The organism is Speluncibacter jeojiensis (assembly GCF_029589495.1).
Lineage (GTDB): Bacteria > Actinomycetota > Actinomycetes > Mycobacteriales > Mycobacteriaceae > Speluncibacter > Speluncibacter jeojiensis.
In genome coordinates this window covers 1-230686 of sequence record NZ_JAAIVF010000004.1, presented here as the reverse complement: position 1 = coordinate 230686, position 230686 = coordinate 1, and the positions used below count along the sequence as shown (strand labels likewise).

The 230686-nt window shown below is 70.2% G+C and carries 215 protein-coding genes, 1 tRNA gene and 2 pseudogenes (1 of these 218 cut by a window edge); 136 read left to right on the top strand and 82 right to left on the bottom strand.

Translation table 11 applies throughout. The features are described from left to right. Nucleotides 1-296, top strand: partial view of a DEAD/DEAH box helicase gene (locus tag G4X40_RS14350; RefSeq protein WP_277833400.1) — the 3' end only. Its footprint begins 1840 nt before the window's first position; only the last 296 of its 2136 coding nucleotides appear in the window; the start codon falls outside the window, past its left edge; it ends in the stop codon at nucleotides 294-296. 13 nt (nucleotides 297-309) lie between these two features. Here the strand turns inward: G4X40_RS14350 and G4X40_RS14345 are convergent, their stop codons facing one another. From G4X40_RS14345 to G4X40_RS14320, 6 genes are all read right to left on the bottom strand, one after another. After that, entirely contained in the window at nucleotides 310-1062 is a 753-nt protein-coding gene (locus G4X40_RS14345) for a hypothetical protein (RefSeq protein WP_277833399.1), read from the bottom strand. Between the two features lie 187 nt (nucleotides 1063-1249). After that, on the bottom strand, nucleotides 1250-1846 hold the full coding sequence (locus G4X40_RS14340) for a hypothetical protein (protein WP_277833397.1): 597 nt from the start codon (nucleotides 1844-1846) through the stop codon (nucleotides 1250-1252). A 38-nt stretch (nucleotides 1847-1884) separates the two neighbouring features. Then, complete coding sequence (locus tag G4X40_RS14335) at nucleotides 1885-2265, bottom strand: hypothetical protein (RefSeq protein WP_277833395.1); 381 nt, start codon at nucleotides 2263-2265, stop codon at nucleotides 1885-1887. A 1-nt stretch (nucleotide 2266) separates the two neighbouring features. Next, nucleotides 2267-2977: a hypothetical protein gene (locus G4X40_RS14330; RefSeq protein WP_277833393.1), complete on the bottom strand. Its 711-nt coding sequence runs from the start codon at nucleotides 2975-2977 to the stop codon at nucleotides 2267-2269. Then, nucleotides 2974-3291 carry a type VII secretion target gene (locus G4X40_RS14325; RefSeq protein WP_277833391.1) on the bottom strand — a complete coding sequence of 106 codons (318 nt, stop codon included), beginning with the start codon at nucleotides 3289-3291 and terminating at the stop codon, nucleotides 2974-2976. The genes G4X40_RS14330 and G4X40_RS14325 overlap by 4 nt, the downstream gene beginning before the upstream one ends. 265 nt (nucleotides 3292-3556) lie before the next feature. Next, nucleotides 3557-4453: a LysR family transcriptional regulator gene (locus tag G4X40_RS14320; protein WP_277833389.1), complete on the bottom strand. Its 897-nt coding sequence runs from the start codon at nucleotides 4451-4453 to the stop codon at nucleotides 3557-3559. A 103-nt stretch (nucleotides 4454-4556) separates the two neighbouring features. Between G4X40_RS14320 and G4X40_RS14315 the strand changes: the two genes are divergently transcribed. From G4X40_RS14315 to G4X40_RS14295, 5 genes are all read left to right on the top strand, one after another. Beyond that, on the top strand, nucleotides 4557-4907 hold the full coding sequence (locus G4X40_RS14315) for a DoxX family protein (protein ID WP_277833388.1): 351 nt from the start codon (nucleotides 4557-4559) through the stop codon (nucleotides 4905-4907). A 63-nt stretch (nucleotides 4908-4970) separates the two neighbouring features. Then, nucleotides 4971-6383, top strand: coding sequence for a hypothetical protein (locus G4X40_RS14310; protein WP_277833387.1), 1413 nt, complete (start codon nucleotides 4971-4973; stop codon nucleotides 6381-6383). Continuing rightward, a complete protein-coding gene (locus tag G4X40_RS14305) occupies nucleotides 6380-7120 on the top strand; it encodes an ESX secretion-associated protein EspG (RefSeq protein ID WP_277833386.1) in 741 nt (246 codons plus the stop codon). Before G4X40_RS14310 ends, G4X40_RS14305 begins: the two co-directional genes overlap by 4 nt. Nucleotides 7121-7140: 20 nt before the next feature. After that, complete coding sequence (locus tag G4X40_RS14300; RefSeq protein WP_277833384.1) at nucleotides 7141-7548, top strand: hypothetical protein; 408 nt, start codon at nucleotides 7141-7143, stop codon at nucleotides 7546-7548. A gap of 44 nt (nucleotides 7549-7592) precedes the next feature. Further along, nucleotides 7593-8117, top strand: a complete 525-nt coding sequence (locus G4X40_RS14295; RefSeq protein ID WP_277833383.1) for a DUF3558 domain-containing protein — start codon at nucleotides 7593-7595, stop codon at nucleotides 8115-8117. Nucleotides 8118-8140: 23 nt separating this feature from the next. Here G4X40_RS14295 and G4X40_RS14290 read toward each other — a convergent pair whose 3' ends face one another. Continuing rightward, nucleotides 8141-9151, bottom strand: a complete 1011-nt coding sequence (locus G4X40_RS14290; RefSeq protein ID WP_277833382.1) for a hypothetical protein — start codon at nucleotides 9149-9151, stop codon at nucleotides 8141-8143. Nucleotides 9152-9911: 760 nt separating this feature from the next. Between G4X40_RS14290 and G4X40_RS14285 the strand changes: the two genes are divergently transcribed. Then, nucleotides 9912-10733, top strand: a complete 822-nt coding sequence (locus tag G4X40_RS14285; protein ID WP_277833381.1) for an ankyrin repeat domain-containing protein — start codon at nucleotides 9912-9914, stop codon at nucleotides 10731-10733. Between the two features lie 227 nt (nucleotides 10734-10960). Here G4X40_RS14285 and ypfJ read toward each other — a convergent pair whose 3' ends face one another. Beyond that, nucleotides 10961-11854 carry a KPN_02809 family neutral zinc metallopeptidase gene (ypfJ, locus tag G4X40_RS14280; protein WP_277833380.1) on the bottom strand — a complete coding sequence of 298 codons (894 nt, stop codon included), beginning with the start codon at nucleotides 11852-11854 and terminating at the stop codon, nucleotides 10961-10963. 143 nt (nucleotides 11855-11997) lie between these two features. On the opposite strand from ypfJ, the gene aspS reads away from it, so the two are divergent. The 4 genes from aspS to G4X40_RS14260 all read left to right on the top strand — a co-directional run bounded on the left by aspS (nucleotide 11998) and on the right by G4X40_RS14260 (nucleotide 17441). Continuing rightward, entirely contained in the window at nucleotides 11998-13827 is a 1830-nt protein-coding gene (aspS, locus tag G4X40_RS14275) for an aspartate--tRNA ligase (protein ID WP_277833379.1), read from the top strand. A gap of 7 nt (nucleotides 13828-13834) precedes the next feature. Further along, entirely contained in the window at nucleotides 13835-14806 is a 972-nt protein-coding gene (locus G4X40_RS14270; protein ID WP_277833378.1) for a DUF389 domain-containing protein, read from the top strand. A 122-nt stretch (nucleotides 14807-14928) separates the two neighbouring features. Continuing rightward, complete coding sequence (locus G4X40_RS14265) at nucleotides 14929-16080, top strand: protein kinase family protein (RefSeq protein WP_277833377.1); 1152 nt, start codon at nucleotides 14929-14931, stop codon at nucleotides 16078-16080. A gap of 20 nt (nucleotides 16081-16100) precedes the next feature. Continuing rightward, a complete protein-coding gene (locus G4X40_RS14260) occupies nucleotides 16101-17441 on the top strand; it encodes a replication-associated recombination protein A (protein WP_277833622.1) in 1341 nt (446 codons plus the stop codon). On the opposite strand, the gene G4X40_RS14255 is transcribed toward G4X40_RS14260, so the two are convergent. Further along, a complete protein-coding gene (locus G4X40_RS14255) occupies nucleotides 17397-17909 on the bottom strand; it encodes a VOC family protein (protein ID WP_277833376.1) in 513 nt (170 codons plus the stop codon). The genes G4X40_RS14260 and G4X40_RS14255 overlap by 45 nt on opposite strands. 26 nt (nucleotides 17910-17935) lie before the next feature. Between G4X40_RS14255 and G4X40_RS14250 the strand changes: the two genes are divergently transcribed. After that, complete coding sequence (locus G4X40_RS14250) at nucleotides 17936-18787, top strand: AraC family transcriptional regulator (protein WP_277833375.1); 852 nt, start codon at nucleotides 17936-17938, stop codon at nucleotides 18785-18787. A gap of 1857 nt (nucleotides 18788-20644) precedes the next feature. Here the strand turns inward: G4X40_RS14250 and G4X40_RS14245 are convergent. Genes G4X40_RS14245 through G4X40_RS14220 form a run of 6 tightly spaced genes read right to left on the bottom strand, consistent with a single transcriptional unit; the run spans nucleotide 20645 to nucleotide 25449 of the window. Further along, entirely contained in the window at nucleotides 20645-22012 is a 1368-nt protein-coding gene (locus G4X40_RS14245; protein ID WP_277833374.1) for a putative T7SS-secreted protein, read from the bottom strand. Further along, a complete protein-coding gene (locus G4X40_RS14240; protein WP_277833373.1) occupies nucleotides 22009-22395 on the bottom strand; it encodes a hypothetical protein in 387 nt (128 codons plus the stop codon). The genes G4X40_RS14245 and G4X40_RS14240 overlap by 4 nt, the downstream gene beginning before the upstream one ends. Nucleotides 22396-22438: 43 nt before the next feature. Further along, nucleotides 22439-23143 carry an ESX secretion-associated protein EspG gene (locus G4X40_RS14235; RefSeq protein WP_277833372.1) on the bottom strand — a complete coding sequence of 235 codons (705 nt, stop codon included), beginning with the start codon at nucleotides 23141-23143 and terminating at the stop codon, nucleotides 22439-22441. Further along, nucleotides 23143-24543, bottom strand: coding sequence for a hypothetical protein (locus G4X40_RS14230; RefSeq protein WP_277833371.1), 1401 nt, complete (start codon nucleotides 24541-24543; stop codon nucleotides 23143-23145). The genes G4X40_RS14235 and G4X40_RS14230 overlap by 1 nt, the downstream gene beginning before the upstream one ends. A gap of 1 nt (nucleotide 24544) precedes the next feature. After that, on the bottom strand, nucleotides 24545-25120 hold the full coding sequence (locus tag G4X40_RS14225; RefSeq protein WP_277833370.1) for a DUF3558 domain-containing protein: 576 nt from the start codon (nucleotides 25118-25120) through the stop codon (nucleotides 24545-24547). After that, on the bottom strand, nucleotides 25117-25449 hold the full coding sequence (locus G4X40_RS14220) for a hypothetical protein (RefSeq protein ID WP_277833369.1): 333 nt from the start codon (nucleotides 25447-25449) through the stop codon (nucleotides 25117-25119). The genes G4X40_RS14225 and G4X40_RS14220 overlap by 4 nt, the downstream gene beginning before the upstream one ends. Before the next feature lie 467 nt (nucleotides 25450-25916). Here G4X40_RS14220 and alaS point away from each other — a divergent pair, with 467 nt between their 5' ends. From alaS to aroQ, 9 genes are all read left to right on the top strand, one after another. Beyond that, nucleotides 25917-28595 (top strand): alanine--tRNA ligase, encoded by a 2679-nt coding sequence (gene alaS, locus G4X40_RS14215; protein ID WP_277833368.1) that lies wholly within the window; start codon nucleotides 25917-25919, stop codon nucleotides 28593-28595. A gap of 2 nt (nucleotides 28596-28597) precedes the next feature. Further along, nucleotides 28598-29092, top strand: coding sequence for a Holliday junction resolvase RuvX (gene ruvX, locus G4X40_RS14210; RefSeq protein ID WP_277833367.1), 495 nt, complete (start codon nucleotides 28598-28600; stop codon nucleotides 29090-29092). Then, entirely contained in the window at nucleotides 29089-30534 is a 1446-nt protein-coding gene (gene mltG / locus G4X40_RS14205; RefSeq protein WP_277833366.1) for an endolytic transglycosylase MltG, read from the top strand. Before ruvX ends, mltG begins: the two co-directional genes overlap by 4 nt. Further along, entirely contained in the window at nucleotides 30524-31363 is an 840-nt protein-coding gene (locus tag G4X40_RS14200; protein ID WP_277833365.1) for a shikimate dehydrogenase, read from the top strand. The genes mltG and G4X40_RS14200 overlap by 11 nt, the downstream gene beginning before the upstream one ends. Before the next feature lie 214 nt (nucleotides 31364-31577). Continuing rightward, nucleotides 31578-32216 (top strand): prepilin peptidase, encoded by a 639-nt coding sequence (locus G4X40_RS14195; protein ID WP_277833364.1) that lies wholly within the window; start codon nucleotides 31578-31580, stop codon nucleotides 32214-32216. Between the two features lie 37 nt (nucleotides 32217-32253). Beyond that, complete coding sequence (gene aroC, locus G4X40_RS14190) at nucleotides 32254-33465, top strand: chorismate synthase (RefSeq protein WP_277833621.1); 1212 nt, start codon at nucleotides 32254-32256, stop codon at nucleotides 33463-33465. Next, nucleotides 33465-33989 carry a shikimate kinase gene (locus G4X40_RS14185; protein ID WP_277833363.1) on the top strand — a complete coding sequence of 175 codons (525 nt, stop codon included), beginning with the start codon at nucleotides 33465-33467 and terminating at the stop codon, nucleotides 33987-33989. The genes aroC and G4X40_RS14185 overlap by 1 nt, the downstream gene beginning before the upstream one ends. Further along, the gene (aroB, locus tag G4X40_RS14180) at nucleotides 33986-35125 is read left to right on the top strand and encodes a 3-dehydroquinate synthase (RefSeq protein WP_277833362.1); all 1140 of its coding nucleotides are present in this window, start codon (nucleotides 33986-33988) and stop codon (nucleotides 35123-35125) included. Before G4X40_RS14185 ends, aroB begins: the two co-directional genes overlap by 4 nt. Before the next feature lie 13 nt (nucleotides 35126-35138). After that, nucleotides 35139-35588 (top strand): type II 3-dehydroquinate dehydratase, encoded by a 450-nt coding sequence (gene aroQ / locus G4X40_RS14175; RefSeq protein ID WP_277833361.1) that lies wholly within the window; start codon nucleotides 35139-35141, stop codon nucleotides 35586-35588. Nucleotides 35589-35650: 62 nt separating this feature from the next. Here aroQ and G4X40_RS14170 read toward each other — a convergent pair whose 3' ends face one another. Then, a complete protein-coding gene (locus G4X40_RS14170) occupies nucleotides 35651-36133 on the bottom strand; it encodes a B-4DMT family transporter (protein WP_277833360.1) in 483 nt (160 codons plus the stop codon). 115 nt (nucleotides 36134-36248) lie between these two features. Between G4X40_RS14170 and G4X40_RS14165 the strand changes: the two genes are divergently transcribed. The 23 genes and pseudogenes from G4X40_RS14165 (at nucleotide 36249) to G4X40_RS14055 (ending at nucleotide 61376) form a co-directional block, all read left to right on the top strand. Then, complete coding sequence (locus tag G4X40_RS14165; RefSeq protein ID WP_277833359.1) at nucleotides 36249-37352, top strand: M24 family metallopeptidase; 1104 nt, start codon at nucleotides 36249-36251, stop codon at nucleotides 37350-37352. A gap of 51 nt (nucleotides 37353-37403) precedes the next feature. Next, the gene (efp, locus tag G4X40_RS14160) at nucleotides 37404-37967 is read left to right on the top strand and encodes an elongation factor P (protein WP_277833358.1); all 564 of its coding nucleotides are present in this window, start codon (nucleotides 37404-37406) and stop codon (nucleotides 37965-37967) included. A 1-nt stretch (nucleotide 37968) separates the two neighbouring features. Beyond that, the gene (gene nusB / locus G4X40_RS14155) at nucleotides 37969-38484 is read left to right on the top strand and encodes a transcription antitermination factor NusB (RefSeq protein WP_277833357.1); all 516 of its coding nucleotides are present in this window, start codon (nucleotides 37969-37971) and stop codon (nucleotides 38482-38484) included. An 81-nt stretch (nucleotides 38485-38565) separates the two neighbouring features. After that, on the top strand, nucleotides 38566-39900 hold the full coding sequence (gabT, locus tag G4X40_RS14150) for a 4-aminobutyrate--2-oxoglutarate transaminase (protein WP_277833356.1): 1335 nt from the start codon (nucleotides 38566-38568) through the stop codon (nucleotides 39898-39900). 57 nt (nucleotides 39901-39957) lie between these two features. Then, nucleotides 39958-40572: pseudogene (pyrR, locus tag G4X40_RS14145) on the top strand (bifunctional pyr operon transcriptional regulator/uracil phosphoribosyltransferase PyrR); the annotation flags it as partial. Then, entirely contained in the window at nucleotides 40569-41522 is a 954-nt protein-coding gene (locus G4X40_RS14140) for an aspartate carbamoyltransferase catalytic subunit (RefSeq protein WP_277833355.1), read from the top strand. The pseudogene pyrR and the gene G4X40_RS14140, both read left to right, overlap by 4 nt. 56 nt (nucleotides 41523-41578) lie before the next feature. Next, nucleotides 41579-42874, top strand: coding sequence for a dihydroorotase (locus tag G4X40_RS14135; protein ID WP_277833619.1), 1296 nt, complete (start codon nucleotides 41579-41581; stop codon nucleotides 42872-42874). Further along, nucleotides 42871-43428 carry a PH-like domain-containing protein gene (locus G4X40_RS14130; protein ID WP_277833353.1) on the top strand — a complete coding sequence of 186 codons (558 nt, stop codon included), beginning with the start codon at nucleotides 42871-42873 and terminating at the stop codon, nucleotides 43426-43428. The genes G4X40_RS14135 and G4X40_RS14130 overlap by 4 nt, the downstream gene beginning before the upstream one ends. Then, a complete protein-coding gene (gene carA, locus G4X40_RS14125) occupies nucleotides 43425-44567 on the top strand; it encodes a glutamine-hydrolyzing carbamoyl-phosphate synthase small subunit (protein ID WP_277833351.1) in 1143 nt (380 codons plus the stop codon). The genes G4X40_RS14130 and carA overlap by 4 nt, the downstream gene beginning before the upstream one ends. Further along, nucleotides 44567-47902: a carbamoyl-phosphate synthase large subunit gene (gene carB / locus G4X40_RS14120; protein WP_277833349.1), complete on the top strand. Its 3336-nt coding sequence runs from the start codon at nucleotides 44567-44569 to the stop codon at nucleotides 47900-47902. The genes carA and carB overlap by 1 nt, the downstream gene beginning before the upstream one ends. Next, the gene (gene pyrF, locus G4X40_RS14115) at nucleotides 47899-48735 is read left to right on the top strand and encodes an orotidine-5'-phosphate decarboxylase (RefSeq protein WP_277833346.1); all 837 of its coding nucleotides are present in this window, start codon (nucleotides 47899-47901) and stop codon (nucleotides 48733-48735) included. Before carB ends, pyrF begins: the two co-directional genes overlap by 4 nt. A 3-nt stretch (nucleotides 48736-48738) precedes the next feature. After that, nucleotides 48739-50340, top strand: coding sequence for a hypothetical protein (locus G4X40_RS14110; protein WP_277833345.1), 1602 nt, complete (start codon nucleotides 48739-48741; stop codon nucleotides 50338-50340). Nucleotides 50341-50513: 173 nt separating this feature from the next. Then, nucleotides 50514-50834, top strand: coding sequence for an integration host factor, actinobacterial type (mihF, locus tag G4X40_RS14105; RefSeq protein WP_277833344.1), 321 nt, complete (start codon nucleotides 50514-50516; stop codon nucleotides 50832-50834). A 1-nt stretch (nucleotide 50835) separates the two neighbouring features. Continuing rightward, nucleotides 50836-51432, top strand: a complete 597-nt coding sequence (gmk, locus tag G4X40_RS14100; protein ID WP_277833343.1) for a guanylate kinase — start codon at nucleotides 50836-50838, stop codon at nucleotides 51430-51432. A 57-nt stretch (nucleotides 51433-51489) separates the two neighbouring features. Beyond that, the gene (gene rpoZ / locus G4X40_RS14095; protein ID WP_277833342.1) at nucleotides 51490-51792 is read left to right on the top strand and encodes a DNA-directed RNA polymerase subunit omega; all 303 of its coding nucleotides are present in this window, start codon (nucleotides 51490-51492) and stop codon (nucleotides 51790-51792) included. Beyond that, the gene (coaBC, locus tag G4X40_RS14090; RefSeq protein WP_277833340.1) at nucleotides 51789-53036 is read left to right on the top strand and encodes a bifunctional phosphopantothenoylcysteine decarboxylase/phosphopantothenate--cysteine ligase CoaBC; all 1248 of its coding nucleotides are present in this window, start codon (nucleotides 51789-51791) and stop codon (nucleotides 53034-53036) included. The genes rpoZ and coaBC overlap by 4 nt, the downstream gene beginning before the upstream one ends. A 170-nt stretch (nucleotides 53037-53206) precedes the next feature. Next, complete coding sequence (gene metK, locus G4X40_RS14085; protein ID WP_277833339.1) at nucleotides 53207-54415, top strand: methionine adenosyltransferase; 1209 nt, start codon at nucleotides 53207-53209, stop codon at nucleotides 54413-54415. A gap of 31 nt (nucleotides 54416-54446) precedes the next feature. Then, entirely contained in the window at nucleotides 54447-56468 is a 2022-nt protein-coding gene (locus tag G4X40_RS14080) for a primosomal protein N' (protein ID WP_277833338.1), read from the top strand. A gap of 92 nt (nucleotides 56469-56560) precedes the next feature. Beyond that, on the top strand, nucleotides 56561-57298 hold the full coding sequence (locus G4X40_RS14075; RefSeq protein WP_277833337.1) for a PadR family transcriptional regulator: 738 nt from the start codon (nucleotides 56561-56563) through the stop codon (nucleotides 57296-57298). Nucleotides 57299-57388: 90 nt separating this feature from the next. Further along, complete coding sequence (locus G4X40_RS14070; RefSeq protein WP_277833336.1) at nucleotides 57389-58414, top strand: esterase/lipase family protein; 1026 nt, start codon at nucleotides 57389-57391, stop codon at nucleotides 58412-58414. A gap of 100 nt (nucleotides 58415-58514) precedes the next feature. Beyond that, nucleotides 58515-59033 carry a peptide deformylase gene (gene def, locus G4X40_RS14065; protein WP_277833334.1) on the top strand — a complete coding sequence of 173 codons (519 nt, stop codon included), beginning with the start codon at nucleotides 58515-58517 and terminating at the stop codon, nucleotides 59031-59033. Between the two features lies 1 nt (nucleotide 59034). Next, the gene (gene fmt, locus G4X40_RS14060) at nucleotides 59035-59964 is read left to right on the top strand and encodes a methionyl-tRNA formyltransferase (protein WP_277833333.1); all 930 of its coding nucleotides are present in this window, start codon (nucleotides 59035-59037) and stop codon (nucleotides 59962-59964) included. Beyond that, nucleotides 59961-61376, top strand: coding sequence for an RsmB/NOP family class I SAM-dependent RNA methyltransferase (locus G4X40_RS14055; protein ID WP_277833332.1), 1416 nt, complete (start codon nucleotides 59961-59963; stop codon nucleotides 61374-61376). The genes fmt and G4X40_RS14055 overlap by 4 nt, the downstream gene beginning before the upstream one ends. A 34-nt stretch (nucleotides 61377-61410) precedes the next feature. On the opposite strand, the gene G4X40_RS14050 is transcribed toward G4X40_RS14055, so the two are convergent. Next, nucleotides 61411-62976 carry an acyl-CoA synthetase gene (locus tag G4X40_RS14050; RefSeq protein ID WP_277833618.1) on the bottom strand — a complete coding sequence of 522 codons (1566 nt, stop codon included), beginning with the start codon at nucleotides 62974-62976 and terminating at the stop codon, nucleotides 61411-61413. Nucleotides 62977-63127: 151 nt separating this feature from the next. Between G4X40_RS14050 and rpe the strand changes: the two genes are divergently transcribed. The 14 genes and pseudogenes from rpe (at nucleotide 63128) to G4X40_RS13980 (ending at nucleotide 77220) form a co-directional block, all read left to right on the top strand. Beyond that, entirely contained in the window at nucleotides 63128-63820 is a 693-nt protein-coding gene (gene rpe, locus G4X40_RS14045; protein WP_277833331.1) for a ribulose-phosphate 3-epimerase, read from the top strand. A gap of 1 nt (nucleotide 63821) precedes the next feature. Beyond that, on the top strand, nucleotides 63822-64886 hold the full coding sequence (gene ribD, locus G4X40_RS14040) for a bifunctional diaminohydroxyphosphoribosylaminopyrimidine deaminase/5-amino-6-(5-phosphoribosylamino)uracil reductase RibD (protein ID WP_277833330.1): 1065 nt from the start codon (nucleotides 63822-63824) through the stop codon (nucleotides 64884-64886). Beyond that, complete coding sequence (locus G4X40_RS14035) at nucleotides 64887-65510, top strand: riboflavin synthase (protein WP_277833329.1); 624 nt, start codon at nucleotides 64887-64889, stop codon at nucleotides 65508-65510. Nucleotides 65511-65635: 125 nt separating this feature from the next. Further along, on the top strand, nucleotides 65636-66910 hold the full coding sequence (locus tag G4X40_RS14030) for a bifunctional 3,4-dihydroxy-2-butanone-4-phosphate synthase/GTP cyclohydrolase II (protein ID WP_277833328.1): 1275 nt from the start codon (nucleotides 65636-65638) through the stop codon (nucleotides 66908-66910). Further along, nucleotides 66907-67392 (top strand): 6,7-dimethyl-8-ribityllumazine synthase, encoded by a 486-nt coding sequence (gene ribH, locus G4X40_RS14025; protein WP_277833327.1) that lies wholly within the window; start codon nucleotides 66907-66909, stop codon nucleotides 67390-67392. The genes G4X40_RS14030 and ribH overlap by 4 nt, the downstream gene beginning before the upstream one ends. After that, a complete protein-coding gene (locus G4X40_RS14020; RefSeq protein WP_277833326.1) occupies nucleotides 67389-67865 on the top strand; it encodes a PH domain-containing protein in 477 nt (158 codons plus the stop codon). Before ribH ends, G4X40_RS14020 begins: the two co-directional genes overlap by 4 nt. 49 nt (nucleotides 67866-67914) lie before the next feature. Then, complete coding sequence (gene uvrC, locus G4X40_RS14015) at nucleotides 67915-70032, top strand: excinuclease ABC subunit UvrC (protein WP_277833325.1); 2118 nt, start codon at nucleotides 67915-67917, stop codon at nucleotides 70030-70032. Next, nucleotides 70029-70940, top strand: coding sequence for an RNase adapter RapZ (gene rapZ, locus G4X40_RS14010; RefSeq protein ID WP_277833324.1), 912 nt, complete (start codon nucleotides 70029-70031; stop codon nucleotides 70938-70940). Before uvrC ends, rapZ begins: the two co-directional genes overlap by 4 nt. Then, nucleotides 70937-71873 (top strand): annotated as a pseudogene (locus tag G4X40_RS14005) (gluconeogenesis factor YvcK family protein); the annotation flags it as partial. The gene rapZ and the pseudogene G4X40_RS14005, both read left to right, overlap by 4 nt. 235 nt (nucleotides 71874-72108) lie before the next feature. Next, the gene (gene whiA, locus G4X40_RS14000; protein ID WP_277833323.1) at nucleotides 72109-73092 is read left to right on the top strand and encodes a DNA-binding protein WhiA; all 984 of its coding nucleotides are present in this window, start codon (nucleotides 72109-72111) and stop codon (nucleotides 73090-73092) included. A gap of 119 nt (nucleotides 73093-73211) precedes the next feature. After that, nucleotides 73212-74231: a type I glyceraldehyde-3-phosphate dehydrogenase gene (gene gap, locus G4X40_RS13995; protein ID WP_277833322.1), complete on the top strand. Its 1020-nt coding sequence runs from the start codon at nucleotides 73212-73214 to the stop codon at nucleotides 74229-74231. 26 nt (nucleotides 74232-74257) lie between these two features. Continuing rightward, a complete protein-coding gene (locus tag G4X40_RS13990) occupies nucleotides 74258-75484 on the top strand; it encodes a phosphoglycerate kinase (protein ID WP_277833321.1) in 1227 nt (408 codons plus the stop codon). After that, on the top strand, nucleotides 75484-76269 hold the full coding sequence (tpiA, locus tag G4X40_RS13985) for a triose-phosphate isomerase (RefSeq protein WP_277833320.1): 786 nt from the start codon (nucleotides 75484-75486) through the stop codon (nucleotides 76267-76269). The genes G4X40_RS13990 and tpiA overlap by 1 nt, the downstream gene beginning before the upstream one ends. Before the next feature lie 819 nt (nucleotides 76270-77088). Further along, entirely contained in the window at nucleotides 77089-77220 is a 132-nt protein-coding gene (locus G4X40_RS13980; RefSeq protein ID WP_277833319.1) for a hypothetical protein, read from the top strand. A gap of 245 nt (nucleotides 77221-77465) precedes the next feature. Here G4X40_RS13980 and G4X40_RS13975 read toward each other — a convergent pair whose 3' ends face one another. Beyond that, complete coding sequence (locus G4X40_RS13975) at nucleotides 77466-78248, bottom strand: tyrosine-protein phosphatase (RefSeq protein ID WP_277833318.1); 783 nt, start codon at nucleotides 78246-78248, stop codon at nucleotides 77466-77468. A gap of 186 nt (nucleotides 78249-78434) precedes the next feature. Between G4X40_RS13975 and secG the strand changes: the two genes are divergently transcribed. From secG to G4X40_RS13960, 3 genes are read left to right on the top strand one after another with little or no spacing between them, the layout of a single operon-like run. Further along, entirely contained in the window at nucleotides 78435-78668 is a 234-nt protein-coding gene (gene secG, locus G4X40_RS13970) for a preprotein translocase subunit SecG (RefSeq protein WP_277833317.1), read from the top strand. A gap of 7 nt (nucleotides 78669-78675) precedes the next feature. Then, complete coding sequence (locus G4X40_RS13965) at nucleotides 78676-79368, top strand: TetR family transcriptional regulator (protein ID WP_277833316.1); 693 nt, start codon at nucleotides 78676-78678, stop codon at nucleotides 79366-79368. A gap of 39 nt (nucleotides 79369-79407) precedes the next feature. Continuing rightward, nucleotides 79408-79662, top strand: coding sequence for a YbaB/EbfC family nucleoid-associated protein (locus G4X40_RS13960; RefSeq protein ID WP_277833315.1), 255 nt, complete (start codon nucleotides 79408-79410; stop codon nucleotides 79660-79662). A gap of 25 nt (nucleotides 79663-79687) precedes the next feature. Here G4X40_RS13960 and pgl read toward each other — a convergent pair whose 3' ends face one another. The 5 genes from pgl to tkt are packed head-to-tail and all read right to left on the bottom strand — an operon-like array spanning nucleotide 79688 to nucleotide 86218. Then, on the bottom strand, nucleotides 79688-80425 hold the full coding sequence (gene pgl / locus G4X40_RS13955) for a 6-phosphogluconolactonase (protein WP_277833314.1): 738 nt from the start codon (nucleotides 80423-80425) through the stop codon (nucleotides 79688-79690). A 9-nt stretch (nucleotides 80426-80434) separates the two neighbouring features. Beyond that, a complete protein-coding gene (opcA, locus tag G4X40_RS13950) occupies nucleotides 80435-81385 on the bottom strand; it encodes a glucose-6-phosphate dehydrogenase assembly protein OpcA (RefSeq protein ID WP_277833313.1) in 951 nt (316 codons plus the stop codon). Nucleotides 81386-81434: 49 nt separating this feature from the next. After that, nucleotides 81435-82988, bottom strand: coding sequence for a glucose-6-phosphate dehydrogenase (zwf, locus tag G4X40_RS13945; protein ID WP_277833312.1), 1554 nt, complete (start codon nucleotides 82986-82988; stop codon nucleotides 81435-81437). 3 nt (nucleotides 82989-82991) lie between these two features. After that, the gene (gene tal / locus G4X40_RS13940) at nucleotides 82992-84110 is read right to left on the bottom strand and encodes a transaldolase (protein ID WP_277833311.1); all 1119 of its coding nucleotides are present in this window, start codon (nucleotides 84108-84110) and stop codon (nucleotides 82992-82994) included. Nucleotides 84111-84115: 5 nt separating this feature from the next. Further along, nucleotides 84116-86218 carry a transketolase gene (gene tkt, locus G4X40_RS13935; protein WP_277833310.1) on the bottom strand — a complete coding sequence of 701 codons (2103 nt, stop codon included), beginning with the start codon at nucleotides 86216-86218 and terminating at the stop codon, nucleotides 84116-84118. Nucleotides 86219-86591: 373 nt separating this feature from the next. On the opposite strand from tkt, the gene G4X40_RS13930 reads away from it, so the two are divergent. Then, the gene (locus G4X40_RS13930; RefSeq protein WP_408642216.1) at nucleotides 86592-87587 is read left to right on the top strand and encodes a heme o synthase; all 996 of its coding nucleotides are present in this window, start codon (nucleotides 86592-86594) and stop codon (nucleotides 87585-87587) included. A gap of 51 nt (nucleotides 87588-87638) precedes the next feature. Here the strand turns inward: G4X40_RS13930 and G4X40_RS13925 are convergent, their stop codons facing one another. Beyond that, nucleotides 87639-88607 carry a quinone oxidoreductase family protein gene (locus G4X40_RS13925; RefSeq protein ID WP_277833308.1) on the bottom strand — a complete coding sequence of 323 codons (969 nt, stop codon included), beginning with the start codon at nucleotides 88605-88607 and terminating at the stop codon, nucleotides 87639-87641. Nucleotides 88608-88676: 69 nt separating this feature from the next. Here G4X40_RS13925 and G4X40_RS13920 point away from each other — a divergent pair, with 69 nt between their 5' ends. Continuing rightward, nucleotides 88677-89018: a hypothetical protein gene (locus tag G4X40_RS13920; protein WP_277833307.1), complete on the top strand. Its 342-nt coding sequence runs from the start codon at nucleotides 88677-88679 to the stop codon at nucleotides 89016-89018. Nucleotides 89019-89034: 16 nt separating this feature from the next. Here G4X40_RS13920 and G4X40_RS13915 read toward each other — a convergent pair whose 3' ends face one another. Genes G4X40_RS13915 through mptB form a run of 4 tightly spaced genes read right to left on the bottom strand, consistent with a single transcriptional unit; the run spans nucleotide 89035 to nucleotide 92654 of the window. Then, nucleotides 89035-89220, bottom strand: coding sequence for a hypothetical protein (locus tag G4X40_RS13915; RefSeq protein WP_277833306.1), 186 nt, complete (start codon nucleotides 89218-89220; stop codon nucleotides 89035-89037). Nucleotides 89221-89272: 52 nt separating this feature from the next. Further along, nucleotides 89273-90088, bottom strand: coding sequence for an ABC transporter permease (locus G4X40_RS13910; protein WP_277833305.1), 816 nt, complete (start codon nucleotides 90086-90088; stop codon nucleotides 89273-89275). Beyond that, entirely contained in the window at nucleotides 90085-91029 is a 945-nt protein-coding gene (locus tag G4X40_RS13905; RefSeq protein WP_277833616.1) for an ABC transporter ATP-binding protein, read from the bottom strand. Before G4X40_RS13905 ends, G4X40_RS13910 begins: the two co-directional genes overlap by 4 nt. Next, complete coding sequence (gene mptB / locus G4X40_RS13900) at nucleotides 91023-92654, bottom strand: polyprenol phosphomannose-dependent alpha 1,6 mannosyltransferase MptB (protein ID WP_277833615.1); 1632 nt, start codon at nucleotides 92652-92654, stop codon at nucleotides 91023-91025. The genes G4X40_RS13905 and mptB overlap by 7 nt, the downstream gene beginning before the upstream one ends. A 369-nt stretch (nucleotides 92655-93023) precedes the next feature. On the opposite strand from mptB, the gene G4X40_RS13895 reads away from it, so the two are divergent. The 9 genes from G4X40_RS13895 to G4X40_RS13855 all read left to right on the top strand — a co-directional run bounded on the left by G4X40_RS13895 (nucleotide 93024) and on the right by G4X40_RS13855 (nucleotide 101624). Next, on the top strand, nucleotides 93024-93791 hold the full coding sequence (locus tag G4X40_RS13895; RefSeq protein WP_277833613.1) for a helix-turn-helix transcriptional regulator: 768 nt from the start codon (nucleotides 93024-93026) through the stop codon (nucleotides 93789-93791). Further along, complete coding sequence (gene sufB / locus G4X40_RS13890) at nucleotides 93788-95248, top strand: Fe-S cluster assembly protein SufB (protein ID WP_277833304.1); 1461 nt, start codon at nucleotides 93788-93790, stop codon at nucleotides 95246-95248. Before G4X40_RS13895 ends, sufB begins: the two co-directional genes overlap by 4 nt. Nucleotides 95249-95283: 35 nt before the next feature. Next, complete coding sequence (sufD, locus tag G4X40_RS13885; RefSeq protein ID WP_277833303.1) at nucleotides 95284-96450, top strand: Fe-S cluster assembly protein SufD; 1167 nt, start codon at nucleotides 95284-95286, stop codon at nucleotides 96448-96450. A 65-nt stretch (nucleotides 96451-96515) separates the two neighbouring features. Beyond that, nucleotides 96516-97307, top strand: a complete 792-nt coding sequence (gene sufC / locus G4X40_RS13880; RefSeq protein WP_277833302.1) for a Fe-S cluster assembly ATPase SufC — start codon at nucleotides 96516-96518, stop codon at nucleotides 97305-97307. 4 nt (nucleotides 97308-97311) lie between these two features. Further along, nucleotides 97312-98589, top strand: a complete 1278-nt coding sequence (locus tag G4X40_RS13875; protein ID WP_277833301.1) for a cysteine desulfurase — start codon at nucleotides 97312-97314, stop codon at nucleotides 98587-98589. Then, a complete protein-coding gene (gene sufU, locus G4X40_RS13870; protein WP_277833300.1) occupies nucleotides 98589-99134 on the top strand; it encodes a Fe-S cluster assembly sulfur transfer protein SufU in 546 nt (181 codons plus the stop codon). Before G4X40_RS13875 ends, sufU begins: the two co-directional genes overlap by 1 nt. Then, nucleotides 99131-99508 carry a metal-sulfur cluster assembly factor gene (locus tag G4X40_RS13865; protein ID WP_408642208.1) on the top strand — a complete coding sequence of 126 codons (378 nt, stop codon included), beginning with the start codon at nucleotides 99131-99133 and terminating at the stop codon, nucleotides 99506-99508. Before sufU ends, G4X40_RS13865 begins: the two co-directional genes overlap by 4 nt. A gap of 130 nt (nucleotides 99509-99638) precedes the next feature. Beyond that, on the top strand, nucleotides 99639-100673 hold the full coding sequence (locus tag G4X40_RS13860; RefSeq protein WP_277833299.1) for an alkaline phosphatase family protein: 1035 nt from the start codon (nucleotides 99639-99641) through the stop codon (nucleotides 100671-100673). 150 nt (nucleotides 100674-100823) lie between these two features. Beyond that, nucleotides 100824-101624: a metal-dependent hydrolase gene (locus G4X40_RS13855; RefSeq protein ID WP_277833298.1), complete on the top strand. Its 801-nt coding sequence runs from the start codon at nucleotides 100824-100826 to the stop codon at nucleotides 101622-101624. Nucleotides 101625-101657: 33 nt separating this feature from the next. Here G4X40_RS13855 and G4X40_RS13850 read toward each other — a convergent pair whose 3' ends face one another. The 3 genes from G4X40_RS13850 to G4X40_RS13840 form a co-directional block, all read right to left on the bottom strand. Continuing rightward, nucleotides 101658-102797 carry a lycopene cyclase family protein gene (locus G4X40_RS13850; protein ID WP_277833296.1) on the bottom strand — a complete coding sequence of 380 codons (1140 nt, stop codon included), beginning with the start codon at nucleotides 102795-102797 and terminating at the stop codon, nucleotides 101658-101660. A gap of 20 nt (nucleotides 102798-102817) precedes the next feature. Further along, nucleotides 102818-103432 carry a MarR family transcriptional regulator gene (locus G4X40_RS13845; RefSeq protein ID WP_277833295.1) on the bottom strand — a complete coding sequence of 205 codons (615 nt, stop codon included), beginning with the start codon at nucleotides 103430-103432 and terminating at the stop codon, nucleotides 102818-102820. A gap of 78 nt (nucleotides 103433-103510) precedes the next feature. Further along, on the bottom strand, nucleotides 103511-104290 hold the full coding sequence (locus tag G4X40_RS13840) for an SDR family oxidoreductase (protein ID WP_277833294.1): 780 nt from the start codon (nucleotides 104288-104290) through the stop codon (nucleotides 103511-103513). A 154-nt stretch (nucleotides 104291-104444) separates the two neighbouring features. Here G4X40_RS13840 and G4X40_RS13835 point away from each other — a divergent pair, with 154 nt between their 5' ends. Continuing rightward, nucleotides 104445-106076 carry an ABC-F family ATP-binding cassette domain-containing protein gene (locus tag G4X40_RS13835; protein ID WP_277833293.1) on the top strand — a complete coding sequence of 544 codons (1632 nt, stop codon included), beginning with the start codon at nucleotides 104445-104447 and terminating at the stop codon, nucleotides 106074-106076. Nucleotides 106077-106221: 145 nt separating this feature from the next. After that, nucleotides 106222-106434 (top strand): helix-turn-helix domain-containing protein, encoded by a 213-nt coding sequence (locus G4X40_RS13830; RefSeq protein ID WP_277833291.1) that lies wholly within the window; start codon nucleotides 106222-106224, stop codon nucleotides 106432-106434. An 18-nt stretch (nucleotides 106435-106452) separates the two neighbouring features. Here the strand turns inward: G4X40_RS13830 and G4X40_RS13825 are convergent, their stop codons facing one another. Then, nucleotides 106453-107019, bottom strand: coding sequence for a TetR/AcrR family transcriptional regulator (locus G4X40_RS13825; RefSeq protein ID WP_277833289.1), 567 nt, complete (start codon nucleotides 107017-107019; stop codon nucleotides 106453-106455). An 88-nt stretch (nucleotides 107020-107107) separates the two neighbouring features. Continuing rightward, nucleotides 107108-109912, bottom strand: coding sequence for an aconitate hydratase AcnA (acnA, locus tag G4X40_RS13820; protein ID WP_277833287.1), 2805 nt, complete (start codon nucleotides 109910-109912; stop codon nucleotides 107108-107110). 351 nt (nucleotides 109913-110263) lie between these two features. Between acnA and G4X40_RS13815 the strand changes: the two genes are divergently transcribed. The 8 genes from G4X40_RS13815 (at nucleotide 110264) to G4X40_RS13780 (ending at nucleotide 118721) form a co-directional block, all read left to right on the top strand. Continuing rightward, nucleotides 110264-110890, top strand: coding sequence for an Rv1476 family membrane protein (locus G4X40_RS13815; protein ID WP_277833285.1), 627 nt, complete (start codon nucleotides 110264-110266; stop codon nucleotides 110888-110890). Nucleotides 110891-111288: 398 nt separating this feature from the next. After that, nucleotides 111289-112761: an NlpC/P60 family protein gene (locus G4X40_RS13810; protein WP_277833610.1), complete on the top strand. Its 1473-nt coding sequence runs from the start codon at nucleotides 111289-111291 to the stop codon at nucleotides 112759-112761. A 109-nt stretch (nucleotides 112762-112870) separates the two neighbouring features. After that, nucleotides 112871-114004, top strand: a complete 1134-nt coding sequence (locus G4X40_RS13805) for an AAA family ATPase (protein WP_408642207.1) — start codon at nucleotides 112871-112873, stop codon at nucleotides 114002-114004. After that, entirely contained in the window at nucleotides 114001-114996 is a 996-nt protein-coding gene (locus G4X40_RS13800) for a DUF58 domain-containing protein (protein WP_456299995.1), read from the top strand. Before G4X40_RS13805 ends, G4X40_RS13800 begins: the two co-directional genes overlap by 4 nt. Further along, a complete protein-coding gene (locus G4X40_RS13795; RefSeq protein ID WP_277833284.1) occupies nucleotides 114993-115973 on the top strand; it encodes a VWA domain-containing protein in 981 nt (326 codons plus the stop codon). Before G4X40_RS13800 ends, G4X40_RS13795 begins: the two co-directional genes overlap by 4 nt. 72 nt (nucleotides 115974-116045) lie before the next feature. Then, nucleotides 116046-116780: a 3-oxoacyl-ACP reductase FabG1 gene (gene fabG1 / locus G4X40_RS13790; RefSeq protein WP_277833282.1), complete on the top strand. Its 735-nt coding sequence runs from the start codon at nucleotides 116046-116048 to the stop codon at nucleotides 116778-116780. Between the two features lie 59 nt (nucleotides 116781-116839). Next, nucleotides 116840-117673 carry an NADH-dependent enoyl-ACP reductase InhA gene (gene inhA, locus G4X40_RS13785; protein WP_277833280.1) on the top strand — a complete coding sequence of 278 codons (834 nt, stop codon included), beginning with the start codon at nucleotides 116840-116842 and terminating at the stop codon, nucleotides 117671-117673. A 4-nt stretch (nucleotides 117674-117677) separates the two neighbouring features. Next, nucleotides 117678-118721, top strand: a complete 1044-nt coding sequence (locus G4X40_RS13780) for a ferrochelatase (protein ID WP_277833279.1) — start codon at nucleotides 117678-117680, stop codon at nucleotides 118719-118721. A gap of 32 nt (nucleotides 118722-118753) precedes the next feature. On the opposite strand, the gene G4X40_RS13775 is transcribed toward G4X40_RS13780, so the two are convergent. Then, nucleotides 118754-119659, bottom strand: coding sequence for a hypothetical protein (locus G4X40_RS13775; protein WP_277833278.1), 906 nt, complete (start codon nucleotides 119657-119659; stop codon nucleotides 118754-118756). Nucleotides 119660-119748: 89 nt separating this feature from the next. On the opposite strand from G4X40_RS13775, the gene G4X40_RS13770 reads away from it, so the two are divergent. Genes G4X40_RS13770 through G4X40_RS13760 form a run of 3 tightly spaced genes read left to right on the top strand, consistent with a single transcriptional unit; the run spans nucleotide 119749 to nucleotide 122301 of the window. After that, on the top strand, nucleotides 119749-120582 hold the full coding sequence (locus G4X40_RS13770; RefSeq protein WP_277833605.1) for a DUF3097 domain-containing protein: 834 nt from the start codon (nucleotides 119749-119751) through the stop codon (nucleotides 120580-120582). Between the two features lie 55 nt (nucleotides 120583-120637). After that, nucleotides 120638-121069, top strand: a complete 432-nt coding sequence (locus G4X40_RS13765) for an NfeD family protein (protein WP_277833603.1) — start codon at nucleotides 120638-120640, stop codon at nucleotides 121067-121069. Then, the gene (locus G4X40_RS13760) at nucleotides 121069-122301 is read left to right on the top strand and encodes an SPFH domain-containing protein (protein ID WP_277833276.1); all 1233 of its coding nucleotides are present in this window, start codon (nucleotides 121069-121071) and stop codon (nucleotides 122299-122301) included. The genes G4X40_RS13765 and G4X40_RS13760 overlap by 1 nt, the downstream gene beginning before the upstream one ends. A 71-nt stretch (nucleotides 122302-122372) precedes the next feature. Here G4X40_RS13760 and G4X40_RS13755 read toward each other — a convergent pair whose 3' ends face one another. Further along, the gene (locus tag G4X40_RS13755) at nucleotides 122373-123827 is read right to left on the bottom strand and encodes an NAD(P)-binding domain-containing protein (protein WP_277833602.1); all 1455 of its coding nucleotides are present in this window, start codon (nucleotides 123825-123827) and stop codon (nucleotides 122373-122375) included. Nucleotides 123828-124012: 185 nt separating this feature from the next. Between G4X40_RS13755 and G4X40_RS13750 the strand changes: the two genes are divergently transcribed. Next, entirely contained in the window at nucleotides 124013-124429 is a 417-nt protein-coding gene (locus tag G4X40_RS13750; protein WP_277833275.1) for a helix-turn-helix domain-containing protein, read from the top strand. Nucleotides 124430-124466: 37 nt separating this feature from the next. Here G4X40_RS13750 and G4X40_RS13745 read toward each other — a convergent pair whose 3' ends face one another. The 7 genes from G4X40_RS13745 to G4X40_RS13715 all read right to left on the bottom strand — a co-directional run bounded on the left by G4X40_RS13745 (nucleotide 124467) and on the right by G4X40_RS13715 (nucleotide 130160). Next, the gene (locus tag G4X40_RS13745) at nucleotides 124467-125597 is read right to left on the bottom strand and encodes an alpha/beta fold hydrolase (protein WP_277833274.1); all 1131 of its coding nucleotides are present in this window, start codon (nucleotides 125595-125597) and stop codon (nucleotides 124467-124469) included. Between the two features lie 42 nt (nucleotides 125598-125639). After that, complete coding sequence (locus G4X40_RS13740) at nucleotides 125640-125966, bottom strand: hypothetical protein (RefSeq protein WP_277833273.1); 327 nt, start codon at nucleotides 125964-125966, stop codon at nucleotides 125640-125642. A 71-nt stretch (nucleotides 125967-126037) separates the two neighbouring features. Further along, complete coding sequence (locus G4X40_RS13735) at nucleotides 126038-127717, bottom strand: PHA/PHB synthase family protein (RefSeq protein ID WP_277833271.1); 1680 nt, start codon at nucleotides 127715-127717, stop codon at nucleotides 126038-126040. After that, a complete protein-coding gene (locus G4X40_RS13730; RefSeq protein WP_277833270.1) occupies nucleotides 127707-128216 on the bottom strand; it encodes a MaoC family dehydratase in 510 nt (169 codons plus the stop codon). The genes G4X40_RS13735 and G4X40_RS13730 overlap by 11 nt, the downstream gene beginning before the upstream one ends. A 424-nt stretch (nucleotides 128217-128640) precedes the next feature. Further along, on the bottom strand, nucleotides 128641-128778 hold the full coding sequence (locus tag G4X40_RS13725; RefSeq protein WP_277833269.1) for a hypothetical protein: 138 nt from the start codon (nucleotides 128776-128778) through the stop codon (nucleotides 128641-128643). Between the two features lie 42 nt (nucleotides 128779-128820). Continuing rightward, the gene (locus tag G4X40_RS13720) at nucleotides 128821-129402 is read right to left on the bottom strand and encodes a hypothetical protein (RefSeq protein WP_277833268.1); all 582 of its coding nucleotides are present in this window, start codon (nucleotides 129400-129402) and stop codon (nucleotides 128821-128823) included. 59 nt (nucleotides 129403-129461) lie between these two features. Next, nucleotides 129462-130160 (bottom strand): TVP38/TMEM64 family protein, encoded by a 699-nt coding sequence (locus G4X40_RS13715; protein WP_408642215.1) that lies wholly within the window; start codon nucleotides 130158-130160, stop codon nucleotides 129462-129464. A gap of 230 nt (nucleotides 130161-130390) precedes the next feature. On the opposite strand from G4X40_RS13715, the gene mutA reads away from it, so the two are divergent. The 3 genes from mutA to meaB are packed head-to-tail and all read left to right on the top strand — an operon-like array spanning nucleotide 130391 to nucleotide 135580. Continuing rightward, nucleotides 130391-132304: a methylmalonyl-CoA mutase small subunit gene (mutA, locus tag G4X40_RS13710; protein WP_277833266.1), complete on the top strand. Its 1914-nt coding sequence runs from the start codon at nucleotides 130391-130393 to the stop codon at nucleotides 132302-132304. Between the two features lie 2 nt (nucleotides 132305-132306). Then, the gene (scpA, locus tag G4X40_RS13705) at nucleotides 132307-134580 is read left to right on the top strand and encodes a methylmalonyl-CoA mutase (RefSeq protein ID WP_277833265.1); all 2274 of its coding nucleotides are present in this window, start codon (nucleotides 132307-132309) and stop codon (nucleotides 134578-134580) included. Between the two features lie 13 nt (nucleotides 134581-134593). Then, nucleotides 134594-135580: a methylmalonyl Co-A mutase-associated GTPase MeaB gene (meaB, locus tag G4X40_RS13700; RefSeq protein WP_277833264.1), complete on the top strand. Its 987-nt coding sequence runs from the start codon at nucleotides 134594-134596 to the stop codon at nucleotides 135578-135580. A 12-nt stretch (nucleotides 135581-135592) separates the two neighbouring features. Here the strand turns inward: meaB and G4X40_RS13695 are convergent, their stop codons facing one another. The 9 genes from G4X40_RS13695 to G4X40_RS13655 form a co-directional block, all read right to left on the bottom strand. Continuing rightward, nucleotides 135593-136159 carry a peroxidase-related enzyme gene (locus tag G4X40_RS13695; RefSeq protein WP_277833262.1) on the bottom strand — a complete coding sequence of 189 codons (567 nt, stop codon included), beginning with the start codon at nucleotides 136157-136159 and terminating at the stop codon, nucleotides 135593-135595. Nucleotides 136160-136200: 41 nt separating this feature from the next. After that, entirely contained in the window at nucleotides 136201-137220 is a 1020-nt protein-coding gene (locus G4X40_RS13690) for a nucleoside hydrolase (protein ID WP_277833261.1), read from the bottom strand. Further along, nucleotides 137217-137702 carry an OsmC family protein gene (locus tag G4X40_RS13685; protein ID WP_277833260.1) on the bottom strand — a complete coding sequence of 162 codons (486 nt, stop codon included), beginning with the start codon at nucleotides 137700-137702 and terminating at the stop codon, nucleotides 137217-137219. The genes G4X40_RS13690 and G4X40_RS13685 overlap by 4 nt, the downstream gene beginning before the upstream one ends. Nucleotides 137703-137731: 29 nt before the next feature. After that, on the bottom strand, nucleotides 137732-139132 hold the full coding sequence (locus G4X40_RS13680) for a CoA transferase (RefSeq protein ID WP_277833258.1): 1401 nt from the start codon (nucleotides 139130-139132) through the stop codon (nucleotides 137732-137734). After that, complete coding sequence (locus G4X40_RS13675) at nucleotides 139129-139533, bottom strand: DUF2784 domain-containing protein (RefSeq protein WP_277833257.1); 405 nt, start codon at nucleotides 139531-139533, stop codon at nucleotides 139129-139131. Before G4X40_RS13675 ends, G4X40_RS13680 begins: the two co-directional genes overlap by 4 nt. A 103-nt stretch (nucleotides 139534-139636) precedes the next feature. Then, nucleotides 139637-140116: a bacterioferritin gene (bfr, locus tag G4X40_RS13670; RefSeq protein ID WP_277833256.1), complete on the bottom strand. Its 480-nt coding sequence runs from the start codon at nucleotides 140114-140116 to the stop codon at nucleotides 139637-139639. Between the two features lie 65 nt (nucleotides 140117-140181). Beyond that, on the bottom strand, nucleotides 140182-140394 hold the full coding sequence (locus G4X40_RS13665; protein ID WP_277833255.1) for a (2Fe-2S)-binding protein: 213 nt from the start codon (nucleotides 140392-140394) through the stop codon (nucleotides 140182-140184). A 118-nt stretch (nucleotides 140395-140512) separates the two neighbouring features. Continuing rightward, nucleotides 140513-141463 carry an NAD(P)/FAD-dependent oxidoreductase gene (locus G4X40_RS13660; protein ID WP_277833253.1) on the bottom strand — a complete coding sequence of 317 codons (951 nt, stop codon included), beginning with the start codon at nucleotides 141461-141463 and terminating at the stop codon, nucleotides 140513-140515. A gap of 36 nt (nucleotides 141464-141499) precedes the next feature. Next, complete coding sequence (locus G4X40_RS13655; RefSeq protein WP_277833251.1) at nucleotides 141500-142345, bottom strand: class I SAM-dependent methyltransferase; 846 nt, start codon at nucleotides 142343-142345, stop codon at nucleotides 141500-141502. A gap of 48 nt (nucleotides 142346-142393) precedes the next feature. On the opposite strand from G4X40_RS13655, the gene G4X40_RS13650 reads away from it, so the two are divergent. Next, on the top strand, nucleotides 142394-142975 hold the full coding sequence (locus G4X40_RS13650; RefSeq protein ID WP_277833249.1) for a helix-turn-helix domain-containing protein: 582 nt from the start codon (nucleotides 142394-142396) through the stop codon (nucleotides 142973-142975). 214 nt (nucleotides 142976-143189) lie between these two features. After that, nucleotides 143190-143480 (top strand): hypothetical protein, encoded by a 291-nt coding sequence (locus tag G4X40_RS13645; RefSeq protein WP_277833247.1) that lies wholly within the window; start codon nucleotides 143190-143192, stop codon nucleotides 143478-143480. A gap of 9 nt (nucleotides 143481-143489) precedes the next feature. Here the strand turns inward: G4X40_RS13645 and G4X40_RS13640 are convergent, their stop codons facing one another. Beyond that, entirely contained in the window at nucleotides 143490-144749 is a 1260-nt protein-coding gene (locus G4X40_RS13640; protein WP_277833245.1) for a sensor histidine kinase, read from the bottom strand. Nucleotides 144750-144911: 162 nt separating this feature from the next. On the opposite strand from G4X40_RS13640, the gene G4X40_RS13635 reads away from it, so the two are divergent. Then, nucleotides 144912-145556 (top strand): response regulator, encoded by a 645-nt coding sequence (locus G4X40_RS13635; protein ID WP_277833244.1) that lies wholly within the window; start codon nucleotides 144912-144914, stop codon nucleotides 145554-145556. Between the two features lie 103 nt (nucleotides 145557-145659). On the opposite strand, the gene G4X40_RS13630 is transcribed toward G4X40_RS13635, so the two are convergent. Beyond that, a tRNA-Leu gene (locus tag G4X40_RS13630) sits at nucleotides 145660-145745 on the bottom strand. Nucleotides 145746-146017: 272 nt separating this feature from the next. Between G4X40_RS13630 and G4X40_RS13625 the strand changes: the two genes are divergently transcribed. Together G4X40_RS13625 and G4X40_RS13620 are read left to right on the top strand one after the other, a co-directional pair. Then, nucleotides 146018-147322, top strand: a complete 1305-nt coding sequence (locus G4X40_RS13625) for a M20/M25/M40 family metallo-hydrolase (RefSeq protein WP_408642214.1) — start codon at nucleotides 146018-146020, stop codon at nucleotides 147320-147322. A gap of 47 nt (nucleotides 147323-147369) precedes the next feature. Next, nucleotides 147370-147900, top strand: a complete 531-nt coding sequence (locus tag G4X40_RS13620) for a YbhB/YbcL family Raf kinase inhibitor-like protein (RefSeq protein WP_277833240.1) — start codon at nucleotides 147370-147372, stop codon at nucleotides 147898-147900. 63 nt (nucleotides 147901-147963) lie between these two features. Here the strand turns inward: G4X40_RS13620 and G4X40_RS13615 are convergent, their stop codons facing one another. From G4X40_RS13615 to G4X40_RS13600, 4 genes are all read right to left on the bottom strand, one after another. Beyond that, nucleotides 147964-148353 carry a hypothetical protein gene (locus G4X40_RS13615; RefSeq protein ID WP_277833239.1) on the bottom strand — a complete coding sequence of 130 codons (390 nt, stop codon included), beginning with the start codon at nucleotides 148351-148353 and terminating at the stop codon, nucleotides 147964-147966. After that, a complete protein-coding gene (locus G4X40_RS13610; protein ID WP_277833237.1) occupies nucleotides 148350-149432 on the bottom strand; it encodes a quinone-dependent dihydroorotate dehydrogenase in 1083 nt (360 codons plus the stop codon). The genes G4X40_RS13615 and G4X40_RS13610 overlap by 4 nt, the downstream gene beginning before the upstream one ends. 10 nt (nucleotides 149433-149442) lie before the next feature. After that, the gene (locus tag G4X40_RS22970) at nucleotides 149443-149619 is read right to left on the bottom strand and encodes a DUF5703 family protein (RefSeq protein ID WP_408642213.1); all 177 of its coding nucleotides are present in this window, start codon (nucleotides 149617-149619) and stop codon (nucleotides 149443-149445) included. 128 nt (nucleotides 149620-149747) lie between these two features. Next, nucleotides 149748-150728, bottom strand: a complete 981-nt coding sequence (locus tag G4X40_RS13600; RefSeq protein ID WP_277833234.1) for a YncE family protein — start codon at nucleotides 150726-150728, stop codon at nucleotides 149748-149750. A 306-nt stretch (nucleotides 150729-151034) separates the two neighbouring features. On the opposite strand from G4X40_RS13600, the gene G4X40_RS13595 reads away from it, so the two are divergent. The 3 genes from G4X40_RS13595 to G4X40_RS13585 all read left to right on the top strand — a co-directional run bounded on the left by G4X40_RS13595 (nucleotide 151035) and on the right by G4X40_RS13585 (nucleotide 155170). Next, on the top strand, nucleotides 151035-151409 hold the full coding sequence (locus G4X40_RS13595; RefSeq protein WP_277833233.1) for a hypothetical protein: 375 nt from the start codon (nucleotides 151035-151037) through the stop codon (nucleotides 151407-151409). Nucleotides 151410-151532: 123 nt separating this feature from the next. Then, nucleotides 151533-153266 carry an ABC transporter ATP-binding protein gene (locus tag G4X40_RS13590; RefSeq protein WP_277833232.1) on the top strand — a complete coding sequence of 578 codons (1734 nt, stop codon included), beginning with the start codon at nucleotides 151533-151535 and terminating at the stop codon, nucleotides 153264-153266. Next, entirely contained in the window at nucleotides 153263-155170 is a 1908-nt protein-coding gene (locus G4X40_RS13585) for an ABC transporter ATP-binding protein (protein WP_277833231.1), read from the top strand. Before G4X40_RS13590 ends, G4X40_RS13585 begins: the two co-directional genes overlap by 4 nt. 45 nt (nucleotides 155171-155215) lie before the next feature. Here the strand turns inward: G4X40_RS13585 and G4X40_RS13580 are convergent, their stop codons facing one another. Next, nucleotides 155216-156172 carry an aldo/keto reductase gene (locus tag G4X40_RS13580; RefSeq protein WP_277833229.1) on the bottom strand — a complete coding sequence of 319 codons (957 nt, stop codon included), beginning with the start codon at nucleotides 156170-156172 and terminating at the stop codon, nucleotides 155216-155218. 95 nt (nucleotides 156173-156267) lie between these two features. Here G4X40_RS13580 and G4X40_RS13575 point away from each other — a divergent pair, with 95 nt between their 5' ends. The 4 genes from G4X40_RS13575 to mshC all read left to right on the top strand — a co-directional run bounded on the left by G4X40_RS13575 (nucleotide 156268) and on the right by mshC (nucleotide 159742). After that, nucleotides 156268-156975, top strand: a complete 708-nt coding sequence (locus G4X40_RS13575; RefSeq protein WP_277833228.1) for a histidine phosphatase family protein — start codon at nucleotides 156268-156270, stop codon at nucleotides 156973-156975. Between the two features lie 92 nt (nucleotides 156976-157067). Beyond that, on the top strand, nucleotides 157068-157670 hold the full coding sequence (locus G4X40_RS13570; RefSeq protein WP_277833227.1) for a DUF3090 domain-containing protein: 603 nt from the start codon (nucleotides 157068-157070) through the stop codon (nucleotides 157668-157670). Between the two features lie 6 nt (nucleotides 157671-157676). Continuing rightward, complete coding sequence (locus tag G4X40_RS13565) at nucleotides 157677-158477, top strand: SCO1664 family protein (protein WP_277833226.1); 801 nt, start codon at nucleotides 157677-157679, stop codon at nucleotides 158475-158477. 23 nt (nucleotides 158478-158500) lie between these two features. After that, on the top strand, nucleotides 158501-159742 hold the full coding sequence (gene mshC / locus G4X40_RS13560; RefSeq protein WP_277833225.1) for a cysteine--1-D-myo-inosityl 2-amino-2-deoxy-alpha-D-glucopyranoside ligase: 1242 nt from the start codon (nucleotides 158501-158503) through the stop codon (nucleotides 159740-159742). Between the two features lie 20 nt (nucleotides 159743-159762). Here the strand turns inward: mshC and G4X40_RS13555 are convergent, their stop codons facing one another. Then, nucleotides 159763-160839 carry a helix-turn-helix domain-containing protein gene (locus G4X40_RS13555; protein ID WP_277833224.1) on the bottom strand — a complete coding sequence of 359 codons (1077 nt, stop codon included), beginning with the start codon at nucleotides 160837-160839 and terminating at the stop codon, nucleotides 159763-159765. A 178-nt stretch (nucleotides 160840-161017) separates the two neighbouring features. Next, nucleotides 161018-161887, bottom strand: coding sequence for a PAC2 family protein (locus G4X40_RS13550; protein WP_277833223.1), 870 nt, complete (start codon nucleotides 161885-161887; stop codon nucleotides 161018-161020). 51 nt (nucleotides 161888-161938) lie between these two features. Here G4X40_RS13550 and metH point away from each other — a divergent pair, with 51 nt between their 5' ends. Next, on the top strand, nucleotides 161939-165529 hold the full coding sequence (metH, locus tag G4X40_RS13545) for a methionine synthase (protein ID WP_277833222.1): 3591 nt from the start codon (nucleotides 161939-161941) through the stop codon (nucleotides 165527-165529). Then, nucleotides 165526-166242: an HAD family hydrolase gene (locus G4X40_RS13540; RefSeq protein ID WP_277833221.1), complete on the top strand. Its 717-nt coding sequence runs from the start codon at nucleotides 165526-165528 to the stop codon at nucleotides 166240-166242. The genes metH and G4X40_RS13540 overlap by 4 nt, the downstream gene beginning before the upstream one ends. Here G4X40_RS13540 and G4X40_RS13535 read toward each other — a convergent pair. Both G4X40_RS13535 and G4X40_RS13530 read right to left on the bottom strand, forming a co-directional pair. Continuing rightward, complete coding sequence (locus G4X40_RS13535; protein ID WP_277833220.1) at nucleotides 166193-167686, bottom strand: sodium:solute symporter family protein; 1494 nt, start codon at nucleotides 167684-167686, stop codon at nucleotides 166193-166195. The genes G4X40_RS13540 and G4X40_RS13535 overlap by 50 nt on opposite strands. After that, complete coding sequence (locus G4X40_RS13530) at nucleotides 167683-167877, bottom strand: DUF3311 domain-containing protein (protein WP_277833218.1); 195 nt, start codon at nucleotides 167875-167877, stop codon at nucleotides 167683-167685. The genes G4X40_RS13535 and G4X40_RS13530 overlap by 4 nt, the downstream gene beginning before the upstream one ends. 113 nt (nucleotides 167878-167990) lie before the next feature. Between G4X40_RS13530 and G4X40_RS13525 the strand changes: the two genes are divergently transcribed. Together G4X40_RS13525 and hisG are read left to right on the top strand one after the other, a co-directional pair. Beyond that, complete coding sequence (locus G4X40_RS13525) at nucleotides 167991-168272, top strand: phosphoribosyl-ATP diphosphatase (RefSeq protein WP_277833216.1); 282 nt, start codon at nucleotides 167991-167993, stop codon at nucleotides 168270-168272. Nucleotides 168273-168320: 48 nt separating this feature from the next. Continuing rightward, the gene (hisG, locus tag G4X40_RS13520) at nucleotides 168321-169190 is read left to right on the top strand and encodes an ATP phosphoribosyltransferase (RefSeq protein ID WP_277833215.1); all 870 of its coding nucleotides are present in this window, start codon (nucleotides 168321-168323) and stop codon (nucleotides 169188-169190) included. 31 nt (nucleotides 169191-169221) lie between these two features. Here the strand turns inward: hisG and G4X40_RS13515 are convergent, their stop codons facing one another. Continuing rightward, nucleotides 169222-170043, bottom strand: a complete 822-nt coding sequence (locus tag G4X40_RS13515) for a thioesterase family protein (protein ID WP_277833213.1) — start codon at nucleotides 170041-170043, stop codon at nucleotides 169222-169224. 11 nt (nucleotides 170044-170054) lie between these two features. Beyond that, on the bottom strand, nucleotides 170055-170942 hold the full coding sequence (locus tag G4X40_RS13510; protein ID WP_408642206.1) for a RecB family exonuclease: 888 nt from the start codon (nucleotides 170940-170942) through the stop codon (nucleotides 170055-170057). Between the two features lie 160 nt (nucleotides 170943-171102). On the opposite strand from G4X40_RS13510, the gene G4X40_RS13505 reads away from it, so the two are divergent. Then, nucleotides 171103-171972 carry a tRNA (adenine-N1)-methyltransferase gene (locus G4X40_RS13505; protein WP_277833212.1) on the top strand — a complete coding sequence of 290 codons (870 nt, stop codon included), beginning with the start codon at nucleotides 171103-171105 and terminating at the stop codon, nucleotides 171970-171972. 15 nt (nucleotides 171973-171987) lie between these two features. Here G4X40_RS13505 and G4X40_RS13500 read toward each other — a convergent pair whose 3' ends face one another. After that, nucleotides 171988-172506 carry a nuclear transport factor 2 family protein gene (locus tag G4X40_RS13500; RefSeq protein WP_277833211.1) on the bottom strand — a complete coding sequence of 173 codons (519 nt, stop codon included), beginning with the start codon at nucleotides 172504-172506 and terminating at the stop codon, nucleotides 171988-171990. An 80-nt stretch (nucleotides 172507-172586) separates the two neighbouring features. On the opposite strand from G4X40_RS13500, the gene G4X40_RS13495 reads away from it, so the two are divergent. Together G4X40_RS13495 and arc are read left to right on the top strand one after the other, a co-directional pair. Continuing rightward, nucleotides 172587-173630, top strand: coding sequence for a patatin-like phospholipase family protein (locus G4X40_RS13495; RefSeq protein WP_277833210.1), 1044 nt, complete (start codon nucleotides 172587-172589; stop codon nucleotides 173628-173630). Between the two features lie 66 nt (nucleotides 173631-173696). Continuing rightward, entirely contained in the window at nucleotides 173697-175478 is a 1782-nt protein-coding gene (arc, locus tag G4X40_RS13490; protein ID WP_277833208.1) for a proteasome ATPase, read from the top strand. Between the two features lie 41 nt (nucleotides 175479-175519). Here arc and G4X40_RS13485 read toward each other — a convergent pair whose 3' ends face one another. Next, complete coding sequence (locus tag G4X40_RS13485; protein ID WP_277833207.1) at nucleotides 175520-176104, bottom strand: NUDIX hydrolase; 585 nt, start codon at nucleotides 176102-176104, stop codon at nucleotides 175520-175522. Nucleotides 176105-176198: 94 nt separating this feature from the next. Between G4X40_RS13485 and dop the strand changes: the two genes are divergently transcribed. The 11 genes from dop (at nucleotide 176199) to G4X40_RS13430 (ending at nucleotide 188582) form a co-directional block, all read left to right on the top strand. Then, nucleotides 176199-177698: a depupylase/deamidase Dop gene (gene dop / locus G4X40_RS13480; protein ID WP_277833191.1), complete on the top strand. Its 1500-nt coding sequence runs from the start codon at nucleotides 176199-176201 to the stop codon at nucleotides 177696-177698. Between the two features lie 131 nt (nucleotides 177699-177829). Further along, the gene (locus G4X40_RS13475; RefSeq protein WP_277833190.1) at nucleotides 177830-178024 is read left to right on the top strand and encodes a ubiquitin-like protein Pup; all 195 of its coding nucleotides are present in this window, start codon (nucleotides 177830-177832) and stop codon (nucleotides 178022-178024) included. Next, the gene (prcB, locus tag G4X40_RS13470) at nucleotides 178021-178917 is read left to right on the top strand and encodes a proteasome subunit beta (protein ID WP_408642205.1); all 897 of its coding nucleotides are present in this window, start codon (nucleotides 178021-178023) and stop codon (nucleotides 178915-178917) included. The genes G4X40_RS13475 and prcB overlap by 4 nt, the downstream gene beginning before the upstream one ends. Next, the gene (prcA, locus tag G4X40_RS13465; RefSeq protein WP_277833189.1) at nucleotides 178914-179708 is read left to right on the top strand and encodes a proteasome subunit alpha; all 795 of its coding nucleotides are present in this window, start codon (nucleotides 178914-178916) and stop codon (nucleotides 179706-179708) included. The genes prcB and prcA overlap by 4 nt, the downstream gene beginning before the upstream one ends. Before the next feature lie 65 nt (nucleotides 179709-179773). Next, on the top strand, nucleotides 179774-181132 hold the full coding sequence (gene pafA, locus G4X40_RS13460; protein ID WP_277833187.1) for a Pup--protein ligase: 1359 nt from the start codon (nucleotides 179774-179776) through the stop codon (nucleotides 181130-181132). 45 nt (nucleotides 181133-181177) lie between these two features. Then, on the top strand, nucleotides 181178-182188 hold the full coding sequence (locus tag G4X40_RS13455; protein WP_277833186.1) for a helix-turn-helix transcriptional regulator: 1011 nt from the start codon (nucleotides 181178-181180) through the stop codon (nucleotides 182186-182188). Beyond that, on the top strand, nucleotides 182185-183144 hold the full coding sequence (locus tag G4X40_RS13450; protein ID WP_277833185.1) for a helix-turn-helix transcriptional regulator: 960 nt from the start codon (nucleotides 182185-182187) through the stop codon (nucleotides 183142-183144). The genes G4X40_RS13455 and G4X40_RS13450 overlap by 4 nt, the downstream gene beginning before the upstream one ends. A gap of 150 nt (nucleotides 183145-183294) precedes the next feature. Beyond that, a complete protein-coding gene (gene tatA / locus G4X40_RS13445) occupies nucleotides 183295-183579 on the top strand; it encodes a Sec-independent protein translocase subunit TatA (protein ID WP_277833183.1) in 285 nt (94 codons plus the stop codon). Nucleotides 183580-183649: 70 nt separating this feature from the next. Continuing rightward, nucleotides 183650-184618 (top strand): twin-arginine translocase subunit TatC, encoded by a 969-nt coding sequence (tatC, locus tag G4X40_RS13440; protein ID WP_277833180.1) that lies wholly within the window; start codon nucleotides 183650-183652, stop codon nucleotides 184616-184618. Between the two features lie 148 nt (nucleotides 184619-184766). After that, a complete protein-coding gene (locus tag G4X40_RS13435; protein ID WP_277833595.1) occupies nucleotides 184767-187445 on the top strand; it encodes a DEAD/DEAH box helicase in 2679 nt (892 codons plus the stop codon). 231 nt (nucleotides 187446-187676) lie between these two features. After that, on the top strand, nucleotides 187677-188582 hold the full coding sequence (locus G4X40_RS13430; RefSeq protein WP_277833178.1) for a DUF4333 domain-containing protein: 906 nt from the start codon (nucleotides 187677-187679) through the stop codon (nucleotides 188580-188582). On the opposite strand, the gene G4X40_RS13425 is transcribed toward G4X40_RS13430, so the two are convergent. Continuing rightward, nucleotides 188579-189265 (bottom strand): MFS transporter, encoded by a 687-nt coding sequence (locus G4X40_RS13425; RefSeq protein ID WP_277833177.1) that lies wholly within the window; start codon nucleotides 189263-189265, stop codon nucleotides 188579-188581. The two genes, G4X40_RS13430 and G4X40_RS13425, sit on opposite strands and share 4 nt — an antisense overlap. Between G4X40_RS13425 and G4X40_RS13420 the strand changes: the two genes are divergently transcribed. Continuing rightward, complete coding sequence (locus G4X40_RS13420; protein ID WP_277833175.1) at nucleotides 189260-189880, top strand: LysR family transcriptional regulator; 621 nt, start codon at nucleotides 189260-189262, stop codon at nucleotides 189878-189880. The genes G4X40_RS13425 and G4X40_RS13420 overlap by 6 nt on opposite strands. Here G4X40_RS13420 and G4X40_RS13415 read toward each other — a convergent pair. Further along, the gene (locus tag G4X40_RS13415) at nucleotides 189877-190833 is read right to left on the bottom strand and encodes a 5'-3' exonuclease (RefSeq protein WP_277833172.1); all 957 of its coding nucleotides are present in this window, start codon (nucleotides 190831-190833) and stop codon (nucleotides 189877-189879) included. The genes G4X40_RS13420 and G4X40_RS13415 overlap by 4 nt on opposite strands. Nucleotides 190834-190936: 103 nt before the next feature. Here G4X40_RS13415 and G4X40_RS13410 point away from each other — a divergent pair, with 103 nt between their 5' ends. From G4X40_RS13410 to G4X40_RS13400, 3 genes are all read left to right on the top strand, one after another. Continuing rightward, nucleotides 190937-192073 carry a M24 family metallopeptidase gene (locus tag G4X40_RS13410; RefSeq protein WP_277833170.1) on the top strand — a complete coding sequence of 379 codons (1137 nt, stop codon included), beginning with the start codon at nucleotides 190937-190939 and terminating at the stop codon, nucleotides 192071-192073. Nucleotides 192074-192175: 102 nt separating this feature from the next. After that, entirely contained in the window at nucleotides 192176-193150 is a 975-nt protein-coding gene (locus tag G4X40_RS13405; RefSeq protein WP_277833169.1) for a R2-like ligand-binding oxidase, read from the top strand. 268 nt (nucleotides 193151-193418) lie between these two features. Further along, the gene (locus tag G4X40_RS13400; RefSeq protein WP_277833166.1) at nucleotides 193419-194834 is read left to right on the top strand and encodes a WS/DGAT/MGAT family O-acyltransferase; all 1416 of its coding nucleotides are present in this window, start codon (nucleotides 193419-193421) and stop codon (nucleotides 194832-194834) included. A 21-nt stretch (nucleotides 194835-194855) separates the two neighbouring features. Here the strand turns inward: G4X40_RS13400 and G4X40_RS13395 are convergent, their stop codons facing one another. Then, entirely contained in the window at nucleotides 194856-195275 is a 420-nt protein-coding gene (locus tag G4X40_RS13395; protein ID WP_277833164.1) for a PPOX class F420-dependent oxidoreductase, read from the bottom strand. 30 nt (nucleotides 195276-195305) lie between these two features. Between G4X40_RS13395 and G4X40_RS13390 the strand changes: the two genes are divergently transcribed. Genes G4X40_RS13390 through G4X40_RS13375 form a run of 4 tightly spaced genes read left to right on the top strand, consistent with a single transcriptional unit; the run spans nucleotide 195306 to nucleotide 198907 of the window. Continuing rightward, on the top strand, nucleotides 195306-196067 hold the full coding sequence (locus G4X40_RS13390; protein ID WP_277833162.1) for an SDR family NAD(P)-dependent oxidoreductase: 762 nt from the start codon (nucleotides 195306-195308) through the stop codon (nucleotides 196065-196067). Nucleotides 196068-196081: 14 nt separating this feature from the next. Further along, the gene (cbiE, locus tag G4X40_RS13385; protein WP_277833594.1) at nucleotides 196082-197332 is read left to right on the top strand and encodes a precorrin-6y C5,15-methyltransferase (decarboxylating) subunit CbiE; all 1251 of its coding nucleotides are present in this window, start codon (nucleotides 196082-196084) and stop codon (nucleotides 197330-197332) included. Beyond that, nucleotides 197329-198078 (top strand): precorrin-4 C(11)-methyltransferase, encoded by a 750-nt coding sequence (cobM, locus tag G4X40_RS13380; protein WP_277833160.1) that lies wholly within the window; start codon nucleotides 197329-197331, stop codon nucleotides 198076-198078. The genes cbiE and cobM overlap by 4 nt, the downstream gene beginning before the upstream one ends. Continuing rightward, entirely contained in the window at nucleotides 198068-198907 is an 840-nt protein-coding gene (locus tag G4X40_RS13375; protein ID WP_277833159.1) for a cobalt-precorrin-6A reductase, read from the top strand. Before cobM ends, G4X40_RS13375 begins: the two co-directional genes overlap by 11 nt. On the opposite strand, the gene G4X40_RS13370 is transcribed toward G4X40_RS13375, so the two are convergent. The 4 genes from G4X40_RS13370 to G4X40_RS13355 all read right to left on the bottom strand — a co-directional run bounded on the left by G4X40_RS13370 (nucleotide 198850) and on the right by G4X40_RS13355 (nucleotide 204256). Then, nucleotides 198850-201792, bottom strand: coding sequence for a protein kinase domain-containing protein (locus G4X40_RS13370; protein WP_277833157.1), 2943 nt, complete (start codon nucleotides 201790-201792; stop codon nucleotides 198850-198852). The genes G4X40_RS13375 and G4X40_RS13370 overlap by 58 nt on opposite strands. A gap of 66 nt (nucleotides 201793-201858) precedes the next feature. Beyond that, nucleotides 201859-202116 carry a putative immunity protein gene (locus tag G4X40_RS13365; protein WP_277833155.1) on the bottom strand — a complete coding sequence of 86 codons (258 nt, stop codon included), beginning with the start codon at nucleotides 202114-202116 and terminating at the stop codon, nucleotides 201859-201861. Further along, nucleotides 202113-202928, bottom strand: coding sequence for a pentapeptide repeat-containing protein (locus G4X40_RS13360; RefSeq protein WP_277833153.1), 816 nt, complete (start codon nucleotides 202926-202928; stop codon nucleotides 202113-202115). Before G4X40_RS13360 ends, G4X40_RS13365 begins: the two co-directional genes overlap by 4 nt. A gap of 191 nt (nucleotides 202929-203119) precedes the next feature. Continuing rightward, nucleotides 203120-204256 (bottom strand): thiolase family protein, encoded by a 1137-nt coding sequence (locus G4X40_RS13355; protein ID WP_277833151.1) that lies wholly within the window; start codon nucleotides 204254-204256, stop codon nucleotides 203120-203122. Between the two features lie 218 nt (nucleotides 204257-204474). Between G4X40_RS13355 and G4X40_RS13350 the strand changes: the two genes are divergently transcribed. From G4X40_RS13350 to G4X40_RS13335, 4 genes are read left to right on the top strand one after another with little or no spacing between them, the layout of a single operon-like run. Beyond that, nucleotides 204475-205632: an acyl-CoA dehydrogenase family protein gene (locus G4X40_RS13350; RefSeq protein ID WP_277833149.1), complete on the top strand. Its 1158-nt coding sequence runs from the start codon at nucleotides 204475-204477 to the stop codon at nucleotides 205630-205632. 58 nt (nucleotides 205633-205690) lie between these two features. Then, the gene (locus G4X40_RS13345; protein ID WP_277833148.1) at nucleotides 205691-207256 is read left to right on the top strand and encodes an acyl-CoA synthetase; all 1566 of its coding nucleotides are present in this window, start codon (nucleotides 205691-205693) and stop codon (nucleotides 207254-207256) included. Beyond that, nucleotides 207253-208401 carry an acyl-CoA dehydrogenase family protein gene (locus tag G4X40_RS13340; protein ID WP_408642204.1) on the top strand — a complete coding sequence of 383 codons (1149 nt, stop codon included), beginning with the start codon at nucleotides 207253-207255 and terminating at the stop codon, nucleotides 208399-208401. Before G4X40_RS13345 ends, G4X40_RS13340 begins: the two co-directional genes overlap by 4 nt. Continuing rightward, complete coding sequence (locus G4X40_RS13335) at nucleotides 208401-209441, top strand: acyl-CoA dehydrogenase family protein (protein WP_277833147.1); 1041 nt, start codon at nucleotides 208401-208403, stop codon at nucleotides 209439-209441. The genes G4X40_RS13340 and G4X40_RS13335 overlap by 1 nt, the downstream gene beginning before the upstream one ends. A gap of 200 nt (nucleotides 209442-209641) precedes the next feature. Here G4X40_RS13335 and G4X40_RS13330 read toward each other — a convergent pair whose 3' ends face one another. Together G4X40_RS13330 and G4X40_RS13325 are read right to left on the bottom strand one after the other, a co-directional pair. After that, nucleotides 209642-210292 carry a hypothetical protein gene (locus tag G4X40_RS13330; RefSeq protein WP_277833145.1) on the bottom strand — a complete coding sequence of 217 codons (651 nt, stop codon included), beginning with the start codon at nucleotides 210290-210292 and terminating at the stop codon, nucleotides 209642-209644. Nucleotides 210293-210370: 78 nt separating this feature from the next. Then, nucleotides 210371-210865: a hypothetical protein gene (locus G4X40_RS13325; protein WP_277833144.1), complete on the bottom strand. Its 495-nt coding sequence runs from the start codon at nucleotides 210863-210865 to the stop codon at nucleotides 210371-210373. A gap of 218 nt (nucleotides 210866-211083) precedes the next feature. Between G4X40_RS13325 and lepB the strand changes: the two genes are divergently transcribed. Next, a complete protein-coding gene (gene lepB, locus G4X40_RS13320) occupies nucleotides 211084-211806 on the top strand; it encodes a signal peptidase I (protein ID WP_277833143.1) in 723 nt (240 codons plus the stop codon). A gap of 12 nt (nucleotides 211807-211818) precedes the next feature. Here the strand turns inward: lepB and cobJ are convergent, their stop codons facing one another. The 3 genes from cobJ to cobG are packed head-to-tail and all read right to left on the bottom strand — an operon-like array spanning nucleotide 211819 to nucleotide 215175. Beyond that, complete coding sequence (gene cobJ / locus G4X40_RS13315; RefSeq protein ID WP_277833140.1) at nucleotides 211819-213312, bottom strand: precorrin-3B C(17)-methyltransferase; 1494 nt, start codon at nucleotides 213310-213312, stop codon at nucleotides 211819-211821. Further along, nucleotides 213309-213959, bottom strand: a complete 651-nt coding sequence (locus G4X40_RS13310; RefSeq protein WP_277833137.1) for a precorrin-8X methylmutase — start codon at nucleotides 213957-213959, stop codon at nucleotides 213309-213311. Before G4X40_RS13310 ends, cobJ begins: the two co-directional genes overlap by 4 nt. Beyond that, nucleotides 213925-215175, bottom strand: coding sequence for a precorrin-3B synthase (cobG, locus tag G4X40_RS13305; RefSeq protein ID WP_277833136.1), 1251 nt, complete (start codon nucleotides 215173-215175; stop codon nucleotides 213925-213927). The genes G4X40_RS13310 and cobG overlap by 35 nt, the downstream gene beginning before the upstream one ends. Nucleotides 215176-215331: 156 nt before the next feature. Here cobG and cobN point away from each other — a divergent pair, with 156 nt between their 5' ends. Continuing rightward, nucleotides 215332-218943: a cobaltochelatase subunit CobN gene (cobN, locus tag G4X40_RS13300; RefSeq protein ID WP_277833135.1), complete on the top strand. Its 3612-nt coding sequence runs from the start codon at nucleotides 215332-215334 to the stop codon at nucleotides 218941-218943. Nucleotides 218944-218962: 19 nt separating this feature from the next. Here cobN and G4X40_RS13295 read toward each other — a convergent pair whose 3' ends face one another. After that, nucleotides 218963-219589, bottom strand: a complete 627-nt coding sequence (locus tag G4X40_RS13295) for a maleylpyruvate isomerase family mycothiol-dependent enzyme (RefSeq protein ID WP_277833132.1) — start codon at nucleotides 219587-219589, stop codon at nucleotides 218963-218965. A gap of 177 nt (nucleotides 219590-219766) precedes the next feature. On the opposite strand from G4X40_RS13295, the gene G4X40_RS13290 reads away from it, so the two are divergent. Next, complete coding sequence (locus G4X40_RS13290; protein ID WP_277833130.1) at nucleotides 219767-220147, top strand: PPOX class F420-dependent oxidoreductase; 381 nt, start codon at nucleotides 219767-219769, stop codon at nucleotides 220145-220147. Between the two features lie 24 nt (nucleotides 220148-220171). Here the strand turns inward: G4X40_RS13290 and G4X40_RS13285 are convergent, their stop codons facing one another. Beyond that, a complete protein-coding gene (locus G4X40_RS13285) occupies nucleotides 220172-221320 on the bottom strand; it encodes a site-specific integrase (protein WP_408642203.1) in 1149 nt (382 codons plus the stop codon). Nucleotides 221321-221574: 254 nt separating this feature from the next. Between G4X40_RS13285 and G4X40_RS13280 the strand changes: the two genes are divergently transcribed. Continuing rightward, nucleotides 221575-222858: an LGFP repeat-containing protein gene (locus G4X40_RS13280; RefSeq protein ID WP_277833127.1), complete on the top strand. Its 1284-nt coding sequence runs from the start codon at nucleotides 221575-221577 to the stop codon at nucleotides 222856-222858. Nucleotides 222859-223618: 760 nt separating this feature from the next. Here G4X40_RS13280 and G4X40_RS13275 read toward each other — a convergent pair. Beyond that, nucleotides 223619-226723 carry a Tn3 family transposase gene (locus tag G4X40_RS13275; protein WP_277833124.1) on the bottom strand — a complete coding sequence of 1035 codons (3105 nt, stop codon included), beginning with the start codon at nucleotides 226721-226723 and terminating at the stop codon, nucleotides 223619-223621. Between the two features lie 284 nt (nucleotides 226724-227007). Between G4X40_RS13275 and G4X40_RS13270 the strand changes: the two genes are divergently transcribed. Then, nucleotides 227008-228105, top strand: coding sequence for a coiled-coil domain-containing protein (locus G4X40_RS13270; protein WP_277833121.1), 1098 nt, complete (start codon nucleotides 227008-227010; stop codon nucleotides 228103-228105). A 58-nt stretch (nucleotides 228106-228163) separates the two neighbouring features. Here G4X40_RS13270 and G4X40_RS13265 read toward each other — a convergent pair. Beyond that, on the bottom strand, nucleotides 228164-230686 hold a 2523-nt coding region (locus G4X40_RS13265), incomplete at its 5' end, for an ATP-binding protein (protein WP_277833119.1).

Genomic DNA, 230686 nt, shown 5'->3' with positions numbered 1-230686 from the left:
CCAAGGCCAATCGCACGCTGCAGGCCTCCCTTCCGGGGGTGGTCGACCCGAAGCAACCGATGGACGAGCGATCGCTGCGGCTGCTGCCCGGCATCGGACCGCACGAGGTGTCGCGGGCGCTGTCGAATGTGCGGTGGCGCGATCCCGAGGTGACGCCCGCCGCGCTTGCCGGATTGAAGTTCTCCGCAGCGCTGCCGAGGGAGTTGGCGATCCGGACACTCGCGGAGCGCCTGGGTGATCCGGCCCATGCGCGATCGGTGTGTGCGGAGCCGCGGCGGGTCGTGCGGGGCGACTGAGCGTTGCTCCGGGTCAGAACAACTCCGCCCGCACGTCATTGACGGTGAAGCCGTGTCCGGTGCGGAAGTTACGGCAGGTGGTCCCGGCCGAATAGTCGACCGTGCAGGTATAGCCCATCGCATAGAGCGGGGTGCCGTAGCCGAGTGCTGGTGCGGTGCCGCCGTCGAGTCGCTGGAACTGCGGGTCGCCGCGGTGGAACACCGTCCCGATCTCTCCGTCTGAGGACATGATCGTGTTCGGCCGCGGGCCGCTGGTGGCGTTGGCGGGAATGCGCCCGTGGCAACCGGCTGCGGAATTGGTGGGGAGGTCGCCGGTGATCGCGCAGAGGAACTTGCCGCTCGGCGTCGTAAAGAAGTAGCCGGATTGGCCGGCGGAACTCGCGAAGTACACGTTCGCATCGACCCAGTTGTCGGGCACCGGAACGTCCTGGTCGGAAGCGAGTGTCTGCCTCACAACTTGTGTGCCGCCGCTGTTGCAGACGTAGTTGAAGCCGATAGTGTCGATCGTTCCGATGCCGCCGAGGCGACCACAGTGCCAGCCCTCGATGTCCGGTGGTGCGGCCTCTCCCATACCTGGGGTTTCGTTGATCACTCGGACGGCAGTGGTGCAGTCGACCTCCCCTCGATTGATCACGATGCGGTCGTGCTCGTCGGGCCCGCAGACGGTCCCTGGTCCACTCATCACGGGCGACACCAGTGTGGTGGATGGCGGCAACGGCCGCGACGAGACAGGCGCATACGATGCGGTGACGGTGGATGTCGGCACAGACGTAGCCCGTTGCGCAACAGGATGGCCGTCAGCGTTGTCAGTACTGCAACTGGCACATGCGAGTGCGAATAGTAGAGCCGCCGCTGCCAACGCGCGACTTTCCAGCCGTGCCGTGGTCAATGCATCCCCCTTGGTGTCGAACGGAATCCCGGTTCAGCGAGAGTCAGGCACGGTAGTTCTCGCATCAGTGCGATGCACGGTGCGCCTCTGAGATCTGCCGTGCCTCCTCGGCAAAGGTCGGATGTGGACGTTTGACGATGACCGCGGATCCGTCTGTCACCGTGTTCGCCCGCAGCAACCATTGGACACGGATGAGCGAGAGCGGGAGCAACGACAGCGGAAGTAATGCGAAGCCGGTCACGACCATCCACGTGATCGCGGTTCTCGGCTCGCCGACCAGGATCCTTGCGACGACCGATGCGACGACCAGAAGTATTCCGCAGAGGACCAGCGCGGTGAAGCCCCGAAGGCCCCAGCGGCGCAGGCGGTCGCAGATGCGACACAGCGGCCACTTCTCCTGCACCACAACCGCGCGCTGCATTCGCGCCGCCCAACGCATGAGCGGAGACCCCCATCCGTGCGGCAACAGCCCGATGTGAAGGTCGTCCACGTCCGGGTCGGAGAGCACGTTGACCAAAGGGTGTGCCACGGCGGACCTGCCGTGCCGGACGCACCGATCTGGCAGCGGGTCGACGAGATGAAAGATCTTGCCGCGCAGATTCTTCTGCTTCATCAACGGATCTCCGGCGGCCATGCGCGCGGGGAGAACCGTCTCCGTCATCGGCGTTGCTTTCCGCGGCGCTCTGCGGCATCCGACGCTTACCATGCGGAGGTCAGGATCGGGCCGCCGTACGGGTAGTTGTCATCATCATCGGCAGGGGGTTGCGGTTGCGGCCTGTGTTGTCTTCCGACGTCGCGCAGATGCGCCTCACCTTGCTGCTGGAGAAGGCGGACCGTCTCGTCGTCCAAGCCGCGGAGTTGCTCGACGAAGCTTCCGACCAGCGGGCCGAGAACGCGGGTGAACGCGGCAGTGTCGTAAACATCGCGCAGGCTCTCGCCACCGTCGACCACACGGGAGACCAGCCGCTTGAACTCCGGGTCGTCAGTACGCTGCATCAGCACCTTGAGTGAGTCGCGGAGATGTTGCGCCACACCGCGGTCTCCGCGCGTCATGTGGAGGAACGGCTCGGGCTCGGTCATCTCAGACTCCTGGGTGGTCGTAGGCCACGGAGGGCAGTGCCGGCACGGAGATTGTCTGCATCCCCCCGAGATAGCCGGCGATCAGTCCGACCGATCCTTGTGCGCCAGTCCACGCCTCGCCGGTGACCTCCACTATGTTCGACCAGACCTTGGCGGCGGCTGCGATCTCGGCAAGCGTGGCGCCACCGCCGACCACCGCACCCACACCACCGGTGAACACCGCAGCCGCCATGCTGATCGCCGCTGTCAGGATCATGTCGAACAACGTTCCCCATAGATCCTTGACCGCATTGGATGCCTCGTACATACCCAGCGCCTGCTGGCGCACCTGATCGGCGATCTGCCCGATCGCTTTCGCCTGGCTCTCCAGGTCTCGCGCATAGGTCGCGAAGTACTGGCCGGCTTCGTCGGCCGCGTGGCCTTCCCCTTCGTGCAACAGATCGGCTGTTCCAGTGGTGAGCGCCCCCGAATAGTCGGAGGAGAACGTGCTGAGGTTGTTCAGCGCCACACTCGCCTTCTGCACCGACTCCCAGTCCCCGGCGAACTGCTCGGAGATCCAGCTCATCGGGTCGGTGTGGCACATGCGGGTCGCGACTTCGTTGAACCAGTACGACGGGCTGATGTACTGCGATGCGCCGAGAATGTTGCCGACCAGATCCGGGATCGGTGCCTCGGCGTCGGGCGCGGTCAGTGCCTCCGCAGGGCGGGTCACCGGGCCACTTCCTGATATGTGGCGTCGAGATCGGCCGCATTGGTGGCGTCGGTCGTCCGGTACATCGTCGCCGCGCGGGACAGTTCCGCCCCTGCGCCTCCGGACAACTCGGCTGCGCGAGCGCAATTCGCGGCCAGCGTGGCATGGATGTCGCGGATCTTCTCGACCACCGGCACGAACATCCGACCCTCTCCGGCCGTGATGTTCAACCACTCGTCGAGGTACTGCTGTGCGTGCCTGCTCTGATTCGCGAGGCCGCTGAGATGATCGGCGAAGCGGTCCAGATGTGCAGGATCGACTTTGAGCGTCGACATGAAAGTGCTACCCCCCAAAAAAAATCCCCGTCTGCTCGAATTGAGCCCCGCGGCAGCCTACCGTGCGCGGTGGGCGCACGACCGCGACCGGTGTCCATCGTCGGATGTGGCCGCCGGCTTGGACGTGACCGGGGCGCGGCCGACCTGTTCGGTCCGGCCGAGGCCGAACGGAGCGCGAACGAAATCGGGTACGAACTGCACACCGACGCGAAGCGCGATCCGTTCGCGGAGATGTATGGGCTGGGGTGAGGTCGGGGGAAGCCGGCTACGGCGTCGAGCCCTCGTCCAGGCAACACCGGATGAACTCGCGCAACGCCGGATCCCCGTCGCAGTCGGGCGGCCAAACGACGGCGACGCCGCTCGGGCCGATTCCGTCGACCGGCCGGAACACGATGCCCGGACGCGGGTAGAAACGGGCGACTGACTGAGGGGCCAGTGCGACGCCGTCGCCGTTCGCGATGGCGGTCAGCCACTCGTCGACATTACGGGCGACGGCGCCGATCACCGGTTCGCGGCCGCCGCGTTCGGCCTCGGCCAGCCAGTGGTCGCGGGCGGAGCCGGCCTCGGCCGGTCCGGTGACGAACGGCTCGTCCCGCAACTCCTCGAACGCAATCCGGCCTCGATCGGCCAGCCGGTGGCTGGCGGGCAGTACGGCGCAGCGAGGTTCGCTGAACAGCACCTCGACCCGCAGGCGGTCCTGACCGGGGAACGGCAGTCGCAGCAGTGCGGCGTCGACCGCGCCGTCGGTGAGCCCGGCGGTCGGGTCGGACCAGTCGGTCTTGCGCATGTCGACGCGCCATCCCGGGCACCGGCGGCCGAACTCGGCCACGATCCGCTGCGTGGCCTCGTTCGCGGCCGTGGCCACGAACCCGACCCGCACCACGCGTGCCTCCCGCGCGGCGACGTCCCGGGCCTCGCGAACGGCCAGGTCCCAGTCGGCGAGCATCGCGGGCACACGCGCGGCCAGCGCGCGTCCGGGCTCGGTCAGTGCCATGCCGGACCGAGAGCGCACGAACAACTCGGCCCCGAGATGCGCCTCGAGCTGTTTGATCTGCTTCGACAGCGCCGGCTGGGACACGAACAGCAGCTCGGCGGCGCGGGTGAGGTTGCCCTCCCGCGCGACTGCGTCGAAGTACCGCAGCAGCCGGATGTCAACATCCATTCCACCAGGTTATGGATGCAGGTATTGGACGGGCAACACCCGAGAGTGCAGCGTTGAGGGCAGAGCGAAACCGCTTGTTGGATCGGATCTTCCGGAGCGCGTCATGGTCGCCGCCTATCTCGTCGTCACCCTGCTCACGGTGCTCGCCAACGGCTACGCGGCCGCGGGCGACTTCCTGCACACCGAACAGACGGTCGCCAACGCGGCCAGAGTGGGCGCCCCGCGCACCTGGCTGCTGCCGCTCGGCGCGCTGAAGACGGCCGGTGCGGTCGGGCTGCTGATGGGCATCGCCGTGCCTGCGCTCGGGGTCGCCGCGGCGATCGGCCTGGTGCTGTTCTTCGTCTGCGCCGTCGCCGCGCACATTCGTGTCCGCTGGTTCGTGACGATCCCGGTCCCGGCGGCGTTTCTGCTGTTGGCGGCTGGTTCGTTGGTGCTGCGACTGGCGACCATGTGAGTTGATGCCTATTCGATCAACCGATTAGGCTCGCACGCGCGAGACGGGGAGCAAGGGGGAGACGTGACCGACTTCGACGTGTGCGAAGTTCCGAAGCAGCAGGCGGGGGAGACGTCCACGCAGGCGCGCGGCAGCTACGACGACGAGATGGGCCAGTACCGGGCGCGCCAGGCGTACGCCGAGCAACACCACCAGGCCGGTTTCGAGCCGCGCGCGATCACCGCGATGGACCCGTTCAACAGCTGGACCGCGCAGCAGATCTACGACAAGGTCACGGTGCTCCAGACCGGTGCGATGCACGACGTCGCGCAGGAATGGGGCTCGATCGGCGCCGACCTGCACAACTCGGTGTTCACGATGGGGCAGGACGCGAAGGCTGCCATCGAGGGGCAGTGGACCGGCACCGCGGCGGAGGCCGCGCTTGCTGGGATCAGCGCCCACGCGGCAGATGCGAATCGGCTCGGCGACGACTTCGACATGATCAAGATCAAGGCGGAGACGACGGCCACCGCGATCGACGCGACCAAGCCTGCTATCCCGAACCCGGCGCTGCTGGGTCCGGCGCCCGACCCGTTGGCGTTGGCGGGGCTCGGCCTCAAGCAGTGGAACACCGCGCAGCAGGAGGCGACCATCGAGGCGCGGATGGCGATGAACTCCGTGTATGCGCCGGCGATGTACGAGGCCGACATTTCGGTGCCGAAGATCGCGCAGCCGACGGACCCGGTCGACGGCCCGCCGGCTTCGGCGCCAGCCGCTTTTGGGGGCGGCGGCGCGACCGGGGGATCGCTCGGCGGTCCGCTGCCGGGTGTGGTCGGCGGTGGCGGTGGTGGTCAGGCTCCCGATGGTGGTGGCGCTGCGGGCGGGCAGTCTCCGATGAGCGGCGACGGTTCGGCGGTGGGCTCGGTGCCGGGTTCGCCTGGCGCGGGGTCGGGCGATGCGACAGCGTCGGCGACGGGGTCGCCGTTCGGCTCGCCGTCGGACTCGGGCTCGTTCGGTCAGCCCGCATCGACCGCGTCCGCCGGTCTGTCGCCGGTTTCGCCGGATGGGTTCGGCGCCGGCGGAACTGGACTGGGTGGCAGCGGCATGGGTGGCAGCGGCTTCGGCGGTGCGGGAGGAGGCGGCGGATCGGTCGGAGGTTTCGGATCGATCGGCGGCGGAGGCGGTCTCGGTGGTGTTTCTGGCGGTTTCGGCGGCGCGATGATGCCGCCGCTGTCCGGTTCGGGCGGGTCCGGCAGTGTCGGCGGAGGTGCCGGCCGCGTGGGCGTCGTCGGCGAGTCGGCGGTGTCGGGCGTTGGTACAGCGCCGGCTCGCGGGGCGACGAAGTCGTCGACGACGGCGATGCCGCACGGCGCGCGGTCCGGCGGCGGTGACGACGACGAGGAGTACCGCCCGGCGACCTATCTGGTGTCGATCGACAACGGCAACAAGCTGATCGGCGAGCTGCCGATGGTCGTGCCGCCGGTGATCGGCGGATGAGCTGGCGGCTCAGTGCCCTGGACTTCTCGGTGCTGTGGGAGCGCGCCGGGTTCGACCAGCTGCCGTACCCGTTCGGGTTCAGCTCGCAGGCAGAGACGCTTGAGGAATCGCTGCTCGAGCGAAGCAGGGCGGCACGGGCTTTCGACGAGCGCGGCGACGACGGCCTCGAGGCGGTGGTGGACACCCTCGCGCACGCGCGGGTCCGTGTCGAGGTGTTGGGCACCCAGTGGCAGCCGCGACAGATGCCGATTCGCGTGCTTGGCGGGATCCGCGGCGCCGGCGGCGTGGTGGCGGTGCAGTTTCCGGGGCACATCGACTCGGCCGGTTCGGATGTGGTGATCGGCCGCTGCGCCGGTTCGCAGGTGGTGGGCAGGGTGGTCGACTTGCTGCCGCCGGTCGCGGAGGGGCGCACCCGGGGGTTGTCGGTCGAGTTGGAGCGCGTGGAGGCCGGCCCGAGAAGGTCGGTGCTGCAACGCGCCGACGAGGTCGCGCCGCGCCAGCAACTGCGCCAGATGGCCGAGCTGCCGCGCAGTGGGCAGGGCGAGATCACTGTTGCGACCGGGTTCGGTATCGACGAGGTCAGCGAGGCTCGGTCGTGGGTCGACATCGCCGGCGACGGCCGCTACCTGATCCGCCGGACCAGCGTGCTGGCGGTGCGGCCGGCGTCGCCGCGCGCGGTGGTCGCGGCGGTGGACGAGGTGGTGGGCAGGGCATTGGAACGGCTGCGGGTGTCGTGAGCGAAAGGAAGTGGTGAGCGATGGCTCCGGAAATGAGTTCGGTGGCGGCGGCGCCGTCCGCCGACCCGATGACGTGGAAGCCCGACGAGATGGCCGCCGGGACATTGAAGTTCGATCCGGCGGCAGTGGAGAAGCTGTATGGGGTCCTGGATCGGCATGTGGGGGAGTTGCGTGAGTTGCAGGAGCGTGTGCAGCAACTAGGACGGATCAAGGGGCTTGAGTCGCTGCAGTCGTCAAAGGCGCTTCAAGATAAGTTCAATGCAAAGGCGACCGGCGACACGTACTACTCAGCTCAACGGATGCTTCACGATCGCATCGAAATCGTCACGAAGATGAGGGACACAATTAAGGAAACAGCGTTGAAGTTCCACCAGTCTGACCAGGCCAATGCGGATCAGTTGGCCAAATTCTTCGGGGGTAAAGAATGAGGCGGATGCCGAGTTCTGTGGTCGCATTGAGCGCGGTGACATCGGTGGTGGTCCTGATGCTTGCCGGGTGCGACTCGTCGTCGCCTTCGGTGGCTGGGAATGCCGACAGCACGACCGTCACAGCTTCGCCGATCGAGACGGCGGATCCGAGTGCAGGCCTGTGGGACCCCTGTGCCGGGATGCCTGCGGACGTACTTGCAGCCAACGGAGTTAATCCTGTGCGGGGTAAGTACAGTCAGGGAGTCCCGATCCGTGGGTGGAAGAGGTGCGGATGGTTGGGGGACTGGTTCAATTTGTCGGTGCTGACGACGCACCACACGATCGATGAGTTGAAGGCGAGCGGTTCGTACTCGGATATTCACTCGGTCACAATCGGTGACCGAGTGGGGACGATGGATCACCAGAGCGTTACCGATTACTCGAAGGAATGCACGATATCGCTTCCTACGCAGAACGGAATGGTTGAGGTGATGGTGAACCTGTCCCAGGTCGACGGCGGACCCGAACGTGACCTATGCGCAAAGGCAACCGAACTCGCTACGGCGTTCTTGCCGTACTTGCCGAAGTAGACAACGGCAGGACGCCCGCTGGCTCAATCACTTTGACAAGTTCCGGGTGCATCGTCGTTCGACGACGCCACTGACTCAAGGCGCCTCAGTCGCTGTGCCATCCGCGCTCGAACGAGCGGGCGCAGGCCTCGCTGTGTGATCCACCCGAGCGCCCCGGTCGTGGTCTTCCTCGGCCAGGACCACGCGGATAACACGACCAGCGGTCCGATGAAGAGGGCCGTGATCCCGGCTGCGTCCGGCCAACCGGTCGCGGCAGAGGCGAGTCCCACCGTGGCCAACCAGAACGCGGTGCCGAGCGTCATGCCTGCGAGACCGGACGCGGATCGTGCGGCACGTGCATACAGCCAGCCCCAGACGAGCAAGGCGTTCAGAGATGCGACCGCATACATCATCACAATGACGAGCCCGATGGTCTGCAGCGACCACTTCGAAATGTGCCCGGCCGCAACAGACACCGCAAAGATGATGAGTGTCGCGGCGACGGCCAATGGTGCGGGGATGAGAAGAGCCCGGACGACGAAATCCTTCCGCGTCTGCGGGACGTTCCGGCCATCGGGCAGTACGTACTCGATGCCGTTGGTGAGGCTCGCTTGCTTCTTGGCATCGTCGCCCCGGCTGATCGCGGTGACTGTCTCCGGGTCCATCGCGGCGACGGCGGTCGCACTGAACACACATACCGCGAAGCCGAGGCCGAGTGAGGCGATGATGACGATCGCGTTGGTGCTGTTCGGCGCGTCGAACAGCGTCCCGAGGACCGTGATGACGGCAATCGCCGAGATGACGAGGCCGACCAGGCTGAGAAGGTACTGGTGAGACCGCATCATCGTTGACCGAGCGGGATGCTTGTCGGGCTCGGTGGCCCACGCAGCTACGTGAATGGCAATCGTCAGCGTGGCAAGCGCGCCTAACACCGCGAACCCGGTGTCGGAGGGGACGGTCACCTGGAGGGCGAGCGTCGAGTGTGCGGTGTGTCGATCGATGAGTACGTAGGCGCCGATGAAAGCGTAGGCGCCGACGCCGATGTAGAGCGCCATGCGAATGGTTTTCCACACCTTGGCCAGGTGCTCGCTGACGGTGGGCTCGGACTACGTGGCATCGGCCGCATCGTCACGGTCGCGCGCATCGGCGCTGAGCGTCTGTCTGTCCTGGATAGAGCTCATCGAAAGACTCCCCCGTCTGTTGATCCCGCGATGGTGGGCCTCGCCTTTTGCGAACGATTGGTGGCTGCCGTCCCCTGGGGCAGGCCACTTCGCCGGGACCTGCGGGTGCCAGCGTGGTGACTCGCCTCATCCAACAAGATCATCTGATTCGCCGGTTCGTTGGGGTCGGCGGATGGCGTGATCGCAACGCCGTGGTCTAGGTAACGATCAGCGTTCATTCGTTCGACATACCTGGCCGTGGGCGTCCCGTGTACGTTGCTGCACGCCGACTACATTGGGTCGGACATCGGAGTGGGTCAGGAGCGTGAACGGTGCAGGACGGGCAGTGGGGCGAGGTCGCGCCCTGCGGCTCGACGAGGGGAGTCGGCATTCTGCCGAAATGCTCCGAGTGGCCGATCATGTTTGAGCTCACGTACCGACTGTCATTCACAACTGGTGGGCTGTTCGAGGGCGTCGCGAGGGCGGGCCTGCTGCTCGCAGCTCCGGAGCCGGCGTCGGCTCATCCCGCACCTGCATGGAGCAAAGAAGATCGAGATCGTGGACCCGTACATCCGGGCACCGCATCAGCTCCGCAACCTGTACGAGTTGCTCGTCGAGATCAATTGCGGCTAAGCCGGTCGAGGAGGCCGTTGCCGTGCACCTCCTAACGGCGCAGGAGACTGAGCGGGACGACTGGAAGAAGGCGCAGCTCATGGGCCTGTCCGACATCATAGACGCGGTTGCGGAGGGTGGCATCGAGTTCACCTGCGACTTCGAGACTGGCCTGCACGATCACCTACCTGAAGGGATGACCATGAGGGTGACCGAGATGATCTGGGACGGTGCGGGAGTTGCGCTGTCGGGTGACGACCTGCAACTGCAACACAAGCTCGCCGACGCCGCGAAGCGATGCGACTGGGCAGTGGTCGCGGCGATCCTCGAGGAAGAACCGCGACTGGTGAACAGCACCCGGCCGGGTGGCCCGTCCCTGTTCGCCCCACTGCACCAGGCCGCATACGCCAACGCCCCCGTCGAGGTGATCCGCGATCTTGTCGCCCGCGGCGGATGGCTCACCCTGGAGAACGCTCGCGGCGAACGTCCGGTCGACGTCGCCACCCGGCGTGGACACAACGAGGCGGCCGCGGAACTGGAGCCACGCCTGGCACGCACCGTTCCCTACGGTGTGCTGGCGAAGATCCAGCAGCACTTCCACGAGGTGATCCGCGGACGCGTCGCCGACCTGGTCGAGGAGAGCAGGCTGCGCCTGCCGGAACTTCAGCCGCTGCTCGAGACGGAGACCTGCGAGGTGTACTTTCCGGTGCCCGGCATGTACGGGGGCTTCTCCTACTGTCTCGAGGAGGAGGGCGTGGAGGCGAAACTCGTCGCCGAGAGTTGGTGCCGCGTAGCCGGCGGATCTGGACAGCGGCACGAGATCACGTCGGCGGGTAGCACGCTGGTGGCCGAAGGGTTCGTCTGATCGGTCCGGGGACTCGGGTCGGTGCCCGGTTGAACGGCCCGAGATCAGGTATACAGGATTGAATGATGGATGCGAAACGATCTTGTCTGCGATCGGGATGATGGTGCCAACAGGGCCGAGCAGGTCGACGACTGTGCCCGAATAGTCCTGCGACAGAGCGTCATCCGCCAACCGCTCGCTCAGCCGCCCCGCGTGTGTCCAATCGAAGTCGCTCTACGAGAAGACCCTCACCCCAAACTCCGCGCCCGGAACGTGTCGCACGCCCCGACATCCCCCGTCTGATACCCGGTCGTGAACCACTTCTGCCGCTCCGCCGACGACCCGTGCGTCCACGACTCGGGGTTCACCCGGCCGGTCGCCTGCTTCTGGATGCGGTCGTCGCCGACGGCCGCGGCGGCCGACAGTGCGTCGTCGATGTCGGACTGGCTCAGCGGCTCGAGGATCGGCGGGCCGCCGTTCGGTGCCGGGGTGCGCGCGGCCCAGTGCGCCCAGATGCCGGCGTAGCAGTCGGCCTGCAGCTCGGTTCGCACCGACGCGGACGTCGCGCCCTTCGGATCTTGCTGCGCCCGGCCGATGGTGCCCAGCTGGTTCTGGATCGCGTGACCGAACTCGTGAGCGACCACATACTCCTGCGCCAGCGGACCGCCGGACGCCCCGTACTGCGTCTTCAGATCTTGGAAGAATCCGGTGTCGAAGTACGCGGTGTGATCGGGCGGGCAGTAGAACGGCCCGACCGCGCTGGTCGCCTGACCGCACCCGGTGTTGACCGCGCCGCTGAACAACCGCACGTTCGGCGGCTGGTACCGCACCCCGGCCTTCGGCAGCTGCGTCGCCCACACCGCGTCGAGGCTGTTCTTCGTCGCGACGATCCGGCAGGCGACATTGTTGTTGGCGTCCGCCCCGGTCCTGCAGTTCGCGATCTGCGCGTTGTCGGCGACCTGCGTCGTCGAACCGCCACCATCTGACCCGCCGAGCAGCGAGTTCGGGTTGACCCCGAGCAGCACCGCGATGACCACCACGACGATGCCGCCGATGCCGCCGCCGAGCGCCATCTTCGGACCCCGCCCGCCGCCGGACGACACCCCGCCGGTGTCCAGTTGCGCGTCGTCCCGGAACGTCATCGTCACCACCTGCCACTCGATCATTCGAAGCCGGTTCACAGCTTCGCACGCCCGAGGCGGAGTTGCTGTCAGAAACTGTCGGCCTCCTCCGTAGGATGACCCCCAGCACTTGCTGCGATCGACCACATCTTGAAAGGACCATTGTGCTGCGCACCCACCAGGCCGGATCCCTGCGAGCCGAGCACGCAGACCAGACCGTCACGCTCACCGGCTGGGTGGCGCGTCGACGCGACCACGGTGGGGTGATCTTCATCGATCTGCGCGACGCGTCGGGCGTGGCCCAGGTCGTCTTCCGCGAGGGCCCCGCCGCCGAGCAGTCCCACCGGCTGCGCGCCGAGTTCTGCGTCAAGGTCACCGGTCGCGTCGAGGTGCGCCCGGAGGGCAACGCCAACAAGGACATCCCCACCGGCGAGATCGAGGTCAACGTCACCGACCTCGAGGTGCTCTCCGAGGCCGCTCCGCTGCCGTTCCAGCTCGACGACACCCCCGGCGAGGAGGCGCGGCTGAAGTACCGCTACCTGGACCTGCGCCGCGAGGGTCCCGGCAACGCGATCCGGCTGCGCTCGAAGGTCAACGCCGCGGCCCGCGAGGTGCTCGCCCGGCACGACTTCGTCGAGATCGAGACGCCGACGATGACCCGCTCCACCCCCGAGGGTGCCCGCGACTTCCTGGTCCCCGCCCGGCTGCAGCCCGGCTCGTTCTATGCGCTGCCGCAGTCGCCGCAGCTGTTCAAGCAGCTGCTGATGGTCGCCGGCATGGAGCGGTACTACCAGATCGCCCGCTGCTACCGCGACGAGGACTTCCGCGCCGACCGGCAGCCCGAGTTCACCCAGCTCGACATCGAGATGAGCTTCGTTGAGCAGGACGACGTCATTGCGCTGGCCGAGCAGATCCTGGTGGCGCTGTGGAAGCTGATCGGCCACGACATCACCACCCCGATCCCGCGGATGACCTACGCCGAGGCGATGCGCCGCTACGGCTCCGACAAGCCGGACCTGCGCTTCGAACTCGAACTCGTCGAGTGCACCGACTACTTCGCCGACACCCCGTTCCGTGTGTTCAAGGCGCCGTACGTCGGCGCGGTCGTCATGCCGGGCGGGGCCTCGCAGCCGCGTCGTCAGCTCGATGCGTGGCAGGAGTGGGCCAAGCAGCGCGGCGCGAAGGGCCTCGCGTACGTGCTCGTCGGCGAGGACGGCACGCTGACCGGTCCGGTCGCCAAGAACATCTCCGACGCCGAGCGTGACGGCCTGGCCGCGCACGTCGGCGCGAAGCCCGGCGACTGCGTGTTCTTCGCGGCCGGCGGCGTCAAGTCCTCGCGTGCGCTGCTCGGCGCGGCCCGCGGCGAGATCGCCCGCAAGCAGGACCTGATCGACCCGAACGCGTGGGCGTTCCTGTGGGTCGTCGACGCGCCGATGTTCGAGCCCGTCGAGGAGGCCGTCGAGGCCGGCGACGTCGCGCTCGGCTACAGCGCCTGGACCGCGGTGCACCACGCGTTCACCTCGCCCAAGCCGGACTCGATCGACACTTTCGACACCGACCCGGGCTCGGCGCTGGCCTACGCCTACGACATCGTCTGCAACGGCAACGAGATCGGCGGCGGCTCGATCCGTATCCACCGCAAGGACATCCAGGAGCGGGTGTTCAAGGTGATGGGCATCGGCCACGAGGAGGCCGAGGAGAAGTTCGGCTTCCTCATCGACGCGTTCTCCTACGGCGCACCGCCGCATGGCGGCATCGCGTTCGGCTGGGACCGCATCACCGCGCTGCTCGCCGGGATGGACTCGATCCGCGAGGTCATCGCGTTCCCGAAGTCGGGCGGCGGCGTCGACCCGCTCACCGACGCGCCCGCGCCGATCACCGCGCAGCAGCGCAAGGAATCGGGCATCGACGCGAAGCCCGACGAGTCGCGCGGTGCAAAGGCCACCGGGGACAAGGCTGCTGCAGACAAGCCCGCCGGGGACAAGGCCGAGTAGCGCTCCAGTGCTTCACCTGCGGGTGATCTGCCCGGCCGAACGCACCGACGCGGTCGCCGAACTGCTCGACGACGCCGTCGGCGCCACCCACGTGGTGGTGCTGCGCGGCGTCGCGGCCAAGCCGGCCGGCGACTGCGTCGAGGCGGACGTGGTCCGCGAATCGGCCAACGAGCTACTCGACGCGCTCGAGTCGATGGGCCTGCGCCACACTGGCGCGATCACCCTCGAACCGCTCGACACGGTGCTCTCGGACACCGCCGACAGGGCCGCGAAGGATGCGGTCGGTGACCCCGACGACGCGGTCGTGTGGGACCAGTTGATGGCTCACACCAAGGAAGAGTCGACGCTGAACGCGACCTTCCTGGCGTTCCTGACGATCGCGTGCCTGATTGCCGCGGTCGGCGTCGTCACCGACTCGCCGGTGACGATCGTCGGCGCGATGGTCGTCGGCCCCGAGTTCGGTCCATTGTCCGCGCTCGCGGTCGCGCTGGTGCGCCGCAGCCGCCGGCACGTGCGCCGCTCGCTGCTGCCACTGATCGTCGGGTTCCCGGTCGCGATGATCATCACCGGATTCGCGACCTTCCTGGGGCGGCTGCTCGGCTGGGTGACGCAGACGCGGATCGAGAACCTGCACCAGGTCGACTTCATCTACGAGGTCGGCGCCGCGTCGTTCGTCGTCGCGTTGCTCGCCGGCGCCGCGGGCATGCTGTCGCTGGTGTCGGCGAAGTCGGCCGCGTTGATCGGCGTGTTCATCTCGGTGACGACGATCCCCGCGGCCGGGTTCGCGGTGGTCGCAGCGTCGGTCGGGGAGTGGGCGATCGCCTTCCGGTCGATGGGGCAGCTCGCGGTGAACCTGACCGGCATTGTCATCGCCGGGGTGGTCGTGCTGCTGGCGCGACCGGAGACGTGGCCGCGGAAGTTCTCGCGCCGGCTGACCGACCGCGATTCGGCGCGGTTCCGTTATCCCTGGATGGGGTGATCCACCTGCGTCATCGTGGCACTCGGCCGCGATCGCCGAACGCCGCAACAGCGCTCGCGTACGCTGGGCTGCGTCTGTGTACGGCACCCTTTTGTCGGCCGTACCGGGTAGGTTGAATGGTGATGACCGCGATATTGACAGAGACGATTTCCGACCACGGGGAGCATCCGGTGTCCGACGTTGTGGCCGCCGCAGAGCGGCTGCTGACGCGGCGAACGGGTGCCACCGTGACCCTCGTCGACCCGGTCGACCTCGGCGGCAGCGGTGCGGCCACGGTGGTGCGGGTCCGCGTCGCCGAGAACCCCTTCTCGCTGCCGCGCACACTGGTGCTCAAGCAGGTACTCGACGCGAGCGGCGATCTCGACCAGGCGTTCCGGCGGGAGGCGGTGTCGTACCAGTTCGCGAACTCGCTGACCGCCGACACGCGGCCCGGCCCCGAGCTGATCGCGCACGACCTCGACGAGCGGCTGCTGGTGCTCACCGACCTCGGCGACGCGCCGGCGATGGGTGAGCTGCTGGCCAACAAGGACGAGGCCGAGGTCACCCATTCGCTGATGGCGATGGCGCAGGCGCTCGGCCGGATGCACGCCGCCACCTTCGGCCGTGAGGACGACTTCGCCGCGCTGATGCGCCGCGCCGGCGGCACGCACGCCGCCGACCCGATGGCCGAGCAGGTGCACGCCGCGATCGAACAGGTCCCGGGGCTGCTGGGCGAGTTGCTCGGCGTCACCCCGTCGGAGGCGGTGGTCGGGCTGGTGACCGAGGCCCAGCACCTGTTCGGCGCCGGCGGTTACCGCGCATTCAGCCCGGCCGACCTGTGCCCGGACAACATCCTCGTCAATGGCTCCGGGGTGCGCTTTCTCGACTACGAGTTCGGCGGGTTCCGCGACGCCACGCTCGACATCGCCTACGCGCTGGTGCCGTTCCCCGGTTGCCTGTGCACCATCGACCTGAACCGCGACCAGGCGCTGTCGATGATCGAGGCCTGGCGCGCCGAGGTCGTCGGGATCTGGTCGCAACTGCGCGACGACTCCGCACTGTATGCCCGGATCCTCGAGGCGCAACTGATCTGGGTGTGGCTGAGCACCTACCTGTACCTGCCGGACGACGAGATCCGCATGACGATCGCCGGCCAGCACGAGCTCGCGTCGCCGCGTGGCGCGGCGCTGCGCCAGCGGTGGCAGGGGCTCGCCGAGTTCGCCGAGACCCTCGGCGTCACCGAGATCGCCGACCACGCGCGCGAGGTGGCCGCGGCGCTGGCGAACGGGATCTGACCGCGCCGGTGGAGTTCGATCTGTTCGACGCGGCGCTCGACGGGCCGTCGTCCGGCAAGCCCGAGGCGGTTGCCGTGGGTGCGCCGCTGGCCGTGCGGATGCGTCCGACCGGCCTCGACGAGGTGCTGGGCCAGTCGCACCTGCTCGGCCCGGGCACGCCGCTGCGCAGGCTCGTCGAGGGCTCCGGTGCGACGTCGGTGATCCTCTACGGCCCGCCCGGCACCGGCAAGACCACCCTCGCCTCGCTGATCTCGTCGACCACCGGACGTCGCTTCGAGGCGCTGTCCGCGCTGTCGGCCGGGGTCAAGGAGGTGCGCGCCGTCATCGACATGGCGCGCCGGCGGTTGGTCGGCGGCGAGCAGACGGTGCTGTTCATCGACGAGGTGCACCGGTTCTCGAAAACCCAGCAGGACGCGCTGCTCGCGGCGGTCGAGAACAGGATCGTGCTGCTCGTCGCCGCCACCACCGAGAATCCGTCGTTCTCGGTGGTCGCCCCGCTGCTGTCGCGTTCGTTGGTGCTGCAACTGCAGCCGCTCACGGCCGACGACATCGGTGTGCTGCTGCGACGTGCGGTCACCGACGAGCGCGGGCTGGCCGGGACGGTCGACGTCGACGACGAGGCGATGGAGCAACTGGTCAAGCTCGCCGGCGGCGATGCGCGCCGGGCGCTGACCGCGCTCGAGGCCGCCGCGGAAAGCTCCGCCGACCTGGCCGGGGACGATCGCGCCGAGATCACGCTGCAGGTGGTCGAGTCGACGATGGACAAGGCCGCCGTGCGTTACGACCGCGACGGCGATCAGCACTACGACGTGGTCAGCGCGTTCATCAAATCGATCCGCGGCTCGGATGTCGATGCGGCACTGCACTATCTGGCTCGGATGCTCAGCGCGGGGGAGGATCCGCGGTTCATCGCGCGGCGGCTGATCATCGCCGCGAGCGAAGACATCGGCATGGCCGACCCGACCGCGCTGCAGGTGGCGGTCGCCGCCGCGCAGGCGGTGCAGCTGATCGGCATGCCCGAGGCGCAGTTGACCCTCACCCACGCGACCATCCACCTGGCGACCGCCCCGAAGTCGGGTGCGGTCGCCGCGGCGATCGGCAAGGCCACCGCCGACATAGCGGGCGGCAAGGCCGGGCTGGTGCCGCCGCACCTGCGCGACGGCCACTACTCGGGCGCGAAGAAGCTCGGCAACGCCGTCGGCTATCGCTACCCGCACGACCATCCGGACGGTGTGCTCGCCCAGCAGTATCCGCCGGACGAGCTGGTCGGCGTCGACTACTACGAGCCGACCGCTCGCGGGGCCGAGCGGGAGATCTCAGCGCGAATCGGCAAGCTGCGCAGGATCATCCGCGGTCGCTGACTGCTCGGCCAGCCACGCGTCGACCCGCCGCTGCGCCTCCTCCTCGGAGACGTCCTCGACCTTCGTCAGGATCGCCCACCGGTGCCCGAACGGGTCCATGACCGCGCCGAACCGGTCGCCGGTGACGAACGTGGCGGGTTCCTCGTAGGCGGTGGCGCCGGCGGCGACGGCGGCGTGCCAGGTCGCGTCGACGTCCGCGCAGTAGAGCGCGTACGAATGATTCACCGTCGCAGCCGGATCCGGTGCGACCAGGTTCGACTCCGGGGAGGGGTCGGACAGTTGCAGGTGGCCGTTGCCGAAGTCGAGATCGGCGTGCGCGACGCGCCCGTCGGGCAGATCGTTGCGGGAGGCGACGGTCGCGCCGAACACCGTCGTGTAGAACTCGATCGCCGCGGCGGCACCGTCGACGACGAGGAACGGGGTGATGGTGGTGTAGCCGGGCGGAATGGGTTGAATGGATTCGCTCATGTGTTCACCTTGCCTAGACTGGGGGCGTGCGGTCTTGGACAGATGCGACAGGCGCCGCGGGGGCGCGGGGAATCATGCGGCCCGCGCAGGTCGGCACCGTGTACGAGTTGGGCAGGGTGGACGTGGCGGCGGAGTTGGCGCCGTACATCGAGTACTACTGGACGATCCGGTGGGCGCTGGACAGCCCTCGGCGCGAGACGTCGTCGGTGCTGTCGCACCCGGCCGTGCACCTGTCGATCGAGGAGGGCGATCAGGCTGCGCGGCACGGTCATCCGCTGCCGTCCGTGCTGGTGCACGGGGTGATCACTCGGCGGTTCGACATCGAACTGGCGGGGCGGGGTCGGGTGCTGGGCGTCAAGTTCCGGCCCGGCGGATTCACCGCGCTCACCGGGGTCGCGGCGGATCGGTTCACGGATCGGGTGGAGTCGCTTACCGAGTTGCGCGCCGGTGCCGCGGATCTGCGCGACGGGGTGCTGGGGTTGGAGACGGACGAGGCACGCGCGCGACTGGCCGACGAGCGGCTGTCGCGGTGGCTGCCCGAGGTGGAGGACCGCGACTATGCGCTGCTGCGTGAGGTCGTCGACGACGTGGCCGGCGACCGCACACTCATCCGGGCGGCCGCGGTGGCGCGACGGCACGGGCTGACGGACCGGTCGCTGCAGCGGCTGCTGCGCCGCTATACGGGGATCACCGCCAGTTGGCTCATCCGGCGCTATCGGCTGCTGGACGCGATGGATGCGCTGCAACGCGACCCGGGCTGCGATATCGCCGAATTGGCTGTCACGCTCGGCTGGTACGACCAACCGCACTTCACCCGCGATTTCACTGCCGCCGTGGGGGTTCCGCCGGTGCGGTATGTGCGGGGGTTGGGGGAGTGAATGTGGTGGTCGTCAATTGGTGCGACGCTTGGCTCGGTGAGCGCCGGGACGACGGTCGGGCGGGGGCGACATGGTGTTTCCGTCTGCGCCGAGTCTGTGGAAGTATGAGATTGCAGAGTTGTTGACGGGGTCGGGGAGTGTCATTGAATATCGGTATCCGTGCTGATGAGCAATCTGCTTGAGCTCGCTGGCTGGTATTCTCACGGCAACCCTGTCGACCCCGACGGTGTACAGTCCGCGCTGGAATTCTTGAGTGACCTCAATTCTCTGCGTTTCCAGTGGTGTCTTCCAGGAATGACGCAGTCGGTGAAAGTAGGGCTTGAGATGGAATCGGTAGAGGATGTACGGCCCTAAGATCAGGACCGCAGGTAGTAGCGCAAGGGCGACTGGGTCGGTTTTGTGGGTTCCAGCGGTTTCGGCGACAAGGGTCAGGGTCATGTCAGATGCCCTGCTCGTTCAGGCGTCGGTAGACCCATCGCCAGGGGCCGTACTTGTCGTACATGTATCTTCGCGAGTATGTGTAACCGTTGCGGCGGGCAATTTGCTCGAGCTGATCCCTCGTTAGGCGCGTCTCTGCCCGGTTGAACTCGACTGCGATGGACCCGGTGAGAATCGATTCGAACCGTTGAATCTGGTCGTCGAGTGAAGTGCTCCGGGCAATCTTCCTGCGGGCCCGTGCTCCCCTGATTCCGAAGTAGTAGAACATTGCGGGTAGGCAGACGATCAACATGAATATAAGAAGCGCGGACTGCGGTCTGCTCGAATGGTTGGGGCTGCTGGCGACTGCGGTAGTCATAGCCAGGACGCTTGGCAAACTATGCATTGACTTCCCATGTCTTAGTTATTCGAACCACCCGTCAGTGCAGTTGGATTATTGCGCAGGTGATCTGTGGACGTGACGGGCGTGTTCAGATATTTGCGCCACATGATGGGCTAGGGGGTATTAGGAGATTTGACGAACCGCATTTCGCGCGGAGTGTAGCGTGAGACATAGTCGGATTCATAAACGTATCCGTGCTGCTGAGCGAACCATAGAATCTGGTCTCGGGTGAAAGAGGTGGAGCAAACGGTGACAGCGACTTGGTTTCGACCGTCAAAGGTGGCATGGATGCGTGCTGCTTGAACCTCTGGTGGTTGGCTACGAAGGCGACGGCGGTTGCGTGCGTCGCGAGCCAGTGAGATAAGTATCGGAATCAGAACGAAGAATGAGACAGCTATTATGACATATGCGACGGTGGAGTTCGATTGAAATCCGGAACTTGCCAAATCATGCATGGGGGGTCCTTTGATTAGCGCAATCGTCAGATTCAACGGATGGACTGAACCGGATTGAGTTTGCAATCTCTAACGTGAGTTCTGTGAACTTTGATATTTGCCTGGCACCTCGAGTGCTCATGTCCAATGTCGCGACGGCGCTTATGTCTGGGAACGGGATTACAAGCTGCAATGTCAGCACGTTCACATCGTGATTTCCGCTGTGTGCCTTGCCGCGAGGCGCCGGGAGTGAGAAGTGGCCGCTTCGTAGGCAGGCGACAGCGACCGAATGGCCAAGTTTGTGCTTGCATACAACAATGTTCGAATTCTGCGCGCGGATGGCCTCGGCGATGCCGTCTGCAGCAGCCTCAGGTGTGGGGCGCCTTAGGCCTGACTGATCATTCAACTTTGTTGCCGACAGTAGGATGCTGGCGCCTTCGTCGGATGACTTTGGTGAGGTCAAATGGCCGAGCATCTGAATATCGGAATTCAGTAGGAATTCTTTAAAGGTGGGTGCTGCACTTGTTGAAGGTGGGTTTGTCGACGGGTTGAGTAAATCAATCGTTCGGAATTCTGGAGGGAATTCTATAGAGAGCGCGTGCATTAGTTTCCGTGGTCCTCCTTCCATCCCTGTTGGACTGCTTGGTAGATTGCTGTCGGTAGACCTGGCGCCGAGTTGATCCCAGGGAGAATGAGGTTGATTCCAGGTACGGCTGACACGAATTCGAGCGCGGTTGCTGTTTGATCGTGCGGCACCCAGTAATTGTTCAGGTCGTCAAACAATGTAGTTGTTGACTGGTCGTCACCAACATATTTCTGAAGGAAGGGGATTGCGGGGAGGTTGATGCCGAGAGTGTCGCCGATGCCCTGTGCGGCATCTTGGGTCAACTTCGGGAACTTGCCAAGTCCAAGAGTCGCGGCACCCACGCCATCGAAAAACAGTGTTTCATCGGTGACGGAATTATCCCCCGCGGTTCGTGCCAATGAGTGTCCGACGAGTGCGGTTGCTGATGCCGCACCAGAAGCGATACCGATCGGTGCTCCGAGTTCTGGCAGTCCGTAAATGTCCAGACCGGCGCCTACCAGACCGAGGACTGCGCTGACGTCGCCGAAGACATCTGCGACGTTGCCGATGATATGGCAGTTTGCCTGCGTGAAATGCCATGCGCCGATGCCGGCTTTCTCGAGTTCGTTGCCGATGACATCCAGTCCGTCGCCGAGGTGGTTCCATACGCTCTCAGCCGGCGCATCCTCGGAGGCCTGCCGCAGTGCCTTGGCGATGTCCTCGGCGAGGTCGCGGTGCTGCCGCTGTAGTCGCTTGGCCTGCTCGATGATGTCGTCGAGTTCCTGCTTGGCGCGCATGACCTTCGACACGGCGGCATCGAGCCGGGCCTGCGCTGCGGGGATCTCGTCGCGGGCGAGTACCTGATTGGCCAGGTGCAGGTCGGGATTCGCCTTGGCAGTATCGAAGTTGCGACGCGCGGCTTCGGCCTGACGTTCGTAGCCGGCGGCGGTAGTCTGCATCGACGAGAGATCGGACGACCAGGTACCCAGCAAGTGGGCAGCATTGCCCAGCGCCTGGTTGGCTCGGTCGAGCAGCGGGGAAAGTTCGCCGACCTTGTCGTGGAAGCCATCCGCGCCCTGTCCCTGCCAGATGCTGCCGGACTGTCCGACCCGATTGATGTCGCGTCCCGCGTCGACCAGCTTGCCCGCCGCGCCCGAGAGTTGTTGCGACAGTGCCTCGATGGCACCCACCGAGCCGGGTGCGGGGTCGAAACCCAGCGCCGGGTACTTCGCTGATCCCATCGAGTCCAGATCGTCACGCAACGCATCGATCTTCGAGTCGACGAGGTCGGCCACCGGGCTGGTCAGCGACCCGAGCCCCATCTCGCGGCCGAGGTCGTCGACCTTGTCGACCGCACCCTCGACCGCCGACCTCACCGCGTTGGCCGCGTCACCGAACCAGCTCATTCGTGAGGATCCATGTTGAGGATGCCGGGAACGCGCTGGGATGCCGGAGATTGCGGTGCTGGGCCGGAGCCGCCGGCGGAAAGGGGAGCCTCGAACATCTTCATCAGCGACTGGTTGGACTCTTCGGCCTTCGCGTAGGTGGTGCGGGTTTCCTTGAGCCCGTCGACCATGGTGGCGGAGGCATAGGCGATCTTCTCGATGCCGTATCCCCAGCGGTCCTGGAATCGTGCAGCCGCCGAGTCGAGCGAGTGCGTGCCGAGATCCCGTGCAGACACGTTCTTGAGCGCGCCGCTCGACTGTTTGAGCGCGTCCGCGGCGCGCCCGACCGTGTCGATGAGTTCCCCGAAGGCAGCGAGGTCGACCTTGAGTGTCCCGCTCATCATTTCCCCTGACGAAATCGTGCTGGCGACAGCATGGTCGAGGTCATCACCGCGCCCCGGCGAGGCATCGGCTCAGCTCGCGATGAATGCCGCTGAGCGACGCCGGCCGGATCTGCAGATGCCCGTCGCCGTGGATCAGGTAGCGCCCGTCTTCGGCGACATCGACCCAGCGCAGCGCCCCGACCTCGTTGTCGTGCCGAAGCACGGCGATGTGGCCGACGCCCTGACGGGGCGCACGCAGCAGGGTGCGGGCGCGGGAGGTGTCCGTTGATCGGACCTGCTGGAACACCGACGGATCGGGTTCGGAGGTCAGGTCGTCCTCGTGCAGGCTCATGGTCCGCTGTGCGCCGGGACGGACGTCGGGGATCGCCTGCATCAGCGATCCGGCGAGCTCGTCCGCTGCGCCGGTGAAGACGCGAATGTCGCGGTTGACCTCGCCGGCCTCGCCGCAAACCTGTTCGGCGAGAACCGCGGTCGAGGCTCGTCGCGCGCCGAGAAGTCGCAGATCCCGTCGGCCGCCGTCGACGGACACCGTCGCCTCGATGGCGACGTCCGGCGCCGAGAGGACGGCGAGCGCGCCCCTCAGTCGCTTGTCATCGAGGGCGTCCGCCCAGTCGTCGAGTTCGCGCTGGTGCGCCCGCTGCTCGTCGACGGTTGGGGCGGATTCGCGCCGGCGCAGGGGATACGGCATCGGCGTCGACGACACCTCCGCCCACAGACGTGCGAACTGGTGTGCTGACAAGTGCCACATCAGTCGTCGACCGCTCCGATCACCGGCGGCACCACCCACGGCAGCTCGCCGATGAGCTCGTTGCCGTTGTCGATGTTGACGAGGTAGCTCGCGGGACGGTATTCGTCGTCCTCTTCGCCGTCGTGCTGGGCGCCGTGCGCGAGTCCGGACATGGAACCGCGGGCGGCTGGGCGACCGGGTGCCACCGCACCGGTCGTTGTGCCGGCGCCGGCGGTCGCGCCTGCGCCGGAGCGCATGGCGAGATCTGCGCTGCCCGATCCGGGTGCGATCAACCCACCGAGTGAGCCCAGTGAGCCGCCGGCGCCGAGACCCGTGGCGTTGCCGAAGCCTGCGCCCGAGCCGCCAAAGCCTCCACTCGAGCCGGCAAGGCCCCCTCCGGAACCGATGACACCCCCACCAGGCCCGGTGTTGCCGATGCCACCGAACCCGGTTGCGGGATCGGACACGGACCCGACGGGAGCGGCGGATGCGGCCGCCGCGGTGGTCGGCGACCACGAGCCATCTGATGGGCTGGGGGAGCCGCTTGTCGGCTGGCCGGGGGTGCCCAGACCCGCCCCGTCGAGTGGTGCTGTGCCGGCGCCGGCGCCGGCGCCCGATCCGACCGGCGAACCCGGTGTGTCGGAGGCGGTTGCACCCTGTCCTGCAGGGCTGTCCGTCGATCCGCTGGGCTGCACGTTGTTCACGTCGATGCCGGTCTTCGCGCCTGCGCCGCCGGTCATTCCGGGCGAGCCCGCGCCGTTCGCGAGGCTCCCGTCCCCGAGTCCGCCGTTGACGACGTCGCGCGGCGGCGGCAGCATGGGCACGTCGGTGCCCGCCTGGACGTAGGTGGGGGTGTAGATGGCCTGCATGACGTGCACGGCTGCCTGACGTTCGACCTCGGCTGCGGCCTCGGTGGCCTTGGGCGCCACAGGGATCAACGAGAGTCCTGGCGCGACGGGCGGTTGTACGCCGATGCGGACCTCCTGCGCGGCGCTGGCGACCTGCTCGAGCCGACCGACCGAGGCGTGCAGACTCGTCGTGAACTCTGTCCCGGACTGGGTGAAGGCACCAACGGCGGCACGGGCTGCGTCGGCGCCGTCGCCCTCCCAGTGTTCGGCGATGAGGCCGGTGACCGATCCGTGGAATCCGAGGAGGTCGGAGAGCATCGCGGTCTGTAGCTTGCCCCATTGAGAGGCCATCGTGTTGATGGCGCCCGGCGACATCGACTGCGCGGCAGCGTAAAGCTGCTCATGTTTCCAGGACGCGAAGTTCTCCACTGTGCCGATGTACGGCCCGTCGGTCTGTCCGCTGAGGTGACTGCGGTAGCCCGCTTCCTGCTGCTGCAACTGCGTGCGTACGGCCTGTTGGCGGACGCTGACCGGGACGGCGAGGTCGGTCCAGTTCTGAGGCGAATCGGTCATGTCAGGCACCCTTGGGCATGAACTGGGAGATCATCCGGGCGGTGTCCTCGATGCCCTCACATGGAGGTGCGGACGTCTTGGTGCCGAATGAACTCGTCTGCCTAGTCAAGATCACCATGCCGTAGGTCGTCTGCATGGCGAGTGAGCAGGCTTGATCGTGAGGAATCGTCAGCGCTCGTCGACCGTCGATGGTTGTGGGAGCTGAAGTGGCGTTCCCGGATTCCTTCTTTACCTCTTCATCGAAGGTGATGTTGCCGGAGGAAATGCTGATCAAGTAGTCGGTGGACTTGAAGCTGCACGACAGGAAGGTGTAGTCCTGCGCGGGGTAATCAGTTTTCCGGCGAGTGTCGGGTTGATACCCGAGTTGGCGGATCTGCCCGTCGGAAAGGTCTGCGCAAGGATCGAATCCGACTTGCGGTCGCGTGGAGTCGTCCGTGATACGCGGTGTGTTCGTGGGCATAGGCAAAACCGATGCCGGCGACGAGCTCTCGGCTGCCGGGGGATTGCTGGCGGAGCAGCCAGCCGTAGCCATCATCGTGGTCAGGACAGCCACAGCAATGGTCGGTCGGTAGGTCATTGGAGGCCAGCCCCACTCGAGCGAATGTCTCTTGCGTTGGACTGCTCGGCCTCCGCGAACGCCATACCGCCGCCGGCGAAGTTGTCACGCATCTCCACGACGGCGTCACGGAACTGCAAGATTCGGGCGTGAACGGACTCCTCGCCGCCAGTGCCCTTGCGTGCGAAACCCGCCTGCAAGGCCTGAGCCGACGGAATATCGCCAAACCCCGACATGTCGCCAAATCGTTCAGCATCGAGCGCATGCTCTTCCAACCGAGCGATCAACCGGTCGCACTCGGCAACGATCTGCCGCGCGACATCCGGTTCCAATCGAAGTGATTTCCCCACAGACTTCCCCCGTCCCTCCCCAGTGACATGCGTCGGCAAGAGTAGCCGATCATCGGCGACCGCGGCGTACCGGCTGAGGGCAGGAACCGTGAGGGCGTGTTCCGGTCGTGCTGCACGCCGAACCTGATGCGCTTATCGACACACAACTCAGTCCGAGATGCGGACGATCACGGATACGAGGCGACTTGTGTGAGGAAAAGCGCGTCGGCAGCGGGCCGCACCGCGCGACCAGGCCAGGCGTAACCCGAACTACCGGCCGTCGCCGCGCACCAAAATCTCACCGCTAAGCGACTGGAAAGCGATTGTTGAGGTACCACCTGTCACCAGCACCCCGACGCCTCGTCCTGCCACCCACGGCGCGGGTGATCGAACGGACCGCGCGATGCCGGTAATCTGGGCGTGATGTGCACCCTCGGGTGCGCTGTGCCCGGGGCAGCCGCCTCACCGCGACATAGAAGGACCAGTCAGTGCAGACCCACGAGATTCGCCGACGCTTCCTTGACCACTTCGTCAAGGCCGGACACACCGAGGTGCCGAGTGCGTCGCTGATCCTCGACGACCCGAACCTGCTGTTCGTCAACGCGGGCATGGTCCAGTTCGTGCCGTACTTCCTCGGCCAGCAGACGCCGCCGTTCAACACGGCGACCAGCGTGCAGAAGTGCGTGCGCACGCTCGACATCGAGAACGTGGGCATCACGACCCGGCACAACACCTTCTTCCAGATGGCCGGCAACTTCAGCTTCGGCGACTACTTCAAGCGTGAGGCCATCAACTTCGCCTGGTCGCTGCTGACCAACCCGATCGACGACGGCGGCTACGGCTTCGACCCCGAGCGGCTGTGGGTCACCGTCTACCTCGACGACGACGAGGCCCAGGACATCTGGCACAAGGAGATCGGCATCCCGAACGAGCGCATCCAGCGCCGCGGCATGGCCGACAACTACTGGTCGATGGGCATCCCCGGCCCGTGCGGGCCCTGCTCGGAGATCTACTACGACCGCGGCCCCGAGTACGGCAAGGACGGCGGCCCGGAGGCCGACGAGGACCGCTACCTCGAGATCTGGAACCTCGTGTTCATGCAGAACGAGCGCGGTGAGGGCGTCGGCAAGGACAACTTCGAGGTCCTCGGCCCGCTGCCGAAGAAGAACATCGACACCGGCATGGGCGTCGAGCGCGTCGCGTTCCTGCTGCAGGGCGTCGACAACGTCTACGAGACCGATCTGGTCCGTCCGGTGATCACCAAGGCCGAGCAGCTCACCGGCCGCCGCTATGCCGCCGGTGGCCCCGAGGGGGGCGCCGACGACATCCGCTTCCGCGTGATCGCCGACCACGCCCGCACCGCGGCGATGCTCATCGCCGACGGCGTCAACCCCGGCAACGAGGGCCGCGGCTACGTGCTGCGCCGGCTGCTGCGCCGCATCGTGCGCTCGGCCCGACTGCTCGGCGCCGAGGGCGCGACGATGAGCGAGTTCATGGCGGTCGTTCGCGACGAGATGTCCCCGTCGTACCCGGAGCTCAAGACCGACTACAAGCGCATCGAGAACGTGGCCGTCGGCGAGGAGACCGCGTTCCTGCGTACCCTCGCGTCCGGCTCGAAGATGTTCGAGTCGGAGGCCGACGAGGTCAAGGCGGCCGGCAAGAAGGTGTTCGGTGGCAGCGAGGCGTTCGTGCTGCACGACACCTACGGCTTCCCGATCGACCTGACTCTCGAGATGGCGGCCGAGGCCGGCCTGTCCGTCGACGAGGACGGCTTCCGTTCGCTGATGGCCGAGCAGCGCGCCCGCGCGAAGGCCGACGCGCAGGCCCGCAAGCACGGTCACACCGACCTGATGGTCTACAAGGACCTGCTCGATCGCGGTCCGACCGAGTTCACCGGCTTCGCCGAGCTGAACACGGAGGCGAAGATCATCGGCCTGATCAAGGACGGCCAGAAGGTGCCCGCCGCGTCCGTCGGCGAGCAGGTCGAGGTGATCCTGGACCGCAGCCCGCTCTACGCCGAGGCCGGCGGCCAGATCGCCGACACCGGCATGATCACCGCCAACGGCGTGCGGCTCAAGGTCGACGACGTGCAGAAGATCGCCAAGAAGCTGTGGGTGCACAAGGTCACCGTCGAGGAGGGCCTGATCGCCGAGGGCGACGAGGTGCTCGCGCAGGTCGACGCGCAGTGGCGCCACGGCGCCACCCAGGGCCACTCGGGCACCCACATGGTGCACGCGGCGCTGCGGCAGGTGCTCGGACCCAACGCGGTCCAGGCCGGTTCGCTGAACAAGCCCGGCTACCTGCGTTTCGACTTCAACTGGCAGGGCGGGCTGTCCGAGCAGACCCGGCACGAGATCGAGGACGTCGCCAACGCGGCCGTCTCCGCGGACTACCAGGTCAACACCTTCGTCACCGACCTTCCCAAGGCCAAGGAAATGGGCGCCATGGCGCTGTTCGGCGAGAACTACGGCGACGAGGTGCGTGTCGTCGAGATCGGCGGACCGTTCTCCATGGAACTGTGCGGCGGCACCCACGTGGCGCACTCGTCGCAGATCGGCCCGATCACGCTGCTCGGCGAGTCGTCCGTCGGTTCCGGCGTGCGGCGCGTCGAGGCGTTCGTCGGCCTGGACTCGGTGCGCTACCTGGCCAAGGAGCGCGCGCTGCTGCAGGGCCTGGCGTCGACGCTGAAGGTGCCGACCGAGGACGTGCCCGGCCGCGTGGAGAACCTCGTCGAGCGGCTCAAGGTCGCCGAGCGTGAGCTCGAGCAGTCGCGGGCCGCGGCGGTGCTGGCCTCGGCGGGTTCGCTGGCCGACGCCGCCCACCGGATCGGCGACGTGCTGCTGGTCGCGGAGAAGGCCCCGGCTGGGGTCGGCGCGGGCGACCTGCGCACGCTGGCGACCGACGTGCGCGGCCGGTTGGCGCAGCAGGCCGCGGTGGTCGCGTTGTTCGGCGACGACGACGGCAAGGTCCCGTTCGTGGTCGCCACCACCGACGGCGCCCGCGAGCACGGCATCAAGGCCGGCGAGCTGGTCAAGGCTGTCGCGCCGGCCATCGGCGGACGCGGCGGCGGCAAGCCGGACATGGCGCAGGGCTCCGGCACCGACGCCTCCGGCATCGAGGCGGCGATCGCCGCCCTGCGGGCAGCGCTCGCGGAAGGAAGCGCCTAGCGGTGCCGGACGAGCTGCCGGACGCCGACCCCGGACGGGGTCGGCGTCTCGGCATCGACGTCGGAACGGTCCGCATCGGGGTGGCCTCGAGTGACCCCGACTGCGTGCTCGCGACCCCGGTCGAGACGGTCGCCCGCACCCCCAAGACCGACGAGGACGTGCGGCGCATCGTCGCGCTCGTCGACGAGTACGAGGCGGTCGAGGTGATCGTCGGCCGGCCCCGGACCCTGCGCGGAGAGGACGGCAAGTCCTCGAAGATGGCCGGGCGCTTCGCCGACGTCCTCGCACGCCGTATCGCCCCCGTGCCGGTTCGTCTTGTCGACGAAAGGTTCTCGACGGTCACCGCGCAACGCGCGTTGCGCGAGAGCGGGGTTCGCGCGAAGAACCAGCGGTCCGTGGTGGACCAGGCCGCTGCGGTGGAGATCTTGCAGTCGTGGTTGGACGAACGAGCGCAGCGCCTCGCCGCGCAGCGCGCGACCGATGAGGACGGACAGTGAACGACGACCGCGGTGGACACGACGACCAGGGCGGCTACGGGGAGCCCGGCGGGTATCAGGGCCGTGAGGACGGGTTCGTCGAGTACGCCTACCGGCCGCCGGCCCGGCACAGTGCGATGCTGGCGCAGGACGGCGGGGACGAGGACTTCCCGGGTGAGGTCCGTGCACCGCACGACGGCTGGGCCACCGAGCGCGCCGAGCCGCAGTTCGTGCCGGGCGTCGACGAGCACGAACTCCCGCCGCAGGGACGCCGCGCCGCGCGGATGGCCCGTGAGGCGCGCGCCCGAAAGACCAAGCGGCGCCGCTGGATCGGTGTCAGTGCGGCGCTGGCGGTGCTCGTGGTGCTGTGCGTCGGCGCGTACGGGGTGCTGCGGCTCGTCTTCCCGGCTCTGTTCACACCGGATCCGAAGGACTACTCGGGCAACGGCCTGGCGGACGTGGTCGTGCAGGTCAAGGACGGCGACACCACCACCGACATCGCCTCCACCCTGACGCAGGACAACGTCGTCGCCAGCACCGGTGCCTTCCTACGCGCGGCGAAGGACAACTCCGGGATGGCCACCATCCAGCCCGGCTTCTACGCGCTGCGGACCGAGATCCCGGCGAAGCATGCCGTCCAGCTGATGACCAGCCCCGCGGCGCGGGTCGGTCAGGTCGTCATCCCCGAGGGGCGCCAGCTCTCGGACGTGACCACGGTGTCCGGGCACGTCACCGAGGGGATCCTCACACTGATCGCGCACGCCAGTTGCGTACCAGTCGACGGGGGCGGACCCAAGTGTGTGAGTGTCGATCAGTTGCGTGGTGCGCTCGCCGCCGCCGACCCGCGACAAATCGGCGTGCCGACCTGGGCGGTCGACCGGGTGCTGAAGGTGCATGATCCGCAGCGTCGATTCGAGGGGCTGATCAAGGCCGGCACCTGGAACTTCGACCCCACTGCGGCACCGGAGCAGATCCTCAAGACGCTGTTCACCGCGAGCACCGCCGCCTACAACGCCGCGGGCCTGCAGACCGCGGGCGCCGACACGGGCCTGAGCCCGTACGACACCCTGGTGGCGGCCTCGCTCGTCGAACGCGAGGCCCATCCAGCCGACTTCGCGAAGGTCGCGCGGGTGATCGTCAACCGGCTCAAGGTGGGGCAGCAGCTCCAGTTCGACTCGACGGTGAACTATCTGCTCGACCGCGTCGAAGTCGCGACCACCGACAAGGACCGCGAGACCCAGACGCCCTGGAACACGTATGCGATGAACGGGCTGCCGGCGACCCCTATCGCCGCGCCCGGCGACGACGCGCTGCAGGCCGCCGAAAATCCCGCGCCGGGCGACTGGCTGTACTTCGTCACCGTCGACAAGACCGGGACCACGCTCTTCACCGCCGACTACCAGCAGCACCTGGCGAACATCACCCTCGCGAGCAAGGCGGGGGTGCTCGACAGTGGGCGCTGAGCACGAGACACCGCAGGTTGGGCCGCGTAAGGCGGCGGTCCTGGGCAAGCCGATCGAGCACTCCAAGTCGCCGCTGCTGCACCGCGCCGCCTACCGCGCACTGGGGTTGGACGGCTGGACCTACGACCGCATCGAATGCGACGCCGAGGCACTGCCGGGACTGGTCTCCGGGCTCGGACCGGAGTGGGTCGGGCTGTCGGTGACGATGCCGGGCAAGTTCGCGGCGCTCGAGTTCGCGACCGAACGCACCGAGCGGGCGGTCGCGGTCGGGTCGGCGAACACGCTCGTGCGCGTGCCCGGCGGCTGGCGGGCGGACTGCACCGACGTCGACGGCATCGTCGGCGCGCTTGCGGAACTGGGCCTGAGCGATCTGGCCGGAGCGCGGGCGGTCGTCATCGGTGCCGGCGGTACCAGCCGACCGGCGCTGGTCGGGCTGGCGAGTCTCGGGGCCGGCGAGGTGACGGTCGTCGCGCGCAGCGCCGAGCGGGCGCGGGGCGCGCTGGACTGCGGCCGCAACGCGGGGCTTGCGGTGTCGTGGGGCGGCTTCGAGGACGACGAGCTTCGCAGCGCGTGCGGCGCGGCGGACGTGGTGATCAGCACGGTGCCGGCGGCGGCCGTCGCCCCGGTCGCGGGGGCGGTGGCGGCGGCTCCGCGGGTGCTCGACGTCATCTATGACCCGTGGCCGACCCCGCTCGCGATGGCGGTCGAAGCGGCCGGTGGCACGGTGGTCGGTGGACTGTCGATGCTGCTGAACCAGGCGTTCGGGCAGGTCGAGCAGTTCACCGACCTGCCCGCACCGCGGGAAGCGATGGCCGCGGCGCTGCGCTGACATCTCGAGCCCCAGTGTTGCAACTGTCGTGACTGTTCGCGCAGTTCGAACGCTGGGAAACATGGGAACACTTCCAAACATGGGAAGTGTGTGAACTCTGGGCGGCGATCGACACACCATCTCCCGGGGATCGGCTGTCCACAGCCTCCCCGACTTTCCCCAACCTGACCTGCGTCACCTCGAACCGCGCTTGCGGCGCAGCATGATCGGCGTCATGGGGTGGATCGCAGTGGTGGTCGTGGCGGTGGCGGGAGTTGCGGCCGGGTGGGGCATGCGGCTACTGCTGTCACGGCTGGCCCGCTCGGGACCGATCCGCGTCGGCTGGTGCGAGGCGGGGGCCGCGGCGGCCGGCGCGGCGACGGTGGCACTGGCCGGCCGGCCGGCGTCGGTGGAATCCGACTGGTGGCTGACGGTGGCCTGGTGGGTGGCACTGCTGTGGTGGTTGGTGCCGACCTGGTGGGCCGTGGCGCTGACGGTGATCGACCTGCACGAGCGCCGCCTGCCCGATGCGCTGACGTTGCCCGCGGCCGCGGTCGCCCTGCTGTATGCCGCGGCCACCGGGACCGGCGGGGCCGCGGTCCTGGGCGCGCTCACGTTGTTCGTCGTATACCTGCTCGTACACCTGGCCAGGCCCGCCGCGCTCGGCGGCGGGGACGTCAAATTGGCACTGCCCGTCGGCGCGCTGACCGGCGCGGCGGGGGCATCGACCTGGCTGCTGGCGGCGGTGCTGGCCACCGCCGCGACCGCGGCCGCCGGACTGGTGGCGCTTGCACTGCGCCACCATGGCGCGCGCATCGCCCACGGGCCCGGGATGTGCGCGGGTGCGATCCTGGCGCTGATCGCGGCATCTTGACCGGCCGTGTCGGTGGTCGGCGGCCGCGCATGGAAAGATCAGGGCTGTGCTGCGCTGGATTACTGCTGGAGAATCCCACGGACCGTCCCTGACCTCCCTGGTGGAGGGCATGGTCGCAGGTGTGGAGTTGACCACGACCGAGATCTCGTCCGAACTGGCCCGTCGCCGCCTCGGCTACGGCCGCGGCGCGAGGATGTCCTTCGAGGCGGACAAGGTGACGGTGACCGGCGGCGTCCGGCACGGCAAGACCCTCGGCGGGCCGATCGCCATCCAGATCGGCAACACCGAATGGCCCAAGTGGGAACAGGTGATGTCGGCCGACCCGGTCGACGAGTCCGAGATCGAGGACCTCGCACGCAACGCGCCGCTGACCCGCCCGCGCCCGGGCCACGCCGACTTCTCCGGCATGCTCAAGTACGGCTTCGACGACGCCCGCCCGGTGCTCGAGCGCGCCAGCGCCCGCGAGACGGCGGCGCGCGTCGCGGCCGGCACCGTCGCCCGCGCCTTCCTGCGCCAGGCATTCGGTGTGGAGGTGCTCTCCCATGTCGTCTCGATCGGTGGGGCCGGGGTCGCCGAGCCGGGGGTGCCCGGTCCCGGCGACCGCGACGTGATCGACGCCAGCCCGGTGCGTGCCTTCGACAAGCAGGGCGAAGAGGCGATGATCGCCGAGATCGACGCGGCCAAGCGCGAGGGCGACACCCTCGGCGGGGTCGTCGAGGTCGTGGTGCACGGGTTGCCGATCGGGCTCGGCTCGTTCATCAGCGGCGAGAACCGGCTCGACTCGCGGCTGGCCGCGGCACTGATGGGCATCCAGGCGATCAAGGGTGTCGAGGTCGGCGACGGCTTCGAGACCGCGCGCCGACGCGGCAGTGCCGCCCACGACGAGATGCGTCCGGGTCCCGACGGCGTGCTCCGCTCGACCAACCGCGCCGGTGGCCTCGAGGGCGGCATGACCAACGGCGAGCCGCTGCGGGTGCGCGCGGCGATGAAGCCGATCTCCACGGTGCCGCGCGCGCTGTCGACGGTGGACATGGCCACCGGCGAGCAGGCGGTCGCCATCCACCAGCGCTCGGACGTGTGTGCGGTCCCGGCGGCCGGCGTGGTCGCCGAGTCGATGGTCGCGCTGGTCGTCGCGCAGGCGGCGCTGGACAAGTTCGGCGGCGACTCGATCGCCGAGACCCGCCGCAACATCGCCGCCTACCAGGAGACCGTGCAGCAGCGTCTGCGGCACGAGGAGTCGCGGCCGTAATGACCCCGCGTGCGGTGTTGGTCGGGCCGCCCGGTGCCGGCAAGTCGACCGTCGGCAAACGGTTGGCGACCGCGCTGGGTGTGGAGTTCTTCGACACCGACGTCGCGATCGAGCAGGACACCGGCCGGATCATCGCCGACATCTTCGCGCAGGACGGCGAGTCCGGCTTCCGCGAGATCGAGGAGCGGGTGGTCATCGAATCCCTCTCGGCCCAGCCGGGGGTGGTGTCGCTCGGCGGCGGTGCGGTGCTGTCGGCGAACACCCGCGCGGCGCTGCAGGCGCTGCCGGTGGTGTACCTGGAGATCAGCATCGCCGAGGGGTTGCGCCGCACCGGCACCTCCACGGCGCGTCCCCTGCTGGCCGGTGACGACCCGCGCACGAAATACCGGCAACTGATGAACCGGCGCCGCCCGCTCTACCGTGAGGTGGCGGCGATCACCGTGCGCACCGACGGCCGCAGCCCGGGCAAGGTGGTGCGGGAACTGGTCGAGAAATTGACAGGCGAAACGAGGAAAGACACGTGAGCAGCACGGAATCCGGGGCAGCACGAGGCGGCGAGCCGATCCGGGTCGAGGTCCGCGGTGAGCACCCGTACCCGGTGATCATCGGCCGGGGCCTGCTCGGCGAGCTCGTCGACGAGCTGCGGGGCGTCAGGACCGTCGCGATCTTCCACCAGCCGACGCTCGTGGAGACCGCCGAGGCGGTGCGGGAAGCGCTGGCGGAGACCGGCATCGACGCACACCGTATCGAGATCCCCGACGCCGAGGCCGGCAAGGAACTGCCGGTTGCGGGATTCTGCTGGGAGGTGCTCGGGCGGATCGGACTGTCGCGCAGCGATGCGGTGATCAGCCTCGGCGGGGGAGCGGCCACCGACCTGGCCGGCTTCGTCGCCGCAACTTGGATGCGCGGTGTGCGCGTCGTGCACGTGCCGACCACGCTGCTGGCGATGGTCGACGCCGCGGTCGGCGGCAAGACCGGCATCAACACCGACGCCGGCAAGAACCTGGTCGGGTCCTTCCACGAGCCCGCCGCGGTGCTCGTCGACCTGGCCACCTTGGAAACGGTGCCGCGCAACGAGATCATCTCCGGCATGGCCGAGGTCATCAAGGCCGGGTTCATCGCCGACCCGGTGATCCTCGACCTCATCGAGGCCGACCCGCAGGCCGCGCTCGACCCGACGGGCGTCGTGCTTCCCGAGTTGGTCCGCCGCGCCATCGAGGTCAAGGCGAAGGTCGTGGCATCCGACCTGCGCGAGTCGAGCCTGCGCGAGATCCTCAACTACGGGCACACCCTCGGCCACGCGATCGAACGTCGCGAGCAGTATCGCTGGCGGCACGGCGCGGCGGTGTCGGTCGGGCTGGTCTTCGCGGCCGAGCTGGGCCGGCTGGCCGGCCGCCTCGACGACGCCACCGCCGACCGGCATGCCGCGATCCTGCGCAGCGTGGGCCTGCCCACCAGCTACGATCCGGATGCGCTGGGCCAGCTGATCGAGGGCATGCAGACCGACAAGAAGAACAGAGCGGGCATGCTGAGGTTCGTGATCCTCGACGGACTGGCCAAGCCCGGCCGGCTCGAGGGGCCCGACCCGACCCTGCTGGCCGCGGCCTACTCGGCCATCGCCCGCGAGGGCGGGGCTCCGACCACGACCGTGATGCTCTGAAGGTGGTGTGGCGATGAAGGTCAATGTCCTCAACGGACCGAACCTGGGCCGGCTCGGCAAGCGCCAGCCGGAGGTCTACGGTTCGGCCGGCTACGCGGACCTGGTCGACCGGTGTGAATGCGCCGCGGAACGGCTGGGCCTGTCGGTGACCGTCCGGCAGAGCGACCACGAGGGCGAACTGATCGGCTGGGTGCACGAGGCGGCCGACGCGGGCGAGCCGGTGGTGCTCAACGCCGGCGGACTGACCCACACCTCGGTGGCGCTGCGCGACGCGTGCGCCGAACTCACCGAGGGACTGATCGAGGTGCACATCTCGAACGTCCACGCCCGCGAGGAGTTCCGGCACCACTCGTACCTGAGCCCCATCGCCACCGGTGTGATCGTCGGGCTCGGCCTGACCGGCTACGAACTGGCGCTGACCTACCTGGCCGAACGCGCCGGGTACCCGTACCCCACGAGCTGACCGCGCACAGCAAGCGGGCCCATCCGGTCGATCCGGACGGGCCCGCTTCGTGCCGATGGGCTTCAGGCGTGCAGCTCGTGGGCCTCGCGCTCCTCGTAGAGCTCCTCGTCGCGCTCGGACTTGTGTTCGCGGCGACCGAGCCAGCGGCCGACCAGCAACCCGACCGCGGCGGGCGCGATGATCATCAGCGCGGTCCCGGCGGCGCCGGAGGTGATCTCGAAGAAGAACGAGGTCGCGCCGATTCCGGACACCCCGGCCTGGTCGATGATGTAGCAGACCACCCCGGAGATCAGCGCGGTGACGACGCCCGCCTTGATCCACACCATGATCAGATCCTCGCGATCATCGGGATCCTCGTGCCGGCGGGCGTCGACAATGCCGTCGATCCCCGCCCAGATCAGCGCCACGAGCAGCACGATCGCCAACGCGACGAACTTCAGTGTGGTCCCGTGCAGCGGGGCCTCCACGATGACGATCCCCAGGACCGTGCGCGCGGCGATGTGCACGATCGACATGCCGACGGCACGCAACACCCAACGATTCATAGCGGACAGCGTAGCGATGCCGATCGGAGGCAGTGGCGCAACCCACACGTGCGCGTCTCACGAGCCCGTTCGCCGGCGTTGCCCGGCCGGCGCGCTGCGGCGTTAGATTGAGCAGATGCCGGCAATCGAAGAGACCCGTCGCGACGCACTGCGGACCCTGCTCGCCGAGGCGGAGATCGATGCGTTGCTCGTCACCGACCTGCTCAACGTCCGTTATCTGACGGGGTTCACCGGCTCCAACGCCGCGTTGCTCGTCGACGCCCGCGACGAGGCGGGCGCCGAGGACCGGACGTTGCTGTGCACCGACGGGCGCTACCTGACCCAGTCCGCCGAACAGGTGCCGGACCTGGCCGTGGAGATCGACCGGTCGAGCGCGCTGCGGCTGGCGACACTGGCCCAGGATGCCGGTCTGCGCCGACTCGGGTTCGAGAGCCAGGTGGTGACCGTCGACCAGTACTCGGCGCTGTCCGCGCACCTGTCGGACATCGAACTGCGCCGCGCGGGCGGGCTGGTCGAGCGGCTGCGGGAGGTCAAGGACGAGCACGAGATCGCGCTGCTGCGTGACGCCTGCCGGGCCGCGGACGAGGCACTCGCTGCGCTGCTCGCCGAGGGCGGGATCCGCCGCGGCAGAACGGAACTCGAGGTGGCCCGGCGGCTCGAGTGGCTGATGCTCGAACACGGCGCCGACGGGATCTCGTTCGAGACCATCGTCGCGGCGGGCGCGAACTCGGCGGTGCCGCATCACCGGCCGACCGATGCGGTGCTGGCGACTGGCGACTTCGTCAAGCTGGACTTCGGGGCGCTGGTGCGGGGCTACCACTCCGACATGACCCGCACGGTGGTGCTGGGCGAACCGTCGGCGTGGCAGCAGGAGATCTACGACCTGGTCGCCCGCGCGCAGGCAGCGGGCCGGGTGGCACTGTCGCCGGGGGCGGCGGTCGCCGACGTCGACGCCGCCGCCCGCGCGGTGATCGCCGAGGCCGGCTACGAGGAGTTGTTCCTGCACGGCCTCGGACACGGGGTGGGTCTGCAGATCCACGAAGCGCCGGGAATCGGCGCGAATGCCACCGGTACACTTTCCTCAGGTGCGACCGTCACCGTCGAACCTGGCGTGTATTTCGCCGGTCGCGGCGGGGTGCGGATCGAGGACACGCTCGTGGTGCGCGAGCCGGGTCCCGAATTGCTCACCCTCACCACCAAGGACCTGGTCGTCATCTGACGGCCTACCGACCTGCCGATGTGCGGCAGAGACACTTCAGAGAGGCGAACAGTGGCTTCGACCAGCGACTTCAAGAACGGGCTCGTGCTCAACATCGAGGGCCAGCTCTGGCAGATCATCGAGTTCCAGCACGTCAAGCCGGGCAAGGGTCCCGCGTTCGTCCGCACGAAGCTCAAGAACGTCACCTCCGGCAAGACCGTCGACAAGACCTTCAACGCCGGCGTCAAGGTGGAGACCGCCACCGTCGACCGTCGCGACATGACGTACCTGTACCAGGACGGCAACGACTACGTCTTCATGGACAGTCAGACCTTCGATCAGGTCCAGATCAGCGGCGACCTGCTTGGCGGCGACGCGAAGTTCCTGCTCGAGAACATGACCGTGCAGATCGCCACCAACGAGGGCGCGCCGCTGTACGTCGAGCTGCCGGTCTCGGCGGAGTACGTCGTGCAGCACACCGACCCGGGCCTGCAGGGCGACCGCTCGACCGGCGGCACCAAGCCCGCCACCCTCGAGACCGGCGCCGAGATCCAGGTGCCGCTGTTCATCAACATCGGCGACAAGCTCAAGGTCGACACCCGCGACGGCAGCTACCTCAGCCGTGTGAACGCCTGACGTGAGCAGCTCGTACAAGAAGCTCGGCGCTCGGCACAAGTCCCGCAAGCGCGCCGTCGACCTGCTCTTCGAGGCCGAGGCCCGCGGGGCGGATCCGCGGGATCTCGCGGACGAGCGGATGGTGCTGGCCCGCGACGACGACCAGGTCGCCCCGGTCGCCGAGTACACGCTCACCCTCGTGCGCGGCGTCGCCGAGAACCGGGACCGCATCGACGAGGTCATCTCCTCGCATCTGCAGGACTGGAGCCTCGAGCGGCTTCCTGCCGTGGACCGCGCGATCCTGCGCATCGCGGTGTGGGAGCTGTTGCACACCTCCGACGTGCCCGAGGTGGTCGCGGTCGACGAGGCGGTGGAACTGGCCAAGGCGCTGTCCACCGACGATTCGCCCGCGTTCGTCAACGGGGTGCTCGGCCAGGTGGTCCTGGTGGCGCCGCAGGTGCGCGCCGCCGCGGCCGCGACCCTGCGCAGTGAGGCGCGTGACGAGAACGACCCGGGAGATCCCGAACCGGGCAACTGACCGACCCGCCGGGGTCACACTGGTGGACACAGCTCGTGCCGTACAGCGCGGGGTCCGCCGGAGTGACCACCGGGAGGGCAGATGAGTCAGCCGACATTCCGACTGCCCCAACGCCGGCAGGTGAACACCGCGCTGCCCGGCCCGCGCTCGCAGGAACTGGCGCGGCGCCGGGCCTGTGCGGTCCCGCCCGGCGTGAGCTCCGCCGCCCCGGTGTACGCGGCCGAGGTCGACGGCGCGATCGTGGTCGACGTCGACGGCAACGCGTTGATCGACCTCGGCTCCGGCATCGCCGTCACCGGCGTGGGGGCTTCGAACCCGGCGGTCGCCGCCGCGGTGTCCGACCAGGTCCGCCGCTTCACCCACACCTGCTTCATGGCCACCCCGTACGAGGGGTACATCGCCGTCGCCGAGTATCTGAACGAACTGACTCCCGGCGACCACGACAAGCGCACCATCCTGCTGAACTCCGGTGCGGAGGCTGTCGAGAACGCGGTCAAGGTCGCCCGCTACGCCACCGGACGCAGCGCGATCGTGGTGCTGGACAACGCCTATCACGGCCGCACCAATCTCACGATGGCATTGACTGCCAAGGCGATGCCGTACAAGTCGGGGTTCGGGCCGTTCGCGCCCGAGGTCTACCGAGTGCCCGGCTCGTATCCGTACCGCGACGGACTGTCCGGTGCGCAGGCCGCCGCCCGCACGATCGCGAAGATCGAATCCGAGGTGGGCGCCGACCGCGTCGCCGCGGTGCTGTTCGAGCCCATCCAGGGCGAGGGCGGGTTCATCGTCCCCGACGCGGGATTCCTTGTCGCACTGACCGATTGGGCGCGTGAGCACGGCGTGGTCAGCATTGCGGACGAGATCCAGGCCGGGCTCGCGCGCACCGGCGCCTGGTTCTCCTGCGAGCACGACGGGGTGGTGCCGGACCTGGTGACGTCGGGCAAGGCGCTCGCCGACGGGCTGCCGCTGGCGGCGGTGACCGGCCGGGCCGAACTGATGGATGCCGTGCACCCGTCGGGGCTCGGCGGCACCTACGGTGGCAATCCGGTCGCCTGCGCGGCGGCGGTGGCCACGCTCGACCAGATGGTCGAGCTGGACCTGGTGGGCCGGGCTCGCCGCATCGGCGAACGGGTGCTGCCGCGGCTGCAGTCGCTCCCTCACCCCGCGATCGGCCAGGTGCGCGGCCGCGGCGCCATGCTCGCGCTGGAACTGGTGCGGCCCGGAACCACCGAACCGGCGCCGGAGTTCGCCCGAAAGGTCGCCGCCGACACGCTCGGGCACGGCGTGATACTGCTCACCTGTGGCACCTACGGGAACGTCATCCGGTTGTTGCCGCCCTTGGTGATCGGCGAGGAACTGCTGGTCGACGGCCTGTCCGTGCTCGAGTCCGCGCTCGGGGCGCTGCCGCGATCCTGATAAGCTGACCGCCGTCAGACATCCTTTAACGAGCCGTCCAGTGAGGCGGATAAGGAGGTCCATTTGTCCGCGCGTGAACTGCTTTCCTCCGCCGACGTCGGCCGCACCATCGCCCGCGTCGCGCACCAGATCATCGAGAAGACCGCCCTGGACGCGGACGACGCGCCCCGCGTGGTGCTGATCGGAATCCCCACCCGCGGCTCCACTCTCGCCGCCCGGCTGGCCGGCAAGATCGAAGAGTTCACCGGCGTCCGCCCGCCCGTCGGGTCGCTGGACATCACCCTGTACCGCGACGACCTGCGCAGCAAGCCGCACCGTCCGCTCGAGCGGACCACCGTGCCGCCCGGCGGCGTCGAGGGCGCGCTGGTGGTGCTCGTCGACGACGTCCTCTACTCCGGCCGCACCGTGCGCTCCGCACTCGACGCGCTGCGCGACCTGGGTCGCCCGCGCTCGGTGCAACTGGCGGTGCTCGTCGACCGCGGTCACCGCGAGCTGCCGATCCGCGCCGACTACGTCGGCAAGAACGTGCCCACTGCGCGCACCGAGGACGTCATGGTGCTGCTGGCCGAACACGACGGAACCGACGCCGTGGTGATCAGCAACGGTCGCGACCGCGACGGGGACGCCGACACCCATTCCGACAACGAACACAGCTCTGGAGCGGCCGAGTGAAACACCTGCTGTCGATCGACGATCTGACCGCCGACACCGCGACCGAACTGCTCGACGAGGCGGAACGATTTCAGCAGGCGCTGCTGGGCCGCGAGGTCAAGAAGCTGCCGACCCTGCGCGGCCGCACCGTGATGACGGTGTTCTACGAGAACTCGACTCGCACCCGCGTCTCGTTCGAGGTCGCCGGCAAGTGGATGAGCGCGGACGTGATCAACGTCAGCGCCAGCGGCTCGTCGGTCGCCAAGGGGGAGTCGCTGCGCGACACCGCGCTGACCCTGCGCGCCGCCGGCGCCGACGCGCTCATCGTGCGTCACCCGGCCTCCGGTGCGGCGCAACAGATCGCGCGCTGGACCAACGACGGCGGGGAATCGGGCGTGAACGGTCCCGCTGTCGTGAATGCCGGCGACGGCATGCACGAGCACCCCACGCAGGCGCTGCTCGACGCCTTGACGCTGCGCCAGCGGCTCGGCTCGGTCGCGGGCCGGCGGGTGGTCATCGTCGGCGACATCCTGCACAGCCGGGTCGCCCGCTCGAACGCGCTGCTGCTGAGCATGCTCGGCGCCGAGGTGGTGCTGGTCGCGCCGCCGACCCTGCTGCCGACCGGGGTCGAGCAGTGGCCGGTGACCGTCTCGCACAGCCTCGACGCGGAACTTCCCGGCGCCGATGCGGTGCTGATGCTGCGGGTGCAGGCGGAGCGGATGAACGGCGGGTTCTTCCCGTCGACGCGCGAGTACTCGATCGGCTACGGACTCAACGAGCGCCGCGCCGGCCTGCTCGCCGACCACACGGTCGTGTTGCACCCCGGCCCCATGCTGCGCGGCATGGAGATCTCCTCCGCTGTCGCCGACGCGCCGCGCACCGCGGTGCTGCAGCAGGTGAACAACGGCGTGCACGTGCGGATGGCGGTGCTGTTCCGGCTGCTCGCGGGCGGTCAGGAGGCCGGGCTGTGAGCGCGGAGGTCAACAGCGCGGGAGCACACGCGCCCGGGAACGATTCTGGAGTGAACATGCAGGTACTGCTCAAGGGTGTGCGGCCGTACGGCGAGGGCGACCCGGTCGACGTGCTGCTCGGCGAGGGCCAGATCCTCGAGATCGGTGCGGGGCTGGCGGCCACGGAGGGTGTCGAGGTGATCGACGGTGCGGGCCAGGTGCTGCTGCCCGGGTTCGTCGACATGCACACCCACCTGCGCGAACCCGGCCGGGAGGACACCGAGACCATCGCGACCGGTTCGGCCGCCGCGGCGCTCGGCGGCTACACCGCGGTGTTCGCGATGGCCAACACCGATCCGGTCGCCGACAACGCGGTGGTCACCGACCACGTGTGGCGCCGCGGCCAGGAGGTCGGGCTGGTCGACGTGCATCCGGTCGGTGCGGTCACCGCCGGGCTCGGCGGCAAACAGCTCGCCGAGATGGGCGCCATGGCGAACGGCGTCGGCGCGGTGCGGATGTTCTCCGACGACGGCAAGTGCGTCGACGACCCGCTGCTGATGCGCCGCGCCCTCGAGTACTCCCGCGGTCTGGGGGTGCTCATCGCGCAGCACGCCGAGGAGCCCCGCCTGACCGTCGGCGCCGTCGCCCACGAGGGCCCGAACGCCGCGCGCCTGGGCCTGGCCGGTTGGCCGCGTGTCGCCGAGGAGTCGATCGTCGTGCGCGACGCGCTGCTGGCCCGCGACGCCGGCGCCCGCGTGCATGTGTGCCACGCCTCCACTGCGGGCACCGTCGAGCTGCTCAAATGGGCCAAGGCGCAAGGTATTTCGATCACGGCCGAGGTCACCCCGCATCATCTGCTGCTCGACGACTCGCGGCTGGAGACCTACGACGCGGTCAACAAGGTCAATCCGCCGCTGCGTGAGGCGTCCGATGCGCAGGCGCTGCGCGCGGCGCTGGCCGACGGCACCGTGGACTGCGTGGCCACCGACCACGCCCCGCACGCCGAGCAGGACAAGTGCTGCGAGTTCTCGGTGGCCCGGCCGGGCATGCTCGGGCTCGAGACCGCCCTGTCGGTGATCGCCGAGACGATGGTCGGCCCGGGCCTGCTGGACTGGCGCGGCGTCGCGCGGGTGATGAGCGAGCGGCCCGCCGAGATCGTCGGGCTGCCGGACCAGGGCCGGCCGATCGCGGTCGGCGAACCGGCGAACCTGGTGCTGGTCGACGCGGATGCGCGCTGGACGGTGCAGGCGAAGGAATTGGCGAGCATCGCCGACAACACCCCGTACGCGGGCCTGGAGTTGCCGGCCAAGGTCGCCACGACGATCCTGCGCGGCCGGGTGACCGCGCACGAGGGAAAGGTGCGTGCACTGTGACCCGGGCATTTCTGGTGATCATCCTGGTCGCGTTCTGGGCGCTGCTGGTCTATGCGATGTACCGCGGCTGGCGCCGCCGGGCCCGCAACCAGGGCGCGATCCTCGGCGACCTGCCGACCTGTCCGGAGGACCTGGGCCCACCGGTACTGCCGGTGACCACCGGCGTGTACGTCGGCAGCACGATGGCGCCGAACTGGCAGGACCGGATCACGGTCGGGGACCTGGGTTTCCGCGCGACGGCCGCGCTGTCGCGGCACGGCCGGGGCATCCTGCTCGAACGCAACGGCAGTGAGCCAATGTGGATCCCCGACGAGTCAATCGTCGAGATCCGCACCGACCGGCGGCTCGCCGGCAAGGTGATGAGCCGCGACGGGCTGCTGGTGATCCGGTGGCGGCCGGGCGGCGGCCCGGACCCCGCCACCGAGATCGACACCGGGTTCCGCGGCGACGACAAGAACATCTATCCACGCTGGGTAGCCACCGAGCAGCAGCTCCACGGCGGCAGCGCCGACAAGTCGGGCACCACAGATCAGAACAGAGAGGCAGGACAGTGAGCGAGGCGGTACTGGTACTGGAGGACGGACGGTCCTTCCGCGGCGAGAGCTTCGGCGCGGTCGGGCGCACCCTCGGCGAGGCGGTCTTCAGCACCGGCATGACCGGTTACCAGGAGACGCTCACCGACCCGAGCTACCACCGGCAGATCGTGGTCTCCACGGCGCCGCAGATCGGGAACACCGGCTGGAACGACGAGGACAACGAGTCGGTCGGGCCGGACGGCAGCGCCGCCGGGGCGAAGATCTGGGTCGCCGGCTATGTCGTGCGCGACCCCTCCCGCCGCGTGTCGAGCTGGCGTGCCACCGGTTCGCTCGACGACGAGCTGGTCCGCCAGGACATCGTCGGCATCGCCGGCATCGACACCCGCGCGCTGGTGCGCCACCTGCGCACCCGCGGCTCGATGCGCGCCGGGATCTTCTCCGGCGACGCACTCGGCACCGACGAGCTGATGCTCGCCCAGGTCACCGGGCAGCCGCAGATGCTCGGCGCGGACCTGGCCGGCGAGGTGACCACCAAGACCGGCTACCTGGTCGAGCCCGACGGCGAGGCGCGCTTCACGGTCGCCGCCATCGATCTGGGCATCAAGTCGAACACCCCGCGCATGTTCGCCCAGCGCGGCATGCGTGTGCACGTGCTGCCGGCGTCGGCGACCCTCGACGACATCACCGCGCTCGGCGTCGACGGGGTGTTCCTGTCGAACGGCCCCGGCGACCCGGCCACCGCCGACGACGCCGTCCAGCTGACCAAGGACGTCATCGGCAAGGGGCTGCCGCTGTTCGGCATCTGCTTCGGCAACCAGATCCTCGGCCGCGCGCTGGGCCTGGGCACCTACAAGATGAAGTTCGGCCACCGCGGCATCAACATCCCGGTCATCGAACACGAGACCGGCCGCATCTCGATCACCGCGCAGAACCACGGGTTCGCGCTCGAGGGCGAGGCAGGCCAGGAGTTCGACACCCCGTTCGGGCGCGCGGTGATCAGCCACACCTGCGCCAACGACGGCGCCGTCGAGGGGGTGCGGTTGCTCGACGGGCGGGCCTTCTCGGTCCAGTACCACCCGGAGGCCGCCGCCGGCCCGCACGACGCCGCCTACCTGTTCGACCGTTTCACCAGCCTGCTCGAGGGAGTCAAGAACTAATGCCGAAGCGCACAGATCTCAAGCACATCCTGGTGATCGGCTCCGGACCGATCGTCATCGGCCAGGCCTGCGAGTTCGACTACTCGGGCACCCAGGCCTGTCGCGTGCTGCGCGAGGAGGGCCTGCGCGTGTCGCTGGTCAACTCCAACCCGGCCACGATCATGACCGACCCCGAGTTCGCCGACTCCACTTACGTCGAGCCGATCACCCCCGAGTTCGTCGAGAAGGTGATCCTCACCGAGAAGGCCAACGGCACCCCGATCGACGCGGTGCTGGCCACCCTCGGCGGCCAGACTGCGCTGAACACCGCGGTCGGGCTGCACGAGCTGGGGATGCTCGAGAAGCACGACGTCGAGCTGATCGGCGCCGACTTCGACGCGATCCAGCGCGGCGAGGACCGGCAGAAGTTCAAGGACATCGTCACCAAGGTCGGCGGCGAGTCCGCCCGCTCGCGCGTGTGCTTCACGATGGACGAGTGCAAGGAGACCGTCGCCGAACTCGGCTACCCGGTGGTCGTGCGGCCGTCGTTCACCATGGGCGGGCTCGGTTCGGGCATGGCGTACGACGAGGCCGACCTCGAGCGGATCGCCGGCGGCGGCCTGGCCGCGAGCCCGACCGCGAACGTGCTCATCGAGGAGTCGATCCTCGGCTGGAAGGAGTACGAGCTCGAGCTGATGCGCGACGGCAACGACAACGTCGTCATCATCTGCTCGATCGAGAACGTCGACCCGGTCGGCGTGCACACCGGTGACTCGGTCACGGTCGCCCCGGCGATGACGCTGACCGACCGCGAGTACCAGAAGATGCGCGACCTCTCGATCGACATCCTGCGCGAGGTCGGCGTCGACACCGGCGGCTGCAACATCCAGTTCGCGCTGGACCCGACGAACGGCCGCATGGTCGTCATCGAGATGAACCCACGCGTGTCGCGGTCGTCGGCGCTGGCGTCGAAGGCGACCGGCTACCCGATCGCGAAGATGGCCGCGAAGCTGGCCATCGGCTACACGCTCGACGAGATCATCAACGACATCACCAAGGAGACGCCGGCCTGCTTCGAGCCGACGCTGGACTACGTGGTCGTCAAGGCGCCGCGGTTCGCGTTCGAGAAGTTCCCCGGCGCCGACGCCACGCTGACCACCACGATGAAGTCGGTCGGCGAGGCCATGGCCATCGGCCGCAACTTCACCGAGGCGTTCGGCAAGGTGCTGCGCTCGCTGGAGACCAAGCGGGCCGGCTTCTGGACGGGTGCTCCCCTCGAGGAGACCGACCTGCCCGCGCTGCTCGAATCGCTCGAGGTCCCGCACGACGGCCGCTTCTACGGCGTCGCGAAGGCCTTCGAGCTGGGCGCGACCCTCGAGCAGGTCTTCGATGCCACCGCGATCGACCCGTGGTTCCTCGACCAGATCCAGCAGATCGTGGAGCTGGGCGAGACGGTTCGCACCGCCGGCGAGTTCGGCGAGCGCGAGCTGCGGTTCGCCAAGCACCACGGCTTCTCGGACCGGCAGATCGCGGCACTGCGCCCGCAGCAGTTCGAGACCGAGGATCGGGTGCGTGAGCTGCGCGACCAGCTCGGTGTGCACCCGGTGTACAAGACCGTCGACACCTGTGCGGCCGAGTTCGAGGCGCGCACGCCGTACCACTACTCGACCTACGAGCTGGACCCGAACGCGGAGACCGAGGTCGCCCCGCAGGCCGAGCGCGAGAAGGTCATCATCCTCGGCTCGGGACCGAACCGCATCGGCCAGGGCATCGAGTTCGACTACTCCTGTGTGCACGCCGCGCAGACGCTGTCGGAGGCCGGGTACGAGACCGTCATGGTCAACTGCAACCCGGAGACGGTCTCGACCGACTACGACACCGCCGACCGCCTGTACTTCGAGCCGCTGACCTTCGAGGACGTGCTCGAGGTGTACCGCGCCGAGACCCTCTCGGGTTCGGTGCGCGGGGTCATCGTGCAGCTCGGCGGCCAGACCCCGCTGGGCCTGGCCCGCCGGCTCAAGCAGGCCGGTGTCCCCATCGTCGGCACCAGCCCCGAGGCGATCGACCTGGCCGAGGACCGCGGCGAGTTCGGCCGCGTGCTCACCGAGGCCGGGCTGCCCGCGCCGAAGTTCGGCACCGCCACCACCTTCGGCGGTGCCCGCGACATCGCCGCCCGCATCGGCTACCCGGTGCTGGTGCGCCCGTCGTACGTGCTCGGTGGCCGCGGCATGGAGATCGTCTACGACGAGCAGTCGCTCCAGGACTACATCTCCCGCGCCACCGAGATCTCCGACGACCGGCCCGTGCTGGTCGACCGGTTCCTCGAGGACGCCATCGAGATCGACGTCGACGCGCTGTGCGACGGCACCGAGGTGTACCTCGGCGGCATCATGGAGCACATCGAGGAGGCCGGCATCCACTCCGGCGACTCGGCGTGCGCACTGCCGCCGATCACGTTGGGCCGCGCCGACATCGAGAACGTGCGCCGCTCCACCGAGGCGCTGGCGAAGGGCATCGGCGTCAAGGGCCTGCTCAACGTCCAGTACGCGCTCAAGGACGACGTCCTCTACGTGCTCGAGGCCAACCCGCGCGCGTCGCGGACCGTGCCGTTCGTCTCCAAGGCGACCGCGGTGCAGCTGGCCAAGGCGTGCGCCCGGGTCATGCTGGGGGAGTCGATCGCCGAGCTGCGCGGTTCGGGCATCCTGCCGGCCGAGGGCGACGGCGGCACCACGCCGCTGGACGCGCCCATCGCCGTCAAGGAAGCGGTGCTGCCGTTCCACCGGTTCCGTCGCGCCGACGGCACCGGCATCGACACGCTGCTCAGCCCCGAGATGAAGTCCACCGGTGAGGTCATGGGCATCGACGCCGATTTCGGCACGGCCTTCGCCAAGAGCCAGGTCGCCGCCTACGGTTCGCTGCCCACCTCGGGCACCGTGTTCGTCTCGGTGGCGAACAAGGACAAGCGCTCGATGGTGTTCCCGATCAAGCGTCTCGCCGATCTGGGCTTCACCGTGCTGGCCACCGAGGGCACCGCGGACGTGTTGCACCGCAACGGCATTCCGTGCGAGCGCGTGTACAAGCAGTCCGGCGAGCAGGTGCCCGACGGTCAGCGCACGATCGTCGACCGGATCAAGGACGGCGAGGTCGACCTGGTGGTCAACACCCCGTTCGGCAACTCGGGCCCGCGCGTCGACGGCTACGAGATCCGCGCGGCCGCGGTGTCGAAGTCGATCCCGTGCGTGACGACCGTGCAGGGCGCCTCGGCGGCGGTGCAGGGCATCGAGGCGGCGCTGCGCGGCGACATCGGCGTGCGGTCGCTGCAGGCGCTGCACGCGTCGCTGCGGGCCGAGCGGTGAGCTTCGGCCCGTCGTTCGGCGCTCGCCTGTTCGAGGCGACCGCCGCCCGCGGACCGCTGTGCGCGGGCATCGACCCGCACGCGGCGCTGTTGCAGGCGTGGGGGCTCAGCGACGACGCGGCCGGGCTCGCAGAGTTCACCGACCGCTGCGTGCAGGCGTTCGCCGGGCACGTGGCGGCGGTGAAGCCGCAGGTCGCGTTCTTCGAACGGTTCGGCAGCGCCGGCTACGCGGTGCTCGAGCGCGCCATCGCGGCGCTGCGCGAGGCCGGGACGCTGGTGGTCGCCGACGCCAAGCGCGGCGACATCGGCTCGACCATGGCCGGCTACGCGTCGGCCTGGCTCGACGTCTCCTCGCCGCTGTGCGCGGACGCGGTCACCGTGTCGCCATACCTGGGTTTCGGGTCGCTCGATCCGGTGTTGCAGGCTGCCGAGGATGCCGGCGCGGGCGTGTTCGTGCTGGCGGCGACGTCGAACCCCGAGGGCGCACAGATCCAGCGTGCTGTGGCTGCTGGTGGCCGTTCCGTCGCGCAGACGATGGTCGACGAGGCCGGCGCACGCAATGCCGGTGCCGAGCCGATGGGTTCGCTCGGGGTGGTGGTCGGCGCGACGCTGACCGAGGCGCCGGATCTGGCCGGGCTCAACGGTCCGATCCTGATGCCCGGCGTGGGCGCGCAGGGCGGTACTGCCGAGGACGTCTCGCGGCTGGCCGCGGGCAACCTGCGTGCGGTCCTGCCGAGCGTCTCGCGGGAGATCCTACGGGCCGGTCCGGACGTGGCGGCGCTGCGCGTGGCCGCGGAACGCAGTGCGGAAGGGTTTGCCTTCCTGTTGGATTGAGTCGTGTCGTCTGCCGGATCGGGCCGCGTGCTGCGGGTCTTCGTCGAGGGCTGGATCATCGAGGACGGCTCGCTGGCGCGGCCCGAGGTCGGTCGGACGATGCAGGCCTGTCTGTCCTTTCATCGCAACGACCGGCCCGACCGGGTCGACAGCGCGACGCTCCGGGCAGTGGCGACTCCGCAATCCTCGCCGGACCCGTCGACCTATGACGGCCGCCTGTGGTGGAGTTCGATTCTGCGCGGCGACGGGTGGACCGCGTATTGGCGTGACACGCGCCCCTGGACCGGCCGCGTCGAGGTCGCCGGTGCGCTCTCCGTCGACGACTCCTGGAGCGCAGGCCCGGTGCGGGGACTGGTGACCCGGGTGCGCTTGGCGACTTGTTCGTGCGAGGCGACCAGCCCACGGGAGCCCTACGGGTGGCAGCGTGTGCCCGGCCTTCCCGATCGCTACGTCGATGTGCAGGTGGCGCCGGGGCGGTTCGAACGGGTCTGGGACGAGTCCTCGCTGACCGGACGCATACCCGAGCTCGGACACACCTACGACCATCAGACCGGTGTGCTCGTCGACCTGGACCTCGACCGTGCGGAGCCGGAGCCTCCGCGGCCACGGTTCGCGCCCGGAGCGGTCGGCGCGTGCGGAACCGATCTGTGGGTACTCGACCGGCAGTTGCCGATCCTGGTGCACCTCGCCGACCCGGCGGGGGAGGTGGTGGCGATCGAACACCTGCTCCCGGCGTCGGTCGACCCCGATCCGGCGCGCGGCGCGCGACGCGTGTTCGTCGACGCCGACGGCTGTTGGGCGAGCGCCGCCGATGGGATCCTTCGAGTGACGCCGCAGCCGACCGGAGAGAGCCGAGCGGAGCGAGCCGACATCGGCCAGGTGCGGCTCACCGCAGCGCGTGACGGAGTTCTGCTCACGCTGGGTGAGCGCACTCACCTGTTCCGGCCCGACGCGGCACCGTCGCCGATCGAACTCCCGAGCGGCCGCCCACAACATGCGGTGGCGACCGACGACGGATTCCTCATCTTGGTCGTCGAGGGTGAGGAACACCAGGCGATGGCCGACGGGCGCCGGACGGTTCACGGCACGCGATACCGGCCGGTCGCCGTGACGTCGACCGGTGAGGTGACGGTCGGCCCGCAGGTCGCAGTGATGGTGAGTTCGGGTGTGATCCTCACCCCGACGCCCGACGGTGTGCGTCTGGACCCGATGCGGGGATCGTCGGGACCGGGCCCGTGCCTGGTCACTTCGGACCTGGCAGTGCTGTCTGCCCGCCCTCCATTGCTGCCGCGCGCACCGCTTGCCGGTGGCCGGGTGGGCGACCGGACCTGGCTGACCACCGACCGGCCCGACGGCACCGGCCGCTCCGGCTGGTGGCCGCTGAGCAGCGCCGACGAACTCCCGCCGACGTCGTGCGGCGGGTGGCTGTTCGTGCTGCTCGACGCCGCAACATCGCAGGTCACCGTGGTGATCCCGATCGACGACCCGCAGCCCGACGTCGCCGCCACCGCCGACGGGACGGTGTGGATCGCCGGCGCCGGACTGCGCGGGCTACGCCGGGATGGCTCGGTGGTCGAAATTGACGTTCCCGCACTGCTTGGCTGACTGCGCACGGCCGGTTCGGCGGGCCACTATCGCACTCGGATTAGCGGCCCTGACCTGGGGGGTGCGTTCGCCAACGACCCAGGATGTGGGTACGGTCGCTTTCGCTGCTGGGTAACCAGCGGATAGAACGCAATGCTGCCAAGTGAGACAGCCAGAATTGAGACGGAGGAATCGTGGCCCTTCCCCAGTTGACTGATGAGCAGCGCGCCGCTGCTTTGGAGAAGGCAGCAGCCGCCCGTAAGGCCCGGGCTGAGCTCAAGGAGCGCCTCAAGCGCGGCGGCACCGACCTCAAGCAGGTCCTCAAGGATGCCGAGAACGACGAGATCCTGGGCAAGATGAAGGTCTCGGCCCTGCTCGAGGCGCTGCCGAAGGTGGGCAAGGTCAAGGCCCAGGAGATCATGACCGAGCTGGAGATCGCCCCCACCCGCCGTCTGCGCGGCCTGGGCGACCGGCAGCGCAAGGCCCTGCTGGCTCGGTTCGACTTCGACGCCTGAGGTGACCGACGCTCGAGCGGCGGACACCGCTGCTGCAACGGCGAGGGGCCGGCTGGTTGTTCTGGCCGGTCCCTCCGCCGTCGGCAAGTCCAGCGTGGTGCACGAACTGCGCAGCCGCCTGCCGCAGCTGTACTTCTCGGTCTCGGCCACCACGCGTGCGCCGCGTCCCGGTGAGGTCGACGGCCGCGACTACCACTTCGTGAGCACCGACGAGTTCCAGCGCATGATCGACCAGGACGAGCTGCTCGAATGGGCCGACATCCACGGCGGCCTGCAGCGCTCCGGCACCCCCGCTGGACCGGTCGAGCAGGCGCTGCAGCAGGGGTTGCCCGTGCTGGTGGAGGTCGACCTCGCGGGCGCGCGTGCCATCCGCCGGGCCCGGCCCGACGCGACACTCGCGTTCCTCGCCCCGCCGAGCTGGGAGGAACTGGTCTCCCGGCTCGCCGGCCGCGGCACCGAATCCGCCGAGGCGGTCGAGCGGCGGCTGCAGACGGCCAAGGTCGAACTGGACGCTCAGCACGAGTTCGACACTGTGATCGTGAACGACACCGTCGACCACGCCACCGCGAAGTTGGTATCCTTGCTGGTTGGTGCCTGAAGTTTTCGGGCACGTGTCTGTCTCATCATCTACACACACCATTTCAGGAGTAGCCGAGTGACCACCAAAGTCGACAGCGCCGAGTCCAACGTCCCGGGAGCGGTGCCGGCTTACGACACCCCCCTCGGCATCACCAACCCGCCCATCGACGAGCTGCTCGAGCGCGCGTCGTCGAAGTACGCGCTGGTGATCTACGCGGCCAAGCGCGCCCGCCAGATCAACGACTACTACAACCAGCTCGGCGACGGCATTCTCGAGTATGTCGGCCCGCTCGTCGAGCCGGGCCTGCAGGAGAAGCCGCTCTCGATCGCGATGCGCGAGATCCACGCCGACCTGCTCGAGCACACCGAAGGCGAGTGAACGCCACCGGATCCGCGTCGAAGCGGATCGTTGTCGGCGTCGGTGGCGGCATCGCCGCCTACAAGGTCTGCTCGGTCGTCCGCAGGCTGACCGAACTCGGCCACCAGGTGCGGGTCGTCCCGACCGAGTCGGCGCTGCAGTTCGTCGGCGCCGCCACCTTCGAGGCGCTCTCGGGGCAACCGGTCGCCACCGGCGTGTTCGCGAACGTGCCGGAGGTGCCGCACGTGCGGCTCGGCCAGGAGGCCGACCTGGTCGTCGTCGCCCCGGCGACCGCGGACCTGATGGCCCGCGCGGCGCACGGAATGGCCAACGATCTGTTGACCTCCACACTGCTCACCGCGCGATGTCCGGTGATCTTCGCGCCTGCCATGCACACCGAGATGTGGGAGCACCCGGCGACCGCCGAGAACGTCGCGACGCTGCGATCCCGCGGCAACATCGTCGTCGAGCCCGCCTCCGGGCGGCTGACCGGCGCCGACTCCGGCGCAGGGCGGCTGCCCGAGCCCGAGGATATCGTCGCACTGGCGATGCTCGTACTCGAACGCGCGGACGCGCTGCCCCGGGACCTCGAGGGCCACCGGGTGGTGGTCACCGCCGGCGGCACCCGTGAGCCGCTCGACCCGGTCCGGTTCCTGGGCAACCGCAGCTCCGGCAAGCAGGGGTATGCGCTGGCGCGCCTGGCCGCCCAACGCGGCGCTGACGTCGTGCTCATCGCCGGCGCCACCGCGAACCTGGCCGACCCGGCCGCGGTGACCGTGGTGAAGGTCGGCACCGCCGACCAGATGCGCCAGGCCGTCGACAAGCACGCGCCGGACGCCGAGGCGGTGATCATGGCCGCGGCGGTCGCCGATTTCCGCCCGACCACGCTTGCGGCCAACAAGATCAAAAAGGGTGACGACGAGCCCGACACCATCCCGCTCAGCCGCAACGACGACATCCTCGCCGGGCTGGTCGCCGGCCGCCGCGAGGGTGGGCTGCCCCGTAACCGGGCCATCGTGGGGTTTGCGGCCGAGACCGGTGACGAGCACGGCGACGTGCTCTTCCACGCCCGCGCCAAGCTGGCGCGCAAGGGCTGTGACCTGCTGGTCGTCAACGCCGTCGGCGACGGCCGCGCGTTCGAGGTGGACTCGAACGCCGGGTGGCTGCTCGGCGCGGACGGCAGCGAGGTGCCTGTCGAGCACGGTTCGAAGGACCTGATGGCGAGCCGGATCCTCGACGCGCTCAGCGGCCTGCTCGGAGCCTGATCGCGACGGATCGCCGGGGTGCGGTCTAGGGTCGACGGCGGAGGGGTTGTCGCCGCAGTGGTGTAGAACACCGATAGTCTGCAAAACAATCTTGTGAATCAGCTCGTTGAAGCTTGAGTGCGCGGCCGGACCACACGGCCCGCGTACGTGACGTAGTAGGGAGAGGACCTGTGACCCAGTCCGGGCGTCGTCTGTTCACCAGTGAGTCCGTCACCGAAGGCCACCCGGACAAGATCTGTGACGCGATCAGCGACTCGATCCTCGACGCGATGCTGGCCAAGGATCCGCACAGCCGCGTCGCCGTCGAGACCATGGTCACCACCGGTCAGGTGCACGTCGCCGGCGAGGTGACCACCAGCGCGTATGTCGACATCCCGAAGATCGTGCGCGACAAGGTCCTCGAGATCGGCTACGACTCGTCCGCAAAGGGCTTCGACGGCAACTCCTGCGGCGTGAACATCGCCATCGGTGCGCAGTCGCCGGACATCGCGCAGGGCGTCGACCACTCGCACGAGGCGCGCGTCGAGGGTGCCACCGAGGACCAGATCGACAGCCAGGGCGCCGGCGACCAGGGCCTGATGTTCGGCTACGCCTGCCAGGACACCCCGGAGCTGATGCCGCTGCCGATCGCGCTGGCCCACCGCCTTTCGCGCCGCCTGACCCAGGTCCGCAAGGACAGCGTGCTGCCGTACCTGCGTCCCGACGGCAAGACTCAGGTCACCATCGAGTACGCCGGCGACCAGCCGGTGCGCCTCGACACCGTGGTGCTGTCCACCCAGCACGCAGCGGACATCGACTTGGACAACCTGCTCACCCCCGACATCCGCGAGAAGGTCCTCGCGCCGGTGCTCGCCGACCTGGGTCCGCTGGACACGTCCAACGTGCGGCTGCTGGTCAACCCGACCGGCAAGTTCGTCCTCGGTGGCCCGATGGGCGACGCCGGCCTGACCGGCCGCAAGATCATCGTCGACACCTACGGCGGCATGGCCCGCCACGGCGGCGGCGCGTTCTCCGGCAAGGACCCGTCGAAGGTGGACCGTTCGGCCGCGTACGCGATGCGCTGGGTCGCCAAGAACGCGGTCGCGGCCGGCCTGGCCGAGCGCATCGAGGTCCAGGTCGCCTACGCGATCGGCAAGGCCGCCCCGGTGGGCCTGTTCGTGGAGACCTTCGGCACCGAGCACATCGATCCGGCCAAGATCCAGGCCGTGATCAGCGACGTGTTCGACCTGCGTCCGGGCGCGATCATCCGCGACCTCGACCTGCTGCGCCCCATCTACGGCCCGACCGCCGCGTACGGCCACTTCGGCCGCACCGACGTCGACCTGCCGTGGGAGCGCACCGACCGGGTCGAGCAGCTCCGGGCCGCCGCCGGCATCTGACGGCACCGAACGGAAAGCGGCAACGGCAACTTTGACCGCCACCGCAAAGGCAGCGGCAGCACATGCGCCCGTGGCGCGCGTGCTGCCGCTGCTGCCGGTTGCGCACCTGGACCGCGAGTTCGATTATCTGATCCCGTCCGACCTCGACGTGCAGGCCCAGCCGGGCGTGCGCGTGCGGGTGCGCTTCTCCGGACGCCTCGTCGACGGGATCCTGCTGCGGCGTCTCAAGTCGAGCGATCACGAGGGCAGGCTCTCCTGGCTGGACCGGGTGGTGTCCCCCGAGCGGGTGCTCACCCCCGAGATCGAAGCGCTCGTCGATGCGGTTGCGCAGCGCTGCGCGGGCACCCGCGCCGACGTGCTGCGGCTGGCGATCCCACCCCGGCACGGCAAGGTCGAGTCCGAGCAGACCGAACCGGTGCCACTCCCGTGCGAGCCGCGGATCGACGAGGCGGGCTGGTCGGCGTACCTGCACGGGCCGAACTTCGTCGAGGCGCTGCAGGCGGGGCGGGGGCCGCGCGCGGTCTGGCAGGCGTTGCCCGGCGAGGACTGGTGCACCCGGCTCGCCGAGCTCGCCGCCGTGGTGGCGTCGGCCGGCCGCGGCGCCGTGCTGGTGGTGCCGGACCAGCGCGACCTCGACCGGTTGGTGCGGGCCTGTGCGGAGGTGATCGGGCCGGAGCACGTGGTCGGCCTGGCGGCCGGACTGGGCCCGTCGGCGCGGTACCGCCGGTGGCTGGCCGCGCTGCGGGGGACCGCGCGGGTGGTCGTCGGCACCCGCGCGTCGGTGTTCGCCCCGACACCCGACCTCGGCTTGGTGGTGGTGTGGGACGACGGCGACAGCAGCCTGTCCGAGCCCCGCTCGCCGTATCCGCATGCGCGGGAGGTGGCGCTGCTGCGCGCCCACGGCACCGGATGCGCGGCGGTAGTCGCCGGGCACAGCCGCACGGCGGAGGCGCAGGCGCTCGTCGACACAGGCTGGGCGCACGACCTTGTCGCCGCGCGTGAGACGGTCCGGGCGCGTGCGCCGATGATCACCGCCCTCGCGGACAGTGATCAGGCGCTCGCCCGCGACCCCGGTGCCCGGGCGGCGCGGTTGCCCGCGATCGCGTTCGCCGCCGCCCGCAGTGCGCTCGCCGCCGGTGCCGGTGTGCTGGTGCAGGTTCCGCGCCGCGGCTACGTGCCGTCGCTCGCCTGCTCGAAGTGCCGTGCGCCCGCTCGCTGCCGGCGTTGCAACGGGCCGCTGGCGCTGCCGTCGGCGGCGGGCCCGGACGGGGCCGGTTCGCCGACGTGCAAGTGGTGCGGGATCGCAGAGACGAACTACCGCTGCCAGGCGTGCGGTGGGCGGGTGCTGCGCGCGATGGTGGTCGGTGCGGCGCGCACCGCGGAGGAGCTCGGCCGGGCCTTCACCGGCACGCCCGTCCACACCTCCGGGGGCGGCGAGGTCAAGGCCGAGATCGCCGCCGGACCGAAACTCGTCGTGGCGACGGTCGGGGCGGAGCCGGTGATGCCCGGCGGTTACGGCGCGGCCCTGCTGCTCGACGGTTGGGCGCTGCTGGGCCGGGCGGATCTACGCGCGGCGGAAGAGGCGCTGCGCCGGTGGATGACCGCCTCGACGCTGGTGCGACCGCACACCGACGGCGGTCAGGTCGTCGTGGTCGCGGACTCGGGGATTCCGACGGTGCAGGCGCTGGTGCGGTGGGACCCGGTGTGGCACGCCCGAAGTCAGCTCGCCGAGCGGGCCGAGGTGGGCTTCCCGCCGGCGGTGCACCTGGCGGCCGTGGACGGGGAGGCCGCGTCGATCGGGGAGCTGCTCGAGGTGGCCGAGCTGCCGGCATCGGCGGAACTGCTCGGGCCGGTGCCGCTGCCGCCGGGCGAGCGGTTGCCGTTCGCCGGCGACGAGCTGGAACCGGACGAGGTCGAACGGATGCTGATCCGCGTGCCCCGCGCCGATGGGCGGGCACTCGCGCGTGCGCTCGCCGAGGCGCGGGCGATCCGCAGCGCCCGCCGGTCGAGCGGTCCGGTCCGGGTGCAGATCGATCCCGTCCGGATCGGCTGAAATAGAGGGCACGTCCGCGAGGGGGTTGTCAGCGATGCGGCAACGATATATCGTGATACTCGTAATCAATATCCGATGCCGAGGAGGCAACGATGCAGTACGAGAATCGAGAAGAGTCCAGGGGCATGCGCGGGGACTGCCGCCGCGCGGGCGGTCCGGGCCGGGAGCGCCGGGCACACCGCTCGCGGGGCTTCGGTCCGGGCGAGTTCGGACCGGGAGGGTTCGGCGGCCCCGGGGGGTTCGGCGGCTTCGGTCCCGGCGGTCCGCGCGGCGGGCGCGGTCACCGGCACGGACCCCGCGGTCGGGGCCGCGGTCGGCGCGGCGATGCCCGCGCGGCCATCCTGCTGCTGCTGCGCGAGGAGCCGATGCACGGCTACCAGCTCATCCAGCAGATCGGCGAGCGCAGTGGCGGCGCCTGGCGGCCCAGCCCCGGCTCGGTCTACCCGGCGCTCAGTCAACTCGAGGACGAGGGGCTGATCGTGGTCGAGGCCGTCGCCGGCCGCAAGACCGCGCGGCTGACCGACGCGGGCGAGGAGTACCTGCGCGACCACGTCACCGAGTTGGGTGATCCGTTCGCCGACTACCGCAGCGCCGAGGGCGACGAGACCCGGGACCTGCGGGAACTGTCCGGCCAGCTGATGGGGGCGGTGCGACAGGTTGCCGCGGCCGGCACGCCGGACCAGATCACCCGGGCGGGGGAGTTGCTCGCCGAGGCGCGCCGTGCGATCTACCGGCTGCTCGCCGAGGACGACGCGCCGCGCCCGGCCGGCGATGCTGAGCGTGACGAGGCTGAGCATGACCAGTCCGGGAGCGACACCGCGGGGGAGTGACCTGCGGTAACGGCCCGCGCGCGGCGTCCGCGCGTGTCAAGATGTGCGCACGGACAGATTCCGGGTGGGGACGCGGGAGAGGGGAACCGGATGCGCAGGGTGCTTGCGGCACTGGCCATCGCGGCGAGTGTGGCTGTCGCCGTGGCAGTTCCGGCAGCCGCGGACCCGACCGGCTCGTCCGGGTCGGTGGGCTCGTCCGGCGGCGGCCCGACAGGCGCCGCGGCGGTGCTGCCGGCCGACCGGATACCGACCGTGCAGGGGCCGGTGGAGACCGAACCCGGGGCGGCGACCCGGTATGCGAAGGGGCGGCCCGGGTTGGCGCCGCAGGGCGCGAACCTGCCGCACTGCCGGCCCACCGCGACGCATCCCGAACCGGTGGTGCTGGTGCACGGCAGCGACGGCAGCGCGTTCGCGAACTGGGCGGCGCTGAGCCCGCAACTGCGCGACGCCGGCTACTGCGTCTACGCGTTGAACTACGGAAATGCCTCCGGCAGTGACCATTTCGGCATGGTCGACATGACCGCCGGGGCCGGGCAACTTGCCGGGGTGGTCCGGCAGGTGCTCGCGCAGACCGGCGCGACGAAGGTCGATCTGGTCGGGCACTCGCAGGGCGCGACCGTCGCGCGCTACTACGTCAACCGGCTCGGCGGCGCCGCATACGTCGACAAGTGGATCGGCATGGCGTCGCCCACCTACGGCGGCACGTTCTACGGGCTCGGCACGCTGCTGGCGGCCCTGCCCGGCGGCAACGCGCTCATCTCGGCGGCCATCTCGCCGGCCGTCGACGAGCAGGTGCAGGGCTCGGCCTTCCTCGAGGCGCTCAACACCGGCGGCGACACGGTGCCCGGCGTGCGCTACACGACCATCGCCACGCGGTACGACGAGATGATCCAGCCGTACACGAACGTCGCGTTGCACGGCCCGGGCGCGATCAACCTGGTCATCCAGGACCGTTGCCCCGCGGACATGACCGGGCACTTCAACATGCCGTTCGACTTGTACGCGCAGCAGATGGTGTTGAACGCCCTGGACCCCGAGCATCCGCTCGCCCCGGTCTGCCGCCCCGTTCCGCTCGGCACGGGCATCGCCTCGGTGGTGTTCGCGAGCAACTCCTGAGGCTCTCTAAACTGGGAGCTTCGAGATCGACCCTCGCCCCGGTGCCGCCGTGCCGGGGTCGCTGGCACCAGCGTCATTCGCGCGAAGGAGTGGAAGCCCCGTGGCCGTACTGCCCGTCCGATTGTTCGGTGACCCCGTGTTACGCACCCGCGCGGACGAGGTGACGGCCTTCGGTGCCGAGCTGCGCGTGCTGGTGCAGGACATGCTCGACACCATGGACGCGGAGGGCGGCGCCGGGCTCGCGGCCCCGCAGGTCGGCGTCGGGCTGCGCGTGTTCGTCTACGACTGCAACGGGGTGCGCGGGCACCTGGTCAACCCGCGGTGGGAGGCGGTCGGCGACGAGATGCAGACCGGTTCGGAGGGCTGCCTGTCGATCCCGGACATCCGGGCCGAGACCACGCGCCACCGCGACGTCGTGGCGAGCGGCGTCGACAGGGACGGGCGCCCGGTGCGGTTCGAGGCCACCGGGCTGCTGGCGCGCTGCGTCCAGCACGAGAGCGATCACCTCGACGGGGTGCTGTTCCTGAGCCGGCTCGGCCGCACAGAACGGGCCGCGGCGATGCGGGAGATCCGCGAGTCCGACTGGTTCGGTGCCGCCGCCGGGATCGGGGGGCGTTGAGATGCGGCTCGTCTTCGCCGGCACCCCCGAGGTCGCCGTCCCGTCGCTGCAGCGGCTGATCGACTCCCCGCGCCACGAGGTGGTCGCAGTCGTCACCCGGCCCGACGCGGTCGCCGGCCGCGGCCGCAAGGTCAGCCGGTCGCCGGTCGCGCAACTCGCCGACGCGCACGGCATCGAGGTCCTCATGCCCGCCCGGCCCGACGACGAGGACTTCGTCGCCCGGTTGCGGGAGCTGGACCCGCAGTGCTGCCCGGTGGTCGCGTACGGCGCGCTGCTCACCCAGCGCGTGCTCGACGTGCCCGAGTCCGGTTGGGTGAACCTGCACTTCTCGCTGCTGCCCGCCTGGCGCGGCGCCGCGCCGGTGCAGGCCGCCGTGCGGTCCGGTGACGAATTCACCGGGGCCAGCACGTTCCGGATCGAGCTGAGCCTGGACACCGGGCCGGTCTATGGGGTGGTCACCGAGCGAGTGCGGCCCGACGACACCTCCGGTGTGCTCCTCGGGCGTCTCGCGGAGTCCGGCGCGGTGCTGCTCGAGTCGACGATGGACGGGATCGCGCGAGGCGAACTCGTCGCGGTGCCGCAGTCGGCCGACGGCGTCTCCTATGCGGAGAAGGTGACGGTCGAATCGGCGCGGGTGCAGTGGGACATGCCGGCGGCGATGGTGGACCGGCAGATCCGGTCGGTCACCCCGGCCCCGGGGGCGTGGACGATGCTCGGCGACATGCGGGTCAAGCTGGGTCCGGTACGCATCGGTGCCGCCGACGCCGAACTCGAGCCCGGGCAACTGCAGGTGACGAAGAAGGAACTGATGGTGGGCACGGCGACCGTGCCGGTGATCCTCGGACAGGTGCAACCGCCGGGGAAGAAGGCGATGAACGCAGCCGACTGGGCCCGCGGTGCGCGGCTGGATGCGGAGGTGCGCGCGTCATGAGTGAATCCCGCCGTCCGGCGAAGCGACCCGCCGGCAACCGTCGTCCCCGCCAGCCGCGACGACCCGACGCCACCGCCGTCGATCCGGCCCGCACCGCAGCGCGGGACGTGCTGCGGGCGGTACGTGAGCGTGACGCCTACGCGAACCTGGTGCTGCCGGCCCTGCTGCGTGAGCGCCGGATCGAGGGCCGGGACGCGGCGCTGGCCACCGAACTCGCGTACGGAGCCTGCCGGTCACAGGGCCTGCTCGACGCGGTCATCGCCGACGGCGCGGGCCGGCCGATCGACGAGATCGACGGACCGCTGCTGGACGTGTTGCGCCTGGGCACCTACCAGTTGCTGCGCACCCGCGTCGCCCCGCATGCGGCGGTCGCGACCTCGGTCGACCTGGTGCGGGCCGAATTCGGCGGGGGCAGGGCCGGATTCGTCAACGCAGTGCTCCGACGGGTCGCCGAGCACGATGAGGCATCTTGGGTGTCGCGGCTCGCGCCGGCCGAGAAGTCCGACCCGGTCGGGCACCTGGCGTTCCGGTACGCGCACCCGAAGTGGATCGCGCAGGCGTTCGTCGACGCGCTGGGCCCGGCGGCGGGCGAGCTCGCCGAGGTGCTCGCCGCCGACGACGCCCGCCCGGCCGTGCATCTGGTGGCCCGGCCCGGCGAGATCTCCGCGGAGGAGCTGGCGCTGATCACCGGTGGCGAGGCCGGCCCGTACTCGCCGTACGCGGTGCACCTGGACGGCGGCGACCCCGGGCAGCTCGAACCGGTGCGCGAAGGTCTGGCCGGCGTCCAGGACGAGGGCAGCCAGCTGGTGGCCCGCGCCCTGACGCTCGCGCCGCTCGACGGTCGGGACGGCGGACGGTGGCTGGACCTGTGCGCCGGACCGGGCGGCAAGGCAGCGCTGCTCGGTGCGCTTGCCGACATCGACGGGGCGCGGGTCGATGCGGTCGAACCCGCCGAGCACCGTGCGGAACTCGTCCGCAAGATCACCCGCGGCCTACCCGTCGACGTGCACGTCGCCGACGGCCGCGAACCGGGCCTGACCACCGGGTACGACAGGGTCCTCGTCGACGCGCCGTGCACCGGCCTCGGCGCGCTGCGCCGTCGCCCCGAGGCCCGGTGGCGACGGCAGCCGTCGGACGTGGCGGGGCTGGTCAAGCTGCAACGCGAACTGCTGGCCTCGGCGACCCGGTTGGTCCGCCCCGGCGGCGTGATCGTCTACTCGACCTGCTCGCCGCACATGGCCGAGACGGTCGGGGTGGTTGCCGATGCGGTGCGCCGGTTCGGGCTGGCCGAACTGGACACCCGCGAGCTGCTGCCCGGCGTGCCCGGACTCGGTGACGGCCCGCACGCGCAACTGTGGCCGCACCGGCACGGCACCGACGCGATGTTCCTGGCGGCGCTGCGGCGGCCCTAGCGGCGCGGCCTGGCCGCTGCAGTTCGGCGGCGCCTCACGCACCGCCGAACTGCTCGCGCAGCCGGTACTTGAGGATCTTGCCGGCGGGGTTGCGGGGGATCTCGTCGACGATCTCCAACCGCAGCGGGATCTTGTAGCCGGCCAGGCGGTCGCGGCAGAACTCGCGGACGTCGTCGAGGGTCGGGGCCGGCCCCTCGACCGCGGCGACCACCGCGGTGACCGCCTCACCCCAGCGCGCGTCCGGGGTGCCGATCACCGCGACCTCACGGATCGCGGGATGGTCGTAGAGCACGCTCTCGACCTCGGCCGGGTACACGTTCTCGCCGCCGCTGATCACCATGTCCTTGGTGCGGTCGACGATGTAGACGTAGCCGTCGTCGTCCATCCGGCCCAGATCGCCGGTGTGGAACCAGCCCTGCTCGTCGATCGCCGCTGCGGTGGCGGCCGGGTTGTGCCAGTACCCGACCATCACCTGGGGGCCGCGCACGCACACCTCGCCGGTCTCGCCGGTCGGCACCGGGATGCCGTGCGGGTCGACCAACCGCACCTCGGAGAGCATCAGCGTGTGGTGACCGGCCGCGCCGATCTTGGTGGCGGACTCGTCGGTGCGCAGCACCAGTGCCAGCGGCGCGGTCTCGGTCAGTCCGTAGCCCTGCACGAACGGCACGCCGCGACCGTGGTAGATCCGGATCAGCGGCTCGGGGACGGGTGCGCCGCCGCACACCAGCGAGCGCAGGCTGGACAGGTCGGTGTCGGCGAACTCCGGGTGCTGCGCCATGAACAGGAACATCGCCGGCACCCCGAACATCGTCGTGACGCGGCGACGTTCGATCAGTGCCAGCGTCTCGGCGGGGTCGAAGCCGGCCGTGAGCACCACCTCGCCTGCCTTCTGCAGCGTGATCAGCGTGTTCACGTTCAGGCCGCCGATGTGGAACAGCGGCGCGGCGACCAGTGTCACGTCGTTCTGGCTCGAATCGAAGGAGAACATCGCGTTGACGTTGTTCCAGAACAGGTTCGCGTGGGTGAGCATGACGCCCTTGGGGCGGCCGGTGGTGCCCGAGGTGTACATGACGATCGCCACCTCGTCGGGGGTCACGCGGGTGGGCAGGCCCAGCGGTGCCCGCGCCGACATCAGCGGCTCGAGCGCCTCCCACCCGTCGACCTCGGTGACCGAGAGCACGCGCGACAACGACAACGTGGAGCGGACGGTGTCGACCACGGCGGCGCGGTCGGCGTCGGCGACCAGCGTGTGGAGGCCGGCGTCGCCGATGATGTACGCCATCTCAGGCCCGGCCAGCCGGAAGTTCAGCGGGACGAACACCGCGCCGATCCGGCCGCACGCGAACAGCGTCTCGAGGAAGGTCGGGTGGTTGATGCCCGCGTACCCCACCCGGTCGCCGTGCCCGACCCCGCCGGCGGCCAGTTCGGCCGCCAACCGGTCGATGCGGTCCAGGAACTGGCCGTAGGTGAGCGTGCGCCCCTCGAATGTCAGGGCCGGCCGGGTGGACGCGGTCTCGGCGCGGCGCCCGATCCAGGAACCGAGGTCGAGCGGGAGGCCGGCGCCGGCGGACGGCGTGGCCGGATCCGGGTGCGCGGCGATCGGGTGAACACTCACGGCGACTCCTACCGTCGGTGCTGTGTGATGCGTCACACCGTAGCGAAGGGGGCTCGCCCCCGCGAGTGCGTTGCGGGGGCCGGACCCCGCAACGCGGGCACGGGCGGCGGAACCTCCTGTGCATAGACTTGCGGGCATGCCGTTCGAGCGCGCCACGCAACCCCTGATCGCCCCGTCCATCCTGTCCGCCGACTTCGCGCATCTCGCGGACGAGGCGGACGCGGTCGCCGGCGCCGACTGGCTGCACGTCGACGTGATGGACGCGCATTTCGTGCCGAACCTGACCCTCGGCCTGCCGGTGGTGCAGAGCCTGCTCAACGCGACCGACATCCCGCTCGACTGTCACCTGATGATCGAGGACCCGGGCCGCTGGGCGCCGCCGTACGCGGAGGCCGGCGCGCACAACGTGACCTTCCATGCCGAGGCGACCGACGACCCGATCGCCGTCGCCCGTGACATCCGCGCCGCCGGCGCCAAGGCTGGGCTGAGCGTCAAGCCGGGCACCCCGATCGATCCCTACCTGGAGATCCTCAAGGAATTCGACACGCTGCTCGTGATGAGCGTCGAGCCGGGCTTCGGCGGCCAGTCGTTCATCCCGGAGGTTCTCGAAAAGGCAAGGGCTGTGCGCAAACTCGTTGATTCCGGCGAGCTGCGACTGCTCGTCGAGATCGACGGCGGCATCAACACCGACACCGTCGAGGCGGCGGCCGAGGCCGGCGTGGACTGCTTCGTGGCGGGCTCGGCGGTCTACGGTGCCTTCGACCCGGCGGCGGCGGTACGCGCACTGCGTGCCCAGGCCGCCGGCGCTTCGCACCACCTGCACGGCTGACATGTCCTCGGCGTCTCCCGCCCCCGGTGACGACCGGATCGCCGCCGCGATGGAACTGGCGATCGACCTGGCCGAGCAGGTGCGCGGCCGGACCAGCCCGAACCCGCCGGTCGGTGCGGTGATCCTCGACGAGTACGGCGCACTGGCAGGCACCGGTGCGACCCGACCGCCGGGCGGACCGCACGCCGAGGTGATGGCGCTGCGACAGGCGGGGCCCCGCGCCCGCGGCGGGACCGCCGTCGTCACCCTCGAACCCTGCAACCACCACGGCCGCACCGGACCCTGCGCCGAGGCGCTGCTCGACGCCGGCGTCACGGCGGTGCACTACGCGGTGGCGGATCCGAACCCGCAGGCGTCGGGCGGCGCCGATCGGCTGCGCGCGTGCGGACTGACCGTGACCGCCGGCGTGCGCGCCGAGCAGGTCGCCTCGGGACCGCTGCGCGCCTGGCTGCACCGCGTCCGCACCGGACGACCACAGCTGACGTGGAAGTACGCCGCCACCCTGGACGGGCGCAGCGCCGCCGCAGACGGCACGAGCCAGTGGATCACCGGGCCGGTGGCCCGCGAGCGGGTGCACGCCGAACGGGGCCGGATCGACGCCATCGTCGTCGGCACCGGCACCGTGCTGGCCGACGACCCGGCCCTGACCGCGCGGCTGCCCGACGGCACCCTCTCCGCCACGCAGCCGCTACGGGTGGTGGTGGGCCGACGCGACATCCCTCCGGGCGCGCGGATCCTCGACGACTCCGCGCCCACCGTGCACCTGCGCACCGATGACCCGCACGAGGTGCTCGCCGCACTCGCTGCGGAGCACTGCGACGTGCAACTCGAGGGCGGCCCGCGGCTGGCCGCGGCATTCCTGCGCGCCGGACTGGTCGACCGCGTGCAGGCGTACCTCGCCCCCGTGCTGATCGGCGCAGGCCAGGGTGCTGTCGGCGACCTCGGAATCGGGACCATCTCCGCCGCGTTGCGCTTCCACCGGGAATCCGTCGACGTGCTCGGCGAGGACATACTGCTCACGCTGGTGCCGGACGGTCCGGCAGCTGATTGTCAGGAGGATCGATAGGTGTTCACCGGGATTGTCGAAGAACTCGGCGAGGTCACGGCGCGGGAGGTGCTCGCCGACGCCGAGCGGCTCACCGTCCGGGGCGCGCTGGTCACCTCCGACGCGGCGCACGGCGATTCGATCGCCGTCAACGGGGTCTGCCTGACCGTCGTGGACGTCCTCGCGGACGGTTCGTTCACCGCCGACGTGATGCGCGAGACACTCGATCGCAGCAGCCTCGCCGCCGTGGGCGTCGGCAGCAAGGTCAACCTGGAGCGTGCAGCCGCCGTGAACAGCCGGCTCGGCGGGCACATCGTGCAGGGGCACGTGGACACCGTCGGCGAGGTGATCTCGCGCACGCCGTCGGAGCACTGGGAGGTCGTGCGGATCGCGCTGCCCGCGTCGGTGTCGCGGTATGTGGTCGAGAAGGGCTCGATCACCGTCGACGGCGTGTCGCTGACCGTCGCCACGCTCGGCACCACCGACCAGGGCGAATACTTCGAGATCTCGCTGATCCCCACCACCTTGGCGATGACCACGCTCGGCGGGGCCCAGGCGGGCACGCCGGTCAACCTCGAGGTGGACGTCATCGCCAAGTACGTCGAGCGTCTGACCAGGACCGACGAGGGGTCCGGCCGACAGTAGGCATACCCTCGGGTTGGAATACCCTCAGGTGGTGCGCGGACGCAGCCCCGCCTCGTTCCACCGCGATTCCCGGCGGTCACCCCGTGGCCGGCGGGATCCTCATCAGTCATTGGAGAGAAGAGCACGTGACCAGGTTCGACAGTATCGAGCGTGCCGTCGCCGACATCGCCGCCGGTAAGGCGGTCGTCGTGGTCGACGACGAGGATCGCGAGAACGAGGGCGATCTCATCTTCGCCGCGGAGAAGGCCACCCCCGAACTGGTGGCGTTCATGGTCCGCTACACGTCCGGCTACCTCTGCGTGCCGCTGGCCGGTGAGGACTGCGACCGGCTCGGCCTGCCGCCGATGTACGCGACCAACCAGGACAAGCACGGCACCGCCTACACGGTCACGGTCGACGCGCGCGAGGGCATCGGCACCGGCATCTCCGCCTCCGACCGCGCCGCGACCATGCGACTGCTGGCCGACGCGAACAGCGGCGCCCAGGACTTCAACCGTCCCGGCCACGTCGTCCCGCTGCGCGCCAAGGAGGGAGGGGTCCTGCGCCGGCCCGGTCACACCGAGGCCGCGGTCGACCTGGCCCGGATGGCGGACCTGCGTCCGGCCGGCGTGATCTGCGAGATCGTCAGCCAGAAGGACCCCGGCGCGATGGCGCAGACCGACGAGCTGCGGGTGTTCTCCGACGACCACGGGCTCGCGATGATCTCCATCGCCGACCTGATCGCCTGGCGCCGCAAGCACGAGAAGCACGTGGTGCGGGTCGCCGAGGCGCGCATCCCCACCCGGCACGGCGAGTTCAAGGCCGTCGGTTACACCAGCGTGTACGACGACGTCGAGCACGTGGCGCTGGTGCGCGGCGACATCGCCGGACCGGACGGCGACGGCAGCGACGTGCTGGTGCGGGTGCACTCGGAGTGCCTGACCGGCGACGTGTTCGGCTCGCTGCGCTGCGACTGCGGACCGCAGCTGGACGCCGCGCTGGACATCGTCGCACAGGAGGGGCGCGGCATCGTGCTGTACATGCGCGGGCACGAGGGCCGCGGCATCGGGCTGATGCACAAGCTGCAGGCCTACCAGCTGCAGGACGCCGGCTCGGACACGGTCGACGCGAACCTCGAGCTGGGCCTCCCCGCTGACGCCCGCGACTACGGACTGGGCGCGCAGATCCTCGTCGACCTCGGCGTCACCTCGATGCGGCTGCTGACGAACAACCCCGCCAAGCGCGCGGGCCTGGACGGGTACGGGCTGCGGATCACCGACCGGGTGCCGATGCCGGTGCGCGCCAACGCCGAGAACCTGCGCTATCTGCGGACCAAGCGCGACCGCATGGGCCACGACCTGATCGGCCTGGACGACCTGGAGTTCCCGGGAGCGGACCTGGCCGGGGAGGGCGCCCAGTGAGCGGCGGCGGTGTCCCGCAACTGCGTGTCGCCGAGGCCGCCGACCTGAAGGTCGCGATCGTGGCGAGCCAGTGGCACAAGGCGATCTGCGATGCGCTGATCGCCGGTGCGCAGCGCGTGGTCGAACAGGCGGGCGTGCGCGAGGTGACGCTGGTGCGCGTCGCCGGTTGCGTCGAACTGCCCGTGGTCGCGCAGGAACTGGCGCGCACGCACGACGCGGTGGTCGCCCTCGGCGTCGTCATCCGCGGCGACACCCCGCACTTCGAATACGTCTGCGAGGCCGTCACCGCGGGGCTTACCCGGGTCTCGCTGGACGAGTCCACGCCCGTCGGCAACGGGGTGCTCACCACCAACACGCTGCAGCAGGCGCTCGACCGCGCCGGCCTGCCCGACTCCGCCGAGGACAAGGGCGCCGACTCGTGCGCCGCAGCGCTGGACACCGCGGTCACGTTGCGGTCCCTGCGCGCCGGAGGGGCCCGATGACCACCACGAAATCCGACGAGTGGGAGCTGGTGGTCCGGCCCCGCAAGGTCACCCGCTATGCGACCGGAGTGGCCCTCGTGCTGGTGGTCACCTTCGTCGTGGTCGGCGTCATGCTGCGGTCGACGACCGGGGTGTACTTCAAGGTCTCCGACCAGATCTCCATGGTGCTGCTCGGACTGATCCTGGCGGCGGCGGTGATGCTGCTGGCGCGGCCGCGGCTGCGGGTCGGGGCGAGCGGTGTCGCGGTGCGCAACATCATCGGGGAACGGCACATCGACTGGGACCTGGTACTGGTGATGACGCTGCCCGAGGGGGCCACGTGGGCGCGCATCGAGATCCCCGACGACGAGTTCGTGCCGGTGATGGCGATCCAGGTCAGCGACCGCGAGTACGCGGTGGATGCGGTGCGGACCTTCCGCTCGCTGCAGGCCAAGTACTCGCCGTGGGGACCGCCGGGCGTCGGCCCGGCCTGACCGAGCGCGCCAGCGGCCGTTCCCCGGCACCGCCGACTAACCTGGACCCGTGCCTGATCCCGCAACCTACCGCCCCGCGACCGGAACCATTCCGACCGCGCCCGGCGTCTACAAGTTCCGCGATCCGCACGGCAGGGTCGTCTACGTCGGCAAGGCGAAGAACCTGCGCAGTCGGCTGAGCAACTACTTCGCGGACCTGTCGACACTGCACCCGCGCACCCGGCAGATGGTCACCACCGCCGCCTCGGTCGAGTGGACGGTGGTCGGCACCGAGGTCGAGGCGCTGCAACTCGAGTACAACTGGATCAAGGAATTCGATCCGCGTTTCAACGTCCGCTACCGCGACGACAAGACCTACCCGGTGCTCGCCGTCAGCGTCGGCGAGGAGTACCCGCGGCTGTTCGTCTACCGGGGTCCGCGCCGAAAGGGGGTGCGCTACTTCGGCCCGTACTCGCACGCCTGGGCGATCCGCGAGACCCTCGACCAGTTGCTTCGGGTGTTCCCGGCGCGGACCTGCTCGGCCGGGGTGTTCAAGCGGCACAACCAGATCGGCAGGCCCTGCCTGCTCGGTTACATCGACAAATGCAGCGCGCCGTGTGTCGGCCGGGTCAGCGCGGCCGAGCACCGGCACATCGTCGACGACTTCTGCGACTTCCTGGCGGGCAAGACCGACCGGCTGATGCGGCAGGTCGAGCAGCAGATGCAGGCGGCGGCCGAGGAACTGGACTTCGAGCGGGCCGCGCGGCTGCGCGACGACCTGGGGGCGCTGCGCAAGGCGCTCGAGAAGCAGGCGGTCGTGCTCGGCGACGGCACCGACGCCGACGTGGTGTCCTTCGCCTACGACGATCTCGAGGCGGCCGTGCAGGTGTTCCACGTGCGCGGCGGCCGGGTGCGCGGTCAGCGAGGCTGGGTGGTCGAGCGGGTCGAGAACGCGGACCTGCCCGAACTGGTCGAGCAGTTCCTGACCCAGTTCTACGGCGAGCAGGCGGCGCTCGAGCGCGCCACGCAGGACACCGGCGCCGCGCAGTCGGGCGCGCAGGTGGTCCCGCGCGAGGTGCTGGTGCCGTCTCTGCCGCCGAACGCCGACGACGTGCAGTACTGGCTGGCCGACCTGCGCGGCGCGTCGGTGAGCCTGCGGGTCCCGCAGCGCGGCGACAAGAAGGCGCTGGCGGAGACCGTGCAGCGCAATGCCGCCGAGGCGCTCGCGCAGCACAAGCTCAAGCGCGCCGGCGACCTCACCGCGCGGTCCGCGGCGCTGCAGGGCCTGCAGGACGCGCTCGACCTCGACTCGGCGCCGTTGCGGATCGAATGTGTCGACATCAGCCACATCCAGGGCACCGACGTGGTCGCGTCGCTGGTGGTGTTCGAAGACGGCCTGCCCCGCAAGTCCGACTATCGGCACTATGCGATCAAAGAGGCGGCCGGCGACGGGCGGTCGGACGATGTGGCGAGCATCGCCGAGGTCACCCGGCGCCGCTTCCTGCGGCACACCGCCGACAAGGCCGGCTCCGCGGGAACGGCGGTCCGGGACTCGGCCGGCCGCGAGGATCTGGCTCAGGACGCGGACATGGCACCGGAGGTGGGCATCGACCCGACGACCGGGCGACCCCGCCGGTTCGCCTACCCCCCGAACCTGTATGTCGTCGACGGCGGCGCCCCGCAGGTGGCGGCGGCCGCCGCGGTCCTCGACGACCTGGGCATCACCGACGTCGCGGTGATCGGTCTGGCCAAACGGCTCGAGGAGGTGTGGGTGCCGGACGAACAGGACCCGGTCATCCTGCCGCGCACCAGCGAGGCGCTGTACCTGCTGCAGCGGGTGCGCGACGAGGCGCACCGGTTCGCGATCACCTTCCACCGCAGCAAGCGTTCGCGGCGTATGACGGCGTCGGCGCTCGACGCGGTGCCGGGCCTGGGGGAGCGCCGCCGCACCGCGCTGGTGAGCCACTTCGGGTCGGTGGCCCGGTTGCGGGAGGCCAGCGTCGACCAGATCACCGAGGTGCCCGGCATCGGCGCGACGACCGCCCGGGCGGTGTTGGCGGCGTTACACGGTGCGTCGCCGGACCCGTCGGACTCGGCGTCGGCCGCGGGAAAGGTCCCGGCGGGCGCGGCGGTGCGCGCGATGGGCGACGATGGAGTCCAGTCCGAGGAGAGGGGGAACGACCGGTGAACGAACCGAGCGCGGCCCAGGGCACGCAGCCGGACGACGACGGCGGTGACATCGAGGTGCTGCTGGTGACCGGGTTGTCCGGTGCCGGGCGCAGCACCGCCGCGAAGGTGCTCGAGGACATCGGCTGGTACGTCGCCGACAATCTGCCGCCCGAACTGGCGTCCCGATTGGTCGACCTCGGGCAGGAACCGCAGACCCGGATCCCACGGCTGGCCATCGTGCTGGACGTGCGCTCGCGCGCGTTCAGCGGCGACCTCGCCGAGATCGGGCCCGGCCTGGGGCAACGGCAGATCAAGCCGCGGGTGCTGTTCCTCGACGCCTCCGACGACGTGCTGGTGCGCCGGTTCGAGCAGGTGCGCCGCGGTCATCCGCTGCAGGATTCCGGCACGCTCACGGAGGGGATCGCCGCCGAGCGCGCGATGCTCGCACGCTTCAAGGCCGGCGCGGACCTGGTCGTCGACACCTCGTCGCTACCGGTGCAGCGGCTGCGCGAGAAGATCGAGAACGCCTTCGGCGGCGAGAGTGCGCACCTGGTCCGTGTGACCGTGCAGTCGTTCGGGTTCAAGTACGGACTGCCGTTGGACGCCGACATGGTCGCCGATGTGCGATTCTTGCCGAATCCGTACTGGATCCCGGAGCTGCGCGAGCACACCGGCCAGGACGACGACGTGCGCGAGTACGTGCTGGCCCAGGATGATGCCGAGGAGTTCCTGAACACCTACCATCGGCTGCTGCAGTTGATCGAGGACGGTTATCGCCGAGAGGGGAAGCGCTACGTGACGATCGCGGTGGGATGCACCGGCGGCAAACACAGGAGCGTCGCGATGTCGGAGGCACTGGCCGACCGGCTGCGCGGCGACGACGATCTCGCTGTGAGCGTCGTGCACCGCGACCTGGGGCGCGAATGACCGGCCCCCGCAGCACCCCGTCGATCGTGGCGCTCGGCGGCGGCCACGGGCTGTACGCGACGCTGCGTGCGGCGCGACGGCTGAGCACCGACGTGACGGCGGTCGTCACCGTCGCCGACGACGGCGGCTCCTCGGGTCGGCTGCGCTCCGAACTCGGCGTCATCCCGCCGGGCGACCTGCGGATGGCGCTCGCCGCGCTGGCGGCCGACGACCCGCGGACCCAGTTGTGGACCGAGGTCATCCAGCACCGGTTCGGCGGCACCGGGGCACTGGCCGGGCACAGTCTCGGCAACCTGGTGCTGTCCGGACTCACCGAGGTCCTCGGCGACCCGGTCCGGGCGCTCGACGAGGTAGCAGAGGTGCTCGGCGTGCGCGGCCGGGTGCTGCCGATGTCCCCGGTGGCGTTGGAGATCGAGGCGGACGTGTCCGGTCTCGAGGCCGATCCCCGGGTGGTCCGTCCCATCCGCGGTCAGGTGGCTGTGGCGACCACCCCGGGACGGGTGCGCCGGGTGCGGCTGATGCCGTCCGACCCGCCGGCCTGCGCCGACGCGGTGGACGCGATCATGCGCGCGGACCTGGTCCTGCTCGGCCCGGGGTCGTGGTTCACCAGCGTGATCCCGCACGTGCTGGTGCCGGAGCTGTTCGACGCGCTGATTGCGACGACCGCCCGGCGCGCACTGCTCCTGAACCTGGCGCCGGAGCCCGGGGAGACCGCCGGCTTCTCCGCCGAGCGGCACCTGCACGTGCTGGCGCAGCACGCGCCGGACTTCCGCGTCGAGTCGATCGTCGTCGACGCGGGCGCGGTCGGCGCCGACAGCGAGCGCGAGTACGTCGCCCGGGCCGCCGATCGTCTGGGCGCGCGGGTGACGTTCGCCGAGGTCGCCGAGCCCGGCACGGAGCGGCACGACCCGGAACTGCTCGCGGTCGCGCTCGAGCGGGTGCTCGAGCAGGCAGGTCCGGGCCTGCGGTCGGTGCGGGCGGCCGGACCGTATCCGGGAGCGGGCGGCCGGATCGACGGCGACGCGAACGACCACAATCTGATCGACACCGGCTTCTTCGACGCCGGCCTGATCCCCGCGGACGAACCCGATCTCGACGAGATCGAGGCGGACGCGATCGCTTCCACGCCGCCGGTGCGGCGCGTGGTCACCGGAAAGGAGTCCCATCCGTGGCGATGACTGCCGAGGTCAAGGACGAGCTCAGTCGTCTGACCGTGACGCAGGTCAGTGCGCGGCGCGCGGAGGTCGCGTCGCTGCTCCGGTTCGCGGGTGGGTTGCACATCGTGGGGGGCCGGGTGGTCGTCGAGGCCGAGGTCGACCTCGGTTCGACCGCCCGGCGCCTGCGTCACGAGATCCACGACCTGTACGGATACAGCTCCGACGTGCACGTCGTCGGGGCCGGCGGCCTGCGCAAGAACTCGCGGTACGTCATCCGGGTGGCGCAGGACGGGGAGGCGTTGGCGCGCCAGACCGGACTGCTCGATCCGCGGGGCCGGCCCGTGCGCGGACTGCCGGCCCAGGTGGTCGGCGGCAGCGTGCAGGACGCGGAGGCGGCCTGGCGCGGGGCGTTCCTGGCGCACGGCTCGCTGACCGAGCCGGGCCGTTCCTCGGCGCTCGAGGTCAGCTGCCCGGGCCCCGAATCGGCGCTGGCACTGGTCGGCGCCGCCCGCCGACTGGGCATCGCGGCGAAGGCGCGCGAGGTGCGCGGCGCCGACCGGGTGGTCGTGCGCGACGGCGAGGCGATCGGCGCGCTGCTGACCCGCATGGGCGCCCAGGACACCCGGCTGACCTGGGAGGAACGCCGGATGCGCCGCGAGGTGCGGGCCACGGCCAACCGGCTGGCGAACTTCGACGACGCGAACCTGCGCCGGTCGGCGCGGGCCGCGGTCGCGGCGGCGGCGCGGGTCGAGCGGGCCCTGGACATCCTCGGTGCCGAGGTGCCCGATCATCTGGCGGCGGCGGGCAGCCTGCGGGTCAAGCACAGGCAGGCGTCGCTGGAAGAACTCGGCCAGCTCGCCGACCCGCCGATGACCAAGGACGCGGTGGCCGGCCGGATCCGGCGGCTGCTGTCGATGGCGGACCGCCGGGCCAAGGAACTGGGTGTTCCGGACACCGAGTCGGCGGTCACCGCCGAACTGCTCGACGACGCCTGAGCGGGGTCGACCGCCGTCGGCGCTCACGAGTGGGACCGACTGGAATCGGCAGGTCGCAGCGCATTAGGGTGGACCGCGAATCCACACGATCACATACGAATGGTTCAAAGGAGCTCATTGTGACTGTCCGCGTAGGCGTGAACGGCTTCGGTCGTATCGGACGGAACTTCTTCAGGGCGGTCGATGCGCAGAAGGCGCTGGGCACCACCGACATCGAGATCGTGGCGGTCAACGACCTGACCGACAACGCGACCCTCGCGCACCTGCTCAAGTACGACTCGATCCTCGGTCGCCTCCCGCACGACGTCGAGCTCGACGGCGACGACACCATCGTCGTCGGCGGTACCAAGATCAAGGCGCTCGCGCACCGCGGACCGCTGGGCGAGCTGCCCTGGGGCGACCTGGGCGTCGACGTGGTCGTCGAGTCCACCGGCATCTTCACCGACGCCGCCAAGGCGAAGGGCCACCTCGAGGCCGGCGCCAAGAAGGTCATCATCTCCGCGCCCGCCAAGGGTGAGGACCTGACCGTGGTCATGGGCGTCAACGACGACCAGTACGACGGCAGCCAGAACATCATCTCGAACGCCTCGTGCACCACCAACTGCCTCGGCCCGATCGCCAAGGTGCTCGACGACGAGTTCGGCATCGTCAAGGGCCTGATGACCACCGTGCACGCCTACACGCAGGACCAGAACCTGCAGGACGGCCCGCACAGCGACCTGCGCCGCGCCCGCGCCGCCGCGCTGAACGTGGTCCCGACCGGCACCGGTGCGGCCAAGGCCATCGGCCTGGTGCTCCCGCAGCTGCAGGGCAAGCTCGACGGCTACGCGCTGCGCGTGCCGATCCCGACCGGCTCGGTCACCGACCTGACCGCGAACCTGCGCAAGTCGGCGTCGGTCGAGGAGATCAACGCCGCGATGAAGGCCGCCGCCGAGGGACCGCTCAGGGGCATCCTCAAGTACAGCGAGGCCCCGATCGTGTCCGCGGACATCGTCACCGACCCGCACTCCTCGATCTTCGACGCGCCGCTGACCAAGGTCATCGACGACCAGGTCAAGATCGTTTCCTGGTACGACAACGAGTGGGGCTACTCGAATCGCCTCGCCGACCTCATCGGCCTCGTCGCCAAGTCGCTCTGACACCGACCGTAAAGGAATCGATCTCAGTGTCTGTACAGACGCTTCACGATCTGCTGGACGCCGGGGTCTCCGGGCGCACCGTGCTGGTGCGCTCGGACCTCAACGTGCCGCTCGACGGCGGCCAGATCACCGATCCGGGCCGCATCGTGGCCTCCGCGCCGACGATCGCCGCGCTTGCCGACGCCGGCGCCAAGGTGATCGTGACCGCGCACCTCGGCCGCCCCAAGGGGCAGGTCGACCCGGCGCTGTCGCTGGCCCCGGTCGCCGCGAAGCTCGGTGACGTGCTCGGGCGGTACGTGCAGCTCGCGCACGACGTGGTCGGCATCGACGCGCAGGCGCGCGCCGAGGGGCTGACCGACGGCGACGTGCTGCTGCTGGAGAACATCCGGTTCGACCCGCGTGAGACCAGCAAGGACGAGGCCGAGCGTGCTGCGCTGGCCAAGGAGCTGGCGGCGCTGACCGATGGCGGCGCGTTCGTCTCCGACGGCTTCGGTGTCGTGCACCGCAAGCAGGCGTCGGTCTACGACGTCGCCAAGCTGCTCCCGCATTACGCGGGCAAACTGGTCGGCGCCGAGGTGCAGGTGCTGCGCAGGCTCACCGAGGACACCGAGCGTCCGTACGCGGTCGTGCTCGGCGGTTCGAAGGTCTCCGACAAGCTGGCCGTGATCGAGGCGTTGGCCCCCAAGGTCGACACCCTCGTCATCGGCGGCGGCATGTGCTTCACCTTCTTTGCCGCGCAGGGACTTCCGGTTGGTTCCTCGCTGCTGCAGGAGGAGATGATCGGAACCTGCAAGGATCTGCTCGAGCGTTTCGCCGACGTGATCCACCTGCCGCAGGACATCGTCGTCGCGGACTCGTTCTCGGCCGACGCCGAGTCGAAGACCGTTGCGGCAGAGCAGATCCCCGACGGCTGGATGGGCCTGGACATCGGCCCCGAGGCGGTGGGCCGGTTCGCGGCGGTGCTCGGCGCGGCGAAGACGGTGTTCTGGAACGGCCCGATGGGCGTGTTCGAGTTCGCGAAGTTCGCGGCTGGCACCAAGGGTGTCGCCGAGGCGATCGTCGAGGCGACCGGCAAGGGCGCGTTCAGCGTCGTCGGCGGCGGCGACTCGGCCGCCGCGGTGCGTCTGCTGGGCCTGCCCGAGGACGGTTTCTCGCACATCTCCACCGGCGGAGGCGCCTCGCTCGAGTACCTCGAGGGCAAGGAACTGCCGGGCATCGCGGTGCTCGAGTCGACGGAAGGTCAGGTGGGCTGATGGCGCGCAAGCCGTTGATCGCCGGCAACTGGAAGATGAACCTCAATCACTTCGAGGCCATCGCCCTGGTGCAGAAGATCGCATTCTCGCTGCCGGCGAAGTACTTCGACAAGGTCGACGTGACGGTCATCCCGCCGTTCACCGACATCCGCAGCGTGCAGACGCTGATCGAGGGCGACAAGCTGCTGCTCACCCACGGTGCGCAGGACGTGTCCGTGCACGAGTCCGGTGCCTACACCGGCGAGGTCAGCGGCGCGATGCTCTCCAAGCTCGGCTGCACCTTCGCGGTGGTCGGCCACTCGGAGCGTCGTCAGTACCACGGTGAGGACGACGCGACCGTGCTGGCCAAGGCCAAGGCGGCGCTGAAGCACTCGATCACGCCGATCGTGTGCATCGGCGAGGGCCTGGAGGTCCGCGAGGCGGGCGAGCACGTGGCGTACAACGTCGCGCAGCTGCGCGGTTCGCTGGCCGGGCTGTCCGCCGACGAGATCAGCAAGGTCGTCGTCGCCTACGAGCCCGTGTGGGCCATCGGCACCGGACGGGTCGCGACCCCGGCCGACGCGCAGGAGGTCTGCAAGGCGGTGCGCGAGGAACTCGCGTCACTGGCCTCGCCCGAGGTCGCGGCCGGTGTGCGCGTGCTCTACGGCGGTTCGGTCAACGCCAAGAACGTCGGCGAGATCGTAGGCCAGCCGGATGTGGACGGCGCCCTGGTGGGTGGCGCCTCGCTCAAGGCCGACGAGTTCGCGACGCTGTCGGCGATCGCCGCAGGCGGACCTCTGCCCTGATCCGAGTGCGAGGCGCTCTGATCTGAGCGAACCGCCAACGCTGGGCGCGTGACCGAAAAAGGTCACGCGCCCAGCGTTTTTCGTGTCCGGCGGACGGTGTGCGGCCGCCCGAGCGGCGGATTCTAGATCAACAGCGGCGGACCAGGGTGGGGGAATGCCCGAACTTCATGTCGTTACACAATGATTCCCCGAAACGCACAGTTTGTGAACCTGCGTTAACTACTCGGGCGGTAATGTGAGCGACGCTACATCGGGTCCGACAGAGTGTTGGAAATCACTCGGTGTCTGTTGGGCTCCTTCCGTTCCCATCTCATCGCACACGAGGAGAGCCATGCCAACGACCTTGACGCAGCTGATCAACTTCATCTTCGGTCAGGCCATCGGGTCCGTTCAGTTCTTCAGCTGACATCCGCTCGGGCGCTCGCTCCCAAGGATCCGGCGCCCGGTTCCGGCACAGCTCTCACGGCCGCTGCCATCGGTCGTTCGTTCCAGACTCCGTCGGGGTCTTCGCATTCGAGGAGCAACACACATGGGTAGCAACATTCCCGACGCGGTGCACACGATGAGCACCCTGCTGCAGATGGTGCTGGGCATCGCGCAGGGCGACATCGTCGGGTCGCTCTGACGTCCGTATCGCGGCAATATCCCAACTCACTCAAGGAGAGTCATGAGTAGCGATTCCCCCCTGGTCACCCTTGTCGGCGCGATGCTCGCCGCATTCGGCCAGTTCATCCTTTCGACCTCGGGCTAGGCGCAACGGGGCGAACCGACCATGTCGCACGGATGACCGTGTGACCCGTTCTCGACAAGGAGACTCAGATGAAGAAGCAGGCACATGCGCTTCGCGAAGGCAGCATCTCCGGCGGCATCAGCGCGATCGGATCCCAGTTGGGCCCCCTCCTGATGCTCGCGCCGATGCTGCTCCCGAAGATCGTCGGCTCCACCATGTGATTCGATCCTGGTGGCCCGGGCAACCGGCGGGAGAAGTGGTCAGGGCGGCGCGATGCCACCCTGACCGCTTCGTATTGCCGGCACTGCGATTCCCGTCACCGCCCGCATTCTCGGGCCGGACGACGCGAACAACGGCGGTCGCCACACGGGCTGTCAGCGGTTGACCGACCGGCCGATCGCGGTCGTCGTGCCGGCGCCCCGCTGATCGGGCGTGCCGCAGGCGCCGGCCACCTACGAGCCCGGGGTCAGCAGGCCAGCTTCGCCTCCAGTGTCGCGATCGTCTCGGGGGCCAGTCCGAGGCCGGAGGTGAGATAGTCCTCGACTGTCCCGTAGGTCTGCTCGAGTTGCCCGAGACCGGCCCGCAGATAGCTTTCATCCACGCCGAGCATGGGCGCGAAGACCTCGGCGACGGCCTCGCCGTTGCGCGACTTGATCAGCTCGTAGGTCGCGGCTGTCCACGACGACGGCGAGTCGTTGGTGGCCAGGTAGTCGGTCATGATCGTTTCGTCGGAGGCCCCGGCGATGCTCAGCAGCAGCATCGATGCCCACCCGGTGCGGTCCTTGCCCGCGGTGCAGTGGAAGACCTGCGGACCCTCGGTGCCGGCGAGTGCGGTCAGCAACCGTTCGAAGCCCGCGCGGTTGCCGGCGTCCGTGACGAAGCTGCGGTTGAGGCCGCGCATGAAGGCCCGGGCGTCGTCCGGCGAGGCCAATCCGCTGGTCATGTCGACCAGGTTGCCGGAGAGGATCGGGATGCGGACGTACGCGGCGGACGGCAGCAGCACGTCCGGTGTCTGGGCGACCTCTGCATCGGTCCGCACGTCGTAGACCGCGGTCAGGCCCAGGCTCGCCAGCGTGGCCAGATCCGCCGTGTCCGGGGTCAGCGCGTTGGACCGGTAGAACACCCCGCGCCGCAGCGCACGTCCCGCCGCGGTGGTGCCGTCCGCGGCCGCGACATCGCGGAAGTTGGCGACCGAGGCCAGGCGTGGCAACGCGGCGGTGCGGATCGGGTCGGTGGGGAGCGCGGACATGTGAGCCTCTCGATGGGGACGGCCGGGCCGCACGCGGCAGCGCGCACGGACCAGCGTCGGCGACCACGCGAGGTTACGGCAACCGCGCGTCTCGGAGAGCGGGTGGGTCCGCACGCGGACCGCCGCTACCGGTAGCATCGTGACCGACCAGTGTCACCGGAGTCAGAAGGGCAGCGTAGGACGCACATGGAGTTGTTTCTGCAGATCCTCGTCGTGGTGACCAGCGTCCTGATGGTCGGGCTCATCCTGCTGCACCGTGCAAAGGGCGGCGGTCTGTCGACGCTGTTCGGCGGCGGCGTGCAGTCCAGCCTCTCCGGTTCGAGCGTGGTGGAGAAGAACCTCGACCGGCTCACGGTCTTCACCTCGCTGGTGTGGCTGATCGCCATTCTCGGCATCGGATTCCAGATCAAGTTCTCCTGACCCGACCATGGCCGGCGGTCGTACTCGCGGACGGCCCGCGCTCACCCAGCAGCGTCGGGACGAGACGCGGATGGAGGTCGCCCGGGTCGCGGCACTGCTGTTCTTCGAACGCGGATACGACAACACGACCGTCGAGGAACTCGCCCATGCCGCGGGCATCGGCATGCGGACCTTCTACCGCTACTTCAGCGGCAAGGAGGACGCGATCGCCCCGCTGCTGTCCACCGGCACCGATGCCTGGGCGCAGGAACTGGTCCGATGTGCCCCGGAACTGCCGCTGATCGACGCGCTGGTGGAGTCGTACAGCGCGGCGCTGGCCCGGGTGGGGGAGTACTCGCTCGAACTCGACGAACTGCGCCCGGCGCTGCGTGCGGCCATCGAACTCCCCGCGCTGCGGGCGATGTGGACGCGGGTGCAGCGCGACACCGAGGAGAAGCTGGTCGGCGCGCTCGCAGAGCGGCTACGGATGCCGGCCGATGACGTCCGGGTTCGACTGGCCGCGTGCATGGCCAACTCGTCCGCCCGCGTCGCGGTCGAGGCCTGGGCGCAGGCCGACGACGGCGGATCACCCGCCGACAAGGTGCGCGACTGCCTGTCCGAGATGGCCGCGGGGGGACTGCTGGCCGCGCCGGCACCCCCTCTGCCGCCCCAGGAGGGAACCCGCGACGACGGCGACGCGTCCAACCCTGCGACGGCCTGACATCGGGGCCGCAGTCCTTGCAGTCGAGGAGGTTTCGCGGTGAATCAGTGCATCGGTGGCACGCGTGGATGGGTGCGGGACCGGACCCGGCGACGGGCGGCCGCGTCGGCGACCCTGCTGCCCGGCGTCGCCGGGATCTCGCCGGTCGTCGGCCGCGGTGAGGTGACGGTCCTCGTGGACGACGACGGCCACGTCCAGGCCCTCCGGATCGACGAGCGCGCGATGTCCCGCAGCGCCACGGAACTCGCGGCGCTCGTCGCCGAGACGATCCGCAACGCCCGGTTCGGTCGCTGAGCTGGGCTCTGTCGCCGAACTCGTTTCAGTCGAGCCTGCTCGCGGCGGCGCGGTCGAGGAACCACAGGGTGGCCTCCGAGCCGGTCGCGCCGGCCGACGGCACGTCCACCTCGCTCGCCCCGCCGAGGGCTTCGGTGACGGCACCGGCCTTCGCCTCCCCGGCGACCAGCAGCCACACCTGGCGGGCCCGGCGCACCGCGGGCAGCGTCAGCGTGATCCGGGTCGGCGGCGGCTTGGGACAGTCCCGCACAGCGACCACCGACGCCTGCTGTTCGCGCACCGCGGGGGTGTGCGGGAAAAGCGAGTTCACGTGTCCCTCACCGCCCATCCCGAGCAGGTGGACGTCGAACTCGGGGACCGGGTGCCCGCCGGCGGCCAGCACGGTCGCGTAGTCGCGGGCCGCGGCGTCGGCGTCGTCACCGAAGCGCCCGTCGGTGGCCGCCATCGGGTGCACCCGGGCCTCGTCGACCGGCACATGGTCGAGCAGGGCGTGGCGGGCCTGCAACTCGTTGCGTTCCGGATCGTCGGCCTCGACGAAACGCTCGTCGCCCCAATAGATCTCGATGTTCGACCAGTCGATCTCGCCCGGGTTGTCGCGAACCGCGGCGAGCAGGGCGATACCGGCCCCGCCGCCGGTCAGCACGACCGTAGCGATACCGCGTTCGCGCTGGGCGGCGACGACGACGCCGACGAACCGGGCCGCGGCGGCGTTGACGAGCGCCGATTGGTCGGGAAAGATCAGGCGCTCTGCAGCAGCGGTCACGTCAGTTCCTCACTCGTTCGATGCGGATGCGGATGCGGGCTCGGGGTCGGGCTCTGAGTGCTGACGGACGTCGGCGACGCCGCGCAGCGCGTTCTCGTAGATCTCGTCCGGATCCAGGCGGCGCAACTCCTCGGCCAGGCAGTCGCGGATCTCGCGCCGCGCCAAGGCGACCCGTGAGTCCGGCTGTCCGGGACGGGACAGCACCGCCGGGCCGGCGAGCGGCAGCGACAATGTCAGTGGCCCGGATGCGCGCTGCAACTGCACCCGGGGCGCGCCGACGTGACGTCGCACCGGGACCCGCAGCGCGCCTGCCAGCCAGCCCGCCAGCAACTCGATCGACGGCGACTCGGCCGGACCGGTCACGGACGCGGACACGATCGGCTCGTGCGGCGGTTGGTCGAGCGTAGACGCGAGCAGGGCACGCCAGTGGGTGATGCGGGTCCACGACAGGTCCGTGTCGCCCGCGGAGTAGCCGGCCAGCCGGGTCGCGAGCACCTGGCGCGGCTCGGCGCTGTGCCGCGCGTCGGTGATCCGGCGGATCGCCAAGCGGCCCAGCGCATCCTGCGACGGCACCACCGGGGCGTCGCCTGGCCACCACGCGACGACGGGGGTGTCCGGCAGCAGGAACGGCACCACGACGCTGTCGCCGTGGTCGGCCAGCGGGCCGTACAGCCGCAGTACGACGACCTCCGAGGCGCCGGCGTCGCCGCCGACCCGGATCTGCGCGTCCAGGCGCGACACCGCCTCGCGGGCGCCGCGGGCCACCACGATCACCCGGCAGGGGTGCTCCCGGCTGGCCTCGTTGGCGGCCTCGATGGCCTCCTCGGTGGCCTCGCCGTCGGCGGTGCTGACCACCAGCGTCAGCACCCGGCCCAGGGTGACCGCGCCGCCGGACTCGCGGACCTCGACGAGCCGCTTGTTGACCTTGTTGGTCGTGGTGGAGGGAAGATCGACAATCATTGGTCGCCTCCGGCGTCGGTGATCACTGGCCGCCCTGCGGCGTCGGTGATCACGGGCGCCTCCAGTCGCGCCCGCTGCGGGTGAGCATCTCGTGCGCGGAGGCGGGCCCCCAGGTGCCCGCCTCGTAGGGATCGGGCCGGCCGGCCGCGGTCCAGGCCTCGATCACCGGATCGAGGATCTGCCACGACAGTTCGACCTCGCGGTCCACCGGGAACAACGACGGCTCGCCGAGCAGCACGTCCAGGATCAGCCGTTCGTAGGCCTCCGGCGACGACTCGGTGAAGGCCTGGCCGTAGCTGAAGTCCATGTTGACGTCGCGCACCTCCATGCCGCTGCCCGGCACCTTGGAGCCGAAGCGCAGCGTGACGCCTTCGTCGGGCTGCACCCGGATGACCAGGGCGTTCTCGCCGAGTTCCTCGGTCATGGTGGTGTCGAACGGCAGGTGCGGGGCGCGCTTGAACACCAGCGCGATCTCGGTGACCCTGCGGCCCAGGCGTTTTCCTGTGCGCAGGTAGAACGGCACCCCGGCCCAACGCCGGCTGTCCACCTCGAGGGTGATCGCCGCGAACGTCTCGGTGGTCGAGTCCTTGGCGAAACCGGCCTCGTCGAGCAGGCCGACGACCTCCTGCCCGCCCTGCCAGCCGCCCGTGTACTGGCCGCGCGCGGTCGTCTCCGCGAGCGGCTCGGCGAGCCGGGTCGCGGAGAGCACCTTGATCTTCTCCGCCTGCAACTCGGCCGGCTCGAAGCTGATCGGTTCCTCCATCGCCGTCAGCGCCAGCAGCTGCAGCAGGTGGTTCTGGATCACGTCGCGGGCCGCGCCGATGCCGTCGTAGTACCCGGCCCGGCCGCCGAGGCCGATGTCCTCGGCCATGGTGATCTGGACGTGGTCGACGTAGTGCGAGTTCCAGAGCGGGTCGAACAGCTGGTTCGCGAAGCGCAGCGCCAGGATGTTCTGGACCGTCTCCTTGCCCAGATAGTGGTCGATCCGGAAGACACTGTCCTCGGGGAACACCTCGCCGATCACCCGGTTGAGCTCGCGGGCACTGTCGAGGTCGTGGCCGAACGGCTTCTCGATGACCACCCGGCGCCACTGCTCGCCCTGCTGGTGCGCCAGCCCCGAGCGGGACAGCTGCGCGCACACTGTCGGGAACGCACCCGGGGGGATGGCCAGGTAGAACGCGTGGTTGCCGCCGGTGCCGCGCTCACGGTCCAGATCGGCGATCGTCTCGGCGAGCCGGTCGAAGGACTCGTCGTCGTCGAACGAGCCCTGCACGAAACGGATGCCCTCGGCAAGGCGCTCCCAGACGTCCTCACGGAACGGCGTGCGCGAATGCTGACGCACCGCGTCGTGCACGACCTTGCCGAAATCCTCTGCCGCCCAGTCGCGCCGGGCGAACCCGACCAGCGCGAACCCGGGCGGCAGCAGACCGCGAGAGGCCAGATCGTACACCGCGGGCATCAGCTTGCGGCGGGCCAGGTCACCGGTGACCCCGAAGATCACCAGGCTGCACGGCCCCGCGATCCGGGGCAACCGCTTGTCGCGGTCGTCCCGGAGCGGGTTCGCCCATGAGCGGGTGCCGCCGGACTTTCCGGACGATCCCACCGATCAGCCCCGGTTGGCGGACAGTTCGCCGTCGAGCGCCTCGAGCAGCTCCGACCAGGACTTCTCGAACTTGTCGACGCCCTCGTCCTCGAGCACCTGGAACACGTCCGCGAGGTCGACCCCGACCGCCGCGAGACGGTCGAAGACCTGCTGCGACGCCGCCGCGGTCCCGACGATGGTGTCGCCGGCGATCTCGCCGTGGTCGGCCACGGCCTCGATGGTCTTCTCCGGCATGGTGTTGACCGTGTTCGCGGCGACCAGTTCGGTGACGTAGAGGGTGTCGGGGTAGTCGGGGTTCTTCACCCCGGTCGACGCCCAGAGCGGACGCTGCACGTTGGCGCCGGCCTCGGCGAGTGCCGCCCAGCGCGCGGAACCCTCGAAGACCTCCTGGTAGGCGGCGTAGGCGAGGCGGGCGTTCGAGACGCCGGCCTTCCCGCGCAGCTCCAGTGCCTCCGGGGTGCCGATCTTCTCGAGGCGGGCGTCGATCTCGGTGTCCACGCGGGAGACGAAGAACGACGCGACCGAGAAGATCGTGCTCAGGTCGTGGCCTGCGGCCTTCGCGGTCTCCAGGCCGGTCAGGTAGGCGTCGATGACCTCGCGGTGCCGATCGACCGAGAAGATCAGCGTGACGTTGACGCTGATGCCCTCGCCGATCGCCTTCGCGATGGCCGGCAGGCCCGCCTTGGTGCCGGGGATCTTGATCAGCAGGTTCGGCCGGTCGACGATCTTCCACAGGCCGACGGCCTGGGCGATCGTGTCGTCGGTCTCGTGCGCCAGCCGCGGGTCGACCTCGATCGACACCCGGCCGTCGACGCCGGCACTGGACTGGAACTGCGGTGCCAGCACGTCGCAGGCGGCCCGCACGTCGTCGGTGGTGAGCACCTTGACGGCGTCCGTGACGTCGGCGCCGCGGCCCGCAAGCTCACGGATCTGGGCGTCGTACGCGTGGCCCTTGGACATCGCGCCCGCGAAGATCGTGGGGTTGGTGGTCACCCCGACGACGCTGCGGGTGGCGACGAGTTCGGCGAGGTTGCCGGACTCGATGCGGTCGCGGGAGAGGTCGTCGAGCCAGACCGAGACTCCGGCCTTGCTCAGTTCGGCGAGGTGTGCATTCTGACCCATGCGCGTCATCCCTTCACTCGGTCGAGGGTCCGGCGCGCGGCCGACACGACGGCCTCGGTGGTGATGCCGAACTCCCGGAACAATGTCTTGTAGTCGGCGGAGGCGCCGAAGTGCTCGAGCGAGACCGCTTCGCCGGTATCGCCGAGCAGGCGGTACCACGGCATCGCGATCCCGGCCTCGACCGTGACGCGTGCGCGGACCGCGGGCGGCAGCACGCTGTCGCGGTAGGCCTGGTCCTGCTGCTCGAACCAGTCGAGGCACGGCATGGACACCACGCGGGTGGCGATTCCCTCGGCCTCGAGGGTCTCGCGGGCGGCGACGGCGAGGTGCAGCTCGGATCCGGTGCCGATCAGCACCACCTGCGGGGTGCCGGTCGACGCCTCGGCGAGCACGTAACCGCCGCGGCGCACCCCGTCGGCGCCCTTCTCGCGGGTGCCCTCGAGGACGGGGATGTCCTGCCGGGTCAGTGCCAGCGCCGACGGGCCGTCGGTGTGCTCGAGCGCGGCCTTCCAGACCTGTGCGGTCTCGTTCGCGTCGCCCGGGCGGAGCACCGACAGATTCGGGATCGCCCGCAGCGCCGCCAGGTGCTCGACCGGCTGGTGGGTCGGGCCGTCCTCGCCGAGGCCGATCGAGTCGTGCGTCCACACATAGGTGACCGGCAGCCCCATCAGCGCGGCCAGGCGGACGGCCGGCCGCATGTAGTCGCTGAACACCAGGAAGGTGCCGCCGTAGGGGCGGGTGGGCCCGTGCAGCGCGATGCCGTTGAGGATCGAGCCCATCGCGTGCTCACGGATGCCGAAGTGCAGGGTCCGGCCGTAGGGCTGCGCGGTGTACTCGCGGGTCGAGATCGACGCCGGGCCGAACGACTCCGCGCCGGACATCGTGGTGTTGTTGCTGCCCGCGAGGTCGGCCGAGCCGCCCCACAACTCCGGCAGCAGCGGCGCGAGCGCGTCGAGCACGTTCTGCGACGCCTTGCGGGTGGCGGCGCCCTTGGCGTCCGGCTCCCAGGTGGGCAAAGCGTCGGCCCAGCCGGCCGGGAACTCGCCGGCCTGCAGGCGGTCGAACAGCGCCTTGCGTTCCGGCTGGGCGGCGGCCCAGGCGTCGAACGCGACCTGCCACTGCGCCTTCGCGGCCTCTCCGCGGTCGATGACCTTGCGGGCGTGGGCGAGCACCGCCGGGTCGACCGCGAAGCTCTGGGCCGGGTCGAAGCCCAGGACCTCCTTGACGGCGGCGACCTCGTCGGCGCCCAGCGCCGCGCCGTGCGCCGCGCCGGTGTTCATCTTGTTCGGCGCGGGGTAGCCGATGATGGTGCGCAGCACGATGATCGAGGGACGGTCGGTGACCGCCTTGGCGGCCTCGAGGGCGGCCTCGATGCCGGTGACGTTCTCGCCGCCCTCGACGTACTGCACGTGCCAGCCGTACGCCTCGTACCGCTTGGCGACGTCCTCGCCGAAGGCGATGTCGGTGTCGTCCTCGATGGAGATCTTGTTGTCGTCGTAGATCACGACGAGGTTGCCCAACTGCTGCACGCCGGCGAGCGATGAGGCCTCGGAGGTCACGCCCTCCTCGAGGTCGCCGTCCGAGGCGATCACGTAGACGTGGTGGTCGAACGGGCTCTGGCCGGGGGCGGCATCCGGATCGAACAGGCCGCGCTCACGGCGGGCGGCCATCGCCATGCCCACCGCGGAGGCCAAGCCCTGACCGAGCGGTCCGGTGGTGATCTCGACACCGGTGGTGTGGCCGTGCTCGGGGTGGCCGGGGGTCAGGCTGCCCCAGGTTCGCAGCGCCTCCAGGTCGGCGAGCTCGAGGCCGTACCCGGAGAGGAACAGCTGGACGTACAGCGTCAGGCTGCTGTGGCCGCAGGACAGCACGAACCGGTCGCGGCCGACCCAGTCGGCGTCGGCCGGATCGTGGCGCATGGTGCGCTGGAACAGTGTGTAGGCCAGCGGCGCCAGGCTCATGGCGGTGCCGGGGTGCCCGTTGCCGACCTTCTGCACCGCATCGGCGGCCAGCACCCGGGCGGTGTCCACGGCCTTGCTGTCCAGTGCCGTCCAATCCTGCGGGTGGTTGGCAACGGTGAGCGAGCTGATCTCGTCTGTGACGGACACGAGCAGATTTCTCCTGCCTTCTCGGCGTGCGCTGGCTTTCGGGGTCGAGCGACATGCGGTGGCCGCGTCGAGCGCGGGCGTCCCTCGCCAGCCTAGTGCCGAGGGTGCGCGGGGTCGATTCCCACACCCACTGAGTCGAATGTGGCGACCGTCACGACCTGCCGCGACGATCAGGGGCGTGGGTGCGGACCGGACGGCGCACCCCGTACGATTGATGACCGTATGTAGTAGTGCGGGTGGCCGGCCGACCGCGCCTCGTCTGTCGTGGCGGGCCCCGAACGGCGCCTCGGCCGTGATCGGGCGACCGCACAGCTCCGGGATTTCGCTAGTAGAAACGGTGCCGATTGTGAAGCAGGCCAGCGGACACGGGTTCATGACCTCCGCAGGGGATCCGGGTGACGCTCGCCAGGGATTGCACCGCGACGGCACCCCGGTCACCGATGTGGTCACGCCGCCCGCCACCGTGTGGGGCAAGGTCAGCGCGACGGTCCTCGCCTACATCGCCTTGACCAAGCCCCGCGTGATCGAACTGCTGCTGGTCGCCACCATCCCCGCGATGTTGCTGGCCGACCGCGGCAGTGTCTCGCCGCTGCTGATCCTGAGCACGCTGTTCGGCGGATGGATGGGCGCGGCGAGCGCGCACACCCTCAACTGCGTCGTCGACGCCGACATCGACAAGGTCATGAAGCGCACCGCCCGGCGCCCGCTGGCGCGCCAGGCCGTGCCCACCCGGCACGCACTGGTCTTCGGCCTGCTGCTGGCCGCGGCGTCGTTCGCATGGCTGTGGTGGCGCGCCAATCTGCTCTCCGGCCTGCTGGTGATCGCGACGATCCTGTTCTACGTCATCGTCTACAGCAAGATCCTCAAGCGCCGGACCTGGCAGAACGTCGTGTGGGGCGGTGCCGCGGGCTGCATGCCGGTGCTGGTCGGCTGGGCCGCGGTGACCGGCACGATCGGCTGGCAGGCGATCGTGATGTTCCTGATCATCTTCTTCTGGACCCCGCCGCACACCTGGGCGCTGGCGATGCGCTACAAGGAGGACTACCGCGCCGCGGGCGTGCCGATGCTGCCGGTTGTGGCCACCGAGGAGCGGGTCACCCGCCAGATCCTCATCTACTCCTGGGCGACGGTCCTCACCACGCTGGCGCTGGTGCCCGCCGCCGGCGCGATCTACGCCGCCGTCGCGGTGCTCGCCGGAGCCTGGTTCCTGGCCATGGCGCACCGACTGTACGCCGGGGTCCGCGCCGGCCAGGAGGTCAAGCCGCTGCGTCTGTTCATCATGTCGAACAACTACCTGGCGGCGATCTTCTTCGGTCTCGCGATCGACGCGGTGATCAACCTGCCGACGATCGCCTCGTACTTCAGCTGACGTCGTAGGTCACCCGCGCCGGTCCGGTGTCTGCGCGGCGCTGAGCCCCCGTCAGCGGGGGAGCAGCACCAGCGACCCCGTGGTGCGCCGGCCCTCGAGGTCGCGGTGCGCCCGGGCGGCCTCGGCCAGCGGATAGCGTCCGCCGACCCGCAACTGCACGGCGCCGAGACCGATCGCGTCGAACACGTCCCCGGACCGCCATAGCAACTCCTCACGGGTGCGTACGTGGTGGGCGAGGGTGGGCCGGGTCAGGAACAGGGAGCCGCCCGCGTTGAGCCGTTGCGGATCCACCGGCGGCACCGGACCGCTCGCCGCGCCGAACAGCGCCATCGTGCCGCGCACCCGCAGGCACTGCAGGCTGATGTCGAAGGTGGACGCGCCCACGCCGTCGTACACGGCGGCGACCCCCTCGCCGGCGGTCAGCGACCGCACCCGGGCGACCACGTCGTCGTCGTAGCGCAGCACCTCGTGGGCGCCGGCGGCGCGGGAGAGTTCGGCCTTCTCGTCGGTGGAGACGGTGGTGATCACCCGCACGTCGCGGTCGACGGCGAGCTGGGTGAGCAGCAGGCCGACCCCGCCGGCGCCGGCGTGCATCAGCACGGTGTCGCCGGGCCGGGCCGGATAGGTGGACGTCAACAGGTAGTGGGCTGTCATCCCTTGTAGCAGTGCGGACGCGGCGACGGCGGCGTCGATGCCGTCGGGCACCGGCACGGCGATCGCCGCCGGGACCACGGCCTGCTCGGCGTAGCTGCCGGGGGCGTCCGCCCACGCCACCCGGTCGCCGACCGCGAAGCCGGCGACCTCCGCCCCGACCTCGGCGACCGTTCCGCAACCTTCGAGGCCCGGCACGTAGGGCAGGTCCCGGCTGTACAGGCCCGAGCGGAAGTAGGTGTCGATGTAGTTGACGCCGGCGGCATCGACGTCGACGAGCAACTCGGCCGGTCCACAGGTCGGGGCGGGCACCTCCGCGACCGTCAGTACGTCGGGTCCGCCCAATTCGGTCACCTGGATCGCGCGCATACAAGTGTTCTACACCCCGGCCGCGCACCTGGGCGCCGTGGCCGAGGTCGATGACAGTACGCTTGCCGCATGAGCGAGCAGGGTGTGGCAGAGCGGACCAGCGCAGCAGCGGCCGAGAGCGGATCGGCCCCCCGCAAGGTCGTCGCGTCCGTCAAGGAATTCGTCTCCGCGCACGGCGGCAGCGCCCGTGCGGTCCTGCAGCCGATCGGCCGTGCGGGTGTGCGCATCACCCTGGTCGGTTCGGACGGCGTGCTCGGCGACGAGGTCGTCGCCGACCTGCCCACCGCCCGGGCGGTGGCCGCGGCCGCCGGAGTCGACGTCGCCGACGGCTGGGACCGTGAGTTGATCAGCAGCGCCACCCCGGCGCCGGGTCACGCCCGCAAGATGGCCGGCTGGGTCGCCAACTCCTGACGGCGGTCGACCCGGTTCAGGAGTTGTCGCGGAACGTGAGCGCGGCGCCGATCACCGAGGCCACCACCACGAGCGCGAACACCATCGCCCGCACCCACGTCACGTGGACGGTCAGTACCACGACCGTGCCCAGCACGTAGGCGCCGATCCACAGCAGCACGCCGTACAGCGGCGTGCGCTGGGGGTGGTCACCGCGTCCCATGCATCCAGTGTGCGACGGGTACCGCTGTCGGGGTGATCCTGTGCGGTCCCGCTCAGGTGAACTTGAAGGTCCGTGCCGCCAAGAACCCGCACACCGCCGACCACACCACCAGCACCGCCACGCCGAACCAGTCGACCGAGCAGCTCAGTGCCTGGGTCAGCGCCTCGGTCAGCGCGCCGGACGGGACCAGCCGGGCCAGCGTGTGCACCGGACCGGGGATGTGGTCGCGCACGAGCACCAGGCTGCCGATGCCGAGCATCGCGAACCAGAGGATGTTGGCGAGGGCCAGCACCACCTCGGCCTTGAGGCAACCGCCGATGAACAGGCCCATCGTCGCGAAGGTGACGGTGCCCAGCACGATGAACACCGCGCCGAGCAGCAGCCCGAGGATGCCGGGCCGCCAGCCCAGCGCCAGTCCGATCGCCCCCAGCAGGACCGACTGCAGGATCACGACCAGCAGGACCGCCGCGCTCTTGCCGCCGATCACACCCCACCTGGGCAGTGCGGTCGCGCCGAGCCGCTTGAGCGCGCCGTAGCGGCGGTCGAAGCCGACCGCGATGGCCTGGCCGGTGAACGCGGTCGACATGATCGCGACCGCGAGGACGGCGGGGACGACCGCGTTCACCCGCGGTGAGGCGAAGTCGCCGAAGGGCAGCAGCGTCAGCCCGATCAGCATGGTGATCGGGATCAGCATCGTCAGCAGCAACTGCTCGCCGTTGCGCAGCAGCAGCGTCAACTCGAGGCGGGTTTGCGCGAGCAACATCGGCAGCGGCGCCGCGGGCCGCGGGGCCGGCGCGAAGGTGCCGGCGGGGAAGCGCGGGGCGTCCGACCGGCCGACGGCCGCCATGTCTGGTTCGGTCGCGGTCATCCCCGCAACTCCCTTCCGGTCAGGTCGAGGAAGACGTCCTCCAGGCTGCGTTTGTCGACCCGCAGTTCGGTCGCCAGCACGTCGCGGTCGGCGCACCAGTTCGCGACCGCCGCGACCAGCCGCGGCGAGACCTCGCCGTCGACCTGGTAGGAGCCCGGGGTCACCTGGGAGACGGCGTGCCCGGCGGGCAGGGTGGCCTGCAGGGCGGTCAGGTCGAGGTCGGCCGGCGCGCGGAAGCACAGCCGGGGCTCGACGTTGCGGCTGGTCACCTCGGAGGGGGTGCCGGAGGCCAGCACCCGGCCGTGGTCGATGATCACCAGCTCGTCGGCGAGCTGTTCGGCCTCGTCCATGAGGTGGGTGGTCAACAGGATCGCGACGCCGTCGCGACGCAGCGCGTCGATCATCTCCCAGACCAGGTTCTTGGCCTGCGCGTCCATACCGGCTGTCGGCTCGTCGAGGAAGACCATCTCCGGGCGGCCGACGATCGCGCAGGCCAGCGCGAGGCGCTGCTGTTGGCCGCCGGACAGGCGCCGGTACGGGGTACGGACCGCCTCGCTGAGCCCGAGCGTGCGCAGCAGCCAGTCCGGGTCGATCGGATTCGCCGAATAGGAGGCGACGAGTTTGAGCATCTCCCCGGCCCGCGAGCCCGGATACGCGCCGCCGCCCTGCAGCATCACCCCGATGCGGGGTTTGAGCGCGGCGGCGTCGGCGACCGGGTCGAGTCCGAGCACGCGCACGGCGCCGTCGTCGGGGCTGGAGAAGCCCTCACACATCTCGACGGTCGTGGTCTTGCCCGCGCCGTTGGGTCCGAGCAGGGCGAGCACCTGCGCCCGCTGCACGGTCAGATCGAGCCCGTCGACCGCCTGGACCTGACCGAAACGCTTGACGACATTCGACAACTCGACCGCGGGGGCCGTCGTCGAGGGTGCAGTGCTCACGATGAACCAGGGTAGGCCGAGACCGGATCGGTGTTGTCGTCCGCCCTGAGCTGGCGACGCCACGGAATTCGGTCGTATGTGATCGCGATGAGGATCAGCACGGTGAATATGGCCGCCGTCACGGCTTGGACGATCACGAACGGCCGGTATTCTCCGCCGTTGGGCATCGGTCCGATGAGGCTGACCACGACGGTCAGGGTCACCGCGGTGACGCGGAAGACGGGGCGGGTCGCCCAGGCGGCGAGGGGGAGCAGGGCCCAGAGCAGATACCAGGGCTGGAAGACCGGGAACAGCAGCACAACCGCCGCCATCGACACCCCGAGCGCGCCGACCGCGTGCACGCGGCCCGAGTGGGTGGCGATGAGCATCCGCAGGGTGACCAGGGCGGCGATGACCATCGCGATCGGCCGGGTCAGGCTCAGCGCCGCGGTGGTGTGGTCGCCGAGGCCCAGCAGCACACCGACGAAGCCGGTCCCCATGCCGAGCAGGGTCGGGATCGACTGCCAGCTGCGCACGGCGTTGGCCGTGCCCAGGGTGTGGATCCAGCCGAATCCGAGACCGGTGCCCAGCGACACCGCGGCCTGGGTGGCGACTGCGATCGCGGCCAGCAGTGCCGCGGCCTTCAGGATGGGCTTGAGTCCCGGACCCCAGCGTCGCGCCAGCGCCATACCGATGAAACCGAGCGCCAGCAGTGACGGGATCTTGATCGCCGACGACAGCACGATCACCAGGGTTCCGCCGAGCAGCAGCGCCAGGTTGCGGCCGCGTATCGGGTCCCGGGACTCGATCGCCCGCAGTGCCAGCTCCATGCCGGCGAGCATCAGCCCGAGCATCAGCGCCTCGTTGTGCACGCCGGCCACCAGGTGGAAAAGCACCAGCGGGTTGGCGGCGCCGAGCCACAGCGCGGTCACCGACGCGACCCCGCAGCGGCGGGCCAGCCGCGGCAGCGCCCACACGAACAACGCGACACCGGCCACCTCGAGCAGTCGGTGCAGGAAGATGCCCGCGACGATGTTCTCGCCGGTGATCGCGGTGATGCCGCGGCCGAGCCACAGGAACAGCGGCTCATAGGGCGCCGGGGTGTCGCGCCAGATGGTCGGCACGGTGCGGGTCAGGACGTGATCGATGCCGAGGGCCTGGGCGGGGCCCACCTTGTAGGGGTCGAGCCCGCGTGCGGTGATCTCGCTCTGCGCCAGGTACGAGTAGACGTCCTTGCTGAACATCGGCGGGGCGACGATCAGCGGCAGCATCCACAGCAGCAGCGTGCGGTCGAGCTGGGACCGGCTCATCCGGCGCGGGATGTTGCCCTTGCGCAGCGTGCCGACCGCGAACCGGCCCAGCACCAGCCAGGCGATCACCACCATGATCGAGCCGGTCAGCGCGATGGACAGCGCAACACTGGGGATGCGGGCGGGCAGGCCCAGGACCCGCTGTCCCAGGACCGGGTTCTGCAGCACCGGTTGCGCGCCCGCGCCGAGCGCGCCGACCGCCATCAGGACCGCGCCGGTGGCGCCGAAGCGCCGCACCGCGGACAGCTGCCGGACCTCCTTGTCGAGCAGGCCGGGCGCCTCGGGCTCGTCCCCGTGCAGCGCGGCGACGTGGGCGCCGGCCTCTCCGAGCGGAGGCAGTCCCCGGTGGTGGTGTTCGGCGGTCCCGTCGGGGGCGCCGGCGGAACCGGCATGCTCGTGACCGGCCGGTGCGAGGCCGATGATGCGGCGCACGTTCCGGCTCAACCGCGACACGTCTGCCCGCGGTGAATGCTCCTTGGTCTGCGCCACAGGGAGGGAGCCTAGCGGGGCGGCGACGTGGGCCGTTCGGGGTCGTCGGGGAGGTGGCGAAGGGCACCCTTTGTAGACCGTGCGCCGCAATTGCGTCACACTGGTGTTGTGAAAACCTCTGGTGAGCAGTGTGTGGAAGGTAAAGGCGCAGGTCGCGCCTTGGTTTCCGCTGCACTCGACGCGGGCGCCGTGCCCGTGGCCGGGGAAACCGAGCCGGCGATGGTGTCGCCGGTCGGGTTCACCCAGGACGGCCGTACCCGTACCGAGGTGGTCAAGCTCCTGCTCGAGGAGGGGCCGATCTCCGCGTCCGCGATCGGTCGACGGCTCGGGCTGAGCGCGGCGGGTGTACGCCGGCACCTCGACGCACTGATCGAACTCGGTGAGGCGCGCACCGCCAGCCCGATCGGCCGGCAGCAGCGCGGCCGCGGCAGGCCGGCCAAGTTGTTCCAGCTCACCGAGGCGGGCCGGGCCCGCCTCAATCACGCCTACGACGATCTCGCCGGGGCCGCCATGCGGCGGCTGCGCGAGGTCGGCGGCGACGAGGTGATCGTCGACTTCGCCAAGAAGCGCATCGACGCGATCGTCCACGGCGCGGCCGAGGTGCCCGACGGCGCGGAGGGGCCGGTGCGCGTCGAGGCGGTGGCGGAGAACATCGCCGGGGCACTGACCTCGGCCGGCTTCGCGGCGTCGACGAGGCGGGTCGGCAACGGCGTGCAGATCTGTCAGCACCATTGCCCGGTCTCGCACGTGGCAAGCGAGTTCCCGGAGCTGTGCGAGGCCGAGATCGAGGCCTTCCGCGAACTGCTCGGCACTCACGTGCAGCGGCTCGCGACGATCGCGAACGGCGACTGCGCCTGCACCACCCACGTGCCGCTCGGGGCCTCGCCCGGCGACACGAATACCCCCCACCGTCAGCAGACCCCCAACCGAAAGTCCGGCGCACAGCCCGCGCCGGAACGCACAAGCCTCCGGAAGGAGCTCGCATGACCGTCACCTCGGATCAGTCCGGCACGGCGACACCCACGCCACCCGTACAGCTGAGCCAGGAAGAGACCCTCGCGTCGCTCGGCAACTATGCGTTCGGCTGGGCCGACTCGGACGAGGCCGGCGCCAAGGCGAAGCGTGGGTTGTCGGAGGACGTCGTGCGCGACATCTCGGCGAAGAAGAACGAGCCCGAGTGGATGCTCGAGGCCCGGCTCAAGGCGCTGCGCATCTTCGATCGCAAGCCCATGCCGAACTGGGGCGCGGATCTGTCGGGCATCGACTTCGACAACATCAAGTACTTCGTGCGATCCACGGAGAAGCAGGCGACCTCGTGGGAGGACCTGCCCGAGGACATCAAGAACACCTATGACCGCCTCGGCATCCCGGAGGCCGAGAAGCAGGCGATGATCGCCGGCGTCGCGGCGCAGTACGAGTCCGAGGTCGTCTACCACCAGATCCGCGAGGACCTCGAGCGTCAGGGCGTGATCTTCCTCGACACCGACAGCGGCCTGCGTGAGCACCCGGAGTTGTTCCAGAAGTACTTCGGCTCGGTGATCCCCGCCGGCGACAACAAGTTCTCGGCGCTCAACACCGCGGTGTGGTCGGGTGGATCGTTCATCTACGTGCCCCCGGGCGTGCACGTCGACATCCCGCTGCAGGCCTACTTCCGGATCAACACCGAGAACATGGGCCAGTTCGAGCGCACGCTGATCATCGTCGACGAGGACGCCTACGTGCACTACGTCGAGGGGTGCACCGCGCCGGTGTACAGCTCGGACTCGCTGCACTCCGCGGTGGTCGAGATCATCGTCAAGAAGGGCGGCCGCTGCCGCTACACGACCATCCAGAACTGGTCGAACAACGTCTACAACCTGGTCACCAAGCGGACCCGCGCCGAAGAGGGCGCGACGATGGAATGGGTCGACGGCAACATCGGCTCCAAGGTGACGATGAAGTACCCGGCCGTGTGGATGACCGGTGAGCACGCGCGCGGTGAGGTGCTGTCGGTCGCGTTCGCCGGAGCGGGCCAGCACCAGGACACGGGCGCCAAGATGGTGCATCTGGCGCCGAACACCTCGTCGTCGATCGTCAGCAAGTCGGTCGCCCGCGGCGGTGGCCGCTCGGGCTACCGCGGCCTGGTCCAGGTCAACAAGGGCGCGCACGGGTCCAGGTCGACCGTCAAGTGTGACGCACTGCTGGTCGACCAGATCAGCCGCTCGGACACGTACCCGTACGTCGACATCCGCGAGGACGACGTGACCATGGGCCACGAGGCGACCGTGTCGAAGGTGAGCGATGACCAGCTGTTCTACCTGATGAGCCGCGGCATGACCGAGGACGAGGCGATGGCGATGGTCGTGCGCGGCTTCGTCGAGCCGATCGCCAAGGAACTCCCGATGGAGTACGCGCTCGAACTCAACCGCCTGATCGAACTGCAGATGGAAGGAGCCGTGGGTTAGTGGTCGGCACGGGAGTACAGGAAACCGGGTCGAACGTGACCGCGGCGAGCGAGGGCACCACCATTCCGGCGGTCAACAAGGGCGAGGTCTTCACCTCCTTCGACGTCGAGGCGTTCGAGGTCCCCAGCGGCCGTGAGGAGCACTGGCGGTTCACCCCGATGCGCCGTCTGCGCGGCCTGCACCGGGGCGAGGCGCCGGCGACGGCGCAGGCCCTGATCGCGGTGGACGCCGACGACCGGGTGCGCGTGGAGTCGGTCCGTCGCGGTGACCCGCGGCTCGGCGAGGCCGGTGCGCCGGCAGACCGGGTCGTGGCCCAGGCGTTCTCGTCCTTCGACGAGGCGACGATCGTGACCGTGCCCGCCGAGGTCGAGGTCGCCGAGCCGGTCAACATCACCGTCACCGGACCCGGCGCGGGCGAGGTCGCCTACGGGCACCTGCAGATCCGCACCGAGCCGTTCTCGTCGGCCGTGTTCGTGATCGACCAGCGCGGCGGCGGAACCTACGCGGAGAACGTCGAGTTCGTCGCCGGCGACAGCTCGCGACTGGCCGTCGTCGTCATCCAGGACTGGGACGACGACGCGGTCCACGTGGCCGCGCACCACGTGCGGGTCGGCCGTGACGCGGTGGTCCGGCACTTCGCGATCACCCTCGGCGGCGACCTGGTGCGGCTGACCCCGACGGTCAGGTACGCGGGCCCGGGCGGCGACGCCGAGATGATCGGCTTGTACTTCGCCGACGACGGTCAGCACTTCGAGCAGCGCCTCCTGGTCGACCACGCGCAGCCGCACTGCAAGTCCAACGTCGTCTACAAGGGTGCGTTGCAGGGCGACCCGCACTCGGGCAAGCCGGACGCGCACACCGTGTGGGTCGGCGACGTGCTGATCCGGCCGGAGGCCGAGGGCACCGACACGTTCGAGTTGAACCGCAACCTGGTGCTCACCGACGGTGCGCGCGCGGATTCGGTGCCGAACCTGGAGATCTTGACCGGCGAGATCGTCGGGGCGGGGCACGCCAGTGCCACCGGACGCTTCGACGACGAGCAGCTGTTCTACCTGCGTGCTCGTGGAATCCCCGAGGAGCAGGCGCGCCGCCTGGTCGTGCGCGGGTTCTTCCACGAGCTGATCGGCAAGATCACCGTGCCCTCCGTCCGTGAGCGACTCGAGGCCGCGATCGAGGACGAACTCGCGACCATCGGCGCCTGAGCCCGCCGCGGCGCCGGCAGCGGCGTCCACGCACCGAACCCGATACCTCTCCAAAGGAACTGTGAATGACCTCCCCTGAAACCTCCGTGCTGGAAGTCAAGGACCTGCATGTCCGCGTCGCGCAGACCGACGCCACGGCCGAGCCGATCAACATCCTCAAGGGCGTGAACCTGACTGTGCGCTCGGGTGAGACGCACGCGATCATGGGGCCCAACGGCTCCGGCAAGTCGACGCTCTCGTACGCGATCGCCGGCCACCCGAAGTACGAGGTGACCTCCGGCAGCATCACCCTCGACGGCGAGGACGTGCTGGCGATGTCGGTCGACGAGCGGGCGCGGGCGGGACTGTTCCTGGCCATGCAGTACCCGGTCGAGGTCCCCGGTGTGTCGATGTCGAACTTCCTGCGCACCGCGGTGACCGCCGTGCGCGGCGAGGCCCCGAAGCTGCGCCACTGGGTCAAGGAGACCAAGGAGGCGATGAAGGAGCTGGAGATCGATCCGGCGTTCGCCGAGCGCAGCGTCAACGAGGGCTTCTCCGGTGGAGAGAAGAAGCGCCACGAGATCCTGCAGCTGGGCCTGCTCAAGCCGAAGATCGCGATCCTCGACGAGACCGACTCGGGCCTGGACGTCGACGCGCTGCGCATCGTCTCCGAGGGCGTGAACCGGTACAAGGAGCGCGAGCACGGTGGCATCCTGCTGATCACGCACTACACACGCATCCTGCGCTACATCAACCCGGACTTCGTGCACGTGTTCGTCGACGGTCACGTCGTCGAGTCGGGCGGCTCCGAGCTCGCCGACGAGCTGGAGGAGAACGGCTACGTGCGCTTCACCCAGGCCGCGCAGGCAGGGGCCTGATCTGATGACCGCGGCAGGGGAGCTGGATGTCGACCGGATCCGGAAGGACTTCCCGATCCTGTCGCGGACCGTGCGTGACGGCAAACCGCTCGTCTACCTGGATTCGGGCGCGACCTCGCAGCGCCCGGTCCAGGTGCTCGACGCCGAGCGGGACTTCCTGACCACCTGCAATGCCGCCGTGCACCGCGGTGCGCACCAGCTGGCCGAGGAGGCCACCGACGCCTACGAGGGTGCGCGGGCCGCGATCGCCGCGTTCGTCGGTGCCGACGAGGACGAGTTGGTGTTCACGAAGAACGCCACAGAGTCGCTGAACCTGGTGGCCTACACGCTCGGTGACGACCGGTTCGGCGAGCACACCGTCGGCCCCGGCGACGAGGTGGTGGTGACCGAGCTCGAGCACCACGCGAACCTGCTGCCCTGGCAGGAGCTGTGCCGCCGCACCGGTGCGACGCTCAAGTGGTACGGCGTCACAGGGTGGGGTCAGGGGGCCGACAGCGAGGCCGGCCGCATCGACCTCGACTCGCTGGAGCTGTCCGCGCGGACCAAGGTCGTCGCGTTCACCCACCAGTCCAACGTCACCGGTGCGGTCGCGCCGGTCGCCGAGCTGGTGCGCCGGGCCCGCGAGGTCGGTGCGCTGGTCGTGCTCGACGCGTGTCAGTCGGTCCCGCACATGGCGGTCGACTTCCACGCGCTGGATGTCGATTTCGCGGCGTTCTCCGGGCACAAGATGCTCGGGCCGTCCGGGGTGGGCGTGCTCTACGGTCGGCGCGAGCTGCTCGCGGTCATGCCGCCATTCCTCACCGGCGGCTCGATGATCGAGACCGTCACGATGGAGATGTCGACGTATGCGGCCCCGCCACAGCGTTTCGAGGCCGGAGTGCCGATGACCTCGCAGGTCGTCGGGCTCGGCGCCGCGGTGCGGTACCTGGACGAGGTCGGCATGGACGCGGTCGCCGCGCATGAGCACGAGCTGACCGCGGCGGCGTTGTCGAAGCTGGCCCAGGTGCCCGGCGTGCGGATCGTCGGCCCGACCGAGCCGGTCGAGCGCGGCGGTGCCGTGGCGTTCCTCGTCGACGGGATCCACGCCCACGACCTCGGGCAGGTGCTCGACGACGAGGGTGTCGCGATCCGCGTCGGTCACCACTGTGCGTGGCCGCTGCACCGGCGCTTCGGCATCGCGGCGACGGCGCGCGCATCGTTCGCGTTGTACAACACGCTCGACGAGGTCGACGCACTGGTCGCAGCCGTGCACCGCGCCCGCGAGTTCTTCGGGGTGGCCTGATGCGGCTGGAGCAGATGTACCAGGAGGTCATCCTGGACCATTACAAGCATCCGCACGGGCGGGGCCTGCGGGCGCCGTTCGGGGCGGAGGTGCACCACGTCAACCCGACCTGTGGTGACGACGTCACCCTGCGCGTGCAGGTCGAGCGCGACGAGCAGGGCCGGCCGGTCGTCGCGGACGTCTCCTACGACGGGCAGGGCTGTTCGATCAGCCAGGCGTCGACCTCGGTGCTGTACGAGCAGATCGTCGGGATGCCGGTCGACGTAGCGCTGCAGACGGTCGACGCCTACAACGAGATGCTGACCAGCCGCGGCACCGTCGAGGGCGACGAAGATGTGCTCGGCGACGGCGTCGCCTTCGCCGGGGTGTCCAAGTACCCGGCGCGGGTCAAGTGTGCGCTCCTCGGGTGGATGGCCTTCAAGGACGCAGTGGTGCAGACGATCGGCGACGATCGCGGTACCGACCCCACCGACAACCCCATGCCGGAGGCCGAACTGTCCGGCCCCGGTGCCGTTCCGGTACGAAGCGGAGGACAAGAACAGTGACCGAGACCCAGCAGGCTGCCGAGCAGCCGGAGGGCGCCCCGGCGCCCGCAGACATCCCCGTGCCCGTGCTCGACGACGTCGAGGAGGCCATGCGCGACGTGGTCGACCCCGAACTCGGGATCAACGTCGTCGACCTCGGGCTGGTCTACGACATCAAGATCGACGATGCCGCGGTCGCCGACATCGACATGACGCTGACCTCGGCGGCCTGCCCGCTGACCGACGTCATCGAGGACCAGGCCCGCACCGCACTCGTGCGCAGCGGACTGTGCGCCGACCTGCGGATCAACTGGGTGTGGGTGCCGCCATGGGGCCCCGACAAGATCACGGACGACGGCCGCGAGCAGCTGCGGGCGCTGGGCTTCACCATCTGACGACCGCCGGGTGACGCCCGGGTGGCCGCCACCCGGGCCCGGCGGCGGGGCGGCGAAGAGCGGGTGAACATCCGTCGTGGGCCGCGGTCTCGGCGCGCAATTGGTCTAGGCCGATCGCATGATCGGTTCCGTGACCAACAACAAGCGCATCACCGCGCCGCACACCCGACTGACCGCCTCCGCCGCGGCACTGCTGGCCGCAGCCGCGGCCGGCACCCTGCTGGCGTCGGCCGCTCCGGCGTCCGCCGCACCGGCCGAACACGCCAAGACCATCGCGCACACCAAGACCGTGATCATCGGACTCGACGGCACCATGCTCGATCACGTCAAGACAGCGAACACCCCGCGACTGCACCGATTGCTCGCCGAGGGCACCAGCGGGACGTCATCGATCGCCGGCCACCCGTCGATCTCGGGGCCGTCGTGGTCGACCGTCCTGACCGGTGTGTGGAACACCAAGCACGGCGTCCAGGACAACAGCTTCGCCGGTGCGAACTTCGTCCGGTACCCGTCCGTGTACACCCGGATCGAGACGGCCGACCCCGCTCTGCGGACCGAGTCGATCTCGACCTGGGGTGGCATCGCGACCATCGCCGGCAGTGGCACCCCGCACGCCGACGTCGTCACCACCACGCCCGCGGAGGCCACCGAGACCGCCACCGACACCGCGACCGCCACCGCAGTCGCCCGCGACATCGTCGACAGGGGACCCGACGTCGTCTTCACCCAACTCGACCAGGTCGACGGCGCCGGCCACGCCACGGGTGCCGCCAGTGTCGAATACCGGCAGGCGCTGGAAAGCGTGGACGTCGAGGTCGGGCGCATCGTCGACGCGGTGGACGCGCGCGCCCGGGCGACCGGGGAGAAGTGGACGGTGCTGGTGACCGACGACCACGGGCACAAGCCCAGCGGCGGGCACGGTGGCCAGACGCCGGACGAGACCACCACCTTCGTGATCGCCCGCGGACCGGGCTACGCGCCCGGCGTCACCCGCGACGACTACCGGATCGCCGACATCACCCCGACCGTGCTCGCCAACCTCGGCATCGCCCAGCCCGGCGACCTCGACGGCAGGCCGCTGATCAAGACAGCGTCGACCCCGGCCGCCGGATCGTCCACAGGCTCACTGTCCGAAGGGATTCCGCAACCGATCTTCGGCTCCTGAACCTGCCCCGACTCGGATCGCGCCCTCGGGGCGCCGCGCGTCCACCCGATGCGCGGCGCCCGTTGGCGTCGGTGGGTGTTGGTAGATTCATGGCAGCCGGGCGCGCCCACGCGCCGGCTTCTTCTTTCTGTTCGAAAGGTTTTCGCTGCCATGGTGATGGGTGCGACCCATGCTGTCTCGGGTGCCGTCGCTGGCCTGCTTGCCGCGCAGGCGCTTCCACCGGACTGGGGCGGGCCGACCTCCACGGCGGAGGTGCTGACGTTCGCCGGGGTGTGCGCGGGGGCCGCGCTGCTGCCGGACCTCGACACGAATCAGTCGACGGTCGCCCGCTCCTTCGGGCCGCTCAGCGCGGTGCTCGCCCGCGGAGTGGCTCGCGTCTCGCTCGGGTATTACGGGATCACCCGGGGCCGCAAGGACCCACGACGGCACGGCGGTCACCGGACCCTCACGCACACGGCTCTGTTCGCCATCGCGGTCAGTGTGGGGGTGTCGGCCGCCGTCATCCGGTTCGGCCGGCCCGCGATCATCGCCACCCTGTTCCTGACGCTCGGACTGGCGCTGCGCGGGCTGGCCGGGGACTGGGCCGCCAAACACGGATGGATCGCGGTCACGACGGTGGCGGCGGCGCTCGCCGCGGTGACCTGGCAGTTCTATCCCGACGAGGTCGGGTCGCGGGCGCTCGGCGCGGCCGTCGGCCTCGGCTGCCTGATGCACTGTCTCGGTGATGCGATCACCCGTGAGGGGGTGCCGTTCCTGGCGCCGCTGACCCCGTGGCGCGGGCGCCGGTGGCAGGAGTGGCGGCTGCCGTCGTGGCTGGCCATCCGCGCCGGTGGACGGTTCGAGCGGGTCGTGCTCGGCCCGGCCCTGACGATCGCCGCCGTCGCACTGGCGGTGTGGACGGTCGACGGTGTGCCGGCCGCCGTCGTCGGCGCCATCGACCAATACCGCTGAGCCCCTGAAGACCCCGGCATGTCGGGGAGTAGTTCAGGGGAGCACCGCGCGAGCGAGCGAGCGCCGGACCGGGCCCGGCACCGCGCGGAACAGTGCCCACATGGCGGCGGCGACGGCGGTGGGGCGGTCGCGCAGCGACAGGAAGGCGCGTTGGCGCGGGGCCGGGAGCGTGAAGAAGCTCTCGAAGAACTCGACCGTCGGCTCGGGCCCGAGAGCGACCAGCGCCGCCAGTCCCCGACGGCGCAGCACCTCGACCGCGACCGCGCGCCGTGGCCACAGCAGTGCTGTCGGGTCGCGGCTCTCGGCCAGCGCGCGGGCCAGCGGATCGGCGAGCCCGAGGGTGGCGCCGAGACTGTATCCCGTGCACGGGTGCACCAACGCGCCGCCGGCACCGAAGCGCACAGCGCCGCGGCGTCGTGTCAGGCGCGGAATCCCGGATCCCTGCAGCGCGATTCGGACGGTCTCGGTCGCATCCCCGGGGCGCAATTCCACGCCGCGGGAGGCGGCGCGCGCGTGCAGACGCTCGCGCAGCTGGTCCGGTCCGAGCGCGGGGCGTGCGGCCAGACACGTCTCCTCGAGCAGTACACAGTCGGCATCGAGGGGGATCGCGTACAGGAACGAGGGCGGTTCGCCGGCGGGGGCGCCGTTGTCGGGCCGCCAGTCCATGAACCAGGCGCCGCCCGGCCCAAGTGCGGGCAGCGCGCGTTCGCGCGGGACGACCACACCGTAGGCGGTCTGCTGGGCGACCGCCGGGGCCGGGGGAAGTCCGCGGGCGTCGACGACGTGCCGGGCCCGCACCACGGCGCCGTCGGCGAGTGTGATGCGTGTGCGGTCGACGACGGTCGCGCGTCCGGCGATCACCCGCACCCCGTCGAGCGCGAGCGAGCGCTGCAATTCCGCGGTGTCGAGCACGGCGTACGGGCGGGGTACGGCGTGCTCGGTGCGTGCCCACACCTGAGGGGCCTGGACCCGGGCGGCCACGACGGAATCGTCCAGCCACCAGGGCAACTCGTCCGCCCACAGCGCGTAGGTCGGGGTCCAGACGCGGCCCGGGCGCAGATCGACCGCGGTGACCGTCAACCCGGCCGCGGCGCAGCGGCCGGCCAGCGAGCGTCCGGCCGGTCCGAGACCGACGACGGCGACGTCAACGTCGGCCGGGGAGGTGAGGGTCATGCGACCATCACATCACGCGGTCAACCGACGCGGTCGCCGAGCGAGTCGAGCACGAATCCCAGACCGACCGCCAGTGCCTGCTGCTGGTCGGCGCTGAGCGCCGCGAACAGGTGACCGCCGACGGACGTGTGGTCGGGCATGGCCTCGTCGGCGAGCGAGCGGCCCTCGTCGGTCAGCCCGACATACCAACTACGCCCGTCGAACTCGCTGGGTGTACGAGTGATCAGTCCGCGGGACTGCAGCCGGTCGAGCCGTTGGGTGACCGCGCCGGAGGTGACCATGCACAGCTGCATGAGCGCGGCGGGCGTGAGCCGGTGCGGCGGATCGCTGCGGCGCAGTGCGGCCAGCACGTCGAACGACGCCGGATCGAGCCCGTGGGTGGCCAGCACCCGGCGCTGTTCCGACTCGACGAGCCGGCACAGCCGCTTGACCCTGTCGGCGATCTGCGTCGGCGCCGTGTCCGCGGCTGCCGCCTCCGAAACCGTGTCGCCGGAAACCGTGTCGCCGGAAACCGTGTCGCCGGAAACCGTTTCGCCGGAAACCGTTTCGCCGGAAACCGTGTCGGGCTCAGCGGTGGGCGCGGACGCCTGCTCCGGCGAGATGGGCTCGGGCCGGTGGTCGAGTAGCTCGGTCACGCGCTCAACGTAGTTGATCACTTAGCGGTGAGAGGAATCGACCCCGGATCTCTTCGAGGTCAGCTACTGGTCGTGCAATCACATGCCGCCGGTGGCCAGCAGGCCGCCGTCGACCCGGACGGTCTCGCCGGTGATCCACTCCGAGGCGTCGGACACCAGGAATCCGACCAGACGGGCAACGTCCTCGGGGGTACCCAGGCGTCCCATCGGGTACGGCGCGGCGGCCTTGTCCTCGCCGGCGGCGACGAGGACGGAGGCGAAGTCGGTCTTGATGATGCCGGGGGCGACCGCATTGACCCGGATGCTCGGCGCCAGTTGCCAGGCCAGTTCCTCGGTCAACCGGATCAGCGCGGACTTCGATGCGCCGTAGGCGGAGATCACGCCGGTCGAGCGGATGCCCGCGACACTGGCCAGGTTGACGACGGCGCCGCCGTGCTCGCCCATCCACGCGCGGTGGGCCTCCTGGAGGTAACCGAGGGCGGCGATCACGTTGGTGTCGAAGATCTTCCGGACGGCGCCCAGGTCGGCGTCCATCAACGGGCCGAACACCGGGTTGATGCCGGTGTTGTTGACAAGGATGTCGAGTGAACCGAACTCGTCCATGGTGCGGCGGACCGCTTCGGTGCGGGCCTCGGCGTCGCCGGCGTTGCCCGCGACGGCCAGCGCGCGCGGTCCGCCGGCCGACTCGGTAAGTTCGCGGGCGGCCACCTCGAGCGGCTCGGCCTTGCGCGCGGTGATGGTGACGTTCGCGCCGCGCGAGAGCAACTCGGCGGCGATCGCGCGGCCGATCCCGCGGCTGCCGCCGGTGATCAGGGCGGTGCGGCCGGACAGGTCCTGGACGGGGGTGGGTGCAGTCATGTCCGCACGATATGCCCGGCCGTGTTCGCGGGAGTGCGAAGGTGGTCCGGCGTCGGTGTTCGTGGTCGAGGTCACCCGCCGGGGAGCGGGCGGGCGGTCTGACGCCCGGTAAGCTGGGAAGGTCTGTCTCTACCACCTGTCAGGAGAGAAACCGTTGATCACCGCCACCGACCTCGAAGTGCGCGCCGGGGTGCGAACCCTGCTGTCGGCGCCCGGATCGGCGCTGCGTGTCCAGGCCGGCGACCGGATCGGTCTGGTCGGCCGCAACGGTGCGGGCAAGACGACGACGCTCCGGATCCTCGCGGGCGAGGGCGAGCCCTATGCGGGCACGGTCGTGCGCAGCGGAGAGCTCGGCTATCTGCCGCAGGACCCCAAGGAGGGCAATCTCGACGTCCTCGCGAAGGATCGGGTCCTCTCGGCGCGCGGTCTCGACGAGATCATCCGCGGCATGGAGAAGCAGCAGGCCATCATGGCCGAGGCCGTCGACGATGCCGAGCGTGACAAGGCGGTGCGCAGGTTCGGCAACCTCGAGGAGCGGTTCTCCTCGCTCGGTGGGTACGTCGCGGAGTCCGAGGCGGCGCGGATCTGCCACAGCCTGGGCCTGCCGGACCGGGTGCTCGAGCAGCAGTTGCGCACGCTGTCCGGTGGACAACGCCGCCGCGTGGAGCTGGCGCGGATCCTGTTCGCCGCATCCGACGGCTCGGGCGGCAAGTCGAACACCACGCTGCTGCTCGACGAGCCGACGAACCACCTCGACGCGGACTCCATCACCTGGCTGCGCGGCTTCCTGCAGGGCCACGACGGCGGCCTGATCGTGATCAGCCACGACGTCGACCTGCTCGCCGACGTGGTCAACAAGGTGTGGTTCCTCGACGCAGTGCGCGGCGAGGCCGACCTGTACAACATGGGCTGGAAGAAGTATCTGGACGCCCGCGCGACCGACGAGCAGCGTCGTCGCCGTGAGCGCGCCAATGCCGAGAAGAAGGCGGGCGCGCTGCGTGCTCAGGCGGCGAAGCTGGGGGCCAAGGCGACCAAGGCGACCGCCGCGCAGAACATGGCCAAGCGGGCCGACAAGCTGATGGCCGAGCTCGACGAGGTGCGGGTTGCCGACCGGGTCGCGCACATCCGCTTCCCCGAGCCCGCGGCGTGCGGCAAGACCCCGCTCATGGGCAAGGAACTGACGAAGGTGTACGGCTCGCTGGAGATCTTCACCGGCGTCGACCTGGCCATCGATCGCGGCAGCCGTGTCGTGATCCTCGGCCTCAACGGCGCCGGCAAGACGACCCTGCTCAAGCTGCTCGCGGGGGCGGAGAAGCCGGACCTCGGCGAACTCGTGCCGGGTCACGGACTCAAGATCGGCTACTTCGCGCAGGAGCACGACACCCTCGACGACGACGCGAGCGTGTGGGAGAACATCCGGCACGCCGCACCCGACGCGGGCGAGCAGGACCTGCGCGGGCTGCTCGGCGCGTTCATGTTCACCGGTCCGCAACTCGACCAGCCGGCCGGGACACTGTCCGGCGGCGAGAAGACCCGCTTGGCGCTGGCCGGTCTGGTGTCGTCGGCGGCGAACGTGCTGCTGCTCGACGAACCGACCAACAACCTCGATCCGGTCTCGCGCGAGCAGGTGCTCGACGCGCTACGCAGCTACGCGGGCGCGGTCGTACTGGTCACCCACGATCCGGGCGCGGCCGAGGCGCTGAGCCCGGAGCGGGTCATCCTGCTGCCGGACGGCACGGAGGATCACTGGTCGCAGGAGTACCTGGACCTGATCACGCTGGCATAGGCGGCACGGTCCGGCGCGGAGTCACGCGCCGGACCTGATCGTTTCTGTTGCCCGGTACTGCAGGATTGCCTAGCCTGGTCATGAGGCGTTTCCCACATCGGCGGTTGGTTGGTTTGTGACCTACCCCAGCGGAGTGGAGGTACCGATGGCCGGAATGACGAAGGGCGCGCGGATCACAGGAGAGACGCGCGACAAGGTGAAATCCGATCTCAAGGCCCAGTACGAGGGCGGTGCCAGCATCCGTTCGCTCGCCGAGTCGACCGGACGGTCCTACGGGTTCGTGCACAAGGTGCTGGTCGAGTCCGACGCGCACCTGCGTGGACGCGGCGGGGCGAACCGCCGCAAGGCCAAGACATGACCGGGTCGAACCGGCCCGCTACTTGACCTTCCGCACCGACTCCTCCACCAGATCGAGCACCTGACCGAGCCGGTCGGTGTCCTGTCCTGACGCCAGGCGGCTGATGAGCCCGTCGAGCACCAGGTCCAGATACTCGAGCAGCACCTTGTCCGGGACGTCGTCGCGGAGCCTGCCCGCCGATTTTTGCTGCTCGAGGCGGCTCGCCGTCGCCTCGGTCAGCTCGGCCCCGCGCTGGGACCAGGCCCGGGCGAACTCGGCGTCGGTCCGCAGCCGCCGGGTGATCTCGACCCGCGTCGCCAGCCAGTCGAACTGCTCGGGCTGGGCGATCATGTCGCGCATCACCTGCACCAGGCCCTGCTCGGCGGCGACGTCGGCCATCCGCTGGGCGTCCTCGTGCGCCAAGGCCAGGAACAGCCCGTCCTTGTCCTTGAAGTGGTGGAAGATCGCGCCCCGGGACAGCCCGGTGGCCTCCTCCAACCGGCGCACGGTGGCGCCCTCGTAGCCGAATTCCGCGAAGCAGCGGCGGGCGCCGTCGAGGATCTGACTGCGACGCGCCGCGAGGTGATCTTCACTGACCTTGGGCACCGCGAGGTTCCTTTCGGTGAACGACGGCGGGCCCGAGACGAACTCGTCCCGGGCCCGCCGCCGGTGCACAGCGTGTGTCAGATCAGGGTCAGCCCTTGATCATGTTGCGCAGGACGTACTGCAAGATGCCGCCGTTGCGGTAGTAGTCCGCCTCACCGGGGGTGTCGATGCGCACGACCGCATCGAACGTCACCTTGCTGCCGTCTTCCTTCGTGGCGGTCACCTTCATCGTCTTCGGGGTCACGCCCTCGTTGAGCTTGGTGATGCCCTCGATGTCGAAGGTCTCGGTGCCGTCCAGCCCCAGCGACTTGTAGGTCTCGCCGGCCGGGAACTGCAGCGGGATCACGCCCATGCCGATCAGGTTCGAGCGGTGGATGCGCTCGAACGACTCGGTGATGACGGCCTTGACGCCGAGGAGCACGGTGCCCTTGGCCGCCCAGTCCCTGGAGGAGCCCGACCCGTATTCCTTGCCGCCCAGCACGACCAGCGGGATGCCGGCCGTCTGGTAGTTCTGCGACGCATCGTAGATGAACGACTGCGGGCCGCCCTCGAGGGTGAAGTCGCGGGTGTAGCCGCCCGAGACGTCGTCGAGCAGCTCGTTGCGCAGCCGGATGTTCGCGAACGTGCCGCGGATCATCACCTCATGGTTGCCGCGACGGCTGCCCAGTGAGTTGAAGTCCTTGCGCTCGACGCCGTTGGCCTCGAGGTACTGCGCGGCCGGGGTGCCCGACTTGATCGCGCCGGCGGGCGAGATGTGGTCGGTGGTGACCGAGTCGCCCAGGGCGGCCAGCACGCGGGCGCCCTTGATGTCCTCGACCGGCTGCGGCTCGCGGGTCATGCCGTCGAAGTAGGGCGCCTTGCGAACGTAGGTGGAGTCCTGCGCCCACTCGAAGGTGTTGCCCTCCGGGGTGGACAGGCCGCGCCAGCGGTCGTCGCCCTTGAACACGTCGGCGTAGGACTTGCGGAACATGTCCTGGTTGATCGCCGACTTGATCGTGTCGTCGATCTCCTGCGCGGACGGCCAGATGTCCTTGAGGAAGACGTCGTTGCCCTGCTGGTCCTGGCCCAGCGCGTCGGTCTCGAAGTCGAAGTCCATCGTGCCGGCGATCGCGTAGGCGATGACCAGCGGCGGCGACGCGAGGTAGTTCATCTTCACGTCGGGGGAGATGCGACCCTCGAAGTTGCGGTTGCCCGAGAGCACCGCGGTGACCGACAGGTCGTTGTCGTTGACGGCCTGCGAGATCTCCTCCGGCAGCGGCCCGGTGTTGCCGATGCAGGTGGTGCAGCCGTAGCCGCCGAGGTAGAAGCCGAGCTTCTCGAGGTACGGCCACAGGCCGGCCTTCTCGTAGTAGTCGGTGACGACCTGCGAGCCCGGCGCCATGTTGGTCTTGACCCACGGCTTGCTGCTCAGGCCCTTCTCGACCGCGTTGCGGGCGAGCAGCGCCGCGCCGATCATGACCGACGGGTTCGAGGTGTTGGTGCAGGACGTGATACCCGCGACCGCGACCGCGCCGTGGTCGAGGATGAACTCACCGCGGTCCTTGGTGACGACCTTGACCGGCTGCGACGGGCGGCCGGTGGCGCCGTTGGCGGCGGACTGCACCTTGACGATGTCGTCGTGTGCGGTCGACGGCTCGACCGGATCCGACGCCGGGAACGACTCCTCGACGGCCTCGTCCAGCGCGGAGTGCGCGGCGGCGGTGCCGTTGGTGACGTAGGTGTGGATGTCGCGGCGGAACGCCTCCTTGGCCTCCGACAGCAGGATGCGGTCCTGCGGGCGCTTCGGGCCGGCGATCGACGGGACGACGGTGCTCAGATCCAGCTCGAGGTACTCGGAGTACTCGGGCTCGTGGTCTGCGTCGTGCCACATGCCCTGTTCCTTGGCGTACGCCTCGATGAGCGCGAGCTGCTCGTCGCTGCGGCCGGTCAGGCGCAGGTAGTTGATGGTCTCGCCGTCGATCGGGAAGATCGCGGCGGTCGAGCCGAACTCGGGGCTCATGTTGCCCAGGGTCGCGCGGTTGGCCAGCGGGACCTCGGCGACACCCTTGCCGTAGAACTCGACGAACTTGCCGACCACGCCGTGCCGGCGCAGCATGTCGGTCACGGTGAGCACCACGTCGGTGGCGGTCACGCCGGGCTTGATCTCGCCGGTGAGCTTGAAGCCGACGACGCGCGGGATCAGCATGGAGACCGGCTGCCCCAGCATCGCGGCCTCGGCCTCGATGCCGCCGACGCCCCAGCCCAGCACGCCCAGGCCGTTGACCATGGTGGTGTGCGAGTCGGTGCCGACGCAGGTGTCGGGGTAGGCCTGACCGTTACGGGTCATGACGGTGCGGGCCAGGTACTCGATGTTGACCTGGTGCACGATGCCGGTGCCCGGGGGGACGACCTTGAAGTCGTCGAAGGCGCCCTGGCCCCAGCGCAGGAACTGGTAACGCTCGGCGTTGCGCTCGTACTCGAGTTCGACGTTGCGCTCGTAGGCGTCCGGGGTGCCGAACACGTCGAGGATGACGGAGTGGTCGATGACCATCTCGGCGGGGGACAGCGGGTTGACCTTCTCCGGATCGCCGCCGAGGACCGCGACCGCCTCGCGCATGGTGGCGAGGTCGACGATGCAGGGCACGCCGGTGAAGTCCTGCATGATCACGCGGGCCGGGGTGAACTGGATCTCGATGCTCGGCTCGGCCGAGGGATCCCAGTTCGCGATCGCACGGATGTGGTCGCCGGTGATGTTCGCGCCGTCTTCGGTGCGCAGCAGGTTCTCGGCGAGAACCTTCAGGGCGTAGGGCAGCTTCTCGGTGCCGGGCACGGCCGAGAGACGGAAGATCTCATACGAGTTCTCTCCGACCTCGAGCGTCCCCTTGGCGCCGAATGAATCAATACTGGTGCTCACGTCAGCTCCACTCGTCTTTTGAGGGTCGCCGCCGGCGGGGCTGCGCCGACGGTTCCGCGAGCCGTTCGGCGGTTGCGCAGCGCAAACCGGTCCGGGCTCGACACGATTCTAACAGTACGCTTGTCCTGTGAAGGGTTGGGGGCAACCCGGCGCGGCCCACGTCGACGCGGCCGCGGGGCAGGCGTCGCAGCGCTCAGCCTAGTCGGGGACCACTCCCGCGGACCCCCGTTCGGCGCGGTTGCGGAGACGCGTCACGTACCCTTCACCTAGTCGCCAGGCCCGCCCGGCCCCGTGTTCGGATTCGGCGGCGACGCCACACCGACCGACCTCGGACGAAGGACTCGTGCTGTCGTGACCCCTGTGTTGATGCCGGCCTCGCTGCCCTCGGGGGTGGACGTGGACGCGATCCTCGCCGCTGCCGGCACGAGCCACGTCTACGCGCCGGCGGCGGACGCCCCCGGGCTGCAGCAGATGGTGCAGAAGGCCGCGGGCGAAGGCATCAACCTGCGGATCGTCGTGCTCGAGCGGGACCCGGCGGCCGAGGAGCAGCTGCGCGACCTCGCGACGACGGTGGGTAAGCAGGAGGGCGGCACCGTGCTGGTGATGAGCCCGCACCTGTCCGGCACCTACAGCGACTCGATCGACCGGTTCCAGCTCGAGTCCGCGCAGCACCTCACCCACACGGGCAGTCCCGTGACGAGCGCGGAGATCTTCGTCGACAAGCTCGGCAAACCCCCGCTGCCGTGGACGGGATTCACCGTCGCCCTGCTGGTCGTGGTGGCGTTGGCGATCGCGGTGGGCACCTGGCTGAACGTCCGCCGGCACCGGCTCGCCGCCCCTGTCGACGATGCAGGGGTCGCAGCGAAGACCACCGACCGCACGGAGACCGAGCCGGCAGGTCCGGAACAGGCCGGGCCGGATGTCGCCGAGATGGAGCCGGCGACGCTGCCGTCGGACGGCGAACCGATAGCGCGCTAGCCCCGCCGTTTCGATCCAGCAGTATTCGATCTAGCAGGATTCGACCCTCGAGCTCCGTCCGGACATCCGGGCGGAGCTTTTTTGATCGATGGACGGTCGATCTGCTCGACGCGGAAGCCTCTTGCCAACAGAGGCTCGCGTATTACATTGATGTTGTTTGTGACTGAAGTTCACGATGAGGAAAGATTTGTCGTACGGTGCTTATGGCACTCATGTGACGCAAGTGAGAAAGTAATCGGCGTGTTGCGTTGACAACGAAATTCACGGTTTGCCGAGTGCCGCTGCGCGAGTTGTGGTCAGACAAGGGAGACGTTGTGAGCCGGAAGCGACATCGCAGAGCGCGCGGTGCCGGGGTGCTCCGTCCCGGTACTCCTCGGCCTGGTGTCCGCCCAGTGCGCATGCTGCTCGGTGCGGTGATCGCCGGACTGCTGATCGTGGCGTTGCCGGGCAACGCCCTGGCGGTGCCCCCGCCCCCGCCCAATCCCAGCGACGCCCAACTGCAGCAGGCGAACGATCAGGTGAACCAGCGCGTCGGACAGGTCGGCACCCTCATCAATCAGGTCGCCTCGGCGAATCAGGAACTGCAGAACCTGATCGGCCAGGTGCAGCTCAAGCGGGAGGCCGCGAACAAGGCCCTCGTCGACCTGCAGAACGCGCGGTCCTTCGCCGACCGCGCCGCCGATGCGGTGCTCTCCGCGCGCCAGCGGGTCGCCGATGCGACCGCGGCGATCGCCCAGGCGCAGAAGCAGTTCGACGAGTTCGCCTCGGCCGGCTACCAGCAGGGCAGCACGGTCGGCTCGCTCACCGCCTTCCTCGGCGCGGACGGGCCGGACGAGATCCTCAGCCGGGCCCAGTTCCTCCAGGTGATCACCAAGGCACACGAGGCTGCCATGGAGGGACTCGAGCGCGCCCAGATCGAGGAGGCGAACAAGGAGTCCGCATCCCGGGCGGCGAAGATCGCGGCCGAAACCGCGGCGCAGACGGCCCAGCAGAAGGAATCGGCGGCGCAGGGCGCGATCTCCACCGCGGTCGGTGCGCAACAGGCGCAGGCGGCGCAGAAGGCGCAGATCGAGACGCAGCGCAACGATGCGCAGCAAGCGCTCGACACCGCGCGTCAGAATGTGACGGGTCTGCAGGACCAGCGCCAGGTGTACGAACAGTGGGACCAGCAGCGCCAAGCCGAGGAGGCGGCGGCAGCGGCGGCCGCGGCCGCGGCGAAACAGGCGGCGATCGCCGCCGCCGCGCGGGCAGCCGCGGATTCGGCGGCGGCCGCGCGCGCCGCGCAGATCGCCAAGGACCAGGGCAGCCACACCGATCTCGACGGCACCTCGACCGATACCTCGGGCACCGACGACAATTCGGGCGAGAACAGTTCGGGTGACGACGGTTCCGGGGACACGAGCGACGACGGTTCGGGCGACGCGTCGGCCACGTCGAACCTGACCAGCGCGCAGGCGATCGAGATCGTGATCGACCGGGGACTGTCCCAACTCGGGGTGCGGTACTCGTGGGGCGGTGGCAACGCGAAGGGGCCGACGCTCGGCATCCGCGACGGCGGCGTGGCCGACAGCTACGGCGACTACAAGAACATCGGCTTCGACTGCTCGGGCCTGATGGTCTATGCGTTCGCCGGGGCAGGCGTGTCGCTGCCGCACTACTCCGGCTACCAGTACACCGCCGGCAAACAGGTGCCCGTCAAACAGATGAAGCGCGGCGACATGCTGTTCTGGGGGACGAACGGCAGCGAGCACGTCACGCTGTACCTCGGCGACGGGCAGATGCTCGAGGCGCCCGAATCGGGTGAGGTCGTCAAGGTGTCACCGGTGCGATGGTCCGGGATCGACCCCTACGCGGTTCGGATGTTCCCCTGAGCCGTGCCCACGCCGTCGGTGCACGGGGTGTTCGCACGGTGCCGGAGGACCTGGAATAGTTGGCGGCGAACGCGAACACGGACCTAGCTGGGAAAGCGGTGGACTCTCGTTGAGCTCTGGCAATGGTGAGGCTGGTACGGCTGCGCCCGTCGATCCGGCGGCGACGCTGGCCGAGGACGTGCGCACCCTCGAACGCGCGATCTACGAGGTCAAGCGGGTGATCGTCGGCCAGGACCATCTGGTCGAGCGGATGCTGGTGGGTGTGATCGCCCGCGGGCATGTGCTGCTCGAGGGCGTGCCCGGCATCGCGAAGACCCTCGCGGTCGAGACCTTCGCGAAGGTCGTCGGCGGCACGTTCTCCCGCGTCCAGTTCACCCCCGACCTGGTGCCCACGGACCTGATCGGCACCCGTATCTACCGGCAGGGCCGCGAACAGTTCGACACCGAACTGGGTCCGGTGGTGGCGAACTTCCTGCTCGCCGACGAGATCAACCGCGCGCCGGCGAAGGTGCAGTCGGCGCTGCTCGAGGTCATGGCCGAACGGCACGTGTCGATCGGCGGGCACACCTACCCGATGCCCGAGCCGTTCCTCGTGATGGCGACGCAGAACCCGATCGAGTCCGAGGGCGTCTACCCGCTGCCCGAGGCCCAGCGCGACCGGTTCCTGTTCAAGGTGCTGGTGGACTACCCGACCCTCGAGGAGGAGCGGGAGATCGTCTACCGCATGGGCGCCGAGGTCCCCGAGCCCAAGCAGATCCTCGACACCGACGAACTGGTGCGGCTGCAGAAGATGGCCAGCCACGTGTTCGTGCACCACGCGCTGGTCGACTACGTGGTGCGGGTCATCTCGGCCACGCGCGAGCCGGCCCGGTTCGGCCTGGCCGATGTCGACAAGTGGATCGCCTACGGCGCCTCGCCCCGCGCCACCCTCGGCATCATCGCCGCCTCGCGGGCGCTGGCGCTGCTGCGCGGCCGCGACTACGTGGTGCCGCAGGACGTCGTCGAGATCGTGCCGGACGTGCTGCGGCACCGTCTGGTGCTCACCTACGACGCGATGGCCGATGAGATCTCGCCGGAGGACGTGATCGGGCAGGTGCTCCGGACCGTGCCGCTGCCCCAGGTGGGGGCGCAGCCGGTGCCCACCGCCGGTCCGGCGCCGACGGCCGGGCAGACGGCTCCGGTCAACGGCGCCGCGCCGTCCGCGCCGGTCCCCGCGCCCGCCGCGGGTGACCACGCACGGTGACGTCGGGCATTCCGGCGGGCGGTGCCCCGGGCGAGCGCGGGGACCGCCCGGCCAGTGCTCCGCCGAGCTTCGAATCGGGAGAACTGCGTGATCCGCGCCTGACGGCAGCGCTGCGCACGCTCGAGCTGACCGTGCGACGTCGGCTCGACGGCGTGCTGCACGGCGATCATCTGGGGCTGATCCCCGGACCGGGTTCCGAGCCGGGTGACGCGCGTGAGTACCAGCCCGGCGACGACGTGCGCCAGATGGACTGGTCCGTCACCGCACGCACCACGCACCCGCACGTGCGGATGAGTGTTGCGGACCGGGAGCTGGAGACCTGGCTGGTCGTCGACCTGTCCGCAAGTCTCGACTTCGGCACGACCGTGTGCGAAAAGCGTGATCTGGCGGTCGCGGCCGCCGCGGCGATCACCTACCTCACCGCGGGTGGCGGCAACCGGATCGGCGCGCTGGTGGCCGCCGGCGACCGGATCACCCGGATCCCGGCCCGCTCGGGACAGGCGCACGCCCGGTCGGTGCTGCGCCGCATCGCGACCACGCCGCGGCAGTCCGAGGGCACGCGCGGGGACCTGCGCGCCGCGATCGACGCGCTGCGGCGGCCGCAACGCCGCCGCGGCATGGCGGTGGTGATCAGCGACTTCCTCGGGCCGCTCGACTGGGAGCGGGAGTTGCGCGGCGTCGCCGCGCGGCACGACCTCCTCGGCGTCGAGGTCCTCGACCCGCGGGATGTGACCCTGCCCGACATCGGCCACGTCGTGCTGCGGGACCCTGAGACCGGGCGCACCCGCGAGTTCACCACGACCCCGAAGCTGCGCGCGGACTTTGCGGTCGCCGCCGAGCAGCACCGCGCGGACGTCGAGCAGACGCTGCGCCGTTGCGGCGCACCGCTGCTCACCCTGCGCACCGACCGTGACTGGATCACGGACGTGGCGCGGTTCGTGGTCGCCCGGCGGCACGTGTTCGGCACCCCGACCCCGGGCGGACGACGATGAGCCTGTCCGGTTTCACTCAGCCGTGGTGGCTGCTGTTCCTGCTGGCGCCCGCGGCGCTGCTCGGTGGCTACGTCTACGTCCAGCGGATGCGGCACACGCACGCGCTGCGGTTCGCGAACCTGGAGATGCTCGAGTCCGTCGCACCGAAGCGGCCCGGCCGTTCCCGGCACGTGCCGACCGCGCTGCTGCTCGTCGCCCTGGTGTTGCTGACCGTCGCGCTGGCCGGTCCGACCGCGCAGAAAAAGGTGGCGCGCAACCGGGCGACGGTGATCCTGGCGATCGACGTGTCGTTGTCGATGCAGGCGACCGACGTGGCGCCGTCGCGGCTCGCCGCCGCGCAGGAGGCGGCGAAGGCATTCGCGGACAGGCTGACCCCCGGCATCAACCTCGGGCTGGTGTCCTTCGCCGGGACCGCCTCGGTGCTGGTGTCGCCCACAACGGACCGCAACGCCGTCAAAGAGGCCATCGACCACCTGCAACTGGCCGAGCGCACCGCCACCGGCGAGGCGATCTTCACCTCGCTGCAGGCGATCGAGAACCTCGCTTCGGCGTTGGGCGGCGCGAACCAGGCGCCGCCGGCGCGGATCGTGATGGAGTCCGACGGCAAGCAGACGGTCCCGCAGAATCTCGACGATCCGCGGGGGGCCTTCACCGCCGCGCGGGAGGCGAAGAAGAAGGGCGTGCCGGTCTCGACCATCTCGTTCGGCACCCTGTACGGCACTGTCGACATCCAGGGCCAGACGATTCCGGTGCCGGTCGACGACGCCTCGCTGCACGAGATCGCGAACCTGTCCGGCGGCACCTTCTTCAGCGCGTCGAGCCTGTCTGAGCTGCACAAGGTGTATCAGACCCTGGAGAAGCAGATCGGGTTCGAGACGACCCGCGGTGATGCCGGCCGTCCATGGCTGATCCTCGGCACCGTGCTGGTCGCGGTGGCCGGTGCGACCGCGCTGGTGCTGACCCGCAGACTGCCGTGACTTCCCACAATCCGGTCGTTGCACGGGTGTCCCATATGACCCGTGCGACGCGTAACAGTTAGGTTTGCGGACATGTCGAATTCTGAAGGCGCCCTCGCACGTACACCCCGATCGGTCCTGGTGACCGGCGGCAATCGCGGTATCGGACTGGCGATCGCGCAGCGGCTCGCCGCGGACGGACACAAGGTGGCGGTCACGCACCGCGGTTCCGGGGTGCCGGAGGGTCTGTTCGGGGTCAAGTGCGATGTCACCGACACCGAGTCGGTCGACCGCGCGTTCTCCGAGGTCGAGGCCCACCAGGGCCCCGTCGAGGTGCTCGTCGCCAATGCCGGCATCACCGATGACACCCTGCTGATGCGGATGACCGAGGAGCAGTTCACCAAGGTCGTCGACGCCAACCTCACCGGCGCCTTCCGCTGCGCCAAGCGCGCCAATCGGGCGATGCTGCGCGGCCGCTGGGGCCGGATGATCTTCCTGGGTTCGGTCGTCGGCATGGCGGGGCAGGCCGGGCAGATCAACTACGCCTCCTCGAAGGCCGGCATCATCGGCTTGGCGCGGTCGGTCACCCGTGAACTCGGGTCGCGTTCGATCACCGCGAACGTGGTGGCACCCGGCTTCATCGAGACCGACATGACCGCCGATCTGCCGGACGAGATGCGCGAGATGGCGCAGAAGTTCATCCCGCTGCAGCGCCTCGGCAAGCCCGAGGACGTCGCGGCCGTGGTCAGCTTCCTGGCCTCCGAGGACTCCGCCTACGTCTCCGGTGCGGTCATCCCGGTCGACGGCGGCATGGGCATGGGGCACTGACCCCCCAGAACCGTTCTCGCCGAGTCACATCCCCTGAACAGCACGATAGGAGCTTTTCCGTGAGCGGAATCCTCGCAGGCAAGACGGTGCTCGTCACCGGCATCATCACCGACGCGTCGATCGCGTTCCACACCGCCAGGGTCGCCCAGGAGCAGGGTGCGAAGGTGTTGATCACCGGAATCCCCGAGCGGCTGCGGCTCATCGATCGGATCGCCAAGCGTCTCCCGCAGGAGGTGCCGCCGGCGATCGCCCTCGACGTGACCGACGAGGAGTACCTCGGCAAGCTCGCCGACCAGGTCCGCGAGCTCGCACCGGAAGGTCTCGACGGCGTCGTCCACTCGATCGCCTTCGCGCCCAAGACCCTGATGGGCCCGGACGCGGTGCCGTTCCTCGAGGGCCCCGGTCCCGACGTGGCCAAGTCCTTCGAGATCTCGGCGTGGAGTTACGCCTCGCTCGCTCGCGCCGTGCTGCCAGTGATGAACGAGGGCGGCTCCATCGTCGGTATGGACTTCGATCCGCGCACGGCACTGCCGGACTACAACTGGATGGGTGTGGCCAAGGCCGCGCTGGAGTCGGTGAACCGGTACGTGGCACGGGAAGTCGGCTACGCCAAGAAGATCCGCTCCAACCTGGTGGCGGCCGGCCCGATCAAGACGCTTGCGGCCAAGGCGATCTCGGGCACGGCGACCGATGATGCCAAGAAGCTGAACATGCTCAACGACTACTGGGACGGCGCGTCGCCCATCGGCTGGAACGTCGACGACCCGGGCGTCGTGGGCACCAGCGTCTGCGCCGTGCTGTCGGACTTCCTGCCCGCCACCACCGGCTCGATCATCTACGTCGACGGCGGTGCCAGCCACAACACGTGGTTCCCCGAGAACTTCATGGGCTGACGCAATGTTCGATGCGCTACTGCTGCTGTCCTTCGGCGGCCCCGACAAGCCGGAGGACGTGCGGCCCTTCCTGGAGAACGTCACCAGGGGCAGGGGCGTGCCGCCGGAGCGGCTGGACGAGGTCGTCGAGCACTACCTGCACTTCGGTGGTGTGTCGCCGATCAACGCGCTCAACCACGCGATCATCGCGGCGGTGCAGCAGCAGTTCGCTTCCGCCGGAACCGAATTGCCGGTGTACTTCGGCAACCGGAACTGGCATCCGATGGTCGAGGGCACCGTCGCCCGCATGAGCGGCGACGGTGTCCGCCGGGCATTGGTGTTCCCGACGTCGGCGTGGGGCGGGTACTCGGGCTGCCGCCAGTACGACGAGGACATCGCCCGCGCACGGGCCGCGGTGGGCGAGGGCGCACCGGAGCTGGTGAAGCTGCGGCAGTACTACGACCACCCGCTGATGGTGGACGCGGTGGCCGATGCGATCACCGCGGCCCGGGCGACACTCGCTCCGGCGCACCGTGATTCGGCGCGGCTGGTGTTCACCGCGCACTCGATCCCGGTGTCCGCCGACGTCGCGGCCGGCCCCCCGGACCTCGGCGGTCGCCTCTACAGCCGCCAGGTGCAGGAGGCTGCGCAGTTGTGTGCGGCGGCGGTGGGTGTCGACGACTTCGACGTGGTGTGGCAGTCGCGGTCCGGGCCCCCGCAGGTGCCGTGGCTCGAGCCGGACATCCGCGATCACCTCGACGCGCTGGCGTCGGCGGGGACCGAGGCGGTCATCGTGTGTCCGGTCGGCTTCGTGTCCGATCACCTCGAGGTGGTGTGGGACCTGGACACAGAGGCGCGCGAGCGGGCCGCGGAGCTCGGCATCGGCTTCGCGCGGGCGGCCACCGCCGGGGCCGATCACCGGTTCGCGCGGATGATCGTGGAACTGGTCGCCGAGCACACCGAGGGGGTGGCGGCGCGGCGGCTCGGTGCGCTGGCGCAACTGGGGTGCACCGTCGACGGCGCGCCGTGCGCGGTCGGGTGCTGCGAGCCGGTTCGCCGCCCGCGCTGACCGCGATCACGGTCTCGCCGGGCCCGACCGTGTCAGGATGCGGCGCCGTATCCGCCGGTGCCGGGCTGCTGCAGTCCGGCGGCGACCGCGGACAACCGCGCGTCGCGCACCGAGTCCCACAGCGGCCGCAGTGCCTGTTCGCGTTGCGGCGCGCCGGGGTGCCCGCCGGTGGCGTTGCCGCCGGCGACCGTCAGGATCGCCGCGACGTGGGCGGCCGAGTCGAGCACCCGCAGAGCGCGTTCGGGCAGGTCGTCCGGGTAGCGGTGCACGCCTGCGCGGGCCATCAGGTCGGCGACGACTGTCCGGGGGTCGCCGGTGGCGTCCGAGGATTCCGGTGTGCCCAGGCGGGTGAGCGTCTCGGCGGCGTCGCGGACCGCGGTGCGCATCGCGTATTCGGCCTCGCCGAGCGGTGCCGCGGTGGTGGGCAGGGCGGCGATGTCACCGCCCTGCACGTGCACCACCCAGCGCAGCACGTCGGGGCCCTCGACGACGGGGACGATGCCGACGATGCCCGCCGGGCCGGGGAGCGTGTGATCGGTCCCGGTGTGCACGACGAGGGCTTCGCCCGCGGCAGTGGCCTCGCGTGCCAGCGCGCTGCCGACCGGCAGACCGCGGACGTCGCCCGGAACGGGCAGTGCGAGCGTCAGGTGGGCCACACTGGTGCGGGTCCGGCCGCGGGATTCACGCAGGATACGCAGCAGGGTCGGCACTGCCTGGTCCTCGACCGCCGGCCACGGTGTACCGGTGGCCCGGGCGCTCGCCTCGTCCGCGGCGGTGACCAGATGCATCGGCGCCCACGGCGCCATCGCGTCGATGACGTCGTCGGGGGCGGCGCTGCCGCGCAACCAGGCGTCCGCCCACAACGTCAGGCTCAGGCTCGGGCACCCGTCGGGGGACTTGCCGAATGCGGACGCGGGGCTGTTCAGGGGATCGGACATGACCAGACAAGGATAAGACCCCGTGCGGGGTCGGCGCGCCGTCCCGGCGCGCGCGGGTGTGATCACTACGCTGACCCAGCGTGAGCGACATCTACGGGGGCGACATCTTCGCCGGTCATTCGCGTAAGCAGCGCCGCAGGGTGCCGGAGGTCGCGGCCGAGCGCGGGCTCGTCGCCGAGGATCCGGTGAGCGGTTTCTGCGGTGCCGTGGTCGGTTTCGAACGCAGCTACGACGGCGAGTTCGTGCGGCTCGAGGATGCGAGCGGGCGCACCCGGATCTTCGCGATGCGCGAGGCCGCCTTCCACATCGACGGCAAGCCGGTGACGCTGGTCCGTCCGGCCGCCGCCGCGCAGCAGCCGCAGCGCTCCGCCTCCGGGTCGGTGCGCGTCGAGGGACTGCGGGCGCGCACCGCCCGGGCCAGCCGGATCTGGGTGGAGGGCATCCACGATGCCGCGCTGGTCGAGCGGGTGTGGGGTCACGACCTGCGGGTCGAGGGTGTGGTCGTCGAGCACATCGAGGGTGTCGACAACCTCGCCGACCGCCTGGCGGATTTCGGTCCGGGGCCCGGTCGTCGGGTCGGTGTGCTGGTGGACCACCTGGTGGCAGGGTCCAAGGAATCGCGGCTGATCGGCGGGGTCGACGGGCGCGGCCTCGGCGAGCACGTGCTGGTCACCGGGCATCCTTACATCGATATCTGGCAGGCGGTGAAGCCGTCGGCACTCGGCATCGAGGCGTGGCCGGACATCCCGCGCGGGCAGGACTGGAAGACCGGCGTCTGCCGGGAACTCGGCTGGGGCACGCCGCAACAGGGGTGGCGCCGGATCGACTCGGCGGTGTCGACCTTCCGCGACGTCGAGTCGCCGCTGATCGGGGCCGTCGAGCGACTGGTCGACTTCGTCACCGAGGAACCCCAGGCCGACTGACCGCTCGGATCTCGTGGTGCTGCTCATGATCATCAGCTCTGGTTAGATGGATCACGTGGTGGCGTTGATCTGGTTGGCGGCAGCGGTGGTACTGGCGGGCGCGGAGGCCGTGACCGGCACCTTCTACCTGCTGATGCTGGCCGGGGGCGCGTTGATCACCGCCGGCGTGTCCGGGTTGACGGACCTGCCGGTGTGGGGTGATGCGGTGGTGTTCGCGGGCGTGTCGCTGGCACTGCTGGTCGGGGTGCGCCCGATGTTGTTGCGGCGCTTCGGGACCCCGCCGGAGTTGCAGACGAACGTGGCCGCCCTGACCGGGCGGCAGGCGGTCGTCACCGAACAGGTCGCGCTGGATTCCGGGCAGGTCAAGCTCTCCGGGGAGATCTGGACCGCCAGGCCGCTCGACTCCGCCGCGGTGTACCACCCGGGCGACACCGTGACCGTGCTCAAGATCGATGGCGCGACCGCCATCGTGTTCAAGGAGGCCTGATGGCTGCGGCACTGATAGTTCTGGTGATCATCGTGGTGCTGGTGGTGATCATCGTGGCGAAGTCGGTCACGCTGGTGCCGCAGGCGCAGGCGGCGGTGATCGAGCGGCTGGGCCGGTACGTCAAGACGGTCTCCGGCCAACTGACGTTCCTGGTGCCGTTCGTGGACCGCGTCCGGGCGAAGGTCGACCTGCGTGAACGCGTCGTGTCGTTCCCGCCGCAGCCGGTGATCACCCAGGACAACCTGACGGTGTCGATCGACACCGTCGTGTACTTCCAGGTCACCAATCCGCAGGCCGCGGTGTACGAGATCAACGACTACATCATCGGCGTGGAGCAGCTGACCACCACGACGCTGCGCAACGTGGTCGGCGGGATGACGCTCGAGGAGACGCTGACCTCGCGTGACTCGATCAACGGTCAGCTGCGCGGGGTGCTCGACGAGGCGACCGGTCGTTGGGGGCTGCGGGTGGCGCGTGTCGAGCTCAAGTCGATCGACCCGCCGCCGTCGATCCAGGAGTCGATGGAAAAGCAGATGAAGGCCGACCGCGAGAAGCGGGCGATGATCCTCAACGCAGAGGGCATGCGCGAGTCGTCGATCAAGACGGCCGAGGGCAACAAGCAGTCGCAGATCCTCGCGGCCGAGGGCGCCAAGCAGGCCGCGATCCTTGCGGCCGAGGCTGATCGCCAGTCCCGGATCCTGCGGGCCCAGGGCGACCGCGCCGCCCAGTATCTGCGGGCGCAGGGCGAGGCGAAGGCGATCGAGAAGCGGTTCGCCGCGATCAAGGCGGGACGGCCCACGCCGGAGCTGCTGGCCTACCAGTACCTCGAGACGCTGCCGGAGATGGCGCGTGGCGAGGCCAACAAGGTGTGGCTGGTGCCCAGCGACTTCGGTTCGGCGCTCAAGGGATTCGCCAAAACCCTCGGCGTGCCGGGGGAGGACGGGGTGTTCCGCTACGAGCCGAGTGCGGCCGACGCGGACCTCGCCCGGCCCGAGGACGACTCCGACGAGGTCGCCGACTGGTTCGAGACCAAGACCGACCCGGCGATTGCTAAGGCGGTCGCCGCGGCAGAGGCGGTGGCCCGTCAGCCGGTCGCGGGGGAGGAGCCGCGTGCGGTGCACCAGGCCGTACCGCAGCCGCAGATTCCCGTCGCGCCGCCCGCTGCGCCGCAGCCCCCGGTTCCGCCGCAACCCGAGGGCGGTCCTCGTCAGCAGTACCCGCCCCTGCCGTAGCCGGGACAGCCGTAGCCGGCCTCGTCCGACGCGCGCACGGCGTGCCGGACGAGGCCGGAGTCCGGCCTGGGTCAGGAGGACCGTTCAGCCGGTACGGCGGCGCTCCGGGCCGCTCGGTGGCGGCCGATGGGGGTCACCTTCCGCGGTGCGGCCGATCGTCCGGTACCGAAGTCGTTGGCGAGGAACGATAGCGCCGAATCGTCGAGAATGTTCATCCACTCGTCGTGCAACGGCGGTGCGATGCTGCCGGTGAGAGTGGAGGCGTAACTGCAATTGCGGTAGCCCATGATGTCGTTCTTCTTGTCGTGCTTCCACTGCTTGAAGAGCTCCCCCTGCTTCTCGACGTGGAACTCCGGATAATCGGTCCGGTCGACCAGGTCGCGGATGTAGGCCGCCTGGAAGTCGATCTCCTCGGCCGCCGTCCGGAGATTCTCCTCATGTTCGCGCCAATGGTCGATGTCACGCTCGCGGCCATCGTGGTCCGGCAGTTCGATCCGGCCCAGCACGACATCGCGCACAAACCAGGCCTGGGCGTCGAACATGTTGAACGTGAAGTACTGGTCTTGCATTCCGAGGAAGAACAGGTGCGAATTCGCCTGGGAGACCACGCCTTTGTAGATGCCCCGAGGATAGAGTCGATTGTTCGTCCGCAAGGTCAGCTCGTCGGGCAGGAACGGGAAATGGTGGCGGTATCCGGTGCAGAGGATGATCGCGTCGACCTCCCGATCCGTCCCGTCCGCGAATCGCACGGTGCTGCCGTCGACCTCGGTCAGCAGCGGTACCTCCACCATTCCCGCCGGCCAGTCGTGCCCCATCGGCGCCGAGCGGTAGCTGAAGGTGACCTCGGCGGCGCCGTACTTGAAGCACTGGGTGCCGATGTCCTCGGCGGAGTAGCTGCTTCCGACGAGCAGCAGGCGTTTTCCGGTGAACTCCCGGGCGTCGCGGAAGTCGTGGGCGTGCAGCACACGGCCGGGGAAGCTCTCGATGCCGGGGAAGTGCGGGGCGTTCGGGGTCGAGAAGTGGCCGGTCGCGACCACCACGTCGTCGAACAGTTCGGTCTCGAGCCGTCCGCTGCGCTGGTCGGCGACCGTGACCGCGAACCTGTCCGGGCCAACGCTGCCCGAGGGGACCGTCTCGACCCGGCGCACGGCGGTGTCGAAACGGATGTACTTGCGGACGTCGTCCTGATCGACCCGGCCCAGGATGTAGTCGTGCAGTACCGCCCGCGGCGGATAGGACGGAATCGGCCGGCCGAAATGTTCTTCGAAAGAATAGTCGGCGAATTCCAGGCATTCTTTCGGGCCATTCGACCAGAGGAAGCGGTACATGCTGCCGTGCACCGGTTCGCCGTACTGGTCGAGTCCCGTGCGCCAGGTGTAGTTCCACATGCCGCCCAGGTCGCCCTGCTTTTCGTAGCAGACGATGTCGGGTATTGACCCAGGATCCTTTTTGCGTGCCGACTCGAATGCCCGTAGCTGCGCGAGGCCGCTCGGTCCGGCTCCCAAAATCGCGATCCTTGGCGTCAAAACATGCCTCCTGTTCCTCGTGTAATCCCTCTCCTGCTTAGCACAGCGAAATAAGGTTTGGCGAATTCGTGGTGCGCGCGACAGGCCTTCGTGCGGACCGCCGGACTCGGCGAAATCTCCTCCATCGCAGCGTCTTTGATCGACCGGCGGGGGTATCGGGAGACGCATTCAGTAGGCTTGCCCACATGGCGGATGATGCGAAGCCCCCGACGCTGGGCGAGTTGATCCGGCAGCAACGGGAGCTGGCCGCGGTGCCGATGCGCACGTTCGCCGAGATGGTGGGCATCTCGAATCCGTACCTGTCGCAGATCGAACGGAACCTGCGGGCGCCCAGTGAGCAGGTCTTGGAGGCGATCGCCGAGCACCTGCACACCTCTGCGGACATCCTGACCGCCAAGGCTCACCGCGCCGACGCCGAGGAGGTGGCGGAGGTGGTCGCGGCCATCCGAAGGGACGGCGACCTCACGAAGGCGCAGCGGGCGTCGCTGGAGGAGATGTATGACACATTCCGTCAAGTGACGCTCGAGAAGCGGCGGCGGGGTCGCGGCTCGGATCGAGCAGGGGACGGTGCGGGGGAGGGTATGGCCGCAGCCGGCGATTGAGTCGGCCGGCAGGCAGAGTCGGTGGTCCGCCGCGCATTCACCGCTGGGAGAGCGCGGCGACGTCACGCAGGATCGGGCGCCATGCCCGCCGGAGCACCGAGGCGTCCACGATCATGTCGAGGTGACCGCAGTCGACCGTGCGCCGGACGATCCGGTGCGGGGGCGTCGAGACCCGGTCGGCGAGCGCGAGCACCTGACGGCTGGGGACGATCCGGTCGCGGCTGCCGGTGAGGAGGAACAGCGGGCAGGTGATCGCCGCGAGGTCGACTGCGCCGCCACCGACGACGAGCTTGCCGCGGACCAGCTCGTTGCCGGCGAAAAGGTGGGTGAGCGTCCAGCGGTAGAAGTCGGTGGGCACGCCGCACGGGGTGTCGAGCCAGCTCTCGAGGGCGATGTGCGCGTCTGTGCGGTCGGGGGAACCGATGTGCGCCCACATGTCCGCGAGCCGGCCGATCTGCTCGGGCCATTCCGCCCAGCGCAGCGCCGCCGCCTGCCCGGCGGCGGAGGGCCGGGCCATGCGCGTCGCCCGTCGGACACCACGCGTCGCCGCCCGTAGCCCGCGCGGCAGCGGTGTCCCGAGGGAGAAGTCGATCGGTGCCGACGCGACGGTGAGCGTGTGCACGCGATCCGGGTGGCGAGCGGTGTACATGGCTGCGAGCCAACCACTCTGGGAGAACGACACCAGATTGACCGGCACACCCAGGTGCTCGATCGCGGCGTCGACCGCCGCGACGACGGTGTCGATCCCGGTGGCGGACGTGGGAGCCGGCTCCCACTCGTCGGAGGGTGTCCAATCGAGGCAGTGGACGCCTGTGAGCCCCGCGGTCATCGCGGTCTGCACCAGGCTGTGCCCGTGCGCGAGGTCCATCACGCACGAGGCGTGCCCGGACAGCGGCGCCAGCACGAGCGTGGGCACCGCATCGGTGACGGGGGAGAACTGCAGCAGGCGAGCCGAGGCGCGACGCATCCGCACGGTGTGCGGATGGGTGAACTCTGGCGGGCGGCGGCTGATCACCGCCCGCCAGAACTCGAGACAATCGGTCGCGGCACCCAGTGGGCTCACGCCGCGCGATGCGGACTCCTGCAGGTACCCGGTCCATGCCGTGACCGCCGCTGTCGTGAGTTGCCGCTGCGAGTGCAGCGCGTTCGAACACGATTCGCGAAGCATGTGCACGTCCTCCCCGTTTCCGGGCCCTGCCGGGCCGTCCTGCTAGGCCAGGATGCCGCGAGCGGCGGTGCTGGCGGCGCTGCTGATTCCCTTGATCAGCGAGGCCTGGGCGTCGACGACCGTGTCGACCCAGCCGAGCTTCGTCGCACCGGCGACCGACTTGTTGAAGTCGAGCACCGAGTCGACGGCCTTGTCGTACGCGTCGATGGCGAGCGTGCCGGACTGCTTGGCGGCGTCGACGAACTTCTCGCCGAGGCCCTGGACGCGCGCGACGTTCTCGTCGAACGACTTGGTGAGGGTCTCGACGCTTTCGGCGACGGCGGCGTTCGCGCCCGTCGCGGCGGGCTTGGGGGTGGTCTGGGTGGCCATGTCAGCTCCTTGTTGTAGGTTCGGTTAGCAAGTTAGCACACTCAGTGCTAATCCATTGGTTTCGGTGCGGCTCAACCGAAGACGTACGTTCCCGGCGCGGCGCCGAGAACCGGGTGACGCTTGCTGCCCATCGGCGGCGGTGACTGCAGGTCACCGGCGCGCGCGGCCGACCAGGTGGCCCAGTCCTGCCACCACGAAACCGTCTCGCGACTGGCCTCGCCGCGCCACTGCTCGGGGTCGGTGGGCAACGGTGCCGCGCCGTCCTCCGGCGCGCCGACCGTCTCGATCCAGCTCTTCTTCCCCGGCGGGTTGACGATGCCGGCGATGTGCCCGCCGTTCGAGAGCACGAAACGGACCTTCCCCCCGAACAACAGTGCGCCGGCGTACGACGATGTCCACGGCACGATGTGGTCGTCGACCGCCCCCACCAGGTAGACGTCGCCCGATATGTCGCCGAGCGAGATCGTGCGCCCGGCGACCTCGAATGTGTTCTGCGCCAATTGGTTCTCGCCGTAGAGCGAGCGCAGATAGGTGCTGTGCATGGCCGCCGGCATCCGGGTCGAGTCCTCGTTCCACGCCAGCAGGTCGAACGCCGGCGGAGCCTCGCCGAGCATCCAGCGGCTGATCCAGTACCGGAAGATCAGGTCGTTCGCGCGCAAGAGGTCGAAGGTCAGCGCCATGTCCGCACCGTCGAGGAATCCGCGCCGGGACATGAGCGTGTCCGCGCGCGCGAGGGTCGCGGGGTCGGTCAGCAGCCCGAGCGCGCCCGGGCTGCTGTAGTCCAGGAGGGTGTTCGCGAGGGTGATGGTGCCCACGCGGGTGTCGCCCGCGCCGGCCAGGTGGCCGGCGGCGATCGACGCCATGGCGCCGCCGAGGCACAGGCCGACGATGTCGATCGTCTTCGCCCCGGTGATCTCGCCGACGACGTCCATCGCGGCCGACACACCGTCGGTGAGGTAGTCCTCGAAGGTCACGTCCTGCATGGACGCGTCGGGGTTGCGGTAGGAGATCAGGAAGACCGTGCGCTGGTGGCGGATCGCCCACTCGACGAAGCTGCGGCCCGGGCCGATGTCCATGATGTAGTACTTGTTGATCCATGGCGGGCACGCGAGCAGCGGTGTGGCGTAGACCGACTCGGTCTGCGGTGCGTACTGGATGATTTCGATCAGGTCGTTGCGGTAGACGACCTTCCCCTCGGTCGCCGCCATGTTCTCGCCGAGCACGAAGGCGTTCTCGTCGGTGCGCAGCGGCCGACCACCCCGCCGGACGACGTCCTCGACGAAGTACGACGCCCCGCGCGCCAGGCTCTTGCCTCCGGTGGCGATCGCCCGGCCGAGCACCTCCGGATTGGTGAAGGGGTTGTTCGTCGGCGCCGCGACATCGAGCAGCAACTGGGCGAACTGCTGCGCCTTCGCGGTGGTGATCGCGTCCGCGCTGCCGGCATCCACCAGGTCGTCCGCGAACGAGCGTGCGCACAGGTACGACCGGAGCAGTGCGAAGTAGGCCGGGTTGTCCGCCCAGGCCGGGTCGCGGAATCGCGCGTCTCCGGGCGCGGGCGCTCCGTCCTGCGCTCCCACCGCGACCTGCATTGTCGCGGAGGGGATCTGGGAGAGTCCGGCGGCCAGCCTGCCGGTTGCAGCGGCGACCCCGGCAGGGTTGAGGGCGGCGTTCTTCGCGACCGTGGCACCGGCCGCGAGCCATCCGGCGGGGTCGACCTTCGCGGACACGCGGCGCTTGACGTCACCGAGCACGGGAGTCTCCTTCCGCGGCGCCGGCGAGGTAGCGCACGATCATCTGCGCCACGCACACCGGGCGTTCGACGCCGGTGGCGTCGAATGTCAGGGTGACCGCGAGTTGATATCCGCCCGTGCACGGCTCGACGGAGGTCACCTCGGCGAGCGCGCCGATCGACGAACCGACCGGGACCGGGGCGGGGAAGCGCACCTTGTCCAGTCCGTAGTTGATGACCTGGGCGCAGTCGGTGACGTCGAGCAGGTCGAAGAAGAACTCGACGGCGAGAGACAGCGTCAGATAGCCGTGCGCGATCGTGGTGCCGAAGGGACCGGTCGCGGCGCGGGCCGGGTCGACGTGGATCCACTGGTGGTCGTTGGTGGCGTCGGCGAACAGGTCGATGCGGTCCTGCGTGACGACGATCCGTGACGAGGCCCCGAGGCTCTTGCCCTCGAGCCCGGGAAGTTCGGCCATGGTGACACGTCGCGTGCCGACCCCGCCCTGTGTTTCGGTGGTCATTTCATCCCCTGTGTACGGATTTCGGAATTCTCCGGAATCGATGCCATTCATTGCCGGCCTGCGCATTCACGAAGAAAATTGCGCACGGCGCCGAGTACCGGTTACCCGGAATATCGGGAAAGCGCCGAAAAGGTGGTCGGACGGCCGGAGCATATAACGGACGTGAATGAATGGTCGTCCACATGAGGCGCTCAGTGGAATGGACATCCGTCCAGTCGGGGGCCGCATTTGCGGTGACCTCTCGGCACGTATACCGCAGGTCGGGGTCCCTCTGCTGGCCTTATTCGGGAAATGGCGCGCTAAATGGCACGCGGTGCCGATCGAATACGGCACGCGGTGCCGACTGGTAAATTACCGCCGGGTAGCAATTTTCTACCGACGGGTAGTCATTTGTGTGAACGACGCCGAATGTCGACGGTGACGGTCAGCCCAGTAACGCGCGGCCGACCCCGCACGCGGCGACCGCCCACAGCACACTGGAGAACGTGCCGATGATGAATTGCTCGGAGGCTTCGGGCTCGCGCAGTTCGGGATATCGGGTGGTCCCCTTGACCGCCGGCACGACGGCGATGCCCTCGGGCCGGCCGGAACAGGCCGGCGGCGATCACAGGTCGGCCTCGCGGAGCAGGCGCTCGGCCAGCGAGCGGCCGGCGACCTCGGGTTGCCAGGCGGCGGCGGACAGGCGTTGGGAGACCGCCTGTTTGCTGATGCCGAGCGCCTGCGCCACCTCGGCCTGGGTGTGGCCGCGGTCCATCAGGCCGACCGCGGCATGGCCCTGCGGCGACCGGCGCGAGACGATCAGCGCGACGAGTGTCAAGGCGGTCTCGGCAGCCTCGGCGCTATCGGCGTGGGGGCCGGTCACCGCCACCGGGACGTGGGCCGACTTGGCACGGGTGACCGCCTGTCGGGCGGCCTCGAGCGCGGGTCCGCGCCCGGCGCGGGTGCTCGCCGGCAGGGGCTCGTCGACGCGCCCGAGTCCGATGCCGACGCTCCAGTGGCCGCGCCGGATCAGGTCGAGGGCGAGGGTGACGGTCAGCCGGGGGCTCTCGGTGACCGCCTGCGCCTCGTCGCCGGCGGTGCGCTCGAACGGGCGCAGCAGCGGGGCCCTGTTGAGGTCGTTGATCAGTGAGTCGACGCGGTCGATGTTGCGTCGGCTGCCGCGTTGGTCGACGGTCAGCACGTACACGTCTCACCCTCCCGGGAGCTGGATCCGTCCGGCGAGGTTACGACCTTGATCGCAAAGAGTCAAGGTTTAAGACTTGATTGTGAAGTGTCCAGTGTTGGTCCTTGACAGGCGTTGGCCTTGACGGTCGTGTCCTTGACGGGCGTGCGCGCGTCGACGACCAGTCCGATCAGTCCCACCGCGAAGCCGGCCGCCGAGACCGCCAGCAACGCAGGATTCGACCCGCCGGTCAGCGCGTTGCCCAGCAGTACGACCGCCACCGTTCCGGGCAGCACCCCGACCACCGTGGCCAGCAGGTATGGCGCGGTCCGGATCGCCGTCACACCGCAGCAGTAGTTGAGCACCGAGAACGGCACCGCGGGGATCAGCCGCAGCGAACCGACGGAGAGCCACCCGCGTTGCCGCAGACGCCGGTCGACCGCCGCGGCCGCCGGATGGGTCAGCCGCGCGGAGACGGCCTCGCGTCCGATCGCCCGCACCAGCATCAGTGCGGCGATCGCGCTGATCGTCGTCGCTGCGACCGCGACCCCGATGCCCAGTGCGGGGCCGAACAGCACGCCCGCCGCGAAGGTGAAGAACGTGCGGGGGACGGGGGTGATCGTGATCAGCGCGTGGGCCAGCAGGAACACCAACGGGAAGGCCGGGCCGATCGCGGTGGACCACTGGCGGACCGCGTCGATCGACGGCATCGGCACCAGGGCCACGAGCACGACGAAGCCGAGTGCCGCGAGCAGCGCGCAGCAGAGTTTGACGCGGGACATCGCGCGCACCGCGCGCGCCGAGGCCGCGGCGAGGTCGGATGCGGCGCCGGTGAGGTCGGCGAGGGTGCGGGTGCTCACCTGCGAGAGGTTACGGTGCCCGGCTGGAAACGATGTAAGGCCAGGTCTTCGCCCTAGCAGACGCTTGTTTGGTTTCGGTCGGGTCCGGTGGACGAAAAACCGTGGCAGACCTGGCGCGAAGCCCGTGCTGTGCTCCGTCTAACATCGGCAGAATGACGACGGACTCGACGACGAGCGCGGCCACGAGCGGCGCACCGAGCAGAGAGCGGGACGCGGACCGGACACGGTCCTACGCGGACTGGCAGCGAGCCGTGGCGGGAGTGCTGGCGAAGGCGCGCAGGGTCAACGTCTCCGAACTCCCGGCACAGCCGGAGACCCTTCTCGAGACCACCACGTACGACGGCGTGACCGTGGCGCCGCTGTACACGCGCGCCGATGAACTCGGTGAGCCGCCGCTGCCGGGAGCCTTCCCGTTCGTGCGCGGCCGCGACGCCCAGCGCGACGTCAACGTCGGATGGCTGGTCGCCCAGCAGTTCGGTCACGGCGAGCGCAGTGCCGCCGCGGTCAACGAGTCGATCCTCTCGGCGCTGGAGAGCGGCGTCAGCGCGCTGCGGCTGTCCGTCGGCGCCGGTGCGGTCGCCACCTCCGCGCTGGCCGACGCGCTCGCCGGGGTACTGCTGGACCTCGCTCCGGTGACCATCGACGCCGGGGCGGAGGCGCGCGCCGCGGCCGAGGCGCTGTTCGCCCTGCTGGACACCCGGGAGATCGCCGAGCGCGAGTCCGTGCGGGTCGGCCTCGGCGCCGGTCCGCTGACCGACGAGTTCGGCGCCCGCCCCGGGATCGGCCTGGCCGAGACCGTGCAGCTGGCGCAGCGCGCGACCGAACGCACCGAGCAGATCCGTGCGATCACCGTGGACGGCACGGTCTTCCACGACCGCGGTGCCGCGGACGCGCAGGAACTCGGTGCCGCGATCGCCGCCGGCGTCGCCTACGTGCGCGCGCTGACCGCGGCCGGTCTGTCCCCGCAGCAGGCGCTGGGGCAGATCGAGTTCCGCTTCGCCGCCACCGACGACCAGTTCGAGACCATCGCCAAGTTCCGCGCGGCCCGGACCCTGTGGGCGCGTGTGGCGCAGGTGTGCGGGGCCGCCGAGTCCGGCGCCGCGCCCCAGCACGCGGTGACCTCCTCGGCGATGATGACGCAGCGCGATCCGTGGGTGAACATGCTGCGCACCACGCTGGCCGCGTTCGGCGCGGGCGTGGGCGGCGCCGACTCGGTGACCGTGCTGCCGTTCGACGCCGCACTGCCCGCGGACGCACGGACGGTCTCGAAGTCGTTCTCCGAGCGCATGGCCCGCAACACCCAGCTGCTGCTGCTCGAGGAGTCCCACCTCGGACGGGTGCTCGACCCCGGCGCCGGCTCCTGGTTCATCGAGTCGCTGACCGAGCAGCTCGGCCAGACCGCGTGGGCGTTCTTCCAGCAGATCGAGGCCAGCGGCGGATACGACGAGGCGCTGCGCTCCGGGCTGATCGCCGAGGCGATCGCGCGGACCCATGAGCAGCGGGCCGCGGACATCGCGCACCGCCGCACCGCCGTCACCGGCGTCAACGAGTTCCCGAACCTCGGTGAGGCCGCCCTGGCGGGCACCGGGTCGGTGTCTTCGGCGGGCAGCCACGTCGTCCGCTACGCGGCGGACTTCGAGGCGCTGCGGGACCGGTCGGACGACCACCTCGCGGTGACCGGTGCCCGTCCGCGTGCGCTGCTGGCCACGCTGGGCTCGGTCGCCGAGCACAATGCGCGCTCGACGTTCGCGGCCAACCTGCTCGCCTCCGGCGGCATCGATTCCGTCAACCCGGGGCCGCTGGACGTCGCCGGCATCGCCGACGCGGTCGCGGCCGCGGGCAAGCCCGCGGTGGCGGTGATCTGCGGTAGCGACAAGCAGTACGGCGCACTGGGCACCGAGGCCGTGGCCGCGCTGCGCGCCGCGGGCGTGACCCACGTGGTGCTGGCCGGGCCGGAAAAGGCACTGGCGGGCGCGACCACCGACCTTCCCGACGGATTCGTCACCGCGCGGATCGACGCGGTCGCGACCCTGTCCGGGCTGCTCGACATCCTGGGAGTGAAGTGAGCATGACCGACAATTCTCCGACTCGAACCTCCTCCGGGATCGGCAGTTTCGCCGATGTGCCGTTGCACGACCCGGACGCCGCGGTCACCGCGGCACCGACCGTCGCGGCGGCGTCCGCGCTGAGCGAGACCGCCGCGAAGGCCAACGGTTACACGGCCGACGACGTCGTCTGGTCCACCCCGGAGGGCATCGACGTCAAGCCGGTGTACGTGCGGGCCGACCGCGACGAGGTCGAGGCCCAGGGCTATCCGCTCGACACCTTCCCCGGCACGTCCCCGTTCCTGCGAGGGCCGTACCCGACGATGTACGTCAACCAGCCGTGGACGATCCGCCAGTACGCGGGCTTCTCCACCGCCGCCGAGTCCAACGCGTTCTACCGCCGCAACCTGGCCTCCGGCCAGAAGGGCCTGTCGGTCGCGTTCGACCTGGCGACCCACCGCGGCTACGACTCCGATCACCCGCGCGTGCAGGGCGATGTCGGCATGGCGGGCGTCGCGATCGATTCGATCCTCGACATGCGCCAGCTCTTCGACGGCATCGATCTGTCGAAGGTGTCGGTGTCGATGACGATGAACGGCGCGGTGCTGCCGATCCTGGCGCTGTACGTGGTCGCCGCGGAGGAGCAGGGCGTCACGCCCGAGCAGCTGGCCGGAACCATTCAGAACGACATTCTGAAGGAGTTCATGGTCCGCAACACGTACATCTACCCGCCGAAGCCGTCGATGCGGATCATCTCCGACATCTTCGCGTACACGTCGGCGAAGATGCCGAAGTTCAACTCGATCTCGATCTCCGGGTATCACATCCAGGAGGCCGGGGCCACCGCCGACCTCGAGCTGGCCTACACGCTCGCCGACGGCATCGAGTACATCCGCGCCGGTCTCGACGCGGGCATGGAGATCGACCAGTTCGCGCCGCGCCTGTCGTTCTTCTGGGCGATCGGCATGAACTTCTTCATGGAGGTCGCCAAGCTGCGCGCCGGGCGGCTGCTGTGGAACGAGCTGGTCTCGGAGTTCGCGCCGAAGAACAGCAAGTCGCTGTCGCTGCGGACCCACTCGCAGACCTCCGGCTGGTCGCTGACCGCGCAGGACGCCTACAACAACGTCGCGCGCACCTGCGTCGAGGCAATGGCCGCCACCCAGGGCCACACCCAGTCGCTGCACACCAACGCACTCGACGAGGCCCTCGCGCTGCCCACCGACTTCTCGGCGCGCATCGCCCGCAACACCCAGCTGCTGATCCAGCAGGAGTCGAACACGGTGCGGCCGATCGACCCGTGGGCCGGTTCGAACTACGTCGAGTGGCTCACCCACCAGCTCGCCGAGCGGGCCCGCGCCCACATCCGCGAGGTCGAGGAGGCCGGCGGTATGGCGCAGGCCATCGGCCAGGGCATCCCGAAGCTGCGCATCGAGGAGGCCGCCGCCCGCACGCAGGCGCGCATCGACTCGGGCCGCCAGCCGGTGATCGGCGTCAACAAGTACCAGGTCGAAGAGGACACCGAGGTCGAGGTCCTCAAGGTCGAGAACTCCAAGGTGCGGGCCGAGCAGCTGGCCAAGCTCGAGAAGCTGCGCGCCGAGCGCGACCAGTCCGCGGTCGACGCGGCGCTGGCCGAGCTGTCCCGCGCGGCCGAGGCGACCGGCCGGGCCGGTGAGGAAGGGCTGGGCAACAACCTGATGGCGCTGGCGATCGCCGCGGCGCGGGTCAAGGCCACCGTCGGCGAGATCTCCGACGCGCTCGAGAAGGTGTACGGACGCCACCAGGCCGAGATCCGTACCATCTCCGGGGTGTACCGGGACGAGGCCGGCAAGGCCGGAAACATCACCAGGGCAACCGAACTGGTCGAGAAGTTCGCCGAGGACGAGGGGCGCCGTCCGCGTGTGCTCGTCGCCAAGATGGGCCAGGACGGTCACGACCGGGGACAGAAGGTGATCGCGACCGCGTTCGCCGACCTCGGCTTCGACGTCGACGTGGGCCCGCTGTTCCAGACCCCGGAAGAGGTGGCGCAGCAGGCAGCCGACAACGACGTCCACGTCGTCGGTGTGTCCTCGCTCGCCGCCGGTCACCTCACGCTGGTCCCCGCCCTGCGTGAGGCGCTCGCCGAGGTGGGGCGCCCCGACATCATGATCGTCGTCGGCGGCGTCATCCCCCCGGGCGACTTCGACGAGCTGTACGAGGCGGGTGCGGCGGCGATCTTCCCGCCGGGCACGGTCATCGCCGATGCGGCGTCGGGACTGATCGAGAAGCTCCGCGAGCAGCTCGGTCACGAGGCGTCTTGACGGTGGTGTCGTAGTGTCGCGCCCCCCGTTGGACATCGACGCGCTCGCCGCCGCCATCCGCGGCGGCGGGCGCGCCGAGCTCGCCAAGGCGATCACACTGGTCGAGTCGACCCGCGCCGATCATCGGGCGCAGGCCCAGCAATTGTTGTTGCGCCTGCTGCCGCATGCCGGCGGGGCGCACCGCGTGGGCATCACCGGCGTGCCCGGCGTGGGTAAGTCGACCTTCATCGACGCGCTCGGCATGCACCTGATGGAGCGGGGGCATCGGGTCGCGGTGCTGGCGGTGGACCCGTCGTCGACGCGCACCGGCGGGTCGATCCTCGGCGACAAGACCCGCATGGCGCGGCTGTCGGTCCAGCGCGACGCGTTCATCCGGCCCTCGCCGACGGCCGGCACCCTCGGCGGCGTGGCCAAGGCCACCCGCGAGACCATCGTGCTGCTCGAGGCCGCCGGCTACGACGTGATCCTTGTCGAGACCGTCGGTGTCGGACAGTCCGAGGTGACCGTCGCGAACATGGTCGACTGCTTCTGCTTCCTGACCCTCGCGCGCACCGGTGACCAGTTGCAGGGCATCAAGAAGGGTGTCCTCGAGTTGGCCGACCTGGTCGCGGTCAACAAGGCGGACGGCAAGTTCGTCATCGAGGCCAAGCGCGCCGCGCGCGAGTTGACCGGGGCGCTGCGGCTGATCTACCCGCACGACGCGATCTGGCATCCGCCGGTGATCACGATGAGCGGTCTCGAGGGCGACGGGCTCGACGAGTTCTGGGGCACCGTGCTGCGCCACCGCGAGGTGCTCGCCGAGGCAGGCGAATTCGAGGAGAAGCGGCGCAGCCAGCAGGTCGACTGGATGTGGACGATGGTGCACGACCAGATCCTGCAGCGTCTCGCCGACAACCCTGGCGTGCGGGACCTGCGCGGGAAGGTCGAGGAGCAGGTGCGGTCCGGCGAGCTGACCGCGGCGCTCGCCGCACAGGAGATCCTGGACGCCTTCGACTGCTGACGTGGCGGTCGGTCAACGGTCGACGTAGTGGTACTGCTCGTTCGGCATCTGACCGGTCGCGAGCGCCAGCCGGTTGGTGAACGCGTACATGGCGACGAGTTCGACGACGTCCCAGACCTCTTCGGTGCTCAAGCCGACTGCCGCGAGCGCGCGCAGATCGTCCTCCCCGACGGTGTGCGGTGCGCGCGTGAGCTTCTCGGCATAGGCGCAGATCGCGCGTCGGCGGTCGTCGAGATCCGCGTGGCGCCAGTTCACCGCGATCGCGTCGGCGGTGAACTGGTCGCCGAGCGCGGCGCGCAGCGCATGACCGTGCGAGATCACGCAGTAGGGGCACCGGTTGATCGCCGAGACCACCACGCCGATCATCTCCCGGTCGGCGGTGTCGAGGTTCGGCGTCGGTTCCTGCAGGGCCGAGAAGTGACGGAACCACGAAGAGAAACGCTCCGGGCGGTAGGCGTAGCCGCGGAACACGTTGGGCAGGAAGCCGACCGCCTGCTGCGCCTTGGCAAACAGCGAACGCAGGCCCTCCGGGATGTCGTCGTCCGAGGGAGTCGGGAAGAACCACGCGACCCGTGCCATGAAAGCTCCTTTCGCCTGTGCGTGCACCGTAGTTCGACGTTCTACAGACGGGAGGCGAAACCGCCGATCCGGTCGATCAGGTGCTCGAGGAACGCTTCCGGGTCCGCGCCGCAGACGATGTCGGCGTTGACCGGCCGGCCCCACAGGCCCACGCGGTCCGCGACGGTCTGGCCGCGGGTGAGCGTGCCGCGCAGTTCCACGTCGACCGTCGCCGGTCGGGTACGGGCGAGCGAGCGGTCGAGCGCGCAGGCCGCGGCGAACGGGTCGTGCATCTGGGCGAGCATGCCGTACCCGTGGTCGCGGTGGAAGTCGACATAGAACTCGATCGCCTCTCGCAGTCGGCGCAGCAGCGCGGTCCCGGCACGTTCGCCGTCGGTGCCGTCGGTGCCGGCGGTGGGTGGCGCCAGCCGGTCCAGGTGCGCGGGCGTCATCGCGATGGTCTCGGTGACGTCGAGCGGGCAGATCAACGGGCGTCGTCCGGCGGGCAGTCCGGAGAACGCGGCGAACACCTCCGCGGCGGCCTCCGGGTCGACGGCGATGTTCCATTCCGCGCACGCGGTGGTGTTGCCGGGGTGGTCGAACGCCCCGCCCATCACGACCAGCCGGTCGAGCAGCCGCGGCAGATCGGGTTCGAGACGGATCGCCAGCGCCAGGTTGGTCAAGGGGCCGGTCACCAGGCCGGTCAGCCGTCCGGGACTGCTCCGGGCCGTCGCCACCCACAGCTGCGCGGCCGTGCGACCGGAGACGACGCGACCCGACGGCGGGAGCTCGGCGTATCCGGTGCCGTGCGGCCCGTGGGTGTCCTCGGCGGTCCGCAGCGGCTGCGCCAGGGGGCCGGGGGCGCCCAGCGCCACCTCGATTGCCGGCGCGCGGCAGAGGTCGAGCCACGCGAGCGTGTTGGCGACGACCTGCGAGGTCGACACATTGCCTGCGGTGCAGGCGATCCCGGAGATCGGCAGACCCACGCCTCGGTCCTGGCAGGCCAGCAGGTAGACCAGCGCCACCGCGTCGTCGACGCCGGTGTCGACGTCGAGGATCAGCCCGCGCGGACCGGTCGTCACTCGTCCGGGTCCCGGCTGGCGACGGTCGTGCGGGGCGCGAGGCGGACCGGGAAGTTCACCGAGCGGGCGATGAAGCACTTGCCGTGAGCGGCCGTGTGCAGGCCGGACACCGCCGCGACCATCTCGGGCGACTCGACGGTGACCAGGGGCCGAAGCACCGCATCGACGAACTGCCCGGCGCCGTCGTCTTGCTCGCGCATCTGCCCGGTCGCGTCGTCGACGTAGCCGGTGACGACCACACCGGCGTGTGCGGCCAGGCCGAGGAACCACAGCATGTGGCATTGCGAGAGCGCCGCGAGCAGGAGTTCCTCGGGATTCCACCGGTCCGGGTCGCCCCGGAACGCCGGGTCGGAGCTGGCGAGCAGGATCGGCTTACCGGGGGCGTGGACGGTGTGGTCGCGGTCGAAGTCCCGGTAGCCGGACGTGCCCGATCCACGGTTTCCCGTCCACTCCACGGTCAGCTCGTAGTCGTGCAGGTGCATGCCGCCAGTATCGACCCGGGACCCCCGATTCACGTGGCGGTCGGCCAGCGCGCGTCGTCGGCGCCCCAGGTGTGCGCGGGCCAGGGGTAGTCGTCGTGGTCGGCGAGCGCCGGCCGGGCCGTCGTGAAGCGGTCGTGCGTGACGGTGGTGGCGGGTCCGGGCAGGGTGGCCGGCGGAGGCGCGGAGCGCCGTCCCGGTGCGTGCAGCAGCCAGGAGGCCGTGCCCGCCAACGACACCGACACCGCACGGCCGAGCCCGTCGCGTTCGCCGGCGAGCAGCGCGTCGAGGACCGCCGCCGCGAGCAGATATCCGCTCGCGTGGTCGAGCGCCTGGGCGGGCAGTGCACCCGGACGTCCCTGCGCGTCGGCCTCGATGGCGGCGATGCCGGAGGCGGCCTGCACCAGGGAATCGAAGCCGCGACGCCGCGCCCACGGTCCGTCGTCGCCCCAGGCGGTCACCCGCGCATGCACCCGCGGGGCGGTCGAGCCGACACCCAGCCGGTCGGGGGAGAGCAGCGGTTCCAACGCGCCCGGCCGGTAGCCGGTGACCAGCACATCGGCGTCGGCGACCAGGTCGGCGAACACCGCGGAGTTCGGCAGGGAGTGCAGGTCGAGCACCGAGGTCCGCTTGCCCTGGCAGGTGTCGGCCGTCTGCGCGGCCAGCTCGGCTGACTGCGGTGGATCGATGCGCAGCACGTCGGCGCCGAGCAGCGCGAGGCTGCGGGTGGCCACCGGGCCCGCGATCACCCGCGTCAGGTCGAGCACCCGCAGGCCGCGCAGAGGTACCGACGCGTCGGTGTCGCACGGCGCCGGTCGGCGCGCCGGTGCGGGCGTCGGCCGGGTGTGCACCCGCACGAGTGGCTGCGCGGAGCCTGCGCGGCCCGCATCCTCCGTCCGCCACTGTTCCGGCGTGCGTACCCGGACGACGAGCGCCCCGCCGAGCGCCGCAGCGTGCTCGAGGTCGTCGGCGCCGTGTCCGGCGATCGCGCGGACGGCGGCGCTGCGGTCGGCGTCCTCGGGCAGGCCGAGCACCGTGAGCAGCCGCGCGCGGTGGTGCGGATAGTTGGCGTGGGTGCGCACCCAGCCGTCGGCCGCGGCGAAGAAGCCGGACAGCTCGGCGAATCCGGAGACGGGCTCGCCGTCGAGCCGGAGCATGCGGTCACCGCAGAACGACGCCGCGATCCGGTCCGCGTGCAGTGGTGCGACGGACACCGGCAGGCCCCGGGCGACGCGGACCCGGTCGGCTGCATCGGCGAACGCGGCGACCGCGCCGAATGCCAGCGCGGCGACGGGCAACCGCGCGGCGAGCAGGGTGCCGGGATCGGGGAAACGGTCCGGGTCGGGGTCCGCGTGCCGGTCGACGGTGGCCGCCGCGCACCGTTCGTACTCGCGCAGCAACCCGGCTGCGGGCGTTCCGACGCCGATCCTCATCCGTGCAGGTTACTGTGCTCGACCGGATCGGCCTCCCGATCGCGCCGGTGACCCCGGCGCCCGAGCCAGAGGTACCCCGCCCAGGACACCGCGACCGTGACGGCGGCGAGGATCCGCACCGCGGTCAATGCGTCCGCGGGATACAGGACCCCGGTGATGTAGTGCGCGATGAACCCGCCGTCGAGGGTGGACTCGCCGGCGCGGCGCCGAGCCCAGTTCTCGACGGCGGTGAGCGGACAGTCGAACCCGATCAGCACCGATCCCGCGCCCCACGCCGCGGCGAGCAGGTGCGCGGTGATGGTGCGACGCCACCGCCAGGCCACGAAACCGCCGAACACCACATACAGCACGAAGGCGTAATGCACTGTCGCAGTGAGCGTGTCGATCGCACGGTAGACCATCGTCGGCTCTTCCTGTGCCCGCCCGGCGGGGACGGACGCTGCTCACCTGACAGCGTAGTCGCGCGGGCAGCCCTGGCCGGGGGATCAGGACACCGCCGGGCGATCAGTCGGTCGGGGGATCGAGGTGCTGGGCCAGATACAGCGGCTCGCCGAGTTGGTCGAGCAGTTCGAGTTGCTGGTCGAGGTAGTCGATGTGGTCCTCTTCGTCCTCGAGGATCTTCTCGAACAGCCGGGCCGAGGTGATGTCGGAGACCGACCGCATGTGTTCGATGCCGCGGCGCAGACGGTCGACCGCCGCGGCCTCGATCTGCCGATCGGATTCGAACATCTCCCGCACGGTCTGGCCGATCGAGATGGTGCCGAGCCGCTGATAGTTCGGCAGTCCCTCGAGGAAGATGATCCGGTCGGTGAGCCATTCGGCGTGGTGCATCTCGTCGATGGACTCGGCCCGAGTGTGCGCCGCGAGCTTCGACCAGCCGCGGTGTTCCTGCATCTTCGCGTGCAGGAAGTACTGGTTGATGGCGGTGAGCTCCGCGGTCAGCTGTTCGTTGAGGAACTCGATGACCGTCTTGTCGCCTTGCACTGTGCGCCTCCCACGGGCCGGATCCGATGGATGACCGTCGGCCGGTGTGTGCTGACGCAGACGGATCAGCCGGCGATCTTGAGGTCGATATTGCCAGCCTCGTCGTCGGCTGCGCGCAGGATCGCGCAGATCTTCTTCACACAGCTGCCGCAGTCGGTCCCGGCGCCGCAGCGCTTGCCCACCTGAAGGGGAGTGCGCGCTCCCGCGGTGATGTGATCCTCGATGTCCGTGGTGGTCAACGCGTGACAGATGCAGACGTACACGGGCGGATCCTTCACAACTCAATACGTTAGGTTAGGGTGCCCAAACCCTACAGGACCCGACCCGAGGTTGTCACCGGGCCGTCCCAACGGGCGAGCACACCGGCCGCCGCGAGGTGACGCACGCGGCCGTCCGTCACCGAACCGGGGCGGCCCCGGCCCGGGCGGCCACCGCGGCGTCGGCGTCCTCGGTCACCAGGTCCGCGTTGATCGCGACCCCTGCGGCCAGTCCCGCCCCCGCGGCGACCGCCACCATCGCGCTGAGGTCGTCGACGTTGCCCGCCGCCCACACGCCCGGCAGGTCGGTCTGCCCGGTCGGCCCGGCGGCGAGGAACGATCCCATCGGATGGTCCGTGACGGTGCCGCCGAGCTGTTCGTAGAGCTCCGCGCGCGCCGTGAACCGCGGCGCCACCGCCAGCGCGTGCTCGCGCCCGTTCGCGAGCACCACGGACCGCAGCGCGCCGTCTGCCGCCAGCACGCGGTCCACCGGGCCGTCGACGATCTCGACGTCCAGCGCGGCGAGGCGCTGCGACGACAGCGGGTCGATCTCGTCGAGTTCGTGGCGGAAGAGCGTGACGGTGTCGGTGAGCTGCCGGAACACCAGGGCCTGGTGGATGCTCATCGGCCCGGTGCCGAGCACACCGATCCGCCTGCCGCGGACCTCCCAGCCGTGGCAATAGGGGCAGTGCAGGACGGTCCTGCCCCAGAGTTCGCGCACCCCCGGCACGTCCGGCAGTTCGTTGGTCAGGCCGGTGGCCAGCAGCAGGCGCCGCGACCGGACCCGCGCGCCGTCGGCGAGACCGACCTCGAATCCGTCCTCGGTGCGCCGGGCGGTCACCGCGCGGCCGGAGATGATCCGCGCGCCGAAGTGCTCGGCCTCGCGGCGGCCGTCGGTGAGCAGTCGGGTGGGCGCGATGCCGTCGTGCCCGAGCACGTTGTGTGCGCCGGCGGCGGGCGCGTTGCGGGGGGTGCCGTCGTCGACGACGAGGACCGAGCGCAGCGATCGGGCCAGCGCGACCGCCGCACTCAGGCCGGCGGGGCCGCCGCCGACGATCGTCACGTCACAGCACAGGTCGGGAGGGTTCACCTTGGATCCTTCGGGTCGGGTCGAGGGGCCGGGCGGTCAGGGGTGGTGCGCGACCCACACGGTCCGGCGGGCGTCCGCCGCCAGGTCGTCGCGGTGCAGGACGCTGTCCGGGCCGTCGATGTCCAGCAGGCGGTCCAAGACACCGAGATCCTCGGCGGACAGCATGTCGGACAGCCCGGTGCGGTAGCGGTGCAGGGTGGCGCGCGCGTACTGCGCCAGGCCGGACGGGGCGGGATCGTCGGCGGCGTCGAAGGTGCGCTGCTCGACGGGGGTGAATCCGGCGGCCTCCAACTGCGCGCGCCAGTTCGGGTGGACGTCGAACTCGTGGGACTGCGCGGACGCCTGGTGGCAGCGGGTCTCCAGTCCGGGCCGGCCCAGGCCGATGTCGTCGGGCAGCACGCGTGGCAGTGCATCCATCTCGACGGCCGCGAACGCGCCTCCGGGAACGAGCGCGGCGTGCACGTCGCGCAGTACCCGGTCCGGGTCGGCGACGTGGTGCAGGGACAGTGCCGCCCAGGCGAGGTCGACCTGGCCGACCGGCGGCCAGGACTCGTCGAGGTCCGCAGCGACCGTGCGGACCCGGTCCGACAGTCCGTCCTCGTGTGCGACCTCGCCCAGGCGGTCGAGCATCACCGGCGAGGCATCGACGGCCGTGATCTCGGCAGTGGGGAAGCGGCGCGCCAGTGCGACCGTCCCGGTCCCGGTGCCCGCGCCCAGGTCGACGATGCGCCGCGTCCCGGCGGAGACCTGCCCGTGCACCCACTCGATGATCCGGTCGAGCATCGGACCGAACACCGCACCGTCGAGATCGAGGATCTCGGCGAGATCGGCGTCGTCGTGTGGGTGATGGTGGTGGCCCGGGTGGGCATGAGTGTGGGTCATGGGCTCCACCGTAGACGCAGCATGCTCATAACGCATAGCCTCTTGCGCATGACGCAAGAAGAGATGGACCTGGAGGCGATCGTGCGGCGGCGCATCCGCGGACTACGGCTGGCGCGGGGCTGGTCGCTCGACGCCTTGGCAGCCCGCTGCCACCTGAGCGCCTCCACGCTCAGCCGCATCGAGACCGGGCACCGGCGGATCGCGCTCGACCAGCTGGTGCCGCTGGCCCGCGCACTCGACACCACGCTCGATCAGCTGGTGGAGCCGGTCGAGGACGAGGACGTGATCATCCGTCCGCGGGCCGAGCGCGCGGCGGGCACGACCACCTGGATGCTCACCCGCGAGGGTGCGTTGGTCACGGCTGCGAAGATGCGGTTCACCGCCGACCGGCCCAGCGGCCCGGGCCATCAGCGGGTCCATCCCGGCCGCGAATGGTTCACCGTGCTCACCGGCACCGTCCGGCTGCACCTGGGGGAGCGGACCATCCTCGTGCGCGAGGGCGAGGCCGCCGAGTTCTCCACGATGGTCCCGCACTCGGTCGGCGCCCACGAAGGGCCGGCGGAGATCCTGTCGATATTCGACCGCGACGGTGAACGCGCCCACCTGCACGGGGCCGACGGCCACCGCTGACGGCCGGTCGGCGGGGCACGGGGCACGGGTGCGCCGGGCCCGGATCCACGTATCCACCGATCGGGGGAGGCACGTGTGGACCACGTATCCCCCCGCGGGTGGACTGTGTGCGGCCCGCGCGGCGACGACGCTGGAAGCCGTGGTCGACGCACCGCCGACCCGACCCCACGATCCGGCCCCACGACGGGGGCCACCGACTTCCCGGAGGACACCCATGACCGCGCCGACCATCCAAGCCCCGCATACCGCCTTCGAACTCCCGGTCTACCGCCCCGCGGTCGCGCTGGTCGAGACCCGGTGGTTCGCGCTGCTGCACACGGCGGACTCGGTGCGCGAGGTGACTGCCGGGCAGCGGGCGCGGCTGGCGGCCGCGGGCTGGGAGATCACCCCCATCTACGAGGGCGTCACCACCTCGACGCTGCTCGCCGACAAGGACGGCCGCACCGTCGCGGTGAACGCCAACGCGACCGGCGCAGGCTCGTCGTTGTCGATCAGCGTCTGGTGACCGGACCGGTCACCGTGCGCCGACCGCCACCGGCCTGACCGTCAGCGGCACCCCGATCCACACGACGGTGCCACCCCGCGGCCCCGGTCCGGCCCGGAAGGTGCCACCCGCGGCCACCACCCGCAATTCGGTCGAGGCGAGGCCGATGTGGCCGCCCGCCAGGCTCTTCTCGCGCGCCTCGGCCGCGATGCCACGGCCGTCGTCGGCGACCGTGAGCACCGCGTCGTCGCCGTCCCGTTCGAGCGTCACCCGTGCAGACGACGCGCCCGCGTGCTTGACCACGTTCGTCAGCAGTTCCCGGGCGGCGGCGAACAGCAGATCGTCGACATCGGTGTGCAACGCGTCGGGCCACGCCGCGATCCGCGCCTCGGTGGGAAAGCCGCCGCGCGCCTCGGTGGCCCGCGCCAGATCCCGCAGCGCCCGCGCCAGCCCCAGCCGCTCGAGCACCGCGGGGTGCAATTCCGAGACCGTCGTGCGCAGCAACGTGGACGTCTCGGCGAGCGCGTGCTCGACCCGGGCCAGCAACTCCGGGTCCGGGCCGTGGTGGAGTTCGGCCAGATCGTGCCGGGCCGCGAGGACATACTGCAGCGCGCCGTCGTGCAACTGCTCGGACAGCGACCGGCGCTCACGCTGCTCGAGCCCGATCAGCTCGAGCAGCAGCGCGCTGCGGTCGCGCGCCAGCCGGCCGATGGTGCGCACCCGCGACCGCTGGATCGCCGAGAGCCGCACGGCCCCGGCCGACAAAAGCGCCATCGCGAGGGTGCTCATCGCGATGGACGACCACGGTTGCGCGTTGGCGTCGTCGGTGGCCCACGCGCTGAGCAGGAACACCACCACCGTCGGCGCGACCACGCCGAAGCAGACCAGTGGCCTCAGCTGGGTGCAGGCGAGGACCGGGATCACGAACAGTGCATACCCGAGGGTGTCGGCGGTCCAACTCTGCTGCGCGGCAAGGCCGGTCAGCAGCACCAGCGCGGCGACGACCGCCAGGTCGACGAACAACGTGAGCCACATGCGGTCCACCGTCGCCGGGCCGACCGAACGCGCCACCACGATCAGCGCGACCGTCCACGCCGCATAGCAGCCGAGGATCGCCCAGCAGGCTGGCGCGATCGGACTGTTCGGCGGAACCCACGCCAGCGTGCCGGCGAGGAAGACCACCAGCCCCCCGCGCAGCACCAGCTGCAGGCGGACACCGCGGTTGGCGTGCGCGAGCACGATGCGCCCGAGATCGGGACTGTCGCCGAGGTCCGCGGGTACCAGTGACATCGCTGCCTCCCCATCGCGTGCAGAAGTCACGGCAACGCTTCTACCTGCACTGATGCCGCGGATTCTAGCAGTTTGCGGGTCCCGTGGAGCCTAGACTGAAGCGGCTGACCGGCTGGTGTTGCGGACTTCGGCGAGGACGATGAGCGGCAGGTGGGACTGCGGATGGCGACGGATCGGCGGGTGCGGGTGGTGGTGGCCGACGACCATCCGTTCTTCCGCGACGGGGTGACACGGGGACTCGCCGGCAGCGGGCGGATCGACGTCGTGGCGGAGGCCGGCGACGGGCTCGAGGCGGTCGAGGCGATCCGCCGCGAGCAGCCGGACGTGGCGCTCGTCGACTACCAGATGCCGGGGCTGGACGGCATCGCGGTGCTGCACGCGGTGGTCCGCGACCGGTTGCCCACCCGTGTGGTGCTGCTCTCGGCGATCACCGACAGCGCGGTCGTGTTCGACGCGATCGAGGAGGGCGCGGCCGGATACCTCGGCAAGGACGCCGGCCGCGGCGAGATCGTCGACGCGGTCGTCCGGGCCGCCAAGGGACAGACGGTGATCCCCGTCGAGCTCGGTGCGACCCTCGCCGGTGAGATCCGGGCCCGTTCGCAACCCCGTGGTCCCACACTCAGCCCGCGCGAGAGCGAGGTGCTCCACGCATTCGCGCGCGGACTGACCATCCCGCAGACCGCGGCCGAACTGTTCATCGGGGCCAGCACCGTCAAGACCCATGCCCAGCGGCTCTACGAGAAACTCGGCGTCGGGGACCGGGCGGCCGCGGTCGCCGAGGGCATGCGGCGCGGACTGGTCGAATGAGATCCGCCGGACGGGGCGAGCAGCGCAACGACCAACCGGCACAACGACGAAGGCTCCGGTCCCTTGCGGGGCCGGAGCCTTCGTCGTCTGTCTCAACTCAGAGTGCGCGAGGGGGGACTTGAACCCCCACGTCCATTAATAGGACACTAGCACCTCAAGCTAGCGCGTCTGCCATTCCGCCACTCGCGCATGCACACTGTTCGCGCGCCGCTTCCGGCGTGCTGGATCAGCGTAGCCGATGGGTTCGGCCAGCCCCAAATCGCCCGGTAGGAGGCGCTTTCGGGGCGATTCACGCGGTGGTCGCGACGCGACCGGACGGCCGCGTCGCGGTGTTTCGACGGCGGTCCGGTCGGTGGTAGGAAAGGGTGGTGCCCGAACCCGATCACGACCTGCCCGGCCGCGTCCACCCGAGCCCTGTCCCCGCGAACGAAGGCGGCGCGAATCCCCTCGCGACGGACGAGGTGGTCGGCCTCGTCAGCGCGCTGATCCGCTTCGACACCTCCAACACCGGCGAGCTCGAGACGACGCGCGGTGAACGGGAGGCCGCCGAGTGGGTCGCCGCGCAACTCGAGGAGGTGGGGTACGAGACCACCTATGTCGAGTCGGGCGCGCCGGGCCGCGGCAACGTCTTCGCGCGGCTGGCGGGAGCCGACCGCAGCCGCGGCGCGTTGCTGCTGCACGGGCACCTGGACGTGGTCCCCGCCGAGCCCGCCGACTGGAGCGTGCACCCGTTCTCCGGTGCGGTCGCGGACGGCTACGTGTGGGGCCGCGGCGCCATCGACATGAAGGACATGGTCGGCATGATGCTGGCGCTGGCGCGCCGGTTCAAACGAGGCGGTGTGGTGCCGCCGCGGGACCTGGTGTTCGCCTTCCTCGCCGACGAGGAGGCCGGCGGCAAGTACGGCTCGCAGTGGCTGGTGGACAACCGGCCGGACCTGTTCGAGGGCATCAGCGAGGCGGTCGGCGAGGTCGGCGGATTCTCGCTGACCGTGCCCCGGCCCGACGGCACCGAACGTCGGCTGTACGTGGTCGAGACCGCAGAGAAGGGCCTCGCCTGGATGCGGCTGACCGCCACGGCGCGCCCGGGCCACGGCTCGTTCCTGCACGAGGACAACGCCGTGACCCTGCTCGCGGACGCCGTCTCCCGGCTGGGCAACCACACGTTCCCGCTGGTGGTCACCGACTCGGTCGCGGAGTTCCTGCGGGCCGTCGGCGACGAGACCGGCCTGGACTTCGACCCCCGCTCACCGGACATCGAGGGCATGCTCGCGAAGCTCGGCAGCATCTCCCGCATCGTCGGGGCGACCCTGCGCGACACCGCGAACCCGACGATGCTCAAGGCCGGCTACAAGGCCAACGTGATCCCGCAGACGGCGGAGGCGGTCGTGGACTGCCGGGTGCTGCCCGGCCGGCAGGCCGCGTTCGAGCGGGAGGTCGACGAGCTGCTCGGCCCGCACGTGCGACGCGAATGGATCACCCGCCTGGACTCCTACGAGACCACCTTCGACGGCGACCTGGTCGACGCGATGAACGCCGCGGTCCTCGCACACGACCCGAACGGCCGGACTGTGCCGTACATGCTCTCCGGCGGCACCGATGCGAAGGCGTTCGCGCGCATCGGGATCCGCTGCTTCGGCTTCGCACCGCTGCAACTGCCGCCGGACCTCGACTTCGCGGCGCTGTTCCACGGCGTCGACGAGCGGGTACCGGTCGACGCGTTGAAGTTCGGCACCGACGTGCTCGAACACTTCCTGCTGCACTGCTGAACCGCACCATCCCGTCCGCACCGACACGACTCGACGAAAGGCCCTCCATGTCACGCAATCCGTACGCCGATCTGCCCCAGCTGCCGACGTTCACGCTGACCTCCGCCGACATCACCGACGGCGGTCCGCTGGCCAAAGCGCAGGTCAGCGGGATCATGGGCGCAGGCGGTCAGGACGTCTCGCCGCAGCTTTCCTGGAGCGGCTTCCCCGCGGGGACGAAGAGTTTCGCGATCACCGTGTACGACCCCGACGCGCCGACCGCCGCCGGTTTCTGGCACTGGGCGGTCGCCGACATCCCGGCGAGCGTGACATCGCTGGTCGCCGGCGCGGGCGACGACGACGGCTCGGGCCTGCCCGCGGGAGCGCTGCAACTCAAGGGTGATGCCGGCGCCGCCCGGTACATCGGCGCGGCCCCGCCGGCCGGTCACGGCCCGCACCACTACTGGGTCGCCGTGCACGCGCTGGACGTCGAGTCGCTGGGACTGCCCGCGGAGGCGACCCCGACCTACCTCGGGTTCAACCTGTTCATGCACGCGATCGCGCGGGCGACGATCGTCGGCACCTACGAACAGAGATAGCCGCAGCGCACGGGGCCGGCGCGGGATCACCCGCGCCGGCCCCGTGTCGGTTCTCGCGGAGGTTCAGTTCGCGTGCCGGCGCAGCGACGCGCCCAGCCGCGGCCGGATCTTCGCGTCGATGCGGTGGATGACCAGATCGTCGGGGACCACGAAGGTCTCGTCGATCTCGGCAACCACGAGGTTTCGCCCGAACACCGAGGTGTCGAGCAGATAGTGGGTGTGCACCACCTCGCCGGTGACGGTGGCCGTCAACTCGCGGATCCCGCCGATCACCCGGAACTGCGGCCCGCGCTCGAGGCTGCGCCGCAGGTGCGCGCCCGACCGGCCGGTCTTGACCCCGACCTCGTAACGCACCGCATCGGCCGCGAACTGCACGGCGGAGGCGTCGTGGCTCACCAGCGCGTCGAGGTAACTGCGCGCGACGGCGATCCGCTGCTCGTCGGTGATGGTCATCGCTTGCTCGCTCCCTGGGGGCCGGCGCCGACGGCGTCGGCGATCGAGTCGAAGCCGCCCTCGCGGACCTTCGCGGCCAGGCCGCGGTGGATGCGCCGCATCCAGAACGGGCCGCCGTAGATGAAGCCGGTGTAGCCCTGGATCAGCGACGCCCCGGCGAGGATGCGTTCCCACGCCTGATCGACGGTCTCGATGCCGCCGACGGAGATGAGCACGATCCGGCCACCGACCCGGGCGTGCAGGCGCCGCAGCACCTCGAGCGACCGCTCGGCGACCGGCGCCCCGGACAGCCCGCCCGCACCGATCGCGCGGACCTCGGCGTCCGGGGTGCGCAGGCCGGAGCGGCCGATGGTGGTGTTGGTGGCGACGATCCCCGCGATACCCAACTCGACGGCGAGGTCGGCGACCGCGTCGACGTCCTCGTCGGACAGGTCGGGAGCGATCTTCACCAGGACGGGCACGTCGACCGCGTCCTGGACCGCGGACAGCAGCGGCCGGAGCGACTCGACGGCCTGCAGATCGCGCAGTCCCGGGGTGTTCGGCGAGCTGACGTTGACGACCAGGAAGTCCGCCAGCGGCCCGAGCAGGCGCGCGCTGTGCAGGTAGTCGCCGACCGCCTCCGCGGCGGGCACGATCTTGGTCTTGCCGATGTTGGCGCCGATGGGCACGGCGGTGCCGCGGCGGCGCAACCGGTTCGCGGCCGCGCCGGCGCCGTGGTTGTTGAAGCCCATCCGGTTGATCAGGGCACGGTCGGCGGGCAGCCGGAACAGCCGCGGCTGCGGATTGCCGGGCTGGGCCTGTCCGGTGACCGTGCCGACCTCGGCGTAGCCGAAGCCCAGCGCGCCCCAGACGTCGACGCCGGCGGCGTCCTTGTCGAATCCGGCGGCCAGGCCCAGCGGCGCGGGGAAGTCCAGTCCGAGGACCCGGGTGCGCAGCACCGGATCGTCGACGACCAGCACTCGCGCGACCAGCGCGCGCAGCGGGCCCCACGCGGTGACCAGGCGCATCGCGCGGAACGCGAGGTGGTGGATGCGTTCCGGCGACATCAGGAACATCACCCGGAGCAGCAGGCGGTACATCGCTTCTCTCCTATACGGCCGACGATGCGGCGGGCTGTGGTGGACGTTTGCGGCGCAGCAGGACCCGGCGGCTGCCGTCGGTGTACAGGCGCACCCGGGACAGCTCCCAGCCGCCGAACTCGGCCTGGATGGACAACCGCATCGACGCGCTGATCCGCGTCACGTCCGGGGGCAGCCGCAGCGGCAGGAACTCGTACTCGGGCGAGCTGGTGTCCCAGTCGGTGGGGGTCCGGCGCCGGGGCGCCGGCTTGCGAGCCCGCCGCGCGGTGCCCGCGTGCGGATGGTGCGCGCCCTGGTGATGCGGATCGGTCACGACTACCCCTTCGTCGGTATCTGCTCGATCCCGTCGCCCGCGGCGGACGCGACGTACAGGTCGCCGGTGGCCGGGTCGACCGCCACCGAATCCGGCTGACGGACCGTGTGGAAGCGCTGCTTCTCGACCGGGGTGCCCGTGGTGATGTCGTATCCGACGACCTCGTTGGTGCCGGTCAGCGTCAGCCAGACAAGCTGGGCCTTGTCGTCGTAGACGATGCCATACGGGGCGCCGGTGACGGGGAACTGTTGCCGCTCGAGCAGCGGGTCGACACCGAACACCATCAACTGGTTGCCCGCGGTGTCGGCGGCCAGCACCGCGCCGTTGCGCGCGACCGCGAGGTTCGTGGCGCCGTCGCCCACGCGCAGCGAGCCCTGGTTCTTGCCGGTGTCCGCGTCGAACTGGGTGATCGAGGTCTGCTTGCGGTCGAGGACGGCCAGATGGTTGCCGACCGCCACGATCGAGTCGGCCGACACCAGGCCGGTCAGGGTGCGCTGCTTCGCCAGGTACTGGTCGAGGACGTCGACGTCACCGTCGGAAGTGGCGACCGCGAAGCCGCCGCCCGGCAGTGCGGTCGCGTCGCGGCCGTCGCCGTCGATACGGCCCAGCCGCCGCGAACCGTTGCTCACGTCGACCAGTTCCAGCCGCCCTGGCAGCGGCACCAGCACCTGGCCGTCGGCGACCGACAGTTGCCCGGCCGGCGCGGGCAGCGGGTACTCGCGCGGCGCACGGGCCGGGTCGGTGGTGTCGAACATCAGCAGCCGGTTCGGCGCGGTCGCCGCGACGACCAGCGTGTGCGAGGCCGGGTCGACAACCGTCGACGACACCGCGACGCCGTTGCCGAAGACCGTGCCCACCGGGGGAGCGGTCACCGCAGGCGCGGACGCCGGGGTGGCCGGCTCGCGCGTCGGGACCCGGCTCGCCTCGTCCGTCGAGCATCCCGCCACCAGCGCCACGGCGACCAGCGCCGTCGCCGCAGTCATGAGCCGTCCGCTCACCCGCACCTCGTCACCCCATCTGTTCGTCCACCTGTGCCGGTCCGGGCACACGCTCGGGTGCCCGTTCGATCCCGGGCGTATCCACAAGCATCCCTGACGCCGCTCCGGCGCATGTGGACAGGTGCCCGGTTCGAGAGTGTGATCCGGATGTGAATCGGCCGTGGCCCCGCGCAGCATTGCCGGGGTGCGCGTGACCGGCGGTCCCTGCCGGGGAAGAATTGCCGGTGAAGAATCGCGGTCAGATGCCACGTCGGCCGGCCGAGCACCCGGCAGAAGGAGCGGAACAGTTCGATGAGCGACAGCGCGGAATTCCTCCACGACGGTGACCAGCAGGACTTCACGATCGACGACCTGTCCACCGGCCCGCACGCACACGGCTTCGGGCGCACCGGCGACGGGCGCACCTACGCGTTCCGGGTGCGGCGCAGCACCCTGCACCTGGAGATCTACCGCGCCGACGTGCGCTCGCCCGTCCCCGGCCAGGACGACGTCGAAGCGGTCGCGCAGTGCTCGGTCCGCGAGGTCGACCTGTCCGATGAGCGCAGCGTGGTCGCCGTCGTGCGTGACGCGGTCGCCGACGCCCAACCGGTCGACGGGGCCCCCGGCGACGGACTGACCGTGCGGGCCTTCCTCAGTCGGATCGGCTCGGTAATCGATGGCATGTGAGGTGGCAGGTGACCTCCGCCGGCCGGAAACCGCCAGGCCGCCACGACATGCGATCTGGATCACGTTTAGCCTGTTGCCCATGACTTTCCGAACGGTGCGCCGTGCGCGAGCGGGGGGCGGGGCGTGCTGACCGCGGTCCTGCGCACCTACCTGCGGCCCTACCGCCTGCAGCTGTCCGTGGTGATCGTGCTGCAGCTCGCGGCCTCGATCACCGCGCTGTTCCTGCCGACGCTGAACGCGCGGCTGATCGACGACGGCGTCGCGAAGGGCGACACCGGGTTCATCCTGAGCACCGGCGGGGTGATGGTCGCGATCACCTTCGGCCAGATCCTGTGCACGATCGGTGCGGTGTACTTCGGCGCGCGCGCGTCGATGGGCTTCGGTCGCGATCTGCGCGCGGGTATCTACCACGCCGTCGGCGGATTCTCCGACCAGGAGTTCTCGTCCTTCGGCGCCCCGTCGCTGATCACCCGCAACACCAACGACGTCAACCAGGTGCAGATGCTGGTGATGCTCACCTGCACGATGCTGGTGTCCGCCCCGCTGATGTGCATCGGCGGCGTCGTGATGGCGCTGCGCGAGAACCTCGACCTGTCCTGGCTGCTCGCCGTCTCCGTGCCGCTGCTGCTGCTCGCGATCACGCTGGTGATCACCCGGATGGTGCCGCTGTTCCGGCAGATGCAGAAACTCATCGACGCGGTCAACCGGGTGCTGCGCGAGCAGCTGACCGGTCTGCGCGTGGTGCGCGCGTTCGTGCGCGAACCGCTCGAGGGCGAGCGGTTCGCCAAGGCGAACTCGGACCTGACCGAGACCGCGCTGCAGATCGGCCGCTACCAGGCGCTGATGTTCCCGATCGTCATGCTGATCGTGAACGTCTCCTCCGTCGCCGTGCTGTGGTTCGGCGCGCACCTGATCGACGACGGATCGCTGCAGATCGGCCAGATGTCGGCCTTCCTGAACTACCTGATGCAGATCCTCGTCGCGGTGCTGATGGCCACGGTCATGGCCGTGCTCATCCCGCGCGCCGCGGTGTGCGCCGACCGCATCAAGGAGGTGCTCGACACCGTTCCGGCTGTCGACCGCCCCGCACAGCCGCAGACGCCGGCGACGCGCACCGGCACCGTCGAACTGCGCGGCGCCCAGTTCAGCTACCCGGGCGCCGAGACCCCGGTGCTGACCGACCTCGACCTCACCTGCGCCCCGGGCACGGTCACCGCCATCGTCGGCAGCACCGGCTCCGGCAAGTCGACGCTGGTCGGTCTGATCCCGCGCCTCTTCGACGTCACCGGCGGACAGGTCCTCGTCGACGGCATCGACGTGCGTCTGCAGGACCAGGACGAGCTGTGCGCCCGGATCGGCCTGGTGCCGCAGCAGGCGTACCTGTTCAGCGGCACGATCGCGAGCAACCTGCGCTACGGCAAGCGGGACGCCACCGACGAGGAGCTGTGGGAGGCGTTGCGCATCGCGCAGGCCGACGATTTCGTGGCCGAGCTGGCCGAGGGCCTCGAGGCGCCCGTCGCCCAGGGCGGTACGAACTTCTCCGGCGGACAGCGCCAGCGCCTGGCCATCGCGCGCGCCGTGGTCCGCCGGCCGCAGATCTACGTGTTCGACGACTCGTTCTCGGCGCTGGATCTGGGCACCGACGCGCGGCTGCGTCACGCGCTGCGCCCGACCGTGACGGAAGCGACGGTGATCATCGTGGGTCAACGCGTGTCGACCATCGCCGATGCCGACCAGATCCTGGTCCTCGAGGACGGGGTGACGGTCGGCCTCGGCCGGCACGAGGAGCTGGTCCGCACCTGCCCGACCTACGGCGAGATCGTGCGTTCGCAGCTGCCCGCGGAGTTGAGCGCATGAGCGCGCCGATGGGCGCCGGGGCGCCCGGTCAGAAGTCGAAGAACTTCCGTGCCGCGATGAAGCGGCTCGTCGAGCAGTTGCGTCCGGAGAAGACCCGCGCGATCGGCATCCTGGCGGTCACCGTCGCCAGCATCGTGCTGTCGGTGATCGGGCCGAAGATCCTCGGCCGGGCTACCGACCTGATCTTCGCCGGTGTGATCGGCCGCCAGCTGCCGCCGGGCATCAGCAAGGACCAGGCGGTGGCCGCGCTGCGCGCCGAGGGCAACTCGACCTTCGCCGACATGGTGTCGGGCATGAGCGTCACCCCGGGCCACGGCATCGACTTCGGCGCGGTCGCGAACGTGCTGGCGCTGGCGATGGCCGTGTACGTGCTGTCCTCCGTGCTCGCCTGGGCGGGGGCGTACCTGCTCAACATCGTCGTGCAGCGGACCGTCTACCGGCTCCGGGCCCAGGTGGAGGCGAAGCTGCACCGGGTGCCGCTCGGCTACTTCGACCGGCAGCCGCGCGGCGAACTGCTCAGCCGCGTCACCAACGACATCGACAACATCCAGATGACGTTGGGCCAGACGATGAGCCAGCTGGTCACCTCGGTCCTGACGGTCTTCGGCGTGCTGGCGATGATGTTCGTGATCTCGCCGACCCTGACCGGGGTGTCACTGATCGTGGTGCCGATCTCGTTCATCATCGTCGCGATCGTCGGCCGCCGGTCCCAGCGCCACTTCAAGGCGCAGTGGATGGAGACGGGCCGGCTGAACTCGCAGATCGAGGAGACCTACAGCGGCCACGTGCTGGTGCGCGTGTACGGCCACCAGGGCGAGGTCGAGCGCGACTTCGGCGACCGCAACCAGAAGCTGTACGAGGCCGGCTTCGGCGCGCAGTTCCTGTCCGGACTGATCATGCCGCTGATGAGTTTCGTCGGGAACCTGATCTACGTGGCCGTGGCGGTGATCGGCGGCCTGAAGGTCGCGAACGGGTCCATGTCGCTCGGCAACGTGCAGGCGTTCATCCAGTACTCGCGGCAGTTCAGCCAGCCGCTCACCCAGATCGCGTCGATGGCCAACAGCCTGCAGTCCGGCGCCGCGTCCGCCGAGCGGGTCTTCGAACTGCTCGACGAGCCGGAGCAGACCCCGGACCCCGAGGTGCCGGTCTCTCCGGGCCCTACCACCCGCGGCCGGGTCGAGTTCGAGCACATCTCGTTCCGCTACCAACCGGACACCCCTCTGATCGAGGACCTGTCGCTGGTCGCCGAGCCCGGCCAGACGGTTGCGATCGTCGGCCCGACAGGTGCCGGCAAGACCACGCTGGTGAACCTGATCATGCGGTTCTACGAACTCGACGCGGGACGGATCACCCTCGATGGGGTCGACGTGGCGCAGATGCGCCGGTCGGACCTGCGCGGCCGGGTCGGCATGGTCCTGCAGGACACCTGGCTGTTCGGCGGCACCATTCGCGACAACATCGCCTACGGACGGCCGGACGCGAGCGAGGAGGACATCGAACGCGCTGCGCAGGCCACGTTCGTCGACCGCTTCGTGCACACCCTGCCCGACGGGTACGACACCGTCATCGACGAGGAGGCCGGCAACGTCAGCGCGGGCCAGAAGCAGCTGATCACCATCGCCCGGGCCTTCCTGGCGCAGCCGTCGCTGCTGATCCTCGACGAGGCCACCAGTTCGGTCGACACCCGCACCGAGGCGCTGGTGCAGCACGCGATGGCGGCGCTGCGCAGCGACCGGACGAGCTTCATCATCGCGCACCGGCTCTCCACGATCCGCGACGCCGACCTGATCCTGGTGATGGAGAAGGGGCAGATCGTCGAGCAGGGCACGCACGCCGAACTGCTCGAGCGCGAGGGTGCCTACGCGCGGCTGTACAACGCGCAGTTCGTGGGTGCGATCAGCTGACCCGGCGCGGTGCCGGCCGGCCGAACGTGGCCGGCCGGCACCCCGTCACGGTGCGCTGACGTCGTCGAGTGCCGCGACGATCGCCGTCGGCAGCACCAGGTCCTCGGCGGCGAGGGCCCCGGTCAGCTGGGCGCTGTCGCGCGCGCCGACGATCGCCGAGACGACCCCGGGCCGGTCCCGGACCCAGGCCAGCGCGACGGCCAGCGGCGAGGTCCCGAGGCCGTCCGCGGCGGTGGCGACCGCCTCCACGACCCGCACCGCCGACCCGCGCAGATAGCCGTGCACCTCGTCGGCGAGCTGGTCGCTGGCGCCGCGCGAGTCGGCGGGCACGCCGTCGCGGTATTTACCGGTGAGCACGCCGCGGGCCAGCGGCACCGCCGCGAGCACGCCGACCCGGTGGTGGTCGGCGGCGGCGAGCAGGTCGTGTTCGATGTCGCGGGAGAGCAGTGAGTATTCCGCCTGCGCGGCGACCGGCCGGCAGTGCGGGAAGTCGCGCGCCGCGCCGGCGAGGGTGGCCAGCTGCCAGCCCAGGTGCCCGCGCACGCCGACATAGCGGGCCTTGCCGGCGAGCACCGCGGATTCGAGGGTGGCCGCCACCTCGTCTATCGGCGTCATCGGGTCCCACCCGGCGACGTGCCACAGGTCGAGATGGTCGGTGCCGAGTTCGCGCAGCGTCCCATCGAGCTGGCCGAGCAGCGCCCGACGGGAGCAGTCGATCAGGCCCTGCTGGCCGGAGCCGCGCGTGCCGTTGTCGATGCCGGAGGACGCGCTGAGCACGACCGCCGAGCGGGGGACCACATCGCCGAGCAGTTCGCCGAGCACCCGTTGCGCGGCGCCCTCCCCGTAGCCGGGGGAGGTGTCGACGAGGGTGCCGCCGGCCTCGACGAAGCCCGCCAGCTGCGCGGCCGCCTCGTCGCCGTCCGTCTCGCGACCCCAGGTGAGTGTGCCCAGCCCGACCCGGGACACCCGCAGGCCGCTGTCGCCGACGATCGCGTACTTCATTTCAGGAGCTCCACAAGTCCAGGACATTAACGGGACTGCACCTCGGGTGCGGTGATGCCACGCCGTCCGATCGGGTCACACCTACGCTGGTGGTCATGACGGTGATACTGCTGCGCCACGGGCGTTCGACGGCCAACACCTCGCAGACGCTCGCCGGCCGCAGCCCGGGGGTCGGGCTCGACGAGCGGGGCAGCGCGCAGGCGCGCGGTCTGGTCGGCCGGATGGCGGGTCTGCCGATCGCCGCGGTGGTGACCTCGCCGTTGCAGCGGTGCCAGGAGACGGTCGAGCATCTCGCGGACGCGCTGGCGCTCACCCCGATCCTCGACGAGCGTCTGATCGAGGTGAACTACGGCGACTGGACCGGCCGACGGCTCGAGGACCTGGTCAAGGAGCCGCTGTGGCGAGTTGTGCAGCAGCACCCCTCGGCGGCGGTGTTCCCCGGCGGGGAGGGGCTCGCGCAGGTGCAGGCGCGGGCGGTCTCCGCGATCCGCGAGCACGACGCGCGCCTGCGCGCCGAGCACGATGCCGACACGCTGTGGGTGGCCTGCAGCCACGGAGACGTGATCAAGGCGGTGCTGGCCGACGCGTTCGGCACCCACCTGGACGGATTCCAGCGGATCGTCGCGGAACCCTCGTCGGTGAGCGTGGTGCGCTACACCGAGACGCGTCCGTTCGTGCTGCACATGAACGACACCGGTTCCGACCTGTCGGGCCTGGCGCCGGCGCACAACGGCGCCCGCATCGAGGCGGAGACGAGCGGCGCGGCACGCGACTCCGATGCTGTGGTCGGCGGTGCGGTGTGACGCGGGAAGGTGCGGTGTGAGTCGGGAAGCGGACGCGCCACGGTCCGGTTGTGACAACCGGACGCCGGTAGCTGGATAACATTGGAGGTGCCATGCCACGCGCCATTCACATCTTCCGCAGTCCAGACCGGTTCATCGCGGGCACCGTGGGCGAACCCGGTGACCGCGCCTTCTATCTGCAGGCCGTCCACGATGCCCGGGTGGTCAGCGTGCTGCTCGAGAAGCAGCAGGTGCAGGTGCTCGCCGACCGCGTCGGCGCCCTGCTCGAGGAGGTCCACCGCCGGTTCGGCACCGCGATCCCCCCGCAGGAGATCGCGGTCGGGGACACCCGGCCGCTGGTGATGCCGATCGACACCGAGTTCCGGGTGGGCACGATGGGCCTGGGCTGGGATTCGGACGCGGGCACCGTGGTGGTCGAACTGCTCGCGGTCACCGAGGGCGAGTTCGACGAGTCGGTGGTGCTCGACGACACCGAGGACGGACCCGACGCGGTCCGCGTGTTCCTCACCCCGGCGCAGGCCCGCGAGTTCGCGGCCCGCAGCGAACTGGTCATCGCCGCCGGGCGGGCGCCCTGCCCGCTGTGCGGGGAACCGCTCGATCCGGAGGGACACATGTGTGTGCGCACCAACGGGTATCGGCGTGGCACGGCGTTCGGTCAGGTGACCGAGCCGGAGCCCGAGGACGAGGGCGACTAGCCGGCCGTGACGACCACCCGGGACCTGCTCACCCGCGGGGAGCTGAGCGTCGTCGGCCGCCTGACGACGGCCAGCAACGCCACGCTCGTGTGCGATGCGGAACTCGACGGGACGCGGATCCGGTGCGTGTACAAGCCGATCCGCGGTGAACGCCCCCTCTGGGACTTCCCGGACGGTTCGCTGGCCGGCCGTGAGGTCGCGTCCTTCCGCGTCTCCGAGGCGCTCGGCTGGTCGGTGGTGCCGCTGACCGTGCTGCGCGACGGCCCGTTCGGCACCGGAATGGTGCAGCAGTGGATCGACGGCCGCGAGCCGGACGACGACCGACTGGACTTGGTCGACCTGTGCCCGGTCGACGCCGTGGCCGACGGCATGCTCCCGGTGCTGCGGGCCTACGACGCCGACGGCGAGCCGGTGGCGCTCGTGCACGCCGACGACGGCCGGCTGCAGCGCATGGCGGTCTTCGACGCGATCATCAACAACGCCGACCGCAAGGGCGGACACATCATCGAGACGCCCGACGGGCACGTGTACGGCGTCGACCACGGAATCTGCCTGCACACCGACGACAAGCTGCGCACGGTGCTGTGGGGCTGGGCGGGCAAGCCGGTGCCGCCGGAGTTGCTGGCCGACATGCGCGGGCTGTCGGCGCGGCTCGGCCGACCCGACGACGCGCTGGTGCGCGGGCTCGGCGAGCTGATCAGCGCCGCCGAGGTGGCGGCGCTGGGGGAGCGGGCGCGGGACCTTGTCGCGCACGGCCGGATGCCGATGCCCGGTCTCGGCCACCCGATCCCGTGGCCCCCCTTCTGAGTGCGACCACATAGGCTGGCCGCATGCAGTCCTGGTCCGACACCGACGTGCCCACCGTTCCCGGAGAGGGGCCCGCCCTCCGGCTCTACGACACCTCGGACCGGCAGGTCCGCCCGGTGACTCCCGGACCCACCGCGACCATGTACGTCTGCGGTATCACCCCGTACGACGCCACCCACCTCGGCCACGCCGCCACCTATCTGGCGTTCGACCTGGTCAACCGGATGTGGCGCGACGGTGGCCACGACGTGCACTACGTGCAGAACGTCACCGACGTCGACGACCCGCTGTTCGAGCGTGCCGCCCGCGACGGTGAGGACTGGATCGTGCTCGGCATGCGGGAGACCGCGCTGTTCCGTGAGGACATGGAGGCGCTGCGGGTGCTCCCGCCGCGCGACTACATCGGCGCGGTCGAGTCGGTCGACGAGGTCGTCGAGTTGGTCGAGAAGCTGATGGCCTCCGGAGCCGCCTACGTCGTCGACGACGCGGAGTACCCCGACATCTACTTCCGGGCCGACGCCACCGAGCAGTTCGGCTACGAGTCCGGCTACGACCGCGCGACCATGGAGCGCTTCTTCGCCGAGCGGGGCGGCGACCCCGACCGTGCCGGCAAGCAGGACCCGATCGACGCGCTGATCTGGCGGGCCGCCCGCCCGGGCGAGCCGTCGTGGCCGTCGCCGTTCGGGCCGGGCCGCCCCGGCTGGCACATCGAGTGCTCGGTGATCGCCCTGAACCGGATCGGCGAGGGGTTCGACGTGCAGGGCGGCGGCAGCGACCTGATCTTCCCGCACCACGAGTACTCGGCCGCGCACGCCGAGGCGGCGACCGGCGAGCGCCGCTTCGCGCGGCACTACGTGCACACCGGCATGATCGGCCTGGACGGCGAGAAGATGTCCAAGAGCCGCGGCAACCTGGTGTTCGTGTCCAAGCTGCGCGGCGAGGGCGTGGACCCGATGGCGATCCGGCTGGGCCTGTTCGCCGGGCACTACCGCACAGACCGAGCCTGGACCGACGCGGTGCTCGCGCAGGCGCAGGACCGGCTCGAGCGGTGGGGCCGGGCGGTGTCGCTGTCATCGGGCCCGAACGCGCAGGACACGGTCGCCCGACTGCGTCAGCATCTGGCCGACGACCTGGACACCCCGAAGGCGCTGGCCGCGGTCGACGGCTGGGCGCGCGAGGCGATCGAGCACGGCGGCCGCGACGAGGGCGCGCCGGCGCTGGTGGCCGCCGCGGTCGACGCGTTGCTGGGTGTGCGCCTGATCTGACGGCCGGGCCAGGCGGTCGGTCAGCGCGGGACGGGCCGGCGCCAGGTGGATCCGTCGGCGGCGAGACGGTCGCCCAACCGGTCGGCCGCGGCCTCGTCGCGGAACGGTCCGGACAGCAGGTCCGCGTACAACTGACCCATCGCGACCAGGCGGAGCCCGCCGGTGCCCTGACGCAACCGGTCGAACACCACCGCGGACCAGGGGGTCGCGACGACGACGTCGCCGTCGCGGTCGACCGGATGCAGGTTCAATGCGGCGGCCAGTGCGTCGACGTCGTCGGCGTACAGCTGCAGGCGGCCCCCGTGCGGGTGCGCACCGCCCAGGTCCTCGGCCGCGCCGAGACCGCTGACCGCATAGCCCAGACCGGCGCTCCCGGCCAATGCGCGGAGCGTCGCCTCCAGTCCGTCGCGGGCGGCGAACTGTCTTGTGACGCAACGCTTCCGCTCGTCGGCCCAGGCCCGCAGCATCGGCTGCCACCGCACCACGGTGATCGGGCCGCGCGGCACCCGCCGGATCAGTTCACGCTCCTCGAGCACCTCGACGACGCGGTAGGCGGCGCCGGTGGAGGTGCCGGAGATCCGGATCAGCTCCGGGACGGTCAGCTCGCCGGCGTGTTCGGCCAGTGCCCGCACCACGCGGTCGCTGGGTTCTCCGGTGAACACACCGGACGGCCGGCCGGGGCCGCGCCAGGGATCCGCGTCCGCGCCCCGGCTCCGCACCCAGATCGCGGGGCGGTCCGCGACGAGGCTCAGGTTGCCGGTCGCGTCGGCGTAGCTGATCCGGTGGTCGTCGAGCTGGCGGCGTACCGGATCGGACAGGTAGTGGGCGCAGACGAATCCGCGGTCGCCGGACCCCAGTTCCGCCGCGATCCGTGCGACGTCGCCGCTGAGCACCCCACGGGACGCGACGACCGCGTAGGAAACCGCCTCGTCATCCGGCGCGGTGACCACGATGCGGTTCGGCGCGGCGGGGGAGCGGGCGGTGTCCGAGGCGATCGTCCAGCCGTGGGGCAGGCAGGCCTCCAGCCCGGCCAGCGCCTGCCGGTAGATGTCGATGTAGCGGTGCGGGCGATGGGCCGCGGCGGATTCGGGCGACATGATGATCATCATAGTCGAAGTCCGACCGATACGGAAGTGTATGAATCTCCGAATCTCGGTCGGCTGCGGGAGCCAACTGATGGAGCGGGTGCGAGGTGCGCCCTGGCGGGCACACCCCACACCAGGCACCGAGGGGAGGGCGGCGCATCGGCGCCGGTCGCGGCCGGTCAGGGCGCGTTCAGTGCCCGAACCCGCCCGGTCCGCGCCGGCGCAGGTAGCGCTCGAACTCCGCGGCGAGGGCGTCGCCGTCGATCTTGGAGAGAGCCTCGGACATGTCGATTTCGGCGTCGCCGCGCTCCTCGAGCGTGCGCACGTATTCGGCGATCTCCTCGTCGCCGTGCGTCATCTCGGTGACCGCCTCCTCCCAGTCCTCGGCTTGGGAGGGGAGTTCGCCGAGCGGCACCTCGATGTCGAGGACCTCCTCGACCCGCTCGAGCAGCGCGACCATCGCCTTCGGGTTCGGCGGCTGCGACACGTAGTGCGGGACCGCGGCCCAGAACATGACCGCGGGAATACCGGCGCGCACGCAGGCGTCCTGCAGGACGCCGGTGATGCCCGTGGGCCCCTCGTAGCGGGTCTGTTCGAGGTTGAACTTGCGGGCGGCCTCGCCGCTGTAGGCGCTGCCGGTGACGGGCACCGGCCGCGTGTGCGGGGTGTCGGCCAGCAGGGCACCGAGCAGGACCACGGTGCCGACCTGCACGCGTTCGAAGATCGACAGCAGTTCGTGGCAGAAGGTGCGCCAGCGCATGTTCGGCTCGATGCCGCGCACCAGCACGATGTCGCGCGACGACCCGGGCGGCCGACACACCGACAATCGGGTGGCGGGCCAGTCGATCTCGCGGGTGACGCCCTCGATCTGGCGGATCATCGGGCGGTTGACCTGGTAGTCGTAGTAGTCCTCGGAATCGATGTCCACCAGCGGATCGGACTCCCAGATCAGCGCCAGGTGTTCGACCGCGCCACTGGCGGCGTCGCCGGCGTCGTTCCACCCTTCGAAGGCCGCCACCACGATGGGGTCGCGCAGCGTCGGGAGCTCGTCGTCACTCACAGCACCAGCCTACGATCACCGCCGTTGGTTTCGACCATTACGCTGGTAGCCATGTCTGCCGCCAAAACCTCGTCCCTGCTCGATGCGCTCTCGAAGCGTGTTGTCATCGGGGACGGTGCGATGGGCACCATGCTGCAGGCCGCGGACCTGACTCTCGACGACTTCCTCGGCCTCGAGGGCTGCAACGAGATCCTCAACGAGACCAGGCCCGATGTGCTCCGCAACATCCACGCCGCGTACTTCGAGGTCGGTGCCGACGCCGTCGAGACCAACACCTTCGGCTGCAACCTGCCGAACCTGGCCGACTACGACATCGCGGACCGGATCAGGGATCTGGCCGAGCGCGGCACCCGCATCGCCCGTGAGGTCGCCGACGAGGCCGGGCCCGGCCGCGACGGGCTCGGCCGGTTCGTGTTCGGCTCGATGGGGCCGGGCACCAAGCTCCCCACGCTCGGCCACGCGCCCTTCGCGGTGCTGCGCGACGCCTACGCGGAGGCCGCGCTGGGCATGCTCGACGGGGGAGCCGACGCGATCCTCGTCGAGACCTGCCAGGACCTGCTGCAGGCGAAGGCCGCGATCATCGGCAGTCAGCGGGCCATGGACACCGCGGGTCGCCGCATCCCGATCATCACGCACGTCACCGTCGAGACGACCGGCACGATGCTGCTGGGCACCGAGATCGGCGCCGCGTTGACCGCGCTCGAACCGCTCGGCATCGACATGATCGGCCTGAACTGCGCGACCGGCCCGGCAGAGATGAGCGAGCACTTGCGGCACCTGTCGCGGCACTCGCTGCTGCCGGTGTCGGTGATGCCGAACGCGGGCCTGCCGGTGCTGGGCGCCAACGGAGCCGAATACCCGCTCAGCCCGGCCGAATTGGGCGAGGCGCTGGCCGGTTTCGTCGGCGAGTTCGGGCTGTCGATGGTCGGCGGCTGCTGCGGCACCACGCCCGACCACATCCGGCACGTCGTCGAGGCGGTCTCGAAGGTCGAACGCGCCCAGCGCAACCCGAAGCCCGAGCCGGGCGTGTCCTCGCTGTACTCGGCGCTGCCGTTCGAGCAGGACGCGTCGTTCATCGTGATCGGTGAGCGGACGAATTCCAACGGCTCCAAGGCGTTCCGCGAGGCGATGATTGCCGGCGATTACCAGAAGTGCCTGGACACCGCGAAGGACCAGACCCGCGACGGCGCGCACATGCTCGACCTGAACGTCGACTACGTCGGCCGTGACGGCGCCGCCGACATGTCGGAGCTGGCAAGCCGTTTCGCGACCGCGTCCACCCTGCCGATCATGATCGACTCGACGGAGCCGGAGGTGATCCGCGCCGGACTCGAGCACCTGGGGGGCCGGTGCGCGGTCAACTCGGTGAACTACGAGGACGGCGACGGACCCGACTCGCGGTTCCAGAAGATCATGCGGCACGTCGTCGAGCACGGCGCCGCCGTCGTCGCGCTGACCATCGACGAGGAGGGGCAGGCCCGCACCGCGGAACACAAGGTGCGCATCGCCGAGCGGTTGCTCGCCGACTTGACGAGCAACTGGGGCATGACCGACTCCGACGTGATCATCGACGCGCTGACGTTCCCGATCTCCACCGGTCAGGAGGAGGTCCGGCGCGACGGCATCGAGACCATCGAGGCGATCCGGGAACTGAAGAAGCGCCACCCGGACGTGCACTTCACGCTCGGCGTCTCCAACGTCTCGTTCGGCCTGAACCCGGCTGCGCGGCAGGTGCTCAACTCGGTGTTCCTGCACGAGTGCGTGCAGGCCGGCCTGGACACCGCGATCGTGCACGCGTCGAAGATCCTGCCGATGGCGCGGATCCCCGACGAGCACCGCGAGGTTGCGCTGGACCTGGTGTACGACCGTCGCCGCGAGGGTTACGACCCGCTGCAGAAGCTGATGGAACTGTTCGAGGGCGTCTCGGCGGCGTCCGCGCGCGAGACCCGCGCGCAGGAGCTGGCGGCGCTGCCGCTGTTCGAGCGGCTCGAGCGGCGCATCGTCGACGGCGAGCGGGCGGGGCTCGAGGCCGACCTCGACGAGGCCATGACGACGGTTCCCCCGCTGTCGATCATCAACGACACCTTGCTGTCCGGCATGAAGACCGTCGGTGAGCTGTTCGGCTCCGGCCAGATGCAGCTGCCGTTCGTCCTGCAGTCCGCCGAGGTGATGAAGGCCGCGGTGGCGTACCTGGAGCCGCACATGGAGGCGTCCGACGCCGCCGGCAAGGGCCGCATCGTGCTCGCCACCGTCAAGGGCGACGTGCACGACATCGGCAAGAACCTCGTCGACATCATCCTGTCCAACAACGGTTACGAGGTGATCAACCTCGGCATCAAGCAGCCGATCGCGACAATCCTCGAGGCCGCCATCGACAAGAAGGCCGACGCCATCGGCATGTCCGGGCTGCTGGTCAAGTCCACGGTCGTGATGAAGGAGAACCTCGAGGAGCTCAATTCGCGTGGCGTCTCCGGCGACTTCCCGGTGATGCTCGGTGGCGCGGCGCTCACCCGGGCGTACGTCGAGAACGACCTGACCGAGGTCTACGACGGTGAGGTCAGCTACGCCCGGGACGCGTTCGAGGGTCTGCACCTGATGGACACCATCATGGCGATCAAGCGCGGCGAGGGTCCCGACCCGAACAGCCCCGAGGCGATCGCGGCGCGGCAGAAGATCGCCGAACGCAAGGAACGCCACGCGCGGTCCAAGCGGATCGCCGAGGCGCGCCGGGCCAACGAGGCGCCGGTGGTCGTGCCGGAACGCTCGGATGTGGCCGCCGACAACGCCATTCCGACCCCGCCGTTCTGGGGCACCCGGATCAGCAAGGGCATCACGCTGAGCGACTACGCGGGGCTACTCGACGAGCGAGCGCTGTTCCTCGGCCAGTGGGGTCTGCGCGGCCAGCGCAGCGGCGACGGCCCGACCTACGAGGAACTGGTCGAGACCGAGGGTCGTCCGCGACTGCGCTACTGGCTCGATCGCCTTGCCTCCGAAGGTATCCTGGCGCACTCTGCGGTCGTCTACGGGTACTTCCCGGCGGTCTCCGAGGGCGACTCGGTGTTCGTGCTCGAGGGCCCGGCCGGCCTCGGCGAGGCGCCGTCACCGGACGCGCCGGTGCGCTATCGGTTCGACTTCCCGCGCCAGCAGCGCGGGCGGTTCCTGTGCATCGCCGACTTCATCCGCTCGCGCGAAAGCGCCCGCGAGACCGGCCAGGTCGATGTGCTGCCGTTCCAGCTGGTGACGATGGGCAAGCCGATCGCGGACTTCGCCAACGAGCTGTTCGCCGCGAACTCCTATCGCGACTACCTCGAGGTGCACGGCCTCGGCGTGCAGCTGACCGAGGCGCTCGCCGAGTACTGGCACCGCCGCATCCGCGAGGAACTCGTCGTCGCGGACGGATCCGCCGTCGCCGCGCACGATCCGTCGAACGTCGAGGAGTACTTCAAGCTCGGCTACCAGGGCGCGCGGTTCGCGTTCGGCTACGGGGCCTGCCCCGACCTCGAAGACCGCGCCAAGATGATCGCGCTGCTCGAGCCCGAGCGCATCGGGGTCACCTTGTCCGAGGAGCTGCAGCTGCATCCCGAGCAGTCCACGGACGCGTTCGTGCTGCACCACCCCGAGGCGAAGTACTTCAACACGTGAGCGAGACGACCCTCGCGCGTCCGGTCCCGACCGCATCTGCGGTGGGACCGGATGCGGTGTTGTGGGACATGGACGGCACCCTGCTCGACTCCGAGAAGATCTGGGACGTCGCGCTCGACGACCTCGCCGCCGAGCTCGGTGGGGTGCTGTCCGTGCCGACGCGCGCCGCGATGGTCGGCAGCAATATGGCGGTGAGCATCGGCCTGCTGTTCGAGGACCTGGGCCTGCGGCCGGACGACGACGAGCGCCTGCGGGCCGGCCGCTGGCTGCGCGACCACACGGCACAGCTGTTCGCCGAGGGTCTGCCTTGGCGACCGGGCGCCCGCGAGACGCTCGACGTGCTCGGCGCCGCGGGGGTGCCGATGGCGCTGGTCACCAACACGGAGCGCCACCTGACCGAACGCGCCCTCCCGACGCTCGGTGCGCAGCGTTTCGCCGCGGTGGTGTGCGGCGATGAGGTGCCGTCCGGCAAACCCGCCCCCGATCCCTACCTGAGGGCGGCCGGATTGCTGGGCGTCGCGCCCGCGCGGTGCCTGGTGGTCGAGGACTCGCCGACCGGCGCGGCCGCGGCGCGGGCCGCCGGCTGCCCGACCCTGGTGGTGCCGTGCGCGGTTCCGGTGCCCGGAGCCCCGGGAAGGGTGCACCGCGAGTCGCTTGAGGGCATCACGGTCGCGGAGCTGTCGGAGGCATGGCGCTCGGCGTCGCCGCGCTGACCCGGGGTCGCCGCGGCCCGCGCGCATCGAACCGGGACACGGTCGCGTTCACGGCGACGTTGACCCCCAACGCGATCAGTCCGGCGTTGACCCCGAACAGCGGATCGTTGCCGGACCACACCAGCGACACCGTCACGGCGAGCCCGGCGGCCAGCCCGCACACCGCGCCGCGCACCGTCATCGACTTCCACAGCAGCGCCAGCAGCACCGGCGGCACCAGTTGCGCGAACCCCTCATAGGACAGCACCGACAGCCGCACCAGCAGCACCGGCACGAACAGGGCGCCGACGAGCGCGACCAGGCCGACGAGGAAGCAGACCAGCTGTGCGAGCCGCTTCTGACGGGCGTCCGACGCGCGCCGGCCGGTCAGTCCGCCGCCGAGCACCGTCCGGCCCCACATGGTGCCCAGCGCCAGCATGAACACGCTCATCGGCACGATCGCCGACAGTGCGCCCGCCACACCGATCAGCGCGACCACCGGGGCGGGCAGCGAATCGGTGACCAGTGTGTACAGCGCCAGGTCGGAGTCGCGCAGGGCGGGGACCACGAATAGCGCGGCCACCCCGATCATCATCGGGATGAACAGCAGCAGCTGATACCACGGCAGCAGAATCGAGTTGCGCCGCAACGTGTTCGGGTCTTTCGCGCTGAGGTAGGCGGAGACGTTGTTGGGAAAGACGCTGAGCGTCAAGCCGTTGAGCAGCACGGTCGAGACGAACCATGCGCCGCCCAGCGAACCCGAGTGGTGTCCCGGGAAGGTCAGCCACTGCGGCCGCTCGGCGACCATCCGGTCGAGCAACCCGCCGATGCCGTCGAAGTAGTGCCAGGGGAGGTAGATCGCCAGGAACAGCACGACGGCGATGACGAGCACGTCCTTGAGCGCGCTCACCCAGGCCGACCCTCGCAGGCCCGACACCAGGATGAACCCCTCGGCCACCAGGAACGCGATCACCGCCGCGGCCTTCGCGTCCACCGCGCCGTAGGTCATCGCGCCGACGACCGCGCCCATGCCCTGGATCTGCAGCTGGATGTACGGCACCAGGAACACCGTGGCGACCAGCGCGACCAGTACACCCATGCGCCGCGAGGAGAACCGGTGTTCGGCGATGTCGGCCATCGAGACCAGCTGGTGCCGCGACGCGTAGGTCCACATCATCGGCGCGACCACGTAGGCGATCGTGAGGCCGACGGTCAGATAGGCGACCAGGTACAGGATCGGCACCCCGTAGGCGTACGACCATCCGGCCGTACCCAGGAACGAGAAGCTCGTGTAGCTCTCGCCGGCCATCAGCAGCCAGACGAACACGATGCCCAGACGTCGCCCGGACAGCGACCACTCGGTCAGCCCGCCGGCGCGGCCGCGTGCCGACAGGGTGCCGACGACGAGGACGAGCACCATTGCTGCCGCGAAGATCCCGGTCGCGACGGCCGCCGACCCGCTCACGGCTCGTCCGCCGGGACCGGCTCCTCGGCGCCCGACCGGTACAGCGGGTCCAGCCGCGCGATCAGCCACATGATCAGCGGGCTGAGCACGGTGACCGCGGCGATCCAGAAGATCAGGAACGGGACACCGAAGATGCGCGGTTCGATGCGGTCGGCGACCACCGGCGCCAGGCAGTACAACACCGTCGGCACCGGCAGCAGCCAGAGAGAGCGGCGGCGAGGTCGGTGTCGGCGCGACTGATCTCGGGTGCGCGGGCTCACCCGCCGAGCCTGACACAGACCGGCGCGCGGCGGGATGGCACCGCATGAAAGAATCGGTGCTCGTGAAGAGCTTCGACGCCCTGTATGCCGAACTGGCCGACCGCGCTGCGACCCGACCCGAGGGCAGCGGCACCGTCGCGGCGCTCGATGCCGGCGTGCATCACATCGGCAAGAAGGTGATCGAGGAGGCCGGCGAGGTGTGGATCGCCGCGGAGCACGAGAGCGACGAGGCGCTCGCCGGGGAGATCTCCCAGCTGATGTATTGGTCTGCGGTGCTTATGGTCTCGCGTGGGCTGACCCCGGAGGACATCTACCGACATCTGTAGGTAGCTGCCGCCGCCCGGACCCACCACAGATCTCCAGGAGCCATCCGCATGTTGCGTGTCGCCGTTCCGAACAAGGGCTCGCTCTCCGAGTCCGCCGCCGAAATCCTCAGCGAGGCCGGCTACCGCCGCCGGTCCGACGCGAAGGACCTGACCGTCCTCGACCCGGTCAACCAGGTCGAGTTCTTCTTCCTGCGTCCTAAGGACATCGCCATCTACGTCGGCTCGGGTGAGCTGGACCTGGGCATCACCGGCCGGGACCTGGCGCTCGATTCGGGTGCTCCGGTGCGCGAGCGGCTCTCGCTGGGCTTCGGCCGGTCCAACTTCCGGTACGCCGGGCCGAAGGGCCGCGAGTGGAAGGCCGAGGACCTCGCCGGGCTGCGCATCGCCACCTCCTACCCGAACCTGGTGCGCGCGGACCTCGCCGCGCGCGGCGTCGAGGCGACGATCATCCGACTCGACGGTGCAGTGGAGATCTCGATCCAGCTCGGCGTCGCCGACGCCATCGCCGACGTCGTCGGCTCCGGCCGCACCCTGCGCCAGCACGACCTCGCCGCGTTCGGCGACGTGCTGTGCGCCTCCGAGGGCGTGCTGATCGAGCGGGAGACCGTGGATCCGGCGGACGAGCCGGACGAGGCCAACCGCAAGGCCCGCAATCAGCTGACCGCGCGGATCCAGGGTGTGGTGTTCGCCCAGCAGTACCTGATGCTCGACTACGACTGCCCGCGCGAGTTGCTCGAGGCGGCGACCACGGTGACCCCGGGGCTGGAGTCGCCGACGGTGGCCCCGCTGGCCGATCCGGAGTGGGTCGCGGTGCGCGCCATGGTCGCCCGCACCGAGGTCAACACCATCATGGACGCGCTCGCCGAGATCGGCGCCCGGGCGATCCTCGCCTCGGACATCCGTTCCTGCCGGATGTGACGTCGGTGCCGGGGGCGGGGACCGGGTCCGGTCAGCGCGACCGGACCAGCACGGTCTGCGCCGACCGGCCGACCGGCCCCGACTCGTCGTAGAGGATCCCCGCGCACATGCCGACCCCGTCCGGGCCGACGGAGGTCTCGGCGCTGATCCCGATCCAGTCGCCGACCGGCACGCGGTGCAGGTGCACGGTCAGGTCGGTGTTGAGGAACGTCCACTTGCGGAAGTCGAGTTTGGAGCCGACCCCGTTGGCGACGTCGACGACCGCGAAGAGGTTCTGCATCTGGGACAGCGGTTCGTCCGCGACGAGCGCCGCGCGGGTGCGGATCCAGGCGCGCCCCGGCTCGGCGGTTCCGGGGGTGCTCACCCAGTGCCAGTCGACAGCGTCGAGATAGCCGCCGGACACGCCCCAGTCGAATCCGCGCGCCGTGCCGTCGCCGGCGGGCATGGGCGGGTCGTAGGCGCTCTCGACGGCGGTGGTGTCCCCGGCCGCCATCCGCCAGCCCCGGGCGGACGCAACCGGGCGGAAGGTGCCGTCGCCGGGATGGGCCAGCAACTCCGCGGCGACCAGTTCGATGTTGCGCCCGGGACGCTCGATCCACGAGCGCACCCGGATCTCCGTCAACGGGACCGGCCCGAGGATCTCCACCGATACCCGGGTCAGCCGGGTGTTCTCGCGGGGACAGCAGCGTTCGAGCGCGCGCACCAGCAGCGCCGCCGGCGGGGACCCGTGCTGCATGGTCTCTGCCCACAGGCTGATCGTCGACGGCGAGGGTGCGAAACGTTCGATTCCGTCCTCGTCCGCGGGCAGCGGGCGGTAGAACGGTTCGTGGTCGAGCGGTCGCGGGTCGCCCATCGTCGAGATCCTCACTCCGTGTCCGGCGGTTTCTGAGCGGAGGGGACACCCTCCGGCCACCCAGGGTAGGCGGGCGCCCGGCCGCCGAACGCGGGACACCGCGCCTTGTGGTCGCACCAGTTGCACCAGCGGCCGGGCGCCGGCGGGAACTCGCCGGTCGCCCCGGACTCGCGAATGGTCTCCCACAGTGAGGCGAGGATCCGTTCGAAGCGCTCCAACTCATCCCGCTCGGGCGCGTACGCCAGTGTCGTCCCGTCGCCGAGGTAGAGCAGCCGCAACTCGCCAGGCACCCGGCCGTGCAGGTGCATCAGCACGAGCGCATAGAACTTCAGCTGGAACAGCGCCTCGGTCTCTCCGGACGGACCTGGGGAGCGGCCGGTCTTGTAGTCGATCACGGTCAGCGCACCCGCCTCGGACACGTCGACCCGGTCGACGAAGCCGCGCAGCACGAGTCCGCCGTCCAGTTCCACCTCGACCGGCAGCTCACACGACTGCGGCTGCACCTCGACAGGGTCCTCCATCGTGAAGTACCGCTCGAGCAGCCGCCGGGCGTCCGGCAGCAGGTCCGCGAGCTGCTGTGCCGCGGCGAGCTCGGGCCGCTCGACGGCGAGCCGCGCCCAGGCCGGCTCGAGCAGGTCCAGGGCCCGGTCTCGGTCGCGCTCCCCGGCGGGCAGCACATAGATCTGTTCCAGCGCGGCGTGCACCAGGATGCCCCTGGCCTGGGCGGCCGACGGCGCCTCCGGAAGCCGGTCGATCGCCCGGTAGCGGTAGAGCAGCGGACACCGCTTGAAGTCGGCCGCGCGCGACGGGGACAGCGCCGGCCGGCGCCGGCCGGTCGCGGCTGCCGGGTCGTCATCGCCGGACGCAGCCGGCGTCTGCGGGATCTGCTCGATGGTCACGATACGGACAGTAGGCCCGGACTCCGACAGCTTCGGTCCCCGGCGGGCGCGCTGTCGCGGGGTCCGCATCGGACCCGAGTGGTCGACCTGGCAGGCTGTACGGCGGCCCCGGCGACGTGACCGGGTCCGCTCGTCCCACCGATCAGGAGCAGATCAGCGCATGTCCGACGTCACCGAGTCGACGAACCCCCAGCGACCGGTCGGACCCTTCCGGGTGGGCGATCGGGTGCAGCTGACCGACGCGAAGAACCGCAAGTACACGGTCGTGCTCGAGCCCGGCAAGGAGTTCCACACCCACCGCGGCGGGATCCTGCACGACGACCTGATCGGCACCGACGAGGGCACGGTGGTGACCTCCACCAACGGCACCCCGTACCTGGCGCTGCGGCCGCTGCTGACCGACTACGTGCTGTCGATGCCGCGCGGCGCGCAGGTGATCTACCCGAAGGATGCGGCACAGATCGTGCACGAGGGCGACGTGTTCCCCGGCGCGCGGGTGCTCGAGGCCGGTGCCGGATCGGGCGCCCTCACGTGTTCGCTGCTGCGTGCGGTCGGCCCGTCGGGCACGGTGCTCTCCTACGAGGTGCGCGAGGACCACGCCGAGCACGCGGTGCGCAACGTCGAGACGTTCTTCCGGGGGAAGCCGGAGAACTGGGACCTGACGATCGGGGACGTGGCCGACTTCGACGCCGCGGCGGCCGGCGGCAAGGTCGACCGGGTCATCCTGGACATGCTGGCGCCGTGGGACGCGCTGCCGGCCGTGTCGAAGGCGCTGGTCCCCGGCGGCGTACTGATCGTCTACGTTGCGACGGTCACCCAGCTCTCGAAGGTGGTGGAGGCGCTCCGTGAGCAGGAGTGCTGGACCGAGCCGCGCTCGTGGGAGTCGATGGTCCGGGACTGGCACGTGGTCGGCTTGGCGGTGCGGCCCGAGCATCGCATGCAGGGGCACACGGCCTTTCTGGTCAGCGCCCGGCGCCTCGCCGAGGGCACCGTCACCCCGAAGCCGCAGCGCCGGCCCAGCAAGGGCTGACGCCCGCCGGGCGGGTCAGCTCGGGGCGGCCATCTCCGGGGTGCAGACGAACTGCGCGAAGGTCTTCGCGATCAGGCAGGTCCCCGCGTTGTCGAGTTGCCAGTGCCCGTCGACCTCGTGCCAGGTCATGGTCTGCAGTGGCGCGACGCCCTTGGGGCTGTTCGCGACGACGGTCGCGGTCGCGGTGTCGCCGACACGGTGCACGTTGGTGACCTGATAGGTGATGGCGCCGTACCCGGGCTGAGCCGACTCGATCGCCTCCAATGCCGGTGCCAGCGCGGGACCGCCCTCGACCACCGCTTCCCGGTCGGACAGCGAGGCCTCGGAGTTGGTGACGGTCTGCAACGTCTGCTGCAGGTCCTGCGGCGCGGGACTGACCGCGCCGGTGACCGGGGTCGGCGACGGGGCCTCCGAATTGACGTAGGAGGCGCAGGCCGGGGTCGCGAGCGCGACGGCGGCGAGGGTGGCGACCAGGGCGGAGCTGCGGGCGAGGGATCTGCGATTGCTCACGATGAGGCCTTCCTGCGAAGTCACGACGAGCGATCCTCTGCGGCGAAGCTAACACGCGCGGGGCGGCGTCGGAGGGCAATCGCGGCCGGATAGCATCGACCGCGATGTCTGCCGGTTCCCCAGTCCGTACCCCGCGCTCGACCGGGGTCGCCCCGTCCACCGCGCATCCGGTGCGGGAGTTGATCACGGCGCGCCTGGCCTCGGGCAGCCGCCCGCACGGCCGGTCCGACGACGCCCGCCTGGCCCTGGTGATCGAGGGTGGCGGCGGTCGCGGCGCGTACTCGGGCGGCATGGTGTTGGCGCTCGAACAACTGGGCCTGACCGACTGTTTCGACGACGTGTACGGCGCGTCCGCCGGCGCGCTCAACGGGGTCTGGCTGCTCGCCCGGGACGCCGCCGCGGGTATGTCGATCTGGTGGGACCCGGCGGTGATCCGGCGGGTCACCAATTTCTGGTCGCCGTTGCGGGGACGTCCGGTGGTGGACAACGAGTACCTGGTCGACACCGTCTGCCACGACCTGGTTCCGCTGGATTGTGCTGCGGTGCTGGCCCATCCGGTGCGTTTCCACCCGCTGGCGACCTGTGTCGACACCGGCGAGTCGGTGGACCTGCACGCGCATCTGGCTGACCAGGACAGCCTGCGGCGGGCGTTGCGCGCGAGCGCCGGCATGCCCTTGCTGTCGGGGCGACCGGTACCCGTGGGCGGGCGCAGATTCCTCGACGCCGGGATCAGCCAGCCCGTTCCCGTGCACACCGCGGTCGCCGACGGCGCCACCCACGTGCTGGTGCTGCGCACCCGGATCTCCACCCAGGTTCCCGAACCGATCGGCCCGCTGCAGCGCCGATTCATGCGCGCGCACCTCGCCCGTAAGGCGCCCGGCACTGTGGAGGTGTGGTCCGACCGGTTCGCGAGGGAGTGTGCGGACGAGCGGTTCTTCGCCGAGCACGACGCGAACCCGCTGTCCGCGCCGAGCGTGCTGCAGATCCGCCCGCCCGACTCGGCGTCCCGGGTGCTGCGCAACGACCGCGATGCGACCCAGCTGCGCCGGGCAGTGGAGATCGGCCGCCGGGCGACGCTGGCGGCGTTCGAGGCGTCTGTACCCCACTCCGGTTCGCGGTCCGGTCGTGAACTCGCCTGCGAGCGATAGCGCGTCACATCCCATTTGGTCGGCGATCCCGGTAGCGTTGAATCAAAGGAACGGGAGGAGTCGCACATGAGCGGGCCAGAACGTCCCTCCGATGACCGGAGTGGTGTCGAACAACACGGTGCCGATCAGTTGGCCGCCCTGCGAGCGGAGACGGAGACGCTGCGCCGTCAGCTCGCCGAATCACCGCGTCAGGTACAAGATCTCGAAGCGCGGGTCGACTCGCTGTCGATACGCAATGCGAAGCTGATGGACACGCTCAAGGACGCGCGCAACCAGTTGCTCGCGCTGCGCGAAGAGGTCGACCGCCTCGGCCAGCCGCCCAGCGGCTACGGGGTCATGCTCAGCGGCTACGACGACCAGACCGTCGACGTGTTCACCTCCGGGCGGAAGATGCGTCTGACCTGCTCACCCAACGTCGACTCGGCGAGCCTGCACCGCGGCCAGACGGTCCGGCTGAACGAGGCCATGACGATCGTCGAAGCCGGCGACTTCGAGAGCGTGGGGGAGATCTGCACGCTGCGCGAGGTCCTCGACGACGGCACGCGGGCACTCGTGGTCGGGCATGCCGACGAGGAGCGCATCGTGTGTCTGTCTGCCCCGCTGGTGGCCGAGTTCCTCACCGACGTGGAGAACCGGCCCGACGGCGACAAACGCCGCCTGCGCGCCGGAGATTCGCTGCTGGTCGACACCAAGGCCGGATACGCCTTCGAGCGCATCCCGAAGGCCGAGGTCGAGGATCTGGTGCTCGAAGAGGTGCCCGACGTCGGCTACAACGACATCGGCGGCCTGGGCAGACAGATCGAACAGATCCGAGACGCGGTCGAGCTCCCGTTCCTGCACAAGGACCTGTTCCATCAGTACGCCCTGCGCCCGCCGAAGGGCGTACTGCTCTACGGGCCGCCCGGATGCGGAAAGACGCTGATCGCGAAGGCCGTCGCCAACTCGCTCGCCAAGAAGATCGCCGAGGCGCGCGGGCAGGACAGCAAGGACGCGAAGTCCTACTTCCTGAACATCAAGGGCCCGGAACTGCTCAACAAGTTCGTCGGCGAGACCGAACGCCACATCCGGCTGATCTTCCAGCGGGCCCGCGAGAAGGCGTCCGAGGGCACGCCGGTGATCGTGTTCTTCGACGAGATGGACTCCATCTTCCGCACCCGCGGATCGGGCGTGTCGTCGGACGTGGAGACGACGGTCGTGCCGCAGTTGCTCAGCGAGATCGACGGTGTCGAGGGCCTCGAGAACGTCATCGTCATCGGTGCGTCGAACCGTGAGGACATGATCGATCCGGCGATCCTTCGGCCGGGCCGGCTGGACGTCAAGATCAAGATCGAGCGTCCCGACGCGGAGGCGGCGCAGGACATCTTCTCGAAGTACCTGACCGATGCCTTACCGGTGAACCAGGACGACGTCGACGAGTTCAACGGCGACCGCACGGCCTGCGTGCAGGCGATGATCACCCGGGTCGTCGACCGGATGTACGCCGAAAGCGAGGAGAACCGCTTCCTCGAGGTCACCTACGCCAACGGCGACAAGGAGGTCCTGTACTTCAAGGACTTCAACTCCGGCGCGATGATCCAGAACATCGTGGACCGGGCCAAGAAGTACGCGATCAAGGCGGTTCTCGAGACCGGATCGTCCGGTCTGCGCGTGCAGCACCTGTTCGACTCGATCGTCGACGAGTTCTCCGAGAACGAGGACCTGCCGAACACCACCAACCCCGACGACTGGGCCCGGATCTCGGGCAAGAAGGGCGAGCGGATCGTCTACATCCGCACGCTGGTCACCGGCAAGAACGCCAGCGCCAGCCGGGCGATCGACACCGAGACCAACACCGGTCAGTACCTGTAGTCAGCACGAGCGCATCGGCACCGACACTGCCGCCCGCCGGTTCACCAACCGCCGGGCGGCAGTGTCGCGAGCAGCGCCCGCGTGTCCGGCACGAATGGCCACTGCGCGTCGGCGAGGTGCGCGGCGAGGTCCACACGGGTCCACCAGCCTCCCTCGGCGATCTCGCTGGCCTGGTGCACGATCGGGCCGTCGTACTCGGTGACGAACGCGAACAGGTGACAGCGCAACGCCATACCCGCCCAGGTTCCGTCCCACGAGCATCGGGCGAGCGGGCGCAACGCCGCACCGGTGACCCCCAGTTCCTCGCCCAACTCGCGGGCCGCGGCCTGCTCGGGCAGTTCCCCGGGGTCGAGCACACCGCCGGCCAGGCAGTCGTACAAACCGGGGAACACCGCCTTCGTATCGGTGCGCCGGTGCACGTAGACGCGCCGCAGGTCGCCCGACCGGACCATCACCCCGGCGCTGGCGTGCCACAGCCCCTCGGCGTAGACGCGGGAGCGCGGCGCGGTGCCCGTCGGCGTGCCGTCGGCGTCGAACACGGCGACCACCTCGTCGGCCGGGGACCCACCCGACCCGGCCCGGTCCGCATCTGGTCGATCGGAACCGGGGTCCTCGGGCGAGCGCATGGCGACCATCGTGGCACGCCGGCGGGCACGGCTCGCACCGGCGTCTGCGCGCGGTGATCGGCACCCGGGCCGGGTGAGCATCTAGGCTCGGGGAATGCAGCGGATCATGGGCATCGAGGTGGAGTACGGGATCTCGTCACCGCAGGACCGGACCGCCAATCCGATCCTGACGTCCACACAGGCCGTGCTGGCCTACGCGGCGGCGGCCGGTGTGCCACGGGCGAAGCGGACCCGGTGGGACTACGAGGTCGAGTCGCCGTTGCGCGACGCGCGCGGATTCGACCTGGGACGCCTCGGCGGCCCGGCACCGGTGATCGACGCCGACGAGATCGGTGCCGCCAACATGATCCTCACCAACGGCGCGCGGCTGTACGTGGACCATGCGCACCCCGAGTACTCGGCACCCGAGGTCACCGACCCGCTCGACGCGGTCATCTGGGACAAGGCAGGCGAGCGGGTCATGGAGGCCGCGGGGCGTTTCGCCTCGTCGGTGCCGGGCAACCCGAAACTGCAGCTGTACAAGAACAACGTCGACGGCAAGGGCGCCTCGTACGGCACCCACGAGAATTATCTGATGAACCGGCAGACGCCGTTCGCCGACGTCGTCACCGGGCTCACGCCGTTCTTCGCGTCGCGGCAGGTGATCTGCGGGTCGGGCCGGGTGGGCATCGGCCAGTCCGGGGAGGACGCGGGCTTCCAGTTGTCGCAGCGGGCCGACTACATCGAGGTCGAGGTGGGGCTCGAGACCACCCTCAAACGGGGCATCATCAACACCCGCGACGAGCCGCACGCGGACGCCGAGAAGTACCGCCGACTGCACGTGATCATCGGCGACGCCAACCTGGCCGAGACGTCCACCTACCTGAAGGTGGGGACCACCGCGCTGGTGCTCGACCTCGTCGAGGCGGGGATCGACCTGTCCGACCTGGCGTTGGCGAACCCCGTGCAGGCCGTCCACCAGATCAGCCACGACCCGACCCTGCAAGCCCGTGTCGAGCTCACCAGCGGGCGTCGGCTGACCGGGCTGGAGCTGCAGCGTGAGTACCTGGGCCGGATCATCGGCCACCGGGAGAGGATCGGCGACACCGATGTCCGGGCAGACGACGTGATCGCCACCTGGACGACCGTGCTCGACGCGCTCGAGGGCGACCCGATGGACTGCTCCGACCTGCTCGACTGGCCCGCCAAGCTGAGGCTGCTCGACGGCTACCGCACCCGCGAGGGGCTGGCGTGGGGCGCGCCGAAGCTGCACCTGCTGGACCTGCAGTACTCGGATGTGCGGCTCGACAAGGGCATCTACAACCGGCTGGTCGCCCGCGGATCGATGAAGCGCCTGGTCACCGAGGAGCAGGTGCTGGCGGCGGTGTCGGCTCCGCCCACCGACACCCGCGCATACTTCCGCGGCGAATGCCTGCGCCGGTTCGGCGCCGACATCGCGGCGGCCAGTTGGGATTCGGTGATCTTCGACCTCGGCGGCGACTCGCTGGTCCGCATCCCGACCCTCGAGCCGCTGCGCGGCAGCAAGCATCACGTGGAGCGGTTGTTCGAGTCGGTCGACTCGGCGGCCGATCTGGTCGCGGCCCTGACGTCCTGAGGCAGGCTTCCCGAAGCAGACACGCGTGCTCGTCACGCCCCCTGTGACGGTTCTCGTCGGTAGGGTGAGGTGACAGAAACGGTGTCGCCCAGGGTGATCGCCCCGGGGCACCACGACTTCAGGAGGCTGCTATGGCGCAGGAGCAGACCAAGCGCACCGGTGGCGGCGACGAGGACGACGCCACTCCCGGTGGTGCCGGTGGCGGCCAGGAACGTCGCGAGAAGCTCGCCGAGGAGACCGACGATCTGCTGGACGAGATCGACGATGTGCTCGAGGAGAACGCCGAGGACTTCGTCCGCGCCTACGTGCAGAAGGGCGGCCAGTGAGCTCATCGCACCCTCGGTCGGACGGTCGGGGCGCGGTCCCCGGCCTGCATTCCGTCCTCCACACCGGGTCCGATCTGTCCTCGTTCACCGAATACCTGCGGTTGTACGCCCCGGATCAGCTGCCCGGCCACCGGGCGCAGCGGGGTGAGGGTGTCGTGGAACTCGGCGCATCCCGCGATCTCGCACCGCACGGCACCACGATCGTCGCGGTGACGTATGCGGACGGCGTGCTGCTCGCGGGTGACCGGCGGGCGACGATGGGCAACATCATCGCGAGCCGCGACATCGAGAAGGTGTTCGTCACCGACGACTACTCGGCGGTGGGCATCGCCGGTACCGCCGGTGTCGCGGTCGAACTCGTGCGACTGTTCGCGGTGGAACTCGAGCACTACGAGAAGATCGAGGGGGTCCCGCTGACCTTCGACGGCAAGGCCAACCGCCTCGCCACGATGGTCCGCGGCAACCTCGGCGCGGCGATGCAGGGACTCGCGGTGATCCCGCTGCTGGCCGGATTCGACGTCGACACCGACGATCCCGCGCGGGCCGGCCGGATCGTCTCCTATGACGTGGCCGGCGGCCGCTACGAGGAGCGGGCCGGCTATTACGCGGTCGGTTCAGGTTCACTGTTCGCCAAGTCGGCGCTGAAGAAGACCTACCGCGAGGGCGCCGACGAACAGGCAGCGCTGCGCATGGTGATCGAGGCGCTGTACGACGCCGCCGACGACGACTCGGCCACGGGCGGCCCGGACCTGGTCCGGGGACTGTTCCCGACCGCGGTGGCGATCGACGCCGCGGGGGCCCGGCGGGTTCCGGAGGAGCGGACCGCGCAATTGGCGCAGTCCGTGATCGACGACCGCATCGCCGCGCGCGGCGGGGAAGGGGACCGGCGATGACGATGCCGTATTACGCCTCCGCCGAGCAGATCATGCGCGATCGTTCGGACCTGGCGCGCAAGGGCATCGCCCGCGGGCGCAGCGTGGTGGTGCTGACCTACGCGGACGGTGTGCTGTTCGTGGCGGAGAATCCGTCGAAGGCGCTGCACAAGGTCAGCGAGCTGTACGACCGGCTGGGTTTCGCCGCGGTCGGCAAGTACAACGAGTTCGAGAACCTGCGCCGCGGCGGCATCATGCAGGCCGATCTGCGCGGCTATTCCTACGACCGGCGCGACGTCACCGGACGCTCGCTGGCCAACGCCTACGCGCAGACGCTCGGGACGATCTTCACCGAGCAGCCGAAGCCATACGAGGTGGAGATCTGCGTCGCCGAGGTCGCGGCGCCCGGCAAGACCGGGTCCCCGCAGCTGTACCGGATCACCTACGACGGTTCGATCGTCGACGAGTCGACGTTCGTGGTGATGGGCGGCGCGACCGAGCCGATCACGAAGGCGCTGCGCGAGTCGTACCGCCCGGAACTGCCCCTCGAGGAGGCGGTCACGGTTGCGGTGAAGGCGCTCGAGGACGGCACCAGCGAGTCCGGTTCGGCGGCGCGGGTACTCGACGTCGGATCGATCGAGGTGGCGATCCTGGACCGGAACCGGCCGCGTCGGGCGTTCCGCCGCATCGGCCGCGCGGCGCTCGCCGAGTTGCTGCCGGACCGGGCGGAGGCCGCCGACAACGCGACCGCCGACACCGGGGCCACGGAGCCGACCGACGGTGCGGCGGAAGGCGAAGCGCCGCAGAGCTGAACCCGATCGCCGCGCTGTCGGCCGATCGCCGCGCTCCGGGCCGATCCCGCTGTAATGTCGGAAGTGTGCAGCGACGAATCATGGGGATCGAGACGGAGTTCGGGGTCACCTGCACCTTTCACGGGCATCGCAGGCTGAGCCCGGACGAGGTGGCGCGGTACCTGTTCCGCCGGGTCGTGTCCTGGGGGCGCAGCTCGAACGTGTTCCTCCGCAACGGCGCGCGTCTGTATCTGGACGTCGGATCGCACCCGGAGTATGCGACGGCCGAGTGTGACCACCTGAGCCAGCTCGTCGCGCACGACCATGCCGGGGAGCGGGTGCTCGAGGATCTGCTGATCGACGCTGAGTCGCGGCTGGCCGAGGAGGGGATCGGCGGCGACATCTACCTGTTCAAGAACAACACGGACTCGGCCGGCAACTCCTACGGCTGCCACGAGAACTATCTGGTGGTGCGGGCGGGGGAGTTCTCGAAGATCTCCGATGTGCTGCTGCCGTTCCTGGTGACCCGCCAGCTGATCTGTGGTGCGGGCAAGGTGCTGCAGACGCCGAAGTCGGCCACCTTCTGCCTGAGCCAGCGCGCCGAGCACATCTGGGAGGGCGTCTCCTCGGCGACGACCCGGTCGCGGCCGATCATCAACACCCGCGACGAGCCGCACGCCGATGCCGAGAAGTATCGCCGGCTGCACGTGATCGTCGGCGACTCGAACATGTCCGAGACCACCACGATGCTCAAGGTCGGGACCGCCTCGCTGATGCTCGAGATGATCGAGGCGGGCGTGGCGTTCCGGGACTTCGCGCTGGACAATCCGATCCGCGCGATCCGCGAGGTCAGCCACGACATGACCGGCCGCCGTCCGGTGCGGCTGGCCGGGGGCCGGCAGGCCAGCGCGCTCGACATGCAGCGCGAGTACCACGCGAAGGCGGTCGAGTACCTCGGCGGCCGCGAGCCGAATCATGAACTGGCCCAGGTGGTCGACCTGTGGGGCCGCCAGCTCGACGCGGTCGAGTTGCAGGACTTCTCCAAGGTCGACACCGAGGTCGACTGGGTCATCAAGCGCAAGCTGTTCCAGCGGTACCAGGACAAGTACGGCATGGAGCTCTCCGACCCGAAGATCGCCCAGCTGGACCTGGCCTATCACGACATCAAGCGCGGGCGCGGCGTATTCGACCTGCTCCAGCGCAAGGGCCTCGCCAAACGCGTCACCGACGACGAGAGCGTCGACGCCGCGGTCGACACGCCGCCGCAGACGACCCGCGCGAAGCTGCGCGGCGACTTCATCGCAGCGGCGCAGGAGGCCGGACGTGACTTCACGGTCGACTGGGTGCATCTCAAGCTCAACGACCAGGCTCAGCGCACGGTGTTGTGCAAGGACCCGTTCCTGTCGGTCGACGAGCGGGTGGACCGGCTCATCGCCTCGATGTGAGTGTCGGCGCGCGCGGGAGCGCCGCCGGATCATAGGCTGCTCGGCGTGGCAACAGCGAAAGCCGAGCGGCTGATCAATCTGGTGATCTGCCTGCTGTCGACGAAGCAGTTCGTTCCGGCGGAGAAGATCCGGACCAGCGTGGTCGGTTACAAGGAGTCGCCGACCTACGAGGCGTTCAGCCGGATGTTCGAGCGGGACAAGAACGAGCTGCGCGACCTGGGCATCCCGTTGGAGACCGGGAAGACCGCGTTCTCGGACACCACCGAGGGCTACCGCATCAACCGGACCGACTACGAACTCCCCGACATCGAGCTGACCCACGACGAGGCGGCGGCGGTCGCGGTGGCGACCCGCCTGTGGGAGTCACCGGAGTTCGCCGCGGCCGCGCAGACGGCGCTGCTCAAACTGCGGGCGGCCGGGATCCAGGTCGACGAGGATCAGGCGCTGACCTCGGTGGCGACGGCCGCTCCGCGGTCGCGGGGGTCGGAGCCGGCGTTGGCCGGGGTGCTGGGCGCGATCGACACCGGACAGGCCATCGAATTCGACCACCGCTCCTCACGCACCGCGCCGTTCGCGCGCCGCACGGTCGAGCCGTGGGCGGTGGTCACCCTGCACGGGCGCTGGTACCTGGTCGGTCACGACCGCGACCGGGACGCGCCGCGCACCTTCCGGCTCTCGCGCATCCACGGCGAGGTCACGCCGATCGGCCCGCCCGGCGTGGTCCACCGACCGGAGGGTGTCGATCCCCGGGAGATCGTGGCCGACGCGGTGTCCGGCGGGGTGGCGACCGAGTCGGTCCGGGTGTGGGTCGCCGCGGACCGCGTCCACGAACTGCGCCGCGTCGGCACGATCGTCGAGGAACGGGAACTGGCCGGCCGGGCGGGCACGGAGCTGGAGATACCGGTGCACTCGCGGGGTGCGACCGCACGGATCGTCGTCGGGTACGGCGCGGATGCGGTGGCGCTCGCGCCGCCGGATTTCCGTGCCGACGTCGTCGCGCGGCTGCAGGAGGCAGCCGGTAGCGGAGCAGTGAACGGGGAGGACGCGAACAGGTGAGTGCACGATTGACGGATCGGCTGGTCAGGCTGATCAATCTGGTGCCGTACTTCATCACGAACGAGGGCATCAGCAAGACGGAGGCGGCGGCCGAGCTCGGCATCACGCCCGCCGAACTGGCCAAGGACCTCACGTTGCTGTGGATGTGCGGGCTGCCGGGCCACGCCGGTGGGGACCTGATCGACCTGGCCATGGAGGAGGACACCGTCACGGTGACGTTCTCCGCCGGCATCGACCGGCCGTTGCGGCTGACCTCCACCGAGGCGACCGTGCTGCTCATGGCGCTGCGGGCCCTCGTGGACCAGCCCAGCAGCGTCGACCCGGTCGCCGCCAGCAGCGCGATCGCGAAGATCGAGCAGGCCGCGGGGATCGCGGCCGGGGGCCTCGAGGGCGGGGCCGTGGCGGACGCGGACCCCGTGCTCACCACGGTGCGCTCGGCCGTCACCGCGGGGCATGCGCTGCGGCTGCGGTACTTCTCCGCGTCGCGCGATGCGATCACCGACCGGGTGGTCGACCCGATCCGGATCCGGCTGGTCGAGGACCAAAGCTATCTGCAGGCGTGGTGCCGCAAGGTGGAGGGGGTGCGGCTGTTCCGGTTCGACCGCATCGAGGACGCCACCGAACTCGACGAGCCGGCCCGCGCCCATCCGGAGGCGACCGATCTGGCCGCTTCCGAGGCGCTGCTGCAGGGCGGCATCTTCGGCGTCGAGGACGGCTTGCCGGTCGCGCGCCTGCACCTGGCACGGTCCGTGCTGTGGGTGCTGGACTACTACCCGATGGACGTGCTCCGGGAGGAACCGGACGGATCGGTAGAGGTGCAGATGCGATACGCCACGACGGAGTGGATGGCGCGCCTGATCCTCGGCTTCGGCGGGGCGGCGACGGTGTTGGACCCGCCGGAGCTGCGCGAGGACGTGCGCGCCCGGGCTCGGGCGGCGCTGGATCTCTACACCTGAGGCCCCGGTCGACGCGCGGCAACCCGGGAGTCCGCGGGTGTGAGATCGCACGGGCGGACTGTGCAACCGACACAGGCGACGGATTTCACCTGATGTTGCCGGAACCCGGTCCGGTAGCATCGTTGTGGTCGCGACTTTGGAGGTTTTCTCATGGGTGCACTGAGCCCCACGCACTGGCTGATCATCATCTTGGTGGTGGTGGTCCTATTCGGCTCGTCCCGGCTGCCCAATGCGGCACGCGGTGTCGGGCGCTCGCTGCGCATCTTCAAGAGCGAGATCAAGGAACTTCACGACGACGCACCGGCGGCGCCGAAGGCGCAGGCCGCCGAGCCCGCACCGCAGCAGCTCCCGGCGTCCGACGCCCCGGCGGCGCAGCCGCCCGCCGCGGCTCCGAACGCCCAGCAGCAGGCGACCCCCGAGCAGAAGTCGCTCTGATGCGGGTGAACCGTGCCGGGGTTGCCGCAGGGCATCCCGGCCGGTTCAGACGTGTCGTTAGAGTCTGACCGTGCGAATCACCCTGGACCCGCGCAAGCGTAAGCGGCGCGTCAACCCGGACGGCACGATGCCGCTCGTCGAGCATCTCTACGAGTTGCGCACGCGGCTGCTCATCTCTGCAGTCGCGATCGTCGTCACCACCGCGATCGGCTTCTTTTGGTATTCGCACCAGATCTTCGGTCTCGAGAGCCTCGGCGAGCTGCTGCGTCACCCGTACTGTGAGATCCCGCAGTCCGCGCGGGCGAACCTCGGACAGGACGGGCAGTGCCGGCTGCTCGCGACCGGACCGTTCGAGCAGTTCATGCTCCGGTTCAAGGTCGCGCTGACCGCCGGTGTCGTGCTCGCGTGCCCGGTGTGGCTGTACCAGCTGTGGGCATTCATCACCCCGGGCCTTTACAAGAAGGAACGCAAGTTCGCGGTCACCTTCGTGGTGTCGGCGGCGACGTTGTTCTTCGCGGGTGCCGTGCTCGCCTACATCGTCGTCGCCAAGGCGCTGCACTTCCTGCTCACGATCGGCGACAACGTCCAGATCACCGCGCTGGCCGGCGATCAGTACTTCACCTTCCTCATCCACCTGCTGTTGATCTTCGGCGTGAGCTTCGAGCTGCCGCTGCTGGTGGTCATGCTCAACATGGCCGGCGTGGTGAGCTATCAGAAGCTCAAGAAGTGGCGCCGCGGCCTCGTCTTCACGATGTTCCTGTTCGCCGCGATCGCCACCCCCGGCCAGGATCCGTTCTCGATGTTGGCGTTGGCGTTGGCGTTGACGGTGCTGCTCGAGACCGCCATCCAGATCGCCCGCGTCCACGACAAGCGGAAGGCCCGCGCGCAGGCGCAGCAGTGGGGCGACCTGTCAGACGACGAGGCGTCGCCACTCGGGCCGACGGCGCCGGTCGAGCGCTCCGAGTCGGTGCCGACCGCGGCGGGCACGGCCGAAGGGTCCGGTTCCGGACAGCCGGCCGACTACTCCGACACGATCTGATCATCCGCTCACCCCGACACGAGGCGGGCGGGCGGCAGTGCGGCGCGACGCGGCCCGGGTGTGAAAGCCTGGGTCCGTGGTTCCACCCGCGCCGGAAGGCGAATTCGACGGCCCTGACTTCGCTGCGTCCGACAGCGGTGGCTCCGAACTGTCGGCGTTCGCCGCGCAGCTGAGCTTCGCGCTCGACCCGTTCCAGGTGCGCGCCTGCGAGACGCTCGAGGACGGCAACGGTGTGCTGGTGTGCGCGCCGACGGGCGCCGGCAAGACTGTGGTCGGCGAGTTCGCCGTGCACTTGGCGCTGCGCGGCGGCGGCAAGTGCTTCTACACCACACCGATCAAGGCGCTCAGCAACCAGAAGTACGCGGAGCTCGCCGAGCGGTACGGCGCCGAGTCCGTCGGCCTGCTCACCGGCGACCAGAACATCCGCTCGGAGGCGCCGGTCGTGGTGATGACCACGGAGGTGCTGCGCAACATGCTCTACGCGTCGTCGCCCACGCTGAGCGGACTGACCCACGTCGTGATGGACGAGGTGCACTACCTGGCGGACCGGTTCCGCGGCGCGGTGTGGGAAGAGGTGATACTGCACCTGCCCGAGGAGGTCCGGCTGGTCAGCCTGTCCGCGACGGTCAGCAACGCCGAGGAGTTCGGTGCGTGGATGGAGGAGGTGCGCGGCGACACCACCGTGGTCGTCGACGATCACCGGCCCATTCCGCTGTTCCAGCACGTGATGGTCGGGCGGCGCCTGTTCGACCTGTTCGAGGCCGATGCGTGCGAGACCGGCCGCGCCGTCGTCGTGGACCGGGAACTGGTGCGGTACGTCAAGCAGCGCGAGTCCGCCGACCGGTGGGAGCAGCCGCGGGGGCGCCGGGGCAGCCGTCCGGGTGGCGGCTTCCGTCCGCTGCCGCGGCCGCAGGTGCTCGCCCGCCTCGACGAGGAGGGGCTGCTGCCGGCCATCACGTTCATCTTCAGTCGCGCGGGCTGCGACGGCGCGCTCGCCCAGTGCCTGCGGTCGGGTCTGCGGCTGACGACCGACGATCAGGTGGCCCGGATCCGCGAGATCGTCCACAAGCACACCGCGGACCTGCCGCGCGCAGATCTCGACGTGCTCGGCTTCGCAGATTGGAGCGCCGCGCTGGAGCGGGGTCTGGCAGCCCACCACGCGGGCATGCTTCCGGTGTTCCGGCACACCGTCGAGGAGTTGTTCGTCAAGGGACTGGTGCGCGCGGTGTTCGCGACCGAGACGCTGGCGCTGGGCATCAACATGCCGGCCCGCACGGTCGTGCTCGAGCGGCTGGTCAAATTCAACGGCGAGACCCATGCCGACCTCACCCCGGGGGAGTACACGCAGCTGACCGGGCGGGCCGGGCGTCGTGGCATCGACGTCGAGGGTCATGCGGTGGTGTTGTGGCAGCCGGGTCTGGCACCCACTGCGGTCGCCGGGCTGGCCTCCACGCGCACCTATCCGCTGCGCAGCTCGTTCCGGCCCGCCTACAACATGTCGATCAATCTGGTCGATCAGCTGGGGCAGGAGGCGTCGCGGGCGTTGCTCGAGCGTTCGTTCGCACAGTTCCAGGCCGACCGGTCAGTGGTGGGGTTGGCCCGGACGATCGAGCGGAACACCGAGGGGCTCGAGGCGTACCGGGAACGGATGGACTGCCACCTCGGCGACTTCCAGGAGTATGCGGGCCTACGTGAGCAGATCCGCGAGCGCGAACGCACGCTGGAGCGGCAGACCCGGACGGCGCGTCGGCAGGACGCGGCCGACTCGTTGGTCGGGCTGCGGCGCGGCGACGTCATTGCGGTGCCGACGGGTCGCAGGTCCGGGCTGGCGGTGGTACTCGAGGTCGACACCGATCCGGCGGATCCGCGTCCGCTGGTGCTGACCGAGGACCGCTGGGCCGGGCGGCTGTCCGCCGCGGACTTCCCGTCGCCCGCGGTGTCCCTGGGTCGGATGCGGCTGCCCCGGCATGTGGACCACCGGGTCGCGCGGGTCCGCCGGGATCTGGCTTCGGCGTTGCGCGAGACCGGGATCCGGGCTCCGGGAAAGGCGGCGGCCAGTCGCAAGTCGAAGGCGGGCTCCGATCGGGAACTCGCCGAACTGCGCCGCACCCTCAAACATCACCCGTGCCAAGACTGCCCGGAGCGCGAGCAGCACGCCCGCTGGGCGGAGCGCTACTTCCGGCTGCGGCGCGAGACCGAGGCGATGCGCCAGCGCAGCGCGGCGACCACGAACTCGCTGGCGCGCACCTTCGACAGGATCCTCGCGTTGCTCGCCGAACGCGGCTATGTGGCCGCGGGCAGGACCGACGGGGTGACCGAGGAGGGCCGTCGGCTCGGACGGATCTACTGCGAGGCCGACCTGCTGGTGGCCGAGTGCCTGCGGCGCGGCGCGTGGACGGGTCTGGATCCGGCGGAACTGGCCGCGGCCGTGTCGTGCGTGGTATACGAGTCGCGCCGCGAAGGCGGTCTGAGTCCACGCGGCGCGACCGGTCCGCTCCGCGGCGCGATGGCGGAGACGATGCGGCTGTGGGCGGACCTGCGCGACGACGAGCAGCGCCACAAGCTGCCGGTCTCCCGGGAGCCGGACGCGGGCTTCGTCGGTTCGGTGTATCGATGGGCGCAGCAGGAATCGCTCGCCGACGCCCTGTTCGAGGGCGGCGATGCGGCGCACCCGTTGTCGGCCGGTGACTTCGTGCGCTGGTGCCGGCAGGTGATCGATCTGCTCGATCAGGTGCACGTGGCGGCGCCGGAACGTGAGTTGCGCTCGACCGCCAGCCGCGCGATCGTCGCGATCCGGCGCGGGGTGGTCGCGATCGACCCGGTGTGACCCGTTCGCGCGGCCGGAATCGCAACACGCACCCGGGCGCCACGATAAGCCTGGCCTCAGGTGGGTGTGGTTTGATGCCTACGGTCACCGGCCCGATGAATCCGCGCCACACGGAGCGGACAGGTCTCGTCCTGCGCAGGAGACGGCGGGGCTCGGTGACGACGGCACGAGGTGGGGGATGGCGCCGGACATCGACGCGGTTCCCCCACGGTTGACGAAGCGGAGGCGAACATGAGCGGTCCGAACGGTCCCCAGCAGTCGAACGATCCCGGCACCCCGGTCGGTGGCGTCCCGCAGGGTCCGGTGGGCGGTCCCGAGCAGGACGCCGCGACGCAGCAGTTCACCAACCCCGCACAGCAGTTCACCGAGCCCGCACCGCAGGTCACGGACCCCACACAGGCGTTCGGCAGTCCGGCACAGCAGAACGGCCCGGTGCCGGCCGGAGAGCAGCCGACGCAGGTGTGGACCGCGCCCCCGCAGGCGGAGGCGCCGCAGGCCTACAGTCAGACCGGTTACCCGCCGCCGCAGGCGTGGGGACAGCAGCAGACCTACGCGGGGCAGGGCTACCAGTCCCAGGATCATCAAGCGCAGCAGGGCTATTCCGAGCAGGGGTACCAGCAACCGGTCTACGGTCAGCAGCAGTATCCGGCCTACGGGGCCGTGCCCGACTACGGGCAGGCGCAACCCGACTACGCCCAGCCGCAGGGATATCCGCAGCCGCAGGGGTACCCGCAGCAGTACGGGCAGCAGGCCTATCCGGCTCCGGAGCAGGCTGGCGCCCCCGCGTCGGCGCCGCTCGCGGCGCCGGAGAAGCCGAAGGGCAAGCGGTTCGCGATCCTGGGCGGCGCCGCGGCGCTCGTCGTGATCGTCGTCGTGGTGGTGCTCGGATTCGTCTGGCCCGGGTTCTTCCAGAGCAAGACGCTCGACCGCGCCGCCGCCGAGAACGGGGTCAAGCAGGTGCTGACCGACTCCTACGGCGCCACCGTCTCCGCGGTCAGCTGCCCCTCGGGGGTGAAGGTCGAGCAGGGTGCCACGTTCACCTGCGACGTGACGATCGACGGCAGCACGCAGAAGGTCACCTCGACATTCACCGACAACAGCGGCACCTACGAGGTCGCCCGCCCCTCGGGCAGCTAGGCCGCGGCGCGCCCGCTGCGCGAGCCGGCGAACACCGACCGGGCCGCGAGACCGAGCGCTGCGGAGGCGGCACCGAGCCCGCAGACAAGGGGCCAACCGCCCGCCTGGTAGGCGACGCCGGCGACGAGTGAACCGACGATTCCGCCCGCGAAGTAGGCCACCATGTACGCGGTAGTGATCCGTGAGCGTGCCTCTGCGTCGAGGGCGTAGATCGCGACCTGGTTGCACAGTTGCAGCCCCTGGACCCCGAGGTCGAACACGAGCAGCGCCGCGATCAGCACGGGTAGCGAGGCGCCGTCGGCGAGCAGCAGCGCCCACCCGGCGAGCTGTATCACCCACATGAGGTAGGTCGGGCGACGCACGTGGCCGCGGTCGGCGAAGCGCCCGACCACCGGTGCGCCCATCGCCCCGGCGATGCCGGCGAGCCCGAACAGCCCGATCACGGCGTCGGAGAAGTGGTACGGCGAGCCGTGTGCGCCGGCGAGCAGGAAGGCGATGGACGTCCACAGCAGGCTGAATCCCGCCATGTTGACGACACCGAGGAACATCCGGTGCCGCAGGACGTCGCGCGTGCGGATCAGCGTGAGCACCGAGCGCAGCGACGCCGGGTAGGAGTGGGTGGGCGCGGGCCGCGGATCGGCCGGCGAGGCGAACCAGACCACGACCGCCATGACGAGTTGCACGGCGGCGGCGACAAGGACGGTGCGGCGGCCCGCTCGCTGAACCTGGTGCAGTCGGCGGTGTCGACGTCCGTCGCCAAGCTCGGCACGAGACTGTTCGACCGCACGCCGACCGCGCTGCGGCTCACGCCGGCCGGTTCCGCGGACAACGTCGCGGGCGTCCTCGACGGGTCCCTCGACCTCGCGCTCGGCGGGTTCGATTCCGTCCCCGCGGGTGTCGTCGTCGAGCGGCTCGTCGAGGAGCCCCTCGTACTCGTCACGGCGCCCGGGCACCCGCTCGCGGGCGGCACCTTCACCGCCGACGACCTCGCGCACGAGCGCATCATCGATTTCCCTCCGGGCTGGGGGACCCGTGCCGTCGTCGACCGGGTGATCCCGGTACGCCAGAGCGCGATCGAGGTCGCGGACCAGGAGTTCACGGTCCAGCTGGCCGCGAGCGGATTCGGGGTGACGCTGGTCCCCCGGTCGCTGGCGGCCTCCGACCGACGCCCCATCGCGACCGCAGCGTGCGCGGACCGCGGGCTGCACCGGTACATGGGCGTCGCCCACGGCGCGACGATCACCCCGACCGATGCGGCGCGGGCGGTGCTGGACGCGCTGCTCGAGAGCCGGCGCTAGCGGGAGGCGAGTGCGGCGGCCAGGCGGTCGACCGCACTGCGCACCCCGAGTGCCTCGGCGAGGGCGTCGAGGCGGTCCGGGTGGGTGGGCGAGGTCGGGAGCGCGTCCGGCAGCGAGTGCGTGACGGGCGCGTCGGTCGCGACCCGGACGACCGGGAGCGCGGCATCGAGATAGTCGGCGGCGGCGAGCATCTTGGCGCGGGGTCCCTTGGCGAGCGCCGAAGCCGGGTCCTGCGCGGCCGCGCGCAGCGCGGTGAGCGAGCCGAACTCGAGCAGCAGCTTCGAGGCGGTCTTCTCGCCGACCCCGGCGACACCGGGCAACCCGTCCGACGGATCACCGCGCAGCAGTGCGAGTTCCGCGTAGGCGGCGCCGGCGCGGTCGGCGGGGACCCCGTACCGCTCGGCGACCTCGGCCGGACCGAACAGCTCCGCCTTGGCCAGCCCGCGGCCGACATAGAGCACGCGCACCGGGACCGGATCGTCCGAGACCACCTGCAGCAGATCACGATCCCCGCTGACCACGACCACCGGATCGGTGTGCTCGCGGTGCGCGAGCGTGCCGAGGACGTCGTCGGCCTCGAACCCGACCGCCCCCGCCGTCGCAATGCCCGCCGCGGCGAGCACGCCGTCGATCATCTGCACCTGCGGGGTGAGGCTGTCCGGCACCTCCTCTGCCGAACCCTCCGTGCCGCCGTCCGCGACGCGGTGGGCCTTGTACGAGGGGACGGCGTCGACGCGGAAGGCGGGACGCCAGTCCAGGTCCAGGCACACCGCGAGCCGAGCCGGACGCTGCTGGGTGATCAGCGCCGCGACCATGTCGACGAACCCGCGCACAGCGTTGACCGGCCGGCCGTCCGGCGCGGTGATCTTCTCGGGCAGTGCGTAGAAGGCGCGAAACCACAGGCTCGCGCCGTCGAGCAGCAGCAGGGGATTCGCGACGGTCGTTTCCGGCATGGCCCGATCCTGCCAAACGATGCCGACAAAGGGGTGGCGCCGAACCGAGCCCGACCGACCGATCACGACGGTCCGGACCGGAACCAGCGATAGCCTGGAACCCATGAACGATCTTGCTGCTCCCGGCCGGTTCGGCGTCGAGGTCTACCGGGCCCGCCTCGAGCGGGCGGCCGCGCTCGCCCGCGAGGCCGGCCTCGACGGGCTGGTCGTCGGCACCGGCCCGGACCTGCGTTACCTGACCGGGTCGCGCGCGCATTCCTTCGAGCGGTTGACCGCGCTCGTCGTCCCGGCGGACGGCGGCACCCCGACGGTCGTGGTGCCGCGGCTCGAACTCGCGTCGCTGACGGATTCGGCGGTCGCGGAGCTCGGCCTGCCGCTCAATGATTGGGTCGACGGCGTGGATCCGTACGCGCTGGTGACCCGCGCGCTGCCGGTCGGCGCCCGGATCGCTGTCGACGAGGCGTTGCCGGCCCTGCACCTGATCCCGCTCGCCGACCGGTTCGGGACCACGCCGATCCTGGCGACCGGTGTGCTGCGACGGTTGCGGATGATCAAGGACGACGCCGAGGTCGAGGCGCTGCGCCGGGCCGGGGCGGCGATCGACCGGGTGCATGCGCGGATGGGCGAGTGGCTGCGTCCGGGCCGGACCGAGGCGGAGGCGGCCGCCGACATCAGCGCGGCGATCGTGGCCGAGGGACACACCGGCGCTGAGTTCGTCATCGTCGGCTCGGGCCCGCACGGCGCCGACCCGCACCACGAGGTCTCCGAGCGGGTGATCGAGTCCGGCGACGTGGTGGTCGTCGACATCGGCGGGCCGGTCGAGCCGGGCTACAACTCCGACTCCACCCGCACCTATGTCCTCGGCGAGCCGGATCCCGTCGTCGCGCAGCGGTGCGCACTGCTCGAGGCGGCGCAGCAGGCGGCGGTCGACGTGGTGCGGCCCGGGGTGACCGCCGAGTCCGTCGACGCCGCCGCCCGGATGCTGCTCGCCGAACACGGACTCGGCGAGGTGTTCGTGCACCGCACCGGGCACGGCATCGGACTGTCCGTGCACGAGGAGCCGTACATCGTGTCCGGCAACGACATCCCGCTCGAGGAAGGCATGGCGTTCAGCATCGAGCCGGGCATCTACTTCCGTGGCGAGTGGGGCGCGCGGATCGAGGACATCGTCGTCGTCACCGCCGACGGGTGCGAATCGCTCAACCGGCGGCCACATGGACTGACGGTGCTGCCGGGATGAGCGTTGGTGCTTGACACCCGTCCAGGGTGTGTGAAACTCAGGGTGACAAAGAGGCTGTGACGCTCGGCACACCTCGTCCGTCTCGTCCCCGGGAGGCCCGCCATGACCCTGTCGCCGTCGCTCAACCGGGAAGGCTTCGCCTCGCTGCGGGCGGGCGGACTGAACTGGGAGTCGTTCCCGCTGCGGCTGTTCACCAAGGGCAACGCGCACTTCTGGAATCCGGCCGCGCTGGACTTCACCCAGGACGCGCGCGACTGGCAGGAGCTGACCGGCGAGCAGCAGCGCAGCGCCACCTATCTGTGCACCCAGTTCATCGCCGGCGAGGAGGCGGTCACCCAGGACATCCAGCCGTTCATGAAGGCGATGGCGGCCGAGGGTCGGCTCGGCGACGAGATGTACCTGAGCCAGTTCTGCTTCGAGGAGGCCAAGCACACGCAGGTCTTCCGGCTCTGGATGGATGCGGTCGGGTTGACCGGCGACCTGCACCCGTTCGTGGCCGACAACCCGTACTACCGGCAGCTGTTCTACGAGGAGTTGCCCGGATCGCTGCGGATCCTCGAATCGGATCCGAGCCCGCGAAACCAGGTTCGCGCGTCGGTGACCTACAACCACGTGATCGAGGGCAGTCTCGCGCTCACCGGCTACTACGCCTGGCAGAAGGTCTGCACCTCGCGGGGCATCCTGCCGGGCATGCAGGAACTGGTCCAGAAGATCAGCGTCGACGAGCGCCGGCACATGGCATGGGGGACGTTCACCTGCCGACGGCATGTCGCTGCGGACGACAGCCTGTGGGGCGCCGTCGAGGAGCGGATGGGCGAGTTGATGCCGCTCGCGCTGGGGATGATCAACTGGGTCAACGAGCAGTTCGAGGTCCAGCCGTTCGGGCTGGATCAGCAGGAGTTCCTGGCCTACGCGGCGGATCGTGCGCAGCGGCGGCTGGGAGCCATCGAGTCCGCCCGAGGGCGTTCGGTGGCGGAGATCGACGTCGACTACTCGCCCGAGACCCTCGAGGACCGCTTCGGCGCCGAGGACGCGAAGGACTTCGCCGAAGCGGCGGCCACCGAGTCGATGAATTGAGCGGTCGATGAGCTGAGTGCTGCCCGTGATGCGGCTGTCCTCTGTTCGGATGACACCGCATCTTCGTCGACCGGCGACGCTCACCCGTCCCACCTGCGCTGGACGATCGACCAGTGGCAACCGTCACTCGATCGTGATAAACATGGCGCTCGTCACTGATTTGTGACGTGTCACAGAAGGACCGATCTCGTTCCCGAGGGGGCGCCTGTTACGGCGCAGCGGGGACGTGTGTCGGTTCGGCTGAATCGGGGATCGGAGAAAAACGGCTGTGCTGTTGCCCATGTCGCCACGCGACTCGATGTTTTTGCTCGCCGAGTCGGCCAACCGTCCGATGCATGTCGGCGGGTTGGCCGTGTTCGATCCGCCGGACGGGGGTGATCCCGACGAGCTGCCGCGCCTGTTCGCGGCGGCGGTCGAGCGGGGCGCGGCGGCGCCGTTGTTCCGCAAGCGGGCTCGACGGTCGCTGACCTCGCTGGGGCAGTGGGGCTGGGAGCAGGCCACCGAGGTGGACCTCGACTACCACGTGCGGCGCACGGCGGTGCCCGCCCCCGGCGGCATGGACGAGCTGATGGTGCAGGTGTCGTGGCTGCACGCCACCCCACTTGATCGGTCCCGCCCGCTGTGGGAACTGCACCTCATCGAGGGGCTTGCGGACGGGCGCCACGCCGTCTACGTGAAGATGCACCACGCGCTGGCGGACGGCGTCAGCGCGATGCGCCTGCTGCACCGGGCGCTGACGACCGACCCGTCCCGCCGGGACATGCCGACGCCGTGGGAGCCGGCGCAGGCTCACGCGCCCGCCGGCGACGCCGGCACTGGGTCGGGCGACGCCACGTCCTGGCAGGCGCCGGACCTGCTGGTGCTGTCCGGTGCTGCGGTCCGCATGGCCCGAGACGTCGCCGGCGAGGTCGCGGGGCTGGTGCCGGCGCTGGCCGAGACCGTCGACCGCGCGGTGAACCATCGCGGCGGCGCGCTGACGCTGGCCGCGCCGGAGTCGGTGTTCAACGTCCCGGTCGGCAGCGCCCGGCGGTTCGCGGCCGGATCCTGGCCGCTCGAGCGGTTGCGCCTGGTCGCCAAGCATGCCGACGCCACCATCAACGACGTCGTGATGGCGATGTGCGCGGGTGCGCTGCGCCGCTACCTCGACGAGCACGACGCGCTCCCGGAGCAGTCGCTGGTCGCGATGGTTCCGGTCAGCATGCGCGCCGACCCGGCCGGCGGCGACACCGGCAACAAGATCGGGTCACTTTCCTGCGATCTGGCCACCGATCTCGCCGACCCAGCCGAGCGGCTGGCCGGTGTGCGGGACCAGATGCGCGAGGGCAAGGCCGCGATGGCGGGCCGCAGCGGGGTGCAGGTGCTCGCGATGAGCGCGCTCGGTGCCGCACCACTCGCGCTGGGCATGCTCGTCGGCACGCGCGGTCCGGTGCGCGCCCCGAATGTGATGATCTCCAATGTGCCCGGCCCGCGCGACGAGTTGTACTGGAATGGTCACCGGCTCGACGCGCTGTATCCGCTGTCGATCCCGGTGGACGGGCAGGCGCTGAACATCACCTGCACCAGCAACGGCGACCAGATCTCCTTCGGGCTGACGGCCTGCCGCGACGCGGTACCGCACATCCACACATTGCCCGCGCATCTCGACGACGAACTCGGGGATCTCGAGCGGGCGGTCGGCCTCTGACCGGCGGGAGAACTCGAGCGGTCAGTGCGCGGCCGGCGCCCCGATGCCCATCGTCTGCAGGCCGAGGACCCGCTGCACGGCGATCTCGATGACCACACGGGTCGGGTTCTCACGCGGCTGCCGGTAACGGGCGGCGTAGCGATCGACCGCGTCGGCAACGGACTGAACGTCGGTGCGCACCCGCGCCGGGCCCTCGAGCGTCAGCCAGCGGGGGCCGTCGATCTGGTTGACCGCCGCATACCCGCGGCGCTCGGCGTTGACCGCCTTCTGCGAACCGCCGTTGGTGATGACACGGACCGTCGAGGTGTCGGCGTCCCAGGTGAACCCGACGGCGACCACGTGCGGGGTCCCGTCGGCGCGCAGCGTCGCGAGGGTCGCGAGATGGCGCTGCGCGAGGAACTCCAGGGCGGCGGCGGTCAGGTCGGCAGGGGTCGATGGCATGGTCCGACGGTAGTCCAGCAGACTGGGCGGGTGAGCATCGACAGCGGAGCGATCCTGATCCTGGGCGGACGCAGCGAGATCGGCATGGCGGTCGCCGAGCGGCTCGCGCGGCAGACCGCCGGCGATCCGCGGACCTTCGTGCTCGCGGCGCGGCGCAGCGACGACCTGGAGGCCGAGCGCGCGCGCCTGCTGTCCGCCGGTGCGGACGCGGTCGAGACCGTCGAGTTCGACGCGGGCAGCCTCGAATCGCAGTCCCGGGTGGTCGCCGACGTGCTCGAGCGGCACGGCGCGATCGGTGTGGCGGTGCCCGCGTTCGGGCTCCTCGGCGACCAGTCGCGGGCCGAGGAGGATCCCGTGTACGCGGCGCAGATCGTGCACGTCGACTACGTCGCCCAGGTCACGGTGCTGACCGACCTGGCACGGGAGATGCGCGCGCAGGGCCGCGGACAACTGGTGGTTTTCTCGTCGGTCGCCGGGATACGGGTGCGCCGGGCGAACTACGTGTACGGCTCGGCGAAGGCGGGCCTGGACGGCTTCGCCTCGGGGCTCGCCGATGCCCTCGCCGGGACCGGTGTGCAGCTGCTGCTGGTGCGGCCGGGGTTCGTGATCGGGAAGATGACCGAGGGCATGGACCCGGCGCCGCTGTCGAGCACGCCGGACCAGGTGGCGGACGCGGTGCTGCGGGGGCTGACCCGCCGCAAGCGACTGATCTGGGTGCCGGGCGCCCTGCGGTGGATGTATGTCGTCGCGCGCCTGGTGCCGCAGCCGATCTGGCGCAGGCTGCCCCGGTGACCGCCGGTGATCCGGTGGCCCGGCAGGTCGCCGTGGTCGGTATCGGCGCCGACGGCTGGGACGGGCTGGGCGGTGCCGCCCGGGCCGCGGTGAGCGGGGCGACGGTGGTGCTCGGTGCGCCGCGGCAACTGGCGCTGCTGCCGGGTCTCGACGTCGAGCGCGTCGAACTGCCGTCGCCGCTGTTGCCGGCGCTGGGGGACGTCGTCGCGCGGCACCGTGACCGCGGCCTGTGCGTGCTGGCCAGCGGCGACCCCATGTTCTACGGCATCGGGGTGACGCTGGCGCGGCTACTTGGTGCGGAAAGCCTTGTGGTGCATACGCATCCGTCCTCGGTGTCGCTGGCGGCGGCGCGGCTTGGCTGGGCGCTGCAGGAAGCGACGGTGGTGTCGCTGGTCGCCCGGCCGGCGTCCCGCCTGGTGCCCGAGCTGGCGGCCGGCCGGCGACTGCTCGTGCTCAGCGAGGGGGCGCACACGCCCGTAGCGGTGGCGCAGGTGTTGCGTGACAACGGGTTCGGTGAGTCCCGGCTGACGGTGCTGGCGCAGCTCGGCGGCCCCGACGAGGCGACGACGATCGGGTACGCGCACGACTGGGACGGCGTGGCCGACCCGCTCAACGTGGTGGCCGTCGAGTGCCGCGGCGGCGCGGGACGCTCGCGCGTGCCCGGCCTCCCCGACGATGCGTTCGAGACCGACGGCCAGCTGACCAAACAGGAGATGCGGGCCTTGACCGTGTCTGCGTTGGCGCCGCGCCCGGGCGAATTGCTGTGGGACGTCGGCGGCGGGACCGGCAGCATCGGCATCGAATGGATGCGCGCGCACCCGGACTGCAGGGCCATCGCATTCGAACGCGACGGTGAACGTGCCGCGCGGATCGCCCGGAACGCGGCGACGCTGGGCGTGCCGGGACTGGTCGTGCGTGGCGCGGCGCCCGCCGGTTTCGCCGACACGGGCGAGCGGCCGGCGGCGGTGTTCGTCGGCGGCGGCGTCACCGCCCCGGGCATGCTCGAACAGTGCTGGTCTGCATTACGGCCGGGCGGTCGCATGGTGGTCAACGCGGTGACGATCGAATCGGAGGCCGCGGTGATCGCCTGGAACGCCGAGCATCCGGGCACACTGCGCAAACTGCAGGTGTACCGCGGCGGCGGACTGGGCGGCTTCACCGCGTGGCGCCCGCAGCTGCCGGTGACGCAATGGACAGGGGACAAGGACACGGGGGACAAGGACACGGGGGACAAGGACACGGGGGAGAAGGAGTCAGCGAGATGACCGTCTACTTCATCGGGGCAGGGCCGGGCGCCGCGGACCTGATCACCGTGCGCGGCCGGCGGGTGATCGAGTCGAGCCCTGTGTGCCTGTACGCGGGCAGCCTCGTACCCGACGAACTGCTCACCCATTGCCCTGCCGGGGCGCGCCGGGTCGACACGGCGCGGATGAACCTCGACGAGATCATCGCGGAACTCGTTGCGGCGCACCAGCGCGGCGAGGACGTGGCCCGACTGCATTCCGGTGACACCGCGATCTACAGCGCGATGGCCGAGCAGATGCGCCGGCTCGACGCCGCGGACGTGCCCTACGAGGTGGTGCCCGGGGTGCCGTCGTTCTCGGCGGCCGCGGCGATCCTCGGTCGGGAGCTGACGGTCCCGGGGGTGAGCCAGTCGGTGGTGATCAGCCGAGTGTCGACATTGTCGACGTCGATGCCGCCCGGTGAGGACCTGGCGACGCTCGGGCGCAGCGGCGCCACACTGGTGCTGCTGCTCGCGGCCGCGCAGATCGACACGGTCGTCGCCGAACTCGCCCCGAACTACGGCCCGGACTGCCCGGTCGCCGTGGTGGCCTACGCGACCCGGCCCGGCGAGCAGGTCGTCCGTGCGACCGTGTCGACGATCGCCCCGGCGCTCAAGGCGGCCGGCATCACCAAGACCGCGGTGATCATCGTCGGCAAGGTGCTTGCCGCGGAGGAGTTCCCGGACAGCTACCTGTACTCGGCCGCCCGCGAGCGCTGTGATCACTGAGCAGGGGATCACTGAGCAGGGGACCTCTGAGCCGCGCGTCCTGGTGCTCGGTGGTACCGCGGAGGCGCGCGACCTCGCGACGCGCCTGCACGCCGCCGCGGTCCCGGTGATCTCGTCGCTGGCCGGGCGCGTGAGCAATCCGCAACTGCCGATCGGCGAGGTGCGCATCGGCGGATTCGGTGGCACCGAGCGGATGCGGGACTGGTTGCGGGACAACCGGATCACCGCGGTTGTCGACGCCAGCCATCCCTTCGCCGCGCGGATCAGCGCGAACACCGCCGCCGCGTGCTGCGCCGAGGACGTCCCGCTGCTGATGTTGCGCCGGCCGGAGTGGACGCCCGCCGCGGGGGACCACTGGAGCGCCGTCGCCTCCCTCGACGAGGGGGCCGCCGCACTCGCGGGCGTCGGCGAGCGGGTCTTCCTCACGATCGGCCGGCAGGGGGTCGGCGCGTTCGCGGACTGCCGCGACCGCTGGTTCCTGGTGCGGGCCATCGACCCTCCGGTGGGTCCGGTACCGGAGCGGATGGAGTTGCTGCTGGCCCGCGGGCCGTTCGACGTCGACGAGGAGATCGCGTTGATGCGCAGCCGGCGTATCGACGTGCTGGTGACGAAGAACAGCGGCGGGCCGCTGACGGAGGCGAAGCTGGCGGCCGCGCGTGCGCTGGCGATCCCCGTGCTTATGGTGCGCCGGCCCGCCCCGCCGGCCGGCGTCGGTGAGGTCGACGCGGCCGGTCCGGCGGCCGACTGGGTGATGGGGCGTTCGGGCGGCGGTCAGGTGCGGCGGCCCGGCGTCGACGGGCGGTCGACGGGCAGTTCCGCGAACACGTAGGCAATGGCGGCGTCGGTGCTCATCGCGCGGCCCTCGCGCAGCGCCGCCTCCAGTTCGCCCGCGTCGAGTTGCCGGCCGACGGTGCGCTCGAATTCCCGTTGGTGGCCGGGCAGTCCGGGGAAGAACACCTCGGGCAGGCCGGCGAGGTCGCGGTGGGCTTCGGAGGCGCCCATGATGACCGCGGCGCGCCGCGGCCGATGACGCTGCGCGGCGATCCAGGCCAGCGCCTGCAGACAGCTGAACACCATCATCGGATCGTCGGTGCGGCGGGTCAGCCGCAGCCCCTGTTCGAGGCGGGTTCGGGCGCGGTCGCGCTCGCCCATCCGCCACAGGTCGACCCCGCTGGCCCACAGTGCATAGGTCCGGAACACGGACTCGCCGTGCGACTCGGCCACCGACAGCGCGGTCTCGTGGTGGGCGAGCGCCTGGGCGGTCCGGCCCCGTAGTTGGCAGATCCACCCGAGGAGCAGCGTGGTCACGATCTGCAACCGGAGGTCGCCGACGTCCTCGGCTACGGCGGCGGCGCGACGCAGGCAGTCTTCGGCGCGGCCGATGTCGCCGCCACACAGTGCGGTGAACCCCTCCGCGGTGTCGACGAACGCGTGCGACTCGGGGTCGCGGAGGTGCTCGACGATGTCACGTCCCTGCCGGACGCGCACCGCGGCGGCCGGCAGGTCCTCCTGGATCGCGGCGAGCAGGCAGTAGGCATAGACGGCTTTGGCGCGCAGCGGGTTCGGCCGTGGATCGGTCTGCTCCAGCGCGGTGTCGAGCCAGCGGCGCCCCTTCCCGAGCAGTCCGTGGGAGAGCCAGAACGGGCCGAGCGCCGCCGCGATGACCAGCGCGGTGTCGTCGGCCTCGGTCAGCCCGAACTCGAAGGCGTTGCGCAGGTTCGGCAGTTCCCGGACCAACCGGGTGGCCCAGTCGAGCTGGTGCGGACCGATCCATTGGGCCTCGGCCTCGAGCGCGAGGCGCCGGTACCAGTCGCGGTGCCGCCGGCGCAGTTCCGGCAACAGGGCGGCGTGTTCGATGGTTTCCCGACCGTACTCGCGCACGGAGTCCAACAACCTGAACCGGACCCGGCCGTCGTCCTCCTCGCGGATCAGGATCGACTTGTCGACCAGCGACGTCAGGTCGTCCACGACATCGGCGTCCCCGCAGACGTATTCGGCGGCCTCGAGTTCGAGACTGCCGACGAACAGTGACAGCCGGCCCCACAGTTGCTGCTCGGCCGGCGTGCACAGGCCGTAGCTCCATCCGATGCTCAGCCGCAGCGTCTGCTGACGCGTCGGGGCGCTGCGATCGCCGTGGGTGAGCAGCGCGAAGCGGTCCGTGAGTCGTTCGAGTATCTGCTCGGCGGACAGTGCGCGGATGCGGGCGGCGGCCAGTTCGATGGCCAGCGGCAGACCGTCGAGCCGCGCGCAGATGGCGGCGACGGCGGTGCAGTTCTCGTCGGTCAACGTGAAGTCGGGGACCGCGGCGGCGGCGCGGTCGACGAACAGCGTCACCGAATCGACATCGGACAGGTCCACGGGCGACGGCGCCCCGCCGGAACTCGGCATCGCCAGCGGCGGGACCCGGACCACCGCCTCGCCGACGACCCCGAGCGGCTCGCGGCTGGTGGCGAGGATCCGCAGATCGTGGCAGCGCGGCAGCAACTCGTGGGTCAGGTCCGCCACGGCGTCGACGACGTGCTCGCAGTTGTCGAGCACCAGCAGCATCGCCCGCGACGACAGCGTGTCGACCAGCAGTTTGCGCAGCGGTGTGCGGCCACGGTCGCGCACCCCGAGGACGGCCGCGACCATGTCGTCCGCCGCGGCCGGATCGCGGAGGTGGCCGAACCGGACCAGCACCACCCCGTCGGGGAACACGCCGCGCTCCTCGGCTGCGGCGCGCAGGGCCAACCGGGTCTTGCCGACGCCCCCGATCCCGCTCAACGTCACCAGGTGAGCGGACCGCAGCGCGTCACCGACCTCGGCGAGTTCGTCGCGGCGCCCGACGAAGCTGGTGAGCTCCGCGGGTAGGGCGCCGCGGACCGGCGGCGTCCGCGAGCCGACCGCCGGGCGAATCTGCCGTAGTTGTTCGCTCAACGCCGCGGCGGACGGCCGGTCCCGCGGGTCGCGGGCCATGGCCCGCTCGATGACCGCGCACACGTCGTCCGGGAACCCCTCCGTGCGCAGGTCCGGCGCCGGTTCGGCGGCGATCCGCAGGAACTGGGCGATCACCTGCTCGTCGCGGCGGCGCTCATAGGCGGCGTGTCCGGTCAGCGCGCAGAACAGCGTCGCACCCAGCCCGTAGACGTCGGCGGCGGGCGTGGGGGGATCGCCGCCGAGGACCTCGGGCGCGGTGAACGCCGGTGATCCGGCGATCGTCCCCGTGGCGGTGTGGAACGCGCCCGCGACCTGTGCGGCGCCGAAGCCGGTGAGCGCGGGTTCGTCGGCGTCGGTGAACAGGATCCCGGCGGGGGTGACGTCCCGGTGCACGATGCCGAGCTCGTGGACCTTGGCCAGCGCCGCCGCCAGCTTCACGCCCAGATCGAGCACCCGTTCGACAGGCTGGCGCCCGGACGTGCGGATGCGCCGCTCGAGGCTGCCGCGCCGGTGGTAGGGCATCACCAGGTACGGCCGTCCGGCCGCGGTTTCGCCGGCCTGCAGCACCTCGACGATGTGGGGCTGTCCGGTAAGCCTGCCCATCGCGTGGCGCTCTCGGTCGAAACGCGCCCGGCTCTGCTGGTCGGGGTCGGCGGTGAGCAGTTTGACCGCCACCGTGCGGGCCGTGGTGACCTGTGCGCACCGGTAGACCGCGCCGTGGCCGCTGTGCCCGATCTCGTGGGCACGGTCGAATCCGGCTGCGGCCAGATCCGCGGCGATCGGAGACCATGCTGTCATCTACGGATCCACCCTCTCGGATACCGCACGCGCTGTTCGACGGAGCCCGCCGATGCCCATTCGAGCCTATGCGGTGCCGCGCGCAGAGTCACCCCCCGACGCCTTCGGGCGTCGCCCGTCGTCGCGCCCGGCACTCCGCTGAAGGTTCGTGCGCGGCGCCCCTTCCACGAATGTCCACACGGCCTCGACGGCTGCGCGGGGACGATCGTCGTCGGGGCGGGACTCCTCGAAGATCGTCAACACGGTCTGTGTGCACTGCGCCGCGTACCGGGCGACCAGCCGAAGGTCCGCGATGCTCAATTCGATCTCGCCGGCCGTCGTCATGAGCACATTCTCGCCGGGCGGCGAGTGTGTTCGTCGCTCCGTGCGGCGGCCAACTGCGGTGCGGTCACATAGAGCGCGGCGGTGAGGTCGGCGCCGTCGAGCCGGGCGTCGCGTAGATCTGCGCCGAGCAGGTCGGCGGCGGTCAGGTCCCGACCGCGGAGATCGGCCGCGATCAGGCACGCCCCGCGAAGGTCCACGCCGCACAGGTCCCGTGACCGCAGATCCCGTCCGGCCAGATCCGCACCCGGGGCCAGCGTCCGATCCGGTGCCCGGCTGTCCGCGCGGTAGGCGGCGCGCACCCCGGCGCTGACATCGACGAGGACGGACCGGACCTCGCGGTGCAGTGTGTCCACATCGGCCGCGAGCAGTGCGGCCGCGCCGCCGGCCGTCAGCGCGTCGATCGCCGCCGCCGCGAGTTCCGCGCGGTGCGCATCGTCGGGATCACGGGCCCGGTCGTGCGCCTCGTGCAGATGCCAGAGCATCTCGTGCAACCGCCGCACGACGGCGAAGGCGGCGAACATGGTGCCGGCGGAACCGGGCTCGTCGCGCCAACTCACGCCGGCGAAAAGTCTCTGCGAGACGACCTGGCCGGCGCCGAAACAGTCGAATACGGTGCAGCCGCGGAAGCCTCGCTCGGGTAGGCGCGCGTGGATCACGCAGGCGTGGCCGGGCGACAGGTGGCCGCACGGCTGTCCGGCCGGCTTGTCGACGGCGAAGTCGGCGGATCGAGCGAACCCGAATGCGGTGCAGCACAGCGCAAAACAGTTCGAGCAGTCGCCGCGAAGGTCATGACGGGGAGAGGAGACGGGCACGTGAGCTCCTGGTAGTGATGTGGATGCAGGTACGCGGTGGAGGAACCCGATCACGGGTTCCCCGACCGGCACGTGCCATCACCACTTCACGCAGGAGCGGTGCACGTTCGATGCCGAAGGCCTGGGTCACAGGCAAGATGTGCGGTTCACTGCCGCCGAGCGTAGCAGAGCGGCAGTGAACCGCTTCGGGCTCAGAGCAGTTCGAGGATGGTCGCGTTGGCCATGCCGCCGGCCTCACACATGGTCTGCAGCCCGTAGCGGATCCCGTTGTCCCGCATGTGATGGATCAGGCGGGTCATCAGGATCGCGCCGGATCCGCCCAGCGGATGGCCGACCGCGATCGCGCCGCCGAGCGGGTTCATCCGATCCATCGCCGCCCCGGTCTCGGCCTGCCATGCCAGCGGCACCGGCGCGAACGCCTCGTTGACCTCGAACGCACCGATGTCGTCGATGGACAGGCCGGAACGCCCCAGCGCCTTGGCCGTCGCGGCGATCGGGCCGGTGAGCATGATGACCGGGTCGTCGCCCGCCACCGCGGAGGTGTGCACCCGGGCGAGCGGGGTCAGGCCGCGTTCGCGGGCGATCTCGCCGGTGGTGATCAGCAGGGCGCCCGCGCCGTCGGAGATCTGCGAGGCGTTGCCCGCGTGGATGACGCCGTCCTCCTTGAACACGGTCCGGAGCTTGCCCAGCTTCTCCAGGGTGCCGCCGCGGCGGATGCCCTCGTCCTGGGTCAGCTCGGTTCCCGGCACCGGCGCCAGCTGTGCGTCGAAGGCGCCCGCATCGACCGCCTGCGCGGACAGCTCGTGTGAGCGCAGCGAGTACTCGTCGAGCTGGGTGCGCGAGAAGCCCCACTTCTCGGCGACCATCTCGGCGCCGAGTCCCTGGCTGAACTCCTGCACCCCGTACCGCTCGAGCACGCTCGGCGGCGTCGGGGACCCGCCCTGCCCCGCGGTGCCCATCGGCACGCGGCTCATCGACTCGACGCCGCCGGCGACGACGAAGTCGGCGTGCCCGGCGATGACGGTCGCGGCGGCGAAGCTGACCGCCTGCTGGCTGGAGCCGCACGCACGGGTGAGGGTCGTGCCGGGGACCGATTCGGGCAGCCCCGCGGCGAGCACCGCGGTGCGCGCGATGTTGCCGGCCTGCTCGGAGGCCTGCATCACGCAGCCCCAGATCACGTCGTCGATCTCCTCGGCGGCCACCCCGGAACGCTCGACCACCGAGCGCAGGATGTGGGCCGACAGCTCGGCAGGGTGGGTCTGGGAGAGTGCCCCGGCGCGGCGCCCGATGGGCGTGCGGACGGCTTCGACGATGACGGCATCGCGCATGAAAAGAGCTCCTGTGTTCGTGCGTTGACTGGTCTTCTGGTGGTGCTTGTTCGTCATACGACCACGCCCGCGAGGCAATTCGCAACGACAGGTCGAGGAATACATCCATCGGGTGGACGCGTGTTATGTGCCCGTTCGGGCGATTTCCCCGTCGGGCGCCCGCTCGTGCGGCATATTCGGGGTACCCACCGCCGCCGACCACACCCTCAGGAGGCGCCGTGCAACGGACGGTGTTCGACCAGGACCACGAGGCGTTCCGCAAGACCATCCGGGAGTTCATCGCGAAGGAGGTCGTGCCCGTCCACCACGAGTGGGAGCAGCGGGGGCATCCGCCGCGCGAGTTCTACCGTCGGCTCGGCGAACTGGGCGTCCTGGGCATCCAGGTGCCCGAGGAGTTCGGCGGTGGCGGCGAGTCGAGTTTCAAGTTCTTCGCCGTCGTCGGCGAGGAGTGCGCTGCCGCCGGCGTGACCTTCGGCAGTTACTCGGTGCATTCGCAGCTGATCCTGCCGTACCTGATGGCGCACGCGACCGCCGAACAGAAGCAGCGGTGGCTGCCGGGGTTCGCCTCCGGCGACCTGATGTTCGCCATCGCCATGACCGAGCCCGGCACCGGTTCGGACCTCGCGAACATCGCCACCTCGGCAAAGCTGTCCGCCGACGGCACGCACTACGTCGTCAACGGGGCCAAGACATTCATCACCGGCGGCGCGCTCGCCGACCGCATCCTGGTGGTGTGCCGCACCGCGCCGAGCACCCCCGAGGACCGCCGGACGGGGCTGAGCATCCTCGTCGTCGACACCACCTCGCAGGGGTTCGAGGTCGGCCGCAAGATCGACAAGATCGGGCTGAAGGCGTCGGACACCGCCGAGTTGTCGTTCACCGACGTGGTGGTGCCGGTCGCGGACCTGCTCGGTGAGGAGGGCCAGGGCTTCGCGTACCTGACAGACAATCTCGCGCAGGAACGCCTGTCGATCGCCCTCGGCGGGGCGGCGTCGGCGCAGGCGGCGTTGCAGCACGCGCTGGCCTATGTGAAGGAGCGCAAGGTGTTCGGCAAGCCGGTCGCCGCGTTCCAGAACACCAAGTTCGTGCTCGCCGAGTGCGCGACCGAGGTCGAGGCGATCACGCTGATGGCCGACCGTGCGCTCGAGGCGCTCGACGCCGGCGAGCTCACCGTCGCCGACGCCGCCAAGGCGAAGCTGTTCTGCACCGAGGGCGCCGGACGGGTCATCGACAAGTGCCTGCAACTGCACGGCGGATATGGCTACGTGACCGAGTTTCCGATCGCCCGGTTGTACGCGGACACCCGCGTCACCCGCATCTTCGGCGGCACCAGCGAGGTCATGAAGACGATCATCGCCAAGGACCTGGGGCTGTGAGCCCGGCACCAGGTCGCCCCACCACCCAGGACTGAGTCCATCGGCGAACGGAGCCACTGTGTTTCCAGGGAAGTTCGTGACATCGACCCCGGACAAGCCGGCGGTCATCGAGGCCGCGACCGGACGGTCGGTGAGCTTCGCCGAGCTCGAGACCCGCTCGATCCGGTTCGCGCACTGGCTGCGCGCCCAGGGTCTGCGCCGCGGCGACCACATCGCCGTGCTCTCGAGCAACGATGCGACCGTCTTCGAACTGTATTGGGGCGCAGTTCGATCGGGCCTGTACCTGACGATGGTCAACACGCACCTGACCGCCGACGAGGTCGCCTACATCGTCGGCGACTGCGACGCGCAGGTGATCGTCGCGTCGGCGGACCTGGCCGAGTTGGCCGCCGGGATCGTCGACGACACACCCGAGGTGCGGGTGCGGTTGGCCTTCGGCGGCGCGATCCCGGGCCATCTCGACTATGCCGCGGAGGTCGCGCCGATGCCGACGCAGGCGCCGTCCGACCAGCCCCGCGGCACCGACATGCTGTACTCGTCCGGCACCACCGGCCGGCCCAAGGGCATCGAACCCGAACTGCCCGACATGCAGGTCGACGACGAGGGTCCGAACCCGATGGTCGCGCTGCTGCGGGCGTTCGGGTTCGACGAACACTCGGTGTATCTGTCGCCGGCGCCGCTGTACCACGCGGCGCCGCTGCGGTACAGCGCCACGACCCAGGCGCTCGGCGGCACGGTGATCCTGATGGACCACTTCGACCCGCAGCGGTGCCTCGCCGCCATCGAGCAGTACGGCGTGACCCACTCGCAGTGGGTGCCGACGCATTTCGTCCGCCTGCTCAAGTTGCCGGCGGCGGTGCGGTCGCGGTACGACCTGTCGTCGATGCGGGTCGCGGTGCACGCGGCCGCCCCGTGCCCGGTCGAGGTCAAGCGCGAGATGATGAGCTGGTGGGGTGAGATCCTCTACGAGTATTACTCGTCGACGGAGGGAGTAGGGGTGACGATCATCGGACCGCAGGACTGGCTGTCGAAGCCGGGCAGCGTCGGGCGCCCGATCATCGGCGTCCCGCACGTGTGCGGCGAGGACGGCGCCGAACTGCCGATCGGCGAGATCGGCCTGATCTACTTCGCGCACACCGACGTCAGGTTCGAGTACCACAACGCGCCCGAGAAGACCACCGAGTCGACGCACCCCGAGCATCCGGACTGGACCACCACCGGGGACATCGGCCGGGTCGACGAGGATGGGTTCGTGTTCCTCACCGATCGTGCGAAATTCGTCATCATCTCCGGCGGGGTGAACATCTATCCGCAGGAGGTCGAGGGCGCGCTGGCCTTGCATCCGAAAGTGTTCGACGTGGCCGTGATCGGGGTGCCCGACGAGGAGATGGGCGAGCGGGTCACGGCGTTCGTGCAGCCAGCGCCGGGGGTGACGGTCGGCGGGGCCGGCGCCGGCGCGGCCGCCGAACTGGCCGCCGAACTGATCGGCTACTGCCGCGAGCGCATCGCGCACTACAAGTGCCCCCGCGAGGTGGTGTTCGTCGACGAACTTCCGCGCACGCCGACCGGCAAACTGGTCAAAGGCGCACTGCACGCGGCCGTCTCCGCGGGTGGCGGGCCGTGACACCCGCGCGCCTGGTGCGGCGGGCCGGTGCGCCCGACCCGGACCTGGCCGCGCTGCGCGCCGAGGTGCGGGGGTTCCTACGGCGGCAGATCGATGCGGGCGCGTTCCGGCCGGGCATCGACACATGGCTGCGCGGTTGGGATCCGGAGTTCAGCCGGGCACTGGCCGAACGCGGCTGGGTGGGCATGACGATCCCCGTCGAGTACGGCGGGCCCGGCCGCACGTTCGTGGAGCGTTTCGTCGTCACCGAGGAACTGCTGGCTGCGGGCGCCCCGGTCGCGGCGCACTGGATCGCCGACCGGCAGGCCGCGCCGTCGCTGCTGCGCTACGGGACCGAGGAGCAGAAGCGCTGGTTTCTCCCCGAGATCGCGCGCGGCGAGATCTGCTGGGCCATCGGCATGTCCGAACCGGAGACCGGATCGGATCTGGCGAGCGTGCGCACCAGCGCGGAGCAGGTCGAGGACGGCTGGATCCTCAACGGCACCAAGCTGTGGACGTCCGGCGCGCAGCACGCCGACGCGTTCTTCGTGCTGGCGCGGTCGTCGCCGCTCGACCCCGGGGACCGGCACGGCGGGCTGAGCCAGTTCATCGTGCTGATGAACTCGCCGGGCATCCGGATCCGGCCGATCATCTCGATGTCCGGTGAGCACCATTTCAACGAGGTGCTGCTCGACGAGGTGTTTGTCCCCGAGGAGCTCGTCCTCGGCACCGTGGGCGACGGGTGGGCGCAGGTCGCCTCCGAGCTTGGGTTCGAACGCAGTGGGCCCGAACGGTTCCTGTCGACGTTCGGTCTGCTGGCGGCCGCGGCCGAGCGGGTCGACGACGGCACACTGCCCGCCGACGGCCGCATCGGCGCTGCCGCCGGCCGGGCCTTCGCGCTGCACCACATGTCCCGGGCGGTGTCCGAGGCGCTCGAACGCGGCGAAGATGCCGAGGTCGCGGCGGCGGTGGTGAAGGTGCTCGGCACCCGCGCCGAGGGGGACATCGTCGACCTGTTCGACGAGATGTGCGACGAGGGTGCGGTGGATGTCGAGTTCGCGGAACTGATCCGGTCCGGGGTGATGCAAAGGCCCGGATTCACGTTGCGCGGCGGCACCACCGAGATCCTGCGCGGTGTGGTGGCCCGGGGTCTGGGGTTGCGCTGATGAGCGGGGACCGCGAATTCGCCGAGCTGCTGACGAAGGTCTTCCGCGGCGCGGCAACGGACCGGCCGGAGATGCTCGACGCCGCGCTCTGGTCGACGCTGGCGAACCTCGGGCTGGCGCGGTTGACCGGTCGCGCGGCGGCCGGCGGCAGTGGCGCGGGCTGGGCGGATGCCGCGCTGCTGCTCGGCGCCGCGGGACGGGTGGGTGCCGCGATCCCGGTGGCGGAGAACGATCTGCTCGCCGGATGGCTGCTCGAGCGGGCCGGTCTCGACGCCGGACGGGATCCGGCGGTGCTCCGGACCGCGGCGGTGGTCGGTGTTGCGGGGCTCGGTGTTTCGGGTCCGGGCATGGCGGGGGTCGCGACGCGGGTGCCGTGGGCTCGTGCGGTCGATTCGCTGGTCCTGCTGTGGGAGACGGGGTCCGGTTGGCGGGTGGCGGAGGTGCCGCGCCGGGCGGTCGCGGTCACCGAGTCCGACAACTTCGCCGGCGAACCGCGCGACGCCGTCCGGGTGGATCTGGGCTCGCTGGACGGTGGCGGTGTGGGCGCGGAGGTGGTCGCAGAGTTCCGGCTGCGCGGGGCGCTCGCGCGGTCGCTCACGATGGTCGGGGCGATGGAGCGGGTGCTGGAGTTGGTCGTCGAGCACACGACGACGCGCACCCAGTTCGGTCGCCCGGTGGCGGGTTTCCAGGCCGTGCAGCAGTTGGTCGCGGACCTCGCAGCGGAGGCGGCGCTGGCGCGCGCGGCAGGCGAGGCGGCCGTCGATGCGGTGTCGCGATCGGGATTCGGCGATCCCCGCGCGCAGTTCGCGGTCGCCGCGGCGAAGTCGTGCGCCGGGCACGCGGCATCGCTGATCGCCCGGAATGCGCACCAGTGCCTGGGCGCGATCGGGTTCACCGATGAACACGAATTGCACCGGCACACCACGCGATTGCTGGCGTGGCGTGGCGAGTTCGGTTCGGTCCGGTGGTGGGACGAGCGGTTGACCCGGGCGGCCGCGGAAGGCCGTGGGGGAGGGCTGTGGTCGCTGATCGTCGACTGACGATCAGAACGGCGGCGGGTCATCGTCCGGGGGCGTGGGTTGATTCGCAGGCGTCCAGTCCCCGCGGCGGGGATCGTGGTGGTCGAACGGCACGATGTGGTCGAGTTCGCACCTCCGGGCCGGGACCGTGCATCCGGGGTGACGGCAATGCCCGTCGCGGGCGCGAACAGCCCTGGCCGTGGCGGCGTCGGGGCGATAGGTCAGTGCGCCGTCGGGTGGCGAATCGTGACTGCCGTGACCATCGGGGCAGATGCCCTGCGCAAGTGTGGGATCAGCGGCGAGGGCTGCTTCGATTGCGGATAGATTGCGCCGTCGCCGTACACGGGTTGGAGTCGGCGGCCCGCAGAGAACAGCATCGATCCTCGCGGAATCCGCGGCGCACGACACGTGCGCCCGAAGGTGATGGGTGTGCCGAGCGCAGCGGCGAGGGGATTGTCCGGGGGTGGTTGGTGTGTGGTCGGCGGTGGTCCGGACGGTGGTGGGTCGGCCGGTGGTTCCGCCGGCTCCGGATTTCCGCGACTGAGGTATTCGGCGTAGCTGCGTTCGATGGTGAACGGCAGCAGGGTGACCAGGGCCCACCCGAGGTCGATGTACTTGGTGGCGATGGTGGTCGAGCACGTCAGGGCGACAGCGACCTCGGAGACCGCGAGACGCTCGGCCCGCTCACGGGGAACGCCGGCGAGTTGCTGTGTGCGGATGATCGACCGTGACCAGTGATACGCGGCCAGAACGCGTTTTGCGTGCGCCTGATTCTCCGACTCGTCCGCAGCGAGCAACTGCTCACGTAGTTCGGCAACCACGAGGGCACCCAACGACGTCTCCGCCGTGCCACGCACCCTTGATTCGCTCATGCGTTCGAGTCTGCCGGATGGTGCCGACAGTGATGCGGATTTGAGAACGGTGGTGAGACCGCTTCGCGTGCTGGGGAATCAGGTCGGGATTTGGACGTGCCATCGCCAGTCGTGCTGCCCCGGCAGGTCGCCGAGCGCGATTCGTCCACAGCAGTAGAGCAGCACTTCCGGCGGGTCGCCCGGCGGGGCATCGGGAAAGAGTATGGGCAGCACCGCGTCGGCGAGGTCGGCCGGCGGCCGCCAGGAATTGCCATGGTCGAGACCGCGGACCATGTCGTAGGTGTGGATCAGCACTTCAGTGACGGCCATGGCGGCAAATCCCGTCGGATCGGACAGGCCATAGGCGTGGAAGGCTCGAACGGAGTCGTCGGTGGCCTGAACAACGCCAGTCAACAGAGCGCCGTGGTGCACCGCATGGAAATAGAGGTCATCCGCGATGTGCAGCGCGGTGTCCCAGCAGGTCCACCGCAGATCTGCGGCGGGAAGCGACCGCCAGTCGCGGTCGGCATACGGCGTCAACGCGGCCGTGCAGGTCTCGGTGACAGTAGCGATGAGGTCGACGGTCGCGCTCACACGGACAGTCGACCACCGATACCGCCAAGCCGCCGCAACGCGAGTTCGGTGATGTTGTGCGAGACATCGGCCGACGTGGACACCGGCGCGAGCCTGGCACCGAAGGACCCTCGCGCCCGGACGGGGTTCGGTTCGGTGAAGAGGTTGCAGTAGTCGAACTCTCGGGGGCCGACGATGCCCGTCGGGTCGATCGCCGGCTTCCTGGCTAATCTGATCGGGTGACAGGTGAGGCGGGGGCGAGCAGGAACAGACGTCTGGCGCGGAGGCTGCGCGAAGTCGGCATCCTGGTCGTCGTGGCGATAGCGCTGAGCGTGTTGCTGCAGACCTTTGTCGCCAGGATCTACCTGATCCCGTCTCAGTCGATGGAGACCACCTTGCACGGGTGCCCCGGCTGCACCGGCGACCGCATCGTCGTGGACAAGCTCACCTATCGATTCGGAAATCCGCGCCCCGGCGATGTCGTGGTGTTCAAGGGCCCGCCGTCCTGGGACGAACCGCACGCCACCAACCGCTCCCCGAACACGTTCGTTCGCGGGCTGCAGAACCTCGGTTCGTTCGTCGGCCTCGTCCCGCCCGACGAGTTCGACCTGGTGAAGCGGGTGATCGCCATCGGTGGTCAGACAGTCCGGTGCCTGCCCGGAGACAAGGGCGTGGTGGTCGACGGAAAGCTCCTCGACGAGCCCTACCGGAAGAACCCGCCGTCACCGTTGCCCGGTGCGGAATCGCCCTGCCAAGGACCGTATTTCGGACCCGTGCACGTCCCGCCAGGTCACGTCTGGGTGATGGGCGACAACCGCACGAACTCGCAGGATTCGCGCTACCACATGGGTGACGTGAACTCGGGGTGCGTCGCCGCGTCCGACATCATCGGCAAGGCCCGTTGGATCGTGTTGCCGCTCAGTCGCATCGGCTCGATCCCGTCACCCGATCCCCAGTCCTGACAGGCCCGTCCGTCACCCCGGATAGTGCCGCGGCGTGAACACCCGCGTGCCGTCCGCATGCTCGACCACCTGCGTCATCGACGAGCCGATGATCAGCAGACACCGCATGTCGACTGCGTCGGGATCCAGATCCGCCAACCGCACCACCGTGACCTGCTCACGCGGGCCGGCGACATCGCGGCCGATGATGACCGGGGTGTCGGGGGAGCGGTGCTCGAGCAGCAGGTCACGCATCGCGCCGACCTGCCAGGTGCGCGACTTCGACTTCGGGTTGTAGATGGCGATCGCCAGGTCGGCCGACGCGGCGGCCGCGAGCCGCTGCGACACCACCTCCCACGGCTTGAGCCGATCGGACAGCGAGATCACCGCGTAGTCGTGCCCGAGCGGGGCGCCGACCCGGCTGGCGACCGCATTGGCCGCCGTCATGCCCGGATACACCCGCACCGGCACGTCGCGCCACTGCTCCTCGGCGGCCACCTCGAGCACCGCCGCCGCCATCGCGAACACGCCCGGATCGCCCGACGACACGACGACCACCCGGGCGCCGCGCTTGGCCATGTCCAGCGCCATCGCGGCGCGCTCGGCCTCGACCCGGTTGTCGGAGGCGTGCCGGCGCTGGTGCGGCGCCATCGCCACCCGGTCCAGATACGGCTCGTAGCCGACGAAGTCGGTGGCCTGCGCCAGCACCCGCCGGACCTCCGGCGTCGTCCACTCGTGCGAGCCGGGGCCGAGCCCGACCACCGCGACGCTGCCCGACACCTCCTCCGAGGCGACCGCGCGTTCGGCCCGGTTCGACGGGCTCGGCACCACCGCGATCGAGAAGTACGGCACCTCGTCGTCGGCGACCTCCGACGCGGCCAGCACCCGCTGACGGTCGGTGCTGGCCCGCTCCACGTACGAGGCCTCGTCGAGCCGGCCAGACCGCTCCAGCGCCTCACGCACCGCCGGATAGGTGCGGCCGAGCTTCATCACGACCGCCGCGTCGGTGCCGGCGAGTCGCCGGGTGAGTTCCTCGGTCGGCAGCGTGCCGGGCAGCACCGTGAGTACCTCGTCGCGCTCGACGAGCGGGGTCGCCAAGGCGGCCGAGGCCGCGCTGACCGAGGTGATGCCGGGGACGACCTCGGCGTCGAACCGCTCCGCCAGCCGCTTGTGCATGTGCATGTACGAGCTGTAGAAGAGCGGATCACCGGCCGCGAGCAGCGCGACCGTGCGGCCCGCTTCCAGGTGTGCGGCAAGCCGATCCGACGCCGCGGCATAGAACTCGTCGATGGCGCCCTGATAGCCGCCGGGATGATCGGTGGTCTCGGTGGTGACCGGGTAGACCAGCTTCTCCTCGATCTGGCCGTCGCGCAGGTACGGCGCGGCGACCGACCGCGCGATGCTGCGGCCGTGCCGCGCACTGTGATACGCGACCACGTCGGCCTCGCCGATCAGCCGCGCGGCCTTGACCGTCACCAGTTCGGGATCGCCCGGGCCCAGCCCGATGCCCCACAGTTTGCCGCTCATTCCACCACGCTCGCAATCGCATTCACGGCGGCGACGGTGATGGCGCTGCCGCCGCGACGACCACGCACCACCAGGTACGGCAGTGTGCCGCGGGTGATCAGCTCCTCCTTGGACTCGGCCGCGCCGATGAAGCCGACCGGACCGCCGACGATCGCCGCCGGCTTCGGTGCGCCGCGGTCGATCATGTCGAGCAGATGGAACAGTGCGGTGGGCGCGTTGCCGATGGCCACGACCGCGCCGCCGAGACGCTCGCCCCACAGCTCCAGCGCGGCCGCCGATCGGGTGGTGCCCAGCTTCTCGGCCAGCTCCGCGACGCCGGGCGCGGACAGCGTGCACCGCACCTCGTTGTCGGCGGGCAGCCGCTTGCAGGTGATGCCCGCGGCGATCATGTTCGCGTCGCACAGCACCGGGGCGCCGGCCTCGAGGGCCGCGCGGCCCGACCGGACCGCGTCCTCGGTGAACCCGATGTCCCCGGCCAGGCTCACCTGCCCGCTGGCGTGGATCATCCGCACGACGACCCGGGAGACGTCCTCGGGGAAGCGGGTCAGGTCCGCCTCGGCGCGGATCGTCGCGAACGACTGCCGGTAGATCTCGGCGCCGTCGCGCAGATACTCACGGCTCGGTGGGGTCGGATGGTGCTGGGTCACGGTCCACACGATAGGCGGAGCCGGTGGCGACCACGTCGGTCACCTCGCCGCGCGGTCGCCCGCAGCGCCGCTCGCATCCTGCGAAGTGAACCAGCTCACCGTCGCCGAGCGCGGCGCCGTCGGGCAGCAGCCGGGTCGAGACGGCAGCAGACGCATCGACGCGCACGTCGGCGAGTGCCTTCGCGCAACCGGGACGGCCGGCACAGGCGCTGACCCGCGTCCACGGCGAGTTCTCGTCGAACACCAGCCCCATCGGCGCGAGCACCCGGACCACCTGCTCGGCGGACCAGTCGTCGAGGTCACAGATCAGCAGCGTGCGCCATGGGGTGACGACGATCGGCCGTTCGGTCGCGGCCAGGAACTCGCACAGCCGCGCCGACACCCGCCCCAGCGGGACCGCTGCACCCAGAGTCACGGCCCCGGGGGTGGCAGCACCGGGCGCGACGGCACAGTCGTGGTCGAACCAGCCGATCGGCGGACGCCCGTCGGTGCGCAGTTCGATGCGCCCGGCGATCTGGTCCGTGCCCGGATCGTCGAGTCGGACGGCCAGCTGTGCGGCCAACGCCGTCGCCAGCTCGGCGCCACCGCCCGCCAACTCGGCGATGCGCCACTGGTTCGACCGCAGATCCAGGAACAGGTGCGCGGCCGCCAGCACCGCGTCGACCGCTCGGTCGTGGCCCACCCGGATCCCGTGGTCGCGGCCGGCGACGAGCACCGCCACCCGCGCCGCGTCGACGACGTGGATGCCGACGTCCGCGGCCAGCGGCGAAACGTCGCCGCGTCCGTCGTCGAACGACGTAAGGTACCGGCCGGGCAATCCGGCGAGCCGCTCGTCGGCGCACAGCCGCCGGTCCAGCTCGCCGACCCATCCGCGCACATCGACCACGCCCCCGACCCGCCCGGTCAGCGGGGAGACCAGGTAGTTGCGCACCCGCTCGTGCGTGAGCGACGGCAGCAGTCCGCCCGCGACCAGCCGTCGCGCCAGCTCGTCCGGGTCGGTGACCGCGCGTAACTGCACGTTGCCGCGTGAGGTCAGCTCGACCGCGCCGTCGCCGAGTTCGGCCGCCGCCGTACCCAGCAACTGCACCTGCTCGGGGGTGAGCAGCCCGCCGGGCGCCCGCAGCCGCGCCAGTGCCCCGTCCGCCGCCTGGTGCACCGACAGTGCGCCCGGGCAGGCGTCGGCGCGGGTACGGGAGCGTGGACCGGGGGACACCATGTGCTCCAGGGTAGGGAGGGCCGATAGCATCGTCGACGGCAGCTCACGGGAAGACCGGTGCGATTCCGGCGCGGTCCCGCCACTGTGAAGCCAGACCCCTGTGCTGCCGACCATGACCACTGACCAAGGGGCGCGGACCCCGGGGAGGCCCTGCTCGTGATCCTGCTGCTCTCGACCTCCGACACCGACCTGCTCAGCGCGCGTGCGAGCGGTGCCGACTACCGCTGGGGCAACCCGGCGCGCCTGCTCGTCGACGACCTGCCCGGCCTGCTGGGTGGCGTCGACCTGGTGATCGTCCGCATCCTCGGCGGTCGTCGCGCCTGGGAGGACGGGCTGGACGCCGTGCTCGCGTCCGGTATCCCGACAGTCGTCCTCGGCGGCGAACTCGCCCCCGACGCCGAGCTCATGGAGTGCTCGACGGTGCCGGCCGGTGTGGCCGCGGAGGCGCACAACTACCTGGCCGAGGGTGGCGCCGAGAACCTCGGCCAGCTCCACGCGTTCCTGTCCGACACGGTGCTGCTGACCGGCCATGGGTTCGGCGGGCCCGTGCACACCCCCAGCTGGGGTCACCTCGATCGGGACCTCGCTGCCGTCGAAGGGCCGACGGTCGCCGTGCTCTACTACCGGGCCCAGCACCTGGCCGGCAACACCGGCTACGTCGAGGCGCTGTGCGAGGCGATCGAACGCGCCGGCGGCCGGCCGATGCCGATCTTCTGCGCCTCGCTTCGGACCGCCGAGCCGGAACTGCTCGAGACCCTCGGCGTCGCCGACGCGCTGGTGGTCACCGTGCTGGCGGCCGGTGGCACCAAGCCGGCGAACGCGTCGGCCGGCGGCGACGACGAGGCGTGGGACGTCACCGCGCTCGCCGCGCTGGATGTGCCGATCCTGCAGGGCCTGTGCCTGACCACCGGCCGCGACCAGTGGGCCGAGAGCGATGACGGCCTCTCGCCGATGGACGTCGCCAGCCAGGTCGCGGTCCCGGAGTTCGACGGGCGCATCATCACCGTGCCGTTCTCGTTCAAGGAGATCGACGCCGACGGGCTGAGCGCCTACGTGCCCGACGCCGAGCGGGCCGACCGGGTCGCCGGCATCGCCGTGCGGCACGCCCGGCTGCGGCACATCCCGCCCGCCGAGCGCCGCGTCGTGCTGATGCTCTCGGCCTACCCGACCAAGCACGCCCGCATCGGCAACGCGGTCGGCCTGGACACCCCCGCCAGCGCGCTGGCCCTGCTGAGCGAGATGCGCACCGCCGGATACGACATCGGTCCGTCCGACGGCCCCGACTCGATCCCCGGCCTGGCGGAGGGCGACGGCGACGCGTTCATCCACGCGCTCATCGCCCGCGGCGGCCAGGACGCCGACTGGCTCACCGCCGACCAGCTCGAGGGCAACCCGATCCGCATCTCCGCCGCCCGCTACCGCAGCTGGTTCGCCACGCTGCCCGCCGAGCTGCGCGAGGGCGTCGAGCGGCACTGGGGCCAGGCCCCCGGCGAGCTGTACGTCGACCGTTCCGGTGACCGGGACGGCGAGATCGTCATCGCGGCAATGCAATTCGGCAACGTGGTGATCATGGTGCAGCCGCCGCGCGGCTTCGGCGAGAACCCGGTCGCGATCTACCACGACCCGGATCTGCCGCCGAGCCACCACTACCTGGCCGCCTATCGGTGGCTCGCCGCCGCCACCGCGGACGGGGGTTTCGGGGCCGACGCGCTGGTGCACCTGGGCAAGCACGGCAACCTCGAATGGCTGCCCGGCAAGACGCTCGGCATGTCCGCATCCTGCGGCACCGACGCCGCGCTCGGCGACCTGCCGCTGATCTACCCGTTCCTGGTCAACGACCCCGGCGAGGGCACCCAGGCCAAGCGTCGCGCGCACGCCACCCTCGTCGACCACCTCATCCCGCCGATGGCGCGCGCCGAGTCCTACGGCGACATCGCCCGGCTCGAGCAACTGCTCGACGAGCACTCCAACATCTCCGCACTCGACCCGGCCAAGCTGCCGGCGATCCGTCAGCAGATCTGGACGCTCATGCGCGCCGCCAAGATGGACCACGACCTGGGCCTGGCCGAGCGCCCCGAGGAGGACGTGTTCGACGACATGCTGCTGCACGTCGACGGCTGGCTGTGCGAGATCAAGGACGTGCAGATCCGCGACGGCCTGCACATCCTCGGTTCTGCGCCGCAGGGCGAGGCGGAGGTCGACCTGGTGCTCGCGATGCTGCGCGCCAAGCAGATGTCGGGCGGCGAGCGGTCCGTCCCGGGCCTGCGGGAGGCGCTGGGCCTGAGCGAGTCCGGTGTCGGGGTCGACGGCACCGAGAACCGCACCCGCGTCGACGAGATCGAGGCGCAGGCGCACGCGCTGGTCGCCGCGATGGCCAAGGCCGATTGGGATCCCGCGGCCGCCGACGGCCTGCACGAGGACGACACCGTGCGGCAGATCCTGCGGTTCGCCGCCACCGAGGTGGTGCCGCGGCTGCGGCAGACCTCCAGCGAGATCGCGCAGGTGCTGCACGCCCTCGACGGCGGGTTCATCGCCGCCGGACCGTCGGGCTCGCCGCTGCGCGGGCTGATCAACGTGCTCCCGACCGGCCGCAACTTCTACTCGGTGGACCCGAAGGCGGTGCCGTCGAGGCTGGCGTGGGAGACCGGTCAGGCGATGGCCGACTCGCTGGTGCAGCGCTACCTCGCCGACCACGGTGAGTACCCGACGTCGGTGGGGCTGTCGGTGTGGGGCACCTCGGCGATGCGCACCTCCGGCGACGACATCGCCGAAGTCCTTGCGCTGCTCGGTGTCCGGCCGGTGTGGGACGAGGCGTCGCGCCGGGTCACCGGGCTCGAGCCGATCCCGCTCGCCGAGCTGGGCCGTCCCCGCATCGACGTCACCGTGCGCATCTCCGGGTTCTTCCGCGACGCGTTCCCGCACGTGCTCGCGCTGCTCGACGACGCGGTCCGGTTGGTTGCAGGACTCGACGAGTCGGCCGACGACAACTACGTGCGCGCCCACGCGCAGGCCGACCTCGCCGAGCACGGCGACGAACGCCGGGCCACCACCCGGATCTTCGGGTCCAAGCCCGGCACCTACGGGGCCGGGCTGCTGCAGTTGATCGACTCGAAGAACTGGCGCGACGACGCCGACCTCGCGCAGGTCTACACCGCGTGGGGGGGCTTCGCCTACGGCCGCGGGCTAGACGGTGTTCCCGCCGGCGACGACATGCGCACCGCCTACCGGCGGATCGCGGTGGCCGCCAAGAACACCGACACCCGTGAGCACGACATCGCCGACTCCGACGACTACTTCCAGTTTCACGGCGGCATGGTCGCCACCGTCCGCGCGCTGACCGGAAAGGATCCGGAGGCATACATCGGCGACAGCACCCGCCCGGACGCGGTGCGCACCCGCACCCTGTCCGAGGAGACCACCCGGGTGTTCCGGGCCCGCGTGATCAACCCGCGCTGGCTCGAAGCGATGCGCCGGCACGGCTACAAGGGCGCGTTCGAGATGGCCGCGACCGTCGACTACCTGTTCGGCTACGACGCCACCACCAACGTCGTCGCCGACTGGATGTACGAGAAGCTCACCGAGACCTACGTGCTCGACGAGCAGAACCGCGCGTTCATGGCCGAGTCGAACCCGTGGGCGCTGCACGGCATCGCCGAGCGTTTGCTGGAGGCGGTCGAGCGCAAGATGTGGGAGGCTCCGGAGCAGGCGACGCTGGACGCGTTGCGGCAGGCGTACCTGGAGACCGAGGGGGAACTCGAGGGCGAGTAGGCGTAGTGCGCCGCGGCGGTCATCGCCGCAGGCGCGCCGCCAGGATGTCCAGACCCGGACCGGTCAGGTCCGCCAGGCCCGACTCGCGGCCCGCGAGGGCGACGAGGATCGCCTCGCCCGGGCCGCGTACCTCGGGCCCGGTGCCGTGGCTCCAGTCCACGTCGGTCGCGACCGCACGAAGTCCCCGGATGTTCGCCGGGGCCGGCAGGGCGCGAGCGCGGGGCGTGAAGTCCAAGGCCGCGACGAGTCGTTCCTCGGGCACCACCCGTGGTCGGTCGAGCGCCCGGCGGATGTCCTGGTGGTGGATCACCGCATCGGTGAGCGCGATGGCGCTGCCGAACATCGTCGTGACACCCCGGGGCACGGCATGTGCGCGCAGCGTGGCCACCAGTTCGTCGGTGGACTGGCGTCGGCTCCGGTCGACACCGGCCTGATTGCAGCGGCTCAGCGAGAACCCGGAGCGGGCGAACAGTGACAGCAGCGCCGGCCAGCCGAGCAGGTCGTAGCTCGGCACGTGGCCCGCGACGTCGCGCACCGACCATCCCGGGCACAGCGATGGCCGCGTCCACTCGTCATCGGTGAGGGTGTCGAGAAAGTCGGCCAGGTCGCGCCGTTCCTCCGTCGCCAGGTCTTTGAGAGCAGCCATGATGCCGTGCACTCCTTGTCGCGCAGTTCTAGGACGCAGCGCAGTTCTATGACGTCGCGCAGTCCTATGACGCAGGTCCTGTCGACATTGCACCACGAAACCCGGTGCCGCCGACGATGATCTGCCGGGTTCACCGTCCAGTCCTGCCGACGCCGGCCGGTGCGTACGCTGACGGGCATGACTGCCACGCTCGGCGAGATCGGCGCCGCGAAGTACGTTCTGCTGACCACGTTCCGCAAGGACGGTACCGCCGTGCCGACGCCGCTGTGGGTGGCGATGGACGGCGACACGATGCTGCTGTGGACCGTCGCCGACTCGTGGAAGGTCAAGCGGATCCGCCGCACCCCACGGGTGACGGTCGGGGTGTGCGACGTGCGCGGCAATCCGAAGGGCCCGCAACTCGACGCCACCGCGACGATCCTCGACGACGCCGGCAGTGATCGCGCCCGCTCGGTGATCGCCCACAAGTACGGCATCCTCGGCTGGATCACGATGAAGGGCAGCCTGATCCGGCGCGGCCGCGGCGGGACGGTGGGGGTTGCGGTCACGGCGGCGTGAAACCGGCATCGCCCGACCCGGTTCCTAGAGCCCGAGTGCGGTAACGGCGTTGCCGTGCAGACCCGCGTGCTGGCGGGAGTAGAGGGCGATCATCCGCTGGTCGGTGTGCCCGCTCTGCGTCATGATCTGTTCGGCGCTGGCCGCGTTGCGGACTGCCTGGGTGACGAATCCGGCCCGCAGGCTGTGTCCGCCGAGCATCGCGACGAACTCTTCCGCGTATCCGGCCTGCCGTGCGCGCCGCTGGATCATCGACGCGATCGCCTGGCCGGACAGCGCAGAAGTACCGATTCCACCGGTGCGGTGTACCCGCCGGAACAGCGGTCGCGCCACCGACTCCGAGGTCCCGGCCCTGCCGCGGCAGCAGTGCTCGGTGTGATCGTCGGTGGGACCGGACAGTAGCGCCGAGACACCGCCGCGTCCGGTGTCGTCCCACACGTCCACGACCTGCCGCCACCGCCAGTACGCGCAGACCGGGCACGTCGCCGACGACGCCCCGTAGGGCAGGGTGACGGTGCGCCCGGCGGCGGCCTGGTCGGTCTTCGACCGGCGGATTGTCACGTACAGCCCGTCGGCGCGGTGGGGCCGGACGTCGGAGACGAGAAGCCCGGCCAACTCGGAACGGCGCATCGCCCCGGTCAGCCCGATCAGCAGCAGTGCCGAGTCCCGGCGCTCCGCGACGCGGTCCGGCCAGGATCCGGCCGAGGACCGTGCGCGCATCTCTTCGACGATGGTCCGCACGTCCTCGGTCAGCAACGGTTCCCGGCGCGCGGGCGGTGTGGCGCGGGTGCGGGCGATGCCCCGCAGGATCTCCCGCACCGCCGGCGCCTGGCCCGGCTTCGGGTGCCCGGCGAGCGAGTGGATCGTGTTGATCGACGCCACCCATCGCGTCAGCGTCGACGGCGCGTACGCAGGCCGCCCGTCCGGCCGCACCTCCGTGGATTTCTCGGTGAGGAACCAGCCGACCAGTTCCGGGCCCGCCGGCAGCGGTCGCCGGCCGACGCGATCACACCAGCGGGTGAAGATCGTCCAGTCGCTGATCTGCGCGGCCCGCGTGTTCGCGGACACCGACTCGGCCCGCAGGCGCTGCATCGCCTCGACGACCTCGGGCGGGACCGGCATCGGTGTGTCCGGGACGGCGCTCGGCCGCACCGGCGCGTCGGGCATCCCGCTCATGCCACCTCTTCCGTTGTCGCTTCTCCGTTGTCGTCGCCACCCGGGCTGTTCGCCGGGACGATACCGCCGGCCGGTGACATCCGGCGGTGCACCGCCCGGTGGGTTCGCCGCGTCACCGTCGCATTGTCACCGGCGCACACATCCGACTGTTCCAGGGGTGGGAACCGAATACGCCTGAAAGGGGCCGCGGGCCGTAGTTCGGCTACGCGTGATCTGGGCAAAGCAGTGTTGGGGTGGTCTGCCAACCCGCGTCGGTGAGCCAGTTCGTCACCGGTGCCGGCAGTTCCGAGCTGGCGGTGCCCTCGGACCGCGAGGAGATCCCCGAGGGCTTCACCAAGGCCGATGCCGACAAGGCTGAAACCATGGAGGCCCGACTGCAAACGTCCACCACCCGTGCGGGTGTGTCACCGCTGGTCGCGCCGGGCTGCCAGGCGTACTGGCCGGCACCGTACGAGGTGTGCGGGGCGATCAAGGACAAGTACAACTCGCTCGGTGGGCCGAACAGCTTCCTGAAGTATCCGATCAGCGCCGAGCTGACCAACCCCGGAAACACCGGCAAGCGCAGCGAATTCATGGTCGGACCCATCTACTGGTCCGCCGCCACCGGTGCGCACCCGATTGTGAACTCCTTCATGACCAAATGGGGATCGCTCGGTTGGGAGGGCGGCTACCTCAGGTACCCGACGACCGACGAGATCGTCAACCCGGACGGGGTCGGCCGACGACAGGAGTTCCAGGGCGGGGCGATCTACTGGCATCCGGTCTCGACCGTCAACGGCGCCGCGATCGGCGGCGCCATCCGCGACAAATGGAACACCGTCCAGGCCGAACGCCCAGGTAGCCTGCTCGGATACCCGACGTCAGACGAGACCGTTCTGCCAGATGGTCAGGGAAGGATGAACCGGTTCGAACGCGGCGTCATCTACTGGTCACCGACCACCGGCGCACACCCCGTTGTTGAGCCCATATTGAACGCATGGGCAAATGTCGGCTACGAACGCAGCTCATATGGTTATCCAACGGCAGATATGACGAGCGACCCTGCCCACATCGGCGGAGTAGTGCATCAGTTCCAGCATGGCCCCCTCGCCGTACAGGCCAATCTGGTTCCGGTGTCTGGCAACTCCCATTGCCACGGCCAGGACATCACCGGGTGTGTGCCATCCGGCCCAAGCGTTCTCGATGACTGCGTTCAACACATTATCGTGGATGACAACGCGAATCTCGCGCTCTACAACGGCGGTCAGTACCGTCTCGAATGCGGGGATTTCCGTAACCATATTTCGAAGCATTTTTCACACCCGAATGAAATTTCGGATGAGGACGGGAGGAACTTCTTCAAGTGCACCAGTAATGCGCTGATCTTCGGAGTTCCGGCCGACGCGGACATGGGCGATGGGCATCAGACAAGATACATCAACTCCGGGGTCCAGGGATTCGTTGTCACACGTGGTGCGCCGTACTTTACGATCTACACTGCGTATACTTCTGGCGACGGCGGAAATGACTGGGGTGGATGTGTCCGAGACAGCAGCTAGCCGAGAGCGTTCCCATCAGCAAGTATTGAACACGGTTAACAGGATTCTGGCGGCAGCCAATGAACGTAACCAGCGGGAACTTTCCCTCCTCGCCAAAACGAGGCTGAGAGATCTTCTGTTGGCAGGGGACCTGACAGAAGGCTCAATACTCGAGGTGATTGAAAGGGTCGGACCTGTTCACATGATTCCAGTGCCTATGGTCGCTGTAGACGGTCGGCTAGCGCTCACCCACTTCTCCATCCAAGGATGCGATGCCCCCAATGCCCTGTCATTTCAGGCTGTTCTAACCCGACAGGACGACGCCGGTGACACCGATTTTGAACTCCACGAATGGGTGGCGATCAATCTATCGGAGATCCGATCAATATTCCTTCAAAAGCCCTGACAATCAGGGAGCCCGGAATGGCTGGTGAAGACCGACTGCGACCTGGGGATCGAGAATGTGATGTAACTACTGGCCGGCGCGGGTCCAGCGGCGCTCCGGAAGGCGAGGCGACCTGGCAGACAGGCCCGGTCGCACCGTCCTGAAAAGAACTCGCCACCCACGCCGGCGCTGGTGGTCGAGATATCGCCGCCCACGCTGGCCAGGGCCAGGCGGCCTTGCAGGCGCCAACCCCCTCTCAAACAATCCTGGAGCGGGGTTGGCGCCGAGGTCAGCGCATTGAGCTATCCGTCCGCCCGGCACGAGTGGGGCGTCGGTGTGCACAGCAGCTGGGAAGCCGCGAGTCAGAAAGTGCCGAGCCGAACGCCGACTGCGCGGTCACGTGAGCTGCCCGAACAGCACTCGCGGTGCCAGGTCGAGCCGGGTGGCAGGGGCCTGGTCGGGCGGGGCGAGGTTGAGCACGAGGTCGCCCATGCGGCGGATGTTGTGGGTGATGTAGGGGGTGATGGTGGCCAGGTCGTCGGTGTCGACGGGATAGCCCTCGGCTGCGAGACCGTTGGCGACGTCGGTGATGTCCAGGGCGGTCGAGTAGATCGCGCAGTTGGCCAGCAGTTCGTTGAACTTCACGACCCGTTCCTGGTGGTCGGGGTCGTTGTGGCCGATGAGCTTGCCGCCGATCATCAACCATTCCGCGTAGCCGTGGAACGCCTCGGCCTTGTTCGTGACCGCCGTGATCTGCTCGCGCAGTCCGGGTTCGGACAGGTACCGCAGCAAGGTGACGGTCCTGATGACCCGGCCCAGTTCGCGGAATGCCCGGTACAGGCGGTTCTTGTGGGAGTGGTTGCCGAGCCGGCGCAGCAGCGTCACCGACGAGATGTGGCCCTCGCGGATGGAGATCGCGGTGCGCAGCAGGTCGGTCCAGTGCCGGGCGATCAGTGCCCAGTCGATGGCGTCGTCGCCGAACAGGGAGTCGATGTGTGAGTAGCGGGTGGCCGGGTCGGGGCGGTAGAAGTTCAGGTCGTGCCAGTTGCGGATCCGCGGCAGCAGCTCGAACCCGAGCAGCGCGGCGAGCCCGAACACCGGAAGCGACTGGCCCTGGGTGTCGGCGTGGATGGTGTCGGGTTGGACGTCGGACTCGTTGCGCAGCAACCCGTCGACGATGAACACCGCTTCCCACGCCCCGCACGGCACGAAATGGGAGAACAGCGCGATGTAGGTGTCGGAGACGAACCGCATCGCCAGCCCGCCGTAGCCGCCGTAGCGGATGTGGGATTCGGCGAGCAGGTTGTTCTCCCAGGTGTCGATCTGCGTCCCGTCGACGGCGACGATCTGCCCGTCGCCCCACACCCCGGCCACATCCAAGGTGGTGAAGGCGCCAATCACATCGGCCGAGCAGCGGTGCACCTTGTCGGCGGTGGAGTGCTTGTTGCCCGCGGTATACAGCTCGTGAGCGGAGACCTGGCCGCGCATGTGCCGGGCCACCTCGGTCGCACCGAGGTTCGCGCCGTAGGCGTAGGCGGTGAGCACATACCGGCCCAGCACGTCGCCGCGGATCTTCGGATCCGACCCGGATGCCGGCCCCAAATGCCGCGGCCATCCGGTCAGGTAGGCGGCGCGGGTGAGGATGTCGAGCAGGCTGCGTTCGGGCAGCCGCTGATGCACCGCCTGCTCCAGGGCCAGCGCGGACGGGCGCCGGTCGGTGCCCTTGCGGCGCTTGAGGACCGGTTTGCCGTCCTCCAACACCAGATCGGTGTTCGCCGGATAGCCCGCATCAACCTCGGCCGCAGCGGCGGCGAGCCGGCGCCGGTAGAACCCGACCAGCGCCTCGGCTTCGGTGGGGATGCCGGCCTGCTCGCAGAACCGCGCGGCCAGCGGCGCGCACTCGTCCCAGCTCATCAACTGCGCGCCCAGGTCGGCGTAGGAATCGGACCCGACCACGGCGATATCGCCCGACCGCAACTCGGCCGCGAGGTGGGAGAACACGCACACCTCCAGGTGCCGTCGCGACAGCATCCCCGGCCGGGTCCGATCGCGCAGCACCTTGCGCCACAGCACGCTCGCGAACGCGTCGACGTCCACCACGGTCGTGTGCGCTCGCCCTTCGCGGTTGTGAGTGGTGGTCTGCTCGATCCAGTCGCCGCGCCGGTGGCGGTTGGCGCGGATGAACTCGACCGCGTCGAGCACGCTGCGGTCCGCGGTCGTGGACACCAGGTGAAGGGCGTCGACCAGGGTGAACAGTGCCGGGCGGTGCGAGCGGTAGAACCCTTCCAGCAGCGGAAGATAGTTGTTGCCGTGATAGGCCGTGACCGCCTCGTGCGCGGCGGACAGCTGTTCGAGCCCGCCCGCGGACTCGAGCGTTTTGAGTAGCAGCCGCCCGGCCCGCGCGGCGACGTCGCCCTCCACGCCGGTGCCTTCCACACCGGTTCCCCCGCTCGGCGGCGGGACGTCGCCGGGGTCCGGGTCGGGTGAGATTGTGGTTGCTTCGCGGGCGCCGGCGAGGACGTCGCCGAGCACGCCGATCAGCCGTTCGGTCTCGGCGCGGTGCGCCTCACGCAGTTCCTCGAGGCGCTCGCGGGCCTTCTTGTGGAGGGCGGCCATGCGTTTGCAGAACATGGTCACCACCTCGTCGCGGGCCTGAACTCGTTGCTGATGGATCAGGGCGGCCAGCAGGGTGATCCGTTTGGCCTCGCCGGTTTTGCGCATGTCGTCGACGCCGGCGAGCTGCGCCTGCCCGGCGAAGTGGGCGACCTTGCCCGGCGGCACACCGTGCAGCCACGCCTCGGTCGGGCCGAGCGCATCCAACCCCTGCACATGTGCCAGGCGCTCTTTGAAGTTGCCCAATGTCGCCGCCCGCGCCGGGGTTTTGATCCGGTCGAACTCGCTGCGCCGCGTCGCCGGATCCACCACCAGCAGCCGCTCCAGCCGGGTCCGCTCGGCCCACCCCAGGCGCCCCGACACCAGCGCGAAGAACTCGCCGTTGACCTCGGCGCGGATCGTGGCGGCCATCGCATCGAGGGTGCTGTAACCGGGGAGTTCGCAGCGGGCCCGGACCAGTTCCTCGAGCGCCACGTTGATCAGGTCGGCCGGGTTGTCCTTAGTTTGTACTGCCGCGCGAATCGCCTGTTCCGCGACGGCCCGCACCTTCGCCGCCTCGTATTTCACGCTCAGGTAGTCGCGGACGAATCCGCGGTGGCGTTTCGCGGTGCGGTCCGCGTCGGTCTCCGGGCTCACCTCGTCGGGCAGGTCGAGGACCCCGCGCACGGTGTCGACGACGACGGCTGGGATGTCACGCAGCTTCGGGAAGTACCCGAGCCGCTGATACGCCTTCAGCCGCACCGCCAGGGCAAGCAGGTGAGCATCGCTGTGCGCCTTCCCGCGTGCCCACGCGACCTCGTCCGGTGTTGGGGTGAACGACTCGGCCAGCTCGTGGGCGGACACCACCCGCTTGAACCGCGGATATGCGGTCCGATCGATCGACGCCAACCCGACACTCCAGCAAGATCACCACCCGGACCGCATGACCATACCCACACCCGAAACGGTCGCGACAGACCGCACCTGACCAGGACCTACAGCCCGCTGCGGCCCCTTTCCGGCGTATTCGGTTCCCACCCCTTCCACGCCGGTTCCGCGTCGGGTTCTCGCCGGCGTTCCGGTGAGGCATCAGGCGCGACCACCAACTCACCATAAGTGGGGATTATGACGATCAAGATCGGCCGTTTCATTACGACACGCATTACGTAACAAGGCAGGTAATGTTTCAAAACGTGGTGACAAACGAATCCGCGGCGAAAACGGCTCCGGTCGACGATCCCGTCGACGATGGGGACGCGCCGCGCCCGCGCCCCGGCCGGCCCCGCAAGTACGCCAGCGACGCCGATCGGGTGCGTGCGTTTCGCGCGCGTCAGAAGGCCAGGGAGCAACAGGTCGACATCGACGCCGTCGGGACCGCCACGCCGAGCGAGGTGGTCGGCACCCTCGAGCGGACGCTGACCGACCTGCGCGCCGTCACCGGGACTGCGGTCGAACAGTTCTCGCTCGCCGCACGACAGATCACGGCGGCCGTCGAGCGGCTCACCGACCCGGCGGCGCTCGACAGCGCCCTGCACCGCGCGAACCTCGAACTGGCTCAGGCGAAAGCCACATACGAAACCGAGCTGAAGGAGCTTCGGGCCCGGCACGACGCCGCCCTCGACGATCGCGCCAACGCGGACGCGGCAGTCGCTGCGGTCGACGCCGAACTGGCGGCCGGCCTCGCCGCCCACCGCGATGAGGTCGGGCGGCTCACCGCCGAACGCCGGACCGCGATCGAGGATCTGGAGCGGTCACACCGCACCCGGATGGAGGAGACCGCCGAGCAGATCGCGGCACTGGAACAGGACCGCGACTCCCGACTGTCCACCTCGGCGGCGGAGATCGAGGCGCTGCGCGCGCAGCTACGCGAGTCGCAGGCGCGCGCGGCCGCGGCCGAGCAGCGGGCCACGGCGGCCGAACTCGCGCGGGCCGCGGCCGAACGGCGTGCCGACGACGAGGGCGAGTCCGCGGCGCGGCACCTCGCACAGTTCACGGCGGTGTCCGAACAGCGGATCGCGGATCTGCGGACGGCCGCGGAGAACGCCGCGGCCGCAACAGCGTCCACGATCACCCGGCTGGAGGAGTCGGTCGAGCATGAACGCGGCGCCGCGGCCGACGCCCGGCTCCGCGTCGATGCGCTCCGCGACGAACTGGAAGGCTCTCGCGTCGAGGCGGGTCGGGCGCGTACCGCCGAGGCTGCGCTGCGCGAGCAACTGTCGGAACTGCGTGCAGTGTCAACCGAACCGGAAGCCTCGCGCCGACGGAGCCGGAACGCGCCGACCCCGAGTTGACCACGGTCAGGTGGCTGTCACTCGGTGGGTTGTCACTCGGTGAGTTGTCACAGCGCCGTCATGCGGTGGGATCTCCAGGGGGAGTGGTCGACTGCTGCTCAACGACCCACGCCGCGACCTGCGCGCGAGAGGTGAAGTCCAGCTTGGTCAGGATGTGGTCGACGTGGCCCTCCGCCGTGCGCTGGGAGATGACCAGCCGGCCGGCGATCGCCTTGTTCGTCAGCCCCTCTGCGATCAGCTCGGCGACCTGCAGTTCCCGCTTGGTGAGCTTCGTCTGCGCCTTCGCGGCCGGCGCGGAGGGTACGGTGGCGCGCTCGCCGAGCGCATGGGCGATCGCGGACCCGGTGGTCATCACCGAGCCCTCCCGCTGGGCCTCGGCGAGCGTCGCCGCGTCCAGCGACGCGCGGACGGTCGCGTCGAACTGCTCTTGGTAGACGAGCAGATTCGGGAAGAGCACCGGATTGGAACCGATGAGACGCTGGTGCGCCTCCGCGGATCCCATGATGATCGCCGCGCGGCGCGCGTGTCCCTGCCCGGCCGCCACCCAGGCCAGTGCCTGCAGGCAGGTGAACACCATCAGCGGATCGTCGGTCCGGCGGGTCAGGCGCAGGCCCTCCTCCAACAGCAACACCGCCCGGTTCGGCTCGCCGGCCCGCCACAGGTCCACGCCGTTGGCCCACAGTGAGTATCCGCGGTGCACGAACTCCCCGTACTCCTGAGCGAGATTCAGCGCCCGGCTCTGGTACTTCAGCGACAGGTCGGTGCCGTCGCCCACGTGCGCCCAGCCGAGCAGGCTCAACGCTTCGAGCCGTAGTTGCGGCTCGCCGGACACGCCGGGTGCGTTCACGGCGTCCGCCAGGCGGATCCGGGCGCGATCCAGTTCGCCGCCGAAGAACGCGGTGATCCCGTCGGTGATGGCGACGAAGGCGTGGGTGGCCGGGTCCGCCGAAGGGCCGTCCAACGACCGGGCCTCGACGGTGCGGGCGTCGGCGGCCACCAGATCGCCCTGGAACCCGGCCAGGATGGCGGCGGCGTAGAGCGCCCGGGCACGCAGGACCGGCGGCTGCGGGTGCGGTTGCTCGAGCGCGCGGGCGAGCCAACGCCGCCCCTCGGCGAAGAACCCGCGCGCCATCCAGAACGGGTACAGCGCCGTGGCGATGAGCAGTGCGCTGCCGTCCTCCCGCGCGAGCGCGAACTCGAAGGCCTGCCGTAGGTTGGGCAGCTCCCGGCGCACGCGGGCGATCCACTCGAGCTGACGCGGGCCGATCCAGTCGGCAGCCGCGTCCCGGACCAGTCGGCGGTACCAGTCCCGGTGGCGCAGGCGCAGATCCGCGCCTGCGTCGGTGTCCTCGAGCTTCTCGCGGCCGAACTCGCGCACGGTGTCGAGCAACCGGAAACAGGACTGTCCGCCGGCGTCGTCGCGCAGCACCACCGACTTGTCCACCAGGGCAGCGAGCGTGTCGAGCAGATCCTGTCCGCCGGTGTCGCTGCACACGTGCTCCACGTCGTCGACGTCGAAACTGCCTGCGAACAAGGACAGTTCGCGCCACAGTTGCTGCTCGTCGGGTGTGCACAGCTCGTAGCTCCAGCCGATGCTCCAACGCAGCGTCTGCTGGCGCTGCGGCGAGTCCCGGCTGCCGCGGGTGAGCAGCTTGTAGCGGTCGGTGAGCCGTTCGAGGATCTGCTCCGGGGACAGGGCGCGCAGCCGGGCCGCGGCCAGCTCGATCGCCAACGGCAGCCCGTCGAGACGTTCACAGATCTGCGCCACGACGGCGGTGTTCGACTCGGTGAGTTCGAAGCCCGGCACGGCGGCGGCGGCACGCTCTGCGAACAGCGCCACGGCGTCGGAACGGGTGGCGCTGCGCAGCGACGGCGCGGCCTCCGGGTCCGGCGTGGTCAGCGGAGACACCCGGATCACCGTTTCGCCGCCCAGGCCGAGCGGTTCGCGGCTGGTGGTCAGTACGTGCAGGTCCGGGCAGCGCGCCAACAGCACCTGGAACAGTTCGGCGACCGCGTCGATCACCTGCTCGCAGTTGTCGACCACGAGCAGGGTCGTACGCGGCGCCAACGCGTCGACGAGCGCCTCGGTCAGCGACCTGCCCGCATAGTCCCGCACGCCGAGTGTCGTGGCGACCACGTCGACGACGACCGACGCGGAGCGGACCTCGCCCAGTTCGACCAGCCAGACGCCGTCCGGGTAGTTCCGGCGCACCGATGCCGCGGTGTGCAGCGCGAGGCGGGTCTTGCCGACTCCGCCGATGCCGGCGAGCGTGACCAGGCGGCTGGTACCGAGCGCGTTGCGGACGGCGGTCAGTTCGCTGCGGCGGCCGACGAAACTGGTCAGTTCCTCCGGGAACTCCGCCGGCGCCGACATGGGGCCCGGCCCCTCGGCGGGCAGTTCGCCGGTCGGCTCCCGCGCTCCGGTGTGTTCGTGGGTGAGTTGGCGGAGGTGGTGGGTGAGTTCGGTGGTGGCGGGGCGGTCTTTCGGGTCGCGGGCCATGGTGTGTTCGATGAGGTCGGCGAGGTCGTGGTCGATGCCGGTGTCGCGGAGGTCGGGGATGGGGGCGGTGGTGATGCGCAG

Bases quoted from the DNA above. Each gene is read 5' to 3' on its own strand.
- G4X40_RS14135 (WP_277833619.1), top strand. From the start codon at position 41,579: ATGCAGGTACTGCTCAAGGGTGTGCGGCCGTACGGCGAGGGCGACCCG.
- ypfJ (WP_277833380.1), bottom strand. From the start codon at position 11,854: ATGACGTTCCGGGACGACGCGCAACTGGACACCGGCGGGGTGTCGTCC.
- G4X40_RS13680 (WP_277833258.1), bottom strand. From the start codon at position 139,132: ATGAGGATCGGCGTCGGAACGCCCGCAGCCGGGTTGCTGCGCGAGTAC.
- G4X40_RS13475 (WP_277833190.1), top strand. From the start codon at position 177,830: ATGGCGCAGGAGCAGACCAAGCGCACCGGTGGCGGCGACGAGGACGAC.
- cobM (WP_277833160.1), top strand. From the start codon at position 197,329: ATGACCGTCTACTTCATCGGGGCAGGGCCGGGCGCCGCGGACCTGATC.
- G4X40_RS14195 (WP_277833364.1), top strand. From the start codon at position 31,578: ATGGGGTGGATCGCAGTGGTGGTCGTGGCGGTGGCGGGAGTTGCGGCC.
- G4X40_RS13595 (WP_277833233.1), top strand. From the start codon at position 151,035: ATGAGCGACAGCGCGGAATTCCTCCACGACGGTGACCAGCAGGACTTC.
- G4X40_RS13695 (WP_277833262.1), bottom strand. From the start codon at position 136,159: ATGGCACGGGTCGCGTGGTTCTTCCCGACTCCCTCGGACGACGACATC.
- G4X40_RS13525 (WP_277833216.1), top strand. From the start codon at position 167,991: ATGAAAGAATCGGTGCTCGTGAAGAGCTTCGACGCCCTGTATGCCGAA.
- G4X40_RS13430 (WP_277833178.1), top strand. From the start codon at position 187,677: ATGAGCGGTCCGAACGGTCCCCAGCAGTCGAACGATCCCGGCACCCCG.
- G4X40_RS14235 (WP_277833372.1), bottom strand. From the start codon at position 23,143: ATGTGGCACTTGTCAGCACACCAGTTCGCACGTCTGTGGGCGGAGGTG.
- G4X40_RS13830 (WP_277833291.1), top strand. From the start codon at position 106,222: ATGGCCGGAATGACGAAGGGCGCGCGGATCACAGGAGAGACGCGCGAC.
- G4X40_RS13285 (WP_408642203.1), bottom strand. From the start codon at position 221,320: ATGAGCGGGATGCCCGACGCGCCGGTGCGGCCGAGCGCCGTCCCGGAC.
- tpiA (WP_277833320.1), top strand. From the start codon at position 75,484: ATGGCGCGCAAGCCGTTGATCGCCGGCAACTGGAAGATGAACCTCAAT.
- G4X40_RS14185 (WP_277833363.1), top strand. From the start codon at position 33,465: ATGACCCCGCGTGCGGTGTTGGTCGGGCCGCCCGGTGCCGGCAAGTCG.
- G4X40_RS14170 (WP_277833360.1), bottom strand. From the start codon at position 36,133: ATGAATCGTTGGGTGTTGCGTGCCGTCGGCATGTCGATCGTGCACATC.
- carB (WP_277833349.1), top strand. From the start codon at position 44,567: ATGCCGAAGCGCACAGATCTCAAGCACATCCTGGTGATCGGCTCCGGA.
- G4X40_RS14340 (WP_277833397.1), bottom strand. From the start codon at position 1,846: ATGACGGAGACGGTTCTCCCCGCGCGCATGGCCGCCGGAGATCCGTTG.
- secG (WP_277833317.1), top strand. From the start codon at position 78,435: ATGGAGTTGTTTCTGCAGATCCTCGTCGTGGTGACCAGCGTCCTGATG.
- G4X40_RS13840 (WP_277833294.1), bottom strand. From the start codon at position 104,290: ATGACTGCACCCACCCCCGTCCAGGACCTGTCCGGCCGCACCGCCCTG.
- G4X40_RS13635 (WP_277833244.1), top strand. From the start codon at position 144,912: ATGGCGACGGATCGGCGGGTGCGGGTGGTGGTGGCCGACGACCATCCG.
- G4X40_RS13505 (WP_277833212.1), top strand. From the start codon at position 171,103: ATGTCCGACGTCACCGAGTCGACGAACCCCCAGCGACCGGTCGGACCC.
- G4X40_RS13920 (WP_277833307.1), top strand. From the start codon at position 88,677: ATGAGCGAGCAGGGTGTGGCAGAGCGGACCAGCGCAGCAGCGGCCGAG.
- G4X40_RS13335 (WP_277833147.1), top strand. From the start codon at position 208,401: ATGAGCGGGGACCGCGAATTCGCCGAGCTGCTGACGAAGGTCTTCCGC.
- G4X40_RS13795 (WP_277833284.1), top strand. From the start codon at position 114,993: ATGAGCCTGTCCGGTTTCACTCAGCCGTGGTGGCTGCTGTTCCTGCTG.
- G4X40_RS13655 (WP_277833251.1), bottom strand. From the start codon at position 142,345: ATGACCCACACTCATGCCCACCCGGGCCACCACCATCACCCACACGAC.
- G4X40_RS14240 (WP_277833373.1), bottom strand. From the start codon at position 22,395: ATGATGAGCGGGACACTCAAGGTCGACCTCGCTGCCTTCGGGGAACTC.
- fabG1 (WP_277833282.1), top strand. From the start codon at position 116,046: ATGTCGAATTCTGAAGGCGCCCTCGCACGTACACCCCGATCGGTCCTG.
- G4X40_RS13620 (WP_277833240.1), top strand. From the start codon at position 147,370: ATGTCACGCAATCCGTACGCCGATCTGCCCCAGCTGCCGACGTTCACG.
- G4X40_RS13330 (WP_277833145.1), bottom strand. From the start codon at position 210,292: ATGAGCGAATCAAGGGTGCGTGGCACGGCGGAGACGTCGTTGGGTGCC.
- fmt (WP_277833333.1), top strand. From the start codon at position 59,035: ATGCGGCTCGTCTTCGCCGGCACCCCCGAGGTCGCCGTCCCGTCGCTG.
- G4X40_RS13740 (WP_277833273.1), bottom strand. From the start codon at position 125,966: ATGGCCACCCAGACCACCCCCAAGCCCGCCGCGACGGGCGCGAACGCC.
- G4X40_RS13365 (WP_277833155.1), bottom strand. From the start codon at position 202,116: ATGACGACGGCCGGCGAGATCGAATTGAGCATCGCGGACCTTCGGCTG.
- G4X40_RS13745 (WP_277833274.1), bottom strand. From the start codon at position 125,597: ATGCTTCGCGAATCGTGTTCGAACGCGCTGCACTCGCAGCGGCAACTC.
- G4X40_RS13290 (WP_277833130.1), top strand. From the start codon at position 219,767: ATGACTGCCACGCTCGGCGAGATCGGCGCCGCGAAGTACGTTCTGCTG.
- G4X40_RS13855 (WP_277833298.1), top strand. From the start codon at position 100,824: ATGGTGATGGGTGCGACCCATGCTGTCTCGGGTGCCGTCGCTGGCCTG.
- G4X40_RS14305 (WP_277833386.1), top strand. From the start codon at position 6,380: ATGAGCTGGCGGCTCAGTGCCCTGGACTTCTCGGTGCTGTGGGAGCGC.
- G4X40_RS14290 (WP_277833382.1), bottom strand. From the start codon at position 9,151: ATGGCGCTCTACATCGGCGTCGGCGCCTACGCTTTCATCGGCGCCTAC.
- G4X40_RS13975 (WP_277833318.1), bottom strand. From the start codon at position 78,248: ATGTCCGCGCTCCCCACCGACCCGATCCGCACCGCCGCGTTGCCACGC.
- cobG (WP_277833136.1), bottom strand. From the start codon at position 215,175: ATGGTGTCCCCCGGTCCACGCTCCCGTACCCGCGCCGACGCCTGCCCG.
- mutA (WP_277833266.1), top strand. From the start codon at position 130,391: ATGACGACGGACTCGACGACGAGCGCGGCCACGAGCGGCGCACCGAGC.
- G4X40_RS13585 (WP_277833231.1), top strand. From the start codon at position 153,263: ATGAGCGCGCCGATGGGCGCCGGGGCGCCCGGTCAGAAGTCGAAGAAC.
- G4X40_RS13850 (WP_277833296.1), bottom strand. From the start codon at position 102,797: ATGACCCTCACCTCCCCGGCCGACGTTGACGTCGCCGTCGTCGGTCTC.
- G4X40_RS13615 (WP_277833239.1), bottom strand. From the start codon at position 148,353: ATGACCATCACCGACGAGCAGCGGATCGCCGTCGCGCGCAGTTACCTC.
- G4X40_RS13395 (WP_277833164.1), bottom strand. From the start codon at position 195,275: ATGCCATCGACCCCTGCCGACCTGACCGCCGCCGCCCTGGAGTTCCTC.
- G4X40_RS14070 (WP_277833336.1), top strand. From the start codon at position 57,389: ATGCGCAGGGTGCTTGCGGCACTGGCCATCGCGGCGAGTGTGGCTGTC.
- G4X40_RS13610 (WP_277833237.1), bottom strand. From the start codon at position 149,432: ATGTACCGCCTGCTGCTCCGGGTGATGTTCCTGATGTCGCCGGAACGC.
- tatA (WP_277833183.1), top strand. From the start codon at position 183,295: ATGGGTGCACTGAGCCCCACGCACTGGCTGATCATCATCTTGGTGGTG.
- G4X40_RS14255 (WP_277833376.1), bottom strand. From the start codon at position 17,909: ATGAGCGAATCCATTCAACCCATTCCGCCCGGCTACACCACCATCACC.
- opcA (WP_277833313.1), bottom strand. From the start codon at position 81,385: ATGATTGTCGATCTTCCCTCCACCACGACCAACAAGGTCAACAAGCGG.
- G4X40_RS14225 (WP_277833370.1), bottom strand. From the start codon at position 25,120: ATGACCTACCGACCGACCATTGCTGTGGCTGTCCTGACCACGATGATG.
- ribD (WP_277833330.1), top strand. From the start codon at position 63,822: ATGTCCTCGGCGTCTCCCGCCCCCGGTGACGACCGGATCGCCGCCGCG.
- G4X40_RS13780 (WP_277833279.1), top strand. From the start codon at position 117,678: ATGTTCGATGCGCTACTGCTGCTGTCCTTCGGCGGCCCCGACAAGCCG.
- tal (WP_277833311.1), bottom strand. From the start codon at position 84,110: ATGGGTCAGAATGCACACCTCGCCGAACTGAGCAAGGCCGGAGTCTCG.
- G4X40_RS14265 (WP_277833377.1), top strand. From the start codon at position 14,929: ATGACCGCGATATTGACAGAGACGATTTCCGACCACGGGGAGCATCCG.
- G4X40_RS13910 (WP_277833305.1), bottom strand. From the start codon at position 90,088: ATGACCGCGACCGAACCAGACATGGCGGCCGTCGGCCGGTCGGACGCC.
- G4X40_RS13750 (WP_277833275.1), top strand. From the start codon at position 124,013: ATGGCGGATGATGCGAAGCCCCCGACGCTGGGCGAGTTGATCCGGCAG.
- G4X40_RS13355 (WP_277833151.1), bottom strand. From the start codon at position 204,256: ATGCGCGATGCCGTCATCGTCGAAGCCGTCCGCACGCCCATCGGGCGC.
- G4X40_RS14020 (WP_277833326.1), top strand. From the start codon at position 67,389: ATGACCACCACGAAATCCGACGAGTGGGAGCTGGTGGTCCGGCCCCGC.
- G4X40_RS13645 (WP_277833247.1), top strand. From the start codon at position 143,190: ATGACCGCGCCGACCATCCAAGCCCCGCATACCGCCTTCGAACTCCCG.
- aroQ (WP_277833361.1), top strand. From the start codon at position 35,139: ATGAAGGTCAATGTCCTCAACGGACCGAACCTGGGCCGGCTCGGCAAG.
- G4X40_RS13875 (WP_277833301.1), top strand. From the start codon at position 97,312: ATGACCGCGGCAGGGGAGCTGGATGTCGACCGGATCCGGAAGGACTTC.
- G4X40_RS13410 (WP_277833170.1), top strand. From the start codon at position 190,937: ATGAACGATCTTGCTGCTCCCGGCCGGTTCGGCGTCGAGGTCTACCGG.
- G4X40_RS13730 (WP_277833270.1), bottom strand. From the start codon at position 128,216: ATGACCACCGAAACACAGGGCGGGGTCGGCACGCGACGTGTCACCATG.
- G4X40_RS13925 (WP_277833308.1), bottom strand. From the start codon at position 88,607: ATGCGCGCGATCCAGGTGACCGAATTGGGCGGACCCGACGTACTGACG.
- G4X40_RS13810 (WP_277833610.1), top strand. From the start codon at position 111,289: ATGCTGCTCGGTGCGGTGATCGCCGGACTGCTGATCGTGGCGTTGCCG.
- G4X40_RS13405 (WP_277833169.1), top strand. From the start codon at position 192,176: ATGACCCTGTCGCCGTCGCTCAACCGGGAAGGCTTCGCCTCGCTGCGG.
- G4X40_RS14315 (WP_277833388.1), top strand. From the start codon at position 4,557: ATGGTCGCCGCCTATCTCGTCGTCACCCTGCTCACGGTGCTCGCCAAC.
- G4X40_RS13675 (WP_277833257.1), bottom strand. From the start codon at position 139,533: ATGGTCTACCGTGCGATCGACACGCTCACTGCGACAGTGCATTACGCC.
- sufU (WP_277833300.1), top strand. From the start codon at position 98,589: ATGCGGCTGGAGCAGATGTACCAGGAGGTCATCCTGGACCATTACAAG.
- G4X40_RS13760 (WP_277833276.1), top strand. From the start codon at position 121,069: ATGGCTGCGGCACTGATAGTTCTGGTGATCATCGTGGTGCTGGTGGTG.
- arc (WP_277833208.1), top strand. From the start codon at position 173,697: ATGAGCGGGCCAGAACGTCCCTCCGATGACCGGAGTGGTGTCGAACAA.
- G4X40_RS13980 (WP_277833319.1), top strand. From the start codon at position 77,089: ATGAAGAAGCAGGCACATGCGCTTCGCGAAGGCAGCATCTCCGGCGGC.
- G4X40_RS14245 (WP_277833374.1), bottom strand. From the start codon at position 22,012: ATGAGCTGGTTCGGTGACGCGGCCAACGCGGTGAGGTCGGCGGTCGAG.
- hisG (WP_277833215.1), top strand. From the start codon at position 168,321: ATGTTGCGTGTCGCCGTTCCGAACAAGGGCTCGCTCTCCGAGTCCGCC.
- G4X40_RS14300 (WP_277833384.1), top strand. From the start codon at position 7,141: ATGGCTCCGGAAATGAGTTCGGTGGCGGCGGCGCCGTCCGCCGACCCG.
- G4X40_RS13895 (WP_277833613.1), top strand. From the start codon at position 93,024: ATGGTGTCGCCGGTCGGGTTCACCCAGGACGGCCGTACCCGTACCGAG.
- G4X40_RS13965 (WP_277833316.1), top strand. From the start codon at position 78,676: ATGGCCGGCGGTCGTACTCGCGGACGGCCCGCGCTCACCCAGCAGCGT.
- cobJ (WP_277833140.1), bottom strand. From the start codon at position 213,312: ATGAGCGGCAAACTGTGGGGCATCGGGCTGGGCCCGGGCGATCCCGAA.
- G4X40_RS13570 (WP_277833227.1), top strand. From the start codon at position 157,068: ATGCCACGCGCCATTCACATCTTCCGCAGTCCAGACCGGTTCATCGCG.
- G4X40_RS14230 (WP_277833371.1), bottom strand. From the start codon at position 24,543: ATGACCGATTCGCCTCAGAACTGGACCGACCTCGCCGTCCCGGTCAGC.
- G4X40_RS13685 (WP_277833260.1), bottom strand. From the start codon at position 137,702: ATGCACCTGCACGACTACGAGCTGACCGTGGAGTGGACGGGAAACCGT.
- G4X40_RS13580 (WP_277833229.1), bottom strand. From the start codon at position 156,172: ATGAAGTACGCGATCGTCGGCGACAGCGGCCTGCGGGTGTCCCGGGTC.
- sufC (WP_277833302.1), top strand. From the start codon at position 96,516: ATGACCTCCCCTGAAACCTCCGTGCTGGAAGTCAAGGACCTGCATGTC.
- G4X40_RS14165 (WP_277833359.1), top strand. From the start codon at position 36,249: ATGCCGGCAATCGAAGAGACCCGTCGCGACGCACTGCGGACCCTGCTC.
- G4X40_RS13650 (WP_277833249.1), top strand. From the start codon at position 142,394: ATGACGCAAGAAGAGATGGACCTGGAGGCGATCGTGCGGCGGCGCATC.
- scpA (WP_277833265.1), top strand. From the start codon at position 132,307: ATGACCGACAATTCTCCGACTCGAACCTCCTCCGGGATCGGCAGTTTC.
- G4X40_RS13415 (WP_277833172.1), bottom strand. From the start codon at position 190,833: ATGCCGGAAACGACCGTCGCGAATCCCCTGCTGCTGCTCGACGGCGCG.
- G4X40_RS13640 (WP_277833245.1), bottom strand. From the start codon at position 144,749: ATGTCACTGGTACCCGCGGACCTCGGCGACAGTCCCGATCTCGGGCGC.
- prcA (WP_277833189.1), top strand. From the start codon at position 178,914: ATGACGATGCCGTATTACGCCTCCGCCGAGCAGATCATGCGCGATCGT.
- G4X40_RS13715 (WP_408642215.1), bottom strand. From the start codon at position 130,160: ATGTCCCGCGTCAAACTCTGCTGCGCGCTGCTCGCGGCACTCGGCTTC.
- G4X40_RS14075 (WP_277833337.1), top strand. From the start codon at position 56,561: ATGCAGTACGAGAATCGAGAAGAGTCCAGGGGCATGCGCGGGGACTGC.
- mshC (WP_277833225.1), top strand. From the start codon at position 158,501: ATGCAGTCCTGGTCCGACACCGACGTGCCCACCGTTCCCGGAGAGGGG.
- metH (WP_277833222.1), top strand. From the start codon at position 161,939: ATGTCTGCCGCCAAAACCTCGTCCCTGCTCGATGCGCTCTCGAAGCGT.
- G4X40_RS14335 (WP_277833395.1), bottom strand. From the start codon at position 2,265: ATGACCGAGCCCGAGCCGTTCCTCCACATGACGCGCGGAGACCGCGGT.
- G4X40_RS13915 (WP_277833306.1), bottom strand. From the start codon at position 89,220: ATGGGACGCGGTGACCACCCCCAGCGCACGCCGCTGTACGGCGTGCTG.
- dop (WP_277833191.1), top strand. From the start codon at position 176,199: ATGCAGCGGATCATGGGCATCGAGGTGGAGTACGGGATCTCGTCACCG.
- G4X40_RS14320 (WP_277833389.1), bottom strand. From the start codon at position 4,453: ATGGATGTTGACATCCGGCTGCTGCGGTACTTCGACGCAGTCGCGCGG.
- G4X40_RS13775 (WP_277833278.1), bottom strand. From the start codon at position 119,659: ATGTCCGATCCCCTGAACAGCCCCGCGTCCGCATTCGGCAAGTCCCCC.
- rpe (WP_277833331.1), top strand. From the start codon at position 63,128: ATGCCGTTCGAGCGCGCCACGCAACCCCTGATCGCCCCGTCCATCCTG.
- G4X40_RS14055 (WP_277833332.1), top strand. From the start codon at position 59,961: ATGAGTGAATCCCGCCGTCCGGCGAAGCGACCCGCCGGCAACCGTCGT.
- G4X40_RS13495 (WP_277833210.1), top strand. From the start codon at position 172,587: ATGTCTGCCGGTTCCCCAGTCCGTACCCCGCGCTCGACCGGGGTCGCC.
- G4X40_RS13930 (WP_408642216.1), top strand. From the start codon at position 86,592: ATGACCTCCGCAGGGGATCCGGGTGACGCTCGCCAGGGATTGCACCGC.
- G4X40_RS13370 (WP_277833157.1), bottom strand. From the start codon at position 201,792: ATGACAGCATGGTCTCCGATCGCCGCGGATCTGGCCGCAGCCGGATTC.
- gabT (WP_277833356.1), top strand. From the start codon at position 38,566: ATGAGTCAGCCGACATTCCGACTGCCCCAACGCCGGCAGGTGAACACC.
- G4X40_RS13600 (WP_277833234.1), bottom strand. From the start codon at position 150,728: ATGACTGCGGCGACGGCGCTGGTCGCCGTGGCGCTGGTGGCGGGATGC.
- G4X40_RS13485 (WP_277833207.1), bottom strand. From the start codon at position 176,104: ATGCGCTCGCCCGAGGACCCCGGTTCCGATCGACCAGATGCGGACCGG.
- G4X40_RS13295 (WP_277833132.1), bottom strand. From the start codon at position 219,589: ATGGCTGCTCTCAAAGACCTGGCGACGGAGGAACGGCGCGACCTGGCC.
- G4X40_RS13575 (WP_277833228.1), top strand. From the start codon at position 156,268: ATGACGGTGATACTGCTGCGCCACGGGCGTTCGACGGCCAACACCTCG.
- G4X40_RS14325 (WP_277833391.1), bottom strand. From the start codon at position 3,291: ATGTCGACGCTCAAAGTCGATCCTGCACATCTGGACCGCTTCGCCGAT.
- sufB (WP_277833304.1), top strand. From the start codon at position 93,788: ATGACCGTCACCTCGGATCAGTCCGGCACGGCGACACCCACGCCACCC.
- G4X40_RS13515 (WP_277833213.1), bottom strand. From the start codon at position 170,043: ATGGGCGACCCGCGACCGCTCGACCACGAACCGTTCTACCGCCCGCTG.
- G4X40_RS13555 (WP_277833224.1), bottom strand. From the start codon at position 160,839: ATGTCGCCCGAATCCGCCGCGGCCCATCGCCCGCACCGCTACATCGAC.